This window comes from Streptomyces sp. NPDC001393, assembly GCF_053597455.1.
Genome location: NZ_JBSFIH010000007.1, coordinates 57242 through 255771, shown reverse-complemented (window position 1 = coordinate 255771; position 198530 = coordinate 57242). Strand labels below are relative to the sequence as shown.

179 protein-coding genes, 1 tRNA gene, 4 pseudogenes and 1 riboswitch are annotated in these 198530 nt (G+C 71.3%); of the genes and pseudogenes, 71 read left to right on the top strand and 113 right to left on the bottom strand.

Translation table 11 applies throughout. The annotated features are described in order from the left end of the window. The 3 genes from ACWC2T_RS11865 to glgB form a co-directional block, all read left to right on the top strand. Positions 1 to 515 (top strand): alpha-glucosidase C-terminal domain-containing protein (locus tag ACWC2T_RS11865; RefSeq protein WP_450670205.1); only part of this gene is annotated, 515 nt, incomplete at its 5' end. 87 nt (positions 516 to 602) lie between these two features. Next, on the top strand, positions 603 to 1976 hold the full coding sequence (locus ACWC2T_RS11860) for a maltokinase N-terminal cap-like domain-containing protein (protein ID WP_450670204.1): 1374 nt from the start codon (positions 603 to 605) through the stop codon (positions 1974 to 1976). A 19-nt stretch (positions 1977 to 1995) separates the two neighbouring features. After that, complete coding sequence (glgB, locus tag ACWC2T_RS11855; RefSeq protein ID WP_450670203.1) at positions 1996 to 4260, top strand: 1,4-alpha-glucan branching enzyme; 2265 nt, start codon at positions 1996 to 1998, stop codon at positions 4258 to 4260. A gap of 336 nt (positions 4261 to 4596) precedes the next feature. Here the strand turns inward: glgB and ACWC2T_RS11850 are convergent, their stop codons facing one another. From ACWC2T_RS11850 to ACWC2T_RS11830, 5 genes are all read right to left on the bottom strand, one after another. Then, positions 4597 to 6837, bottom strand: a complete 2241-nt coding sequence (locus ACWC2T_RS11850; protein ID WP_450670215.1) for a HelD family protein — start codon at positions 6835 to 6837, stop codon at positions 4597 to 4599. A 179-nt stretch (positions 6838 to 7016) separates the two neighbouring features. Continuing rightward, positions 7017 to 7349, bottom strand: a complete 333-nt coding sequence (trxA, locus tag ACWC2T_RS11845; protein WP_388767573.1) for a thioredoxin — start codon at positions 7347 to 7349, stop codon at positions 7017 to 7019. Beyond that, a complete protein-coding gene (locus ACWC2T_RS11840) occupies positions 7346 to 7774 on the bottom strand; it encodes a MerR family transcriptional regulator (RefSeq protein WP_450670202.1) in 429 nt (142 codons plus the stop codon). The genes trxA and ACWC2T_RS11840 overlap by 4 nt, the downstream gene beginning before the upstream one ends. A gap of 85 nt (positions 7775 to 7859) precedes the next feature. Next, on the bottom strand, positions 7860 to 8624 hold the full coding sequence (locus ACWC2T_RS11835) for a DUF2127 domain-containing protein (protein ID WP_450670201.1): 765 nt from the start codon (positions 8622 to 8624) through the stop codon (positions 7860 to 7862). 296 nt (positions 8625 to 8920) lie between these two features. Continuing rightward, the gene (locus ACWC2T_RS11830) at positions 8921 to 10300 is read right to left on the bottom strand and encodes a cation:dicarboxylate symporter family transporter (protein ID WP_450670200.1); all 1380 of its coding nucleotides are present in this window, start codon (positions 10298 to 10300) and stop codon (positions 8921 to 8923) included. A 155-nt stretch (positions 10301 to 10455) separates the two neighbouring features. On the opposite strand from ACWC2T_RS11830, the gene ACWC2T_RS11825 reads away from it, so the two are divergent. The 6 genes from ACWC2T_RS11825 (at position 10456) to ACWC2T_RS11800 (ending at position 16744) form a co-directional block, all read left to right on the top strand. Beyond that, on the top strand, positions 10456 to 12084 hold the full coding sequence (locus ACWC2T_RS11825) for a sensor histidine kinase (protein ID WP_450670199.1): 1629 nt from the start codon (positions 10456 to 10458) through the stop codon (positions 12082 to 12084). Continuing rightward, positions 12081 to 12773, top strand: coding sequence for a response regulator (locus ACWC2T_RS11820; protein WP_351216152.1), 693 nt, complete (start codon positions 12081 to 12083; stop codon positions 12771 to 12773). Before ACWC2T_RS11825 ends, ACWC2T_RS11820 begins: the two co-directional genes overlap by 4 nt. A gap of 100 nt (positions 12774 to 12873) precedes the next feature. Further along, positions 12874 to 14247 (top strand): extracellular solute-binding protein, encoded by a 1374-nt coding sequence (locus tag ACWC2T_RS11815; RefSeq protein ID WP_450670198.1) that lies wholly within the window; start codon positions 12874 to 12876, stop codon positions 14245 to 14247. After that, entirely contained in the window at positions 14244 to 15107 is an 864-nt protein-coding gene (locus ACWC2T_RS11810) for a carbohydrate ABC transporter permease (protein ID WP_450670197.1), read from the top strand. Before ACWC2T_RS11815 ends, ACWC2T_RS11810 begins: the two co-directional genes overlap by 4 nt. After that, positions 15107 to 15934 (top strand): carbohydrate ABC transporter permease, encoded by an 828-nt coding sequence (locus ACWC2T_RS11805; protein ID WP_450670196.1) that lies wholly within the window; start codon positions 15107 to 15109, stop codon positions 15932 to 15934. Before ACWC2T_RS11810 ends, ACWC2T_RS11805 begins: the two co-directional genes overlap by 1 nt. A 120-nt stretch (positions 15935 to 16054) precedes the next feature. Next, positions 16055 to 16744 carry an XRE family transcriptional regulator gene (locus ACWC2T_RS11800; RefSeq protein WP_450670195.1) on the top strand — a complete coding sequence of 230 codons (690 nt, stop codon included), beginning with the start codon at positions 16055 to 16057 and terminating at the stop codon, positions 16742 to 16744. 36 nt (positions 16745 to 16780) lie between these two features. Here the strand turns inward: ACWC2T_RS11800 and ACWC2T_RS11795 are convergent, their stop codons facing one another. Then, positions 16781 to 17806, bottom strand: coding sequence for an ATP-dependent 6-phosphofructokinase (locus tag ACWC2T_RS11795; RefSeq protein ID WP_450670194.1), 1026 nt, complete (start codon positions 17804 to 17806; stop codon positions 16781 to 16783). A 217-nt stretch (positions 17807 to 18023) separates the two neighbouring features. Here ACWC2T_RS11795 and pta point away from each other — a divergent pair, with 217 nt between their 5' ends. The 3 genes from pta (at position 18024) to pyk (ending at position 22849) form a co-directional block, all read left to right on the top strand. Beyond that, a complete protein-coding gene (pta, locus tag ACWC2T_RS11790; protein ID WP_450670193.1) occupies positions 18024 to 20099 on the top strand; it encodes a phosphate acetyltransferase in 2076 nt (691 codons plus the stop codon). Between the two features lie 26 nt (positions 20100 to 20125). After that, positions 20126 to 21334: an acetate kinase gene (locus ACWC2T_RS11785; RefSeq protein WP_450670192.1), complete on the top strand. Its 1209-nt coding sequence runs from the start codon at positions 20126 to 20128 to the stop codon at positions 21332 to 21334. An 87-nt stretch (positions 21335 to 21421) separates the two neighbouring features. Continuing rightward, entirely contained in the window at positions 21422 to 22849 is a 1428-nt protein-coding gene (gene pyk, locus ACWC2T_RS11780; protein ID WP_450670191.1) for a pyruvate kinase, read from the top strand. Between the two features lie 97 nt (positions 22850 to 22946). Here pyk and ACWC2T_RS11775 read toward each other — a convergent pair whose 3' ends face one another. From ACWC2T_RS11775 to ACWC2T_RS11760, 4 genes are all read right to left on the bottom strand, one after another. Beyond that, positions 22947 to 24308: a hypothetical protein gene (locus ACWC2T_RS11775; protein ID WP_450670190.1), complete on the bottom strand. Its 1362-nt coding sequence runs from the start codon at positions 24306 to 24308 to the stop codon at positions 22947 to 22949. Then, on the bottom strand, positions 24298 to 24852 hold the full coding sequence (locus ACWC2T_RS11770; RefSeq protein WP_450670189.1) for a DUF6114 domain-containing protein: 555 nt from the start codon (positions 24850 to 24852) through the stop codon (positions 24298 to 24300). Before ACWC2T_RS11770 ends, ACWC2T_RS11775 begins: the two co-directional genes overlap by 11 nt. 116 nt (positions 24853 to 24968) lie before the next feature. Next, positions 24969 to 25601, bottom strand: coding sequence for a DUF6230 family protein (locus ACWC2T_RS11765; protein ID WP_450670188.1), 633 nt, complete (start codon positions 25599 to 25601; stop codon positions 24969 to 24971). 623 nt (positions 25602 to 26224) lie between these two features. Then, positions 26225 to 27193 carry a tetratricopeptide repeat protein gene (locus ACWC2T_RS11760; protein ID WP_450670187.1) on the bottom strand — a complete coding sequence of 323 codons (969 nt, stop codon included), beginning with the start codon at positions 27191 to 27193 and terminating at the stop codon, positions 26225 to 26227. Between the two features lie 211 nt (positions 27194 to 27404). On the opposite strand from ACWC2T_RS11760, the gene ACWC2T_RS11755 reads away from it, so the two are divergent. After that, the gene (locus ACWC2T_RS11755; protein WP_450670186.1) at positions 27405 to 28100 is read left to right on the top strand and encodes a TetR/AcrR family transcriptional regulator; all 696 of its coding nucleotides are present in this window, start codon (positions 27405 to 27407) and stop codon (positions 28098 to 28100) included. Between the two features lie 54 nt (positions 28101 to 28154). Here ACWC2T_RS11755 and ACWC2T_RS11750 read toward each other — a convergent pair whose 3' ends face one another. The 6 genes from ACWC2T_RS11750 to ACWC2T_RS11725 form a co-directional block, all read right to left on the bottom strand. Next, positions 28155 to 29855 carry an acyl-CoA mutase large subunit family protein gene (locus tag ACWC2T_RS11750; RefSeq protein WP_450670185.1) on the bottom strand — a complete coding sequence of 567 codons (1701 nt, stop codon included), beginning with the start codon at positions 29853 to 29855 and terminating at the stop codon, positions 28155 to 28157. Positions 29856 to 29933: 78 nt separating this feature from the next. Then, positions 29934 to 30272, bottom strand: coding sequence for a DUF3817 domain-containing protein (locus ACWC2T_RS11745; RefSeq protein ID WP_450670184.1), 339 nt, complete (start codon positions 30270 to 30272; stop codon positions 29934 to 29936). A 103-nt stretch (positions 30273 to 30375) separates the two neighbouring features. After that, entirely contained in the window at positions 30376 to 30885 is a 510-nt protein-coding gene (locus ACWC2T_RS11740) for a MarR family winged helix-turn-helix transcriptional regulator (protein WP_351250160.1), read from the bottom strand. A gap of 239 nt (positions 30886 to 31124) precedes the next feature. Further along, on the bottom strand, positions 31125 to 31877 hold the full coding sequence (locus ACWC2T_RS11735) for a hypothetical protein (RefSeq protein ID WP_450670183.1): 753 nt from the start codon (positions 31875 to 31877) through the stop codon (positions 31125 to 31127). Positions 31878 to 31974: 97 nt separating this feature from the next. Beyond that, the gene (locus tag ACWC2T_RS11730; RefSeq protein ID WP_393737810.1) at positions 31975 to 32268 is read right to left on the bottom strand and encodes an MTH1187 family thiamine-binding protein; all 294 of its coding nucleotides are present in this window, start codon (positions 32266 to 32268) and stop codon (positions 31975 to 31977) included. Next, complete coding sequence (locus ACWC2T_RS11725; RefSeq protein ID WP_450670182.1) at positions 32265 to 32615, bottom strand: DUF3817 domain-containing protein; 351 nt, start codon at positions 32613 to 32615, stop codon at positions 32265 to 32267. Before ACWC2T_RS11725 ends, ACWC2T_RS11730 begins: the two co-directional genes overlap by 4 nt. Before the next feature lie 159 nt (positions 32616 to 32774). Here ACWC2T_RS11725 and ACWC2T_RS11720 point away from each other — a divergent pair, with 159 nt between their 5' ends. The 4 genes from ACWC2T_RS11720 to ACWC2T_RS11705 all read left to right on the top strand — a co-directional run bounded on the left by ACWC2T_RS11720 (position 32775) and on the right by ACWC2T_RS11705 (position 35443). Next, complete coding sequence (locus ACWC2T_RS11720) at positions 32775 to 33407, top strand: AIM24 family protein (protein WP_228623656.1); 633 nt, start codon at positions 32775 to 32777, stop codon at positions 33405 to 33407. A gap of 2 nt (positions 33408 to 33409) precedes the next feature. After that, positions 33410 to 34060 (top strand): AIM24 family protein, encoded by a 651-nt coding sequence (locus ACWC2T_RS11715; protein ID WP_450670181.1) that lies wholly within the window; start codon positions 33410 to 33412, stop codon positions 34058 to 34060. A 53-nt stretch (positions 34061 to 34113) separates the two neighbouring features. Next, the gene (locus tag ACWC2T_RS11710; RefSeq protein WP_351216107.1) at positions 34114 to 34875 is read left to right on the top strand and encodes an AIM24 family protein; all 762 of its coding nucleotides are present in this window, start codon (positions 34114 to 34116) and stop codon (positions 34873 to 34875) included. Between the two features lie 91 nt (positions 34876 to 34966). After that, positions 34967 to 35443 (top strand): MarR family winged helix-turn-helix transcriptional regulator, encoded by a 477-nt coding sequence (locus tag ACWC2T_RS11705; RefSeq protein ID WP_450670180.1) that lies wholly within the window; start codon positions 34967 to 34969, stop codon positions 35441 to 35443. A gap of 204 nt (positions 35444 to 35647) precedes the next feature. On the opposite strand, the gene ACWC2T_RS11700 is transcribed toward ACWC2T_RS11705, so the two are convergent. From ACWC2T_RS11700 to ACWC2T_RS11690, 3 genes are all read right to left on the bottom strand, one after another. Then, complete coding sequence (locus tag ACWC2T_RS11700) at positions 35648 to 36847, bottom strand: MFS transporter (RefSeq protein ID WP_450670179.1); 1200 nt, start codon at positions 36845 to 36847, stop codon at positions 35648 to 35650. Between the two features lie 150 nt (positions 36848 to 36997). Beyond that, on the bottom strand, positions 36998 to 37954 hold the full coding sequence (meaB, locus tag ACWC2T_RS11695) for a methylmalonyl Co-A mutase-associated GTPase MeaB (RefSeq protein WP_450670178.1): 957 nt from the start codon (positions 37952 to 37954) through the stop codon (positions 36998 to 37000). A 51-nt stretch (positions 37955 to 38005) separates the two neighbouring features. Further along, positions 38006 to 39205, bottom strand: coding sequence for an acetyl-CoA C-acetyltransferase (locus tag ACWC2T_RS11690; protein WP_450670177.1), 1200 nt, complete (start codon positions 39203 to 39205; stop codon positions 38006 to 38008). A 149-nt stretch (positions 39206 to 39354) separates the two neighbouring features. On the opposite strand from ACWC2T_RS11690, the gene mce reads away from it, so the two are divergent. From mce to ACWC2T_RS11665, 5 genes are all read left to right on the top strand, one after another. Next, positions 39355 to 39795, top strand: a complete 441-nt coding sequence (gene mce, locus ACWC2T_RS11685; protein WP_055704832.1) for a methylmalonyl-CoA epimerase — start codon at positions 39355 to 39357, stop codon at positions 39793 to 39795. Between the two features lie 205 nt (positions 39796 to 40000). Beyond that, the gene (gene scy, locus ACWC2T_RS11680; protein WP_450670176.1) at positions 40001 to 43879 is read left to right on the top strand and encodes a polarized growth protein Scy; all 3879 of its coding nucleotides are present in this window, start codon (positions 40001 to 40003) and stop codon (positions 43877 to 43879) included. Positions 43880 to 44061: 182 nt separating this feature from the next. Beyond that, positions 44062 to 44997, top strand: a complete 936-nt coding sequence (locus tag ACWC2T_RS11675) for a coiled-coil domain-containing protein (RefSeq protein WP_055704834.1) — start codon at positions 44062 to 44064, stop codon at positions 44995 to 44997. 199 nt (positions 44998 to 45196) lie between these two features. Then, on the top strand, positions 45197 to 46525 hold the full coding sequence (locus ACWC2T_RS11670) for an ABC transporter ATP-binding protein (RefSeq protein ID WP_450670175.1): 1329 nt from the start codon (positions 45197 to 45199) through the stop codon (positions 46523 to 46525). Continuing rightward, positions 46522 to 47409, top strand: coding sequence for an ABC transporter permease (locus tag ACWC2T_RS11665; protein ID WP_450670174.1), 888 nt, complete (start codon positions 46522 to 46524; stop codon positions 47407 to 47409). The genes ACWC2T_RS11670 and ACWC2T_RS11665 overlap by 4 nt, the downstream gene beginning before the upstream one ends. Before the next feature lie 297 nt (positions 47410 to 47706). On the opposite strand, the gene ACWC2T_RS11660 is transcribed toward ACWC2T_RS11665, so the two are convergent. Beyond that, entirely contained in the window at positions 47707 to 48039 is a 333-nt protein-coding gene (locus tag ACWC2T_RS11660; RefSeq protein WP_450670173.1) for an ATP/GTP-binding protein, read from the bottom strand. A 221-nt stretch (positions 48040 to 48260) separates the two neighbouring features. Between ACWC2T_RS11660 and ACWC2T_RS11655 the strand changes: the two genes are divergently transcribed. After that, complete coding sequence (locus ACWC2T_RS11655) at positions 48261 to 49289, top strand: LLM class flavin-dependent oxidoreductase (RefSeq protein ID WP_450670172.1); 1029 nt, start codon at positions 48261 to 48263, stop codon at positions 49287 to 49289. Positions 49290 to 49402: 113 nt separating this feature from the next. Here ACWC2T_RS11655 and ACWC2T_RS11650 read toward each other — a convergent pair whose 3' ends face one another. Beyond that, positions 49403 to 49795 (bottom strand): SCO5389 family protein, encoded by a 393-nt coding sequence (locus ACWC2T_RS11650; protein WP_030656147.1) that lies wholly within the window; start codon positions 49793 to 49795, stop codon positions 49403 to 49405. A 276-nt stretch (positions 49796 to 50071) separates the two neighbouring features. Between ACWC2T_RS11650 and nucS the strand changes: the two genes are divergently transcribed. Next, positions 50072 to 50743, top strand: coding sequence for an endonuclease NucS (gene nucS / locus ACWC2T_RS11645; protein ID WP_450670171.1), 672 nt, complete (start codon positions 50072 to 50074; stop codon positions 50741 to 50743). An 18-nt stretch (positions 50744 to 50761) separates the two neighbouring features. Here the strand turns inward: nucS and ACWC2T_RS11640 are convergent, their stop codons facing one another. The 3 genes from ACWC2T_RS11640 to ACWC2T_RS11630 form a co-directional block, all read right to left on the bottom strand. Then, on the bottom strand, positions 50762 to 53179 hold the full coding sequence (locus ACWC2T_RS11640; RefSeq protein WP_450670214.1) for an ATP-binding protein: 2418 nt from the start codon (positions 53177 to 53179) through the stop codon (positions 50762 to 50764). Between the two features lie 281 nt (positions 53180 to 53460). Further along, positions 53461 to 53784: an STAS domain-containing protein gene (locus tag ACWC2T_RS11635; RefSeq protein ID WP_450670170.1), complete on the bottom strand. Its 324-nt coding sequence runs from the start codon at positions 53782 to 53784 to the stop codon at positions 53461 to 53463. 164 nt (positions 53785 to 53948) lie between these two features. Continuing rightward, positions 53949 to 54797 carry a 3-hydroxyacyl-CoA dehydrogenase family protein gene (locus ACWC2T_RS11630; protein WP_450670169.1) on the bottom strand — a complete coding sequence of 283 codons (849 nt, stop codon included), beginning with the start codon at positions 54795 to 54797 and terminating at the stop codon, positions 53949 to 53951. 510 nt (positions 54798 to 55307) lie between these two features. Between ACWC2T_RS11630 and ACWC2T_RS11625 the strand changes: the two genes are divergently transcribed. Genes ACWC2T_RS11625 through ACWC2T_RS11615 form a run of 3 tightly spaced genes read left to right on the top strand, consistent with a single transcriptional unit; the run spans position 55308 to position 57138 of the window. Beyond that, complete coding sequence (locus ACWC2T_RS11625; RefSeq protein WP_450670168.1) at positions 55308 to 55544, top strand: hypothetical protein; 237 nt, start codon at positions 55308 to 55310, stop codon at positions 55542 to 55544. Next, a complete protein-coding gene (locus tag ACWC2T_RS11620; protein WP_450670167.1) occupies positions 55541 to 56428 on the top strand; it encodes an XRE family transcriptional regulator in 888 nt (295 codons plus the stop codon). Before ACWC2T_RS11625 ends, ACWC2T_RS11620 begins: the two co-directional genes overlap by 4 nt. Before the next feature lie 11 nt (positions 56429 to 56439). Then, on the top strand, positions 56440 to 57138 hold the full coding sequence (locus ACWC2T_RS11615) for a hypothetical protein (protein WP_450670166.1): 699 nt from the start codon (positions 56440 to 56442) through the stop codon (positions 57136 to 57138). Positions 57139 to 57180: 42 nt separating this feature from the next. Here the strand turns inward: ACWC2T_RS11615 and ACWC2T_RS11610 are convergent, their stop codons facing one another. From ACWC2T_RS11610 to ACWC2T_RS11600, 3 genes and pseudogenes are all read right to left on the bottom strand, one after another. Next, positions 57181 to 58749 (bottom strand): AMP-binding protein, encoded by a 1569-nt coding sequence (locus tag ACWC2T_RS11610; protein WP_450670165.1) that lies wholly within the window; start codon positions 58747 to 58749, stop codon positions 57181 to 57183. An 87-nt stretch (positions 58750 to 58836) separates the two neighbouring features. Next, entirely contained in the window at positions 58837 to 59724 is an 888-nt protein-coding gene (locus tag ACWC2T_RS11605; RefSeq protein ID WP_450670164.1) for a LysR family transcriptional regulator, read from the bottom strand. Between the two features lie 43 nt (positions 59725 to 59767). After that, positions 59768 to 59977: pseudogene (locus tag ACWC2T_RS11600) on the bottom strand (TetR/AcrR family transcriptional regulator); the annotation flags it as partial. 329 nt (positions 59978 to 60306) lie between these two features. Here ACWC2T_RS11600 and ACWC2T_RS11595 point away from each other — a divergent pair. Continuing rightward, positions 60307 to 60723, top strand: a pseudogene (locus tag ACWC2T_RS11595) (ABC transporter permease); the annotation flags it as partial. Between the two features lie 13 nt (positions 60724 to 60736). Continuing rightward, positions 60737 to 61309 carry a cob(I)yrinic acid a,c-diamide adenosyltransferase gene (locus ACWC2T_RS11590; RefSeq protein WP_450670163.1) on the top strand — a complete coding sequence of 191 codons (573 nt, stop codon included), beginning with the start codon at positions 60737 to 60739 and terminating at the stop codon, positions 61307 to 61309. A gap of 30 nt (positions 61310 to 61339) precedes the next feature. Here the strand turns inward: ACWC2T_RS11590 and ACWC2T_RS11585 are convergent, their stop codons facing one another. From ACWC2T_RS11585 to ACWC2T_RS11570, 4 genes are all read right to left on the bottom strand, one after another. After that, a complete protein-coding gene (locus tag ACWC2T_RS11585; protein ID WP_450670162.1) occupies positions 61340 to 61558 on the bottom strand; it encodes a hypothetical protein in 219 nt (72 codons plus the stop codon). Beyond that, positions 61558 to 61965 carry a hypothetical protein gene (locus ACWC2T_RS11580; protein WP_450670161.1) on the bottom strand — a complete coding sequence of 136 codons (408 nt, stop codon included), beginning with the start codon at positions 61963 to 61965 and terminating at the stop codon, positions 61558 to 61560. The genes ACWC2T_RS11585 and ACWC2T_RS11580 overlap by 1 nt, the downstream gene beginning before the upstream one ends. A gap of 77 nt (positions 61966 to 62042) precedes the next feature. Continuing rightward, the gene (locus ACWC2T_RS11575) at positions 62043 to 63506 is read right to left on the bottom strand and encodes an ATP-binding protein (RefSeq protein WP_450670160.1); all 1464 of its coding nucleotides are present in this window, start codon (positions 63504 to 63506) and stop codon (positions 62043 to 62045) included. Further along, positions 63503 to 64198, bottom strand: coding sequence for a response regulator transcription factor (locus ACWC2T_RS11570; RefSeq protein WP_450670159.1), 696 nt, complete (start codon positions 64196 to 64198; stop codon positions 63503 to 63505). The genes ACWC2T_RS11575 and ACWC2T_RS11570 overlap by 4 nt, the downstream gene beginning before the upstream one ends. 225 nt (positions 64199 to 64423) lie before the next feature. Here ACWC2T_RS11570 and ACWC2T_RS11565 point away from each other — a divergent pair, with 225 nt between their 5' ends. Then, positions 64424 to 65632 carry a cytochrome P450 gene (locus ACWC2T_RS11565; protein WP_450670158.1) on the top strand — a complete coding sequence of 403 codons (1209 nt, stop codon included), beginning with the start codon at positions 64424 to 64426 and terminating at the stop codon, positions 65630 to 65632. Between the two features lie 188 nt (positions 65633 to 65820). Next, complete coding sequence (locus ACWC2T_RS11560) at positions 65821 to 67680, top strand: glycosyl hydrolase family 18 protein (RefSeq protein ID WP_450670157.1); 1860 nt, start codon at positions 65821 to 65823, stop codon at positions 67678 to 67680. 75 nt (positions 67681 to 67755) lie between these two features. Here the strand turns inward: ACWC2T_RS11560 and ACWC2T_RS11555 are convergent, their stop codons facing one another. From ACWC2T_RS11555 to ACWC2T_RS11435, 25 genes are all read right to left on the bottom strand, one after another. Continuing rightward, complete coding sequence (locus ACWC2T_RS11555; protein WP_351215662.1) at positions 67756 to 68202, bottom strand: DUF2550 domain-containing protein; 447 nt, start codon at positions 68200 to 68202, stop codon at positions 67756 to 67758. Positions 68203 to 68356: 154 nt separating this feature from the next. Beyond that, entirely contained in the window at positions 68357 to 68731 is a 375-nt protein-coding gene (locus tag ACWC2T_RS11550) for a F0F1 ATP synthase subunit epsilon (RefSeq protein WP_031171909.1), read from the bottom strand. Between the two features lie 129 nt (positions 68732 to 68860). Beyond that, positions 68861 to 70297 (bottom strand): F0F1 ATP synthase subunit beta, encoded by a 1437-nt coding sequence (gene atpD / locus ACWC2T_RS11545; protein ID WP_388758181.1) that lies wholly within the window; start codon positions 70295 to 70297, stop codon positions 68861 to 68863. Then, positions 70298 to 71239: a F0F1 ATP synthase subunit gamma gene (locus ACWC2T_RS11540; protein ID WP_450670156.1), complete on the bottom strand. Its 942-nt coding sequence runs from the start codon at positions 71237 to 71239 to the stop codon at positions 70298 to 70300. It lies immediately after the preceding gene. A gap of 21 nt (positions 71240 to 71260) precedes the next feature. Further along, a complete protein-coding gene (atpA, locus tag ACWC2T_RS11535) occupies positions 71261 to 72853 on the bottom strand; it encodes a F0F1 ATP synthase subunit alpha (RefSeq protein WP_450670155.1) in 1593 nt (530 codons plus the stop codon). A gap of 147 nt (positions 72854 to 73000) precedes the next feature. Beyond that, complete coding sequence (locus tag ACWC2T_RS11530; protein WP_450670154.1) at positions 73001 to 73816, bottom strand: F0F1 ATP synthase subunit delta; 816 nt, start codon at positions 73814 to 73816, stop codon at positions 73001 to 73003. Continuing rightward, positions 73813 to 74364: a F0F1 ATP synthase subunit B gene (locus ACWC2T_RS11525; RefSeq protein WP_450670153.1), complete on the bottom strand. Its 552-nt coding sequence runs from the start codon at positions 74362 to 74364 to the stop codon at positions 73813 to 73815. The genes ACWC2T_RS11530 and ACWC2T_RS11525 overlap by 4 nt, the downstream gene beginning before the upstream one ends. Before the next feature lie 39 nt (positions 74365 to 74403). Next, positions 74404 to 74640, bottom strand: coding sequence for an ATP synthase subunit c family protein (locus tag ACWC2T_RS11520; RefSeq protein WP_199212019.1), 237 nt, complete (start codon positions 74638 to 74640; stop codon positions 74404 to 74406). A 67-nt stretch (positions 74641 to 74707) separates the two neighbouring features. After that, the gene (atpB, locus tag ACWC2T_RS11515; protein ID WP_450670213.1) at positions 74708 to 75478 is read right to left on the bottom strand and encodes a F0F1 ATP synthase subunit A; all 771 of its coding nucleotides are present in this window, start codon (positions 75476 to 75478) and stop codon (positions 74708 to 74710) included. A 273-nt stretch (positions 75479 to 75751) separates the two neighbouring features. After that, complete coding sequence (locus ACWC2T_RS11510) at positions 75752 to 76189, bottom strand: hypothetical protein (RefSeq protein WP_153546527.1); 438 nt, start codon at positions 76187 to 76189, stop codon at positions 75752 to 75754. Positions 76190 to 76491: 302 nt separating this feature from the next. Continuing rightward, positions 76492 to 77820 (bottom strand): MraY family glycosyltransferase, encoded by a 1329-nt coding sequence (locus ACWC2T_RS11505; RefSeq protein WP_450670152.1) that lies wholly within the window; start codon positions 77818 to 77820, stop codon positions 76492 to 76494. A 151-nt stretch (positions 77821 to 77971) separates the two neighbouring features. Next, positions 77972 to 79210 (bottom strand): serine hydroxymethyltransferase, encoded by a 1239-nt coding sequence (locus tag ACWC2T_RS11500; protein ID WP_450670151.1) that lies wholly within the window; start codon positions 79208 to 79210, stop codon positions 77972 to 77974. 105 nt (positions 79211 to 79315) lie between these two features. Continuing rightward, positions 79316 to 79993, bottom strand: a complete 678-nt coding sequence (locus tag ACWC2T_RS11495) for an arsenate reductase/protein-tyrosine-phosphatase family protein (RefSeq protein WP_450670150.1) — start codon at positions 79991 to 79993, stop codon at positions 79316 to 79318. Beyond that, positions 79990 to 80637, bottom strand: coding sequence for an L-threonylcarbamoyladenylate synthase (locus tag ACWC2T_RS11490; RefSeq protein WP_450670149.1), 648 nt, complete (start codon positions 80635 to 80637; stop codon positions 79990 to 79992). Before ACWC2T_RS11490 ends, ACWC2T_RS11495 begins: the two co-directional genes overlap by 4 nt. 50 nt (positions 80638 to 80687) lie before the next feature. After that, positions 80688 to 81533 (bottom strand): peptide chain release factor N(5)-glutamine methyltransferase, encoded by an 846-nt coding sequence (gene prmC / locus ACWC2T_RS11485; RefSeq protein WP_351215683.1) that lies wholly within the window; start codon positions 81531 to 81533, stop codon positions 80688 to 80690. A 35-nt stretch (positions 81534 to 81568) separates the two neighbouring features. Continuing rightward, positions 81569 to 82636 (bottom strand): peptide chain release factor 1, encoded by a 1068-nt coding sequence (gene prfA / locus ACWC2T_RS11480; RefSeq protein WP_450670148.1) that lies wholly within the window; start codon positions 82634 to 82636, stop codon positions 81569 to 81571. 105 nt (positions 82637 to 82741) lie between these two features. After that, positions 82742 to 82966: a 50S ribosomal protein L31 gene (rpmE, locus tag ACWC2T_RS11475; protein ID WP_014675000.1), complete on the bottom strand. Its 225-nt coding sequence runs from the start codon at positions 82964 to 82966 to the stop codon at positions 82742 to 82744. A gap of 174 nt (positions 82967 to 83140) precedes the next feature. After that, positions 83141 to 84271, bottom strand: a complete 1131-nt coding sequence (locus ACWC2T_RS11470; protein WP_450670147.1) for an LCP family protein — start codon at positions 84269 to 84271, stop codon at positions 83141 to 83143. Positions 84272 to 84673: 402 nt separating this feature from the next. Then, positions 84674 to 86647, bottom strand: coding sequence for a transcription termination factor Rho (gene rho, locus ACWC2T_RS11465; RefSeq protein WP_450670146.1), 1974 nt, complete (start codon positions 86645 to 86647; stop codon positions 84674 to 84676). A gap of 403 nt (positions 86648 to 87050) precedes the next feature. Continuing rightward, a complete protein-coding gene (gene thrB, locus ACWC2T_RS11460; protein ID WP_450670145.1) occupies positions 87051 to 87968 on the bottom strand; it encodes a homoserine kinase in 918 nt (305 codons plus the stop codon). A gap of 291 nt (positions 87969 to 88259) precedes the next feature. Then, positions 88260 to 89318 carry a threonine synthase gene (gene thrC / locus ACWC2T_RS11455; protein WP_450670144.1) on the bottom strand — a complete coding sequence of 353 codons (1059 nt, stop codon included), beginning with the start codon at positions 89316 to 89318 and terminating at the stop codon, positions 88260 to 88262. 6 nt (positions 89319 to 89324) lie between these two features. Then, positions 89325 to 90617 (bottom strand): homoserine dehydrogenase, encoded by a 1293-nt coding sequence (locus tag ACWC2T_RS11450; RefSeq protein ID WP_450670143.1) that lies wholly within the window; start codon positions 90615 to 90617, stop codon positions 89325 to 89327. A gap of 145 nt (positions 90618 to 90762) precedes the next feature. Continuing rightward, positions 90763 to 92154, bottom strand: coding sequence for a diaminopimelate decarboxylase (gene lysA, locus ACWC2T_RS11445; RefSeq protein WP_450670142.1), 1392 nt, complete (start codon positions 92152 to 92154; stop codon positions 90763 to 90765). Positions 92155 to 92210: 56 nt separating this feature from the next. After that, positions 92211 to 93539, bottom strand: a complete 1329-nt coding sequence (nrtL, locus tag ACWC2T_RS11440; RefSeq protein ID WP_450670141.1) for an ArgS-related anticodon-binding protein NrtL — start codon at positions 93537 to 93539, stop codon at positions 92211 to 92213. 100 nt (positions 93540 to 93639) lie between these two features. After that, complete coding sequence (locus tag ACWC2T_RS11435) at positions 93640 to 94182, bottom strand: response regulator (RefSeq protein WP_450670140.1); 543 nt, start codon at positions 94180 to 94182, stop codon at positions 93640 to 93642. Between the two features lie 188 nt (positions 94183 to 94370). Between ACWC2T_RS11435 and ACWC2T_RS11430 the strand changes: the two genes are divergently transcribed. Both ACWC2T_RS11430 and ACWC2T_RS11425 read left to right on the top strand, forming a co-directional pair. Then, a tRNA-Arg gene (locus ACWC2T_RS11430) sits at positions 94371 to 94442 on the top strand. 641 nt (positions 94443 to 95083) lie between these two features. Further along, entirely contained in the window at positions 95084 to 96457 is a 1374-nt protein-coding gene (locus tag ACWC2T_RS11425; RefSeq protein WP_450670139.1) for a S53 family peptidase, read from the top strand. 220 nt (positions 96458 to 96677) lie between these two features. Here ACWC2T_RS11425 and ACWC2T_RS11420 read toward each other — a convergent pair whose 3' ends face one another. The 3 genes and pseudogenes from ACWC2T_RS11420 to ku form a co-directional block, all read right to left on the bottom strand. Continuing rightward, positions 96678 to 97085, bottom strand: coding sequence for a hypothetical protein (locus tag ACWC2T_RS11420; RefSeq protein ID WP_450670138.1), 408 nt, complete (start codon positions 97083 to 97085; stop codon positions 96678 to 96680). 126 nt (positions 97086 to 97211) lie between these two features. After that, positions 97212 to 97481, bottom strand: a pseudogene (locus ACWC2T_RS11415) (NERD domain-containing protein); the annotation flags it as partial. A gap of 330 nt (positions 97482 to 97811) precedes the next feature. Then, a complete protein-coding gene (ku, locus tag ACWC2T_RS11410) occupies positions 97812 to 98846 on the bottom strand; it encodes a non-homologous end joining protein Ku (RefSeq protein WP_450670137.1) in 1035 nt (344 codons plus the stop codon). Positions 98847 to 98916: 70 nt separating this feature from the next. Between ku and ligD the strand changes: the two genes are divergently transcribed. Then, positions 98917 to 99804 carry a non-homologous end-joining DNA ligase gene (gene ligD / locus ACWC2T_RS11405; protein WP_450670136.1) on the top strand — a complete coding sequence of 296 codons (888 nt, stop codon included), beginning with the start codon at positions 98917 to 98919 and terminating at the stop codon, positions 99802 to 99804. Between the two features lie 49 nt (positions 99805 to 99853). Here ligD and ACWC2T_RS11400 read toward each other — a convergent pair whose 3' ends face one another. Next, entirely contained in the window at positions 99854 to 100657 is an 804-nt protein-coding gene (locus ACWC2T_RS11400; RefSeq protein WP_450670135.1) for a nuclease-related domain-containing protein, read from the bottom strand. Positions 100658 to 100757: 100 nt separating this feature from the next. Between ACWC2T_RS11400 and ACWC2T_RS11395 the strand changes: the two genes are divergently transcribed. The 5 genes from ACWC2T_RS11395 to ACWC2T_RS11375 all read left to right on the top strand — a co-directional run bounded on the left by ACWC2T_RS11395 (position 100758) and on the right by ACWC2T_RS11375 (position 106375). Beyond that, positions 100758 to 101267: a protein-tyrosine phosphatase family protein gene (locus ACWC2T_RS11395; protein WP_450670134.1), complete on the top strand. Its 510-nt coding sequence runs from the start codon at positions 100758 to 100760 to the stop codon at positions 101265 to 101267. A 126-nt stretch (positions 101268 to 101393) separates the two neighbouring features. After that, a complete protein-coding gene (locus ACWC2T_RS11390; protein ID WP_450670133.1) occupies positions 101394 to 102155 on the top strand; it encodes a hypothetical protein in 762 nt (253 codons plus the stop codon). After that, the gene (locus ACWC2T_RS11385; protein ID WP_450670132.1) at positions 102152 to 103402 is read left to right on the top strand and encodes an ATP-binding protein; all 1251 of its coding nucleotides are present in this window, start codon (positions 102152 to 102154) and stop codon (positions 103400 to 103402) included. Before ACWC2T_RS11390 ends, ACWC2T_RS11385 begins: the two co-directional genes overlap by 4 nt. A gap of 86 nt (positions 103403 to 103488) precedes the next feature. Next, a complete protein-coding gene (locus ACWC2T_RS11380) occupies positions 103489 to 104850 on the top strand; it encodes an FtsW/RodA/SpoVE family cell cycle protein (protein ID WP_450670131.1) in 1362 nt (453 codons plus the stop codon). Between the two features lie 67 nt (positions 104851 to 104917). After that, complete coding sequence (locus ACWC2T_RS11375) at positions 104918 to 106375, top strand: penicillin-binding transpeptidase domain-containing protein (RefSeq protein WP_450670212.1); 1458 nt, start codon at positions 104918 to 104920, stop codon at positions 106373 to 106375. Positions 106376 to 106390: 15 nt separating this feature from the next. Here the strand turns inward: ACWC2T_RS11375 and ACWC2T_RS11370 are convergent, their stop codons facing one another. Both ACWC2T_RS11370 and ACWC2T_RS11365 read right to left on the bottom strand, forming a co-directional pair. Continuing rightward, positions 106391 to 107242: a hypothetical protein gene (locus ACWC2T_RS11370; RefSeq protein ID WP_450670211.1), complete on the bottom strand. Its 852-nt coding sequence runs from the start codon at positions 107240 to 107242 to the stop codon at positions 106391 to 106393. 49 nt (positions 107243 to 107291) lie between these two features. Continuing rightward, positions 107292 to 108401, bottom strand: coding sequence for a ferritin-like domain-containing protein (locus tag ACWC2T_RS11365; RefSeq protein ID WP_450670130.1), 1110 nt, complete (start codon positions 108399 to 108401; stop codon positions 107292 to 107294). A gap of 124 nt (positions 108402 to 108525) precedes the next feature. On the opposite strand from ACWC2T_RS11365, the gene ACWC2T_RS11360 reads away from it, so the two are divergent. From ACWC2T_RS11360 to ACWC2T_RS11345, 4 genes are all read left to right on the top strand, one after another. Beyond that, entirely contained in the window at positions 108526 to 109464 is a 939-nt protein-coding gene (locus ACWC2T_RS11360) for an AurF N-oxygenase family protein (protein WP_450670129.1), read from the top strand. A 127-nt stretch (positions 109465 to 109591) separates the two neighbouring features. Next, complete coding sequence (locus tag ACWC2T_RS11355; RefSeq protein WP_450670128.1) at positions 109592 to 110242, top strand: TetR/AcrR family transcriptional regulator; 651 nt, start codon at positions 109592 to 109594, stop codon at positions 110240 to 110242. After that, positions 110235 to 110555, top strand: coding sequence for a hypothetical protein (locus ACWC2T_RS11350; protein WP_450670127.1), 321 nt, complete (start codon positions 110235 to 110237; stop codon positions 110553 to 110555). The genes ACWC2T_RS11355 and ACWC2T_RS11350 overlap by 8 nt, the downstream gene beginning before the upstream one ends. A 123-nt stretch (positions 110556 to 110678) precedes the next feature. After that, the gene (locus ACWC2T_RS11345; protein ID WP_450670126.1) at positions 110679 to 111731 is read left to right on the top strand and encodes a C40 family peptidase; all 1053 of its coding nucleotides are present in this window, start codon (positions 110679 to 110681) and stop codon (positions 111729 to 111731) included. On the opposite strand, the gene ACWC2T_RS11340 is transcribed toward ACWC2T_RS11345, so the two are convergent. Genes ACWC2T_RS11340 through ACWC2T_RS11320 form a run of 5 tightly spaced genes read right to left on the bottom strand, consistent with a single transcriptional unit; the run spans position 111704 to position 117843 of the window. Further along, complete coding sequence (locus ACWC2T_RS11340) at positions 111704 to 112957, bottom strand: styrene monooxygenase/indole monooxygenase family protein (RefSeq protein ID WP_450670125.1); 1254 nt, start codon at positions 112955 to 112957, stop codon at positions 111704 to 111706. The two genes, ACWC2T_RS11345 and ACWC2T_RS11340, sit on opposite strands and share 28 nt — an antisense overlap. 15 nt (positions 112958 to 112972) lie before the next feature. Continuing rightward, positions 112973 to 113632: a GTP-binding protein gene (locus tag ACWC2T_RS11335; RefSeq protein WP_450670124.1), complete on the bottom strand. Its 660-nt coding sequence runs from the start codon at positions 113630 to 113632 to the stop codon at positions 112973 to 112975. Then, positions 113613 to 114032: a DUF742 domain-containing protein gene (locus ACWC2T_RS11330; protein ID WP_450670123.1), complete on the bottom strand. Its 420-nt coding sequence runs from the start codon at positions 114030 to 114032 to the stop codon at positions 113613 to 113615. Before ACWC2T_RS11330 ends, ACWC2T_RS11335 begins: the two co-directional genes overlap by 20 nt. Next, a complete protein-coding gene (locus tag ACWC2T_RS11325; RefSeq protein WP_450670122.1) occupies positions 114029 to 114541 on the bottom strand; it encodes a roadblock/LC7 domain-containing protein in 513 nt (170 codons plus the stop codon). Before ACWC2T_RS11325 ends, ACWC2T_RS11330 begins: the two co-directional genes overlap by 4 nt. Continuing rightward, the gene (locus ACWC2T_RS11320; RefSeq protein WP_450670121.1) at positions 114538 to 117843 is read right to left on the bottom strand and encodes a nitrate- and nitrite sensing domain-containing protein; all 3306 of its coding nucleotides are present in this window, start codon (positions 117841 to 117843) and stop codon (positions 114538 to 114540) included. The genes ACWC2T_RS11325 and ACWC2T_RS11320 overlap by 4 nt, the downstream gene beginning before the upstream one ends. Before the next feature lie 372 nt (positions 117844 to 118215). On the opposite strand from ACWC2T_RS11320, the gene ACWC2T_RS11315 reads away from it, so the two are divergent. Then, complete coding sequence (locus ACWC2T_RS11315; protein WP_450670120.1) at positions 118216 to 119004, top strand: protein phosphatase 2C domain-containing protein; 789 nt, start codon at positions 118216 to 118218, stop codon at positions 119002 to 119004. Between the two features lie 49 nt (positions 119005 to 119053). On the opposite strand, the gene ACWC2T_RS11310 is transcribed toward ACWC2T_RS11315, so the two are convergent. Further along, positions 119054 to 119545: a MarR family winged helix-turn-helix transcriptional regulator gene (locus ACWC2T_RS11310; protein ID WP_450670119.1), complete on the bottom strand. Its 492-nt coding sequence runs from the start codon at positions 119543 to 119545 to the stop codon at positions 119054 to 119056. A 237-nt stretch (positions 119546 to 119782) separates the two neighbouring features. On the opposite strand from ACWC2T_RS11310, the gene ACWC2T_RS11305 reads away from it, so the two are divergent. Beyond that, a complete protein-coding gene (locus tag ACWC2T_RS11305) occupies positions 119783 to 120625 on the top strand; it encodes a lysozyme (protein ID WP_450670118.1) in 843 nt (280 codons plus the stop codon). 154 nt (positions 120626 to 120779) lie between these two features. Then, on the top strand, positions 120780 to 123146 hold the full coding sequence (locus ACWC2T_RS11300; RefSeq protein ID WP_450670117.1) for a SpoIIE family protein phosphatase: 2367 nt from the start codon (positions 120780 to 120782) through the stop codon (positions 123144 to 123146). A gap of 1 nt (position 123147) precedes the next feature. Here the strand turns inward: ACWC2T_RS11300 and ACWC2T_RS11295 are convergent, their stop codons facing one another. The 6 genes from ACWC2T_RS11295 to ACWC2T_RS11270 all read right to left on the bottom strand — a co-directional run bounded on the left by ACWC2T_RS11295 (position 123148) and on the right by ACWC2T_RS11270 (position 129515). After that, the gene (locus tag ACWC2T_RS11295; protein WP_450670116.1) at positions 123148 to 123660 is read right to left on the bottom strand and encodes a hypothetical protein; all 513 of its coding nucleotides are present in this window, start codon (positions 123658 to 123660) and stop codon (positions 123148 to 123150) included. A gap of 14 nt (positions 123661 to 123674) precedes the next feature. Next, the gene (locus tag ACWC2T_RS11290; protein WP_450670115.1) at positions 123675 to 124109 is read right to left on the bottom strand and encodes a hypothetical protein; all 435 of its coding nucleotides are present in this window, start codon (positions 124107 to 124109) and stop codon (positions 123675 to 123677) included. Positions 124110 to 124305: 196 nt separating this feature from the next. Further along, positions 124306 to 124902, bottom strand: a complete 597-nt coding sequence (locus tag ACWC2T_RS11285) for a hypothetical protein (RefSeq protein WP_450670114.1) — start codon at positions 124900 to 124902, stop codon at positions 124306 to 124308. 219 nt (positions 124903 to 125121) lie between these two features. Next, a complete protein-coding gene (locus tag ACWC2T_RS11280) occupies positions 125122 to 126072 on the bottom strand; it encodes a serine/threonine-protein kinase (protein WP_450670113.1) in 951 nt (316 codons plus the stop codon). Between the two features lie 108 nt (positions 126073 to 126180). Next, a complete protein-coding gene (gene lon, locus ACWC2T_RS11275; protein WP_450670112.1) occupies positions 126181 to 128604 on the bottom strand; it encodes an endopeptidase La in 2424 nt (807 codons plus the stop codon). 89 nt (positions 128605 to 128693) lie between these two features. Continuing rightward, on the bottom strand, positions 128694 to 129515 hold the full coding sequence (locus ACWC2T_RS11270) for a rhomboid-like protein (RefSeq protein ID WP_450670111.1): 822 nt from the start codon (positions 129513 to 129515) through the stop codon (positions 128694 to 128696). A gap of 196 nt (positions 129516 to 129711) precedes the next feature. On the opposite strand from ACWC2T_RS11270, the gene ACWC2T_RS11265 reads away from it, so the two are divergent. From ACWC2T_RS11265 to ACWC2T_RS11250, 4 genes are all read left to right on the top strand, one after another. After that, on the top strand, positions 129712 to 130389 hold the full coding sequence (locus tag ACWC2T_RS11265) for a spermine/spermidine synthase domain-containing protein (protein WP_450670110.1): 678 nt from the start codon (positions 129712 to 129714) through the stop codon (positions 130387 to 130389). A 113-nt stretch (positions 130390 to 130502) separates the two neighbouring features. After that, positions 130503 to 131243 (top strand): response regulator transcription factor, encoded by a 741-nt coding sequence (locus ACWC2T_RS11260; RefSeq protein WP_369391823.1) that lies wholly within the window; start codon positions 130503 to 130505, stop codon positions 131241 to 131243. Then, a complete protein-coding gene (locus ACWC2T_RS11255) occupies positions 131240 to 132355 on the top strand; it encodes a HAMP domain-containing sensor histidine kinase (RefSeq protein WP_450670109.1) in 1116 nt (371 codons plus the stop codon). The genes ACWC2T_RS11260 and ACWC2T_RS11255 overlap by 4 nt, the downstream gene beginning before the upstream one ends. A gap of 303 nt (positions 132356 to 132658) precedes the next feature. After that, the gene (locus ACWC2T_RS11250; protein ID WP_450670108.1) at positions 132659 to 136474 is read left to right on the top strand and encodes a multifunctional oxoglutarate decarboxylase/oxoglutarate dehydrogenase thiamine pyrophosphate-binding subunit/dihydrolipoyllysine-residue succinyltransferase subunit; all 3816 of its coding nucleotides are present in this window, start codon (positions 132659 to 132661) and stop codon (positions 136472 to 136474) included. 70 nt (positions 136475 to 136544) lie between these two features. Here ACWC2T_RS11250 and fxsT read toward each other — a convergent pair whose 3' ends face one another. The 8 genes from fxsT to ACWC2T_RS11210 form a co-directional block, all read right to left on the bottom strand. Continuing rightward, positions 136545 to 139544, bottom strand: coding sequence for an FxSxx-COOH system tetratricopeptide repeat protein (gene fxsT, locus ACWC2T_RS11245; RefSeq protein ID WP_450670107.1), 3000 nt, complete (start codon positions 139542 to 139544; stop codon positions 136545 to 136547). 75 nt (positions 139545 to 139619) lie between these two features. Continuing rightward, entirely contained in the window at positions 139620 to 141143 is a 1524-nt protein-coding gene (locus tag ACWC2T_RS11240; RefSeq protein ID WP_450670106.1) for an aKG-HExxH-type peptide beta-hydroxylase, read from the bottom strand. After that, entirely contained in the window at positions 141140 to 141418 is a 279-nt protein-coding gene (locus ACWC2T_RS11235; RefSeq protein WP_450670105.1) for a hypothetical protein, read from the bottom strand. Before ACWC2T_RS11235 ends, ACWC2T_RS11240 begins: the two co-directional genes overlap by 4 nt. 91 nt (positions 141419 to 141509) lie before the next feature. Then, positions 141510 to 144854 (bottom strand): SAV_2336 N-terminal domain-related protein, encoded by a 3345-nt coding sequence (locus ACWC2T_RS11230; protein ID WP_450670104.1) that lies wholly within the window; start codon positions 144852 to 144854, stop codon positions 141510 to 141512. 7 nt (positions 144855 to 144861) lie between these two features. Beyond that, positions 144862 to 145878: an AAA family ATPase gene (locus ACWC2T_RS11225; RefSeq protein WP_450670103.1), complete on the bottom strand. Its 1017-nt coding sequence runs from the start codon at positions 145876 to 145878 to the stop codon at positions 144862 to 144864. A 173-nt stretch (positions 145879 to 146051) separates the two neighbouring features. Further along, on the bottom strand, positions 146052 to 148229 hold the full coding sequence (locus tag ACWC2T_RS11220; protein ID WP_450670210.1) for a VMAP-C domain-containing protein: 2178 nt from the start codon (positions 148227 to 148229) through the stop codon (positions 146052 to 146054). 14 nt (positions 148230 to 148243) lie between these two features. Further along, positions 148244 to 148681 (bottom strand): CU044_2847 family protein, encoded by a 438-nt coding sequence (locus ACWC2T_RS11215; RefSeq protein WP_450670102.1) that lies wholly within the window; start codon positions 148679 to 148681, stop codon positions 148244 to 148246. A gap of 133 nt (positions 148682 to 148814) precedes the next feature. Beyond that, positions 148815 to 148994: a DUF6104 family protein gene (locus ACWC2T_RS11210; protein WP_003992906.1), complete on the bottom strand. Its 180-nt coding sequence runs from the start codon at positions 148992 to 148994 to the stop codon at positions 148815 to 148817. A gap of 172 nt (positions 148995 to 149166) precedes the next feature. On the opposite strand from ACWC2T_RS11210, the gene ACWC2T_RS11205 reads away from it, so the two are divergent. Continuing rightward, a complete protein-coding gene (locus ACWC2T_RS11205; RefSeq protein ID WP_450670101.1) occupies positions 149167 to 150174 on the top strand; it encodes a DUF4097 family beta strand repeat-containing protein in 1008 nt (335 codons plus the stop codon). Position 150175: 1 nt separating this feature from the next. Further along, complete coding sequence (locus ACWC2T_RS11200; protein WP_450670100.1) at positions 150176 to 151222, top strand: PadR family transcriptional regulator; 1047 nt, start codon at positions 150176 to 150178, stop codon at positions 151220 to 151222. 35 nt (positions 151223 to 151257) lie between these two features. Here ACWC2T_RS11200 and ACWC2T_RS11195 read toward each other — a convergent pair whose 3' ends face one another. From ACWC2T_RS11195 to ACWC2T_RS11175, 5 genes are all read right to left on the bottom strand, one after another. Next, positions 151258 to 151824 (bottom strand): Clp protease N-terminal domain-containing protein, encoded by a 567-nt coding sequence (locus ACWC2T_RS11195; RefSeq protein WP_450670209.1) that lies wholly within the window; start codon positions 151822 to 151824, stop codon positions 151258 to 151260. Continuing rightward, on the bottom strand, positions 151824 to 152033 hold the full coding sequence (locus ACWC2T_RS11190) for a helix-turn-helix domain-containing protein (RefSeq protein ID WP_018571396.1): 210 nt from the start codon (positions 152031 to 152033) through the stop codon (positions 151824 to 151826). The genes ACWC2T_RS11195 and ACWC2T_RS11190 overlap by 1 nt, the downstream gene beginning before the upstream one ends. A 124-nt stretch (positions 152034 to 152157) precedes the next feature. Next, positions 152158 to 153123, bottom strand: a complete 966-nt coding sequence (locus ACWC2T_RS11185; RefSeq protein WP_450670099.1) for a zinc-binding dehydrogenase — start codon at positions 153121 to 153123, stop codon at positions 152158 to 152160. 221 nt (positions 153124 to 153344) lie between these two features. Next, positions 153345 to 154568, bottom strand: a complete 1224-nt coding sequence (locus ACWC2T_RS11180; protein WP_450670098.1) for an NAD(P)-dependent malic enzyme — start codon at positions 154566 to 154568, stop codon at positions 153345 to 153347. Positions 154569 to 155177: 609 nt separating this feature from the next. After that, positions 155178 to 155936 (bottom strand): class I SAM-dependent methyltransferase, encoded by a 759-nt coding sequence (locus tag ACWC2T_RS11175; RefSeq protein WP_450670097.1) that lies wholly within the window; start codon positions 155934 to 155936, stop codon positions 155178 to 155180. A gap of 96 nt (positions 155937 to 156032) precedes the next feature. On the opposite strand from ACWC2T_RS11175, the gene ACWC2T_RS11170 reads away from it, so the two are divergent. Next, positions 156033 to 156662 (top strand): CGNR zinc finger domain-containing protein, encoded by a 630-nt coding sequence (locus ACWC2T_RS11170; protein ID WP_450670096.1) that lies wholly within the window; start codon positions 156033 to 156035, stop codon positions 156660 to 156662. Here ACWC2T_RS11170 and sodX read toward each other — a convergent pair. Then, on the bottom strand, positions 156566 to 157000 hold the full coding sequence (sodX, locus tag ACWC2T_RS11165; RefSeq protein ID WP_450670095.1) for a nickel-type superoxide dismutase maturation protease: 435 nt from the start codon (positions 156998 to 157000) through the stop codon (positions 156566 to 156568). The genes ACWC2T_RS11170 and sodX overlap by 97 nt on opposite strands. A 145-nt stretch (positions 157001 to 157145) precedes the next feature. Here sodX and sodN point away from each other — a divergent pair, with 145 nt between their 5' ends. Further along, complete coding sequence (gene sodN, locus ACWC2T_RS11160; protein WP_004983535.1) at positions 157146 to 157541, top strand: superoxide dismutase, Ni; 396 nt, start codon at positions 157146 to 157148, stop codon at positions 157539 to 157541. Between the two features lie 66 nt (positions 157542 to 157607). Here the strand turns inward: sodN and ACWC2T_RS11155 are convergent. The 5 genes and pseudogenes from ACWC2T_RS11155 to ACWC2T_RS11135 all read right to left on the bottom strand — a co-directional run bounded on the left by ACWC2T_RS11155 (position 157608) and on the right by ACWC2T_RS11135 (position 163261). Beyond that, positions 157608 to 158230: pseudogene (locus ACWC2T_RS11155) on the bottom strand (hypothetical protein). A 159-nt stretch (positions 158231 to 158389) separates the two neighbouring features. Continuing rightward, positions 158390 to 160027 (bottom strand): glycoside hydrolase family 13 protein, encoded by a 1638-nt coding sequence (locus ACWC2T_RS11150; RefSeq protein WP_450670094.1) that lies wholly within the window; start codon positions 160025 to 160027, stop codon positions 158390 to 158392. A gap of 50 nt (positions 160028 to 160077) precedes the next feature. Beyond that, a complete protein-coding gene (locus tag ACWC2T_RS11145) occupies positions 160078 to 160911 on the bottom strand; it encodes a carbohydrate ABC transporter permease (RefSeq protein WP_450670093.1) in 834 nt (277 codons plus the stop codon). Further along, positions 160908 to 161951, bottom strand: coding sequence for a carbohydrate ABC transporter permease (locus tag ACWC2T_RS11140; protein ID WP_450670092.1), 1044 nt, complete (start codon positions 161949 to 161951; stop codon positions 160908 to 160910). The genes ACWC2T_RS11145 and ACWC2T_RS11140 overlap by 4 nt, the downstream gene beginning before the upstream one ends. A gap of 11 nt (positions 161952 to 161962) precedes the next feature. Then, positions 161963 to 163261 carry an ABC transporter substrate-binding protein gene (locus tag ACWC2T_RS11135; RefSeq protein ID WP_450670091.1) on the bottom strand — a complete coding sequence of 433 codons (1299 nt, stop codon included), beginning with the start codon at positions 163259 to 163261 and terminating at the stop codon, positions 161963 to 161965. Between the two features lie 273 nt (positions 163262 to 163534). Between ACWC2T_RS11135 and ACWC2T_RS11130 the strand changes: the two genes are divergently transcribed. Continuing rightward, positions 163535 to 164608: a LacI family DNA-binding transcriptional regulator gene (locus tag ACWC2T_RS11130; RefSeq protein ID WP_450670090.1), complete on the top strand. Its 1074-nt coding sequence runs from the start codon at positions 163535 to 163537 to the stop codon at positions 164606 to 164608. Between the two features lie 7 nt (positions 164609 to 164615). On the opposite strand, the gene ACWC2T_RS11125 is transcribed toward ACWC2T_RS11130, so the two are convergent. Both ACWC2T_RS11125 and ACWC2T_RS11120 read right to left on the bottom strand, forming a co-directional pair. Continuing rightward, a complete protein-coding gene (locus ACWC2T_RS11125; protein ID WP_450670089.1) occupies positions 164616 to 164885 on the bottom strand; it encodes a hypothetical protein in 270 nt (89 codons plus the stop codon). Between the two features lie 16 nt (positions 164886 to 164901). Next, positions 164902 to 166056, bottom strand: a complete 1155-nt coding sequence (locus ACWC2T_RS11120; RefSeq protein WP_450670088.1) for an anion permease — start codon at positions 166054 to 166056, stop codon at positions 164902 to 164904. Positions 166057 to 166195: 139 nt separating this feature from the next. Here ACWC2T_RS11120 and ACWC2T_RS11115 point away from each other — a divergent pair, with 139 nt between their 5' ends. The 3 genes from ACWC2T_RS11115 to ACWC2T_RS11105 all read left to right on the top strand — a co-directional run bounded on the left by ACWC2T_RS11115 (position 166196) and on the right by ACWC2T_RS11105 (position 167917). Then, positions 166196 to 166594 carry a helix-turn-helix transcriptional regulator gene (locus tag ACWC2T_RS11115; RefSeq protein WP_351208072.1) on the top strand — a complete coding sequence of 133 codons (399 nt, stop codon included), beginning with the start codon at positions 166196 to 166198 and terminating at the stop codon, positions 166592 to 166594. 98 nt (positions 166595 to 166692) lie between these two features. Then, positions 166693 to 167109: a VOC family protein gene (locus ACWC2T_RS11110; protein ID WP_388620733.1), complete on the top strand. Its 417-nt coding sequence runs from the start codon at positions 166693 to 166695 to the stop codon at positions 167107 to 167109. Positions 167110 to 167152: 43 nt separating this feature from the next. Beyond that, positions 167153 to 167917 (top strand): VOC family protein, encoded by a 765-nt coding sequence (locus ACWC2T_RS11105; protein ID WP_450670087.1) that lies wholly within the window; start codon positions 167153 to 167155, stop codon positions 167915 to 167917. On the opposite strand, the gene ACWC2T_RS11100 is transcribed toward ACWC2T_RS11105, so the two are convergent. The 6 genes from ACWC2T_RS11100 to ACWC2T_RS11075 all read right to left on the bottom strand — a co-directional run bounded on the left by ACWC2T_RS11100 (position 167896) and on the right by ACWC2T_RS11075 (position 172023). Then, positions 167896 to 168126, bottom strand: coding sequence for a hypothetical protein (locus ACWC2T_RS11100; RefSeq protein WP_450670086.1), 231 nt, complete (start codon positions 168124 to 168126; stop codon positions 167896 to 167898). The two genes, ACWC2T_RS11105 and ACWC2T_RS11100, sit on opposite strands and share 22 nt — an antisense overlap. Further along, positions 168123 to 168455, bottom strand: a complete 333-nt coding sequence (locus ACWC2T_RS11095) for a DUF952 domain-containing protein (RefSeq protein WP_450670085.1) — start codon at positions 168453 to 168455, stop codon at positions 168123 to 168125. Before ACWC2T_RS11095 ends, ACWC2T_RS11100 begins: the two co-directional genes overlap by 4 nt. A 38-nt stretch (positions 168456 to 168493) precedes the next feature. Then, the gene (locus ACWC2T_RS11090) at positions 168494 to 168916 is read right to left on the bottom strand and encodes a YciI family protein (RefSeq protein WP_450670084.1); all 423 of its coding nucleotides are present in this window, start codon (positions 168914 to 168916) and stop codon (positions 168494 to 168496) included. 31 nt (positions 168917 to 168947) lie between these two features. Further along, positions 168948 to 169163 (bottom strand): hypothetical protein, encoded by a 216-nt coding sequence (locus tag ACWC2T_RS11085; protein WP_450670083.1) that lies wholly within the window; start codon positions 169161 to 169163, stop codon positions 168948 to 168950. A gap of 201 nt (positions 169164 to 169364) precedes the next feature. Then, entirely contained in the window at positions 169365 to 170504 is a 1140-nt protein-coding gene (locus ACWC2T_RS11080; protein WP_450670082.1) for a family 2 encapsulin nanocompartment cargo protein polyprenyl transferase, read from the bottom strand. Between the two features lie 112 nt (positions 170505 to 170616). Continuing rightward, the gene (locus ACWC2T_RS11075; RefSeq protein WP_450670081.1) at positions 170617 to 172023 is read right to left on the bottom strand and encodes a family 2B encapsulin nanocompartment shell protein; all 1407 of its coding nucleotides are present in this window, start codon (positions 172021 to 172023) and stop codon (positions 170617 to 170619) included. A gap of 192 nt (positions 172024 to 172215) precedes the next feature. Here ACWC2T_RS11075 and ACWC2T_RS11070 point away from each other — a divergent pair, with 192 nt between their 5' ends. Continuing rightward, the gene (locus ACWC2T_RS11070; protein ID WP_450670080.1) at positions 172216 to 173109 is read left to right on the top strand and encodes a 1-aminocyclopropane-1-carboxylate deaminase/D-cysteine desulfhydrase; all 894 of its coding nucleotides are present in this window, start codon (positions 172216 to 172218) and stop codon (positions 173107 to 173109) included. Positions 173110 to 173115: 6 nt separating this feature from the next. Here the strand turns inward: ACWC2T_RS11070 and ACWC2T_RS11065 are convergent, their stop codons facing one another. Then, positions 173116 to 174714, bottom strand: coding sequence for a Na+/H+ antiporter (locus ACWC2T_RS11065; protein ID WP_450670079.1), 1599 nt, complete (start codon positions 174712 to 174714; stop codon positions 173116 to 173118). A 61-nt stretch (positions 174715 to 174775) separates the two neighbouring features. Here ACWC2T_RS11065 and ACWC2T_RS11060 point away from each other — a divergent pair, with 61 nt between their 5' ends. The 3 genes from ACWC2T_RS11060 to ACWC2T_RS11050 all read left to right on the top strand — a co-directional run bounded on the left by ACWC2T_RS11060 (position 174776) and on the right by ACWC2T_RS11050 (position 176899). After that, entirely contained in the window at positions 174776 to 175036 is a 261-nt protein-coding gene (locus ACWC2T_RS11060; RefSeq protein WP_450670078.1) for a UBP-type zinc finger domain-containing protein, read from the top strand. Positions 175037 to 175361: 325 nt separating this feature from the next. After that, positions 175362 to 175778 (top strand): ATP-binding protein, encoded by a 417-nt coding sequence (locus ACWC2T_RS11055; RefSeq protein WP_055705999.1) that lies wholly within the window; start codon positions 175362 to 175364, stop codon positions 175776 to 175778. Between the two features lie 17 nt (positions 175779 to 175795). After that, complete coding sequence (locus ACWC2T_RS11050) at positions 175796 to 176899, top strand: RNA polymerase sigma factor SigF (protein ID WP_450670077.1); 1104 nt, start codon at positions 175796 to 175798, stop codon at positions 176897 to 176899. Position 176900: 1 nt separating this feature from the next. Here the strand turns inward: ACWC2T_RS11050 and ACWC2T_RS11045 are convergent, their stop codons facing one another. Further along, positions 176901 to 177335 carry a hypothetical protein gene (locus tag ACWC2T_RS11045; RefSeq protein ID WP_450670076.1) on the bottom strand — a complete coding sequence of 145 codons (435 nt, stop codon included), beginning with the start codon at positions 177333 to 177335 and terminating at the stop codon, positions 176901 to 176903. A gap of 156 nt (positions 177336 to 177491) precedes the next feature. Between ACWC2T_RS11045 and ACWC2T_RS11040 the strand changes: the two genes are divergently transcribed. Next, positions 177492 to 178460: a diacylglycerol/lipid kinase family protein gene (locus ACWC2T_RS11040; RefSeq protein WP_450670075.1), complete on the top strand. Its 969-nt coding sequence runs from the start codon at positions 177492 to 177494 to the stop codon at positions 178458 to 178460. 331 nt (positions 178461 to 178791) lie between these two features. After that, on the top strand, positions 178792 to 179049 hold the full coding sequence (locus tag ACWC2T_RS11035; protein WP_003992873.1) for a WhiB family transcriptional regulator: 258 nt from the start codon (positions 178792 to 178794) through the stop codon (positions 179047 to 179049). A gap of 201 nt (positions 179050 to 179250) precedes the next feature. Here ACWC2T_RS11035 and ACWC2T_RS11030 read toward each other — a convergent pair whose 3' ends face one another. Together ACWC2T_RS11030 and ACWC2T_RS11025 are read right to left on the bottom strand one after the other, a co-directional pair. Beyond that, a complete protein-coding gene (locus ACWC2T_RS11030) occupies positions 179251 to 180726 on the bottom strand; it encodes a sensor histidine kinase (protein ID WP_450670074.1) in 1476 nt (491 codons plus the stop codon). 367 nt (positions 180727 to 181093) lie between these two features. Beyond that, on the bottom strand, positions 181094 to 181693 hold the full coding sequence (locus ACWC2T_RS11025; RefSeq protein WP_450670073.1) for a TetR/AcrR family transcriptional regulator: 600 nt from the start codon (positions 181691 to 181693) through the stop codon (positions 181094 to 181096). A gap of 120 nt (positions 181694 to 181813) precedes the next feature. On the opposite strand from ACWC2T_RS11025, the gene nagB reads away from it, so the two are divergent. The 7 genes from nagB to ACWC2T_RS10990 all read left to right on the top strand — a co-directional run bounded on the left by nagB (position 181814) and on the right by ACWC2T_RS10990 (position 189875). Next, positions 181814 to 182599 carry a glucosamine-6-phosphate deaminase gene (nagB, locus tag ACWC2T_RS11020; protein ID WP_450670072.1) on the top strand — a complete coding sequence of 262 codons (786 nt, stop codon included), beginning with the start codon at positions 181814 to 181816 and terminating at the stop codon, positions 182597 to 182599. 168 nt (positions 182600 to 182767) lie between these two features. After that, on the top strand, positions 182768 to 183532 hold the full coding sequence (locus tag ACWC2T_RS11015; RefSeq protein ID WP_351208055.1) for a GntR family transcriptional regulator: 765 nt from the start codon (positions 182768 to 182770) through the stop codon (positions 183530 to 183532). Positions 183533 to 183690: 158 nt separating this feature from the next. Beyond that, positions 183691 to 183954 carry a DUF3311 domain-containing protein gene (locus ACWC2T_RS11010; RefSeq protein WP_450670071.1) on the top strand — a complete coding sequence of 88 codons (264 nt, stop codon included), beginning with the start codon at positions 183691 to 183693 and terminating at the stop codon, positions 183952 to 183954. Further along, a complete protein-coding gene (gene mctP / locus ACWC2T_RS11005) occupies positions 183951 to 185579 on the top strand; it encodes a monocarboxylate uptake permease MctP (RefSeq protein ID WP_450670070.1) in 1629 nt (542 codons plus the stop codon). Before ACWC2T_RS11010 ends, mctP begins: the two co-directional genes overlap by 4 nt. Before the next feature lie 75 nt (positions 185580 to 185654). Further along, positions 185655 to 186161: a GNAT family N-acetyltransferase gene (locus tag ACWC2T_RS11000; RefSeq protein ID WP_450670069.1), complete on the top strand. Its 507-nt coding sequence runs from the start codon at positions 185655 to 185657 to the stop codon at positions 186159 to 186161. Positions 186162 to 186213: 52 nt separating this feature from the next. Further along, positions 186214 to 186353: riboswitch (cobalamin riboswitch) on the top strand. A gap of 127 nt (positions 186354 to 186480) precedes the next feature. Beyond that, the gene (locus tag ACWC2T_RS10995) at positions 186481 to 188865 is read left to right on the top strand and encodes a ribonucleoside-diphosphate reductase subunit alpha (RefSeq protein WP_450670068.1); all 2385 of its coding nucleotides are present in this window, start codon (positions 186481 to 186483) and stop codon (positions 188863 to 188865) included. Further along, positions 188865 to 189875 (top strand): ribonucleotide-diphosphate reductase subunit beta, encoded by a 1011-nt coding sequence (locus ACWC2T_RS10990; RefSeq protein ID WP_450670067.1) that lies wholly within the window; start codon positions 188865 to 188867, stop codon positions 189873 to 189875. Before ACWC2T_RS10995 ends, ACWC2T_RS10990 begins: the two co-directional genes overlap by 1 nt. Before the next feature lie 88 nt (positions 189876 to 189963). Here ACWC2T_RS10990 and ACWC2T_RS10985 read toward each other — a convergent pair whose 3' ends face one another. The 8 genes from ACWC2T_RS10985 to sigR form a co-directional block, all read right to left on the bottom strand. Continuing rightward, positions 189964 to 191343 (bottom strand): bifunctional albaflavenone monooxygenase/terpene synthase, encoded by a 1380-nt coding sequence (locus tag ACWC2T_RS10985; protein ID WP_450670066.1) that lies wholly within the window; start codon positions 191341 to 191343, stop codon positions 189964 to 189966. Further along, a complete protein-coding gene (gene cyc1, locus ACWC2T_RS10980) occupies positions 191340 to 192425 on the bottom strand; it encodes an epi-isozizaene synthase (protein WP_450670065.1) in 1086 nt (361 codons plus the stop codon). Before cyc1 ends, ACWC2T_RS10985 begins: the two co-directional genes overlap by 4 nt. 289 nt (positions 192426 to 192714) lie before the next feature. Further along, a complete protein-coding gene (gene def, locus ACWC2T_RS10975; protein WP_450670064.1) occupies positions 192715 to 193365 on the bottom strand; it encodes a peptide deformylase in 651 nt (216 codons plus the stop codon). Positions 193366 to 193438: 73 nt separating this feature from the next. Beyond that, positions 193439 to 194419, bottom strand: a complete 981-nt coding sequence (locus tag ACWC2T_RS10970) for a hypothetical protein (protein ID WP_351208147.1) — start codon at positions 194417 to 194419, stop codon at positions 193439 to 193441. Positions 194420 to 194519: 100 nt separating this feature from the next. Further along, positions 194520 to 195809 (bottom strand): HD-GYP domain-containing protein, encoded by a 1290-nt coding sequence (locus ACWC2T_RS10965; protein ID WP_450670063.1) that lies wholly within the window; start codon positions 195807 to 195809, stop codon positions 194520 to 194522. Beyond that, positions 195806 to 197119 (bottom strand): HD-GYP domain-containing protein, encoded by a 1314-nt coding sequence (locus ACWC2T_RS10960; RefSeq protein ID WP_450670062.1) that lies wholly within the window; start codon positions 197117 to 197119, stop codon positions 195806 to 195808. The genes ACWC2T_RS10965 and ACWC2T_RS10960 overlap by 4 nt, the downstream gene beginning before the upstream one ends. A gap of 109 nt (positions 197120 to 197228) precedes the next feature. Next, a complete protein-coding gene (rsrA, locus tag ACWC2T_RS10955) occupies positions 197229 to 197531 on the bottom strand; it encodes a mycothiol system anti-sigma-R factor (RefSeq protein WP_450670061.1) in 303 nt (100 codons plus the stop codon). Continuing rightward, positions 197528 to 198223 (bottom strand): RNA polymerase sigma factor SigR, encoded by a 696-nt coding sequence (gene sigR, locus ACWC2T_RS10950; RefSeq protein WP_450670208.1) that lies wholly within the window; start codon positions 198221 to 198223, stop codon positions 197528 to 197530. Before sigR ends, rsrA begins: the two co-directional genes overlap by 4 nt. Positions 198224 to 198530 lie beyond the last annotated feature (307 nt).

The window sequence follows — 198530 nt, the reverse complement described above, 5'->3', positions numbered from 1 at the left end:
ACGAGATCGGCATGGGCGACAACATCTGGCTCGGCGACCGCGACGCCGTGCGCACCCCCATGCAGTGGACCCCCGACCGCAACGCCGGGTTCTCGTCCTGTGACCCGGGACGCCTGTTCCTGCCGACGATCATGGACCCGGTCTACGGCTACCAGGTCACCAACGTCGAGGCGTCGATGTCCTCGCCGTCCTCGCTGCTGCACTGGACCCGGCGCATGATCGAGATCCGCAAGCAGAATCCCGCCTTCGGACTGGGGTCCTACAACGAGCTGCAGTCCACCAACCCGGCCGTGCTCGCCTTTCTGCGCGAGTACGAGGACGACCTGGTGCTGTGCGTCCACAACTTCTCGCGGTTCGCGCAGCCGACCGAGCTGGACCTGAGCCGGTTCGGCGGACGGCACCCGGTCGAGCTGTTCGGCGGGGTCCGCTTCCCGGCGATCGGTGAGCTGCCGTACCTGCTCACCCTCGCGGGGCACGGCTTCTACTGGTTCCGGCTGCGGCGGGAAACCGCCTAGAGGGCCCTCGTGGGGCGGTTTCCACCGCCCCACCCGGGGCACGCATCACTAACACCCCGACTTCTCCGGGGAAAGGACGTGACGCCCATGGCGGAAACGGTCACTTCTTCCAGCACCACCACTCCTCTCCTCGCCTCGCTCGACCCCCTGTTGCGCGAGTGGCTGCCGAGGCAGCGCTGGTTCGCCGGCAAGGGGCGTCCGGTGACCGGGTTCACCCCCGTGGCCGTCACCGAACTGCTGCCGCCCGACGGCCGGCTCGGCCTGTACCACCTGCTGCTGCGCGTCCACCAGCCGTCCGCACTGGGCGCCGAGACCCACCCGGGCGACTGCTACCAGCTCCTCATAGGCGTGCGCGAGGCGCTGCCGCCCCGGCTGGCGCCCGCGCTGATCGGACATGTTCAGGACGGGCCGCTCGCCGGACGCACGGTGTACGAGGCCCTGTACGACCCCCGGCCCGCCGAAGTGCTCCTGGAGGCCCTGCGCACCCAGGCCCGCATCGGCGGGCTGCGATTCGAGCGGGACCCGCGCCAGGAGATCCGCGAGGGTCTCGTGGCCCGGCTGATGACCGCCGAGCAGTCCAACTCGTCGGTGGTCTACGGCGATACGTTCATCCTGAAGCTGCTGCGCCGGGTGGTGCCCGGTGTCAACCCCGACCTGGAGATACCGCTGGCGCTGGCCCGCGAGGGCTGCCCCCGGGTGCCCGCGCCGACGGCCTGGCTGCACGCCGAGCTGGGCCCTCAGGCGTATGTCCTGGCGGTGCTCCAGCCCTTCGTCAGCGGGGCGAGCGACGGCTGGGAGCTGGCGCTGCGCGAGCTGGCCAAGGGCGAGGACTTCGCCGCCGAGGCACGGGCGCTGGGCCGGGCCACCGCCGAGGTGCACACCGCGCTCGCGCACGCCCTGCCGACGGTCACCCTCGGCCCTGTGCAGCTGCAGTCGCTGGCCGACGGGATGACCGAGCGGCTGCAGGCGGCCGTCCAGGCAGTGCCCGGCCTGCGGCCGTACGAGGGCGGACTGCGCTCGGCCTACGCGGCGCTGGCCGCGCTCGCCACCGAGGGCCGCACCTGGACCGCGCAGCGCATCCACGGCGATCTGCACCTGGGCCAGTGTCTGCGCTCCCCCTCCGGGGAGTGGTCGCTGATCGACTTCGAGGGCGAGCCGGCCCGGCCGCCGGCCGAACGGCGGATGCCGCAGCCACCGGTGCGGGACATCGCGGGGATGCTCCGCTCCTTCGACTACGCGGCCCACTCCGTCACCCCGCCCGCCCCGGACTGGGCGCGCGTCTGCCGGGCCGCCTACTGCTCCGGGTACGCGGAGGTGGCCGACCGCGATCCGCGCACCGATCCGGTGCTGCTGCGGGCCTACGAGACCGACAAGGCGGTCTACGAGCTCGTCTACGAGGCCCGGCACCGCCCCGACTGGCTGCCCGTACCGCTCTCGGCGATCCGTCGCCTCGCCGCGTGAAGAACCAGGAGGCTCGTCCGTGACCCCGAAGGGCAAGAAGCACACCAAGGCCAAGGAGAAGACGGTTCCCCGGCAGCAGGTGCCGGCGCACGAGCGTCCGGCGGCCGGTGTCTTTCCCGCCGACCGCGCGCGGCTGCTGGCCGGTACCCACCACGACCCGCACTCGGTGCTGGGCGCCCATCCGGTGCCCGGCGGCGTGGCCTTCCGGGTCTTCCGGCCGTACGCGCTGTCCGTCACGGTCGTCACCGGCGAGCTGCGGGCCGAACTGCACGACGACGGCGAGGGGTTCTTCTCGGGGCTGCTGCCGCTCGCGGGCGTACCGGACTACCGGCTGCTGGTGGCGTACGAGGAGAACGTCCTGGACACCGAGGACCCCTACCGTTTCCTGCCCACGCTCGGCGAGCTGGACCTGCATCTGATCGGCGAGGGCCGGCACGAGCAGCTCTGGCAGGCGCTCGGCGCGCATGTCACCACCCATCAGGGGGTGCCCGGCACCCGGTTCGCGGTGTGGGCGCCCGACGCGCGGGGGGTGCGGATCGCGGGCGGCTTCGACTTCTGGGACGGGACCGGCTTCCCGATGCGCTCGCTGGGCTCCTCGGGGGTGTGGGAGCTGTTCGTGCCGGGGATCGGCGCGGGCGAGGCGTACAAGTTCGAGATCACCCGCCCGGACGGCTCGCGCACCCTGCGCGCCGATCCGCTGGCCCGCCGTACGGAGGCCCCGCCCGCCACGGCGTCGATCGTGGACGTCTCCGCGCACGAGTGGGGCGACGCCGAGTGGATGGCGCACCGGGCCGACACCCCCGTGCACGAGGCGCCCTTCTCCGTCTACGAGGTGCACCTGCCCTCCTGGCGGCCGGGCCTGACCTACCGACAGCTCGCCGATCAACTCCCCGCCTATGTAAGAGAGATGGGCTTCACCCATGTGGAGCTGATGCCGGTCGCCGAGCACCCCTTCGGCGGTTCCTGGGGCTATCAGGTCACCGGTTTCTACGCCCCGACGGCCCGGCTCGGCACCCCGGACGACTTCAGGTACCTGGTGGACCGGCTGCACCAGGCCGGCATCGGGGTGCTGATGGACTGGGTTCCCGCGCACTTCCCGCGCGACGACTGGGCGCTGGCCGAGTTCGACGGGCGCCCGCTGTACGAGCACCACGATCCGCTGCGGGCCGCGCACCCGGACTGGGGCACCCTGGAGTTCGACTTCGGCCGCCGGGAGGTGCGCAACTTCCTGGTGGCGAACGCCGTGTACTGGTGCGAGGAGTTCCACATCGACGGCCTGCGGGTGGACGCGGTCGCCTCCATGCTCTACCTGGACTACTCACGCGAGCCGGGCCAGTGGACGCCGAACGAGCACGGCGGCCGGGAGAACCTGGACGCGGTGGCGTTCCTGCAGGAGATGAACGCCACCGTGTACCGGCGCTGCCCGGGTGTGGTGACCATCGCCGAGGAGTCCACGGCCTGGGACGGGGTCACCCGGCCCACCCACCACCAGGGCCCGAGCGGCTTCGGCGGGCTCGGCTTCGGCCTGAAGTGGAACATGGGCTGGATGCACGACTCGCTGCAGTACATGGCCCACGAGCCGGTGCACCGCAAGTACCACCACAACGAGATGACCTTCTCGATGGTGTACGCCTACAGCGAGAACTACGTCCTGCCCGTCTCCCACGACGAGGTCGTGCACGGCAAGCGGTCCCTGGTGTCGAAGATGCCCGGCGACTGGTGGCAGCAGCGCGCGAACCACCGCGCCTACCTGGGCTTCACGTGGTCCCACCCGGGCAAGCAACTCCTCTTCATGGGCCAGGAGTTCGCGCAGGGCGCCGAGTGGTCCGAGGCACACGGCCCCGACTGGTGGCTGCTCGACCCGTCCTACGGCGCCGAGGCCGACCACCGGGGCGTACGGGATCTCGTACGGGACCTGAACGCGCTGTACCGGGCGACCCCGGCGCTGTGGCAGCGGGACACCGATCCGGCGGGCTTCCAGTGGATCACCGGGGACGCGGCGGACGACAACGTCTTCGCGTTCCTGCGCCTGGACGCCGACGGCAACCCGCTGCTCGCCGTCTCCCACCTGTCCCCCGTGGTCCGCCACGACTACCGCCTCGGCGTCCCGGACGACGTGCCGGCCTGGCACGAGTCCCTGAACACGGACGCCGCGCGGTACGGCGGCGGCGATGTCACCAACCCCGACGTCATCAAACCCGAGCCCCAGGGATGGCACGGCCGGCCGGCCAGCATCCGGCTGACCCTGCCCCCACTGGCCACGGTGTGGCTGCGGCCCGCCTAGGCCCTGTCGCCACATTCCCGCCTGCCCCGCGACGCCATGCACGCTCCCCCACTGCCTCAAGGGCGTGGGAGGTGCCCCCACTCGCCGCACCGGGCCCGGGCCCAACTACATCCAGTACGAGGGCCAGGACCCGGCACTCCCCCAGCCTTCGGCCGGGGGACCCCCAGAGCACGCACCTACGGCATACATGAGCCTCCCCCACGCTCGAACAGGCCCGCGCTGGGGCACCCCCATCGCGGCGGGCACAGGGCCCGCCCTCCGGGCGGACGGCGGGAATGTGACGACAGGACCTAGCGCGGACCTAGCGCTCGTACGGCTCCTTGGCCGGGAGGCCCGCTACGGCCCGGTGGCGGCCGCGGCCAGGGCCTGGGGCAGCTCGCCCGTGTACAGCACCCCGAGCTGCTGGGTGGCCCGGGTCAGGGCGACGTACAGGTCGCTCGTGCCGTAGCCGCCCGGCTCCACCACCAGGACCGAGTCGAACTCGAGGCCCTTGGCCTGGCGGGGATCGAGCAGCACGACCGTACGGGTCAGATCGGGCTCGGCGCCCGCGGTGACGCCGTCCAGCCGGGTGGCCAGCGAGCGGTGCAGCGCGCGCGGCGCGATGACAGCCAGCCGCCCCTCGGCCGGGGTGAGCTCGGCGACCGCCTTGGCCACGGCCTCGGGCAGGTCACCGTCGGCCCGGCGGACCCAGGGCCGTACCCCGGTCGACCGGACCGAGCTGGGCGGCTCGAAGTCCGGGTGCTCGGCGCGGACCACGGCCGCGGCCAGCTCCATGATCTCCGCCGGAGTGCGGTAGTTGACGCCGAGCCGCGTGTGCTCCCAGCGGTCCTCGACATAGGGGGCGAGGATGTCCGCCCAGGCGCCAACGCCGGCCGCCTCGGCGGTCTGCGCGGGGTCGCCGACCAGGGTCATCGAGCGGGTCGGGCTGCGCCGCATCAGCAGCCGCCAGGCCATCGGCGACAGCTCCTGCGCCTCGTCGACGATGATGTGCCCGAACGCCCAGGTACGGTCGGCCGCGGCGCGCTCGGCGGCGCTGCGGTGGTCGGCCTCCTCATGTCGCTCGGCGAACCGTTCGGCGTCGATGATGTCGTGCGCCGACAGCACCTCCGACGCGTCCGGGTCGCTGTCCTCCTTGTCCTCGAACTCGTACGTCCGGGAGGCGTAGGACACGTCCAGCACGCCCTGGGCATAAGCGATCTGCGTCTCTCGTTCGCGCTCGGCACGGGCCCGTGCCGAGCGCTCGTCCTCGCCCAGAAGTTCGGCCGCCTCGTCCAGCAGAGGGACGTCGGCGACGGTCCACGCGCGGGTCACCGGGCGCCGGACGGCGGCGGCGTCCTCCTCGCTGAGGTACCCCTCGGGCTCCGCGAGGAAGTCCGCGACGAGCCGCTGCGGGGTGATCCGGGGCCACAGCTGGTCGATGGCGCCCCAGACCTCGGGGTTCTCGGCGAGTTCGTCGCGGATCTGGGTGATGTCGGAGGCGTCGAGCAGGCTGGAGCCGTCGTACGGGTCGGTGCCGACGCGTTCGGCGTACAGCTCGGTGAGGGTGTTGAGGATGTGACCCTCGAAGTACTCGCGGGCGGCGTTGTGCGGCAGTTTCGTGGCGCGGGTGCGCTCCCGGGCGACGGAGACCAGTCCGTCGTCGAGCATCAGGACCTCGCGGTCGTGCTCGATCGCGATGACCGGGTCCGGCAGGGCCTGCCGGTCGCGTACGACGGCGGCGAGCACGTCGGCCATGTCGGCGCGGCCCTTCACGGCGGCCGCCTCCGGGGTGTCGCCGGCGGTCGCCTTCACGCCGGGGAACAGCTCGCCGACCGTGGCCAGCAGCACCCCGGTCTCGCCGAGGGAGGGCAGCACCTCGCCGATGTAGCCGAGGAAGGCCGGGTTGGGGCCGACGATCAGGACGGCCCGGCGGGCCAGCAGCTCGCGGTACTCGTAGAGGAGGTAGGCGGCGCGGTGCAGCGCGACCGCCGTCTTGCCGGTGCCCGGCCCGCCCTCGACCACGAGCACCCCCCGGTACGGCGCCCGGATGATCTCGTCCTGCTCGGCCTGGATGGTCTGCACGATGTCGCTCATGCGGCCGGTGCGGGCCGAGTTCAGCGCGGCCAGCAGCACGTCGTCGCCGCTGTGGTCCTCGTACCCGGTGCGGGTGGCGTCGCCGAGGTCGAGGATCTCGTCGTGCAGGGAGGTCACCCTCCGGCCCTCGGTGCTGATGTGCCGACGGCGGCGCAGGCCCATCGGGGTGTGACCGGTGGCCAGGTAGAAGGGGCGGGCGACATCGGCCCGCCAGTCGATGAGCACGGGGGTGCGCTCGGCGTCGTCCTCGCGCAGCCCGATCCGGCCGATGTGGTGGGCGGTGCCGTCGGCGAGGTCGATCCGGCCGAAGCAGAGCGAGCCGTCGACGGCGTTCAGCGCGGCGAGCAGCCCCGAGCGCTCGGCGACCAGGATGTCCCGCTCCAGCCGGGCCTGCATGGGCTTGTCGCCCTGGGCGAGCGCGTCCGCGACCGAGGTCTCGGCATCGCCGCGCAGGGCGTCCACGCGCGCGTACAGTCCGTCGATGAATTCCTGCTCGCGCCGCAATTCATCGTCTGGAAATTCGGTGTTTGACAATTCCGCTCCCGCCCGGATATACTGTGCTCACTGAACTTCTCCGCAACCATTCGCATTCCAGTCGCGAACCACTGAATATACGCACAGAAATCCCCCGAGCGCAATTGCTCAGGGGATTTTTTTCGTGGCCGGCCGTGCTGTGCGGCGCTTTACAGCACGTCGGCCAGCTCTTCCATCAGGCGCCGCCTGGGCCGCGCCCCCACCATCGACCGCACCGGCTCACCGTCCCGGAAGACCATCAGGGTCGGCGTGGACAGCACCCCGTAGGCGAGGGTCGTCTCCGGATTGCGGTCCACGTCCAGCTGCACGATCTTCAGCCGGTCGCCCTCCTCGAAGGCGATGTCCTTCAGCACCGGCGCGAGCTGCCGGCACGGACCGCACCAGTCGGCCGTGAACTGCACCAGCACCGGAAGGTCGGAGCCGATCACCGCCGTGCGGAAATCGGCGTCCGTCACCTCGTCCAGTCCGCTCACCAAGCTCATCGCGAAAGCCCTCCCAGCTCGCACACGGGCTCCGGACCACCCGGAACCAGCGCCTCGGCGGCCAGCGCGTCACGGGCCAGTTCGGCCCGCCGCAGCTGCCCGGCGACCGTCTCCCGTACGGACTGCAGCTGCCCGATGAGCGCGTCCAGCTCGTCCAGCTTGCGCCGGTAGACCTGGAGCGAGGCCGGGCAGGAGTCGCCCTCCGGGTGCCCGGCACGCAGGCACTCCACGAAGGGCCGCGTCTCCTCCAGCCCGAAGCCGACGTCCTGCAGGGTGCGGATCTGCTCCAGCAGCCGCAGGTCGCCCTCGTCGTAACGGCGGTGCCCGTTGCCGTCGCGCCGCGCCGGCAGCAGTCCGCGTGCCTCGTAGTACCGCAGGGTGCGGGTGGTGGTCCCGGCCCGTGCGGCCAGCTCGCCGATTCGCATGCCCACGACCGTAGGGGTTGACGTCGGCGGCAAGGCAAGCGGTCGTTCGCTCAGCAGCAGAGTTCGTCGAGATCCTCGACGGCCGTCAGACGGTCACGCCCGCCGACTCCTCCACCTCCATCAGGGAGGCGCTGTGGCGTTCCTCCTCGAACTTGCGGCGGCCGCCGCGCAGGCCGAACAGGCGTTTGGCCAGGGCGATGTAGAGGACCGCGAGGATGTTGAGGACCAGCGTGACGATCTTCAGGTAGCTGACCTTCTCGGTGAGCTCGTAGATCTCCAGCGGGAGGAAGGCGGCGGTGGCGACGACGGTCAGGTACTCCGCCCAGCGCTTGGCGTACCAGAGGCCGACCGCCTCGACCAGTTCGATCAGGGCGTAGGCCAGGAGGAGCGCGGCGACCAGGAGGAGAGTGCTGTGCTTGTAGCCGAACGCCTTCTGGATGGAGCCGACGACCGGTGAGTGGTCGAGGTCGTAGTGGAAGTGCTTGAACACCGGGCGGAAGACATCCAGGTTCTGGTTGAAGAGGCGGCGGACCGCGTCCTGGCTGTTGCTGAACTTCCACACCGCGACCGCGACCAGCACGATGAACACCCCGCGCACGGCCCGCTCGACCGCCAGGAAGCGCAGGATGAACAGGTCGCGCAGGACCTTTCCGCGGGGCACCAGCGGGGCGTCCCCGGCCGGGCCGGCGCCGTGCGGCTCGCCGAGCACGAAGTCACCGCAGCGCAGGCAGCGCCACGCGTCCCCGAGCGCGGTCTCGGCGTGCAGCCGGATCCGCAGCCGGGGGTCGTCCGGCGCGTAGGTCACGTGGCCCTTGCGCGCGCAGGTCCGCCGGTCCCAGTCGATCTTCATTCCCCCGTGCCTCCAAACCCGTACTGATTCATATGTATCGACGCCACACACGAACGTGCCGTTCCGGTCGGTCCGGAGCGGCACGTTAGCGGATGGAGGCGGGAAACGTTCAGCCGACCGAGCTGTCCAGCAGTTCCTTTTTTTCCACCACGATCACGCCGTAGGTGCGGGCGAGGTGGGTGGTGGTCTGGTGCTGCCAGTCACTCGCCCTGCGCTTGGCTGTCGCGCGGAGGCTTGCGATCTGGTCGTAGGTCCGCTTCAGCCGGTTGGAGGTTTTCTGGCCGGGCTTGCTCGGATCAGGCCTTGGCCAGCTCCCCCTCGCGAGGCTCGGGAACGTCGGCCACCGTCTCACGGCTCTCATCCATCAACGTGGTCTCGTCGAACGGCAGCTCACCGGCGAGAACCCGCCGCACCCGCTCCTTGTCGATCTCCCTCGTCCACGTGCCCACCAGCACCGTGGCGACCGCGTTGCCCGCGAAGTTCGTCAGCGCACGGGCCTCGCTCATGAACCGGTCGATGCCGACGATCAGCCCGACCCCGTCCACCAGCGCGGGCTTGTGCGACTGCAGACCACCGGCCAGCGTGGCGAGACCCGCACCGCTGACGCCCGCCGCACCCTTGGACGCCAGCAGCAGGAAGAGCAGCAGCGGGATCTGCTCGCCGACGGACATCGGCGTACCCAGGGCGTCCGCGATGTACAGCGACGCCATGGTCATGTAGATCATCGTGCCGTCGAGGTTGAAGGAGTAACCGGTCGGCACGGTGATACCGACGACCGGCTTGCTGACGCCCAGGTGCTCCATCTTCGCGATCAGCCGCGGCAGCGCGGACTCGGAGGAGGAGGTGGACAGGATCAGCAGGAACTCCCGGCCCAGGTACTTGAACAGGGAGAAGACGTTCAGGCCCGCGACGACGCGGAGGATCGCGCCGAGCACCACGAAGACGAACAGGACACAGGTGACGTAGAAGCCGAGCATCAGCACGGCGAGGCTCTTCAGCGCGTCCAGCCCGGCCGAACCGGTGACGGCCGCGATCGCACCGAAGGCGCCGACCGGCGCGGCCCACATGACCATCGACAGGATGCGGAAGACGAGCCGCTGGATGTGCTCGATGCCGCGCAGCACCGGCTGCCCGGCCGAGCCCATGGCCTGCAGTGCGAACCCGGCGAGCAGGGCCACCAGCAGCGTCTGCAGGACCTGGCCCCCGGTGAAGGCGGAGACGAACGACGTCGGGATGATCGACAGCACGAAGTCGACGGGCGGCAGTGCGTCGGTGGACACCTGGGCGTGCCCGGTCGCCTTGAGGGCGTTGGTCAGGTGCAGCCCGTCACCGGGGTGCAGCACATTGCCGACGACGAGCCCGATGGCGAGTGCGACGAGCGACATCACGAGGAAGTAGCCGAGGGCGATCCCGCCGACGGCGCCGACCTTGGCGGCCTTCCGTACGGACCCGATCCCGAGCACGATCGTGCAGAAGATGATCGGCGAGATCATCATCTTGATCAGGTTCACAAAGCCGGTACCGAGCGGTTTCAGCTGGACGGCGGCGTCGGGCCAGATCAGCCCCACGGCGATGCCGAGCACGACCGCCGCGATGACGGCGATGTACAGGTAATGGGTCCGGTCCCGCTTCGTGCGGGGTGCGGCAGGTGCCGTAACGGGGGTGCTGGCGGCCACGACTGCCCTCCTTGACGTCTTCGTCGGCGAACAACCGGCGTGCGGCTCACGTCCGGGCGTTGTTTGGGGAATGCCGTGACTATCTCCCGAGCTGTGAGGGCGGTCACCCTTCCGTTCATTTAGTTCATGCTTAACCCGAGAGGCACACTGCTGACATGCGCTTTCCGTCCCTCCCCCGCCCCCGCAGCCTGGCCGGCCAGCTGTTCGCCATGCAGGCCGTGCTGATAGCGGTGGTCGTGGCCGGGTACGCGCTGTTCACCTACGTCAGCGACCGGCGGCAGGCCGAGGACGCGGCGGTCCGTCAGGTCACCGCGGTGGCCCGCTCCATCGCGGACGCCCCCTCGGTCCGCTCGGCGATCCACACCCCCCGCCCCACGACGGCCCTGGAGCCGTACGCCCTGCAGGTCATGCGGGACGCGGACGTCGACTTCGTCACGATCATGAACCCGGAGGGCATCCGCTGGACCCACCCCGACCGGACCCAGATCGGCAAACGCTTCCTCGGTCGTATCGACCCGGCTGTGCACGGCCACACCTTCACCGAGACCTACACCGGCACCCTCGGCCCCTCCGTCCGCGCGGTCACCCCCGTCGAGGACAACGGCCGCGTCATCGGCCTGGTCAGCGCCGGCATCAAGGTCGAGGCGATCAGCGCCCGGGTCCAGGGCCAGGTCGCGGCCCTGCTCGGCGTCGCCGGCGCCACCCTGCTGCTCGGCGCGGTCGGCACCTATGTCGTCAACGCCCGCCTGCGCCGCCACACCCACGGCATGAACGCCACCGAGCTCAGCCGGATGCACGACTACCACCAGGCGGCGCTGCACGCGGTGCGCGAGGGGCTGCTGATGCTGGACGGGCAGTACAGGGTGGCGCTGATCAACGACGGCGGGCGCGAGCTGCTCGGCGTCGGACCGGAGGACGACACGATCGGCCGGTCGGTGGCGGACCTGGGCCTGCCGGCCCCGCTGACCGGCGCGCTGCTGTCCTCCGAGCCCCGGGTGGACGAGGTGCACCTGACGGCGTCGAGGGTGCTGGTGGTGAACACCTCCCCGGTGTCCGGCGGAGAGCGCCGCGGCACGGTGGTCACGCTCCGCGATGTGACCGAACTCCAGTCCCTGATGGGCGAGTTGGACTCGGAGCGGGGCTTCACCCAGGCGCTGCGCTCGCAGGCGCACGAGGCCGCCAACCGCCTGCACACGGTGGTGTCGCTGATCGAGCTGGGCCGGGCCGAGGAGGCGGTGGAGTTCGCCACGGCGGAACTGGAGCTGGCCCAGGCGCTGACCGACCAGGTGGTCGCGGCGGTGAGTGAACCGGTGCTCGCGGCCCTGCTGCTCGGCAAGACGGCCCAGGCCAACGAGCGGGGCGTGGAACTGGTGGTGTCCCCCGACAGCCGCCTGGACGACGGCCTGCTCCCCGACGACCTCTCCGCCCGCGACCTGGTCACGATCCTCGGCAACCTGATCGACAACGCGGTGGACGCGGCGCAGGGCAGCGTCCGGGCCCGGGTGACGGTCACGGCGTACGCCTCGGACACCGAGGTGGTCCTGCGGGTGACCGACACGGGCCCGGGGGTCGACCCGGCCCATGCCGACCTGGTATTCCAGCGGGGGTTCTCGACGAAGCCGGCCGGTCCCGGCGGACGGGGCCTCGGGCTGGCCCTGGTCCGGCAGGCGGTGACCCGCCACGAGGGCACGTTGACGGTGGCGGAGTCCGACGAGGACGGCGAGGGCGGAGCGGTGTTCGAGGTACGGTTGCCGCTGTCTGCACCCACGGGTGGCAGCAGATGACGAACGAGCAGCAGCCCATCCGGGTCCTGGTCGTCGAGGACGACCCGGTGGCCGCCGACGCCCATGTGATGTACGTCGGCCGGGTGCCGGGATTCGTCGCGGTCGGCAAGGCGCACACCGGCGCCGAGGCGCGGCGCTTCCTCGACCGCACGCCCGTGGACCTGCTCCTCCTGGACCTGCATCTGCCCGATGTGCACGGGCTGCAGCTGGCCCGCTCCCTGCGCGCGGCCGGCCACCACGCGGACGTGATAGCGGTGACGTCGGCCCGGGACCTGGCCGTGGTCCGCGAGGGCGTCTCCCTGGGCGTCGTCCAGTACGTCCTGAAGCCCTTCACCTTCGCGACGCTGAGGGACCGGCTCGTCCGGTACGCCGAGTTCCGCGGGGCCGCGGGCGAGGCGAGCGGCCAGGACGAGGTCGACCGCGCCCTGGCCGCCCTGCGCGCGCCGTCGCCCGCGGCACTGCCGAAGGGGTTGAGCGGCCCGACGCTGGAGCGGGTGACGGGGGCACTGCGCGAGGCTTCCGAGGGGCTGACCGCGGCCGGGGTGGCCGAGGCGGTGGGCATCTCACGGATCACGGCCCGGCGGTATCTGGAGCACCTGGTGGAGGCGGGCCGGGCCGGTCGGAGTCCGCTGTACGGGCAGGTGGGGAGGCCGGAGTTGGTGTACCGGTGGGTGCCGCAGGGGCGGTGAGGCACCCAATCCCGCGCACACGCATTGACCTGACTAGACCACTCCTCTTACCTTCACACGGCAACCACCTGGCCACGTAGAAGTGCGCCCTCAGGAGGTCATGCCCGTGCGCCCCACCGCCGCCCTCTCCGCCCTCCTCACCGCCGCTCTCGCCGCCGCGACCCTCACCGCCTGCGGCAACGGATCCGGGAGTGATCCGAACACGCTCAAGGTGTCCTACAAGCAGTCCATGGACAACTCCGTGAAGGTGATGGACACCTATCTCGCCGGGATCAAGAAGGAGTTCGAGAAGAAGTACCCCGGCAAGAAGGTCGAGTTCGTGCCCATCAAGGCCCCGGACGCCGACTACTACACCAAGCTGCAGCAGATGCTGCGGTCGCCGAGGACCGCGCCGGACCTCGTCTACGAGGACACCTTCCTCATCAACTCCGACATCACCAGCGGGTACTTGAAGCCACTCGACCCGTATCTCGCCAAGTGGCCCGACTGGGGCCAGTTCATCGACACCGCGAAGGCGGCCGCGAAGGGGCAGGACGGGAAGACGTACGGCGTTCCGGACGGCACCGACACCCGCGGGCTGTGGTTCGACAAGCGGATCTTCAAGCAGGCCGGGCTGCCGCTGAACTGGCAGCCGAGGAACTGGGACGACATCCTCGCCGCCGCCCGCACCATCAAGCAGAAGGTCCCCGGCGTCACCCCGCTCAACGTCTACACCGGCAAACCGGCGGGCGAGCGATCCACCATGCAGACCATGGAGATGCTGCTCTACGGCACGGGCGACGGCAGGACCGATCCGCTGTACGACAGCGGCAGCAAGAAGTGGATCGCCGGGAGCCGGGGATTCACCGACTCGCTGAGGTTCGTCGAGACCGTCTACAAGGAGAAGCTCGGCCCCGACGTCTCCGACGCCCTCGATCCCAACTTCGCCACCACCGTCATGGGCGAGCTGCTCCCCCAGGGCAAGCTCGGCATCGACCTGGACGGCTCCTGGCTGCCGCAGACCTGGCTCCCGGGCAGCGGGCGTGCATGGCCCGACTGGTCCCGGCAGTTGGGGCTGGCATACATGCCCACCCAGCACGGTCAGGCGCCCGGCAAGGTGAGCATGTCCGGCGGCTGGACCTGGGCCATCCCGGCCAAGGCCGGCAACCCCGACCTCGCCTTCGACTTCATCAGGACGATGCAGACCGAGGCGAACGCCAAGAAGTGGTACATCGCCAACTCGGGGATCTCGGTGCGCAAGGACGTCGCCGCCGATCCCTCGTACGCCACCGCCCAGCCCGGCATCAGGTTCTTCACCGATCTCGTCGCCACGACCCACTACCGGCCCGCCTATCCCGCGTACCCGCAGGTGTCGACGGCCATCCAGGAGGCGATGGAGAGCGTCACGACCGGTGACACGTCCGCGGAGAAGGCCGCGACCACCTACGACTCCTCCCTCAAGGACGTCACCGGCGGCCAAGTGGTCGTAAGGTGAACCCCCGACGCCGGTTCAGCCGGGCCCTCCCCCTCGCCCCCGCCGTCGTCCTGATCCTGCTCTTCCTCGCCGGGCCCATCGCCTACTGCGTCTACATCTCCTTCACCGACCTGCAGTTGACCGGTCAGGCGCACGCCTCCTTCGTCGGGTTCGACAACTTTCGCCGGGCTTTGAAGGACAGCGCGTTCCTGAACGCCGTCTGGCTGACCCTCGTCTTCACCGTGCTGTCCTCGCTCGTCGGGCAGAACACCCTCGGGCTCGCCCTGGCCGCGCTCATGAAGCGGGCGTCGAAACCGGTGCGCACGCTCACCGGCGGGGTCGTGGTCACGGCCTGGGTGCTGCCGGAGGTGGTCGCCGGGTTCCTGCTGTACGCCTTCTTCCGGCGGGAGGGGACCTTGAACGCCATCCTGGACTGGCTCCATCTGCCGCGCCAGAACTGGCTGTTCACGCTGCCCATCCTCGCCGTGTCCTTCGCCAACGTCTGGCGCGGCACGGCGTTCTCGATGCTCGTCTACTCCGCCGCGCTGGACGACATACCCGCCGAGATCACGGAGGCCGCCGAGGTGGACGGGGCCGGCGGATGGCGGCGGATGTGGCACATCACCCTGCCGATGATCCGGCGCTCCATCGGCACCAACCTGATGCTCAACACCCTGCAGACGCTCTCCGTCTTCGGGCTTATCTGGGTGATGACCCGCGGCGGTCCCGGCAACAGGAGCCAGACCCTGCCGCTGTTCATGTACGAACAGGCCTTCCAGAACAGCATGATCGGGTACGGCACCGCGGTCGCCCTGCTCCTGCTGCTCGTCGGGTCTCTCTTCTCGGTCGTCTATCTGCGGCTGCTGCGGACGGAGGTGTGATGTCCCTCAAGCGCGCGTCCCGGCGGTTCGCCGCCGACGTGTCGCTCCTGCTGGTGGCCGTCGCCTTCGCGCTGCCCCTCGCCTGGGTGGTGCTGTCCTCCATGGATCCCCACGCGGACCTGCGAGTGAGAATCCCGGACGGGTTCACCTTCGGCAACTTCGACGCGATCCTGACCCCGGACATCACCTACACCCCGCTACTGAACAGCCTGATCCTGTGCGGCGGCGCCACCGCGCTGACCGTCGCCTGCGCCGCCCTCGCCGCGTATCCGCTCTCCCGGTTCCGCTCCCGTCTCAACCGGCCGTTCCTGCTGTCGATCCTGTTCGCGACGAGCCTGCCGATCACCGCGATCATGGTGCCGGTGTACGCGCTGTTCGTGCGGGTGAACCTGATCGACACCCTGCAGGGCACGATCCTGTTCTTCGCCGCCTCCCAACTCCCTTTCGCCATCTGGCTGATGAAAAACTTCATGGACGGCGTGCCGAAGGAGCTGGAGGAGGCGGCCTGGACCGACGGGGCGTCCGCACTGCAGTCCCTGGTCCGGATCGTGCTGCCACTGATGGGGCCGGGGCTCGCCGTCGTCACGGTGTTCTCGTTCGTGATGATGTGGGGGAACTTCTTCGTCCCGTTCATGCTGCTGCTCACCCCGGACCAGATGCCGGCCTCGGTCAGCATCAACGACTTCTTCGGCAACCGGGGCATGGTGGCGTACGGCCAGCTCGCCGCGTTCTCCGTCATCTACTCGACGCCGGTGATCCTTCTGTACGTCCTGGTCGCCCGGCGCCTGGGCGGCGGTTTCGCACTCGGCGGCGCGGTCAAGGGATGAGCCGTAAGGGTGGTCCGTCCGTTACATACCGAACGGCCGGAACTGTACGTTCCGACAATCCGTGATCCTGTCCGAACAGACCGTAGCCATCCGGTCACAGGCCCCCCTAGCTTGTGCGAGGTGCGCCAACCCTCAGCTCCCCCCTTCAACGCCCCGGCGGCCCGCCGGCTGCGCGCCGCGCTCGGCATGGGCCCCGAGCACGTCGCCTACGGCATGCGGGCCTCGTACGGGCTGCCGTATGTCACACCCGATCTGGTGGTCGCCTGGGAACGCGGCTCCGCCGCTCCCAGCCACCCGGAACTCACCGCGCTGGCCGGCGTGCTGTGGTGTTCTCCGGGCGAACTGCTCGGCCGGCCGCAGACCCTGCGCGAGCACCGCATCGCGCGCGCCGTCGCACCCGAGGACGTCGCCCGCGCCGTCGACATGGACCTGCGCAGCTATCTGCGCATGGAGGACAGCGGGCAGTGGCGGGGCAACGAACGCCAGTCGGCCGCGCTCGCCCAGGTACTGGACCTCGCACTGCCCGACTTCGTCGCCGTCACCGGCCGCGAGGCGAAGCTCGCCGACCTGCTGCACAGCGCGGTGACCACCCGCTGGCAGGCCTATGTGCGTCCGGTGCGCAAGCTGGCGCCGCTGGACACGAAGGTCCTCGAAGAGGTGCTGCAGCAGCTCTACGACGACTACCAGGGACACATGGCCGCCACCCTGAGCTGGGGCGGCGGCAGCAGGAGCGCCAGCGAGTCCGGCCGGGAGTTCCTCGACCGGATCGTGGAGAACTTCTGGGAGGGCGTGGAGGACAGGTCCGCCTAGAATCCGCGGATTCCGCCTGGCAGACGACAGGTCCCTCTAGAAGACCGACTCCGCCTCGTCCATGCGGTCCTTCGGCACCGTCTTCAGTTCGGTGACCGCCTCCGCGAGCGGGACCATCACGATGTCGGTGCCGCGCAGCGCGGTCATCCTGCCGAACTCGCCGCGGTGTGCGGCCTCGACGGCGTGCCAGCCGAAGCGGGTGGCGAGGACGCGGTCGTAGGCGGTGGGGACGCCGCCGCGCTGGACGTGGCCGAGGATGACCGGCTTGGCCTCCGTGCCCAGGCGCCGCTCCAGCTCGTACGCCAGCGCGGTGCCGATGCCCTGGAAGCGCTCGTGGCCGTACTGGTCGATCTCGCCCTTGCCGTAGTCCATGGTGCCCTCGGCGGGGTGGGCGCCCTCGGCGACGCAGATGACGGCGAACTTCTTGCCGCGGGAGAAGCGCTCCTCGACCATCTTGACCAGGTCGGCGGGGTCGAAGGGGCGCTCGGGCAGGCAGATGCCGTGGGCGCCGGCGGCCATGCCGGACTCCAGGGCGATCCAGCCGGCGTGCCGGCCCATGACCTCGACGACCATCACGCGCTGGTGGGACTCGGCGGTGGTCTTCAGGCGGTCCATCGCCTCGGTGGCGACGCCGACGGCCGTGTCGAAGCCGAAGGTGCGGTCGGTGGAGGAGATGTCGTTGTCGATGGTCTTGGGGACGCCGACGACCGGGAGCCCTGCGTCGGAGAGCATGCGGGCCGCGGTCAGCGTGCCCTCGCCGCCGATCGGGATCAGCGCGTCGATGCCGAACTCCTCGACCATGTCGGCGGCGCCCTCGCAGGCCTCGCGCAGCCGGTCGCGCTGCAGCCGGGAGGAGCCGAGGATGGTGCCGCCGCGGGCCAGGATGCCGCTGACCGCGTCCAGGTCGAGGCTGCGGTAGTGCCGGTCGAGCAGACCCCGGTAGCCGTCCTCGAAACCGATGACCTCGTCGCCGTACTGCGCAACCGCCCGGTGCACGACCGACCGGATCACGGCGTTCAGGCCGGGGCAGTCGCCGCCTGCGGTGAGAACTCCGATGCGCATCGTGCTGTGTCTCCTGCTCGCTGTCGTATGCCGGTGAGCCAGTGTCGATTGTTTCACGTCCGCCGGGGCACCGAGCCACTTGACGGGCGCCTTATCCGGAGCCAGGGGTATTGTCAAGAGGGTTCCGCTCACCTCGGTGGGCGATTTTTGCGACCCAGAGATGACGTAGACCCGGACATGACGGAGTCGGGCAGATGAGACGGATCGGAGTGCACACGTGACGCGCAGCGTGTACGTGACCGGGATCGACCGCGGTGACGGCCGCCAGGTCGTGGAGCTGGGGGTCATGGAGCTCCTGACCCGGCAGGTCGACCGGGTGGGCGTGTTCCGTCCGCTCGTGCACGACGGCCCGGACCGGCTCTTCGAGCTGCTGCGCGCGCGGTACCGCCTCTCGCAGGATCCGGCGACGGTCTACGGCATGGACTACCACGAGGCGTCCGCGCTGCAGGCCGAGCAGGGCACCGACGAGCTGGTCTCCGCGCTGGTCGACCGCTTCCACCTGGTGGCGCGCGACTACGACGTCGTCCTCGTCCTCGGCACCGACTTCGCCGACACCCAGCTGCCGGACGAGCTGTCCCTGAACGCCCGCCTCGCCAACGAGTTCGGCGCCTCCGTGATCCCGGTGGTCGGCGGCCGCCGGCAGACCACCGAGTCGGTGCTCGCCGAGACCCGCAATGCCTACCGGGCGTACGACGGCCTGGGCTGCGACGTGCTCGCCATGGTCACCAACCGGGTGGCCCGCGAGGACCGCGACGAGATCGCCGGGCGGCTCGCCACCCGGCTGCCGGTGCCCTGCTACGTCGTCCCCGACGAGCCCGCGCTGTCCGCGCCGACCGTCTCCCAGATCGCCCACGCCCTCGACGCCAAGGTGCTGCTCGGCGACGACTCCGGGCTCGCCCGGGACGCGCTGGACTTCGTCTTCGGCGGCGCGATGCTGCCCAACCTCCTCGGCGCCCTGACCCCCGGCTGCCTGGTGGTGACCCCGGGCGACCGCGCCGACCTGGTGGTCGGTTCGCTGGCCGCGCACAGCGCCGGCACCCCGCCGATAGCCGGCGTCCTGCTCACCCTGAACGAGGTGCCGAGCGAGGAGATCCTCACCCTCGCCGCCCGCCTCGCCCCGGGCACCCCGGTGCTCTCCGTGACCGGCAACAGCTTCCCGACCGCCGAGCGGCTGTTCTCGCTGGAGGGCAAGCTGAACGCGGCCACCCCGCGCAAGGCGGAGCGGGCGCTCGGCCTGTTCGAGCGGTACGCCGACACCGCCGAGCTGGCCGCGCGCGTGAGCGCCCCCAGCAGCGACCGGGTCACCCCGATGATGTTCGAGCACAAGCTGCTGGAGCAGGCCCGCTCCGACAAGCGGCGGGTCGTGCTGCCGGAGGGCACCGAGGAGCGGGTGCTGCACGCGGCCGAGGTGCTGCTGCGCCGGGGCGTGTGCGACCTGACCCTGCTCGGGCCGGCGGACCAGATCCGCAAGAAGGCCGCCGACCTCGGCATCGACCTCGGCGGCACCCAGCTGATCGACCCGGCCACCAGCGAGCTGCGCGACGCCTTCGCCGAGAAGTACGCCCAGCTGCGGGCCCACAAGGGCGTGACCGTCGAGCTGGCCTACGACGTCGTCTCGGACGTCAACTACTTCGGCACCCTGATGGTCCAGGAGGGCCTGGCCGACGGCATGGTGTCGGGGTCCGTGCACTCCACGGCGGCCACCATCCGGCCCGCCTTCGAGATCATCAAGACCAGGCCGGAGTCGTCGATCGTCTCGTCCGTCTTCTTCATGTGCCTGGCCGACAAGGTGCTGGTCTACGGCGACTGCGCGGTCAACCCCGACCCGGACGCGCAGGCGCTCGCGGACATCGCCGTCCAGTCCGCCGGTACGGCCGCGCAGTTCGGCGTGGAGCCCAGGATCGCGATGCTGTCGTACTCCACGGGTACCTCCGGCTCGGGCGCCGACGTCGAGAAGGTGCGCAAGGCCACCGAGCTCGCCCGCTCCCGCCGGCCGGACCTGAAGATCGAGGGGCCGATCCAGTACGACGCGGCCGTGGAGCCGTCCGTCGCCGCGACCAAGCTGCCCGGCTCCGAGGTGGCCGGGCAGGCCAGTGTGCTGATCTTCCCCGACCTCAACACCGGCAACAACACCTACAAGGCCGTGCAGCGCTCGGCCGGCGCGATCGCCGTCGGACCGGTCCTGCAGGGCCTGCGCAAGCCGGTCAACGACCTGTCCCGGGGCGCGCTCGTCCAGGACATCGTGAACACCGTCGCCATCACGGCGATCCAGGCCCAGACACCCGCCAGCTGACGTCCCACAGAGAGCTTTCGAACACCGTGACCGCGACCCGTGTCCTCGTCCTCAACTCCGGCTCCTCGTCGGTGAAGTACCAGCTCCTCGACATGCGTGACGCCGGCCGGCTCGCCGTCGGGCTGGTGGAGCGCATCGGCGAGCAGACCTCCCGGCTCAGGCACACCTGCCTCACCACCGGCGACACCCGCGAGCACACCGGGCCGATCGCCGACCACGACGCCGCCCTCAAGGCCGTCGCCGAGGAGCTGAGCCGGGACGGCCTGGGCCTGGACTCGCCGGAACTGGCCGCGATCGGGCACCGGGTGGTGCACGGCGGCATGTTCTTCACCGAGCCCACGGTCATCGACGACGAGGTGCTCGCCGAGATCGAGCGGCTGATCCCGGTTGCCCCGCTGCACAACCCGGCCAACCTGACGGGCATCCGCACCGCGCAGGCGCTGCGCCCCGACCTGCCCCAGGTCGCCGTCTTCGACACCGCGTTCCACACGACGATGCCGGAGTCGGCGGCGCGCTACGCGATCGACCCGAAGATCGCCGACCGGCACCGCATCCGCCGCTACGGCTTCCACGGCACCTCGCACGCGTACGTCTCCCGCCAGACCGCGCGGCTGCTGGGCAAGGACCCGGCCGAGGTCAACGTCATCGTGCTGCACCTGGGCAACGGCGCGTCGGCGTCCGCGGTGGAGCGGGGCCGGTGCGTGGACACCTCCATGGGGCTCACGCCCTTGGAGGGGCTGGTGATGGGTACGCGCTCCGGTGATGTGGATCCGGCCGTCATCTTCCATTTGGCCCGGGTTGGGGATATGTCCATGGACGAGATCGACACTCTTCTCAACAAGAGGAGCGGTCTGTTCGGTCTGTGCGGGGACAACGACATGCGGGAGATCCGCCGCAGGATCGACGAGGGTGACGAAGCGGCCGCTCTCGCGTTCGACATTTACATTCACCGGCTCAAGAAGTACATCGGCGCCTATTACGCCGTGCTCGGGAAGGTGGACGCGGTCGCGTTCACGGCCGGGGTCGGCGAGAACGCGGCGCCCGTGCGCGGGGCGGCGATCGCGGGCCTGGAGAGCCTTGGCCTGGCGGTCGACCCGGAACTGAACGCGGTACGAGCGGACGAGGCCAGGCTGATCTCGCCGAAGGATGCGCGTGTCGCCGTCGCCGTGGTGCCGACGGATGAAGAACTGGAGATCGCGACCCAGACCTACGCACTGGTCGGAAAGAACAACTGAATAGCAGCACCTGAGCGGTGCGGCACTCATTTGTATCTTCCGCCAGACGGAATATTCCGTAGCGAAACAAACCGATAGGATCGCCCCATGCGCCGTTCGAAAATCGTCTGTACTCTCGGCCCCGCGGTCGACTCCCACGAGATGCTCGTCGCCATGATCGAGGCGGGCATGAACGTGGCCCGGTTCAACTTCAGTCACGGCTCCCACGCCGAGCACCAGGCGCGGTACGACCGCGTCCGGGCCGCGTCCAAGGAGACCGGCCGGCCCATCGGCGTCCTCGCCGACCTGCAGGGCCCGAAGATCCGCCTGGAGACCTTCGCCGAGGGTCCGGTCGAGCTCGAGCGCGGTGACGAGTTCGTCATCACGACCGAGGACGTCCCGGGCGACAAGAGCATCTGCGGTACGACGTACAAGGGGCTGCCGGGCGACGTCGCGCGCGGCGACCAGGTCCTGATCAACGACGGCAACGTCGAGCTGAAGGTCCTGGACGTCGAGGGCCCCCGGGTGAAGACGATCGTCATCGAGGGCGGTGTCGTCTCCGACCACAAGGGCATCAACCTGCCCGGCGCGGCCGTCAACGTGCCCGCGCTGAGCGAGAAGGACGTCGAGGACCTGCGCTTCGCCCTCCGCATGGGCTGCGACCTGGTCGCGCTGTCCTTCGTCCGGGACGCCAAGGACGTCCAGGACGTGCACCGCGTCATGGACGAGGAGGGCCGCCGGGTCCCGGTCATCGCCAAGGTGGAGAAGCCGCAGGCGGTGGAGAACATGGAGGACGTCGTGATGGCGTTCGACGGTGTGATGGTCGCCCGCGGTGACCTCGCCGTCGAGTACCCGCTCGAGAAGGTCCCCATGGTGCAGAAGCGCCTGATCGAGCTGTGCCGGCGCAACGCCAAGCCGGTGATCGTGGCGACCCAGATGATGGAGTCGATGATCACCAACTCCCGCCCGACCCGCGCCGAGGCCTCCGACGTGGCCAACGCGATCCTGGACGGCGCGGACGCGGTCATGCTGTCGGCCGAGTCCAGCGTGGGCGCGTACCCGGTCGAGACGGTCAAGACCATGTCGAAGATCGTCCAGGCGGCCGAGCAGGAGCTGCTCTCCAAGGGCCTGCAGCCGCTGGTGCCGGGCAAGAAGCCGCGCACCCAGGGCGGTTCGGTGGCCCGCGCGGCCTGCGAGATCGCCGACTTCCTCGGCGGCCGGGGCCTGATCGCCTTCACCCAGTCCGGTGACACCGCGCGCCGCCTGTCCCGCTACCGCGCGGTCCAGCCGATCATTGCCTTCACCACGGACGAGAACACCCGCAACCAGCTCACCCTGAGCTGGGGCGTGGAGCCGCACGTCGTGCCGTTCGTGAACACCACGGACGAGATGGTCGACCTGGTGGACCAGGAGGTCGCCCGGCTGGGCCGCTTCGACGCGGGCGACACGGTCATCATCACGGCCGGCTCGCCCCCCGGCGTCCCCGGCACCACCAACATGCTCCGCGTCCACCACCTGAGCACGCAGAACAACTGACGGGCCCCGCAAGGGCCTTGTACGGCGCTGAGGGCGCCCCCTGGAGCAGGGGGCGCCCTCAGCTGTGTGCGGCTCCCGAACGGGCTTGCAGGACCGGTCAGTCGGTCGTGTACACGTGCATGCCGGGCACGTGGAGGTTGCCGCCGAACTGGGCCGCCTGGACCACCTTCACGTTGGTGAAGTAGATCAGCGGGAGGTTCAGCGGGGGCGGGCTGTCGGGCGTGAACGTCATCGGGATCAGACCGAAGAGGTTGCCCGAGATGCTCTCCGTGTACATCGTGGTGGCGCCGCCCCGGATGGTGGACGTCGATCCGCCCGCCGCCTGCACGTGGTAGGTCTTGCCCGAGAGCTTGTCCTTCACCGTCTGGTGCAGGTCGCCGATGTCCGTGCCGTCGGAGATGACGTACTTCAGCACCTTCTTCGTGGTGCCGGACGCCGTCTTCACCTCCACGATGCCCTGGTAGTCGGCGCCCTTGAGCAGCAGCGAGCTGGCGCTGAGGTACCAGGGGTCGTCCGCCACCGGCACCTTGTTGTCGACGCCGCCCTGGTCGGTCGTGGCCGCCGGGCAGTCCTGCGCCGAGGCGGAGGAGCTCGCCGACGGGCTCGGCGTGACCGACCCGGCCGCGTCCTTCACCGCCTGGGTGGCGGTCCCGGCCGTCTTGGAGACCGTGTCGGTGGTCTTCTTCACCGTGTCCCCGACCGTCTTGGTGGCCTTGGAGACGGTGTCGCCCACGGCGCCGGTGGCCTTGGCGGCCGACGACGTACCCGACGTGGACGAGGCGTCCGGGGACGCGCTCGCCGACGGGGTCGCGGACGGCGTCGGGCTCGCGGAGGAGCCGCCGGAGTCCGAGCTGCCGCCGCCGAGGAGGCCACCGAGCGTGTCACCGATGCTGCCCAGCAGACCGCCGCCGCTCTTGGACGCGGACGGGCTGGGCGTGGCCGTGGCACCGCCGGACCCCGAGGACGAACCCGCCGATCCGGAGCCCGAGTTGGAGCCGGAGGTCGCGGTCGGCGTGGGCGTGGCCTTGTCGCCGGAACCTGAATCCGGCGAAGAGGCCGTGCCCGTGCCACCGGACTGGCTGTCCTTGGAGGTGCCGGCGCTCGCCGAGGGCGACGGCGTGGCCGTGTCGGCGCTCTTCGAGGCGGACGGCGACGGCGACGAGGACGCGTCCTTGGAGCTCTTCAGCGCGTTCACACAGTTCTTGTACTCGTCCGCCGTCAGGCTCTTGGCCGTGGGCGACGGGGAGGGGCTGCCGCCGTTGCCGGCCGCGAGGGCCAGCGAGGACGTGAAGCCCATGCCCATCAGCACCGCCGTCGGCATCGCCACGGAGGCGATGGCCTTGCCGGCCGGCATGTGGAACCTGGTGAACAGCGGCTTCCTGGGGGCCGCGTGTCGGGGCCCGGTTCTCGCGCGGGACCCGTCCACATCGGCCCCGCGGGTCACCTCGTCAGCCGGCACTGTGCCTCCCGTTCGCCCCGTTGGCCGGGCTCGTTCCTGACAGGTCGTTCTTCTCCAGCGTGTCCGTGAACTGGTCCGGCAGCGGTGCGCCCTGCGGGGCACCGCCCTCTTGCGGAGCCGCCTCGGCCGGCGGCTGCGGCTGCTCAGGCGCGCCCGGCGCCCACGCCACGGCCATCGCTCCGCCGATGAGGGCGAAGAGGAAGCCCAGGACGAAGCCACCGAAGTTGGACACGGGGATGGACACCAGCGCGAGCAGGATCGCCGCGACGCCCGCGAAGGTGCGCACGTGCTTCTGGAACCAGAGGCTGATGCCCAGGACGATCAGCAGCACACCGATGATCAGGGACCCGGCTCCCGCGGTGGTCGCCATCGCCAGCGTGAGATGGCCGATCTGGAGATGGGCGTACGGGAAGTACATGATCGGAAAGCCGCCGAGCATGACGAACAGTCCGGCCCAGAACGGACGCGTGCCCCGCCAGGCGCGGAACTGCAGCCTCCGGCGGGTGAACTGGCCGGGCGCGGCGGCAGAGGTCTCGGCGCTCATGGAAAACAGCTCCCTGGTGCGGCGTTGCTGTGGTGGTGATGTGTGCCGCGCGTGAAAACGCGGCCGGAGTGGCACGGGCGGGGGCGCCGTCGGCTCCCCCGCCCGTCACCGAGTGCTCAGTAGCACTCGTGCGTACCCGTCTGCAGCGACATGTGCAGGCCGCTGAGCTTGAAGGTTCCGGCCGTGGTCGCCCAGGCCGTCTGCTTCACGTCGGTCAGCGTGGCCGAGTCGGCCTGCTGCGCGAACCCGTACGGGTTGGCCTGCTCGCTGCCGCCCTTCATGCCGGGACCCTTGCTGGCGTCCTTGCCGGCCACACCGATGTCGATGTTGTTGAAGGTGGCGTCGGCGTTGAGGTCGGCGACGTCGATGTAGAGGTTGTCAGCCTCGACCGGCTTGTCGGCGCCCGCCTTCAGGACCAGGCTCACCGAGCCGAACAGCGGGATGTTCGGCGTGACGACGGACTGGCACATGTTGTTGATCGTGGCCGACTTGAAGGCCGAGACCGCAACCGGGTGCGCCGTCTTCTGCCCGTCGAGCGTGTACCCGCTGTCGATCGCGCCGTACTGCTCGAAGCCCTGCCCGACCAGTTTGTCCGCCGTCACCTTGAACGACTGACCCGACACACTGAACGACGCGGCGAGAGCGCCCTGCGCGAGGGCGACACCTATGCACGCCGTGGCGGCCACGCTGGGCACCATGACCACAGCGAACCGCTTCCATCTGGTCCCGCCACGCACCTGGGACTCCATATTTCCTCCTTCTCGGACGTACATCTCCTGGCCCGGACTCGCCACCGGTCGGCGGCTCAACCAGGCAGGGATGGGAGAAGTGCTACGTCCTCGGAAAGGAGAGCGCCCGCGCTCGGCGGCGCGAACCGCGCCCGAATCACCGGCGATCACCCCCGAGCGACAACCACTGGTCGCGCCTGACACGCATCACGCACAACCTTGCTGGACAGGCTTCGCTGTTGGGCGAAGACCCCCCTGCCCTAGAGCCGGCGCCACTGCCGCCGGCTCTGCTCGGTGGGGACCCAGATGCTCCCGTGACCCGACCGGCTGCCGGGGTGCGGGAATGGACCGAGCGTCGCCGATCGTGGTGCATTCTCGGCCCGGGCACAAGGGGGTTCGTTACTGGCTAGTAACGGGCGGATAACCGGAGGACGACCGACCGGTCTCGGAGTGCGACGCTCGGTGGCATTCGAGGGCAGAGCAAAGCCGTTGATCCCTGGACAAAATCAGACAGATCAACGGCTTCGACTTACTCCGAGTAACAGCCGGTGCGATTACCAAGATTTGGTAAAGCACCGCCACCGTGACGACTCGTCGGCAAACCTTTCACCCCGGCATCACAAGCCGTGGCGTTTAGCGACTGGTCAGAACAGGGCGCGCGCGAGGGCCCTCCGCGCGCCCACCACCCGCGGGTCCTCGGGGCCCACGACCTCGAACAGTTCGAGCAGCCGACGCCGCACGGTGTCCCGGTCGTCACCCACCGTACGCTGCACGGTCTCGATCAGCCGCCCGAAGGCGTCCTCGACGTGTCCGCCCACCAGGTCCAGATCGGCGGCGGCGATCTGCGCGTCGACGTCCTTCGGCTTCTCCGCGGCCTCCTGACGGACCTTCTGCGGGTCGAAGCCCTGCACCCGCTGCAGCAGCTCCGCCTGCGCCAGGCCCAGTTTGGCCTCGGGGTGGGCCGGATCGTCGGCCAGCACGTTCTGGTAGGCCCGGATGGCACCGCCGAGGTCACCGGCGTCGAGGGCCTCCGCGGCGGCGTTCAGCGTCGCGTCGTACGGGCCCGCCTGCTCCGGCGCGGGCGCGGCGCCCGGCTGCGCGTCCGGGTCGACCGTCAGGCCGGTGATGCCGAACCGCTGCTCGGCGACCTGCACCAGCTGGTCCAGCGTCTCGCGGATCTGCTGCTCGCCGGCCGCCCCCTGGAACAGCGGCAGCGCCTGTCCGGCCACAACGGCGAACACGGCCGGGATGCCCTGCACCCCGAACTGCTGCATCAGCATCTGGTTGGCGTCGACGTCGATCTTGGCGAGGAGGATGCGCCCGTCGTACTCGACCGCCAGCCGCTCCAGGACCGGGCTCAGCTGCTTGCAGGGCTGACACCACTCGGCCCAGAAGTCGATGACGACCGGCACCTCGGCGGACCGCTGGAGGACGTCCCTCTCGAAGCCCGCCTCATCGACGTCGATGACGAGATCGGCCGGGGCGACGGCCCCCGTACCGCCCTGCCGGGCGGCCTCGGCGCGCGTCTGCTCGGCCTTGGCCTTGGCCTCCTGGGCCGCCTTCACCGCGGCGAGGTCGACGACGCCGCTCATGGACATGTTCCGTGGCTGCATGCGTCTATCCTCCCCCGTTACCGCGTCGGAATGAAAAAGTGTCGTGCGCGGGCGCCGGGTCCCCACCCCACGCCTCGTGGAAGCCGCCCGTGTACGTCCCTCACGAGCTTTCGCTACGACTCGTAGCGTAATGCCAAGCGGACCCCGCGCGACACCACGCGCCGGTGATCTCCCTCACGACCGCACAGATCCCGCCGGTTATGGTCAAGGGATGCAGAGCCGCACTCCCGCCAGCCGTACCGGGCGCCCGCGCAGCGCCGCCGCGGACACCGCGATCCTGGCCGCGACCCGGCAGGCGCTGGTGGAACTCGGCTGGTCCAAGCTCACCCTGGGGGACGTGGCGACGCGGGCCGGGGTTGCGAAGACGACGCTGTACCGCCGCTGGGCGGGCAAGCCCGAGCTGGTGTGCGACGCGGTGGCCGAGCTCTTCGACGAGCTGGAGCTCCCCGACCGCGGCAGCCTGGCCGCCGACATCGAGGGCGTGGTCCTGCAGTTCGCGGCCATCCTGGCCCGCCCGGAGGCCAAGAGTGGCCTGATGGCGGTGGTCGCCGAGTCCACCCGCGACGACGCCCTGCGCGAGCGCATCCGCGCATCGGTCGTGGACCGCCAGAAGCGGCTGGTTCTGGCGGGCCGGGCACGGGCTCAGGCGCGTGGCGAGCTCCCGCCCGAGCCCGGCCCGGAGGAAGCCGCCCGCACGGTCGACCTCATCTTCGACATGGTGGCGGGCGCGGTGGTCCACCGCACCCTGGTGAGCGGCAAACCGGCGGACGAGGAGTGGGTACGGGAGTTCACACGGGTCCTGCTCCTGGGCCTGACGTCAAGCGGGCCGACCGCCTCACAGCCCCCGAGCCTTGACCCTGATACGGCGCCTTTCCAGCCGACCGAGTCGGGTGGTGGGTGGGCATAGGCCGGGGGTCCAGGGGGCGGAGCCCCCTGGTACGCCCACACGGGGCAACGGCGCCTAGAAACCGGCGGGCTCCGTATAGACGCCCCACTCGTCCCGCAGCACCCCACAGATCTCGCCCAGCGTCGCCTCGGCCCGCACCGCGTCCAGCATCGGCTCGATCATGTTCGACCCGTCCCGGGCAGCACTCAGCATCGCGTCCAGCGCGGAGCGCACGGCGGATTCGTCGCGCGCGGCCTTCCGCTCACCCAGAATGCGGACCTGCTCCCGCTCCACCTCATGGCTCACCCGCAGGATCTCCAGATCCCCGGTCACCGACCCGGTGTGCACATTGACGCCGACGACCTTCTTGTCGCCCTTCTCCAGCGCCTGCTGGTACCGGAACGCGGACTCGGCGATCTCCCCGGTGAACCAGCCGTCCTCGATCCCGCGCAGGATCCCGGAGGTGACCGGCCCGATCGGGTGCCGCCCGTCCGGGTGGGCCCTGAGGCCCCGCTCCTTGATCTGCTCGAAGATCTTCTCCGCGTCGGCCTCTATCCGGTCCGTCAGCTGCTCGACGTACCAGGAACCGCCCAGCGGATCCGCCACGTTGGCGACCCCGGTCTCCTCCATCAGCACCTGCTGGGTACGCAGCGCGATCTCCGCGGCCTGCTCACTCGGCAGCGCGAGGGTCTCGTCGAGCGCGTTGGTGTGCAGCGAGTTCGTCCCGCCGAGGACCGCCGCCAGCGCCTCCACGGCCGTACGGACGACGTTGTTGTACGGCTGCTGGGCCGTCAGCGACACACCGGCCGTCTGCGTGTGGAACCGCAGCCACTGCGCCTTCTCGCTCCGCGCGCCGTACACGTCCCGCATCCACCGGGCCCAAATACGCCGCGCCGCACGGAACTTGGCGATCTCCTCGAAGAAGTCGACGTGCGCGTCGAAGAAGAAGGACAGGCCGGGCGCGAAGACGTCCACGTCCAGGCCACGGCTGAGCCCCAGTTCGACGTACCCGAAGCCGTCCGCCAACGTGTACGCGAGCTCCTGCGCGGCCGTCGCGCCCGCCTCACGGATGTGGTAGCCGGACACGGACAGCGGCTTGTAGGCGGGAATACCGGCGGCGCAGTACTCCATGAGGTCGCCGATCAGACGCAGATGCGGCTCGGGCTGGAAGAGCCACTCCTTCTGCGCGATGTACTCCTTGAAGATGTCGGTCTGGAGCGTGCCGTTGAGCACCGACGGGTCCACGCCCTGCCGCTCGGCGGCGACCAGGTACATGCAGAAGACCGGCACGGCCGGGCCGCTGATGGTCATCGACGTCGTCACATCACCGAGCGGAATGTCCTTGAACAGGACCTCCATGTCGGCGGCCGAGTCGATGGCGACCCCGCAGTGCCCGACCTCTCCGAGCGAGCGGGGGTCGTCGGAGTCACGGCCCATCAGCGTCGGCATGTCGAAGGCCACGGACAGACCGCCGCCGCCGGCGGCCAGGATCATCTTGTACCGCTCGTTGGTCTGCTCGGCATTGCCGAACCCGGCGAACTGGCGAATCGTCCAGGTACGCCCGCGGTAGCCGGTCGGATGGAGCCCGCGCGTGAAGGGGTACTCCCCGGGCCAGCCGATCCGCTCGAATCCCTCGTACGTGTCGCCCGGTCGGGGCCCGTACACCGGCTCCACGGGGTCACCGGAGAGCGTGGTGAAGTCTGCGTCGCGCTTGCGCGCGGCGTCGTAGCGGGCCTGCCAGCGCCGGCGGCCCTCCTCGATGGCGTGAGCGTCCATACCATCGAATTTACTTGGACGTCCTAGTAAATGTCGATGGCTGACCGCCGTACGGTGTCCGTACGGCGGTGAGCTTCGTTACGCCTTGGCGACGGCCGGGGCCGGGTCGGCGACCTTGGCCTGCAGCTCGCGGCTGATCCTGCGCTCGACGAAGAACGCGGCGGTGGGAATCGTCCCCGCGAGCAGCACCCACAGCTGCCTGCCGATCGGCATCTTCGCCTTGGAGCCCAGGTCGAAGGCGACGACGAGGTAGACGACGTACAGCCAGCCGTGGGCGATGGCCACGACTCGGGTGAAGTCCGCGGCACCGCTGATGTCCAGCCCGTACTTCGCGATCATGCTCAGGCACAGCAGCACCAGCAGGACACCGGTGGTGTAGGCCATGACGCGGTAGCGGGTCAGCACGCTTCGTTTCATGCCGTCGAGCGTAACCACCCGTTCCGGGAGATCTTGCCCGGGGTCGGTCCTCGGCTCAGCCCTCGGCCCTGCCCTCGGCTCGGCCCTCGCCGCGGCCCTGGTCTCAGTCCTCGTCGAAATCGTGTGCCGCGATCCGCAGGGGGCGGAGCATCGCGAAGATCTCCGCGCACTCCTCCGCGTCGTACACGCCGAGCCCGAAGTCCATCGCCATCAGGTCCCGGGTGGCCGCGTCGACCACCTCGCGGCCCTTGTCGGTGATCACGGCGAGGGTGCCGCGGCCGTCGTTGGGGTTGGGCCGCTTGGCGACCAGCCCCGACCTCACCAGCCGGTCCACGGTGTTCGTCACGGAGGTGGGATGCACCATCAACCGTTCACCGATCTTGGACATGGGCAGCTCACCGGCCTTGGAGAAGGTGAGCAGCACCAGTGCCTCGTACCGCGCGAACGTCAGTCCGTACGGCTTGACCACCGCGTCGACCTCGGCGAGCAGGATCTGCTGGGCCCGCATGATCGAGGTGATCGCGGCCATGGACGGCACGTTTCCCCAGCGCTGCTTCCAGAGCTCGTCGGCACGGGCGATGGGGTCGAACGGGAGGCTGAGTGGCTTCGGCACGTCATCAGACCCTACCGGCAGGTCATATTCCGGGCAGCCCTGTCTCGGCTTTCGGTCGCCCGGGCCGCCAGGACGAGACCGCAGCAGCACAGCACACCCGCCGCACCGGCCCCGGCCAGCGCCATGCCCACGCCCTGGACGGTCATCAGCCCAGCGCTCAGAACTGCGCTACCAGCCACAACGCGCCCGCACCCGGCAACACACCGCACCCACCGCTCATGCCGGCCGAACCGACGGAGTCACCCGTACGCCTCGAGCCGGCGCAGCACCCGAGGCGCACGCGCCTGGGTGACCGGCGCCCGCAGACACCGCCGAGCGGCAGGCGTCCCGGCCAGCGGCGCCTTGAAGACCGCGAGCGACCCGCCGACGACCAGCACCAGCGGGCACAGATAGGCCACGGTGTCCGCGAAGGACCCGAAGAGCCGCAGCAGGGACTCCAGCCCGAGCCCGGTCAGACACACCGTGAGGACCAGCGCGCGCACCGCCAGCTCGACGATCCAGTTGACCAGGGCCCGTTCAGGGGTGATCCCGCGCTCCAGCCACAGTCGCAGCCGGTCGAAGGACCACGCCGTGGCCCAGCCGGTCAGCGGCCGCAGCAGCACCCTGTCCGCGACCGCGCCGAACGCGCCCCCGCGGGCCCGGTACTCGTACCCGGTGAGCAGGCGCACGCCGTGCGCGTCGGGCACGTAACGCCAGTAGGCGCTCGCCTCGGCGATCGGGGAGAGCGGGTGCGAGGAGGAGAAACGCAGGGCACACACGCGTGTGCCGTCGGGACGGTCCTTCTCGCCGGCGGCGACGCCGATGGCGGGCACGGTGAACAGCGGCAGTACACGCCACGTGCAGGTGAAACGCCGCGGCTCGCCCGCCACACCCGGGAGCGCGGCGATCGACGTGAAGCGCAGGTCCCAGCGCAGGCGCGTGACGGGGTCCTGGGTGTGCGCCCACAGCTCGTCGAGGTCGGCGCGTATGTGTGTCTCTCGGTAGAGACCCATGGTGTTCCCCCAGGCCAGAACGTGAAGTTGAGCGATCGCTCGGATGATCAGGAGGGGAACGTACACCTCCGCCCACGACCGCTCAAAAGGGGGCCGACTACTGCGCGAGGTGGCGTTCGACGGTCTCGACCTTGGAGGTGAGTCCGTCGGTCACGCCGGGGCGGATGTCGGCCTTGAGCACGAGCGACACGCGCGGGGCGCGCGCCTCCACGGCGGCGACGGCGCGCTTGACGACGTCCATGACCTCGTCCCACTCGCCCTCGACGGAGGTGAACATGGCGTCGGTGCGGTTGGGCAGCCCCGACTCACGGACGACGCGGACGGCGTCGGCGACGTACTCCCCCACGTCCTCGCCGACGCCCAGCGGCGTCACGGAGAAGGCGACGATCATGCGTTCACGATTCCTTCCTTGCGCGCGCGGGCGGCGATGACGGCGTCCTCGGCCTCGCGGCGCAGGGCGCGCTCGATGATGAAGCCGCCGAAGGGGATGATCGAGTAGGCGAAGTAGAGGCCGGCCTTGCCCTTGTTCCACTTGGTGCGGTTCCAGGCGTCGGCCCAGAAGACCACGTAGAGGATGAACAGCACGCCGTGGATCGGGCCCAGCACCGGGGCGACGTTCACCCCGGAGTCGACCGTGTACTTGATGATCGTGCACGTCGCGAGGACGATCCAGGAAATGCCCTCCGGCACGGAGATGAGGCGGAGGCGGCGGATGGCGGAGGCTGTCTTGAGGTCCACTGGTCACCTTCGGTGGGAGAGACGTCCACAGTTTGTGAACGGAGGCACAAGCGTCCCCCATTGTGGCAAACGACGGCCCTAGGGGTCCGCTCAGGGTGCGTGTCCACCCACGGGCTCTGTTCCGTCCACCCGCGGCGCCGCTACTTTCGCTGCGTGGCGATGTTCCGACTGCAAGGCAGCAAGGTGCTCGCCGTCGACATGACCGGGGACGCCGTGAAGGCGAAGAACGGCTCGATGGTCGCGTACGACGGGCAGATGAGCTTCAAGAAGCTCACCGGTGGGGGTGAGGGACTGCGCGGGATGGTGACCCGGCGGCTCACCGGCGAGCAGATGACGGTGATGGAGGTGAAGGGGCACGGCACCTGCTGGTTCGCGGACCGGGCGACCGAGATCAACCTGGTGAGCCTCCAGGGCGACAAGCTGTACGTGGAGTCGAGCAACCTGCTCGTGACGGACGCGGGGCTGCGCACGGGCACGACGTTCACCGGGCTGCGCGGCGCCTCGCAGGGCAACGGCCTGTTCACGACGACCGTCGAGGGGCACGGGCAGGCGGCGATCATGTCCGACGGGCCGGCGGTGGTGCTCCGGGTCAGCCCGCAGTACCCGCTGATCGTCGATCCGGGCGCCTACATCGCCCACCAGGGCAATGTCCGGCAGTCCTTCCAGTCCGGCGTGACGTTCCGCACGTTCTTCGGGGAGGGCGGCGGCGAGGCCTTCCAGATCCGCTTCGAGGGCGACGGACTGGTGTACGTGCAGCCGAGCGAGCGCAACACGATCGCGGGGGATCTGTAGTCATGGCGTTCCGGGAGATCAACTCGAAGATGGTCGAGGCGACCGTGCTGCCCGGGCAGCGGCTGTTCAGTCAGCGTGGGGCGATGCTCGCCTACAAGGGCGAGGTGTCCTTCACGCCGAACATCCAGGGCGGCCAGGGCGGGCTGATGTCCATGATCGGGCGCCGGGTGACAGGTGAGGCGACGCCGCTGATGACCGTCGAGGGCAGCGGCACGGTCTTCTTCGGGCACGGCGGCCACCACGTCCACGTCATCCACCTGACCGGCGACACCCTCTGCGTCGAGGCCGACCGCCTGCTCGCCTTCGAGGGCACGCTCCGGCAGGGCACGATGTTCATGGGCTCGCAGGGCGGGGTGATGGGCCTGGTCCGCGGCCAGGTCACCGGGCAGGGCCTGTTCACCACCACCCTCCAGGGCAAGGGCTCCGTCGCCGTGATGGCGCACGGCGGCGTCTTCGAGATCCCGATCACCCCGCAGCGCCCGGTCCACGTCGACCCGCAGGCCTACGTCGCCCACCACGGCGAGGTCCGCAACAAGCTGTCCGCCGCGCTGGGCTGGCGCGAGATGGTGGGCCGCGGTTCCGGCGAGGCCTTCCAGCTGGAGCTGAGCGGCAGCGGCACGGTGTACGTCCAGGCGTCGGAGGAGAAGCTGTGAGCGCGTACGGAAGCACGTACGGCACCCCCGGCGGCCCGGTGGTGCACGACCCGATGACCCTGCCCGCCGACGACAACGTGAACAAGTACACGTTCTGTGTCGAGCTCAAGAGCGGGCAGTGGTTCCTGCAGAAGGGGAAGATGATCGCCTACTACGGGGCGATCGAGTTCAACGGCATCGGGCACGGCCGACTCGACCGGCTTGTCCGCACCTCGTTCCATTCGCCACTGCACGCGAGCGACTGGGTCGTGGCGGCGGGCTCGGGCAAGATGCTCCTCGCCGACCGGGCCTTCGACGTCAACTCCTACGACCTGGACGACGGGAACCTGACCATTCGCGCGGGCAACCTGCTCGCTTTTCAGCCAAGTCTCGCGCTCAAGCAATCGATCGTGCCGGGTTTTCTGACCCTTATCGGAACCGGAAAGTTTGTGGCCGCATCTAACGGTCCGGTGGTGTTCATGGAACCTCCGATCCGGGTCGATCCTCAGGCGCTCGTCGGGTGGGCCGACTGCCCGTCGCCGTGCCATCACTACGACCACGGATATCTGACGGGGGTACTGGGCGGTCTACGTGCGATGACTGGCCTGGGCGGGGTATCCGGAGAGGAGCACCAGTTCGAGTTCGTGGGCGCCGGGACGGTCCTGTTGCAGTCGACGGAGACCCTCATGGAGGAGGCGGCGACGGGGGTCGTCCCGTCCGAACCAGGGGTGCCCGGAGGTGGCGGAGCGGCACCGGGCGGACACGGTCCGCAACCGTCGGGTCAACCGCGCCTTCCCGGACAGCTGGGGGACCTCCAGCGCCGCTTCGGGCTGTGAGCGGTAGTCTGCGGAGGGTGACATCGAACGCGTGCGCATGTCACACCACCCATAGTAGTTCGCCATTCAACTTCTTAGGTAGACTTCATACATGGAGACCGAGACGGCCACGCGCTGGCTGACCGATGCGGAGCAGTGCGCCTGGCGCACCCACCTGGAGGTCAACAGGCTGTTGACGTACCAGCTGGAGAAGGATCTGCAGCCGTTCGGCCTGACAATGAACGACTACGAGATCCTCGTGAACCTGTCCGAGTCGGACGAGCACCGGATGCGGATGAGCGACCTCGCCTCCGCGACCCTGCAGTCGAAGAGCCGGCTGTCGCACCAGATCACGCGGATGGAGAACGCCAACCTGGTGCGCCGCGAGAACTGCGAGTCCGACCGGCGGGGGTTGTACGCCGTGCTGACCGAGCATGGCATGGACACGATGAAGAAGGTGGCGCCACATCATGTCGCCTCCGTGCGGCGGCACTTCATCGACCTGCTGTCGCCGGAGGCGTTGACGGACCTGGACAAGGCGCTGAAGCCGATCGCCGAGCACCTGAGGGGGCAGCGGGGGCGTCCCTGAGCCTCCTGAGAAGCTGAGGTGCGGTAGCGGGGCAGGGATGGGTCGCGCGGCCCGGCGCTGAGGGGGTCCCCCCACTCTCGGCTTCGCTCGAGCGGGGGGACCCCCACCGCCCACCCGTGCCGCCCCAGCGGCACGACTGCCGCAGCTACGGCACGAATGTGGGGCAGCGACTGCAACCCCCTAGGGGCGCGGGGAACTGCGCGATCAACCACGACGGCCCGGCACTCGGCGACGGCGATACGCCCCCACGGCGGGTAGCACAGCCGCCCCGCCCGCCAGCAGGAAGCACGCCCCGAGCGGCACCCGCCCGATCAGCAGCCCCGTCACCATCGCGCCCACCGAACTCCCTGCGTTCACTCCGGTGTTGACCCAGGCGCCCGCCTGTGTGCGGGCACCCTCGGGTGCCGCCTCGTCGACCACGAGGTAAGCCGTGGTGAGGGCGGGGGCGACGAACGCTCCGGCGAGTCCCATGACCCCCGCGAGGGTCCACAGGCCGGGCGCCAGGCCCGCCACCGCGGTCGCCAGGCCCAGAGCCACCGCGAACCCGCACAGCCGCACCCGGGCCGGCACCCGCCATCGCACCACCCCGTTGGCCAGGCCGCCGATCGCGCTGCCGGCGGACAGGGCGCCCAGGATCCAGGGGACGAGTGCGGTGTCGTACGACCGCTGCGTGGCGAAGGCCATCACCAACAGGTCCACGCCACTGAGCGCCAGTCCGACGCCCGTGGCCACGGCGACCGGCGCCAGCAGGCCGGTCAGCGCGGCGCGACGCTGCCCGGGGGCCGCGGGGCGCGGGCCGGGCATCACCGGGGACGTGACGAAGACACCGGTGCCGCCGACGATCAGCAGCGCGCTCAACAGGATCCCGGCAGCTGGCGGGGCCCAGCCGGTGAGTACGCCGATCAGGACCGGGCCGGAGACGTACAGCAGCTCTTCGGCGACGCCGTCCAGGCTGTAGGCGCGGGCCAGCATGCCCGGCTCCGTGGCCAGTTCGGCCCACACCGCGCGCATGGTCGGCCCGAGCGGAGGCGCACACGCGCCCGCGAGGGCCGCCGCGGCGGCGACGGCCGGCGGCGCTGCCCCGGGGCGCCAGGTGAGGGCGGCGAGCACGCACAGCAGGGTGCCGTAGAGCATCGCCATGGGCGGCAGCGCACGACGCGCCCCGTACCGGTCGATCAAGGCCGCCCGGAACGGCATCAGGAAGACCGTCGCGGCGCCGAACAGGGACAGCACGGCGCCGGAGACGGCGTAGGAGCCGGTGGCACGCGTGACGGACAGCAGCACGGCCAGGGAGACCGTGCCGTAGGACAGGCGGGCGGTGAGGGCGGAGGCGAAGGCGCGGCGGGCGTGCGGCACGCGCAGGACGGCGGCGTACGAGGGCCGCGCGGGGGCATGCGTGGACATGCTGGAGTTCCTCTGGTGGAGGCGGAAGAAGGGGCACCGAGGGACGCGAGGACCGGTCGTTCATCGGCCTCGCGGTCCGGTGCCGCGCTACGCCAAGGAGAGGAACATGCCGCCAACTTACCAGTGGGATGCTGGAGTTGGCGACCGCGTTCAGCCCTGGGTCAGGCCCGCCACCAGCTCGTCCGCCGCGCGGTACGGGTCCAGCTCACCGGCGACGATCCGCTCCGCGAGCGCGCTGAGGCGGCGGTCGCCGTGGAGGTCGCCGATGCGCTCGCGCAGGGCGGTGACGGCGATGGTCTCCACCTCGCGGGCCGCCCGGGCCCTGCGGCGCTCCGTCAGGACACCGCGCTCCTCCATCCACGCGCGGTGCTTCTCCAGCGCCTCCACGACCTCGTCGACGCCCTCGGCGCGGGCCGCGACCGTCTTGACGATCGGCGGGCGCCAGTCGCCGGGGCCGCGGGACTCGCCGAGGCCCAGCATGTGGTTCAGTTCGCGGGCGGTGGCGTCGGCGCCGTCCCGGTCCGCCTTGTTGACGACGTAGACGTCGCCGATCTCCAGGATGCCCGCCTTCGCCGCCTGGATGCCGTCGCCCATGCCGGGGGCCAGGAGGACCACGCTGGTGTCCGCCTGGGAGGCGATCTCGACCTCCGACTGGCCGACGCCGACCGTCTCCACCAGGATCACGTCGCAGCCCGCCGCGTCCAGCACGCGGATCGCCTGGGGCGCGGCCCAGGCCAGGCCGCCCAGGTGGCCGCGGGTGGCCATGGAGCGGATGTAGACCCCGGGGTCCGAGGCGTGCTCCGACATCCGCACGCGGTCGCCGAGCAGGGCGCCGCCGGAGAAGGGGGACGACGGGTCGACGGCCAGGACGCCGACCCGCCTGCCCTGCTTGCGGTACGCCGTGACGAGCGCGGAGGTCGAGGTCGACTTGCCGACCCCGGGGGAGCCCGTCAGGCCGACCACATACGCGTTGCCGGTCAGCGGGGCCAGCGCGGCCATGACCTCCCTGAGCTGCGGGGACGCCCCCTCCACAAGGGAGATCAGCCGGGCCACGGCCCGCGGCCGGCCTTCCCTGGCCTGGGCCACCAGAGAGGAGACGTCCTGCATCAAACAGCTCCGTTCAGTTCACAGACGTACAGACGCGTGCAACGAGGGTGCTTACGCCTTCGGTACCCGCACGATCAGCGCGTCACCCTGGCCGCCGCCACCGCACAGCGCGGCCGCGCCGACCCCGCCGCCGCGCCGCTTGAGCTCCAGCGCCAGGTGCAGCACGAGCCGGGCGCCGGACATGCCGATCGGGTGGCCCAGGGCGATCGCACCACCGTTCACGTTCACCTTTTCGGTGGACACGCCGAGGTCCTTCATCGACTGCACGGCGACGGCGGCGAAGGCCTCGTTGATCTCGATGAGGTCGAGGTCGGAGACCTCCAGGCCGTCCTTCTTCAGGGCGTGCAGGATGGCGTTGGACGGCTGGGACTGCAGGCTGTTGTCCGGTCCGGCCACATTGCCGTGCGCGCCGATCTCGGCGAGCCAGGTCAGGCCCAGCTCCTCGGCCTTGGCCTTGCTCATCACGACCACGGCGGCCGCGCCGTCCGAGATCTGGGAGCTCGTCCCCGCCGTGATCGTGCCCTCCTTGCTGAAGGCCGGGCGCAGCTTGCCCAGGGACTCCACGGTGGTGTCGCCACGGATGCCCTCGTCCTTGCTGAACAGGACCGGGTCGCCCTTGCGCTGCGGGATCTCCACCGGGGTGATCTCGGCCTCGAACAGGCCGTTCTTCTGCGCGGCGGCGGCCCGCTGGTGGGACAGGGCGGCGATCTCGTCCTGCTCGGCGCGACCGATGCCGAGGCGGGTGTTGTGCTTCTCCGTGGACTCGCCCATGGCGATGCCCTCGAAGGAGTCGGTCAGACCGTCGTACGCCATCGCGTCGAGCATCTGGACCGCGCCGTACTTGAAGCCCTCGCGGGACTTCGGCAGCAGGTGCGGGGCGTTGGTCATGGACTCCTGGCCGCCGGCCACGACGATGTCGAACTCGCCGGCGCGGATCAGCTGGTCGGCCAGCGCGATGGCGTCGAGGCCGGAGAGGCACACCTTGTTGATGGTGAGCGCCGGGACGTTCATCGGGATGCCGGCCTTGACGGCGGCCTGGCGGGCCGGGATCTGGCCGGCGCCGGCCTGGAGCACCTGGCCCATGATCACGTACTGCACCTGGTCGCCGCCGATCCCCGCACGGTCGAGGGCGGCCTTGATCGCGAAGCCGCCGAGGTCGGCTCCGGAGAAGGACTTGAGGGAGCCGAGCAGTCGTCCCATGGGCGTGCGCGCCCCAGCGACGATCACCGAGCTGTTCGTTCCAGAAGGCATGAGCTGCGATCCCCTTACCGGCCTGCCCAGGCCGAGGAGTGAACGAGGGTTTACTTCGAATGTACTGATGGCACTCCGTGCCGTCATCGGCCTGTCAGTGTGATCGCTCGCACGTTGCGTAACCACCGCCGTGGCGCTGCACTGAATCCATGCTGACGCGAATCGACCACATCGGGATCGCCTGCCACGACCTCGACGCCACCGTCGAGTTCTACCGGGCCACCTACGGCTTCGAGGTGTTCCACACCGAGGTCAACGAGGAACAGGGCGTGCGCGAGGCCATGCTCAAGATCAACGAGACCTCGGACGGCGGCGCCTCCTACCTCCAGCTGCTGGAGCCGACCCGCGAGGACTCCGCGGTCGGCAAGTGGCTCGCGAAGAACGGGGAGGGCGTCCACCACATCGCCTTCGGCACCGCGGACGTGGACGGCGACGCCGCGGACATCCGGGACAAGGGCGTACGGGTTCTGTACGACGAGCCGCGGCGCGGCTCCATGGGGTCGCGGATCACCTTCCTGCACCCCAAGGATTGCCATGGCGTGCTCACAGAACTGGTCACTTCGGCCCCCGTTGAGTCCCCTGAGCACTGACCCCCGTACATAAGGGCCGGTAGGGTTGGGGGCGGTCGTCCCTGAAACCGGGGACGACCGATGCCGGGGTCCGGGTTTCGGGGGACGAGCGTCGGGGCAGCAGCCCGTGCTCCGCCGTTGATCTGACACCATTCCCCGGGGGCCCCGTTCGGCGGAGGACGAGGCTCGTTGGAGAAGCTGACCAGGGGACGGATGGGACCGCGCAGTGCGGGGCTACGAGAGCCAGGAGCGAGAGCCGGCGGCTGACGTCGACCACCTCTCTCGGTTCGAGGCCGAGATGAAGCGGCTGAAGACCGAGCGGGAGAAGGCGATCCAGCACGCCGAGGACCTCGGCTACCAGGTCGAGGTGCTGCGCGCCAAGCTGCACGAGGCGCGCCGCACCCTGATGACCCGGCCCGCCTTCGACGGCGGTGACATCGGCTATCAGGCCGAGCAGTTGCTCCGCAATGCCCAGATGCAGGCCGACCAGCTGCGTCAGGACGCCGAGCGGGAGCTGAGTCAGGCCCGCGCGCAGACCCAGCGCATCCTGCAGGAGCACGCCGAGCAGGCCGCCCGGCTCCAGGCCGAACTGCACCAGGAGGCGGTGACCCGGCGCCAGCAGCTCGACCAGGAGCTGGCCGAGCGCCGCGCCACCGTCGAGTCGCACGTCAACGAGAACGTGGCCTGGGCGGAGCAGCTGCGCGCCCGCACCGAACAGCAGGCCCGCCGGCTCATGGACGAGTCCCGCGCCGAGGCCGAGCAGGCACTGGCCGCCGCCCGCGCCGAGGCCGAGCGGCTGACCCGGGAGGCCCGCGAGCGGCTGCAGAGCGACGCGGAGGCGGCCCGTGCGGAGGCCGAGCAGCTTCTGCGCCGCGCCCGCACGGACGCCGAACGCCTGCTGAACGCCGCCTCCCAGCAGGCCCAGGAGGCCACCGACCACGCCGAGCAGCTGCGCACCGACGCGGTCGGCGAGTCGGACTCCGCCCGCCGCCAGGCCGCCGAGCTGAGCCGGGCCGCCGAGGAACGGATGGCGGCGGCCGAGGAGGCGCTGCGCAAGGCGCAGACCGAGGCCGAGAAGCTGGTCACGGAGGCCAAGGAGGCCGCCGCCAAGACCCTCTCCAGCGCCGAGGCCGCGGGCGAGGCACGCACGCGTACGGCGAAGGAGCAGGTCGCCCGGCTGGTCGAGGAGGCCACCAAGGAGGCCGAGACCACCCGGTCCGAGGCCGAGCAGCTGGTCGCGGACGCCCGTGCCGAGGCCGAGAAGATCGTCGCCGAGGCCGCCGAGAAGGCCCGCACGGTCACCGCGGAGGAGAGCGCGACCCAGCTGTCCAAGGCGGCCAGGACCGCCGAGGACGTACTCACCAAGGCGTCCGAGGAGGCCAAGCGGACCACCAGGGCCGCCGCCGAGGAGGCCGAGCGGATCCGCACCGAGGCCGAGGCCGAGGCGGACCGGCTGCGCGCCGAGGCGCACGACATCGCCGAGCAGCTCAAGGGCGCGGCGAAGGACGACACCAAGGAGTACCGCGCCAAGACGGTCGAGCTGCAGGAGGAGGCCCGCCGGCTGCGCGGCGAGGCCGAGCAGCTGCGCGCCGACGCGGTCGCCGAGGGCGAGTCGATCCGCGCGGAGGCCCGCCGGGAGGCGGTCGCGCAGATCGAGGAGGCGGCGAAGTCCGCCGAGGAGCTGCTGGCCAAGGCCAAGGCGGACGCCGACGAGCTGCGGCAGACCGCGACCACCGACAGCGAGAAGGTCCGCACCGAGGCCATCGAGCGGGCCACCAGCCTGCGCCGGCAGGCCGAGGAGACCCTGGACCGGGCCCGCAAGGAGGCCGAGCGGCTGCGCGCCGAGGCCGACGAGCAGGCCGAGTCCGTCAAGGCGGACGCCGAGACCGCGGCGCGCGAGCTGCGCGCGGAGACCGAGCGCGCCGTCGAGGCCCGCCGCGCCGAGGCCGCCGGGGAGCTGACCCGGCTGCAGACCGAGGCGCAGGACCGGCTGGAGTCGGCCGAGCAGGCGCTCACGGACGCCCGTGAAGAGGCCGGCCGGATCCGCCGGGAGGCCGCGGAGGAGAGCGAGCGGCTGCGTGCCGAGGCGGCGGACCGGATCCGCACGCTGCAGCAGCAGGCCGAGGCCGAGGCCGACCGGCTGCGCACCGAGGCCGCGTCCGACGCGTCCGCCTCCCGCGCCGAGGGCGAGGCCGTCGCCGTACGGCTGCGCAGTGAGGCCGCCGCCGAGGCCGAGCGGCTGAAGGCGGAGGCCCAGGACACCGCGGACCGGGTGCGCGCGGAGGCGCAGGCCGCCGCCGAACGGCTCGGCGCCGAGGCGTCCGAGACCCTGGCCGCCGCCCAGGAGGAGGCCGTCCGGCGCCGCCGCGAGGCCGAGGAGACCCTCGGTGCCGCCCGCGAGGAGGCCGAGGAGGAGCGCCGGCGGGCCCGTGAGCAGAGCGAGGAGCTGCTGGCCTCGGCCCGCAGGCGCGTGGAGGAGGCGCAGGCCGAGGCGACCCGGCTGGTCGAGGAGGCCGACCGGCGCGCCACCGAGATGGTGTCCGCCGCCGAGCAGCACGCCCAGCAGGTGCGCGACTCCGTCGCCGGGCTGCACGAGCAGGCGCAGGAGGAGATCACCGGGCTGCGCTCGGCCGCCGAGCACGCGGCGGACCGTACGCGGCGTGAGGCCGAGGAGGAGGCGGACCGGGTCCGCGCCGACGCCTACGCCGAGCGGGAGCGGGCGAGCGAGGACGCGAGCCGCATCCGCCGCGAGGCGAACGAGGCGTCCGAGGCCGCCAAGGCGCTGGCCGAGCGTACGGTCGCGGAGGCGATGGCGGAGGCCGAACGGCTGCGCGCGGACGCCGGCGAGTACGCCCAGCGGGTGCGCACCGAGGCCTCGGACGCGCTCGCCGAGGCCGACCAGGCCGCCGCCCGGACCCGGGCGGACGCCCGCGAGGACGCCAACCGGATCCGCTCCGACGCGGCGACCCAGGCGGACACCCTCATCACCGAGGCCCGCAGCGAGGCGGAGCGCCTGCAGAACGAGACGGTCGCCGAGGCGGACCGGCTGCAGACGGAAACCGTCGCCGAGGCCGAGCGGGTGCGCGCGGAGGCCCTGGCGGCCGCCGAGCAGCTCGTCGGGGACGCCACCGGCGAGGCCGAGCGGCTGCGCGCGGAGGCCGCGGAGGCGGTCGGTTCGGCGCAGGCGCACGCCGAGCGGGTGCGGGCGGAGGCCGAGCAGCTCAGGGCGGACGCGGAGGAGGCGGCCGAACGGTTGGTCAACTCCGCCCGCGCGGAGGCCGAGCGGACCCTGGACGAGGCCCGCAAGGAGGCCAACAAGCGGCGTTCGGAGGCGGCCGAGCAGGTCGACACGCTCATCACCGAGACCACGGCCGAGGTCGACAAGCTGCTCAGTGAGGCGCAGGAGCAGGCGCTGAAGACCACCGCGGACGCCGAGTCGCAGGCCGACACGATGGTCGGCGCGGCCCGCAGCGAGGCCGAGCGGATCGTCTCCGAGGCCACGATCGAGGGCAACTCGCTGGTGGAGAAGGCCCGCACGGACGCCGACGAGCTGCTGGTCGGCGCCCGCCGGGACGCGACCGCGATCCGCGAGCGCGCGGAGGAGCTGCGCGACCGCATCACCACCGAGATCGAGGAGCTGCACGAGCGGGCCCGGCGCGAGGCCGCCGAGACGATGAAGTCCACCGGCGACCGCTGCGACGCCCTCATCAAGGCCGCGGAGGAGCAGCTGGCCAAGGCGGAGGCGAAGGCCAAGGAGCTGGTCTCGGAGGCCAACTCCGAGGCGGGCAAGGTGCGCATCGCCGCGGTCAAGAAGGCGGAGGGGCTGCTCAAGGAGGCCGAGCAGAAGAAGGCCAGCCTCGTCAAGGAGGCCGAGGAGCTCAAGGCCGAGGCGATCCGCGAGGCGCGGCGCACGGTCGAGGAGGGCAAGCGCGAGCTGGAGATCCTGGTGCGCCGACGCGAGGACATCAACGCCGAGATCTCCCGGGTCCAGGACGTCCTGGAGGCGCTGGAGTCCTTCGAGGCGTCGCCAGGCAAGGACGGCTCGGTCAAGGCCGGCGCGACGGTGGGCGCCCCCCGATCGGGTGGCAAGTCGTCAGACGGCTAACCTGAGCGGTGCGTTCCGGTAACGTCTGGGGGCTTTGCCCGAGTCGTTGGCAAGCCGTCCGGCGGTCAGCCACCCAAAAGAGGTGCCATTCTCCAGATCAAAACCGTATCCGCTCGATGACACACCGCTTCGGCCCCTAGGATTCCCCTTATCACCTCACCGGTCTCATTGACAGGAACCCCATGAGCGACACTTCCCCCTACGGCTTCGAGCTTGTGCGGCGTGGGTACGACCGCGCTCAGGTGGACGAACGTATCTCCAAGCTCGTCTCCGACCGTGACAGCGCTCTCGCCCGCATCACCGCCCTGGAGAAGCGCATCGAGGAGCTCCACCTCGAGACGCAGAACGCCCAGGCCCAGGTCACCGACGCCGAGCCGTCGTACGCGGGTCTCGGTGCCCGGGTCGAGAAGATCCTGCGGCTGGCCGAGGAAGAGGCCAAGGAACTGCGTGAGGAGGCCCGGCGGGCGGCCGAGCAGCACCGCGACCTCGCCGAGTCCGCGGCCCAGCAGGTCCGCAACGACGCCGAGTCCTACGCCGCCGAGCGCAAGGCCAAGGCCGAGGACGAGGGCGTCCGGATCGTCGAGAAGGCCAAGGGCGACGCCGCCCAGCTGCGTGCCGAGGCGCAGAAGGACGCGCAGTCCAAGCGCGAGGAGGCGGACGCCCTCTTCGAGGAGACCCGCGCCAAGGCCGCGCAGGCCGCCGCCGACTTCGAGACGAACCTCGCCAAGCGCCGCGAGCAGTCCGAGCGCGACCTGGCCTCCCGTCAGCAGAAGGCCGAGAAGCGGCTGGCGGAGATCGAGCACCGCGCCGAGCAGCTGCGCCTGGAGGCGGAGAAGCTGCGCACCGACGCCGAGCGCCGCGCCCGCCAGACCGTCGAGACGGCTCAGCGCCAGGCCGAGGACATCGTGGCCGACGCCAACGCCAAGGCCGATCGCATCCGCTCGGAATCCGAGCGCGAGCTCGCCGCGCTGACCAACCGCCGCGACAGCATCAACGCCCAGCTGACGAACGTCCGCGAGATGCTGGCGACGCTGACTGGTGCGGCGGTCGCCGCCGCGGGCACGCCGGGCGACGACGAGCCCATCTCCCGCGGGGTGCCGGCGCAGCAGTCCCGGTAACGCTTCCGCCCCCACCCGCTCGACACGTCGAAGCCCCCTCCCGCTCCGGTGGCAGGGGGCTTCGTTACGCAGCGCTCAAGGACCGGGACGCACAGCTTTACTTTCTCTTGGGCGGAACCGTCAGCGCCTCGGTATCCTCCTAACCCTTACGGGGGCGTGGTGCGCCCTGCTGTCCTGAACCTTTCGATGGGTGCGGAGCATGATCGAGGCTGTCGGCCTGACCAAGCGCTACGGCGACAAGACCGCCGTGTACAACCTTTCCTTCCAGGTGCGGCCCGGGGCCGTCACCGGCTTCCTCGGGCCGAACGGCTCGGGCAAGTCGACGACGATGCGGATGATCCTCGGGCTGGACAACCCGACGTCCGGCTCGGTGACGATCGGCGGCTACCCATACCGCAAGCTCCCCAACGCCCCCCGCCAGGTCGGCGCGCTGCTCGACGCCAAGGCCGTGCACGGCGGCCGGAGTGCCCGCAACCATCTGCTGAGCCTCGCCCAGCTGTCGGGCATCCCGGCCCGGCGCGTGGACGAGGTGCTCGGGGTGGTCGGCCTGCAGGACGTGGCAGGCAAGCGCTCCAAGGGCTTCTCGCTCGGCATGGGCCAGCGCCTCGGCATCGCGGCCGCGCTGCTCGGCGACCCGCAGGTGCTGCTGTTCGACGAGCCGGTCAACGGCCTCGACCCGGAGGGCATCCTCTGGGTCCGCAATCTGATGAAGTCCCTGGCCGCCGAGGGCCGTACGGTCTTCGTCTCCTCGCACCTGATGAGCGAGATGGCGCTGACCGCCGACCATCTGATCGTCATCGGTCGCGGCCAGCTGCTCGCCGACATGAGCGTGAAGGACTTCATCTCGGCCAACTCCGCCGACTTCGCCCGGGTGCGCACCCCGGACAGCGAGCCCCAGCTGCGCGAGAAGCTCGGCACCACGCTCACCGAGGCGGGCGGCCATGTGCTGCCGGAGCAGGACGGCGCGCTGCGCGTGACCGGGCTGCCGCTGCCCCGGATCAGCGACCTCGCGCACGAGGCGGGCGTGCGGCTGTGGGAGCTCTCGCCGCACCAGGCCTCGCTGGAGGAGGCGTACATGCGGATGACGCAGGGCGCGGTCGACTACCGGTCGACCATCGACCAGAAGGCGGGCCTGCAGCAGCCGCTGCCGCCGGGTGCGCAGCCGCCGATGCCGGTGCCCGGCCAGGGCCAGCCCGGCTGGTACGCCCCGCCGCCGCCTCAGCAGGGCGGCCAGCCGTTCGCCATGCCGCAGGCGCCCGCGGGCCCGTACGGCGGCCCGCAGGCGCCCGGTTACGGCGCTCCCGCCGCTCCGGGCGCTCCCGCAGGCCCGGGCGCAGGCGCCCCCAACCCCTATGCCCAGCCGTCCCCGCAGACCCCCCAGGCACAGCCGGCCGCTCCGGCCCCGCAGGCCCAGCCGCCGGCCCCGGCCGCCGCGGCACCGCCCGCGCCGCAGCAGGCGCCCGCCGCCGCTCCGCCCGCCCCGGCCACCGCCCCCGCCGACCTGACCAAGCCCGAGGACGCCCGATGAGCACCCACCAGCCCCCGATGCCGCAGGCCCCGGCCGCCGCGCCCGACTGGCAGGCGGCGCCCGGCGGGTCGTACCCCGGTTACACCTCGCCGATCCCGGTCGTGCGCACCCACCTCGGGCACGCGCTCGCCTCCGAGTGGACCAAGATCAAGTCGGTGCGGTCGACGATGTGGACGCTCGGTGTCTTCATCGTCCTCGTCCTCGTCATCGGACTGATGGCCGGCTCGGTGGTCAGTTCCCACTCCGGGTCGGAGAGCCTGTCGGACCAGAACCCGCTCCAGTTCGGGTTCTTCGGCCTGCTCCTCGGCAGCATGTGCATCATCACGCTCGGCGTGCTGACCACGGCCTCGGAGTACGGCACCGGCATGGTCCGTACGACGATGACCGCGTGCCCGAGCCGAGGCCGGGTGCTGGCGGCGAAGTCGATCGTGTTCTTCGCCGTCGCCTTCGTCGTCACCCTGGCCACGTCCGGCCTCATGGCCATGATCCACGCGTCCATGCTGAAGGGCGTCGGCGGCGCCCGCACCCCCTCCGCCGGCGACTGGCTCAAGGCCACCGTCGGCATCAGCCTCTACCTCGCGCTGCTCGGGCTGTTCTCGCTGCTCATCGGCTCGATCATCCGGCACTCCGCGGGCGCCATCACCATCATGATCGGCGCCGTGCTGGCCCCGCTGGTGATCGCACTGTTCATGGCCTCGCAGTCGCTGGCCAAGGTGCGGCAGTGGCTGCTGGAGTACTCCATCCCGAGCCAGATGAGCTGCTTCTACGACAACTCCCTGAGCAGCTCCGGCCCCACCGGCTGGGACCCGCTGTGGATCATGCTGGGCCTGTCGGCAGCCGCCTTCGCCGGCGCCTACGCACTGCTGGAGAAGCGGGACGTGTAGCCCTAGGCCCTGTCGTCACATTCCCGCCTGCCCCGCGATGTCATGCACGCTCCCCCACTGCCTCAAGGGCGTGGGAGGTGCCCCCACTCGCCGCACCGGGCCCGGGCCCAAGTACATCCAGTACGAGGGCCAGGCCCCGACACTCCCCCAGCCTTCGGCCGGGGGGACCCCCAGAGCACGCACCTACGGCATACATGAGCCTCCCCCACGCTCGAACAGGCTCGCGCGGGGGCACCCCCGTCGCGGCGGGCGCAGGGCCCGCCCTCCGGGCGGACGGCGGGAATGTGACGACAGGACCTAGAACCTCGGCGCGTTGCGGGACCGCTGCACCCGGGTGGTGCGGCGGTCCTTCGCGTTCCAGCAGGCCTTGTGCCAGTGGCGGCGGTCGTCCACGCCCGCGTACTCCGGCCAGGCCACCACGTGCGGCACCCCGGAGGGGATCATCTGGTCGCAGCCCGGGCAGCGGTAGGTCTTGCCCTCGGCGCTCGCCCCGGCGACATGGCGCACGCTCCACTCCTCACCCTGCCAGCTCTCGGTCGACTGCCAGCCGCCGTACCGGCCGGCGGGGTCGTCCTCGGCGCTCCGGCCCGACGATCCGGCTGCCTTCGGTCGGTTGCGACGCGGGGACACGGGACACCTCTCGGGGCTATACAGGAAGCACGGCTGTCTCCAGCCTACGCGCCGCCAAGTGGGGTACGTGTACGGAACCAACCGGCACAAGTCCCCCTCCGGGGCGACCCATTCTGCAGACAATCCGCAAATCTCTCCGCCGGGCCGTGTCCTGGGCACGTGTCAGACGGTTATGCCGGGTGGGGGAGCTCCGGGTCGGAGCCAAGGAAGCAGGAAATGCGATGTACGTAGGAAGTTTTGTGCTGGGCGCCCAGTTCCCGGGCCAGGGTCCCGGGGAGGCCCTGCACCGGGCGGTCCGCTCGGCGGAGGTCGCCGAGGAGGCCGGTCTGGACGCCGTGTGGCTGGCCGAGCACCACTTCGTGCCGTACGGCACGTGCCCGTCCGCCGTCACCCTGGCCGCGCTGCTGCTCGGCCGCACCCGCCGCATCCGGGTGGGCACGGCGGTCAGCGTACTGCCCACGGCCCACCCGGTCGCCCTCGGCGAGCAGGCCGCGCTGCTGCACCTGACGAGCGGCGGACGGTTCAGCCTGGGTGTCGGGCGCGGCGGGCCCTGGGTGGACCTGGAGGTGTTCGGCGCGGGCCTGGAGGCGTACGAACACGGGTTCCCGGAGTCACTCGATCTGCTGCTGCGCTGGCTGCGCGAGCCGCGGGTCGAAGCGGACGGGGAGCGGTTCCGGTTCCGCGAGGTGCCGGTCGTACCGCGCCCGTCGGAGGCGCTCACGGAGAGCCCCGGACCGGAGGTCGTCCTCGCGTGCACCTCGCCGGCGAGCGTGAGGCTGGCTGCCGAGCGCGGGCTGCCGATGCTGCTCGGCATGCACGTCGGGGACGAGGAGAAGGCCGAGATGGTGGCCCTGTGGCGGCGCTGTGCCCGCGCGGCGGGCCGGCCGGGCGAGGAGATCGAGGGCGCCGCGCATGTCTCGGCCGGGGTGTGCCAGCTCGCCGACCGGCGCACGGACGCGGCGGAGATGCTCCTGAAGGCCATGCCGGGCTGGCTGAAGCAGGGGCTGGAGGCGCATGTGACGGTCGACGGCCGGGAGCGCGCGATGCGCGACCCCTACGCCTACACCGAACTGCTCTGCGGACTGCACCCGGTCGGCACCCCGCGGCTGGCCGCCGACCGGCTCGCGGCCACCTCGGAGCGCACCGGCATCTCCCGCTTCGCCCTCCTCATGGAAGGCTCGGGCGATCTCACCGCGACGGAGGAGAACCTGCGGCGCCTCGGCGCCGAGGTGCTGCCCCAGTTGCGCTGACCCCCGCAACTCACCCGGCCGGCATGAGGGCTTGCCGCCCCAGCACTGAATGCACCTCCCCCGGGTGGAGCGGCAAGCAAGCGGCTCACAGTCGGCCGTACCGGGCTGCCCCGTCAGCAGTCCCGGAGCTCCGGCGACTGGTTCAGCAACTGGCTGCGTACCGAGGTGAAGCGGGCCAGCGTCTCGTCCACCGAGGCGTCCAGCGGGAACACCGCCACCCGGTGGCAGTTCTGGAAGGCCAGCCGCACACCGAAGTGCCGCTGCAGGGCGCCGCGGATGGCGTCACTCGCGAGCGCACGCAGCAGCTGACCGCGTGCCTGCTCGTCCGGCGGGGGCGTCTGGTTGTCGGCGAACGGTCCGCCGTCGACCTTCAGCTGGGCCACCAGGGAGCTGATCATCTCCCATGCGTAGGGCAGGGAGGTCCGGACGCAGTCGACGAATGCTGCTTCGTCGACCTCGCCTCGCTCGGCCTGTTCGAGTAGGGCCGGTGAGACGTCGAGCGACATGGGTTCTCCTCTCGCACCCCCGAAGAGCAGGGGTTGCCGGACAGATAAGGGAGTTCGCTATTTCGAACACGCTCAGTAGACAGACGGCGACCTCCCGTTCACTACGGTAGGCAACCGTCGGTGACCACACCAGCAGAATGCGTATATGGAACGGTCCCGTTACGGGCACAATCGGCCAGGGATGAACAAGAGTTTCCAGGGACAATTGGGACGATCGATCGGGTGCAGGGCAGGCGAATCGCGCGCACCGAGGGGCGTCGAGTAGCGTTGCCGACCATGCGTCTCGTCATTGCCCGATGCTCGGTCGACTACGCCGGCCGGCTCACCGCCCACCTGCCCTCGGCGCCCCGCCTGATCCTGGTCAAGGCGGACGGCAGCGTCTCCATCCACGCCGACGACCGGGCCTACAAGCCCCTCAACTGGATGTCGCCGCCCTGCACGCTGAAGGAGGGCGCGGGCGAGGACGAGGGCGTGTGGACGGTCGTCAACAAAGCGGGCGAGAAACTGATCATCACGATGGAGGAGATCCTCCACGACTCCTCGCACGAACTCGGCGTGGATCCGGGTCTGATCAAGGACGGCGTGGAAGCGCACCTGCAGGAGCTGCTCGCCGACCGCATCGAGACGCTCGGCGAGGGATACACGCTGATCCGCCGCGAGTACATGACGGCCATCGGCCCGGTGGACATCCTGTGCCGCGACGCGGACGGCGGGACGGTCGCGGTGGAGATCAAACGCCGGGGCGAGATCGACGGCGTCGAACAACTCACCCGCTACCTGGAGCTGTTGAACCGGGACCCGCACCTGGCCCCGGTCCGTGGCGTCTTCGCCGCCCAGGAGATCAAGCCCCAGGCCCGCGTCCTCGCCACCGACCGCGGCATCAACTGCCAGATCCTCGACTACGACGCCCTCCGCGGCATCGAGGACGACAAGCTCCGCCTGTTCTGATCCCTGTCCCGGGCCGCGTCACATCACCGTGCCCGAGCCGGTCGGTGTTCCCGTGCCCTGGGACGCGCTCGCGGGGCTGCTGGACGCCGGGCCGCTTGCCGTGTTCGTGGTGGACGGGGTCGTACCGCCCGTCGGGGTCGGGCTGGAGCTCCCCGTGGACGGCGCTGTGGACGTCCCCGTGCTCGACGTACTCGGCGTCGGTGTACCCGGCTTGGTCGTCCGGGACTTGGACGGCGTAGGAGTCGTGCCCCCGCTGCCCGTGCCTCTGGTGTGGCTCGGGTCGGCCGAGGGGGACGTGGCCGGCTGGGACGGGGTCGGGGCGTCCGTCGTGCCGTAGGTGCCGCCGGGGCCCGGGGTGGTGGGGTGAGTGGTGGGCCGGTGGGCGCCGGTGCCCGCGGACGGGGTCTGGTTCGGGTCGGCGCCCAGGGTGCCGTCGTCCGTGCCCTGGCTCGCCGAGGGGTTGACGTCGACCTTGCCGGACGGGTTCTTGTCGGCGTTCTCGTTGGAGGTCATGCCGAGCGTGACGACCGTGCCCAGTACGGCGGCGAGCAGCGCCCCGGAGCCGACCGCGACGAGGTTGCGGCGGGCCAGCCGCACGAGGCCCCCGCCCCGCCCCGCGGCGGCCGGCAGCCGGGTCGTGACCAGGGGGTCACCGAAGGGCGCGTACGGCGGCGGTGCCGACTCCTCGTGCCGTACCTCCGGCAGCTCCTCCCCCGCCGTCGCGGCGATCCCGGGTACGTCGCCCGAGCGGTCGGCGACCAGCGCGAGCGCCCGGCGCCCGGCGGTCGTGCCCCGCTTGTCGGCGAGCGCCCCGCGCAGCCCGATGGACGCCTCCAGCTCGGCGCGGGCCCGGTCGAGCTGGCCGAAACAGAGCGCGAGGACACCCAACTCATGGTGGAAATAGGCCTGTTCGGACACCTCACCGGCCAGCCGCGCGGCCTCCGCGCCGCAGCGCAGGGCCCGTTCCCAGGCGCTGAAGTGCAGCCCGGCGGCGAACGCGGGCGCGGCCGTGCGGGCGAGCCGTACCGCGCGGTTGTCCTCCCCCTCGGCGGACGGAGCCGGGTGCGGGACGATCACGGCGAGCGCGGCCAGGACCGCGTCCGCCTCCGCGCACACCCGCTCGGCGGTGACCGAGGGATGCCCGGCCCACCAGGTGTAGTGCTCGGCGGCGGCCAGCGCCTGGGCCGGGGCGTCGTCGGCGTACCCGGCGGCCTCCAGCTGGGCCTGCACACCGGCGGCGAGCCGGTAGCGGGCGCCGACCGGCGAGACCAGCCCGCAGCACGCCAGCTCACCGAGGGCGGCGTCGGCGTGGGTGTCGCCGATCAGCGCCGGCAGATGCGCCTGGTGCGGCACCTCACCGCCGAGGGCGACGGCGAAGCGCAGGGCGGCGCGCGCGGACCCGCTGAGCCGGGAGGCGAGCAGCGGGGCGGGCGCGGCGGCCTCGCCGAGGGAGGGCAGCGGGACCTCGTCCGCCGGCTCCAGGGCCGGCTCACCCGCATCGCGTACGTCCTCGAAGACGCCGTACTCGCCCACGGCCGAGGTGCTGGCCCGCAGTTCCTCGCGCTGCTGGAGCAGGGCGCCGGCCTGGACGAACCGCAGGGGCAGCCCCTCGGACTCGAACCACAGGTCGCCGGCCCAGTTGGCCTCCTCCTCGGTGAGGACGCGGCCGACGGCCCGCTCCAGGATCTCCACTCCGCCGGCGCGGTCGAGGCCGCTGAGGAAGACCTCCTCGACCGCGGCCCCCTCGGAGGGCGCGGGCACGTCGGGGGTGGCGGCGATCAGGAACGCGCACTCGGGGGTGGCGTCGAGGAGTTCGTCGAGGGCGGCGCCGCCGAACTCGATGTCGTCCAGGACGACGACGGCGCCGATCTCGCGGACCAGTGCGCGCAGTTCGTCCGGATCGGGACGGTGGCGCGGGGCGTCGTACACGGCGTGGAAGAGGTCGTGCAGGAGGTCGCTCGCCGTGCGGTGGAAGCCGGTCAGGCGCACCACGCCGTCGGGGGCGAGGTCCAGGCAGTCCTCGGCGACCAGGTCCAGCAGGGCGCTGCGGCCGCTGCCGCCGGGTCCGGTGAGCCGTACCGAACGGCCGCGGGCCAGCAGCCGCACCAGGCGCTCGCGCTCGTCCTGGCGTTCCAGCAGGGACAGCGCCGGCTGGGCGGGGCCGGGCGGCACGGGCGGCCGGGCGGCCCGCTCGGCCTCGGCGCGCTCGGCGGCGGTGCGCTTGCGGGGCGGCCCCGGGCGTTCGAACGGCGGGCAGGGTTCTATCTCGCTGCCGTCGACCGGGTTCACGGTCAGCAGCAGGTCGCCGGCCACGACGTTCGCCGTACGGGCGAGCGCGGGCGTGCTCTGGCCGAAGTCGGAGGTCAGGGATTCCCGGGGCGGGCGGCGGCTCGCCGCATGGCCGTGCTCCTCGGGTCCCGGGTTGATCGGGTCCATGGGTTCCATGGGTTCAAACCCCCCAAAAGCGTCGTGTGCCCGTGATTCCGGCCCCTCCCGGCCTTGTCGCACACCGCGCTGTCGCTTCTGGTCCGGACCCGCTCGATCGAGGGTTGCGAGGCGGCGGGCGACCGAACCCTAAACCTTCGCTCAGTATCACCGACAGGGCGGGGTGCCATGCGGTCCGAGACGTCACAGTCCGGTGAGGATTGCCCGCGTCGTGCGCTTCGACGGCTGCGCCCGGGTCTCCCGCGTCGCCCGTTTCCCACCTGCTCGTGGCGTTACACCCGGGGCAGCGACTCCACCCCGATGCCGCCCTCGATGGCGAGGATGCGGTGCAGCCGGGTGGCCACCAGCAGGCGCTGCATCTGCGGCGGCACGCCGCGCAGCACCAGACGGCGGCCGCAGCGGCCGGCCCGCCGGTGGGCCCCCATGATCACCCCGAGTCCGGTGGCGTCCCAGGAGTCCAGTTCGGACAGGTCGAGGACGAGGTCGCCGACGCCGCTGTCGACGGCCGAGTGCAGGGCCGTACGGGCGTCCGCCGCACTGCGGACGTCGAGGCGGCCCCCGACGACCAGCTCGGCGTGGTCGCCCCTGATATGCATATGCGCTCCCCGTTGAGTGCGGTTGGCGGTACTCCGTGACGTTGCAACGTCTGACTGTGTGAGTGGTGGTGCGGTTGCTGTTTGTAAGCGAACCGATACCGAATTCACCCCGGGGAGTGATACTCCCGAGGGTGAGATCCGGCGAATGTCCGTACAGATGGTGCTCAGTACTTGTAGAAGCCCTGCCCGCTCTTGCGGCCGATGTCACCGGCGTCCACCATCCGGCGCATCAGCTCCGGCGGGGCGAACTTCTCGTCCTGGGACTCGGTGTAGATGTTGCCGGTGGCGTGCAGCAGGATGTCCACGCCGGTGAGGTCGGCGGTGGCCAGCGGGCCCATGGCGTGACCGAAGCCCAGCTTGCACGCGAGGTCGATGTCCTCGGCCGTGGCGACGCCGGACTCGTAGAGCTTGGTTGCCTCCACCACGAGGGCGGAGATGAGCCGGGTGGTCACGAAGCCGGCCACGTCCCGGTTGACGACGATGCAGGTCTTGCCGACGGACTCGGCGAACTCCCGTGCGGTGGCGAGGGTTTCGTCGCTCGTCTTGTAGCCGCGGACCAGCTCGACGAGCTGCATCATCGGCACCGGCGAGAAGAAGTGGACGCCGACCACCCGCTCGGGGTGCTCGGTGGCCGCCGCGATCTTGGTGATCGGGATGGCGGAGGTGTTGGAGGCGAGCACGGTGTCCGCCCGTACGATCTTGTCGAGCGCGCGGAAGATCTCGTGCTTGACCTCCAGCTTCTCGAAGACGGCCTCGACCACGATGTCGGCGTCGGCGGCGGCGTCCAGATCGGTGGTCGGGGTGATCCGGGCCAGCGCGGCCTCGGCGGCACCCGCCTCCATCTTCCCCTTGCTCACGAACTTGTCGTACGAGGCCTTGATGCCGTCGGTGCCACGCGCCAGTGCCTCGTCGGTGACGTCCCGCAGGACGACGTCCCAGCCCGCCTGCGCGGCGACCTGAGCGATCCCGGACCCCATGAGACCGGCCCCGATGACGGCGAGCTTCCGTGCCACTGACGACTCCCTTGAACGCGCTCCAAGTCTGCTTCTCCGGCGGACCATAGCGCTCCGGAGCGACTGTGTGACCGTTAAGTAACGCGCGTCACGTCTCACTTGACGGACATCACACCGACAGCAGTACGACCGCCCCGGCCGAGCCCCGATCGGGTCGCGCCCGCGCGGCCCCCTCTTGGGTGTCACTTCAGCACAGGGGGCCGCGCGGTTTTCCCAGTGCGGTGTCGAGTGGCGCCTTGGGGCTCCCCATGATGGCCGCGTACGGCGTGGTTCGCGGGCAGACGCGGCTTTTCCCCTCAATCGGCTGAATCACCGTCATTTACCCGGCGCGCCGCGGGTGGCGCGGGGTAGCGCGGCCCGGCCCTCGGGCTCATTGTTCCGTAACTCCATGATCACGTGGCGTGGCGGACGGGAGCGGGGCCATGCTGGCTCTCCCTCCCGACGGCGCTTCAGCACCGCCTCGCGGAGGGGCAGTTGGAGTGAGACCTGCTCACAGAAACGAAGTGTGTGATGTCGAGTAAGAAGGTGTGGACCGTGGCCGTGCTGGTGACGGTCCTCACGTGGAGCACGGTGATGACCGTGCTGGGACAGGTCGCCGCCATGGCCACTCTGCTCCCGTCCCTGGGCCTGCTCGTGCAGCAGATGGTCCAGGCCCTGACCGGTCCCGAGGGTCCCCGGGCGCCCGCCGACCCCGCCGCCGGCCCCGCGCCCGCCTCCACCGCCGCCGGGGAGGAGCCGCCCCGATGAGCTCACCCCTCGGCGATGACCAACCGGCCGCCGCGGAGACCGGCGGCAGGCGCGGCCGGAAACCGGCCCCCATCTCCCCGGCGGCCGGGCCGGCGCACCGGGCCTGGCTGGAACCGGTGCGCCACCGCGTCTTCTCCAGTGGCCTGACCCTGGACGACCTCGTCGACCGCTCCGGCTACTCCAAGACCCGGATCAGCGAACTGCTGCGCGGCAACGGCTACTACCCGGTCTGGGAGATGACCTTCAGCGTGATCCACGCGCTCGGTCTGCCCGTGCGGCCGATGCGCCGGCTGTGGATCGCCGCGGCGCGCGAGGCCCGCAAGGGACAGTGGTGGATCGAGCAGTGCATCGGCCAGGTGGCCTGCGAAGCGGAGCCCCCGCCCCTGGCCCACCAGGCCTTCACCGAGGCGATGCACGCGTCCTACACCGCCTACGCCCGCGCCTTCCTGCTGGCGGAGGACCGTGTCCGCTGGGCCGTGGGCGAGACCTTCGACCTGCTGTGGCTGTCCTGGAACACGGTCGCGAGCAGCGCGAACGTCCGCCGCACCGCCTGGCTCCTGCTGCGCTCCCGGGTACTCGCCCGCGCCGCCCACCGCGACGGCCGTCCCGATCTGCGCGCCGCGGTCTTCTCCACCGAGGAGGTCAGCGACAGTGTGCCGGGCCGGCTCATGATGATGACCGACCTGGTGGACCTCTTCGACGCCATAGCCCGCCTTCCCCGGGACCAGATGGACGTGGTCGTGCTGGGTCACCTGTGCGGCCTGGACCTGGAGGAAACGATCCCCTACGTCACCGGCCTGAGCCCGGCCATCGCCCACGCCGTCGACCACCACGCCCGCGCGGCCCTCGAAGACCTGCTGCGCCGCGCCGGCACCCGGGAGTGACCCCTACCGCCATGACCGAGATAGACGCCCTGCTCGCCCGTGCCCGCCTGCGCCGGCACCCCGACGTCCCCGCCGACACGATCCCCTACGAGGACAGCGACTACCCCGGGTACGGCGAAGACCTCACCCGCGTCGCCGACGCCCGGACCGCCGACCCGGCCGCGACCCGCGATCTGCGCACGCTGTGCGACTCCCTCCTCGGCGCGCTCGCCCCCGGCACCCTGCGCTTCCTCACCGACCAGCTCCCCGAGCCCGAGTGCGCCTGGCTGCTCGGCTGCGCGCTGCACGTGGCCGGGACCGACGACGGAGCCCGCTTCTGGTGGCAGTACGCGGCCGGGGCCGGCCACGCCCCGGCCGCGTACTGCCTGTCCCTGCACCATCGCGCGCGCGGCGAGGCCCACGCGGCCGCGTTCTGGTACGACCAGACCGGCCTGGACGCCACGACCGACCACGACACCATCCCCGTGACCGGCACCTGTCCGCCGGTGAGCTGCACCTTCGACGCGTCCGTGCCCACGGTGCTCAGGGTCCTCAGCCGTCTCACGTCTCCCGGAGCACGTCGGCGGCCCCTTCGCACCGACGCCGTCACGACCTACGTCGCCCACGCCGTCCGGCGTGGCTACGCCCGGCACCCCGGTGTCGAGATACCCGTACCGGGCCCCCGCTTCGCCGACCGGGTCAGCTCGCTCCTCACGGAGGCGGCACGGTGACCGGGTCCGGCGCGGCCGGGCGCGGGCATCTTCGCCGCCGACTCAGGGTCGTCGTTCGCCGGAGCTGTCGGGCGCGGTGCGCTCCAGCAGGGCCCGCCGGTCCGGCTTGCCCGCAGCCGTGAGGGGGATGCCGGTCACCAGGTGCAGGGCGTCGGGGGCGTACAGACGGCCCTTGCGGGCGGTGACGAAGTCGCGGATCTCCTGCAGTGAGGGCCGCTGCCCGGCGGCGGGAACCACCGCGGCGTGCACATGCTCGACGGACTCCTCGTCCCGGCTGCCGAAGACCACGCACTGGGCGACGGCGGGATGGCTCAGCAGCAGCTCCTCCAGCTCGGCCGGATAGACATGGCCGCCGACGACCACGATCATCTCCTTGATCCGGTCCACGATGTAGAGACGGCCGTCGTCGTCGAGATAGCCGACGTCACCGGTGCGCACCCAGCCGTCCCGCAGCACCTCGGCGGTCAGCTCCGGCTGCTTCCAGTAGCCGCGCATCACATAGGGCGAGCGCACATGGACCTCGCCCGCTTCTCCCGGCGGCAGGGTGGTGCCGTCGGCGTCCCGGACGGCGATCCGCACGTCGGGCAGGGCCCGGCCGACCGTCAGTTGCCCGCCGCGGCCGGTCAGCTCCAGCTCCTCGGGACGCGCCTCGGTGATGAGCTGGGCCTCGGCCTGTCCGTACAGGCCGTAGAGCACGGGCCCCAGCGCCCGGGCCGCCTCCCGCATCCTGGCCGGCGAGGCGGCGGTGCCGCCGTAGCTGATCCGGGAGAGGCTGGACAGATCGGTGCGGGGCAGGCCGGGATGGTCCAGGAGCTGGTAGAGCAGTGGCGGCAGCAGCCAGGTGTGGGTGATGCGCTCGCGCTCGATCGTGGCCAACACGTCCCCGGGCTCGAAACCGTGCCGCAGGACCACCGAGCCGCCCCGGAGCAGTGCCATGTCGGCGAAGATTCCGGCGAGGTGGGCCAGCGAGGTGCAGGCCAGATGGCGGGGCGGGTCGCCGGCGCCGGTGAGCGGGCGGTCCAGGCTCTGCCGGTAGGAGCCGTGGGTCATGCGGATGCCCTTGGGGATTCCGGTCGTTCCGCCGGTGTGCCGGATGCACCAGTCGTCGTCCGGTCCCACCAGGCGGCCCATCGGCCGGGCCGGGCGCCGGGCGGCCGCCGCCAGTACGTCCTCGGCCGGGCCGCCCGGGCCGAGGGAGAGCACCCGGGGAGTGCCGGGAAGCCCGGTCAACTCCTTGGCCGCAGCGGGCTGTTGGTCGTCCACCAGCAGCAGTGAGCAGTCCACGCTCGCCATCACGCGGGTCATGACCGGCGGACTCATGCCCTCGTAGAGGGCGACGATCCGGGCACCGGCCAGGTTGGCGGCGTAGCGGGCGACGAGGGCCTCGGCGGTGTTGCCGGTGAGGAGGGTGACCGTGGTGCCGGGGCCCACCCCTCGCTCCGCCAGCTCACCGGCGAGCCGGTGGACCTGGTCCCGGAACGCGCCCGCGCTGATGACCAGCCCTTCGGCGGTGGTGACGGCCGCCCGCGACGGCTCGGCGGACAGGGCGTCGAGTACGTCCTCCACATAGCTGCTGAAGTCGGTTTCCGCGGCGGCTCGTTGTCGGGTCATCACCGTGCTCCCTCTGCCGGATCCAGTGGACGCCCTCGACGCTAGTGCCCGCCCCTCATGCCTTCCACGACCGCTTTCGCCATGTCCTCATGACGCGTCGGGCATGAAGGCCTCCACGGCCACGCGGCGGAAGTCCAGGGCGGCCGGGGAAAGATGGGCACGGTCACGCCACACCAGGGTCAGGGTCCGCCGGCAGTCCTCGGCGTCCACCCGCAGCAGGGCCACCCTGCCGTGCTCGCCGAGGGCCCGCCGGGCGATGGCCGGCATCAGGCCGATGCCCAGTCCGCTGCCGATCAGCTCGGGCGTGGCGGCGGCCTCGTCACCCTCGCAGACCACCCGGGGCGTCAGTCCCTCGCGGGCGAAGAGCCGCTCCAGCAGGGCACGTTGCCAGTGGCCGGTGCGCGTGGTGACGAAGTCCTCGTCGGCCAGCTCGGCCACCGCGACGCTGTTGCGGCCGGACAGCGGATGTCCGAGCGGCACGGCCAGCAGCACCTCTTCCCGGACCAGTTCCACCGAGCACAGCCCGGGCCCGGCGAGGGGCTGGGAGGCGAGCGCGAAATCCACTTCACCGGAGCCCAGATGCCGTCGCATCGATTCCACCGGGGCCTGGAACAGGCGCACGCTCACCCCGGGACGCAGCGCGCGGAAGGCGGAGAGCACCCCGGCGAGCTGGAACAGGGTCTCCGCGGCGACGGCGACACGGCCGGGCCCGGCCCCGGAGGCGTCGGACAACTCCCGTCGGCCGTCGTCGAGTTCGGCCAGGGCCCGCTCAACCCGGCGCAGGAAGGCGGCGCCGTGCTCGTTGAGCCGTATCCGGCGGCCCTGACGGTCGAACAGCTGGACGCCCAGTTCCGATTCGAGGCGGAGGATGGTCCGGCTCACCGACGGCTGGGCCACCCTGAGTTCCTCGGCGGCCCGGCTGATGTGCTGGTGACGGGCCACGGCCTGGAAGTATCGCAGCGTCAGCAGGTCCATGACGTTAGTTTCGCCCGCCCGGGCCGGTTGGCTGTGACCGGCGTCAGCCGAGGCCTCCCCGTACCGCATATCCGAGGACTCGCTCGCTCAACAGATCCTCGATGTCGTCCAGGAGCGCGAGCACCTCTCGGGACACTTCGCGCGGATCGCGGCCCTTGACCATCTCGCGGCCGATGACGGCGATGACCGTGCCGTGGATCCAGCTGATCTGACCGGCCATCAGATGGGGCAGTTCGTCGTCGTCCGCGGCGCCGGGGCGGGGAAGTAGTTGTAGACGGTGTTGACGGAGACGTTCGCCGCGAGGTGCCTCCGGCGGTCCGACCGATGAGAGGGCTCGGCACCACCACCTCAGTTGGCCCGCAGAGCACCCGGGCGCCTTCCCAACAACATGTGATGATTCGCCTACCAGGAGTAGGCCACGCAGGCAAGGTCTGCCTGCGTCCCACCTTGCCGACAACGCCTCACAGAGCACCGCGCTCCCCCCGTGCCGACCGCTTTCCAGCTCGAGCCGCCCGCGAGGGCACCGCAGGGAAGACGACCACCCTGCGGATGCTCACCCTGCTGAAGCCGACCGGTGGCGCCGCGATCGTCGCGGTGCTGCTGGTGCTGGCGGCCGTGGTGATGGGCCTGCGCGCGCCACTCGCGGGCGTCCTGATCGGCTTCGCGTTCGTCGCCCTGCTCACGCTCTCGCTGGCCTCGCTGTCGTACGCGCTCGGCATGAAGGTCCGCACCCCGCAGGAGTTCGGCCCGCTGATCAACATGGTGCCGATGCCGTCGATGCTGCTGTCCGGCCTGATGCTCCCGATGAGCCTCGCGCCCACCTGGCTGAACGTCCTGTCGCACTTCGTCCCGTTCCGCTACCTGGTGGACGCGGTGCGTGACGCGTACGTCGGGCACTACGGATCCGCGCACATGCTCTACGGCGTCCTCGTCGCCGTCGCTTTCGCGGCGCTGGCGGTGACGGTGGGCACACGAGTGTTCCGGACGGCCGGAGCATAACTACGCTGGCGGCATGGTCAATCTGACGCGCATCTACACCAGGACCGGCGACAAGGGCACCACCGCGCTCGGTGACATGAGCCGGGTCGCCAAGACCGACCTGAGGATCTCGGCCTACGCCGACGCCAACGAGGCCAACGCGGTGATCGGCACCGCGATCGCGCTGGGCGGCCTGGACGAGGAGGTCGTCAAGGTGCTCACCCGCGTCCAGAACGACCTGTTCGACGTGGGTGCGGACCTGTCGACGCCGGTGGTGGAGAACCCCGAGTTCCCGCCGCTGAGGGTGGAGCAGTTCTACATCGACAAGCTGGAGGCGGACTGCGACCGCTTCAACGAGCAGCTGGAGAAGCTCCGCTCCTTCATCCTGCCCGGCGGCACCCCGGGCGCCGCCCTGCTGCACCAGGCCTGCACGGTCGTACGCCGCGCCGAGCGCTCCACCTGGGTGGCCCTGGAAGCGCACGGCGACACGATGAACCCGCTCACGGCGACCTACCTCAACCGGCTGTCCGACCTGCTGTTCATCTTGGCCCGTATCGCCAACAAGGACCTCGGTGATGTGCTGTGGGTCCCCGGCGGGGAGCGCTGAGGGGCGCCTCCCGCCCGGGACCCGTACGCCTCACCGGTCCGCGTTGCTCGTCGCGTCCCGGTCGGCCGCGGCGGCCGCCGACTCGGCCGCGTTCACCTTCTGCTGCATCTGGGCGTATCCGGAGGGCGAGCCGGCCGGGGCGCCGGAGGCCGGCGGTGTCGCCGGGGACGCCCCGGCGTGGTGGGCGCAGCCCGCGGTGAGCGCCACGAGCAGCGCCACGGCCGGCCACGCCGCCCGGCGTGCCGGCATCAGCTCGCCGCCTTCCCGACGCCGCCGTGGGCCTGGCACCACGTCTTGACGTCGTTCAGGTCCTTCTGGCGCTGCTTCAGGCTGGTCACCAGCGACTTGCGGAAGTCCAGCCGGTCCTGGAGGAAGGTGGCGACCTGGGTGTGGCCCGCCTTCTTCGCGTTGTCCACGCGCTGCTGCAGGCGGGCGATCGAGCCACGGGTGCCGGGCCCGGCGTCCAGCCGCTTCAGGGCCCGCTCGATCCGGCGGTCGATCTTCGGCACCCGCTTGCACAGGGCGTGCGCCCCGTCACCGGTGGGCCCGGGCGCGGGGGTGCTGCTGTCGGCCGAGGCCACCCCGGCGGTGCCCGCCAGTACGGCCGCCACGGCACACCCGGCGAGCAGGGCGCGCGTCCGTCCACGTGCGTTCATCGATGTCTCCGTTCCCTTCACGGACGAGCCCGTGTCCCTTTCCGGACCGGTCCGTCGTCCATCCGACGCAACGGAGGTTAGGAAGAGTCTTTGGGGAAACTCTGTGACCGGTTTGCCCCGGCTGTACCGATCAGCCAGTCCCGGCGGCCGGGCAGGACCGCGCCGCCCGACGGCAGCCGTACCGCGAAGCGCGCCCCGGTGCCGTCCGGCCCCTCGTGCACGGTGACGCTGCCCCGGTGCAGGGCGGCCTGCTGGGCGACGAGAGTGAGGCCGAGCCCGGAGCCCGCGCTGTCCGGGCCCCGCTGGAACCGCTCGAAGATCCGGGCGCGGGCGCCGGGCGGCACCCCGGGCCCGTGGTCGTCGACCGTGACGAGGACCTGGCCGGCGGTGCCGGTCACGCCGACCCGCACCCGTGCCCGGCCCCGGGCGTCGCGGCCGTGCGCGAGGGCGTTGCCGAGCAGGTTGTCCAGCAGCAGCCGGAGGCCCGGTTCCCAGCCGTGCACGGTGAACCCGGGTGCCGCGTCCAGGGCGATGTCGGCGTCCGGGGCACGGCGGCGGGCGTCGGCGACGGCCGCGTCGGCGACCTCGGACAGGTCGACGTCGCGGAACGCCTCCGCCTCCACCAGGTCCCCGCGCCCCAGCTCGCGCAGCATCACCAGCAGCCCCAGCAGCCGGGCGTGCTCGCGCCGCAGATCGGCGAGCACCTCGGCGCGGTCGGCATCCGGCAGGTCGGGGTGGTCGGCGAGGATGTCCAGGTTGGTGCCCATGCTCATCAGCGGGGTGCGCAGTTCGTGCGCGGCGGCGGAGGAGAAGGACCGGGCGGTGTCGAGGGCCTCGCCGGTGCGGGCGGCCTGCTCGTCGTAGCGGGCGAGGACGGTCCTGAGGGTGGTGGCCAGTTCGTCCACCTCCCGCACCCCGGTGCGTCCGTCCGGCAGCCGGGCCGTGCTGGTGCGCGGGTCGAGGCCCGCGGTACGGCGGGTGAGGCGGCGCAGCGGTGCGCTCACGCCGGCGGCCAGACCCCAGGCGAGCAGCCCGGACAGGGGCGCGGCGAGCACGGCGGTGAGGATCACCCGGCGCCGGACCAGGCGGACTTGGGCGCGGTCGGCGGTGTCGGGCGAGAAGACCCACAGGGTGCCGGAGACGGTGGGGCCCTTCAGAGGCCGGGCCAGGGCCCGCCAACTGCGGGCGCCGTCGCGGACGGTGGCGAAGCCGGAGGAGACGTCGGGCAGGGCCACGGACGGGCCGGGCTGGGGTCCGCCGCTGAAGTCCGCGCCCGGTCCGGCGACGCGTACGCCGACGTCGAGCGCGGCGCTGAACAGCTGCCGCTCCCGGGTGTCCGCCACCTTGGGCCGGCCGTTCGCCGTGGCCCGCAGCAGCGCCCGGGCCTCCGGGGCGATGGCCACCGCGCGCTGCCGCAGATGCTGGTCCTCGGTGCGGTGCAGGTCGCGGGCGACCAGGTTCAGCAGCAGCCAGCCGCAGGCCAGCACCAGCAGCGGGACGGTGCAGCCGACGGCGAGGGCGATCCGGGTGGAGAGTCTCACGGCTGTTCCCTCAGGACGAAGCCCACTCCGCGCACGGTGTGGATCAGCCGGGGCCGCCCCTCCGCCTCCAGCTTGCGCCGCAGATAGCTGACGAAGGTGTCGACGGCGTCGGTGCGCACGTCGAAGTCGTAGCCCCAGACCCGTTCCAGCAACTGGTCGCGGGTGAGGACCAGGCCGGCGTTGCGGGCGAGCACCTCCAGCAGCTCGAACTCGCGCCGGGTGAGGTCCAGGGACCTGCCGTCCCGCTCGGCGGTGCGGGCGGCCGGGTCGATCACCAGGCCCGCGACCCGCAGGTGCGCACGGCCGGTGGGCGGGCGGCGGCGCAGCAGGGCGCGCAGCCGCAGCACCAGTTCCTGCAGGGCGAACGGCTTGACCAGGTAGTCGTCGCCGCCCGCCTGGAGCCCGGCGATCCGGTCGGCGGTCTCGTCCAGCGCGGAGAGCATCAGGACGGGCAGGTCCCGGCCCTCGTCGCGCAGCCGGGTGCACACCTCGATGCCGCTCATGCCGGGCATCGACACGTCGAGCACCAGCACATCGGGCGGCGCGTCCCGGATCGCGGCCAGCGCCTCGGCCCCGTCGGCGGCGGTGCGCACCGCGAAGCCGCTGAGCCTGAGGCCGCGCTCCAGTGAGCGCCGGATCGCCGCGTCGTCGTCGACGACCAGCACCGCACCGGATGCCGCCGTGTCCGTCATGGGCCCGCCCTCCTCGTCGCCGGTCAGCGTACGACCCCGCACCGGGCGGGCGGCAGGGTGGGCGGGGGTCGGCAGCGTGGGCGGCCGAGCGGCGTCGGTCCAGTCCCGGCGGTCAGTGGGGGGTCACCGGGGCGTCAGGGGCGGGTGCTTGTGTGGTCCGGTTGGGGCACCCGTCGCCGGGACGCCGGGTGGCCCGGGGGTTCGTACGCGATGAAGGGAAGGACCATGCCCGGTGCAGACTCGCGCGTGCTCGACTGGCCACTGGCCCGCGTGTGTCCGATGTCGCCTCCGCCCGCCCTCGGTGTGGTGCGTGAGGGCCCGCCGACGCGGGTCCGGCTGCCGGCAGGCGCGGGTGAGGCACAGCTGGTCTGGTTGATCACTCGCTACGAGGAGGCGAAGGCCGCCCTCAAGGACCCCCGGCTGAGCGCCGACGAGACGCGGCCCGGCTTTCCGGTGCGCTTCCCCGTGCCCGTCGACGACCGGCCGAGCGGATTCCTGCGGATGGACGATCCGGAGCACGGCCGGCTGCGCAGGACGGTCGCCCCGGAGTTCACCGTGCGCCGGGTGCGCGCGCTGCGCCCCCGGGTGCAGGAGGTGACCGACCAGGTGGCCGACGCGCTGGCGGCCGGTCCGCAACCCGCCGACCTGGTACGGGACTTCGCCACCAAGGTGTCGGCGCTGGTCATCGCCCGGCTGCTGGGGATCCCGGACGAACACACCGCGTTCTTCCTGGAGCAGACCCAGATCATGCTCGCGGACGGCGACCCGGCACTCTCGCTGGCCGCGCACCACCGGATCATCGCCTTCGCCGACGAGACGGCGCGCACCAAGGAGTCCGAGCCGGGTGACGACCTGGTCAGCCGGCTCGTCCACCAGCACGTGGTCACCGGTGACCTCGACCGCGCCGATCTCCTGGGAGTCCTCAAACTCCTGCTCGTCGCCGGCCACGAGTCGACCGCCACGCAGATCGCGGTCAGCGCGTTGAGCCTGCTGACCGATGACGGGCTGCGCGCCGAGGTCCTCGCCGGAAGCGGGGCGCCCCTGCCGGACTTCGTGGAGGAGTCGATGCGCTTCTGGTCGATCGTCCAGGACGGCGTGGTGCGCCAGGCCACGGAGGACCTCCGGATCGGCGAGACCCTGGTCAGCAAGGGCGAGTCGGTGATGATCAGCCTGCTCGCCGCCAACCATGACCCCGCCGTCTTCCCCGGCCCCGGACGGCTCGACATCCACCGCGATGCCTCCGGCCATCTGCTGTGGGGCCATGGCGCCCACTTCTGCCTCGGCGCCTCGCTCGGCCGACTGGAGGTGACACTCGCCCTCGGCTCCCTCTTCACCAGGCTGCCGGCCCTCCGTCTGGCCTGCGAGCCGTCCCGGCTCCGTTTCCGTGAGCACCCCGTCTTCCACTGCCTCGCCGAGTTGCCCGTCGCCTGGTGACGCGCCTGCCGGTCCAAGCGGCCGCACCGGCACGGGAGTTGGGGATCAGCGAGGTGTTTCGAAGACCGGGGAATCGAATTGGTCCAGACCTATTGACCTGTGGTCCAGACCTTTCTACTCTCGCAGCACCGTGGGCGTGAAGGCTCAGTCATGCCCCTGACATCCCCACATACCTGAGGAGGCGCAGCATGCGCTTCAGACACAGAGCCGCGGCAGGGTTCGCGACCCTGTTGCTCCCCCTGGCCGGCCTCGTCGGTCTCGCGGGCCCCGCCCAGGCCGCGGCATGGGGGTCCCCCCGCTCGAGCGCAGCCGAGAGTGGGGGAGCGACGGCGAGCTTCACCAAGACCAGCGACTGGGGAACCGGCTTCGGCGGTCAGTGGACCATCAAGAACACCGGTACCTCCAGCATCAGTTCCTGGACCGTCGAGTGGGACTTCCCCTCGGGGACGTCCGTCACCTCCGCCTGGGACGCGGACGTCACCAACTCCGGCACCCACTGGACCGCGAAGAACAAGTCCTACAACGGCACCATCGCCCCCGGCGCCTCCGTCTCCTTCGGCTTCAACGGCTCCGGCTCGGGATCGCCGTCCAACTGCACCCTGAACGGCGGCAGTTGCGACGGCGGTACGACGGTCCCCGGTGACAACCCGCCGTCCGCGCCCGGCACCCCGACCGCCTCGGACATCACCGACACCTCGGTCAAGCTCTCCTGGGGCGCGGCCACCGACGACAAGGGCGTGAAGAACTACGACGTCCTGCGCGACGGCAAGGTCGTCGGCACGGTGACGACGACCTCGTACACGGACAGCGGCCTGTCCGCAGGCACCGACTACTCCTACACCGTGCAGGCCCGGGACACCGCCGACCAGACCGGCCCGGTCAGCGGCGCGGTCAAGGTGCACACCACCGGCGGCGGCACCACTCCCCCGACCACCGGCGACAAGGTCAAGCTCGGCTACTTCACCGAGTGGGGCATCTACGGCCGCAACTACAACGTCAAGAACCTGGTGACGTCCGGCTCGGCCGCCAAGATCACGCACATCAACTACGCCTTCGGCAACGTGACGAACGGCCAGTGCGCGATCGGTGACGCCTACGCCGACTACCAGAAGACGTTCACCGCCGACCAGTCGGTCAGCGGTGTCGCGGACACCTGGGACCAGCCGCTGGCCGGCAACTTCAACCAGCTGCGCGAACTGAAGGCCAAGTACCCGAACCTCAAGGTGCTGTGGTCCTTCGGCGGCTGGACCTGGTCCGGCGGCTTCGCCCAGGCCGCCGCCAACCCGGCCGCCTTCGCGGACTCCTGCTACAACCTGGTCAAGGACTCGCGCTGGGCCGACGTCTTCGACGGCATCGACATCGACTGGGAGTACCCGAACGCCTGCGGGCTGTCCTGCGACACCAGCGGGGCCGCGGCCTTCAAGAACGTGATGGCCGCACTGCGCGCCAAGTTCGGCTCCAGCGCCCTGGTCACCGCGGCCGTCACCGCCGACGGCTCCTCCGGCGGCAAGATCGAGGCGGCGGACTACGCGGGCGCCTCGAGTTACGTCAACTGGTACAACGTGATGTCGTACGACTTCTTCGGCGCCTGGGACGCGCAGGGCCCGACCGCCCCGCACTCCCCGCTCACCTCCTACAGCGGCATCCCGAAGGCCGGGTTCGACACCGCCGACGCGATCGCCAAGTACAAGTCCGTCGGCGTCCCCGCCACCAAGCTGCTCATCGGCATCGGCCTCTACGGCCGCGGCTGGACCGGCGTCACCCAGGACGCCCCGGGCGGCACGGCCACGGGACCCGCGGCCGGCACCTACGAGCAGGGCATCGAGGACTACAAGGTGCTCAAGACGTCCTGCCCGGTCACCGGCACGATCGCGGGCACCGCGTACGCCCACTGCGGCAGCAACTGGTGGTCCTACGACACCCCGTCGACCATCGCCGGGAAGATGAGCTGGGCCAAGTCCCAGGGGCTCGGCGGCGCGTTCTTCTGGGAGTTCAGCGGCGACACCAGCGACGGTGAGCTGGTGAACGCCATCAGCAGCAACCTGTAAGGACAGAGCTCCTAAGCGACGTTGACGCTCCCCCAGACTTCGTCCGGGGGACCCCCACCCAGCGAGTGAATGTGGCTATGCCACATTCACTCGCTGTCCGGGCGGGGCTGCCTCCAGCCACGCGAGGAATCCGGTCAGCGCGTCTTCGCTCATGGCGAGTTCGAGGCGCGTGCCCCGATGGGTACAGGCGAGGACCACCGCGTCGGACAGCAGCGCCAGTTCCTCCTCGCCCTCGGGCAGCCGGCGGCCGGCCACCTCGATGGCGGCGCGCTCCAGGGTGCGGCGCGGCCGGAAGGCGTAGGAGAAGACGCGGTACCACTCGATGCGGTCGCCGTTGTAGCGGGCGACGCCGTAGGACCAGCCCTTGCCGCCCGCGTCCGGTTTCTCGGCCACGTCCCAGCGCAGGGAACAGTCGAAGGTCCCGCCGGAGCGCTGGATGAGCCTGCGGCGCAACCCGAACAGGAACAGTCCCACCACCACGAGCGCGACCACGATCCCGCACACAGTCAGAGCGAGGACCATCGGCACCGACCTCCTCGTCTCCCAGGCAGTAGCACTGCTCTTGTTACTGAGTAATGAAACGGAAAAAACACCCACATCTGCCTCAGCCGCGACCGGCACCGGATTGCTCCGGGCCGGCCGCGGCTGAGTGATGTCAACGTACCGCGCGGCTGGATCAGCGCGCCGCCGCCGCACGCAGGCGGACGTCTGCGCGGCGCTCGGCGGCGGCGTCGCCCTCCGCCTTCGCGCGCTCCAGCTCCCGCTCCGTGCGCTGGACATCGATCTCGTCCGACAGCTCGGCGATCTCGGCCAGCAGGGACAGCTTGTTGTCCGCGAACGAGATGAAACCGCCGTGCACCGCGGCGACGACCGTTCCACCGTCACTCGTACGGATGGTCACCGGGCCCGACTCCAGCACACCGAGCAGCGGCTGGTGACCGGGCATGACGCCGATGTCGCCGGACGTGGTGCGCGCGACGACCAGGGTGGCCTCGCCGGACCAGACCTGGCGGTCGGCGGCGACCAGCTCGACGTGCAGCTCAGCAGCCAAGGGTGGCTCCTCGGGTCACCACCCGGCGGTTCTGCCGGGTGTTGGGGTCAATTCTAGTGGGCGTGGAGAGAGGGGCTGGACGCACCCCGAAGAGTGCACCCGCGCCCCTCTCCCATGAACTCAAGGAGTTCAGGAGACGCCCAGCTCCTTGGCGTTGGCCTTGAGGTCCTCCAGGCCACCGCACATGAAGAACGCCTGCTCGGGGAAGTGGTCGTACTCGCCGTCGCAGATCGCGTTGAACGCGGCGATCGACTCGTCGAGCGGCACGTCCGAACCGTCCACGCCGGTGAACTGCTTGGCGACGTGGGTGTTCTGGGACAGGAAGCGCTCCACGCGACGGGCACGGTGGACGACGAGCTTGTCCTCCTCGCCGAGCTCGTCGATACCGAGGATCGCGATGATGTCCTGGAGGTCCTTGTACTTCTGCAGGATGTTCTTCACGCGCATGGCCGCGTTGTAGTGGTCCTGCGAGATGTAGCGCGGGTCCAGGATCCGGGACGTGGAGTCCAGCGGGTCCACGGCCGGGTAGATGCCCTTCTCGGAGATCGGACGGGACAGAACCGTCGTCGCGTCGAGGTGGGCGAAGGTGGTCGCCGGGGCCGGGTCGGTCAGGTCGTCGGCGGGGACGTAGATCGCCTGCATCGAGGTGATCGAGTGACCGCGGGTCGAGGTGATGCGCTCCTGCAGGAGGCCCATCTCGTCGGCCAGGTTCGGCTGGTAGCCCACCGCGGACGGCATGCGGCCGAGCAGCGTGGAGACCTCGGAACCGGCCTGCGTGAAGCGGAAGATGTTGTCGATGAAGAACAGCACGTCCTGCTTCTGGACGTCACGGAAGTACTCGGCCATGGTGAGGCCGGCCAGCGCGACGCGCAGACGGGTGCCCGGGGGCTCGTCCATCTGACCGAAGACCAGCGCGGTCTTGTCGATGACGCCCGAGTCGGTCATCTCCTCGATGAGGTCGTTGCCCTCACGGGTGCGCTCACCGACACCGGCGAACACGGAGACACCGTCGTGGTTGTTGGCGACACGGTAGATCATCTCCTGGATGAGCACCGTCTTGCCGACGCCGGCGCCGCCGAACAGGCCGATCTTGCCGCCCTTGACGTACGGGGTGAGCAGGTCGATGACCTTGACGCCCGTCTCGAACATCTCGGTCTTGGACTCGAGCTCGTCGAAGTTCGGGGCCTTGCGGTGGATCGGCCAGCGCTCGCCGTCGTAGGACTCGTCGACGTTCAGCACCTCACCGAGGGTGTTGAACACCTTGCCCTTGGTGAAGTCGCCGACCGGCACGGAGATCGGCGCGCCGGTGTCGGTGACCGGGGCCTGGCGGACCAAGCCGTCGGTCGGCTGCATGGAGATGGTGCGGACCAGGCCGTCGCCCAGGTGCTGGGCGACCTCGAGGGTCAGCGTCTTCTTCTCGCCGGCGTTGGCCGGGTCGGCCACCTCGACGTGCAGGGCCTGGTAGATGTCCGGCATCGCGTCGACGGGGAACTCCACGTCGACGACCGGGCCGATGACCCGGGCGACGCGGCCCGTAGCCGTCGCGGTCTCAACAGTGGTGGTCATTTATCGGTCACTCCCCGCGGTCGCGTCGGCCAGGGCGCTGGCGCCACCGACGATCTCGCTGATTTCCTGGGTGATTTCGGCCTGGCGGGCCGCGTTGGCAAGACGGGAGAGCGTGTTGATCAGCTCGCCCGCGTTGTCGGTGGCCGACTTCATCGCGCGCCGCGTGGCGGCGTGCTTCGAAGCGGCCGACTGGAGCAGCGCGTTGTAGATACGGCTCTCCACGTAGCGCGGCAGCAGGGCGTCGAGGACGTCCTCCGCCGAGGGCTCGAAGTCGTACAGCGGGAGGATCTCACCCTTGGGGTGGGCCTCCTCGGCGCCCGCGGCGGCAGCCGCTGATGTCACAGCTTCGAGGCGCAGCGGCAGCAGCCGGGCGTCCAGCGCCGTCTGCGTCATCATCGAGACGAACTCGGTGAAGACGATGTGGAGTTCGTCCACGCCGCCCTCGGCCGTCTCCTTCTCGATGGCCTCGATCAGGGGCGCCGCGACCTTCTTGGCGTCCGCGTACGACGGCTCGTCCGTGAAGCCCGTCCACGACTCCGTGACCTTGCGCTCACGGAAGTTGTAGTGGGCGACACCGCGCCGGCCGACGATGTACGTGTCGACCTGCTTGCCCTCGCGCTCCAGGCGCTCGGTCAGCTGCTCCGCCGTCTTGATGGCGTTGGAGTTGAAGGCGCCGGCGAGGCCTCGGTCGCTCGTGAGGAGCAGGACCGCGGCACGGGTCGGGTTCTCCGTCTCCGTGGTGAGCGGGTGCTTGGTGTTCGAGCCGGTGCCGACCGCCGTGACCGCACGCGTGAGCTCGTTCGCGTACGGCGTGGAGGCCGCCACCTTGCGCTGTGCCTTGACGACGCGCGAGGCGGCGATCATCTCCATCGCCTTGGTGATCTTCTTGGTCGCGCTGACGGATCGGATGCGACGCTTGTAGACCCGGAGCTGGGCTCCCATGAGTCAGGTCCCTTCCTTACGTCACTTGGCGGCAGCGGCAGGAACGTCCTCGCCGAGCAGCTTGCCGTCGCTCGTCTCGAACTGCTTCTTGAAGTCCGCGATCGCGTCGGCGACGGCCGTGAGCGTGTCGTCGGACATCTTGCCGCCCTCACGGATGGAGGTCATGAGGCCCTGCTCCTTGCGGTGCAGGTAGTCCAGCAGCTCCCGCTCGAAGCGGCGGATGTCGACGACCGGGACGTCGTCCATCTTGCCGGTGGTGCCGGCCCACACGGAGACGACCTGGTCCTCGGTCGACATCGGCTGGTACTGGTCCTGCTTCAGCAGCTCGACCATGCGCTGACCGCGCTCCAGCTGGGACTTCGACGCGGCGTCCAGGTCGGAACCGAAGGCGGCGAACGCCTCCAGCTCACGGAACTGGGCGAGGTCGACGCGCAGCCGGCCGGAAACCTGCTTCATCGCCTTGTGCTGGGCGGAACCACCGACTCGGGAGACGGAGATACCGACGTTCAGCGCGGGGCGCTGACCGGCGTTGAACAGGTCCGACTCCAGGAAGCACTGGCCGTCGGTGATGGAGATGACGTTGGTCGGGATGAACGCCGAGACGTCGTTGGCCTTGGTCTCGACGATCGGCAGACCGGTCATCGAACCGGCACCCATGTCGTCGGAGAGCTTGGCGCAGCGCTCCAGCAGCCGGGAGTGCAGGTAGAAGACGTCACCCGGGTAGGCCTCACGGCCCGGCGGGCGGCGCAGCAGCAGGGACACGGCGCGGTAGGCGTCGGCCTGCTTGGACAGGTCGTCGAAGATGATCAGGACGTGCTTGCCCTCGTACATCCACTGCTGACCGATGGCCGAACCGGTGTACGGCGCAAGGTACTTGAAGCCGGCCGGGTCGGACGCCGGGGCGGCGACGATGGTCGTGTACTCCAGGGCGCCGTTCTCCTCCAGCGCGCGGCGCACGCCGGCGATGGTGGAGCCCTTCTGGCCGATGGCGACGTAGATGCAGCGGACCTGCTTCTTGGGGTCGCCCGAGCGCCAGTTGTCGCGCTGGTTGATGATCGTGTCGACGGCCAGGGCGGTCTTGCCGGTCTGACGGTCACCGATGATCAGCTGGCGCTGGCCGCGGCCGATCGGGGTCATCGCGTCGACGGCCTTGTAGCCGGTCTCCATCGGCTCGTGCACCGACTTGCGCTGCATGACCGTGGGGGCCTGCAGCTCCAGCGCACGGCGGCCGGACGTCTCGATCTCGCCGAGGCCGTCGATCGGGTTGCCGAGCGGGTCGACGACACGGCCGAGGTAGCCCTCGCCGACCGCGACGGAGAGGACCTCGCCGGTGCGCGTGACCGGCTGGCCCTCCTCGATGCCGCTGAACTCACCGAGGACGATGGCACCGATCTCGCGCTCCTCGAGGTTGAGGGCGAGGCCGAAGGTGCCGTCCTCGAACTTCAGCAGTTCGTTGGCCATGGCCGAGGGAAGACCCTCGACCTTCGCGATGCCGTCGCCGGCAAGGGTGACCGTACCGACCTCCTCGCGCGAGGCCGCGTCCGGCTTGTACGACTGGACGAAGTTCTCCAGCGCGTCCCGGATCTCCTCCGGCCGGATCGTGAGCTCCGCCATCTGGGTTCCCTGCTCTCCTTGTTGGGCCCGAAGTTTCACTTGGGGGGTCTGGGGGCGACCCCCAGGAATCCTCTGCACGGCCCAACCAGGGCCGTAAGTACGTACTGCTTTTCTCGAGTGCTGCTTGTTCGAGATGTCGAGTTGCTGCTAGCTCGCCATGCGGCGGGCCGCGTCGTCCAGCCGGTCCGCGAGGGAGCCGTTGATGACCTCGTCACCGACCTGCACCCGGATACCGCCGATCACCTCGGGGTCCACGTCCAGGTTGAGGTGCATCCGGCGGCCGTAGAGCTTGGCGAGGGCGGCGCCGAGGCGCTGCTTCTGGCCGTCGCTCAGCGGTACCGCCGAGGTGACGACGGCGACCATGCGGTCCCGGCGCTCGGCGGCCAGCTTGGACAGGGACTCCAGTCCCGCTTCCAGGCTACGTCCACGCGGCGCGGTCACAAGGCGCGTCACCAGACGCTCCGTGGCCGGCTTGGCCCGCCCGCCGAGCAGCCGGTTCAGCAGCTCGGTCTTGGCCGCCGTACCGGCGGAGCGGTCGGTCAGCGCGGCGCGCAGGTCGGTGCTGGAGGAGACGATCCGGCCGAACCGGAACAGCTCGTCCTCCACCTCGTCCAGGGTGCCCCGCTTCTCCGCGGCGGTGAGGTCGGCGATGTCCGCCAGCTGCTCCAGCGCGTCCACCAGGTCACGCGGCTGCGACCAGCGGGAGCGCACCGTCCCGGCCACCAGGTCGGCGGCGGGCCCGCTGACCTGGGCGCCGATCAGACGCTGGACCAGGTCCGCCTTGGCCTCTGCGGGCTTCGCCGGGTCGGTGAGGACCCGGCGCAGTCCGGCCTCGCGGTCGAGCAGCGCGGTGACGGCCGCCAGCTCGTCGGCGAGCGACACGGCGTCCACGGACGTGGAGTCCGTCAGCGCGTCGAGACGCTCACGTGCGGCTGCCAGGGCCTCGCGGCTCGCTCCGTTCATCGCGTGGCCTCGGCCTTCTCCTCGAGCTCGTCGAGGAAGCGGTCGATCACACGGCTCTGGCGGGCGTGGTCCTCGAGGGACTCGCCGACGAGCTTGCCGGCCAGTTCGGTGGCGAGCTTGCCGACGTCCTGACGCAGCGTCTGCGCGGCGGCCTTGCGGTCGGCCTCGATCTGGGCGTGACCGGCGGCGACGATCTCCTCGCGCTGCCGCTGGCCCTCGGCCCGCATCTCGGCGATGAGGGCGGCACCCTGCTCCTGCGCCTCCTGGCGCAGGCGCGCGGCCTCGTGCCGGGCCTCGGCGAGCTGGGCCTTGTACTGCTCAAGGACGCTCTGGGCCTCGACCTTCATGGCGTCGGCCTCTTCGATGCCGCCTTCGATCGCCGCGCGACGCTCCTCCAGAACCTTGTTGATGTTCGGAAGCAGCTTCTTCCAGAAGAAGAAGAACACGATGGCGAAGGCGATGGTGCCGACAAGCAGCTCGGGAGCCTCGGGAAGGAGCGGGTTCCCGCCCTTCTCCGGAAACGCCAGCTGTACCAGGTTGGCGGTCACATCAGTGCCTTTCGTCGATTCGTGCCGGGTAAGGGGTGATTACTTACCGAACACGAACGGCATAACGATGCCGATGAGGGCGAGCGCCTCACAGAAGGCGAAGCCGAGGATCTGGTTGGCGCGGATCAGACCCGCGGCCTCGGGCTGACGGGCCAGCGCCTGGGTGCCGTTGCCGAAGATGATGCCGACGCCGATGCCGGGGCCGATGGCCGAGAGGCCGTAACCGACGGAACCGAGGGAACCCGAGACAGCGGCGAGGGTCTCAGTGGCAGCCATGCTGAATCTTCCTTCTCTTTACGGACCGGTGGGGGTTGGCCACCGGACGACCGGGGGGTGGTGGGGCTCAGTGGTGCTCGGCGAGAGCGCCCTGAATGTAGGAGCAGGCCAGCAGTACGAAGACGTACGCCTGGACGGCCTGGACGAAAAGCTCGAAGCAGATCATGGCCATCGTCATCACGAAGGAGACGCCGGCGGCCGGGATCATCCAGCTGTTCAGCAGGTACCAGGAGGCGACGGTGAACATCCCCAGCATCAGGTGACCGGCGAACATGTTGGCGAAGAGTCGCACCGCGTGCGTGAACGGGCGGACCAGCAGGTTCGAGAAGAACTCGATGAACATGACCAGCGGGAGCACGGCGCCGAGCGACTTGTCGTAGCCCGTCACGTTCTTGAAGAAGCCGACGAAGCCGTGCCGCTTGAAGGTCAGCCCGACCCAGAGGACCCAGACGAGCACGGCCAGCACCATCGGGTATGCGATGACCGAAGCGACCGGGAACTGCGCCACCGGAATGACGGACCAGACGTTCATGATCCACACGAAGAAGAAGATGGAGACCATGAGCGGTACCCACTTCTCGCCCTCGCGCTTGCCGAGGGTCTCGTAGACGATGCCGCGGCGCACGAAGTCGTAGCCGGCCTCGCCGATCATCTGCAGCTTGCCGGGGACGACCTTGGCCCTGCCGAACGCGGCCCAGAAGAAGCCGACGACGAGCGCGGTGGTGACGAGCGCGAGCAGCATCACCTTGTTGAAGTCGAAGCCCCCGACCGTGAAGAGGGGCTTGAACAGGAAGGAGTGCAGGCCCGGAGCCGGGAAGCCACACCCGTTGTCGGACATGATCCGACAACTCCAGTCAAAGGCGAGCTGGGTCTGGTCAGCACTCACCGCGGGCTCCTTCGGCGTGACGCATGGGTACGGCAACCTCGTTGTGTCGGCGCGGCGCGCGGCCGCGGATCGGCACCGGACTGGTGTTACGGATGTGGGGGCGGCTGGGGGGCATCGAGCCTCGCGATCGAGCAGGCGTCAGCTCAGATGCCCGCGCCCGCGATGCCGCAGTTGGCACCGGACGATAGCAGGAGATCTCACAAGCCTTTATCCCGCCCCTACCCCTCACGATGACGGCCCTGTCTTCTCGGGCTTGTCGCTCTTCGCGGAGTCGGGATCGATGTAGAAGATCTTGGCTTTCAGGTGCGCGCGGGCCTGTGCGGCCATCCACGCGACGGTCGTGACCACGATCCCCACGGCGAACGCCTTGCCGTTGAAGAGGGAGGTGCCTTTGAAGACGGCGACGAAGATGAAGAGGAGAAGCAGCTGGGCCATGTAGAGCATGAGGCCCATGGCCTGGAAGAGCTGCGGGAGCGTTTTTGCCGTCCACTGCAGCACGTACAGGCCGATTCCCATGAACAGGATGGCCAGCACCGTGCCGACGGCCGCGCCGAGCGCGCCCTTGCCCCCCGCGACCGCGGCGCTCACGGCGACGGCGATCGCGCCTGCAGCCGCTGCGGGCACAGCGATCTGCAGTAGGTTCCGGGCGTCTTTGGACGGCATGGCGGCAACTCCGCTTTCACAGGGGGCAGGGTGTCGTCATGGACGAGCGTAGTCCCGGGCTGAGTGATCGAGACCTCACACCAATGGACCGTCGCACTACGGTCCTTCGGTTCTATCCCGGGTTCTCGTGAACCGTATCACAAACTATTTGATGAGGTCTTTACCTGGTCCGTGTGCTTGCTGTCACACATGAGAATGACAGTGCGCGTCTGTGCAAAAACCGGGCCCATTTGTCTGGTATTGGAGGGCTTTGGTGCCCCACGAGATGGCAATGCTCTCGTCAGATTCTTACCTTGACCCGGTCAGCGCCGGTCAAGAAAACGCGAACGAGCGCCGATCGCGGTCGCTCCGTTGACGCCCGAGACTCCCGCGGTGACGGGGGCCCGTTCCGGCGTCTCCTGCGCCTCCTGCGTCTCTTCCGCGCCCACGGCCTCCCTGGCCACAGCGGCCCGGGCCGCACGGCGGCGCAGCCGGTAGCGCGGCGGCACGAACCGCTGCGCCCACACCGGCACCCGCGGCGTGAAGCGCGGGAGCAGCAGCAGGACCAGACCGACCGCGCTGAGGAACACCACGCCGAGCACGATCCACATCGAGGCCGAGTTGACCGAGTAGGCCAGCGCGCCGAAGGCGATCAGCGCCGACCAGAAGTACATGATCAGCACCGCCCGGCTGTGCGAGTGGCCGATCTCCAGCAGCCGGTGGTGCAGATGCCCGCGGTCCGCGGCGAACGGCGACTGACCGCGCCAGGTGCGCCGGACGATCGCGAGCACCAGGTCCGCCGTCGGCACCGCGATGATCGTGAGCGGCAGCAGCAGCGGGATGTAGACCGGCACCGTCGCGTGCACCGCGGCCCTCTCGGAACCCACGTACAGGCCCAGCGCGTCCGGGTCCAGCTGACCCGTGATCGAGATCGCGCCGGCCGCCAGCACCAGGCCGATCAGCATCGAGCCGGAGTCGCCCATGAAGATCCGCGCGGGATGCATGTTGTGCGGCAGGAAGCCCAGGCACATGCCCATCAGGATCGCCGCGAACAGGGTGCCGGGGGCGGCGGCCTCGATGCCGTACGAGTACCAGATCCGGTAGGCGTACAGGAAGAACGCGCCGGCCGCGATGCAGACCATGCCGGCCGCGAGGCCGTCCAGGCCGTCCACGAAGTTCACCGCGTTGATCGTGATGACCACGAGCGCCACGGTCAGCAGGGTGCCCTGCCACTGGGTCAGCGCCACGTTGCCGACGCCGGGGATGGGCAGCCACAGGATCGTCAGACCCTGCACGACCATCACGCCCGCGGCGATCATCTGCCCGCCCAGCTTGATCAGCGCATCGATCTCGAACTTGTCGTCCAGGACGCCGATCAGCCAGATCAGGGCCGCGCCGGAGAGCAGGGCCCGCGGCTCGTTCGACTTCGCGAAGACCTCGTTGAGGTTGGTCAGGTGGGCCGCGACCAGCAGACCCGCGCACAGGCCGAAGAACATGGCGATACCGCCGAGGCGCGGAGTGGGTTCCCGGTGCACGTCACGCGCCCGGATCTCCGGCATCGCCCCGGCCACGATCGCGAACTTCCGTACCGGCCCTGTCAGCAGGTACGTCACCGCGGCCGTGATGCAGAGCGTCAGCAGGTATTCACGCACAGGCTTCCCCACGGGTCTCGCTGGCCATCACAGCCCCACACCCTAGCGATGGATGTATATGGATGGGGACTTCCGGGTAGCCACGATGGTTGCACGCCCGGCTGTGGACCATGGCACACATCGGGGTGTACGGGGCAGCGCCTACCCCCGTTCAGTCCGGATACGGCGGAAAAGCTCCTGTGAGAACCCGCACCTCCTCCCGTGCCGCGGCCGGCTCGCTCTCGCCCCGCAGCACGGCCGCCGTCAGCGCGGCGATGCGCACCATCTCCGGCTCCCCCATGCCCTGCGTGGTCACCGCGGCCGTGCCCAGGCGCAGGCCCCGGCCGTCGCCGTGCGGCAGGGCGCAGCAGTCCAGGACGATCCCGGCGGCGGCGAGCCGGCCGCGTGCGGTGCGGCCGTCCACGCCGAGCGGGGCCGGGTCTGCGGTGATCAGATGGGTGTCCGTGCCGCCGGTGGTGACGGTGAGGCCCTCGGCGGCCAGGTGACCGGCGAGAACCTGTGCGTTGGCGACCACCTGATGGGCGTACCCGGCGAAGGCCGGTGTTGCCGCCTCGCCGAAGGCGACGGCCTTCGCGGCGATCGTGTGCATCTGCGCGCCGCCCTGGGTGAACGGGAACACCGCCCGGTCCACGCGCTCGGCCAGTTCGCTCCCGCACAGGATCATCCCGCCGCGCGGGCCGCGCAGCACCTTGTGGGTGGTCGCGCACACGATGTCGGCGTACGGCACCGGGTTCGGCGCCGCGCCGCCGGCGACCAGCCCGATCGGGTGCGCGGCGTCGGCGATCAGATAGGCCCCGACCTCGTCGGCGACCTCGCGGAAGAAGGCGTAGTCGATGTGCCGGGGGTAGGCGATCGAGCCGCACACGATCGCCTTGGGCCGGTGGCCCCGGGCCAGGTGGCGCACCTGGTCGTGGTCGATCAGCCCGGTCTCCGCGTCCACGCCGTACCCGACGAAGTCGAACCAGCGGCCGGAGAAGTTCGCGGGCGAACCGTGGGTGAGATGGCCGCCGTAGTGCAGGCCGAGGGCGAGGACCGTGTCGCCGGGGCGCAGCAGTGCGGCGTAGGCGGCCAGCACGGCCGAAGAGCCGGAGTGGGACTGGACGTTGGCGTGTTCGGCGCCGAACAGTTCCCTGGCCCGGTCGATGGCGGCGCGTTCGGCGAGGTCGACGATCTCGCAGCCGCCGTGGTACCGGGCGCCCGGATAGCCCTCGGCGTACTTGTTGGCGAGCGGCGAGCCGAGGGCGGCGAGCACGGCGGGCGAGCAGAAGTTCTCGGCGGCGATCAGCTGCAGGGTGGTGGACTGCCGCGCCAGTTCCGCGAGCAGGATCTCGGCCATCGCCGGGTCCTGCCGCCGCAGGACATCGGTCTCGAGGGTAGGGGTGACCGACATGGCGGGCTCCCGGGCGGTCGACGGTGACGTAGGTCCAATGTAGGCCCGAGATGCCTTGGATGCCCGGTATTGCGGCCCCTTACGGGTGCTCAGGTCCCGGGGTGCTCAGGTCCGCGCGGGAACCCCCGTCAGCGCCGTCACCACCGGATCCAGCGCCTGGTGTATCTCGTCCCCGACCGACCGGAAGAACGGAAGGGGCGCCCCGTACGGGTCGTGGACCTCGTCCGCCTCCGCCGTGGGCGCGAGCAGCCACCCGCGCAGCGCCGCCGCCGCACGCACCAGGGCGCGGGCGCGCATGACCACGCCGTCGTCCAGGGGCGGCAGGGTGGCCGGATCTATCGCCCGGACCAGCCGGGTGAACTCCTTCAGGGTGAAGGTGCGCAGGCCCGCCGAATGGCCCATGGAGATGACCTGGGCACGGTGGTCACGGGTGGCGGTGAGCACGAGGTCGGCCCTGATCACGTGCTCGTCCAGCAGCTCCCGGCCGAAGAAGCCGGAGGCGTCCGCGCCGAACTCGGCCAGCACGGTCTCCGCGTTGGCCTCCATCGGCGCGCCCTCGTGGCCCCAGGTGCCCGCGCTCTCCACGATCAGACCGCCGCCGAGCACGCCGAGCCGCTCCGCGACGAAATGCCGGGTCAGCCGCTCGGTGATGGGCGAGCGGCACACGTTGCCGGTGCTGACGTGGAGGATGCGGAAGGTGTCGTGGGGGAAGCCGAACGTCGTCGTCTCCTCCGCGACACGCTCCCCGGTGCCTATGCCACGCCCCGCCTCAGGGGCCGTCAATTCGCCACCTCGAGGTCGGGTACGACCTTGCGCAGCTCCTCCGGGGAGATCGCGCCCTGGCGCAGCAGCACCGGCACCGGGCCGGAGACGTCCACGATGGACGACGGCACGCCGGCCGGGGTGGGACCGCCGTCGAGGTAGACGGAGACGGAGTCGCCGAGCATCTCCTGCGCGGCGTCGCAGTTCTCCGGGGCCGGGTGGCCGGTGAGGTTGGCGGAGGAGACGGCCATGGGGCCGACCTCGGTGAGCAGCTCGATCGCGACGGGGTGCAGCGGCATGCGGACGGCCACCGTGCCGCGGGTGTCGCCGAGGTCCCACTGCAGGGACGGCTGGTGCTTGGCGACGAGGGTCAGGGCGCCCGGCCAGAACGCGTCGACCAGCTCCCAGGCCAGCTCGGAGAAGTCCGTGACGAGGCCGTGCAGCGTGTTCGGGGAGCCGATGAGGACAGGGGTGGGCATGGTGCGGCCCCGGCCCTTGGCGGCGAGCAGGTCGGCGACGGCCTCGGGGGAGAACGCGTCGGCGCCGATGCCGTACACCGTGTCGGTCGGCAGCACCACCAGCTCGCCCCGGCGGACGGCGGACGCGGCCTCGCGCAGACCCGTCGCGCGGTCGGTCGCGTCGTTGGTGTCGTATCGCCGTGCCATTTAGCGGGCCTCCTCGTACACGTACTGCGGAATCGATGTCATGGGGGTGCTCACGGCAGCGCCTTGCGGGCGGTGGCGAACCGGGGGCGGTTGTTGAGGTCGGGGTGGTCGGCCGCGTCGGCCCAGCCCCGCTCCTCGGTGAAGATCCACGGCACCTGGCCGCCCTGGGTGTCGGCGTGCTCGATCACGACGACGCCGCCGGGGCGCAGGAGACGGTGGGCGGTGCGTTCGATGCCCCGGATCAGGTCGAGCCCGTCCTCACCGGAGAACAGCGCCAGCTCGGGGTCGTAGTCACGGGCCTCGGGAGCCACGTACTCCCACTCCGTGAGCGGGATGTAGGGCGGGTTGGAGATCACCAGGTCGACCTGTCCGTCGAGGTCGGGGAAGGCCGTCAGGGCGTCGCCCTGGCGCAGGTCGACCCTGGACCCCGCCACGTTCTTCCGCGTCCACACCAGGGCGTCCTCGGACAGCTCCACGGCGTGCACGCGCGAGCGCGGGACCTCCTGGGCAAGGGCGAGCGCGATGGCGCCGGATCCGGTGCACAGGTCGACGATGCACGGCTCGACGACGTCCATGGCGCGCACGGCGTCTATGGCCCAGCCCACCACGGACTCGGTCTCCGGCCGGGGCACGAAGACGCCCGGCCCGACCTGCAGCTCCAGGTAACGGAAGTAGGCGCGCCCGGTGATGTGCTGCAGCGGCTCGCGCTGTTCGCGCCGGGCGATGACCTCCCAGTAGCGGGCGTCGAAGTCCGAGTCCTTCACGGAGTGCAGTTCGCCGCGCTTGACGCCGTGCACGAACGCGGCGAGCTCCTCCGCGTCGGTGCGCGGCGAGGGCACGCCGGCGTCGGCCAGCCGCTGGGTGGCCTGGGCCACCTCCGCGAGCAGCAGGTTCACGCAAGTCCTCCGTGTCGTGCTCGTGCGTGGGTGTCTTACGCGGCCGCCAGCTTCGCCGCCGAGTCGGCGTCGACGCAGGCCTGGATCACCGCGTCGAGGTCGCCGTCCAGGACCTGGTCCAGGTTGTACGCCTTGAAGCCGACGCGGTGGTCGGAGATGCGGTTCTCCGGGAAGTTGTAGGTGCGGATCTTCTCGGAGCGGTCGACCGTGCGGACCTGGCTGCGGCGGGCGTCGGCGGCCTCCCGCTCGGCCTCCTCCTGAGCCATGGCGAGCAGCCTGGAGCGCAGGATACGCAGTGCCTGCTCCTTGTTCTGCAGCTGGCTCTTCTCGTTCTGGCAGGAGGCGACGACCCCGGTCGGGATGTGCGTGATGCGCACCGCGGAGTCGGTGGTGTTCACGGACTGGCCGCCCGGACCGGAGGAGCGGTAGACGTCGATGCGGAGGTCGTTCGGGTTGATCTCCACGTCCACCTCCTCGGCCTCGGGGGTCACGAGGACACCGGCGGCGGAGGTGTGGATACGGCCCTGGGACTCGGTCGCCGGCACGCGCTGCACGCGGTGCACGCCGCCCTCGTACTTCAGCCGGGCCCACACGCCCTGGCCGGGTTCGAGCTGACCGCGGGACTTCACCGCGACCTGGACGTCCTTGTAGCCGCCCAGCTCGGACTCGGTGGCGTCGATGATCTCGGTCTTCCAGCCGACGCGCTCGGCGTAGCGCAGGTACATGCGCAGCAGGTCGCCGGCGAAGAGCGCGGACTCGTCGCCGCCCGCGCCCGCCTTGATCTCCAGAATGACGTCCTTGTCGTCACTCGGGTCGCGCGGGATGAGCAGGAAGCGCAGGCGCTCGGTGAGCTCCTCGCGCTGCTTGTCCAGCTCCTTGACCTCGGCGGCGAAGTCGGGGTCGTCGGCGGCAAGCTCGCGCGCGGTCTCCATGTCGTCGCCGGCCTGCTTCCAGGAGCGGTACGTGGCGACGATCGGGGTCAGCTCGGCGTAGCGCTTGTTCAGCTTGCGCGCGTTTCCCTGGTCGGCGTGGACCGACGGGTCGGCGAGCTTCTTCTCCAGATCGGCGTGTTCGGCGACGAGTTCGTCGACGGCCTCGAACATCGTGGGCTCCTGTACTGCGGTGAGGGGAAGGGCGGGCGACCAAAAACGCCGGTCCCGGGCACACCCCCGCGAGGGCGTGACCGTGGACCGGCGATATGGGGCTCGCTACTTCTTGGAGCCGGCGGCAGCCTTGCCGAAGCGGGCCTCGAAGCGGGCCACACGGCCACCGGTGTCGAGGATCTTCTGCTTGCCCGTGTAGAACGGGTGGCACTCGGAGCAGACCTCGGCCCGGATGGTGCCGGACTCGATGGTGCTACGGGTGGTGAACGACGCGCCGCAGGTGCAGCTGACCTGCGTCTCGACGTACGCGGGGTGGATGTCGCGCTTCAAGGTGTCTCCTAGGTTTCGGGAGGGCGCCGGGTCGCCGCCGCGGGATGCGGGAGCGTGAACCGGAGCCGACGTACCAGTCTGCCAGGACTGGGGCCATCCCCCAAAACCGGGGGTGACTGTCATCTATTCCCTGCGGGTCTCTTCGCTGCGGGTCTCTTCCCTGCGGGTCGGTGACTACTCCACGACGCCCTTCGCCTCACCAGTGGCCGTACCCGCCGTGGCCGACTTCGGGATCGGGCGGTCGTTCTTCAGGGCGTCCCACACCAGCTGGGCCTTCTGCTTCTCCATGAGGACCCGGTTGGGGTTGGACGGGTCGTACCGGACCGGCATGGTGATCATGGTCATGTTCTTGGCGCCGATGCCCTTGAGGCCGTCCGCGAAGTCGATCAGGGCGTTGACCGAGCCGAGGTCGGAGTCGGTGGTGACCGTCTTGGTGGCGGTGTCGGCGAGGTCGTAGAGCTTCTTCGGGTTGCTGAAGATGCCGACGTGCTCGACCTGGCTGATCAGCGCCTTGACGAAGGCCTGCTGGAGCTGGATGCGGCCCAGGTCGGAGCCGTCGCCCACGCCGTGCCGGGTGCGGACCAGGCCGAGGGCCTGGCGGCCGTCCAGGGTGTGGGTGCCGGCCTGGAGGGTGAGGTGGCTCTGCGGGTCGTCGATGCTCTTCGTCGTGGTGACCGGGACGCCGCCGAGGTCGTCGATGAGCTTCTGGAAGCCCGCGAAGTCGACCTCCAGGTAGTGGTCCATGCGGATGCCGGTGAGGGACTCGACGGTCTTCACCGCGCAGGCCGCGCCACCGGTGCCGTAGGCCTCGTTGAACATCGTGCCGGACGCCGCCGGGTGCGTGGTGCCCTTGGTGTCGGTGCAGGCCGGGCGGTCGATCAGGGTGTCCCGCGGGACGGAGACCACACTGGCCTTCTTGTGGCCCTCGTAGACGTGGACGATCATCGCCGTGTCGGAGCGCGCGCTGCCGTCGTCGGTGCCGCCGCCGAGCTGCTTGTTGGAGCCGGAGCGGGTGTCGGAGCCGAGGACCAGGATGTTCTCGGAGCCGTTGGCGATCTTCGAGGGCCGGTCGTTGCCGAGGGCCTGGTCGATGTCGACGCTTCGGATGTTGCCGTTGAGCTTGAAGTAGAGGTATCCGGCGCCTGCCCCGCCCAGCACGACCACCCCGGCTGCCGTCCAGGCCGTGACCAGCAGGGCCTTACGGCGCTTGCTGCGGGCCTTGCGGCGGCGGCCCTTGCCACCGCTTCGGGGGCCGGTCTCACCCGGCGCGGTTATGGCGGGCTCCGGCGTGCTCTCGGCGGACACATCGCTCCTAGGTCTCGTCGGTCGTTACCCCCTGCTTTCAGGGTCGGGCGCGGTCGGTACCGCTCCATCGTCGCTCCGTAAGGGCAGACGGAGAAACTCGGGCAAGGGTTGCACAACGCAAAATCCCCACCGCGTGCGGCGATGGGCACGCTGCGTGGTCGGCCTAGCGCCGGCGAACCTTGCTCACCTGCGGTTTCAGCCCCAGATGTCGTACACCTGGAATCCGCTGCCGACCGAATCCCTTGTGGCAAGGATCTCGCCGGCCGCCTTGCCTGCGCCGGGGCCGGGGCCGGGGCGATGCTCGTGGAGATGCCACAAGCCCGCCTCCCGTCACTTGTGGACGGGGGCGGGCTTGTGCAGTCGACAGATCACCGAAGCCTTTCGGCTCTGCCGGCGGAGCGACTAGTCGCCGTTACCGGGCGTCGGCGTCGTCTTCTGAATCTGCATCAGGAACTCGACGTTCGACTTGGTCTGCTTCATCTTGTCGAGCAGCAGCTCGATCGCCTGCTGCTGGTCGAGCGCGTGCAGCACGCGCCGCAGCTTCCAGACAATGCCCAGCTCCTCGGCGCCGAGCAGGATCTCTTCCTTACGGGTACCGGACGCGTCGACGTCCACCGCGGGGAAGATGCGCTTGTCGGCGAGCTTCCGGTCGAGCTTGAGCTCCATGTTGCCGGTGCCCTTGAACTCCTCGAAGATCACCTCGTCCATGCGGGACCCGGTGTCCACGAGCGCCGTGGCCAGGATGGTCAGCGAACCGCCGTCCTCGATGTTGCGCGCCGCACCGAAGAACCGCTTCGGCGGGTACAGCGCGGTGGAGTCGACACCACCGGACAGGATGCGGCCGGAGGCCGGCGCGGCCAGGTTGTAGGCGCGGCCCAGACGCGTGATCGAGTCGAGCAGCACGACGACGTCGTGGCCCAGCTCCACCAGGCGCTTGGCGCGCTCGATGGCGAGCTCGGCGACCGTGGTGTGGTCCTCGGCCGGGCGGTCGAAGGTCGAGGAGATGACCTCGCCCTTGACCGACCGCTGCATGTCGGTGACCTCTTCCGGACGCTCGTCGACGAGGACGACCATCAGGTGGCACTCGGGGTTGTTGTGCGTGATCGCGTTGGCGATCGCCTGCATGATCATGGTCTTGCCGGTCTTCGGCGGGGCCACGATCAGACCGCGCTGGCCCTTACCGATCGGCGAGACCAGGTCGATGATGCGGGTGGTGAGCACGCCCGGGTCCGTCTCCAGGCGAAGCCGGTCCTGCGGGTAGAGCGGGGTCAGCTTGTTGAACTCCGGGCGGCCGCGGCCGTGTTCGGGCGCCATGCCGTTGACGGAGTCGAGGCGGACCAGCGCGTTGAACTTCTCGCGGCGCTCGCCTTCCTTGGGCTGGCGGACCGCGCCCGTGATGTGGTCACCCTTGCGCAGGCCGTTCTTCCGGACCTGGGCGAGGGAGACGTACACGTCGTTCGGGCCCGGCAGGTAGCCGGAGGTCCGGATGAAGGCGTAGTTGTCGAGGATGTCCAGAATGCCCGCGACGGGGATCAGGACGTCGTCCTCGGCGAGCTGCGGCTCGGCGATCTCGTCGCGGCCACGGCGGCCACGGCGGTCGCGGTAGCGGCCGCGACGGCCCCGGCGGCCGCCCTCGAAGTCGTCGTCGTCCTGCTGGCGGTCCTGGCGGCCGCCCTGCTGCTGGCCCTGCGGCTGACGCTGCTGGCCGGCCTGCTGGTCGTCGCCCTTGCCGCGGCGGTCGCGGTCCCGGCCGCGCTCACGGCGGTCGCGGCGGCCACGGCCGTCGCCGTCACCGGCGTCGCCCCTGGCCTCGCCCTGCGCCTGCTGGACGGGCGTCTCGGCCTTGGGCTCCGCCTTGGCCTCGGCGGCGACGGTCTCGGCGCTGCTCGGGGCGGGCGTGCCGGCCTCGGCGGTGGCGCGGCGGCGACGGCGCTCGGTCGGGGCGTCGTCGGAGGCCGGCTGGCCGGGGATCTCGATCTGCTGCTGGGCCACGGCCTTCTCGGCGGGGGCCGCGGTCTTGGCCTCCGCCTTCTTCGCCGTGCTCTCGCCGGTCTCGGCGGACTCGCCGGTGCGGGCCTTGGAGGTGGCGCGGCGCTTCGGCTTGGTCTCGGTGGCGGTCTCGGCCTTGGGGGCGGCGCCCCCGGCGGCCTGCGCCTCCTTGATGACCTCGATCAGCTGGCTCTTGCGCATCCGCGCGGTGCCCCTGATGCCGAGGCCCGAGGCGACCTGCTGCAGCTCGGCCAGCACCATGCCCTCGAGGCCGGTACCGCGGCGCCGCCGGGAGCCGGCACCGGTGGCAGGCGCGGAGGCGTCCGTGGCGGGCGCGGCAGCGGTCTCCTCGACACGTGCGCCCATCAGATCGGTGGTGTCGCTCACGAAGGGTCCTTCCCTGGAGCGGACGTCGGCCTGTCTGGCTCGGCGACCGGTTGTGCTGTCCGGCTACGGTCCTGTCTTCCGTGAACCGTGCCGGGGCGGTGGTCCGCCAAAGCGGCGGAGGAAATGTGCGGTGACGGCGCTTCCGCGAGTCGTGGCACCCAGTGTCACGTGGCGTGGTAGCACCTGTTCCGGAGCGTGCCCGGCGGCCCGCTCAGTGCCCGCATACGACGTACTGCCCAGGTACGGCGTACGGAACACGGAGTGGCGTGGGGGGCTCCCGGAAGAATGTCTGTCCCGGACTGGGACACGAGGCACCTCGCCATGGTGGGGTCGGGTGCAGACTTGAGGTTAACACTACCGGATCCAACAAACATTCCCCCTCTCCAAATCCGGCAACCGTGTGTCAGGGCGCAAGCGGCAGCACGCTCGCTCCCTGGACATCGAGGTCCAGCCGGTTCGCGGCCCAGCCCGCACCCGCGAGGTGGGCCACCTTGTCGGCGCTCTCGGGGTGGGCCAGCGCCATGACGGTGGGGCCGGCGCCCGAGATGACGGCCGGGATGCCGTCGGCGCGCAGCCGCTCCACCAGCGCGGCGCTCTCCGGCATGGCCGGGGCGCGGTACTCCTGGTGGAGGCGGTCCTCGGTGGCGGGCAGCAGCAGCTCGGGGCGCCGGGTGAGGGCCTCGACGAGCAGGGCGGCACGGCCCGCGTTGGCGGCGGCGTCGACATGCGGCACGGTGCGCGGCAGCAGGCCGCGCGCGGTCGCGGTCAGGACCGGCTTTCCGGGCACGAAAACCACCGGAACGATGGAATCGCTGGGCTCCAGCCTGATCGCCCGGGCGGCGCCGGACTCCATCCAGGCGATCGTGAACCCGCCGAGCAGACACGGGGCCACGTTGTCCGGGTGGCCCTCGATCTCGGTGGCCAGCTCCAGCAGGGCTGCGTCGTCCAGACGGGCCTCGCCGCCTATGGTCACCGCGCGGGCGGCGACGATGCCGGCGCAGATGGCGGCGGAGGAGGAGCCGAGGCCACGGCCATGGGGGATGCGGTTGGCGCAGACGATCTCCAGGCCGCGGGGCTGCCCGCCCAGCAGGTCGAAGGCGGTGCGCAGGGAGCGGACGAGAAGGTGAGACTCGTCACGCGGAAGGGTCTCGCTGCCCTCCCCCGCGATGTCGATGTGCAGCCCGGAGTCGGCCACCCGGACGACCACGTCGTCGTAGAGCCCCAGCGCGAGGCCGAGGGCGTCGAAGCCCGGGCCGAGATTGGCGCTGGTGGCGGGAACGCGCACCCGGACGGCGGCGGCGCGGAACGCTGGACCGGCCATCGCTCGTTGACTCTCCTTGAGCTGCGTGACTGTCGAAGACATTCGATGACGTACGGGGAGACCCTCGGGCCGCGCAGACGGCGCGGCGCTGCCCCGATGCGAGGGCATATGCAACGGGCGGGTTCAGTACAGCCTATCGAAGGAAGGTTCTGTGGCGACATAGGGCGCACAGGAGGCGCACGATGCGTGTCATAAGCCCCCTGTGCACCCTGTCAGGGAAAATCCGGGGCCCGGCGCTCGGCCGGGCCCGGGCGGCGCTCAGGCGAGGCCCAGTCGATGCCCGGGCGACGCTCAGGCGAGGCCCAGGCGCTCCGCCGCGGCGGACGCGTCGACCGGGACGGTGACCGGCTGCGGGGCGCCGGCGACGGCCCAGTCGGGGTCCTTGAGGCCGTTGCCCGTGACGGTGCACACGATGCGCTGCCCCGGGTCGACCCTGCCCTGCTCGGCGGCCTTCAGCAGACCAGCCACGGAAGCGGCGGAGGCGGGCTCCACGAAGACGCCCTCCTGCGCGGCCAACAGGCGGTAGGCGCGCAGGATTTCACGGTCCGTCACCTCGTCGATGGCGCCGCCCGACTCGTCGCGCGCCTGCAGCGCGTACTGCCAGGAGGCGGGGTTGCCGATGCGGATGGCGGTGGCGATGGTCGAGGGGTCCTTGACCACCTCGCCGCGCACGATCGGCGCGCTGCCGGAGGCCTGGAAGCCCCACATGCGCGGGGTCTTCGTGGCGATCCCGTCGGCGGCGTACTCCTTGTAGCCCTTCCAGTAGGCGGTGATGTTGCCCGCGTTGCCCACCGGCAGGACGTGGATGTCGGGGGCGTCCCCGAGCATGTCCACGATCTCGAAGGAGGCCGTCTTCTGCCCCTCGATACGCACCGGATTGACCGAATTGACCAGCGCCACCGGGTAGTTCTCGCTCAGCGAGCGCGCGAGGGTGAGGCAGTCGTCGAAGTTTCCGTCGACCTGGAGGATCTTCGCGCCGTGCACGAGGGCCTGGCCCATCTTACCGAGGGCGATCTTGCCCTGCGGGACGAGAACGGCCGAAACCATGCCGGCCCGCACGGCGTAGGCGGCGGCACTCGCCGACGTGTTACCGGTGGAGGCGCAGATGACGGCCTTGGCCCCCTCCTCCTTGGCCTTGCTGATGGCCATGGTCATGCCCCGGTCCTTGAAGGAGCCGGTGGGGTTGGCCCCCTCCACCTTCAGGTGGACCTCACAGCCCGTGCGCTCGGAGAGCACCTGCGCGGGCACGAGGGGCGTGCCGCCCTCGCGGAGCGTCACGACCGGCGTGGTGTCGGATACCGGCAGCCGGTCCCGGTACTCCTCGATGATTCCGCGCCACTGGTGGGTCATTGCTGGTTACTCTCCTTCAACCCGCATGATGCTGGCGACACCCCGCACGGTGTCGAGCTTGCGCAGCGCCTCGACGGTCCCGCTGAGGGAGGCGTCGGACGCGCGGTGGGTGACGACGACGAGGGAGGCCTCGCCGTCCTTGCCCTGCTGGCGCACCGTATCGATGGACACCCCGTGCTCGGCGAACACGGTCGCGACCTGGGCGAGAACACCCGGTTTGTCCGCGACGTCGAGGCTGATGTGGTAGCGCGTGACGACCTCGCCCATGGGCGAGACCGGCAGGGCCGCGTACGCCGACTCACCGGGCCCCGTTGCGCCGTTGAGCCGGTTGCGGCAGACGGCGACCAGGTCGCCGAGCACGGCGGAGGCGGTCGGGGCACCGCCGGCGCCGGGGCCGTAGAACATGAGCTGACCGGCCGCGTCGGACTCCACGAAGACGGCGTTGTACGCGCCGCGCACGGAGGCGAGCGGGTGGCTCAGCGGGATCATGGCGGGATGCACGCGCGCGGTGACGGAGCCCCCGTCCGCCGCCCGCTCACAGATGGCGAGCAGCTTGATGGTGCAGCCCATCTCCTTCGCCGAGCGGAAGTCGGCGGCGGTGACCTCGGTCATCCCCTCGCGGTAGACGTCGTCGAGGCGCACACGCGTGTGGAAGGCGATGCCGGCGAGGATGGCGGCCTTGGCGGCGGCGTCGAAGCCCTCGACGTCGGCGGTCGGGTCGGCCTCGGCGTACCCGAGGGCGGTGGCCTCGTCGAGCGCCTCCTGATAGCCCGCCCCCGTGGAGTCCATCTTGTCGAGGATGAAGTTGGTCGTGCCGTTGACGATCCCCATCACCCGGTTGATCTTGTCGCCGGCGAGGGACTCGCGCAGCGGGCGGACCAGCGGGATGGCGCCGGCCACGGCGGCCTCGTAGTAGAGGTCCTTGTCCTGCTCCTCCGCCGCGGCGTGCAGCGCGGCGCCGTCCTGGGCGAGCAGGGCCTTGTTGGCGGAGACGACGGAGGCGCCGTGCTCGAAGGCGGTGGTGATGAGGGTGCGGGCCGGCTCGATCCCGCCGATCACCTCGACCACCACATCGATGTCCCCGCGTTTGACGAGGGCGGTGGCGTCGGTGGTGACGAGGGCCGGGTCGATGCCCTCGCGCACCTTGCCGGGGCGGCGTACGGCAACGCCCGCGAGTTCCACGGGCGCCCCGATCCTGGCCGTGAGGTCGTCGGCGTGCGTCGTCATGATGCGCGCCACCTCTGAGCCGACAACTCCACAGCCCAGCAGCGCCACCTTCAGCGGACGCGTACGCATCATCCGACCTCGTTTCCTCATACCGTCTACGGTTGGACCAGTCTCACTCACCGGACGGGAGTTTCTACCCTTCGTCCGGATCCTGAGACATGTATTTCATTTGTACGGCCCGGGAAGACCGGAGATCTTCCCGGGCTCCACTCCGGGACTAGCCGACGTCGAGGCGCAGGAGGTCCTCCTCCGTCTCGCGCCGGACGATCACCCGGGCCTCGCCGTCCTTCACCGCGACCACGGGCGGCCGCAGCACGTGGTTGTAGTTGCTGGCCATCGACCGGCAGTACGCACCGGTGGCCGGTACGGCGATGAGATCGCCCGGCGCCAGGTCGGCCGGCAGGAACGCGTCCTTGACCACGATGTCCCCGCTCTCGCAGTGCTTGCCGACCACGCGGGCGAGCATGGGCTCGGCGCCGGAGGTCCGGGACACGAGGGCGACGCTGTACTCGGCGTCGTACAGGGCGGTGCGGATGTTGTCGGACATGCCGCCGTCGACGGACACATACGTCCGCAGGCCGTCCAGCGGCTTGACGGTGCCGACCTCGTACAGCGTGAAGGCGGTCGGCCCGACGATGGCGCGCCCGGGTTCGACGGAGATGCGAGGGGTGCGCAGCTTCGCGGCCTCGCACTCGCGCGTGACGATCTCGGTGAGCGCCTTGGCGATCTCATGCGGCTCGCGGGGGTCGTCGTCGCTGGTGTAGGCGATCCCGAGGCCGCCGCCGAGGTCGATCTCGGGCAGCTCGACCCCGTGCTCGTCGCGGATGTCCTTCAGCAGCCCGACCACGCGATGGGCGGCGACCTCGAAGCCGGACATGTCGAAGATCTGCGACCCGATGTGGGAGTGGATCCCGATCAGTTCGAGCCCGTCGAGCTGCAGCGCCCGCCGCACGGCCTCCGCGGCCTGCCCTCCCGCCAGCGGAATCCCGAACTTCTGGTCCTCATGGGCGGTGGCGATGAACTCATGGGTGTGCGCCTCCACCCCGACGGTGATCCGGATCTGGACCCGCTGCCGCCTGCCCAGGGACTGCGCGATGTGGGCGACGCGGACGATCTCCTGGAAGGAGTCGAGCACGATCCGCCCGACCCCGGCCTCGATGGCGCGACGGATCTCGTCCTGGGACTTGTTGTTGCCGTGGAAGGCGATGCGCTCGGCCGGCATGCCGGCGGACAGGGCGGTGGCCAGCTCGCCCCCGGAGCACACGTCGAGGTTGAGCCCCTCCTCGTTCAGCCAGCGCACGACGGCACGGGACAGGAACGCCTTCCCGGCGTAGAACACATCGGCGTCGGCCCCGAAGGCGGTACGCCACGCACGCGCGCGTGCCCGGAAGTCGGCCTCGTCGAGGATGTACGCGGGCGTGCCGTGTTCTTCGGCAAGGGTCTTCACATCGACGCCGCCGACGGTGACGACCCCGTCGGCGTTGCGCCCGACGGTCTGGGCCCAGACCTTGTGGTCGAGGACGTTGAGGTCGGCGGGCGGCGCGGCGTAGTGCCCCTCGGGCAGGACGTCGGCGTGACGGGGCCCGGCGGGGTGGGCGGAACGGCTCATGACGGTGGCTCTCAGACTCTCTGTCTCTCTCCGGGGCGCCTGGTGCTCTGGGGCCCTCAGAGGTGTTCGGGTGCGTCGATGCCGAGCAGGGACAGGCCGCCGGCCAGCACCGTCCCGGCGGCTTCGGCGAGCGCGAGCCGGGCGCGGTGGGCGGCCGAGGGTTTCTCCTCGCCGCAGGGAAGCACGGAGGGCAGGAAGGGCAGCACGGCATCGGCGACGGTGACGAGATGCCGGGCAAGCCGGTCCGGGGCACGGTGGGTGGCGGCCGCGGCGAGGAGGCGGGGGTGGTCGGCGAGGGCGGTGAGGAGGTCGCGGGGGGTGGTGACGGTGGGGACGGCGCTGATGGGGGCGGCGGTGTCGGGGGCCCAGCGGGCGGTGCGGGGGCCGGCGGTGGGCGGGGTGGCGAGGGGGGCGGGGTCGAGCGGGCCGACGGAGCGGATGTCCAGCGAGCCGGTGAGGGGCAGGCCGATGGGGGCCGGGTCGGGGCCGAGCAGGCCGGTGCGGGCAGCGGCGGCGTCCAGCGGGCCGGCGTCGCCCCGGAGGCTGCTGTCGGGAGCCTGGCCGGTGCCGACGGCTTGCCCGGCGTCGACGGCCTGGTCGGTGCCGACGCCTTGCCCGGCGTCGACGGCCTGGTCGGTCTCGACGGCCTGGTCGGTTTCGACAGCCGGGCAGGATTCGACCGGTCCGGGCTCGGCGGTGAAGCCCAGGCGGCCGGCGTTGCGGCTGAGGGACCGAATGCGGGCATGGGCGTACCGCACCCGGAACAGCGGATTGCTCTCCCGCTGGACCAGATGATCGGCGGTGATCCGGGGCCGGTCGTGCGGGGCGGGATGCAGCAGGGCCCACTGGGAGGCGTCGTGGCCCAGCGGCGCGGGATCCTCCGGTGCGGGCACGGGCCGCAGATTGACGGGCTCACCGTGCTCGACGGTGGCGCGCCCGCCCTGCGTGGCCACGATCCGTACGACGGCGTCCGCGACGACCTCGGCCCGCACCTCGTACGGCACCCGGAGCGCGACGACCTGCCCGGCGAGGGCGTCACCATGCCCGTACGCGGCACCACGGGCGCGGATCTCCCGGACGAGCCCGGTGACGAGGTCGGTCTGCGCCTCGAGGCTGATGTTGAGGAACCCCGGCCCGGTCACGACGACGTCCCGGATGCCATCGGCACCGACGAGCCGGGGCCGCAGGATCTCGGCGACCCGCAGCGGGGGCTGCCCGGCCGGGCGGGCGAGCTGCAGAGCGACATTCGTGGCGAAGTCCCCGCATCCCCCGGGCCCCGGCTCGGTCACCACAACCCGCTCGGGCACGGTCACACTCAGCTCCCCGTCATCAACAGCACAACGCACCGCGTGCAGCACGGTGCGGGACAACTCGACGGGGGTCACGGGACAAGCGTAGGGGAGGAAGGGGGTGGGTAGGCGAGCCGGTTCTCACTGTGGGACGGCCCTCGGCCCGCCCCCGGACTCCCGCCCGATCCCTGACCCGCTACCCACCGGACGAAATCCCACCCGGCACACCATCGGAGACCCCGTCGCCGAAACCCCCCGGAACCCTCCCGTCACCGCCGCCTCCACCATCCCCCTCTTCGCCGCCGCCCCCTCCGAGGTGTCCCCCCTCTCCGCCGGCCCGCCCGTCTCCCTCCTCGTTCCCGCCCCCGCGCTCGATCAGCTGCTTGACGAGGCGTACGAGTTCGGCGGGCTCGAAGGGCTTGGCGAGAAAGGCGTCCACGCCGACGTCGAGACCGGTGTCGACCTCGTACTGCGTGCAGGCGCTGATGATGGCGAGGGGCAGATGGTGCGTACGGGGGTCGGCGCGGAGCCGGGCGGCGGTGCGCAGGCCGTCCAGCCGGGGCATGACGACATCGAGCGTCACCACATCGGGCCGCACCTGGTGGACCACATCCAGACACTCGGCACCATCGGCCGCGGTCACGACCTCGAGCCCTTCCAGCTCGAGATTGACCCTGATCAGCTGCCGGATGACCTTGTTGTCGTCCACAACAAGCACCCGACCCGAGGCGCCTGGCACACGTCGAGAGTAGGTCCGGACCGGCCACCGCGTCCGGGTTTTCCCCACTTCCACCCCGTACAGGGGACCCGTCCCGGCACCCAGTGGACCCACCCCGTCCCGCACCCCCGAAACGGGTTCCTGATCACCCCGCCCGACCTGATAGTGTTCTACCCGTCGCCGCGAGCGAAGAGCTCCGCAGCCGACACGCCCCCGTAGCTCAGGGGATAGAGCAACGGCCTCCGGAGCCGTGTGCGCAGGTTCGAATCCTGCCGGGGGCACCCTGTATGAGGTGCCCAAAGACCCCGTCACCAGCGGAAACGCTGAGGCCGGGGTCTTCGCGTTTGTGCAGGCGTATGCAGCGCTGAGCGGCCCTGGGACGGGGTCTGTGGACTATTCGTGGACAGGATCTTGGAGCGTCCGCCGAGGTCAGCCGCCACATTCGACGAACCGTCAGCTGCATCCAGCCGCCCCTCCGAGGGCTCCGACGCCACCAACCGCTCCGCTCGGCACCAAGTGGGCGCGTGGCGCCATGTCCGGCTCCAGCGGCACCGATCCCGCTCAAGCGTCACCCCTCTTCGGAGGCCAGACCGTGACGTATTTCATGAAGCGGTCAGAGCGCCGATCCATCTCATAAAACCGACACACCGGGCACCGAACCAGTCGCGACTGCACAGGAGACAACCCAACGCGCGAGGGTCCCGTTGCCACCTGGACTGAAGCCGTGCGACAGCCAGGCCGGCATGCGTGCCGTCGATGGGTTGCCCAGGCCGTGCGGGACGCGCTCGACATGGACATAGGTGATCGAAGCGGACGAAGCAGTGACAAGCCACACAGGGGCAATCCCTTGCCTCACGGACGACCTCGCGGTGGGATCGCAGACCACGGCCGAGCATGGTCTAGTCCACCACGAGGAGCATCTATGCGCAGGATTCATGCGCGGCGGCGCACCGCGGTCGCCGCAGCCTGGATCACCAGCCTCACCAGTTTCGCAGCGGTAGCAGGGCTTTTGTCTGGTTCCGTCGCCGTCGCTGCACCCGGGCAACCGGCGCAAGAAGTCAAGCCCGTGCCGGCGGCCGGACAGCAATCGAAGAGCGCGCCCGGCAGTCTGATGACCACTGCGCAGTGCCGGGCGAAGTGGGGGTTCGACTGCTACAACGCGCTCCAGTACCGCCAGGCGTACAACCTGAACCCGCTGTACAAGGCAGGAGTGACCGGCAAGGGGCGCACGATCGTGATCGTGGATCCGTTCGGCTCGCCGACCATCCAGAAGGACCTGGATGTCTACAGCGCCCGGTTCGGCATGAAGAGCACCCATGTCGACGTGGTCAAGTGGGGCAACGTCCCGCGCTTCAATCCCAGCGACGCCGACCAGCTCGGCTGGGCCGGGGAGACCACCCTCGACGTGGAGATGGCGCATGCCGTCGCCCCGGACGCGCACATCGTCCTGGCGGAGACCGGGGTCGGCCGGATCGGGGACGGCACCACCGGCCTGCGGGAGGTCATGGACGCCGAGAAGTCGCTCATCGACCGCGGCGTGGGCGATGTGATCAGTCAGAGCTGGGGCGTGGCGGAGAACAACTTCCCCGGCTTCGGCAAGGGTGACTTCTCCAGCATCCAGAACCTGCGGTACGCCTTCGAGGACGCGGCCAAGCACGGGGTGACCGTCACCGACGCTTCCGGCGACAGCGGACCCACCGACACCACCTCGAACGGCCAGACCACCTATCCGTACAGGGTCAACGCCTGGCCAACCGACGACCCCCTGGTGGTCTCGGTCGGCGGCACCCAGCTGCACCTGGACGCCAACGGCAACCGCACCGCGCCGGACAGCGTCTACAACGACCACGGCGCCAGCGGCGGCGGCCAGTCCCACGTCTTCGCCCGTCCCTCGTATCAGAACGGGGTGGCCGGCAATCACCGCAGCACCCCGGACGTCTCCATGTCCGCCGCGCTGAAGGGCGGCGGATGGGTGTACTCCAGCTACAACCCGAAGCGGGTCGGCTGGGAGGTCTACGTCGGCACCAGCGAGGCCAGCCCGCTCTTCGCAGGAATCGTGGCCCTGGCCGACCAGGTTGCCGGGCACCGGCTGGGCGACATCCACAAGGCGCTGTACTCGCTGTACGCGCAGTCCTCGTCGAACCCGTCCACCGGGATCGTGGACGTGAAGGACGGCACGAACAACAGCTACGCGGGAGTCACCGGCTACACCGCGGTGAAGGGCTACGACATGGCGACCGGTGTCGGAACGATCGACGCGGCCCGCTTCGTCCCGGCCCTCGCCAAGGCGGGCTGACCGCATCCTGTCCCCTATGAGGTGCCCGAAGGCCCCGTCACCAGCGGAAACGCTGAGGCCGGGGTCTTCGCGTTTGTGCAGGCGTATGCGGCCCGAAACGGCCGTATTTCGGGGTCTGTGGACGAGGCGTGTACGGGATCTTGAGGCGTTACCGCAGGTGAGCCCCGGAAAGCCACGACGCCGCTGGACGGTCGGTCCACAGCACCCCGGTGTTCTCGAGCTAACGGATGCTGGTAGGCGTCGAAGCGCGGGAGCGCGAGGGCCAGGCCGCCAGGAGCACAAGAGGCACACACGCAAGTTCACCGAGGGCCACGAGCGGGAAGCCGTCGGTCGCGGTCAGGACAGTGACGGCGAGGTGGCCGAGGGCGAGGAAAAGGAAGCCCCGGGACCAGGTCGCGATCGGCCGGCGGTACGCACGGGCGAAGGACCGGAAAGAGCCCCAAAGACATGCGACGACCCAGAGCAGGGCCAGAGCGAAAGCGACATAGGTCATCCACGTCGCGCCGGGGCGGTCAGGTTCGCGGGGGAAGGCCACAGCGACAACAGTGATCCCGGCGAGCAGAACGAACAGCCAGAGAGCCTCGACGATCAGGATCAGACCGAGGGCGATGCAAGCAGCCCTGCGCACCGGCGCTCCTCTGCGGAGGGGGAAGGGAAGAAGGCGACGGAACAATAGCGCCGGAGACGGACGCTCAAGTCGTGCGGGGCCGCCCATGGCTCCAGTGGGAACGGGCACCCTGTCGGGATGCCTGGCTCAGGCCTGGTTCCAAGCCTGGCGATGGCGAGCAACGCTGTACACCTGCTCCACCTGGTCGGCCGTGAGAACGCCTGAGAGCGGAGCGAGTGCCGATACCTGGCGCTCCTGGTACACCCGGACATCGAGCTGCGTAGCGACCACCTTCAGCTCGGTGACACCCACGAAGACGAGCACCGGCTCCACCGGTACCGAAAAGTCGCAATACCGCTCAAACACTCGGGCGACCCGCTTGGCCTCCGCCCGACTCTTGCGTGCGTACCCATGGTCTCAGCGGCAGCACGGTCATGGAATACGGCGGAAACCCTGGCACCGAGACGGGACGAGACGAACCGAGACGAGCCCAGCGGCATGGCTGTCCCACAGTTGCGTATGAGCCCTGCGGGGGCGCGGGGAACTGCGCGGGTGAGCGTAGGCGACTCGCAGACCAGTTCCGGACGACCCGCGGTCGCCGCCATGATCGTCAGCCCAGCGACGCCGCGCGCACACCCCCACACCGCCCCCCACACCGTCCCAGGGAACCCGCATACACCCGCACCCCGCCCCAGCGGGCCGCTCAACACACCCTCACACCGCCCCCGCGGCACCGCCCACGCGCCCTCACGCCGTCCGCTTGCGCGATGCCGTCTTCTTCGCTGCCGTCTTCTTCGCCGCCGCCCCGGTCTTCTTCGCCGTCTGAGTTGTCTTGGACGTCGCCTTGGACGCCGCCTTTGACGTCGATTTGCGGGCAGGTTCGGGCTTCTTCGCGGTGGGCGTCTTCTTCGTCGTGGACGTGGACTTCTTGCCTCCCGCCGCCTTGGGTGCTGCCCTGCCCGGGAGGGGTCTGACCTCGGCCGGAGTTCCGGAGGGGGTCGGTTCGCCGCGCGACTCCCGGGCCGCTCGCACGCTGTTCTCCAGGGCGGCCATCAGGTCCAGCACCTTGCCTCCGGCGGCCGGTGCGGGTGCCTCGGGCGGGGCCTCGCCGGAGGCCTTCGCGGCGATGACCTCCTCCAGGGCCTCGCGGTACTCGTCGTGGAGGTCTTCCAGGTCGACCTCGCCGAGGGTGTCCATCAGGGCGTCGGCGAGGTCGAGTTCCTTGTCCCGGATGGTGACCGCGGTGTCGGGGGCCACACCCTCCGGCGCGCGGACCTCGTCCGGCCACAGCAGGCCGTGCATGGCGATGGCGTCGCCGACCACGCGGAGCATGCCGAGGCGTTCGCGGCCGCGCAGCGCGTACTTGGCGATGGCGACCTTCTTGCTGCGTTTGAGGGCCTCGCGCAGGAGGACGTACGGCTTGGCGGCGGGGGCTCCGCCGGCCGCCAGGTAGTACGCCGCGTCCAGCTGCAGCGGGTCGATCCGGTCGGTCGGCACGAAGGCCACGATCTCGATCGTGCGGGCGGTCGGGATGGGGAGGTGGGAGAGGTCGTCGTCGGTGATGGGGATGATCGTGCCGTCGGCGTCCTCGTAGCCCTTGCCGATCTCCGACTGGCTGACCTCGCGGTCCTCCAGCTCGCACACCTTGCGGTAGCGGATGCGGCCGTTGTCCTCGGTGTGGATCTGGCGGAAGGAGATCGAGTGGCTCTCCGTGGCGTTCACCAGCTTGATCGGGATGCTGACGAGCCCGAAGGAGATGGCGCCGTTCCATATCGACCGCACGTGCCGCACCCTTCCTTGCCGCTTACTCCGGTTACTCCGGTTCCAGCGCTTCGTCTGGGATTGTCATGGTATGACGCCAATCACAGAGGTGGAGGGGCGGCGGGTCGCGCTCAGCAATCTGGAGAAGGTGCTGTATCCGGACACCGGCTTCACCAAGGCGGAGCTGGTGCACTACTACGCGACGAGCGCCGGTGTGCTGCTGCCGCATCTGCGGGACCGGGCCGTGTCCTTTCTGCGCTACCCGGACGGGCCGCAGGGACAGCTCTTCTTCACGAAGAACGTTCCGCCGGGTACGCCCGAGTGGGTCACCACCGCCGAGGTACCGCGGTCCTCGGCGGACAGTCCGGCCCGGATGGTGGTGGTGCAGGATCTGGCGAGCCTGGTGTGGGCGGCGAACCTCGTCACCGAGTTCCACACCCACCAGTGGCTGGTGCAGAGCCCGGACGAGGCCGACCGGCTGGTGTTCGACCTGGACCCGGGCGCGCCCGCGACGATCGTCCACTGCTGCGAGGTCGCCCTGTGGCTGCGCGAGCGGCTCACGGCGGACGGCATCGAGGCGTACCCGAAGACGGCGGGGTCGAAGGGGCTGCATCTGCTGGCCTCCGTGCGGGGCTCGTCCTCCGAGGAGACCAGCGAGTACGCGAAGGCGCTCGCCGTGGAGGCCGAGCGGGCGATGCCGCGGCTGGTGGTGCACCGGATGACGAAGAGCCTCAGACCGGGGAAGGTGTTCGTCGACTGGAGTCAGAACGCGGCCCGCAAGACCACGGCCACGCCGTACACCCTGCGCGCCCGCCCGGCCCCGCTCGTCTCCGCACCGGTGACCTGGGAGGAGGTGGCCGGCTGCCGGAGCCCTGGTCAGCTGGAGTTTCTGGCCGGCGACATCGCGCCGCGGCTGCAGGACCTCGGGGATCTCATGGCCGGACTGCTGGATCCGGAGACAGCCCCGCCACTCCCCTGATCCGCACCCCTCCCCTGTTCCGCACCCCTCCCCTGATCAACGCCTTGTCCTACACCCTCTCCCACGTGTTCCGGTCCCGCGCCATCCCGTGCAGTGCCTCCACGTCCGCCGGCTTCAGCACCCCGCCGAGCCGCGCCAGGCCCGCCAGCTCGGTGTCCTTGAGGATCCGTACCGTCCTCGGCTGGATCCGCACCGTCAGCTCGGCCGGTCCCGCCAGGGCCAGGACCGGGCGGACCTCGGCGGTCAGGGCGTAGGAGGCCCGGTCGGCGACGGCGCGCAGCCGGCGCAGCAGCGGCTCGGCCTCGCGGCGGCCGACGGTGACCATCGGGTCGGCGACCAGGACCCGGGCCTTGCGGGCGTACAGGGCGTGTACGGCGAACAGGCCGCCGGGGCCGAGCAGCAGATGGTGGATGCGGTCGCCGCCGGGGAGGGGGACGGAGTGCAGGGCGTGCCAGCCGGCGCCCTCCAGGGCGTCCAGGGCCCCGCCGACGGTCTCCTCGGCGATCAGGGCGCGCCGACGCGGGTCGGGGCGCAGCCGGTGCGCGGGGCCGGGGTCGCGGTCGAGGGCGACGAGCAGGGCCTCGCCGGGGCGGTTGGGCGCCAGGTCGTCGTCGGGGTGCAGGGTGAGCCGGGCCAGTTCCGCGGGGGTCGGCACCGGCGGCGGGCCCACGGTCACCGGGCCGGTCAGGAACGGTTTCAGGGCCTGGAGTACGTCGTCCCTGCTGTCCTCGCCGAGCAGGTTGACCCGGCCCGCCTCACGGTCGTACCAGGCGACATTGCTTCCGTCCGGGCGGCAGACGTACAGCCGTTCCTGTCCGTGCCGATAGGCCGGCACCACGCGCAGTGCGCTCATGCGCCATCACCCCTCGTCCATGGGAACAGGCGGGGTGCTCCGGGGGCAAGACCGGTTACGGTGGAGGGCGGCCCCGCGAGGGGGAGTTGGGGAGGCGCCGTTGCTGATCCGCGGGAAGCAGCCCGACGTGCCGGCTCCGGAGAGCCCGTGGGACGAGGTGGTGCCCGGCCTGTGGATGGGCGGGCACGAGTTCCGGGGCCGCTCGGGACGGCCGGAGCTCGCCGTCGTGCACGATGAGTTCGATGTGGTGCAGACACTGCTGCGGCTGCCGGGGTACGGCCCCGATCCGGGAGTCGAGCACCATGTGTGGCCCATCCCGGACGGCCCGCTGGACGGGACGCAGCTCGCCGGGGTGATCCGGCTGGCCCGCGCGGCGAACGAGGCGCTGGACGCGGGGCGCCGGGTGCTCGTGCGCTGTTACCACGGGTACAACCGCTCGGGCCTGGTCATCGGGCAGGCGCTGGTCCAGCGGGGGCACGGCCCGCCCGACGAGGTGATCCGGCTGATCCGGGCCCGGCGCTCGGCGTGGGCGCTGCACAACGAGCTGTTCGTGGAGTACCTGCGCGCGGGCCTGCCGACCGCGCGACTGCTGGAGGAACTGGCCGAGTAGCCTCTGTTCGAGCTCGGGCGTCACCCCCATGGGCGCAAAAAGTACTTACATCGGAATTTGCGCGTCTACGCATAAGGTGTACGGGGCCCCGAGCGACCCCAGTGACCCCGACACCCCAGGAGCACCGTGCCAGCCCGCCGTCCCGCGCGCACCGCCCTCACCGTGACCGCCGTCGCCCTGCTGTCGGTGACGGCGGTGGCCTGCGGGGACGCGGGCGGGCTGCGGGGCGCGGGCACCACCCCGGCCGCCGTCAGCCCCGCCAAGCTCTGGCCGGACCTGCGCCCCGCGTCCAGCCCGGCCTATCCCTACGCCGTGGCGACCAGGGAGGTCGTCAAGGGCGTCACGGTCCCCGGCGACGACATCCGCCAGGTGGACCCGGTGGACGTGGTCGAGGCCGAGGTCAAGGCGCATCCGGACGACTACGGGTCGAAGGGGGCCTACCACGCGACCGTGGACCGGCTGAAGGACTGCCGGCCGGGCGGCGACCGGGCCCGCTGCCCGCTGCTGAAGCCCTACTACCGGGACCTCACCGGCGACGGCCGGGACGACATGACGCTGGGCTTCCGGCTCTACCCGACCAACCAGACGGGGGTGCGGGTCTACACCGTCGAGAAGCACAGGCTGGTGCAGGTGCTGGCCGACAACGACGCGATCATCGGCGTGGAGCTGGCCGGCCGGGCGCTGGTCGAGCGCTCGCCGGCCGACATCTCCGGCTACGAGTACCGCACGACCTGGGTGTGGGACCCGGGGCAGCGCGCGATGGTGTTCTCCCGCGACGAGTACCTGCACACCGGCACCGGCCGGCGCCCCAAGACCTCCCCCTCGCCGTCCGTCTCTCCCTCTGCCGCCTCCGCCCCCGCCGCCTCCTCCTCGGCGAGCGCGCGATGAGGCTCGCACTGCCCCGCTGGGCGGGCCCGCTCGCCGTGAAGGCGGCGGCGTTCATCACGGTCATGTGCTGTGCGCTGGCCGCGCTGCTCGGCGTCCTGGTGCACGTCTCGGTGACCAACCAGACCGTCGGCCAGGCCCGCAGCACGGCCCTGTCCCGCCTTGCGGACGCCACCGAGGCGTACGAGGCCGGGGACGCCCTGATGCCGAACGCCGGGGTGGACCCCGAGGGGCTGCCCGCGCCACTGCGCGCCATGGCGGCGGCCGGCGAGCGCGGCACCATGGTCTCCCAGCACGACGGGCACCCGACCATGTGGGCGGCGGGCCCGGTGGCCGGGCACCGGGCGCTCGCCGTGGCGGTCGACTACGCGCAGCAGTCCCGCACCATCGCCGGGCTCGACACCTCGATCCTGTGGTCCTCGGCGCTCGCGATCGGGGCGACGGTGCTGGTCGGCGTGTTCGGAGTGACCCGGGTGACCCGGCGGCTGCACGCCACGGCACGGGTGGCCCGGCGGATCAGCGCGGGCGACCTGGACGCGCGCGTCGACGACCCCCGTACGATGGATCCGTCCCGCCCGCAGGACGAGGTGGCCGCGGTGGCGGCGGCGCTGGACTCCATGGCGTCGAGCCTGCAGAGCAAGCTGCTGAGCGAGCAGCGGTTCACCGCGGACGTCGCGCACGAGCTGCGCACACCGCTGACCGGGCTGCACGCGGCGGCGGAGCTGCTGCCTCCGGGGCGGCCGACGGAGCTGGTGCGGGACCGGGTGGCGGCGCTGCGCACCCTCACCGAGGACCTGCTGGAGATCTCCCGGCTGGACACCGGGCGGGAGAAGCCGGCGGTGGACACCGAGGAGCTGGGGGCGCTGGCCCGGCGGGTGGTACGGGCCTCGGGCACCGACACCGAGGTGCGCGTGCCGGCCGACGCACGGGTGGAGACCGACCGGCGGCGGCTGGAGCGGGTGCTGGGGAACCTGGTGGCGAACGCCCACAAGCACGGGGCTCCGCCGGTGGTTCTGACGGTGAACGGGGCCGTGGTGACCGTCCGCGATCACGGGGCCGGATATCCGGAGTATCTGGTGGCTCATGGGCCGCAGCGGTTCCGTACGGAGGGCGGGGCCACCGGGCATGGGCTGGGGCTGACCATCGCGGTGGGGCAGGCGGAGGTCCTGGGAGCGCGGCTGTTCTTCGCGAACGCGGTGGACGGTGGGGCCGTTGCCACGCTCGTCCTGCCCGTGGGTGAGGGCCGGTAGCGGGCTCGGGACCACTCGACGACACCCCGGCGCCCCTTTGGGGCGCGCCCAGCACACAAGACGCCCTATTTGGGTAGTTTCCCGGCATGACCAAGGCCGGAACCACCGTGGCGGCGGCGCAGGCTCCCGCAGCCGTCGTACGCCTCCCCCGGCGCCGTGGCATCGAACTCGCCCTGATCCTGCTGTCCGTCCTGCTGTCCGTGTACGGCTACTGCGCGGTGGGGCTGGCGCGGACCGGGACCGTCCCGCCCGGGGCCGCCGGTTACGGCGCCGGGCTCGGCGTGCTCGCGCTGTGCGCGCACATCGCGGTGCGCATCCGGGCGCCGTACGCCGACCCGCTGTTCCTGCCGATCGGGGTGCTGCTCAACGGGCTCGGGCTGGTCCTGATCTACCGGCTGGACCGGGAGACCCCGCACGACCAGGCGGCCCCGGCCCAGCTGGTGTGGTCCACGCTCGGCATCGGGCTGTTCATCGGCGTCGTGCTGGTGCTGCGCGACCACCGGGTGCTGCAGCGGTACGCGTACGTGTGCGTGGCCGCCGCGCTCGGGCTGCTCGCGCTGCCGATCCTGTTCCCGCCGGTCAACGGCGCCCGGATCTGGATCCGGTTCGCCGGATTCTCCATCCAGCCGGGCGAGTTCGCGAAGGTGCTGCTCGCGGTGTTCTTCGCCGCCTACCTGGCCGCCAACCGCAACGCACTCGCGTACACGGGCCGCCGGCTGTGGCGGATGCAGTTCCCGACCGGGCGGGTGCTCGGGCCGATCGTGACGATCTGGCTGCTGAGCGTCGGGGTGCTGGTCCTGGAGCGGGACCTCGGCACCTCGCTGCTGTTCTTCGGGCTGTTCGTGGTGCTGCTGTACGTCGCCACGGGGCGCACGGGCTGGCTCGCGGTCGGCCTGCTGCTCGCCGTCCTCGGTGCGGTGGCCGTCGGGCGGACGGAGCCGCATGTGCACCAGCGGATCGTGGACTGGCTGCATCCCTTCGCCACCATCGAGGCCGGGCGGGGACCGAACCAGCTCTCCCAGTCGCTGTTCGCCTTCGCCGCCGGCGGGATGCTCGGCACCGGGCTCGGGCGCGGGCACTCCGTTCTCATCGGCTTCGCCGTCAAGTCGGACTTCATCCTGGCCACGGCGGGCGAGGAGCTGGGCCTCGCCGGGCTCGCGGCGATCATCCTGCTGTACGCGCTGCTGGTGGAGCGCGGCTACCGGGCGGGCCTCGCCCTGCGCGAGCCCTTCGGCCGGCTGCTCGCGGTCGGGCTGGCCTCGATCCTGGCGCTGCAGGTCTTCGTGATCGCGGGCGGGGTCACCGGTCTGATCCCGCTGACCGGCATGGCGATGCCGTTCCTCGCCCAGGGCGGCTCCTCGGTGGTCACCAACTGGGCGATCGTGGCGCTGCTGATCCGGGTGAGCGACTCGGCGCGCAACCAGTACGACGGGCAGGAGGCACCATGAGCGACCACGGCGGGCGGGAGACACGACCGTGAGCGAGTACGGCGGCTTCCCCGAGGGCGGGCGGCCGATGGCGCGCTACATCCGGCACGCCTGCGCGTTCTGCACGCTGCTGCTGGCGGCACTGCTGGCCAACGCGGCCCGCGTGCAGGTGGTGCAGTCCCGGGTCTACGACGACAACCCGGCCAACCGGCGCCCGGAGATCGCCCGTTACGGCCAGCCGCGCGGCAACATCCTGGTCGGCGACGAGCCGGTCACCGGCTCCGTGGACACCGGCGAGCAACTGCGCTACGAACGCACCTACCGGAACGGCCCGTTGTACGCCCCGGTCACCGGCTTCTCCTCGCAGTCGTACGGCACCACGTTCCTGGAGCACGCCGGGGACGGGGTGCTCTCCGGCACGGATCCGGTGCTGTCGCCGCTGCCGTTGTGGAACGACATGACACGCCGGCTCAGTCCGGCCGGGAACGTCGTCACCACGCTGAACCGGCGCGCGCAGGAGGCGGCGTACCGGGGGCTGGCCGGGCGCAAGGGCGCGGTGGCCGCGATCGACCCGGCCACGGGCCGCGTCCTGGCGCTGGTGTCGAGTCCGTCGTACGACCCCGGGGTGCTCTCCGGCAACGGTGAGGCGGTGGCCTCGGCGTGGGCGCGGCTCAACCACGACCCGGAGAAGCCGATGCTCAACCGGGCGGTACGGCAGACCTATCCGCCGGGGTCGACGTTCAAGGTGGTCACCGCGGCGGCGGCGCTGGACGCGGGCGTGGTCACCGACCTGGACGCGCGCACCGACTCCCCCGACCCCTACCGGCTGCCCGGCACCACGACCCGGCTGACCAACGAGGCCGACGGCTGCCGGGACGCCTCACTGCGGTCGGCCTTCGAGTGGTCCTGCAACACGGTCTTCGCCAAGCTGGGCGTGGACGTCGGGGTGCCGAACATGGTGGCCACGGCGCGGGCGTTCGGGTTCAACGACACCGGGCTGCGGATCCCCTTCTCCGTCGCGCCCAGCACCTTCGACCCGCACGTGGACCGGGCGCAGCTGGCGCTGGCCTCGATCGGGCAGTACAACACGCGGGCCACTCCGCTGCAGATGGCGATGGTCGCGGCGGCCGTCGCGGACCGCGGGCAGCTGCGGGCGCCGTACCTGGTGGAGCGGATGACCCGGAGGAGCGGTGAGACGGTGTCCGGGAGCGGGCCGCATCCGGTGCGGCAGGTGATGAACCCCTCGACGGCCGAACGGCTGAAGGGGCTGATGGCCGATGTGGTCCACAAGGGCACCGGCACCCGCGCGGCCATCCCCGGCGCCCTGGTCGGCGGCAAGACCGGCACCGCGCAGCACGGGGTCGGCAACTCCGGTGTGCCGTACGCCTGGTTCGTCTCCTGGGCGCAGGCCGACAACTCCCTGGACCCGCAGGTGGCGGTCGCGGTGGTGGTCGAGGACGCCTCGGCGAACCGGGGCGAGATCAGCGGCGGCGGCAACGCGGCCCCGATCGCACGGGATGTGATGCGAGCGGTCCTCGGCCGGTGAGCCGCCGAACGCCGGTCAGCCGATCGGCTTGACCGCCTCGGAGCGGATCTGGAGGGTGGTCTTCGCGTAGAAGGCGAGGTCCACGTCGGACGGGTCCTGCTTGGCCGTCTTGGCGGTGATCGATGCGACCGCGGCCCCCGTATTGCCGTCGTTCCAGGCACATATGGGGTAGGTCAGGGTCGTGCCGAACTTCTTCTGTGTCAGCACTTCACAGCTGACCGTGGGCGAGCCGGCGTCCTTGAAGTCCCGCTGCGGCACGGCCACCGTCACGCCCTCCGCCTCGGAGGCGCCCTTCAACATGTTGCCGCGGGCCTCGTCGGTGTTCTTGAACCGGCCGTACATGCCGGACACCGCCAGGGTGCCCTTGGTCGCGTCGCCGCCCAGCTTGTAGGTGCCGACGACCCCGTGGACGTCCTTGGCGTCCCAGGCTCCGTCGGCCTCGTCCTCGATCTTCTTGCCCTCGGTGTCGGAGAGGTCCTGGGCGAGCTGGAACCTGCCGTCCAGCAGCGTCTTGGGCAGGGTGAGCTTGTCTTTCGCCTCGGGGAACCCGCTGCTCGCCGCCATCCCGATCAGCACGAGCACCACGACGACCGCCGTCACGGCACCGCCCACGATCCCCAGGATCAGCCCGACCCGCCGCTTCTTCGGCAGCGGGGCCATGGGCGGCGCACCCCAGCCCGGGTACGGCTGCTGGGCGTACGGCTGGGGCGGGTACGGCTGCTGCTGCGGATACGGGGAGCCGTACGGCCCGGGAGCCTGCGGGGGCGGGCCGTAGGGGTTCGGCGGCTGCTGGGGGCCGTTGGGGTACGACTGGCCGTTCGGGTACGACTGGCCGTTCGGGTACGGCTGCATCGGCGGCGGGGGCATGGACACGCCCGAACGCTACTGCACCAGGGGGAACGGTCCGACAGCCGCCTCAGCCCTCCGCCGACCCCGCCTCGATGGCCTCCTGCACCTCCGCCACCCGCTCCCGCTCCTCCGCGGCGAACCGCTGTGCGTCCAACTGCTCGGCCAGCTCCTCGTCCTGGGCCATCAGCAGGTCCAGATTGGAGTCGCCCATCTCGAAGACGCCCATGTCGACATAGGCCTCCTGCAGTCGCTTGCCCCACAGGCCGATGTCCTTGACGCAGGGCACGATCCGGCTGAACAGCAGCTTGCGGAAGAGCTGGAGGAACTCGGAGCGCTCGCTCAGCGCCTCCGCCTCGGCCTTGGGGATGCCGAAGTTCTCCAGGACCTCCACGCCCCTCAGCCGGTCGCGCATCAGATAGCAGCCCTCGATGACGAACTCCTCGCGCTCGCGCAGTTCGGCGTCGGTGAGCTGCTTGTAGTAGTCCCTGAGGGCCAGCCGGCCGAAGGCCACGTGCCGGGCCTCGTCCTGCATGACGTAGGTCAGGATCTGCTGGGGCAGCGGCTTGTCGGTGGTGTCCCGGATCATCCCGAAGGCGGCCAGCGCCAGCCCCTCGATGAGGACCTGCATGCCCAGGTAGGGCATGTCCCAGCGGCTGTCCCGGAGCGTGTCGCCGAGCAGGGACTGCAGGTTGTCGTTGATCGGATAGACGAGCCCGATCTTCTCGTGCAGGAACCGGCCGTAGATCTCGGCGTGCCGGGCCTCGTCCATGGTCTGGGTCGCGGAGTAGAACTTGGCGTCCAGGTCGGGCACCGACTCCACGATCCGCGCCGCGCAGATCATCGCGCCCTGCTCGCCGTGCAGGAACTGGCTGAACTGCCAGGAGGCGTAGTGCCGCCGCAGCTCTCCCTTGTCCTTCTCGGTCATCCTGTCCCAGTACCTGGTGCCGTAGAGGGTCATCGCCTCCTCGGGCGTGCCGAGCGGGTCGTACGGGTCGACCTCCAGGTCCCAGTCGATGCGCTGCTGCCCGTCCCACTGCTTGTCCTTGCCCTTCTGGTACAGGGCGAGCAGGCGTTCGCGGCCGTCGTCGTACTCCCAGCTGAACCGGGCGGCGCCGCTCGCGGGCACCTGCCAGGGGGAGTCTCCGGGGTCGTTGGCGTACAGGTCATGGGTCGGCATACCCCGCAGGCTCACACGTAGACGCGAAGTCAACAAGTCATGCGCAAGGGATTGACTGGCTTGCTGACAAGCAGTCTCATAAGACCCAAGGACGACTACCCCCCGGTAACGAGGTGAGGGAGCCATGACGACCCTGACGGAAGCGGACGCGCTGGACGGTCTGCGCGATGCGCTCGGCCTGCTCAAGGACCGGGAGCAGGTGGCCGAACGGCTGCTCGCCTCCTCCGCCAAGCACTCCTTCGACCCGGACAGGGAGCTGGACTGGGACGCGCCCTTCGAGGAGGGCAAGTGGTTCTGGCCGCCGGAACTGGTCTCGCTCTACGACACGCCGATGTGGCAGCGGATGAGCGAGGAGCAGCGGATCCTGCTCTCCCAGCACGAGGCGGCGGCACTGGCCTCGCTCGGCATCTGGTTCGAGATCATCCTGATGCAGCTGCTGGTCCGGCACATCTACGACAAGGCGGCGACGAGCGCGCACGTCCGCTACGCCCTCACCGAGATCGAGGACGAGTGCCGGCACTCCAAGATGTTCGCGCGCCTGATCTCGCACGGCGGCACGCCCTGGTACCCGGTCGCCAGGGTCCACCAGAACCTCGGCCGCCTCTTCAAGACCATCTCCACCACGCCCGGTTCCTTCACCGCCACGCTGCTCGGCGAGGAGGTCCTGGACTGGATGCAGCGGCTGACCTTCCCGGACGAGCGGATCCAGCCCCTGATCCGTGGCGTCACCCGCATCCACGTGGTCGAGGAGGCCCGGCACGTACGGTACGCCCGCGAGGAACTGCGCCGCCAGATGGTGACGGCGCCGAAGTGGTCCCAGGAGTTCACCCGGGTCACGTCCGGTGAGTTCGCCCGCGTGTTCTCCGTCGCGTTCGTCAATCCCGAGGTCTACACGAACGTGGGCCTGGACAAGCGGGAGGCGATGGCCCAGGTGAAGGCGAGCGGGCACCGGCGGGAGGTCATGCAGACGGGGGCGAAGCGGCTGACGGACTTCCTGGACGACATCGGGGTGCTGCGGGGTGTGGGGCGGCGGTTGTGGAGGTCGTCCGGCCTCTTGGCGTAGGGCGCGGATGTCCGCTTGGGGGCGCGGGGCCGCATCGATGTGCGGCCCCGCCGCGCGGGCGCGACCAGCCACAGCGGACCGGCAGACGAAAGACGGCCCCCCGAGCGGAGCGATTAGGCTGCGGCACATGACCCCCGCCGCCACCCCCGCCTACCGCCGCCTGAGCGTCGAGGAGCGGCGCAGCCAGCTCCTCACCGCCGCCCTGAGCCTCTTCGCTCACCGCGCCCCCGAGGACGTGTCGCTGGACGACGTGGCGGAGGCCGCCGGAGTGTCGCGCCCCCTGGTGTACCGGTACTTCCCGGGCGGCAAGCAGCAGCTGTACGAGGCCGCGCTGCGCTCCGCCGCGGAAGAGCTGCAGCTGTGTTTCGACGAGCCCCGCGAAGGGCCCCTGCTGCCCCGCCTGTCCCGCGCCCTGGACCGGTATCTGACCTTCGTCGACGAGCACGACACCGGGTTCAGCGCGCTGCTCCAGGGCGGCAGCGTGGTGGAGACGTCCCGGACGACCGCCATCGTGGACGGGGTGCGGCGGGCCGCCGCCGAGCACATCTACAGCCATCTCGGCGTCGCCGAGCCCGGCCCCCGGCTGCGCATGACCGTACGGACCTGGATCACGGCCGTGGAGGCGGCCTCCCTGATCTGGCTCGACGAGGACAAGCAGCCCCCGGTGGAGGAGCTGCGCGCCTGGCTGGTGGAGCAGTTCGTGGCCGTCCTCACGGTCACCGCGGGCCGGGACCCGCAGACGGCCGCCGTCGTCAGCGCGCTCGGCGAGGATGGCTGAGACTGAAGCCGTGAAGAGTGAGGACACCCCCTTCGAGGGCGGCCCCATGGACGGGCGCGTGCTGCCGGTCATGGTCGGGCCCACCGGGCACCCGCCGAAGACGTACCGCATCCCCGTGCCGGACCCGGACGGCGGCCCGCCCACCGTGCTCGTCTACCGCCGGGTACCCAGGGGGCACAGCAAGCGGCTGGGGCTGATCCAGGGGTGGAAGTACCAGTACGACCCGGACGACACCTCCGGCGGACGGCTCCGGTGGCCCTGGTCGAAACCGGCCGCCACGCCGCCCGGTGAGCCGGGCGCCACGAACGAGTGACAGCTTGCGCCGAACCGCGCACGCCGGGAGCGCGCCCCGCACGGATACATCTGATTATCGCGGTGCGATAGGAGGCGAACAGCCCGCCCGCCGGGAATCCCTCCCCGCACCCGAGGTGATGACGTGTCAGGAATGCTTGCACGCCTGGCCTGTACGACCGCCCTGGCGGCCCAGGCCGTCCTCGTGCCCGCACCCGCCGCGGCCGCACCGGACCCGCACCGGTCCGTGCCCCAGCTGCTGACGGACCTTCAGCGGCTGTACCGCCAGGCCGAAAAGGCCACCGAGACCTACAACGCCACCGCCGAGAAGCTGAAGCGCCGGCGCGCCGAGGTGGCCCGCCTGGACGGCGAACTGGCCCGCGCCCGGATCGCCCTGCAGGACAGCCGGAGCGACGCCGGCCGGCTGGCCCGCCGGCAGTACCAAGGCGCCGACGGCCTGGGCCCGTACGTCCGCGTGCTGCTCGCCCCCGATCCGCAGGCCGCGCTGGACGAGACCCATGTCATCGGCGAGCTGGCCCGCACGCAGGCCCGTACGGTGCACCGGCTGTCCGCCGCGGAGAAGCAGCGGGACACCCTGGCGCGGGCGGCCCGCAGGGCCCTGGACGCCCAGCTCACCCTCGCCGACCAGCAGCGCAGACAACGCGACGACGTGCAGCAGAGGCTGGCCGGTGTGGAGCGCCTGCTGGCCTCCCTCACCCCGGCCCAGCTGTCCGCGGTCACCGCGCTGGAACAGCGGGGCGTGACCGCCGCCCAGCAGAAACTCGCCACCTCCGGCTCGCTCCCCGCGAACCGCCCCGCCTCCCCCGAGGGCGCCCGCGCGGTCCGCTACGCCCTGTACCAGCTCGGCAAGCCGTACATGTGGGGCGCGCAGGGCCCCGGTGCCTACGACTGCTCGGGCCTGACCTCCGAGGCCTGGGAATACGCGGGCCGATCCATCCCCCGCACCAGCCAGGAGCAGTGGCAGCGCCTGAAGCGGATCCCGCTCGGCGAGCTCCGCCCCGGTGACCTGGTGGTGTACTTCCCGGACGCGACCCACGTGGCGATGTACGTGGGCGACGGCAAGGTGGTACAGGCACCGAGACCCGGAGCGAACGTCCAGCTGTCACCGCTGGCGTCCAATCCGGTACTCGGTGCCGTACGACCGGACGCTCAGGCGCCCGTGACCGACGCCAGGTAGGCGGCCGTCTTCTCCGGCTCGTAGAAGAAGTTCTCGAAGTCGGCCGGGTCGTTGAAGGCGTTGGCGAACCGGTCGGCGACGGGCTGGAGCTGGCCGGCCGCGCCGATGAGGTTCAGGATGTGCTCCGGCGGCGGCATGAGCATCGCGTTCGTCCACTTGGTGACGTGCTGCGCGGTGTCCCAGTACCGGTCGAAGGCGGCCTGCATCCACTCCTCGTCGAACGGCTTGTCACCGTGCTCCAGGATCGACGCGAGGTACGACGCCGCACACTTGGAGGCGGAGTTGGAGCCCTGGCCGGTGATCGGGTCGTTGGCCACGACGACGTCCGCGACGCCGAGGACCAGGCCGCCGCCGGGCAGCCGGCCGATGGGGTTGCGGACCGTCGGGGCGTAGCGGCCGGCCAGCGTGCCGCCCGCGTCGGTCAGTTCGACCTTCGTGGCCCGCGCGTACTCCCAGGGCGTGAACTTCTCCATGAGTTCCAGGGTCAGGGAGAGGTGCTCGGCCGGGTCCTTGACGCCGTTGAAGACGTCGAGCGGGCCGCCGGGTATGCCCTCCCAGAACAGGATGTCGGCCGGTCCGGAGGTGGTGAACGTCGGCATGATGAACAGCTCGCCGACGCCGGGGACCAGGTTGCAGCGGACGGCGTGGAAGTCCGGGTGCTCCGGGCGGGGGCCGAGCCCGTGGACGTACGCCACCGCCAGCGCCCGCTGCGGCTCGCTGTACGGGGAGCGGGAGGCGTCGCGGCCGAACATCTGGACCAGCTCGCCCTTGCCCGCCGAGACCAGGACGAGGTCGTAGGTGCGGGAGAAGTAGTCGAGGTCGCCGACCGCCGCGCCGTGGATGACCAGCTGGCCGCCGCGCTGGGCGAAGGTCTCCATCCAGCCGGCCATCTTCACCCGCTGGTCGACCGACTGCGCGTACCCGTCCAGCCGGCCCACCCAGTCGATGGCCCGCTGCGTGGGACCGGGGTCGTGCGAGCCGGGGGCCGCGACCGAGACACCGAGTCCTTCGATCTTCGGGGCCTGGGACTCCCAGAAGTTCAGCTTCAGATCGCGCTCGTGCTGCAGTGCCGTGTGGAACATGCACTGCGTCGACATGACCCGGCCGGTGCGGATCTCGTCCGCGGTCCGGTTCGACATCAGGGTGACCTCGTAGCCGTGCGACTGCAGGCCGAGGGCGAGCTGGAGGCCGGACTGGCCGGCTCCGACGACGAGTATCTTCCGCATGCGGGGGCTGTTCTCCTACTCGGGGGTTTCGTCCAGCGCGTGGCCGACGAGGGACAGGAGGGTCTCGATCACCGAGATCCTGCGCCGGGCATCCATGATCATTACAGGGATGTGCGCGGGGATGGTCAGCGCCTCTCGCACGTCCTCCGGCTCGAACCGCTCGCTGCCGTCGAAGTGGTTGACCGCGACGACGTACGGCAGTCCGCAGCTCTCGAAGTAGTCCAGCGCCGGGAAGCAGTCCTTCAGCCGGCGGGTGTCGGCCATGACGACGGCGCCGATCGCGCCGCGCACCAGGTCGTCCCACATGAACCAGAACCGCTGCTGGCCCGGCGTGCCGAACAGGTAGAGCACCAGGTCGTCGTCGAGCGTGATGCGGCCGAAGTCCATGGCCACGGTGGTGGTGAGCTTGCCCGGGGTGGCGGTGAGGTCGTCGGTCTCCTCGCTCGCCTCGGTCATCAGCGCCTCGGTCTGCAGGGGCGTGATCTCCGAGACGGAGCCGACCAGGGTGGTCTTGCCGACGCCGAAGCCTCCCGCCACGACTATCTTCGTGGCGATGGGGGCGCGGGTGCGGTCCGTCTGCCAGGACCTCAGGTCCTCGTCGGGCTCGGTGAATCCGGCGACGAGAGGGGTGCCTCCGACGGCGGAGGCGGCGGCGTCAGAGACGACGGAGTCCACTCAGCACCCTTTCCAGCAGCGCGCGGTCCGGGCGACCGGTGCCGTGACCGGTTCCGGTGCCGTACACACGGATCTTTCCCTGGTCCGCGAGGTCGCTCAGGAGCACGCGGACCACGCCGAGCGGCATCTTCAGCAGCGCGGCTATCTCGGCCACCGTGCGCATACGGCGGCACAGTTCGACGATGGCCTGCATCTCCGGCATGACGCGGCCCGGTGAACCCGCGAGGGCACCGTTCGTCAGTTCCCTGCGCTCCTGAGGAGCCTCCAGCGCCGCCACGAACGTCTCCACGAGGAGGACGTGGCCGAAGCGGGTACGGCCGCCGGTGAGCGAGTAGGGGCGGACGCGGGCGGGTTTGCGGCCGCCGCCGCGCACGGGGAGTTGTTTCGCGTTGCCGCTCATCGGGCGCTCCCCGCCGACTCGGTCTCCAGGGACTTGCGCAGTTCACTGCGGAGTTCGGGGGTGAGGACGTGGCCGGCGCGGCCGACGAACAGCGCCATGTGGTACGCCACGACGCTCATGTCGCACTCGGCGCTGCCGTGCACGCCGAGCAGCGAGCCGTCGCTGATCGACATCACGAACAGGCTGCCCTCCTCCATCGCGATCATCGTGTGCCTGACGCCGCCGAAGTCCATGAGTTTCGCGGCGCCGACGGTGAGGCTGCCGATGCCGGAGACGATGGTGGCCAGGTCGGCGGAGGAGCCGCGCGGGCCGCTGCGCTTGGCCCCGCGTGCCTGCCGGGCTTCCTCGGTGTGACCCGGGTCGGAGGAGAGCAGCAGCAGGCCGTCCGAGGAGACCACGGCCACCGACTGGATGCCGGGGACCTCCTCGACCAGGTTGGTCAGCAGCCAGTGCAGGTTGCGGGCTTCACTGCTCAGTCCGTAGGTACTGGAGCTACTGGGCGCGGTCAACTGCTTGCCTCCTCGGCTGTGCCCCCCGTGGCGTTTTCGGTACGTGCTGCGATCTCTGCCTCTACGTCGCGGTAGCCGGCCTGGGCGCCCTGGCGGAAGCCGCCCAGCCTTCTGCGGAGGGCTTCTGCGTCCACAGAGCGGGTCCGCTGGCGCGGGGCCTGGGTCGGTACGGTGATCTTGGGTGTGCGCTTGGGGAGGCCCTTGCTGGTGACCCGCTCCTCCGCCTCGGCTTCGCCTTCGGCGGGGATTTGGTTCCCACCCGCACCACCCGTGCGGCTCTCGTCGCCGGGTGCGGGTGGCCCCTCTGGGGCGCGTCCGCTGTCGGCGGCCGGCCGGTCCGTCGGCTCCGCCGTGAGGTCCGGGAGCAGCAGCTCCATCGTCGACTCGGCGAACGTCTCCGCCGGGGCCTTGGGGCGGGTCTCCGCGTCCTGGGCGGCCGGGGCGGCCTGCTCGTGGACCGCCTGCTCCGCCCGGTCGCCGCTCGCCCCCCGCCCGGCGCCGAAGGCGTCCCACACCGTGTCCTCCGCCTCACCGACCCCTCCGCCGGAGGCGGCCCCACCGACGAGGGCGCCGAAGGCGCTGCCGGTCGAATCCGCCGGCTGCACCGCACGGTCGGTCCCATCGGCCGACCCACTGAAGGCACCCTCGGCAGCGCCACCCGGCCGGGCAGCGGCGGGCTCTGCGGCGCAGGTGCCGGAGGCGGTCGCGGTCTCCCCGACCGAAACCGCCGGACCCGCCGGCTCTGCCGGAACGTCGGGCTCCGCGGCCGGAGTGCCGGTCGCGCCTCCCGCGGCCGGAGTGCCGGTCGCGCCTCCCGCGGCCGGAGTGCCGGTCGCGCCTCCCGCGGCCGGAGTGCCGGTGGCGCCTCCCGCGGCCGGCTCTTCGAAGGCGGTCCCCTCAGCCGCACCGGCGGGAGCACCCGCCTCTGCCGTACCGCCGGACACGCCGCCCTCAGCCGTACCGGCGGAAACGCCCCCTTCAGCCGTACCGCCGGCCGCGCCCCCCTCAGCCGTGCCGGCGGAGGCCGTCGAGGCGCGGAGTGCCTGTTCTGCCAGGGCGACCAGGGGGTCGGTGGACTTGGTGCGGGCGTGCAGGACGTTGGAGTTGACCTCGGCGTCGGCGCCGGGGAGGGAGAAGGTGCCCGTGGCGCTCATGGACGAGGTCTGCGGGGGCAGGGCGGTGGGCGGGGCCTCGCTGAGGAGGGTGGCCGGGAGGACGACCACCGCGGCGATGCCGCCCTGCTTCTGCTCGCGCAGCTGGACCCGGATGCCGTGGCGGTGGGCGAGGCGGGCCACGACGTACAGGCCGAGGCCGCGGCCGGCGTCGCCCTCGCTGTCGTAGGTGGACTCGGGATCGAAGTCGGACAGGCGGGCGTTGAGGCGGTCCAGGCGGTCGGCCGCCATGCCGATGCCCTCGTCCTGGACGGAGAGCATGACCTCGCCGCTCTCCAGCAGCCAGCCGGAGATCTCGACGGGCAGCTCCGGCGGGGAGAACGACGTGGCGTTCTCCATCAGCTCGGCCAGGAGGTGGGAGAGGTCGTCCGCCGCGAAGCCCGCCACGTGGGCGTGCGGGGGGAGGGCCGCGATGCGTACCCGTTCGTAGCGCTCGATCTCGCTGACGCCCGCCCGGACCACGTCGACCAGCGGCACCGGGCCGTGGTGCTGCTGGACGTGCTCGGCACCGGCCAGGACCAGCAGGTTCTCGCTGTGGCGGCGCATGACCGTGGCGAAGTGGTCCAGCTTGAAGAGCGTGGCGAGGCGGTCGGGGTCCTGCTCGCGGTCCTCCAGGCCCTCGATGACCCCGAGCTGGCGTTCGACCAGGCCGAGGGTGCGCAGGGCCAGGTTGACGAACGTGCCGCCGATGCTGGTGCGCAGCCGCTCCATCTGCTCGGCGGCCCGGCTCAGCTCGGCCTGGAGGGCCTCGCGGGCGTCGGCCATCTTCTGACGCTGACCGACCAGGTGCTTGCGGTCGGTCTCCAGGGTGGCGACCCGCTCGCCCGCGGCGACCGTCTGCTCGCGCAGGGCCACCGCGTGCGCGTGCAGGGCGTTGACCGAGCGGACGACCTCGGCGAACTCGTCGTTGCGGCCGGTGAAGGCGATCGGCTCCTGGGTCGCCGGGTCCGCGGACTGAGCCAGCCGGGCCGAGCCGCGGCGCAGCACCGACAGGGGGCGGGTCAGGGTGCGGGCCATGGCCGTGGCGAGGCCCACGGCCACCAGCATCAGGGCGCCCAGGACGGCGATGCGGATCTCCAGCGCCGTGACGTCGTCGTCGCGGAGTTTCGCCAGGTCCTTGGTGCGGTGGTCGTAGAGGGCCGATTCCGCGCCGCGCATCAGGTCGACGCGGGCGGACAGGGCCGCGTCCAGCTTCTTGGTGCTGGTGGTCAGCTCGCTGTCGGCCAGCGTCGGCTGGGCGGTGAGCCGGGCGAGGTACTTCTCGGCCGAGTTGACGTCGGAGCCGGTGACCGTGGAGTCGTAGGAGTCGACGGCCGTCTTGGGGGCGGTGGCGCGGAAGTCGGCGAGGGCGGCGTCGGCGCGCAGCCGGGCCTGCTGGGCGGCGGCGGTCAGCTCGTCGCGCTGCTTCCGGTCGGCCTCGGAGGTGCTGGAGGTCGTGGTGGGCAGGCCGGTGACGGAGTTGATCACGGTGCGGGTGGCGGACGGCACGTTCAGCGCGGCGAGCAGCAGGCCGCGAGCGGCCGCGGACTGCTGGACGGCGGTGTCCAGCTCGGCGAGCGCGTGGGCGCCGGAGCCGGCCCGCGGGGGCGTTTCGTCGGCCAGCTGCTCGGCGAGCCGGTGCAGTTCGGCGATGGCCGCCGAGTACGCCTGGTGGGCCTGCAGGGCCGTGCTCTGGCCGGTGAGGGCGGCCCGGCGGACGGCGGCGATGCCGTCGAGGTCGCCGCGCAGGCTCGCCGGAGTGTCCTCCTCGGCGCGCAGGTCCTCGACCTGCCGGTCGACGCGGGCGCTGCGGTCCTCGGAGGGGGCCTTCGACCGGGGGCGTCCGGCGGCGATGTAGGAGGTGACGTCGTCGCGCTCGTCGGCGAGGGAGTTCGCGAGGGCGAGGGCGTCCTGGGTGCGGCCGGCCAGCGTGACCAGGTCCTGGGAGTCGCTGACGTCCTGGGAGGCGGTGAGCAGGGAGGGCGCGCCGGCTCCCGCGACGGCCGCGGCCACCACGGCGACGGCGACGATCAGCCGGGTGCGCACATGGGTGCGGCGGCCGGTGCCCACGGGGGTCTGCGGTTCGGTCCCCGTGGGGGCCGTCTGACTGCCTGTGCGCCGAGGCCGCTTCATCTGCACCGGTGCTCGCATTCCTGAACTCGACTAGCCAAGGACCCGGGTGGCGCCCCGTCATCTCGGTGCCAAGTGGTGCCTACACCCGGTTCGTACCGTTCCCGACCCTCCCAGCGCCGGTGAGCAGTGGTCGCGCATCACCTGGCCCGCCACCCGAAGGAGTGAACATCGGAGGGGAGTTGGCGGGCAAGTTCCCCGGGCCCGTGCGGCGCCCTTGTCCGGCATGCCGGTTGGACGAGCGGGGCAGGCTTTGGCAGTATTCGCCACCACGCCTTCCCGGAGTGCCTCATTCCACCCCAAACCAGGCGGCTGACCTGCGGTCTCGTGCCAATTCGGCGACGGTTGGCAGCCTTTGGCGAATCCTGTGAAGGGGTCGTGCAGACTGGCTGAATGCGAACTGATCTCGTTTCGGAACCCGGCGACGCGAACCGACCCAACGAGGACTTCGCCGGTGTCGGACTACCCGCTTCCGGACAGGGCGGTTGTGCGATCGTCCTGGACGGGGTGACTCCGCCACGGGGCGGGACGGGGTGTCTGCATTCCGTCCCCTGGTTCACCGCCCGGCTCGGCGGCGCACTGACCGAACTGACCGTTTCGCTCCGAGATCTGACGCTCCCGGAGATTCTGGCGCGAGCGATCGGCCGCACCGCCGAGACCCACGCGCAAACCTGTGAACTTTCTCACCCGCGCACCCCCCAGGCAACCGTCGCCCTGGCCCGCTGGTCCGCCGACACCGTCGAGTACCTGGTGCTGTCCGACTCCGCGCTGCTGCTGCAGGGCGCCGACGGGACGGTCACGCCGGTGCTGGACGACCGGCTGGCCCGGCTCCCGCGTTCCGCGCTGGCCACCGACGCCCTGGTGGACGCCACCCTGCGCAACAAAGAGGGAGGTTTCTTTACTGCCGCCGCCGATCCCTCGGTGGCGGACCGTGCGGTCGCCGGCTCGGTGCCCCGCAGCGGGGTCCGCGCCCTGGTCGCGCTGACGGACGGCGCGACCCGCTGGACGGAGAAGTTCCACGAGGGCGACTGGCAGGCGCTGTTCGGGACGATCGCGAAGGACGGCGCCCGGTCGCTGGTGGACCGGGTGCGGGAGCTGGAGCTGGCGGACCGCGAGGAGCGGGCGTTCCTGGGGCGGAGCAAGACGCACGACGACGCGACGGTGGTCTACGTGGAGCTCTGAGCGCCCGCCGGCTCCGGCCTGCTGCCACGCGGCCCCCTCGGGGACGGCCCTACCTCTCCATGACGCCGTTCAACTGGTGCAGGAGCCGGGCGAGTTCGGCGACCTCGCGGCGGTCCCAGTGGGCGAGCTGCCGGACGTAGCGGGCGCGGCGCGCCTCGCGGACCTTGCCGACCCGGCCGCGCCCCTCCTCGGTCAGGGTGACGAGCCAGGCGCGGCCGTCGGCGGGGTCGGGTTCGCGGGCGATCAGGCCCAGCTCCTCCAGGGCGCGCAGCTGGCGGGACATGGTGGCCTTGCCGACGCCGATGTAGCCGGCGAGCTCCGTGGCGCGCTGGCCGCCGCACTCGTCCAGGCGGATGAGCAGGCCGTACGCGGAGGACTCCAGGTCGGGATGGACCTCGCGGGCCATCTCGCCCTGGTTGGCCCGGGCCCGCCTCAGCAGCACGGTCAACTCCCGTTCCAGTGCCAGGAATTCCTGGTCTGCACCACTGGGCGTCGTCTGGTGGGCGCCGCGATGCGCGTCGCCGTATCCGTCCTCGTGCACGTCAGCACCCCTGCTCGGTTTCGCCTACTGAAAGTTTCTGCCAAAAGTCGTCATTGCCGCAGCTCCGTAAGTATTTCGCAGGGCTAGACCAACGGCGGCTCCCGGACCCCCTTCCCACGCCGTCATCTACGTGCGTAGCTTCCTTATCAGGCCATCACTGGCATGCCCACGCCAGTGCGGCCATCCGGTACACGGTCACAGCCACGTTCCCCCCACCCCACTCCCCGGAGGCACGTCATGCCCGTGCACAGACCCGGCTCCGACCGCTCCGCCCGCTCCCTCGGCCCGCGCCCCCTCGCCGTCCTGGTCACGGCCCTGCTCGCGGCGCTCTCGCTCACCCTCCCCCTCACCTCGGCCCAGGCCGCGACCACCCCCGGCCGCGGCTCCGCCCACATGGGCATGGGCGTCCTCGCGCACGACGGCCGGCACGGCACCCCCGCCGCCGGCGCCGTCACCCAGACCGAGGGCGTGGACGTCGCCGGATACCAGGGCAACGTCGCCTGGTCGACCCTGTGGAACAGCGGGGTCAGGTGGGCGTACACCAAGGCGACGGAAGGCACGTACTACACGAACCCGTACTTCGCCCAGCAGTACAACGGCTCGTACAACGTGGGCATGATCCGCGGCGCCTACCACTTCGCGACCCCGGACACCACCAGCGGCGCCACCCAGGCGAGCTACTTCGTCGGCCACGGCGGCGGCTGGTCCAGGGACGGCAAGACCCTGCCCGGTGCGCTCGACATCGAGTGGAACCCGTACGGCGCCGAGTGCTACGGCAAGTCGGCGAGCGCGATGGTCAGCTGGATCGCCGACTTCCTGAACACCTACAAGTCCCTCACCGGCCGGGACGCCGTGATCTACACCGCCACCAGCTGGTGGAGCGACTGCACCGGCAACTACGGCGGCTTCGCGTCGAACAACCCGCTCTGGACCGCCCGCTACGCCTCGGACCCGGGGACGCTGCCGGCCGGCTGGTCGTACTACACCATGTGGCAGTACACCTCCTCCGGCCCGACCGTCGGCGACCACGACAAGTTCAACGGTGCGCTGGACCGGGTGCAGGCCCTGGCCAACGGCTGACACGCCCGTCCTGCCCCTTCGTCCACGCCCTGTCCCCTGCCTGCCCGGGCGGGGACAGGGCCTCCCCGGGCAGGGGACACCCTGCGTTGGTGCTCACCGCCGGCCGGGATCATGCTGGAGGTGAGCCTGCCGAGCAAGGGCGAGATGAGCGGCGATGGAGCGACAGTCGACGTACACGGCCACGGCCACCATCGATGAGCAGGGCATCCTCACGGGGTGGAGCGAGGGCGCACAGCGGCTGCTCGGCTACGACTCACCGGCCGTCGTCGGACGGCCCGCCACCGCGCTCCTCGCCACCGACGGCTCGGCGGCCCGGCGGATCGTCGCCGGCCGGGACCGCTGGAACGGCACTGTCCCGCTGCGGCACCGCGACGGCCGGCTGCTGGAGCTGGGCGTGCTCGCGCACCGCCGGACCTCGGAGACCGGCGTCACCGACTGGCTCGTGGTGAGCGCCGTTTCGGCCCGTGCCCAGCCGCCCCGGGGCGAACCGCTGGAGGAGTGGACGTTCCTGCAGTCCCCCTTCCCACTGGGGATCTTCGACGCCGATCTGCGGCTGGTGCGCGCCAACCGCCGGATGGAGCACGCCCTCGCCCTGCCCGAGGCCGCGATGCGAGGACTGCGGCTGCCGCACATCGTGCCCGGCGCCGCGAGCGAGGAGGCCGACCACTCGATGCGGCTCGCGCTGGAGACCGGCCGCCCGCAGGACGCCCGGGCCCGGCTCGGCGCGGAACTGGGCCGCGGTGTCGTACTCACCCCGCTGAAGGACGCCGACGGCCGGGTGCGCGCCGTCTGCCTGTCCACGCAGACGCCCGCGCAGGACTCCGCCGCCGGGCAACGCTCCGCGGCCGACAGCGGCTCGCGCGTCGGCACGGCCGCCGACCAGGCCCGCGCCGCGCAGGAGCTCGGCGAGGTCACCGTCCCCCGGCTCGCCGACGTCATGGCCGTCGACCTGCTCGACACCCCCCGCGACACGGGCGAGGAACCCGCCCCGCGGCCCGGCCCGGTCGTGCTGCGCCGCGCCGCGCTGCGCGCCGTGCCCGAGGGCGTCGGGCCGGCCTACGGCAGCGGCGTCGGCGAGGCCGTCGTCTGCCCGCCTGACTCGCCCCCGGCCCGGTGCCTGACGGCCGACCGGCCGCTGCTGTACGACACGGCGGACCCGCTCGTCGCCGAGTGGGCGGCGGTGGATCCGGGCGCGGCGTGGCTGCGCGCGTCCGGGGCGCGCTCACTGCTGGCGGTGCCGCTGCTCGCCCAGGGCAGCACGCTCGGGGTGGCGCTGTTCGGCCGGCGCCCCGGCCGGGAGCCGTTCGGCCCGGAGGATCTGCGGCTGGCGCAGGAGTTCACGGCCAGGGCGGCCGACGGCATCCGCCAGGCCCGCGCCTTTGGCCGGAACCGCACCACCACCATGGCCCTGCAGCAGAGCCTGCTCCCGCACACACTGCCCGACCAGGCGGCCCTGGAGATCGCCACCCGCTATCTGCCCGCCGCGACCCGGGCCGGGGTGGGCGGCGACTGGTTCGACGTGATCCCGCTGTCCGGGGCGCGGGTGGCGCTCGTCGTGGGCGACGTGGTGGGCCACGGCATCCGCGCCTCGGCCACCATGGGCCGGCTGCGCACCGCCGTGCGCACCCTGGCCGACGTCGATCTGCCGGCCGACGAACTCCTCACCCACCTCGACGACCTGGTGCTGCGGCTCGCCGCCGACGAGGGCAGCACGGACCCCACCGCCGAGACCGCCGGCGGCATCGGCACCACCTGTCTCTACGCGGTGTACGACCCGGTCTCCCGCCGGTGCACCCTGGCCCGGGCCGGCCATCCGCCGCCCGCCGTGGTCACCCCGGACGGCGCCGTGCGCTTCCTGGACGTGCCCGCGGGCCCGCCGCTCGGGCTCGGCGGGCTGCCGTTCGAGGCCACCGAGACCGAACTGCCCGAGGGCAGTCTGCTCGCCCTGTACACCGACGGGCTGTTCGAGGCCCGCGAGCACGACATCGACGAGGCGCTGGACAAGATGTTCGCCGCGCTCATCCGGCCCGCGCGGTCGCTGGACGCGGTCTGCGACCACGTGCTCACCGAGCTGCTGACCCATCGCCCCGACGACGACATCGCCCTGCTCGTCGCCCGCACCAGGGTCCTGCACGAGGACCGGGTCGTGGCCTGGGAGCTGGAGAGCGACCCCGAGGACGTCGCCCGCGCCCGCCGCCTCGCCTGCGACCAGCTGTCCGCCTGGGGCCTGGGCGAGGCCTCCTTCCCCACCGAGCTGATGGTCAGCGAGCTGGTCACCAACGCCATCCGCTACGGCCGCCCGCCGATCCGGCTCCGGCTGATCCACCAGGACGCGACGCTGATCTGCGAGGTGTACGACTCCAGTGGCACCACCCCGCACATGCGCCGCGCCCGCATCTTCGACGAGGGCGGCCGCGGCCTGCTGCTCGTCGCCCAGCTCGCCGAGCGCTGGGGCACCCGGCACGACCGGGTCGGCAAGACGGTGTGGGCGGAGCAGTCGCTCCGCCGGGCCGCCGGCTGAGTCAGCCGTTGCCACCGTTGCCCCCACGGCCGCCCTGACCACTGGTCTCGCAGCCGACGCCGAGGCAGATCCCGCCGTTCCCGCCCCGCCCGCCGGCCCCGCCGTCGCCGGTGCCCACGGCGTCGCCGCCGTTCCCGCCGTTGCCGCCGTTGACGCTGCCCGAGCAGACGCCGGCGCAGATCCCGCCGTTGCCGCCCTTGCCCCCGTTCCGGCCCGCTGCTCCGGTGGTGCCGTCACCGCCGTTGGCGCTGCCGTTGCAGAGCCCGGCGCAGATGCCGCCGTTGCCGCCCTGGGTGCCGTTGACGGTGCCGTTGCAGTTGCCCGCGCAGATCGAGTCGCCGATGCGCACGCTGCCGTTGTCCACATGGATGCTGCTCAGACGGGGAGGGCCGCTGCCCGGCCCGCCGCCGACGGGGCCGGTGTCGGCCATCGCGGCCGGGGCCATCGCGCCGCCGCCGATCACCACGGTCGAGACCGCGAGGCCGATACCGAATTTCCAGGAATTCCTGCGCATGCCATTTCCCTTTCTCACGAAGCGCCGTCCAGAAGTCCGAGCCAGTCGCCGTTCAGGACCTGGCGCTCCCATGTGTCGACGTCCTTTTCCGAGATCTTGTATTTCTTGGCCACCTCGGCCTTCGTGGCCCGGCCGGTCAGCACGGTCAGCGCGATCCGTGCGCGGTCGGTCAGGGAGAGGTCCGACTTCGGCTTGTCGGGCAGGTCCTGGAGCGAGAGGCAGCCCGGCCGGCCCGGCTGCCCCGGCTGGCCCGGCTGACCGGGCGCGCCGCCCTGGCCGCCTTCACCCCCCTCCCCGCAGTGCCCGGACCGGTGGGCCAGGGCCGTGTAGCCGGTGGGAGCGGCCGGGGCCGCGTGGGTGGCTGCCTGGGCGCCGCACGCGGTGACGGTGACGAGCGCCGCGGAGGCCGCCGCGAGGAGGACGGGGCGCCGGAAGGGGCTGGTGAACATCGGGGACTCCGTTTCGGATCAAGGGTGTTCTGGATCAAGGGTGTTGTGATCGAGGTGAGAGGTTCGGGGGGTGGGCGCGGTGGCCCGGTGGGGGTGGAGGCCTGGGCGGCCTCCACCCCGTCGACGGTCACAGGAGCCGTCGGACAAGCCGGTCGCAAGAGCCGGTCAGATCGGACAAGCCGGTCGCAAGAGCCGGTCAGAAGAGGCTGGCGCCACCGGCTCCGCCGGACCCGCCGGCACCGCCGAAGAGGCCACCGAAGCCGCCCTTGCCGCCCTTACCGCCGTTGCCGCCCTGGAAGATGCTGTTGCCGCCCTTCCCGCCGTTGCCGCCCTGGCCGCCGACGAGGACGCCGTCGCCCCCGCCACCGCCGCTTCCGGCGTTGCCGCCGGAGAGGATGCCGAAGCCGCCGTTGCCGCCGTCGCCGCCCTTGCCGCCGACGACGCCCTCGCCGCCGCCACCGCCGCCACCGCCGCCACCGCCGGCCAGCACGCCGTCGCCGCCGTTGCCGCCCTTGCCGCCGTCACCACCGGTGCCGAGGACGCTGCCGCCACCGGACCCACCGGCGCCACCGCCGCCACCGACCAGGCCGCCACCGCCGTCACCCCCGGCGCCACCGGCGCCACCGCCGTGCACGAAGGCCACGGTCGAGGTGGGCATCGGGGCCGCCATGGCGCTGGAGACCGGGAGGAGGACCCCTCCGGTGACCAGTGCGGCGGAGGCGGCGAGGGTCGCGAAACGGAGACCTCGGCGCTTCGGACGGGCGTCGTCGTGGGTACGAAGAATACGAGTCATGAGCTTTCTCCCATTGCTGTGAGGATTTCCCGGGTGAATTACCGGGGGATTACCGGGGGGATTACCGGAGGGGATTCACTCCCCTCGGACCGCCTCACTTCCTTTCCGGTGAGGCCGTGCTTCAAGTAAGCCCGAACGGGAAATCAGGGTCACGTTCCGAGGACTCGGGACTTGACGCACCCACAGGCGTCGGGTAAAAGCCGCGTAAGCGGTACGGGATCAGGTGAGGAACGGCCGGGCCCAGGCCGGCGGATCCGGTGGCGGGACGCGGTCCACCAGGGTCGGCGTACGACGGCGGGGGACGCACTCGGCGACGGCCGCCCGCAGGGCCGCGACGAACTCCAGGCAGGAGGCGTGACGCTCGTCCGGAGCCTTCGCCAGGGCCTTCCTCAGCACGTCGTCGGCGGCGGCCGGGATGTCCGGCCGCTCCTTGCTGAGCGCCGGCGGCGGATCGTACTGGTGGGCCCACAGCAGTTCGAGGTGGTCCTCCCGCCGGAAGGGCGGGACGCCCGCCAGCATCTCGTGCACCACGCAGGCCAGGCTGTACAGGTCGGCCCGGCCGTCCACCGGGCGCCCGGCGATCCGCTCGGGCGCCACGTAGTCCAGGGTGCCGACGAACTCTCCGGCGGTGGTGAACCCGGTGAGCGACAGCGACCTCTTCGCCAGCCCGAAGTCGGTGAGATAGACGTGCTCGGGATGGTCGCTGTCGACGCCCTTGGCGACCAGGACGTTGCCGGGCTTGACGTCCCGGTGCACCAGCTCGCGCGCGTGGGCCGCGTCCAGGGCGGAGGCCAGCTGGGCGGCGATGCGCAGCGCGACCGGCACCCGCAGCGGGCCCTCCCCGTCGATCAGGGCGCGCAGGTCCTGCCCGGGGACGTAGCACATGGCGATGTACAGGAGCCCGTCGTACTCGCCGGCCTCGAAGACGGGGACGATGTTGGGATGGTCGATGGCTGCGGCCACCCGGGACTCCTGGGCGAAACGGCGGCGGAAGGCGTCGTTCCTGGTGTACTCGGGGGCGAGCAGCTTGAGGGCGACCGTCCGGCCGAGGCGCAGGTCCCTGGCGCGGTAGACGACGGCCATGCCACCACGACCGAGTTCGCGCTCCACCTTGTAGCCCGCGACCTCGGCCCCGATCAGACCGGAGGGGGTCCTGGGGGGCCAACTCACGCCTGAATTCTACCGACTCATCCCTTTATAGGCACATGTAATCGACACATGGCGAAGGCCCGGGCCTCCCTCACGGGACCCGGGCCTTCACTCATCCGGTAGCGTCCGTCACGCCGCGACCGGAACCTCCGGCGCCGCGCCGTTCGTCGCGGGCGCCAGCGCCAGCTCCAGGACCTGGCGGACGTCGGTCACGGTGTGGACGTCGAGCTTGTCCAGCACCTCGGCCGGGACGTCGTCCAGGTCGGGCTCGTTGCGCTTGGGGATGATCACGGTGGTGACCCCGGCGCGCTGGGCGGCGAGCAGCTTCTGCTTGACGCCGCCGATGGGCAGCACCCGGCCGGTCAGCGAGACCTCGCCGGTCATGGCGACGTCCGTGCGGACCAGGCGGCCGGAGAGGAGGGAGGCGAGGGCGGTGGTCATGGTGATGCCCGCGCTCGGGCCGTCCTTCGGGACCGCGCCCGCCGGGAAGTGGATGTGCACGCCCCGGTCCTTCAAGTCGGCCACCGGAAGCTCCAGTTCGGCGCCGTGGCTGCGCAGGAAGCTCAGCGCGATCTGCGCCGACTCCTTCATCACGTCCCCGAGCTGACCGGTCAGGGTCAGGCCCGCCGCGCCCGTCTCCGGGTCGGCCAGGGAGGCCTCCACGAAGAGCACGTCACCACCGGCGCCGGTGACCGCCAGGCCGGTCGCCACGCCGGGCACGGACGTACGGCGCTCGGCCGGGTCCTGGGCGGACTCGGGCACGTGGTGCGGGCGCCCGATCAGCGCGCGCAGGTCCTCGTCCCGGACGGTGAACGGCAGTTCCCGCTCGCCGAGTTCGTGCTGCGCCGCGATCTTGCGGAGCAGCCGTGCGATCGAGCGCTCCAGGGTGCGCACGCCCGCCTCGCGGGTGTACTCACCGGCCAGCTTGCGCAGGGCACTCTCGTCCAGAGCGACCTCGTCCGTGCCCAGTCCCGCCCGTTCCAGCTGGCGCGGGAGCAGGTGGTCGCGGGCGATGACGACCTTCTCGTCCTCGGTGTAGCCGTCCAGGCGGACGATCTCCATACGGTCGGCGAGCGCCTCCGGGATGGCCTCCAGGACGTTGGCGGTGGCCAGGAACACCACGTCCGACAGGTCGAGTTCGACCTCCAGGTAGTGGTCCCGGAAGGTGTGGTTCTGCGCCGGGTCCAGGACTTCGAGCAGGGCCGCGGCCGGGTCGCCGCGGAAGTCGGAGCCCACCTTGTCGATCTCGTCCAGCAGGACGACCGGGTTCATGGAACCGGCCTCCTTGATCGCGCGCACGATCCGGCCGGGCAGCGCACCGACGTACGTACGGCGGTGTCCGCGGATCTCGGCCTCGTCGCGGACACCGCCGAGGGCGACGCGGACGAACCTGCGGCCCATGGCGTGCGCGACGGACTCGCCGAGCGAGGTCTTGCCGACGCCGGGCGGGCCGACGAGGGCCAGTACGGCACCGCCGCGCCGTCCGCCGATGACGCCGAGGCCGCGCTCGCTGCGCCGCTTGCGGACGGCCAGGTACTCGGTGATGCGCTCCTTCACGTCCTGCAGGCCCGCGTGCTCGGCGTCCAGGATCGCCTTGGCGCCCTGGATGTCGTAGGAGTCCTCGGTCCGTTCGTTCCACGGCATCTCCAGGACCGTGTCGAGCCAGGTGCGGATCCAGGAGCCCTCCGGGGACTGGTCGCTGGACCGCTCCAGCTTGTCGACCTCCTTGAGCGCGGCCTCGCGGACCTTCTCCGGCAGGTCGGCGGCCTCGACGCGGGCGCGGTAGTCGTCGGACTCCTCACCCGAGTCCTTCTCGCCGTTCAGCTCGCGCAGTTCCTTGCGGACGGCCTCCAGCTGACGGCGCAGCAGGAACTCGCGCTGCTGCTTGTCGACGCCCTCCTGGACGTCCTTGGCGATGGTCTCGGCCACCTCCTGCTCGGCGAGGTGGTCGCGGAGCGTCTGCGTGGCGAGCTTCAGCCGGGCCACCGGGTCGGCGGTCTCCAGCAGTTCGACCTTCTGTTCCGTGGTGAGGAACGGCGAGTAGCCGGAGTTGTCGGCGAGTGCGGAGACGTCGTCGATGGCCTGGACGCGGTCCACGACCTGCCAGGCGCCGCGCTTCTTCAGCCAGGTGGTGGCGAGGGCCTTGTACTCCTTGACGAGGTCGGCGACCTGGCCCGGCAGCGGGTCCGGCACGCTCTCGTCGATGCGGGCGCCCTCGACCCACAGCGCCGCGCCGGGACCGGTGGTGCCGGCGCCGATGCGCACCCGGCTGCGGCCGCGGATCAGGGCCCCCGGGTCACCGTCGGCCAGCCGGCCGACCTGCTCGACCGTGCCCAGCACACCGGTCTTCGCGTACGTGCCGTCGATGCGTGGCACCAGCAGCACCCTGGGCTTTCCGGGTTCCGAGCGGGCGGCGGCCTGCGCGGCCTCCACCGCGGCCCTCACCTCGGCGTCGCTCAGGTCCAGCGGAACCACCATCCCGGGCAGCACGACCTCGTCGTCGAGCGGCAGCACGGGCAGGGTGAGCGTGAACGCCGATGACTCAGTAGCCATGATCTCCCCTTCGGCAGTCAAGTTGAGCTATGTCGACTCAACCGCTGGAGGGTGGGCTCGTGTTCCCGGCGTCTGTTCGCTGTGAGCGATCAAGCCGCCTTGCGCCAGCGGCGCACGAAGGGCCAGCTCGCCACTCCTATCACCAGGGCAATCAGGTGGCCCCAGTTCGTCATCGGGTCCTCGAAAGCGAGCAGGTCGCTCACGAGTTCACCGGCCGTCAGGACGAGAAGGGGCCAGCGCAGCCACGGGCGCAGGACACCGGACAGCGAGCCGATGCTCGCTGCCACGCCGAAGCTGATGCCGTAGTCGAGGCGGTGCAGCGAGGTGGGCGGAAGGTGGCCGACCAGGACGGCCAGGCCCACCGGGATCTCGGTGGCGAGCGTGGCCAGGACGTGCCCGGCGAGGAAGACGCAGGCCGCACGCGCGCCCCCTATGCGCCGCTCCAGCGCGGTGAGCACCAGCACGAACGCCAGCGCGTACGGCGACAGGACACCGCCCGCGATCCACAGCGCGCTCGCCAGCAGCACCACCGCGGGCGTGCGCACCAGGTGGGCCACGTCCGTGCTGGACGCCTGGTAGAGGGCGTTCACCAGGACGGGGTCGGCCAGGGTCGCGAACACGGAGGTGACGGCCAGGAGGACCGTGTAGGCGAAGGTGAACGGGGTGCCGGCCGGAGTGGGCAGCAGGCGCCACGGCCGTGGGAGCGGGAACGGGAGCCGGAGCGGTGCCGCCGGGCTCGCTTCGACGGGGGCGGGCGCGAGGGCGACGGGCGTGGAATGCCGCTGACGTGGCATGCCGTCCAGCAGGTCCGCGATCGCGGGGGCCGGTACGGCGGCGGTGCCGTCCGGAAAGGGCGCGCCCGTCAGGGGCGGGGACGCGGCCGCCGCAGGGCCCGTCGCGGTCCGTTCCACGCTGTGGCACTCCTTCCGTTGCGGCCAACCCTTCGGGTTCCGGGGGCGGCTGTCTATGACCGACGCCACCCGAGAGCCGATTCACAGCAACCTCCTACGTTCCGGCTGCGTCCGCGACTCACACCGCAAGGGTGCACGTCAGTTCGACATCCCTAATTCGTGTGAAGGTCAAGGTGTGTTCAAGGAAGATGGAGGCATGACTGCCGTGTACGACTCCCCCGTGGTCCTCGATCGGCGCGACGGCCCGTACGGCGAGGTGGTGCTGCGCCGGCACGGAGCGCTGTTGCAGATCATCGCCAACGGCTGCTTCCTGATGGACACCTCCGACGGCCGCTCGGAGCGGCTGCTGGTCGACGCCGCGCTGGCGGCGCTGGACGCGCGGCCGGAGCCGAAACTGCTGGTCGGAGGACTGGGCGTCGGATTCTCACTCGCACACGCCGCGGCGGAGTCCAGGTGGGGGCGGATCACCGTCGTCGAGCGGGAGCCCGCCGTCGTCGACTGGCACCGCCACGGTCCGCTGGCTGAGGTCTCCGCCGGAGCGCTCGCCGACCCGCGCACCGAGATCATGCAGGACGATCTCGTGGCGTTCGTCAATGAGACATCCGACACGTTCGACGCGCTCTGCCTGGACATCGACAACGGTCCCGGCTGGACCGTCACGGACGACAACGACACCCTGTACGCCCCGGCCGGACTCGCCGCCTGCGCAAGGGTGTTGAGCCCCGGCGGGGTGCTCGCGGTGTGGTCCGCCGAACCCTCCCCGGAATTTGAAGGTACCTTGCGGAATGCCGGGTTCCAACAGGTGCGTACCGAAGAGGTGCCGGTTGCCCGGGGCGTTCCGGACGCAGTACACCTCGCCGTCCGACCTGGATAGCGGCGGCGCGGTCGATCCCCGTAATGTGCTGCCCTGACGCGGATCATTCAAGCGTCAATCGCAGACATGGGATCACCCCACGGGTTCCGGAAAGCAACAAGCAGGGGCGGGCGATGGAGCAGACACACACCTCCCAGAGCGGCGCGGCGACGACCACCCCGGGCGCACAGCGCCGGGTGCTGGTCGTCGAGGACGATCCCACGATCGTCGACGCCATCGCGGCCCGGCTACGCGCCGAGGGATTTCTCGTACAGACCGCGATGGACGGCCCGGCCGCCGTCGACACGGCCGAGGCCTGGCAGCCCGACCTGCTGATCCTCGACATCATGCTGCCGGGCTTCGACGGCCTGGAGGTCTGCCGGCGCGTGCAGGCGCAGCGCCCGGTGCCGGTGCTGATGCTGACCGCGCGCGATGACGAGACGGACATGCTGGTCGGTCTCGGGGTCGGCGCGGACGACTACATGACCAAGCCGTTCTCGATGCGGGAGCTCGCCGCGCGGGTGCACGTGCTGCTGCGCCGGGTGGAGCGGGCGGCGCTGGCCGCGGCCACGCCGCGCTCCGGCATCCTGCGGCTCGGCGAGCTGGAGATCGACCACGCCCAGCGCCGGGTGCGGGTGAAGTCCGAGGACGTCCACCTCACGCCCACCGAGTTCGACCTGCTGGTGTGCCTGGCGAACACCCCGCGCGCGGTGCTCTCCCGGGAGCAGCTGCTGGCCGAGGTGTGGGACTGGGCGGACGCCTCCGGCACCCGTACGGTCGACAGCCACATCAAGGCGCTGCGCCGGAAGATCGGCGCCGAGCGGATCCGCACGGTGCACGGCGTCGGGTACGCGCTGGAGACGCCCACCCCATGAGCGTCGACGGGCGGCAGGCCGCACGGAGGAGCCCCGGGGGCGATCCCTGGGGCGGCGTACGCCCGTTCTCGATCAAGACCAAGCTGGGCGCGCTCGTCGTCATCTCGGTGCTGATCACCACCGGTCTGTCGATGATCGCGGTGCACACCAAGACCGAGCTGCGCTTCATCACGGTCTTCTCCATGATCGCCACCCTGCTGATCACGCAGTTCGTGGCGCATTCGCTCACCATGTCGCTGGACGAGATGAACACGGTGGCGCGGTCGATCTCCGAGGGCGACTACACGCGCCGGGTGAGCGAGGGCCGCCGGGACGAGCTGGGCGACCTGGCCCGGACGATCAACGTCATGGCGGACGAGCTGGAGGCCCAGGACCGCCAGCGCAAAGAGCTGGTCGCGAACGTCTCCCACGAGCTGCGCACCCCCATCGCGGGCCTGCGCGCGGTGCTGGAGAACATCGTCGACGGAGTCACCGAGGCCGACCCCGAGACCATGCGGACGGCCCTGAAGCAGACCGAGCGGCTCGGCCGGCTGGTGGAGACCCTGCTGGACCTGTCCCGGCTCGACAACGGCGTCGTACCGCTGAAGATGCGGCGCTTCGAGGTGTGGCCGTACCTCTCGGGGGTGCTGAAGGAGGCCAACATGGTGGCCTCGGCGCGCGCGGGCATCGCCTCCGGCTCCGGCAGCCACACCCGTACCGACGTCCATCTGCACCTGGACGTCTCCCCGCCGGAGCTGACCGCGCACGCCGATCCCGAGCGCATCCACCAGGTCGTCGCCAACCTGATCGACAACGCGGTCAAGCACAGCCCGCCGCACGGCCGGGTGACGGTGAAGGCGCGGCGCGGGCCGCAGCCGGAGTCGCTGGAGCTGGAGGTCCTGGACGAGGGCCCCGGAATCCCCCGGTCGGAGTGGCACCGGGTGTTCGAGCGGTTCAACCGGGGAGCGGTGACCCGGCCGCACGGGCCGGGCAGCGACGGCGGCACCGGACTCGGTCTGGCGATCGCCCGCTGGGCGGTGGATCTGCACGGCGGCCGGATCGGTGTGGCCGAATCCGAGCGCGGCTGCCGGATCATCGTCACTCTCCCGGGACTGACTTCCGTCCCGAGTTGACGTAGGGTCCGAACCGGAAGCACAAGATCCACGACGGTCGCTGCCGTTCCCGCGCAGCTGGACACGTGTGATCAGGGGCAGGCCCGCGCCACCCGTCGAACGAAGGCGCGCCGGGCCGGGGCCGGTGCACCCTCTCACATGCGGAACCACGCTTGTTTCCCGCCATATCAAGCCCTGAAACAAGATTTCCGATGTGACTTACGCGACGATGACCTTGCTCGACCTGACCTTCCCGGCCGTGGAGGCGTAGCCTTTATTCCCGCTGTCCATCACCTTGTGAAGCGGAAGAGGGCGGTTGCCGCCGTGTCGCCACAGTCCCCCAGTAACCCGAGCGTCTCGACCGACGACCAAGCCGGGAAGAACCCCGCTGCCGCGTTCGGTCCGAACGAGTGGCTCGTCGACGAGATCTATCAGCAGTACCTCCAGGACCCGAATTCGGTAGACCGCGCCTGGTGGGACTTCTTCGCCGATTACAAGCCGGGCGCTCCTGCCACCCCGGCTGCGGCGGGTACTGCGGCCGCGGGGGCCGCAGAGACCACCTCCACGGCCGCTCCGGCCCAGCCCGCGGCGCCGGCCCCCCAGGCCGCCGCCCCGGCCCCCGCGGCCGCTCCGAAGCCCGCTGCGGCTCCCGCAGCCCAGGTCCCGGCTCCCGCGGCGAAGGCCGCGGCCCCGGCCCCGGCCAAGCCGGCGACGCCCGCACAGGCGCCGGCCCAGCCGAAGCCGAAGGCCGCCCCCGCCGCCGAGGCCCCCGAGGGTCCGGAGCTGGTCACGCTGCGCGGCCCGGCCGCCGCCGTCGCGAAGAACATGAACGCCTCCCTGGAGCTGCCGACCGCCACCTCGGTCCGCGCCGTCCCGGTGAAGCTGCTGTTCGACAACCGGATCGTCATCAACAACCACCTCAAGCGCGCCCGGGGCGGGAAGATCTCCTTCACGCACCTGATCGGGTACGCGATGGTCCAGGCCATCAAGGCCATGCCGTCGATGAACTGGTCCTTCGGCGAGAAGGACGGCAAGCCGACCCTCATCAAGCCGGCGCACGTCAACCTCGGCCTCGCCATCGACCTGGTGAAGCCCAACGGCGACCGCCAGCTGGTCGTCGCGGCGATCAAGAAGGCCGAGACCCTGAACTTCTTCGAGTTCTGGCAGGCCTACGAGGACATCGTCCGCCGCGCCCGTGACGGCAAGCTGACGATGGACGACTTCACCGGTGTGACGGTCTCCCTGACCAACCCCGGCGGCCTCGGCACCGTCCACTCCGTGCCGCGTCTGATGCCCGGCCAGTCCGTGATCATGGGCGTCGGCTCCATGGACTACCCGGCGGAGTTCCAGGGCACCAGCCAGGACACCCTGAACAAGCTCGGCATCTCGAAGGTCATGACGCTCACGTCGACCTACGACCACCGGGTGATCCAGGGCGCCGCCTCCGGCGAGTTCCTGCGCCAGGTCGCGAACCTGCTGCTCGGCGAGAACGGCTTCTACGACGACATCTTCGAGTCGCTGCGCATCCCCTACGAGCCGGTCCGCTGGCTCAAGGACATCGACGCCAGCCACGACGACGACGTCACCAAGGCCGCCCGCGTCTTCGAGCTGATCCACTCCTACCGGGTCCGCGGCCACGTCATGGCCGACACCGACCCGCTGGAGTACCGCCAGCGCAAGCACCCGGACCTGGACATCGTCGAGCACGGCCTCACCCTGTGGGACCTGGAGCGCGAGTTCGCCGTCGGCGGCTTCGCCGGCAAGTCGATGATGAAGCTGCGCGACATCCTCGGCGTGCTGCGCGACTCGTACTGCCGCACCACCGGCATCGAGTTCATGCACATCCAGGACCCCAAGCAGCGCAAGTGGATCCAGGACCGGGTCGAGCGCGGCCACTCCAAGCCGGAGCGCGAGGAGCAGCTGCGCATCCTGCGCCGGCTGAACGCGGCGGAAGCCTTCGAGACCTTCCTGCAGACGAAGTACGTCGGCCAGAAGCGCTTCTCCCTGGAGGGCGGCGAGTCCGTCATCCCGCTGCTCGACGCGGTGATCGACTCGGCGGCCGAGTCCCGCCTGGACGAGGTCGTCATCGGCATGGCCCACCGCGGCCGCCTGAACGTCCTCGCCAACATCGTCGGCAAGTCGTACGCGCAGATCTTCCGCGAGTTCGAGGGCAACCTCGACCCGAAGTCGATGCACGGCTCCGGCGACGTGAAGTACCACCTGGGCGCCGAGGGCACCTTCACGGGCCTCGACGGCGAGCAGATCAAGGTCTCGCTGGCCGCGAACCCCTCCCACCTGGAGACGGTCGACCCGGTCATCGAGGGCATCGCCCGCGCCAAGCAGGACATCATCAACAAGGGCGGCACGGACTTCACGGTCCTGCCGGTGGCGATCCACGGCGACGCGGCCTTCGCGGGCCAGGGCGTGGTGGCCGAGACCCTGAACATGTCGCAGCTGCGCGGCTACCGCACCGGCGGCACGGTCCACATCGTCATCAACAACCAGGTCGGCTTCACCGCGGCCCCCGAGTCCTCGCGTTCCTCCATGTACGCGACGGACGTGGCCCGCATGATCGAGGCCCCGATCTTCCACGTGAACGGCGACGACCCGGAGGCCGTGGTCCGCGTGGCGCGGCTCGCCTTCGAGTTCCGCCAGGCGTTCAACAAGGACGTGGTGATCGACCTCATCTGCTACCGCCGCCGCGGTCACAACGAGTCGGACAACCCGGCCTTCACCCAGCCGCTGATGTACGACCTGATCGACAAGAAGCGCTCGGTGCGCAAGCTGTACACCGAGTCCCTGATCGGTCGCGGCGACATCACCCTGGAAGAGGCCGAGCAGGCGCTGCAGGACTACCAGGGCCAGCTGGAGAAGGTCTTCACGGAGGTCCGCGAGGCCACCTCCCAGCCGGTCGCCGCGGACACCCAGGCGCCGCAGGACGGCTTCCCGGTCGCGGTGCCGACCGCGATCTCCTCGGAGGTCGTGAAGCGCATCGCCGAGTCCCAGGTCAACATCCCCGACCACTTCACCGTGCACCCGCGTCTGCTGCCGCAGCTGCAGCGCCGCACGACGATGGTCGAGGAGGGCACGATCGACTGGGGCATGGGCGAGACCCTGGCCATCGGCTCCCTGCTGCTGGAGGGCACCCCGGTCCGGCTGTCCGGCCAGGACTCCCAGCGGGGCACCTTCGGCCAGCGCCACGCGGTGCTCATCGACCGCGAGACGGGCGAGGAGTACACCCCGCTCCAGTACCTCGCCGAGGACCAGGCGCGCTACAACGTCTACAACTCCCTGCTGTCCGAGTACGCGGTCATGGGCTTCGAGTACGGCTACTCGCTGGCCCGCCCCGACGCGCTCGTGATGTGGGAGGCGCAGTTCGGTGACTTCGTCAACGGCGCGCAGTCGGTGGTCGACGAGTACATCTCGGCGGCGGAGCAGAAGTGGGGCCAGATGTCCGGCGTCACGCTGCTCCTCCCCCACGGCTACGAGGGCCAGGGCCCGGACCACTCCTCGGCCCGTGTCGAGCGGTTCCTCCAGCTGTGCGCCCAGAACAACATGACGGTCGCGATGCCGACACTGCCGTCGAACTACTTCCACCTCCTGCGGTGGCAGGTGCACAACCCGCACCACAAGCCGCTGGTGGTCTTCACCCCGAAGTCGATGCTGCGCCTCAAGGCCGCCGCGTCGAAGACGGAGGAGTTCACGTCGGGCCAGTTCCGCCCCGTCATCGGCGACTCGACGGTCGACCCGGCCGCGGTCCGCAAGGTCGTCTTCTGCACCGGCAAGGTCTACTACGACCTGGACGCCGAGCGGCAGAAGCGCGGTGTCACGGACACGGCGATCATCCGCCTCGAGCGGCTGTACCCGCTGCCGGGTGCCGAGCTCCAGGCGGAGATCAAGAAGTACCCGAACGCCGAGAAGTACCTGTGGGCGCAGGAGGAGCCGGCGAACCAGGGTGCCTGGCCGTTCATCGCGCTCAACCTGATCGACCACCTGGACCTCGCGGTCGGCGCGGACGTCCCGCACGGCGAGCGGCTGCGGCGCATCTCGCGCCCGCACTCCTCGTCCCCGGCGGTGGGCTCCGCGAAGCGGCACCAGGCCGAGCAGGAGCAGCTGGTGCGTGAGGTGTTCGAGGCGTAGGCCTCCGGCGGTTCAGCCGACGTGAAAGGGCCCGGTGCCGAGTTCCTGCTCGGCACCGGGCCCTCGCGCATCAGCCCAGGTACGCCTCGAAGTCCCAGTAGGGCCGCACCCGTTGGCGGGCCGAGAGGGTGTGGGGGTGCTGGGCTCCCAGGGTGCGGGTGAGGGTCAGCAGGGCGTCGTCCTCCAGCTTGCCGGCCTCCTCCTGCTCGCGCGCCGCCCGCAGGTCCGCGGCGAGGGCCACCTGGCAGGAGAGGGTCAGCGGATGCTCGTGGCCGAGGGTGTGGCGGGCGCGGCGCAGGGTGTCACGGCTGAGCTCGACGGCCTCGGCGATGCGGCCGTTGAAGTTGCGGGCGGCGGCCGTGTTGAGGGCGCAGCCGAGGACCCAGGGGTGGTCGGCGGTGAGCGTGGAGGTGAGTCCGGCCAGCGCGGCCTCCGACATCGCCAGCGCGTCGGCGCGGTCGCCGGCCACCTGCATGACGAGCGCCGTGTTGGAGAGCATGCCCGTGGCCACCGGGTGGGCGGGGCCGAGCAGGGCCCGGTAGCCGGCCTCGGCCTCGTCGATCAGCTCCCGGGCCTGACTCAGATCGCCGTGTTCCCGCAGGTAGTTGCCGTAGTTGGTGATGAACGACAGGGTGCGGTAGTGCTCCCGGCCGTGCAGCTGGGCGAGCTGGTCGAGGAGGGCGGCCATCGAGGCGGTCATGTCCTGGCTGTGGCCGCCCTCGCGGCGTCGGCACAGGGCCAGCTGGACGCGGGCCTCCAGGGTCTGCGGGTGCTGCGGGCCGAGCACCTGCACATGAAGGCGGACCAGCGGCTCCTGGCGGGCCAGCGCGTCCCGGTAGCGGCCGAGCAGTCTGAGGTCGTGGGCGACCGCGCTGCCGGAGTTGAGGGTGCTGATGTGCCGGGCGCGCAGCACGTTCTCGCGCAGGGCCCGGGTCTCCAGGTCGAGTTCGTAGGCGTCGGCGTACCGGCCGAGCAGCCGCAGGCCGACGCCCGTGTTGTGCCGGGCGACCAGCGTCGCGGCCTCGTCGGGTCCGAGGAGCCGCTCGTGGCCTTCCAGGACCTCCCGCTGGAGCTCGTACGCCTCCTCGTACCGGCCGAGGAAGCGCAGGTCGCCGGCGACGGAGCCCTGGGTGACCAGCTCGACGAGTTCGTCGCGCCCGGGGTTGGAGCGCAGCTGCTCCAGGAAGCGGCGGTCCAGGTCGTAGGCCTCGCGGAAGCGGCCGCTGGCCCGCAGGATGAAGCTCTCCTGGCGGGTCAGGTCGAAGATGTGCGAGTCGAGCGGCTCCATGGTCTGCGACCACCGGTCGCGGATCTTCCGGGCCAGTTCGATGCCGCTGTTGTACTCGCCGCTGCGCAGGCAGTACTCCAGGCAGTTCAGGACGGTGGCCCGGACCCGGGGCTGGCCGCTGCTCAGCGCGCCGGAGGGTTCCAGGTGCGGCAGCAGTTCGGCGTAGCGGGGCCAGTTGCGGCTGTCCGCCGGGTTGCCGGGGTCGGCCTCGGCGAGCAGGGTGCGCACGGCCCGGCGGTGGGTGGCCCGGTTCTCCTCGCTGGTCAGCTTGGAGACGATGTCGTGGACGAGCCGGTGCATGTGGACGGACTCCTGGTGCGGGCCCATGTCCGCGCCCAGCGGGCCCCGGGACTCCCGGGTCAGGACGGAGTAGTTGACCAGGGTGTCCAGGGCCCGGGTCCAGGCGGGCAGGTCGGTGGCCATCCAGCGCAGTTCCTCGGGGAGGTCCGTCTGCGGGTAGGCGCGGATCAGGCCGAGCGGGATGCGTCCCGGGGCGAAGGACGTGCACAGGCCGAGGACGTCGATGGTCTGGGGCTGGGAGCGGCGCAGCCGGTTGAGCAGTATCGACCAGGAGGTCATGGAGGACTGCGGGAAGCCCTCGCCGGTGGCGGGCTCGTCGACGGTGGACAGTCGGCGCTCGCGCACCATCCGCAGGTACTCGGGCACCTCCATGCCGGACTCGCCGAGCCAGGAGGCGGCCTGCACCAGCGGCAGCGGTACGTCGCCGAACTCGGCGGCGACCTCGTCCGCCTCGGCCGCGGTGATGTGCGGGGCGCGCCGCATCAGATAGCCGGTGGACTCGGGCCGCAGGAAGGCCGGCACCTCCAGGACGTCGGTGTGCTCGGTCCAGGTCCGGTTGCGGGAGGTGACGAGGACGTGGCCGGGGCCCTGCGGGAGGAGCACGTTGATGCCCTCGGGGTCGTCCCAGCCGTCGAAGACGATCAGCCAGTTGGCGTACGGCTCGCCCCGGCGCAGCGCCTCCCGGACGGCGCGGATCCGTTCGCCCGGCTCACCGCCGATGGGCAGGCCGAGTTCCACGGCGAGTTCGCCGAAGCGGTCGCGCTGGATGTTGCGGTCGTCGGAGTTGACCCACCAGACCATGTCGTAGTCGGTGCTGAAGCGGTGCGCGAACTCGGCGGCCAGCTGGGTCTTGCCGATGCCGGACATGCCCAGCAGGGTGCAGGCGGAGGCGCCGCGCTCGGCGTCGGACAGCCGCTGGTGGATCTCGCCCAGCAGGTCGTCGCGGCCGGTGAAGCGCGGGTTGCGGCGCGGGACCTCACCCCAGATCTCGCAGCGGGTCTCCGGGTAGCGGACCCGGCCGCCGGGCAGGGTGCGGGGGGTGCGCCGGCGGTCCAGGCCGAGCCGGCTGAGCAGCCGTTCCTCGGCGGCCTCCTCGCTGAGCGCCCAGAGGCTGGCCGGTTCCAGGACGGCGGTGGCGGGCAGCAGCGGGCGGTTGGTCAGGTTGACGGCGGCGAAGCGGTCGGCGTGGTGGGCGACGAAGCCGCGCAGGACGTCGTTCCACTCGCCCGCCGGTCGCGGGCCGAGTTCGAAGAACCAGTCGTTGAGGACCAGCAGCACCTTGCCGCTGGAGAGCAGCAGGTCGCCGAGCGAGGCCTCCAGCGGGACCTCGCGCGGCGGGTCCCAGCGTTGCAGGGTGGCCCGGTGGCCGTGGCGTTCCAGGGTCTGTGCGATCCAGGCCGCCCATGAGCGGTGGTAGCCCGGGAAGACCACCAGGAAGTGCTGCACCGCACCGTCCGTGTCCGACCGCCGCTGTTCCGCCATCGCCGCTCCTGTTCCCGTGCCCGACTCCCGGACGAGCGCTCGCATAACCTAGCGCAACCCACCATGTACGGCTTGTCACCCTGGGCTTCGGGCCGCCACGCCGAGACGTGCGTGGTGCCGTTCCATCTCCTGGACGAACTCCCGCCCGGCACAGGTCAGTTCATCGGATTCTCGGAGGATGGACAAGGCTTCGCCGACCTGATCCCAGTGGGTGTCGAACTGACGCTCGGCGCGATCCTGCCAGCCGTACGCGCGCACGGATCCGTCCCTGGCCCGCCGCCACAGGTCGGCGAGCGCGAGGTGGGCGTAGACGCCCTGGAGCACGCCGGGTACGGGCCGCGGGTCGGGGCGCCAGCCCACGCGGTGGCGGGCGCCGCCCGGCCGGTACAGCGGGACCAGTTCGTGCAGGGTGGCCAGCTTGGTGTGCTGGGTCTCGTGGACCAGGGTCTCGGCGAGGTCGCCCGCGTCCGTCGGCAGCTGGCTGAGCAGCGCGCCTGGGGCGGCCCGCAGGGTGGCGCTCATCGGCGGGCCGCCCGAGCGCCCGGACGGCGCCAGGGGCACCACCGCGCGCAGCACCGCCGAGATCTCCGCGACCCGGTCGGGATCGGTCGCCGACAGCAGGGCCCGCGCGGCGAGCCACCGCGCGGCCCACGCTCCGGGCGCGGAGTGCGGGCGCCGGGCGGCGGGAAGGGCCTCGGGCCCGATCCCGTGCACGGGCACCCGGTACGGGTCGAGATCGTCGAGGAGTACGGCACTCCGGGGCAACACACGCAGACCGAGCCAGCCAACACCATCACCGGCAGGACAGCGGGCACCCGCCCCGGGCCGGCCGGTACCACCCCCGTCCGGCGGGCGGGTGCCCGCCCCGGGACGATCAATGCCGCCGCCGTCCGGCAGGCGGGTGTCGGCCCCGGGCCGGCCAGGACCATCGGCGCCTGGCCCACGGGTGCCGCCGTCCGGCCCACGGCTGTCCCCGCCAGGCCGGCCGCTTCCGTCACCGTCCGGCCCACACGTGCCCGCGCCGGGCCGGCCGGTTCCTCCGCCGTCCGGCTCACGGAGGTCCGCTTCGGGGTGGGTGAAGAGCACCTCGGTGGCGCCGGTGGCGTCCGTGATGTGCACCAGCCCGCGGCGGCCGGCGAGCAGGGCGCGGCCGGAGGGGCAGCACAGCACGCCGAGCCCGGGCAGCACCAGTCGGCCCGAGGGCACCGCGCGCTCTCCCTCGACCGGGCAGCCGGCGCGCACGGCGGCGGCCAGGGCCAGGCCGGTGAGGTACGGCAACCGCGCCTGCAGGCCGGGGCCGTCCCCGGCGGCGAGGACCGCGCCGAGCCAGGCGCCGGTCATGGGGTAGTCCACGAGGTCACGGACCGCCGCGGGGCCGGCCCGCTCCGCCCGCTCCAGCAGCGCCCAGTCGGCCTCGAAACGCGTCCGCACGGCCGGGTCGAGCGCCGTCCGCGCCCGTTCCACACGGACCAGGACCGCCTTCAGGAGCAGCATGCGACGCGCGTGGAGTGCGGCACGCAGTGCCGCGGTGCCCGCGGGCGCGGGGCGGGTCGTTGCAAGTTCCCCGATGGTCTCGGCGGACACCGGCGCCGAGGTCATCCCCGGTCGTCCTCACCGGGCTCCCATGCGGCCACTCCGGCCGGAAACGTACGGTCGCCGGGCGCGACCCCGCCCTTCCCGCCGCTCTCCTCGCCGACGTACCAGACCTCGCCGAACTCCCGGGTCCGGCACAGGACGTCACGCACCAAGGCCATCAGGCCCGGATCGTCCGTGGCACGCAATGTCCGCAGGTCGACGTCGGTGAGGTCGGGCAGGTGCGCGGTCCGTCCGCGGTCCTCACCGGGACCGGCCGCTCCTTTCCTCTGCTCCGCCACCCTCGGCTCCTCCCTGCCGGTACCCGCCCCGCACGGCCACAGCGGCTGCCCAGTTCTTCCCGACCCGAGGGAGTCAGAAACACCGAATCGATCAACTCCGGTCATGTTCGGACCAGTTGGACCACTCCTCGCTCCATGGGCACCAAGGCGGCGCCAGCCGGCTCCACTCAGCCTCGGACATCCCCCGTGCCTCATCCCACGGAACTCCCTCCGTGTCGAGACGTGCCTCCGCCTCCCTGGTCGCCTCGACGTCCGCCCAGTCCACCTCGCGCAGCGCGGCGGCCAGCCGCTGCCACTGCTCCCGGGCCGCCCGGTAGGCGCCCCGCGCCGCCCCCGACCGCCCCATCAGGGCCAGTACGGTGCCGCTGCCGTGCCAGGCCCGGGCCGCGGTCACCGAACCCGGATCGCCGCCGTGTGCCGCCCGCGCCTCCCGCCCCGCGTTCTCGTACGCCTGGAGTGCGTCCACGAGAACCGGCGCACCCGCGCGGTACCAGCCCTCCAGGCGCACCCGGCCGAGCTGGAGCCACACCTCCGCGCGTACGGCCGCGTCGGCGGCGGCGCGCAGGGCCTGGCCGAGCAGATGGCGGCTCTCGAACAGGTCGGGCAGGAAGCCGAGATGACGGAACCGCTGGGCGAGCGCGCTGCCGACCAGCCCCTGGAGCCGCCCGCGCCGGTCCGAGCGGGCCGGCAGGACCTTCAACGCCTCGCGCAACACGTACTCGGCCCGGTCCACGAGCCCCGCGCCGCCCGGCGCCGAGGCCCGCCGCAGCAGCGACTCGCCCCAGCCGGTCAGCAGCCGGCACCGCAGGGCACTGTCGGCCGGGGCGAGCAGCACGGCCCGCTCATAGGCCGCGTCGGCCTCACGGCTGTGCCCCGTCTCGTCATGAAAGGCGGCCAGCGCGGCCAGGGCCGGCAGCAGCAGACCGGGATCGCCTCCGGCGGCCCGCTCCGCCCGCTCCAGCACCCGGCGCGTCTCGGCGTCGTCGGCGCCGGCGGAGCGCAGGGCCCGCGCGAGATCGAGCAACACGGGCGCCCGTACCGCATCGGAGGCCTCTTCCAGCTCCAACAGAGCACAGCCTTCCGTCAGTTCGGGCACGGCAGCGTCGGCGCGCCGCAACTCCAGCAGAATCCGGCCCCGCAGCAGCAGCCGGGCGCGGTGCAGGACGACGGCCGAGGGCACGCTCCCGCGGTCCGGACCGACCGGCTCTTCGGCGACGGCACCGGCGGCCCCGCCGCTCCCCGTGGGGCGGGTGGCGTCGCCCTCCCCGAGACCGCCGGACCCGGGCGCGGACCCGACCTCGCCGTCCCCGCGCTGCCGCGAACGGCCCCACGCGCGCGCCCGCTCCGCCAGCCCCCGCCACGGCGTGCTCTGAGGGTCGAGCACCTCCAGCGCTGCCGTCAGGAGCTCGCCCTCCGCCGTCAGCTGCCACAATTCCCTGCGGGAATAGGCGAGTTCGAGGGCGGACTCGGCCTGTTCGCGGCTGTCGGCCACAGCCGTCCCGTACGCGGCGGCGAGTTCGGTGACCGCCTCGCGGAGCAGCTCCTCACGGCGGCCCGCGGCGCGTGCAGCCGCCGTACCGGCCTCGGCGCGCAGCACCCGGCCGAGCAGCAGCCGGGCCCGTACGGCGGCCAGCGGCTCGGGCGCCGGGCCGGTCACGGCCGTACGGGCGAGGTCGCGGGCCTGCCGCAGTACCTCCGGGTCGCCGCGGCGCCGCCACTCCTCGAACAGCCGGCCGCCCTCGGCGAGCGGGTCGCGGGCCGGGGGCTCGGGCTGGTAGAAGCGCAGCACGCGGGCGGGGACCCGGGCGAACAGCTCGGCCTCGACGCTGCCGCCCTCGCCGGCCGCCCCGGTCTCCGCCGGCGGCGGTCCGGCGCCGCCGTCCGGGTCGCGGTCGCTGAGCCGCGCGGCCGCGAGCGCGGCGAAGTTCCGGGTGCCCCGGCCGAAGTGCCGCTCCACATAGGCCGAGCAGTGCTTGAGGACGAGTCCGGCGGTGTCCTGGTCCAGGGAGGACAGCAGCAGGTCCTGCACCCGGGGCGGGTAGGCGAAGCAGGGCTGGTCGGCGGTGCCCGGGAGCTGGGTCAGCAGTCCGCCGAGCAGCACCTCGGCCAGCTCCATGGGCCCGGTGTCGGGCAGCATGGCCCGCTGCACGAGCTGCATCACGGGCAGGGTGAGCGGGGCTGCGGCGAGGTAGACCGCGAGGCGCAGGGCACCGGGCGAGGCCCCGGCGCGGAAGGCCCGCAGCAGGTCGTCGTCGCTCGGCGGGGCGGCACCGGCGGGCGCGGACGGCGGGGCCGTGCCGGGGCCGGTGAGCGCGGCCCAGGCCCGCTCGCGGGTGGGGCCGGTGCCCGCGAGCAGCCGGGCGAAGGCGCCGAAGGCGTCCGGGGTGGGCGTGAGGACCGGCACCGGCCGGGCGTCGGCGGCCGGTTCCTCCCAGGGCTCGTCGTCGGGGAGGAAGGCCAGGCGTCCGCCGGTGTCGGCGTCGCGCACCAGCAGCCCGGGCTCCGCGGGCAGCGCCGTACGGCCCCACAGGCGCGGCGGCAGCGGCTGGACGACGGCGAGCGGGGCGCCTCGCGGCCACCGGTGCAGCAGCCGCTGGGCGCTGCCGTTCTGCCAGAGCGGGCCCACGCAGTCGCTGATGACGAAGGTGATCCGGCGGCCGGTGGGGTCGTGCAGCTCGTCGGCGGGGCGCAGCCGGGTGCGCCGGCCGGGACCCGCGGTCGTACCGACGAGCGGGACGGGAGGGCTCCCCGTGTCCCCGGAGTCGTCGGCGTACAGGTGGTGGACGCGGACCGAGGCGAACGCGCCGGACTGCTGGCAGGCCTGGCGCAGCTCCTCCACCATCCGGCCCCAGACGGCCATCGCCGGGCCGGTGTCCATCAGGAGCTGGACATCGCAGCGCCGACGGCGGCCGGGCCGGGTGACGGGGAGGAGGATGCCGCCGGCGGCGGCGCGGTCGGCGGTGGCCTCCTCGTCGATCCGCTCGTCCTCGGCGCGGGCGGAGGCGGTCCGGTAGCGGCCGAGGGCGCGCAGCGCCTGCTCCAGGCCGAGCAGTCCGGGCAGCGCGCCGGCGGCGGGGGCCCGGACGGGGAACGCGGCCGGGGTGCCCGCGGACTGCGGGCGCGCGGGGCCGGAGCCCGGCGTGCGCATGTGCAGCGGAACGGGGGCGGTGGAGTTCTCCGGGCGGGACGGACGCGGGCCGGTGCCGGGGTCCGGCGGGGTGCCCGGAGTGTCCCGGGCATCCGGCGGTTCCGGTGCGGCCGGGCCGTCCCTGAGGTGCCGGCCGGGCTCGGCCGGGGAGGGCTCGGGGGCGTCGCGCGCCGGGCCCGTGCCGAGCCGCGGGGCCAGCCAGAGCGCGTCCGCCACGTCCTCGGCGGTGAGGTCGAGCCCGCCCTGGCGCAGCTTGCCGATCAGCTCGTCCAGACCCATGCCGGGCATCCGGCCATCACCTCGTACGGTCGAGCGGCTGCATGAGCATCTCGGCGATGCGCTCCCGGGTGAGGCTCTGGGCGCGCGGGTCGTGCCGGGTGAGGAAGAGGGCGTTGAGGAGCTGGTCGGCGGCGAGCACCTCGCCCGGCTCGCGCTCCAGGAACCGCCGGATCAGCTCGCCGCCCGCGGCGACGCCCTCCGGACCGAGGTGCGCCTCGACCATGGCGGTCAGCTGCTCCTCGCCGGGCGCCTCCAGCTCCAGCTGGACGCAGCGGCGCAGCAGCGGGGCGGGGAAGTCGCGTTCGCCGTTGGAGGTCAGGACGATCACCGGGAAGGCGGTGCAGGCGATGCGTCCGCCGCGTACGGCCACCCGGTCGCCGTCGTGGTCGAGCACCTCGACGACGGGCTCGCGGTCGGCCAGCCGCTCCAGCTCCGGGATCGCGAACTCCCCCTCCTCCAGGGTGTTCAGCAGGTCGTTGGGCAGGTCGAGGTCGCTCTTGTCGAGCTCGTCGATGAGCAGCACGCGCGGCTCGGCGGCGGGCAGCAGCGCGGTGCCGAGCGGCCCGAGCCGGATGTACGACCCGATCCCGGAGGGGCTCGCCGGGTCCTGTCCGCCGCCCCGTGCCCGCTCCAGCTGGACGTCCTGCAGGCGGCCTATCGCGTCGTAGCGGTACAGACCGTCCTGGAGCGTGGTGCGGCTCACGATCGGCCAGCGCAGCACTCTGCCGAGGCCCAGTTCGTGCGCGATGGCGTAGGCCAGGGTGGACTTGCCGGTGCCCGGGTTGCCAGTGACCAGCAGGGGCCGGCGCAGATAGAGAGCCGCGTTGACGGCGTCGACCTCGGCGGGCCGGGGAGCGTAGCTCTCGACCAGCCGGCGGCGGACCCCGAGCCGGCGGGCGCTGCTCGGGTCCTCCGGGCCCGCCTCCCCGCCCTGCCGGGACGCCGCGAAGTCACGCCAGGGCGGCGGCGCCGGCAACCGCCGTACGCCGTCGTGCGGCTGACCCACTCCGCGGTAGATCCGCCAGTCGTTCACCTTGGGCTCCTCCCGGCTCTGGTGATCATGAAGCGGGTCGCGGTCGTCCGGCCTAAGAGGCTACCGCCAGCGGGCCGTGCCTGCCGAGGTTCGGGGCGGGCGGCGTTCACTTCCGGCCGGACGAACACCCCTGCGGCTCAAGCGGGTTGACGGGAAGTCGGGGTTCCGCACGGTCAGCCGCCGGGCGCGGCCTGCGGCGGCGGCCGCATCGCCTCCGCGCCGAACGGCGGCCGGTCCGGCGGATCCAGCAGTACGGCGATCTTCCCGCACAGTCCTTGAGCGCGGGCGGTGTCCGGGTCGGCCAGGCGGATGCGCAGGTCACGCACCGGACCGCGCAGTTCGCCCGCCTGCCGGGCCGCCTTCAGCAGGTCGGCGGCCTGCCGGTGGAAGGCCCCGCACTCCTCGTGGTCGTGCCGGTCCCGGCGCCACAGCACCACCGAGTGCCCGGCCCGCAGCGCGTCGTTCATCGCGGCCAGCCCCTCTCCGCTGCCGACGGGCCCGCAGTACACCGGTACGCAGGTGTCGGCCATCCCGGTCAGGGCGCCGTAGTACGCGAAGCGGCCGCCGGGGCGGGCGCCGGGCGGGTGCCCCTCGGCCGCCGGCCGGCCGTGCAGCGTCTCGGCCGTGAGCGGCCCCGTCCGCACGCCGTGCCAGCGCCGGCGCCACTCCGGTGAGGGCGCCAGGGCGCCCCGGCGCATGTCCCGGACCACGACGGTCCGCCGCATCCCGAGCGGCAGGGCCCGCTCGTCCACCCACTCGTCCTCGGCGTCCTCGTCGCCCACGGCCCCCTCCCCGCCGGGCGGCTCGGGCAGCAACTGCCACTCGTCCACCGGCAGGTCGAACAGCCTGCGGGGCAGGAACACCTCGATGGCGGCCAGGTGCTCGCCGTGGTCGCTCTGGCTCAGCGCCCGCGCCAGCGGCTCGCGCAGCACCCCCACCAGGTCGTCGGCGCGAGCGCCCCGGTCGTCGGCGGCGACGGGGGTGACGTCCTGACCGTCGTGGATCAGCTGCACGCTCCACGGGTACCGGCCGTCGTACATGGGCGCGCCGACCTTGACCAGGACGTCGGTCCGGGCGGCGGGCGGTGCGGGGGGCCCTGGTGCGGGGTGCTCCCCGGCTTCACCGGTGCCGGACGGGCCCTCGTGGTCGTCGATGCCGTCCAACAGGGCACGGACGGCCTCGCCGACCGCCCAGTGCCGGTGCCCGGCGGCCTGTCCGGCGATCCAGGACGTGAAGGCGCCGAGCCGCGCCGGATCCACCTCGTCCGCGCGCTCCCTCGCCGTCCTGCGGGCGACCTTCGCCGCGTACAGCAGGACGGCGTCCAGATCGACCAGCGTGCCCCCGCCGCCCGGCTGCACCGTGCGCAGCCCGCACAAAAGCCCGGCGCCCTCGCGCCAGGTGCGCACGTTGCGCAGCACCAGCGACAGCAGGCGCTCGCCGCGCACCTGCTCCTTCACGTCCTCCACGAGGTGGACGACCTCGCCCGCGCCGGCCGGCGGCGGCAGGTGCGCGAGGTGGCCGTACAGCCGGGTGCGCAGTTCGGCGTCGATCCCGGTGACCGAGGGCGCGTGGCCGGGCAGTTCGGCCTGGAAGGAGGTCCAGTCGGGGTGCGCCGGGAAGGGGGAGGACGAGGTGTCCTCGAGGCGGCGAAGGTGGTGCAGGTCGTGGGCGCGCAGCACCTCGCGCACCGTACGGCCCCCGTCCCTCAGGTCGAGCAGTTCGGACAGCGCGGTGACCGGGACGGCCACTCCGTCCCCCGTCCCCCGGCCCTTGATCACGCCGATGACCGAGCCGTGCCGCAGGTCGAGCACCGGGCCGCCGGACAGCCCGCCGACCGGCAGACTTCCCGTGAGCAGCAGGGCCCGCGCGTCGGCGCCGGCGAGTTCCCCGTCACCGTGCCGGATGCCCAGCTCGCCGGTCTGCACGGACCAGCCGTAGAGGCCGACCGGGGTGCGGGGGCCCGCCTCCCGGTCGGCCAGCCACAGACAGGGCACGTCGTCGGCGCCGCCGACCCGGACCAGCGCGAGGTCGGGGAACGACCAAGGCCCCCGCGCCTGCTGCGCGGACTCGGGACGGGGGGCGAGGAGCCGGGCGGTGCCGGTGCCGGTGCGTTCCACCCAGCCGCCGGTGCCGGTGCGTCCGGCACAGCCGTCGGCGCCGGTGCGCTCCAGCCAGGTCACGCTCATGGCGCTCTCCCCTCGGCACACCGCGGCTCCCCCCTTCCCCACGACATGGGCACACGTCAACAGCCAGCCGGGGGCTATGAAGAAGCCCGATCCCCAGTACGGGTCACGGTCCGTTGCATACCCGTCACCCGGTGCGCCGATGCGTGCGAGGGAGGGGCGCACCATCTCGGCGAAGGCGCTCATGCGGCCCCGGAGGCCGGGGAGCGCGGTGCTACGACCGTGCCGCCGGGCTCCGCGGGATCGCCGCCGTCGGGCGTGGTGGCCGGTTCCGTCCAGGTCAGGGACACGGTCAGGGAGGACTTGCCACCGCCCTCCGCGATCGCACTCACGATCTTGCCGGCCTGCGCCGTCAGTTCGATCCCGAAGCTGACGGAGACCTCGACGGGGGCCGGGGTGTCCAGACCGGCGCGCAGGGAGCGCACGACTCCGCCGACCGTGCCGGCCAGCCCTCCCGCCATGTCGATGACGCGGTCCCCGAGCGAGGTGTCGCGGTACCCCTCGCCGTAACCGTCCCCGTCCGCACCCCCGTATCCGTCCCTGCCCCTGCCCCCGTCCCCGATCCTGGCCCAGACGACGGTTCCGTCGTCCAGCCGTATCCGCTCGACTCCTCCAGCCATGACGCCCCCTTCGCCGCTGGGAGGAGAAGGCTAACTCCCGGGGAAGGAGAGGGGGAGAGGCAACGAACGATACGGCTGATGATCGCCCCTGCTCCCGCTTCGGGGCTCCCGCTCCAGGGGCTGCTCCAGGGGGCTACTCGTCGTCCTCGTCGTCGAGCCGGGCAAGCCAGGTGGCCAGCCGCTCCACAGGCACCTCGAAGTCGGGGTTGAGATCCACGAAGGTGCGCAGCTGCTCGGCAAGCCACTCGAAGGTGACCTCCTCCTCGCCGCGCCGCTTCTCCAACTCCTCGATACCGCGGTCGGTGAAGTACATGGGGTGCGTCTCCTGCGTGAACATCGTGCCGGTGGTGGCCTCGGGGACAGCCTATGCAACGTTTCGGGCTGCACACGAAAGGGTGTCTTGACTTCCGATAGCCACGATATATCGTGTTTCCCAGAGGACGCGATATGGCGTGTCGCATCCCGTGCCCGCCGAGGAGATCCCCATGCCCGAGTGGTCCGTCAACGAGCCCCAGAAGCTGACCTTCGACACCCGTGTGAGCGACCTCCAGGTCCGCATCGTCAACGGAACGGTGAACGTCGTGGGCACGGACGAGGGTTCCGCCCGCCTCGAGATCTCGGAGATCGAAGGCCCGCCCCTGGTGGTCACCCAGAAGGGCGGCACCCTCACGGTGGCCTACGAGGACCTGCCCTGGAAGGGCTTCCTCAAGTGGCTCGACCGCAAGGGCTGGCGGCGCAGCGCCGTCGTCTCCCTGGCGGTCCCCGCCGACACCCGCGTGGAGGTGGGCGTGGTCGGCGCCGGCGCGGTCGTCTCCGGCATCCGGGGCCCGGCGGCGGTCAAGGGAGTGACCGGTGACACGACCCTGGTCGGCGTCTCGGGCCCGGTCCACGCGGACACCGTGTCGGGCAACGTGGAGGCCCAGGCGGTCACCGGCGACCTGCGGTTCAAGTCGGTCTCGGGAGACCTGACGGTGGTCGAGGGCTCCGGCCGCTCCGTCCGCGCCGACTCCGTCAGCGGCTCCATGATCGTCGATCTGGACCCGGACGGCCCGACGGAGGTCAACCTGACCAGCGTCTCCGGTGAGATCGCCATCCGCCTGCCGCACCCGGCAGACGCCGAGGTGGAGGCGAACACCGCGAGCGGCACGATCTCCAACGCCTTCGACGGACTGCGGGTGCACGGCCAGTGGGGCGCCCACAAGATCACCGGCCGCCTCGGCGCGGGCACGGGCAGGCTCCGGGCCACCACGGTCTCCGGCTCGATCGCGCTGCTGCGCCGCCCGCCGCGCGAGGAGGACGAGACGGAGTCCCCCTGGGAGGGCCGGCCGTCGGAGCCCTCCGGTCCCTTCGCGCCCCCGAGGGACCCCGGCACCGCCCCCGCCGCGGGCGCGCCGGCCGTCCCGGGGGACAATTCCGTCTCCGGTCGGGACGCCGGCGCCTCCGACGGCACCGATGCCCCGGCCGACGGTACGACCGACAAGAAGGTGCTCTGACATGCCCCCCGTCTTCGCCCACGGGCGCCTCCGCCTGTACCTGCTCAAGCTGCTCGACGAGGCCCCGCGCCACGGCTACGAGGTGATCAGGCTCCTCGAGGAACGCTTCCAGGGCCTGTACGCCCCCTCGGCGGGCACGGTCTACCCCCGGCTGGCCAAGCTGGAGGCCGAGGGCCTGGTCAGGCACACCACCGAGGGCGGCCGCAAGGTGTACGCCATCACGGACGCGGGCCGTGCCGAACTCGCCGACCGGAGCGGCGAGTTGGCCGATCTGGAGCTGGAGATCCGCGAGTCGGTCGCGGAACTGGCCGCCGAGATAAGGGCCGACGTGCGCGGCGCGGCCGGCGATCTGCGCCGCGAGATGCGCGCGGCCGCCTCCGAGGCCCGCCGGAGCGCGAAGACGGGGGCGGGCGCCACGGGCCCGTTCGCGGAGTACGGCGACACGACCGACAACGAGGCCTGGAAGGCCGCCAAGGAGGAGATGCGCCGGGTCAAGCAGGAGTGGAAGGAGCAGGCCCGCCGCGCCAAGGACGAGAGCCGCCGGGCCCGCGAGGAGGCCCAGCGGGCCCGCCACCAGGCCCAGGAGGCGCAGGCGCGGGCGCGGGCCCAGGCTCAGGAGGAGATGCAGCGCATCGCCCGCCAGGTCCAGGACCGCGTCCAGGACCACTTCACCCAGGGCGACTGGCCGACGGGCGTCCGCGAGGGCCTGTCCGAACTCGCCAGGGAGCTGGGCGACTTCGGCAAGTACTGGGGATCTCCCCGCACCCCCGGGGAACCGGCCCCGAAGCCCGCCGGCACACCGTCTGACGCGCACTACGTCTCTCCCGACGAGGACTTCCCCGCCGCGTACGAACCCACCTGGGCCCACGAGGACTCCACCGGCGACCCGGTCCGCGACCTGGACCGCCTCCTGGACCGCTTCCGCGACGACATCCGCGACACGGCCCGCGACCACGGAGTCACCCCCACCCAGCTCCGGGAGGCCCGCCGTCATCTGTCCACGGCGGCGGCCCACATCGGCGCGCTGCTGCGGACGCCGAAGGTCTGACCGGTCGGGGAGCGGGGCGGCGCCCGGCCGGTGTCTCAGCCGGCCTGCGCCTCTCCGGCGCCGTACAGCACCCGGGTCACCGACGCGTGTGTCACCCCGTGGTCCGCCAGCACCTCACCCACCACCCCGGGCAGGACGGTCAGCGCGAGCAGCAGGTGCTCGTCGCCGATGTGCCGGGCGCGGTGCCCGACGGCGATCCGCAGCGACCTCTCCAGGACGTTCCTGGCGCCCCGGCCGAAGCCCGGCCGCCGCCCCGCCCACCGGCGCCGGTCCTCCGGGTCCCCCGACATCGCCCCGGCGCCGTGCACCTCCTCGACCCGGGCGACGATCTCCGGGACATCGATCCCGAGCCCCGCCAGCGCGTCGGAGTCGGCTCGCGACAGCCCGCCCCGCCGCCGCGCCTCGTCCAGCGCCTCCCGTACCGACGCCCTGTGCTCCCCGAGCCCCAGCGCGGCCAGCGCGAAGGAGGCACGGCTGCCCTCCCGGTCGAGGAGGGCGAGCAGCAGGTGCTCGGCGCCGACGGTCTGTTCACCGGAGCGTTCGCAGTGGACGAACGCGCCCTTCACGACCTCGCGGGCGTCCTTGGTGAAGCGTTCGAACATCATTGCCTCCCGTACTTCTTGTGCACGGCCTGCCTGCTGACTCCGAGCTCCGCGGCGATCTCCTGCCACGACCAGCCCTGATTGCGCGCGCTGCGCACCTGTACCGCCTCGAGCTGCTCCAGGAGCCTGCGCAGCGCGGCCACGGCCCGCAGTCCGACCCGTGGATCACGGTCGCCGGCGCGCTCGGCGAGATCGGTTGCCTCGGTCATGATGTCAACCTACATTGACACGCCCACTCATGTCAACCAAAGTTGACAGACCCGGCGCGCAGAAGGGCGGACCCGGAGACCCGGGCCCGCCCCACGACCGCTCTCCCGAAGGACCTCGGGAGTCTCAGGAGTTGGTGAGCACGATCTTCCCGAACTGCTCTCCGGACGCGAGCCGTTCGAAGCCCTCGCGGGCGCGGTCCAGCGGGAGTTCCTCGTCGATGACGGGCCGCACCCCGGTCGTGGCACAGAAGGAGAGCAGGTCCTCCAGCTCCTCCTTGGTGCCCATGGTCGAGCCGACGACCTTCAGCTCCAGGAAGAAGATCCGGGTCAGCTCGGCGTGCGAGGGCCGGTCCCCGCTGGTGGCGCCGGAGATGACGATCGTGCCGCCGGGCCGCAGCGACTTCACCGAGTGGGACCAGGTCGCGGCGCCCACGGTCTCGATAACGGCGTCCACCCGCTGGGGCAGCCGCGCCCCGGACTCCACCGCCTCCACGGCCCCCAGCTCCAGGGCCCGCTTCCGCTTGGCCTCGTCCCGGCTGGTCGCGAAGACCCGCAGCCCCGCCGCCTTGCCGAGCACGATCGCGGCCGTGGCGACACCGCCGCCCGCGCCCTGCACGAGGACGGAGTCACCGGGCCGTACCCCGGCGTTGGTGAACAGCATCCGGTACGCCGTCAGCCAGGCCGTCGGCAGACAGGCCGCCTCGGCGAAGGACAGCTCCTTGGGCTTGGGCAGCACGTTCCAGGTCGGCACGGCGACCTGCTCGGCGAAGGTGCCCTGGTAGCGCTCGGTGAGGATGGAGCGCGGCTCGTCCGGGCCGACGCCGTGGCCGGTCTGGCCGATGACGGAGTGCAGGACGACCTCGTTGCCGTCCTCGTCGACACCGGCGGCGTCACAGCCGAGGATCATCGGCAGCCGGTCCTCCGGGAGGCCGACCCCCTTGAGGGACCAGAGGTCGTGGTGGTTGAGGGAGGCGGCGCGCACCGTGATGGTGCTCCAGCCGGGCCGGGCCTCGGGAGCCGGGCGCTCCCCCAACTCCAGGCCGGTGAGCGGCTGGTCGCGGTCGATTCGGGCGGCGTAGACAGCGAACATGGTGCCGACGATAGGTGGGCCGATCAGCCAACGGAACCGCCCGAGCCTGTGACACATGCCCTCTTGCGCAGGGCCACCCATGCAGCGCAGCCGGTCACCGACACCGCCGAAGGGCACCTCCGCAACGCCCGGTCCGGTCGGGCGGGCGGGAAAGGAATGGGAAAGGAGGAACGGGAAAGGAAATGGCCCCGCCCGAACGGACGGGGCCATGCGGCGCGACGTCAGCGACGCGCGACGCCCTCCGCACGAGCGGCAGCCGCGACAGCCGCCGTGACCGCGGGAGCGACCCGCTCGTCGAACGGCGACGGAATCACGTAGTCGGCGGCGAGGTCGTCCCCCACCACCGCGGCCAGGGCCTCCGCCGCAGCGATCTTCATGCCCTCGGTGATCCGGGTGGCCCGCACCTGCAGCGCGCCCGCGAAGATGCCCGGGAACGCCAGCACGTTGTTGATCTGGTTCGGGAAGTCCGACCGACCGGTGGCGACGACCGCCGCGTACTTGTGGGCGACGTCCGGGTGCACCTCGGGGTTCGGGTTGGCCATCGCGAACACGAAGGCGCCCTCGGCCATGGAGGCCACGGCCTCCTCCGGGACCGTACCGCCGGAGACGCCGATGAAGACGTCCGCGCCCGCGAGGGCGTCCTCCAGCGAGCCGGTGATGCCGGCCTTGTTGGTGAAGCCGGCCACCTCCCGCTTGACCGGGGTGAGGTCCTCCCGGTCGGCGGACACGACGCCCTTGCGGTCGGTCAGGGCCACATCCCCGATGCCGGCCCCGACCAGCATCTTGGCGATGGCGACACCGGCCGCGCCGGCGCCCGAGATGACGGCCCGCAGCTGCCCGATCTCCCGTCCGCTGAGCCGCGCCGCGTTCCGCAGCGCCGCGAGCGTCACGACGGCCGTACCGTGCTGGTCGTCATGGAAGACCGGGATGTCCAGGCGCTCCTGGAGCTGCTTCTCGATCTCGAAGCACCGGGGTGCCGAGATGTCCTCCAGGTTCACTCCGCCGAAGGAGGGAGCGAGCCGGACCACGGTCTCCACGATCTCGTCCACGCCCGTGCAGTCGAGCGCGATCGGCACCGCGTCGACGCCGCCGAACTGCTTGAACAGGATCGCCTTGCCCTCCATCACCGGGAGGGAGGCCTCGGGACCGATGTCCCCGAGTCCGAGCACGGCCGTACCGTCGGTCACGACGGCCACCACGGAGGACTTCCATGTGTAGTCGTTGACCAGCTCCGGCTGCTGAGCGATCGCGGTGCACACGCGCGCGACGCCGGGCGTGTACGCGAGGGAAAGGTCGTCCTTGTCACGGACCGGCACGGTGGCCTGCACGGCCATCTTGCCGCCGCGGTGCAGCGCGAACACCGGATCGAAGGAATCGAGGGGCTCGGCCCCGCCGTCCTGATCCGTAGTGCTGTCGCTACGAGGATTGACGATCTCCGCTGCCACTTCGTTTTACCCCTTAGGTATGCATGGTTTGAGGGTCGACCACTCCTGGTGAGGGGTGGGCGGGCACCGCGTACCGCCCGATTGCTGATACGTACGGGCCATACGCGACGGGCGCGCCGCACACGCGCCCTGAGCCCCGGATGAGGGGTGTAAAGAACCTTCCTACCGGACGGACCGTACCCATGACGAGTCCATTAGGTGCAAGGTCACATCGCGGAACCAGAAAGCCACAGCGAGATGACGCGCGGCTGACAACCGCGCCAAGCCCGTGAGGACGCTGGGAGGCCGCGCCCACGCTGACCACATCGTGAGACGCGCCGAAGGTTTTCCGGCCGGAGAGTGGGATTCCCGCAGATGGTTCGGTGGCGAACGACCAAGGATGTACCGAACTGTTGCGGTTCGGGGGTGACCCGTTATCCGATTTTGGCATATCCACGCCCTGCATGGCTGAGTCCGCATGGCAAGATGCGGTAAACCCACGAGGTGGAGTTCAAGGACTCCTCCGGCAAGGCCGTCGCACTGCGTGAGGGGCGGCACGGGCCTTCCGTGCCGCCCCTCACGGCTACCCTCACGCCGCCCCTCACGGCTACCTCACGCCGCCCCTCACGGCTACTTCACCGCGAGCAGCAGCGTGTCGGACGGCGAGCACCACACCGGCCGCGCCTCGCCGAAGCCCTGGGCGAGCAGTGTGCGGGCGTGCCAGGCGGCTGAGGGCATGTCCCCGTCGGCGTGCTCGCCGTAGATCTCGAAGCGGCGCGCCGTCGGCTCGGCGAGTACCGGATCCTGCGCCGCCAGCTGCCACCATTCGGCCCAGTCCGGGACACCGTCCCGTTTGGCCTGATCCATGCGGGCGTGCCGCTGGGCGCGCTCGGCCGCGTTGATCCGGGGCGTGCTGTCGTCGATCATGTGGTCCGCGTTCATGAAGACACCGCCGTCGCGGACCAGCTCCGCGACCTGACCGTAGAGGGCCGCGAGGGGTTCGCTGTGCAGCCAGTGCAGGGCCGTGGCGGTCAGGACGGCGTCGTAGGAGTCGTACGGCAGCTTCGCCGGCCAGTCGGGGTCCTTGAGGTCGGCGGTGACGAAGGAGACCCGCCCGTCGCCCTCGAAGGTGCCGCGGGCGATGGCGAGCAGGGCCGGGTCGAGGTCGACGCCGGTGCTGGTGGCCTCCGGAAACCGCTTCAGCAGCCGGTCGGTGATGCTGCCGGTCCCGCACGCCAGGTCGAGGACGCGCGGGGCGGTCCCCACCAGCGCCTCGACCATGTCGAGCATGATCCGGAAGCGTTCCTCCCGGTCCGGCATGTACCACTCCTGCTGCCGGTCCCAGCTCTCCTGCCACGCGGCCCAGTCGGTGCCCGTGCTGGTGGTCATGAAGTCTGTCCCCCTCACCTGCGTAATACCCTGGATGCACGACCGGCTGTTACCGACCGCAGACACGACCATAAAGCGCCCTCGTAAGGACTACAAGTGGAACTGGCCTATTACTCGGATTACGCCGTCCGTCTCGTCAACAGCGAGGAACCGGCCCGGGGCAAGGACTCGCTGACCTCGGTCGAGGCCGTCCGCGACCTCTTCGGCGCCAACGCGTCGGCGGCCCGCCGCACCACCGACGCCGATGTCACGCGCTTCCGCTCGGTGCGGGCGCGGCTGCGCGCGGTCTTCGAAGCGGCCGACAAGGGCGACGAGACGCTCGCCGTGGACCTGCTCAACTCACTGCTGCTGGAGTTCCCGGTGTCGCCCCAGATCTCCGGGCACGACTACCGCGACGAGGACGGCCGCCCCCTGTGGCACATGCACCTGGCCGACCACCCCTCCAACGCCACGGCCGGCTATGCGGCGATCGCGGCGATGGGCCTGGCCTTCCACCTCACGGAGTACGGCGTGGACCGTCTGGGCCTCTGCCAGGCCGCACCCTGCCGCAACGCCTACCTCGACACCTCCACCAACCGTTCCCGGCGCTACTGCTCCGACCGCTGCGCGACCCGCGCGAACGTGGCCGCCTACCGGGCGCGCAAGCGCCTGGAGGCCGACCGGTCGGCCAGCAGCGGCCGCGCCGCCGAGAGCGCCCAGCGCACCAGCGTCAGCGGCGAGCGCTGACCGGCGGGCAGCGGCCGGTACCGCAGGCGCGCACGCCCGAGGACGAGCTCGTCGGGTACGACGCCGTAGTCCGTGCTGTCCCCGCCCGCGTACGGGTTGTCCCCGAGGACCCACCAGCCGCCCTCGCGGCGCTCCACGGCACGCTTGACGACGAGCAGGTCCTGCTGGAACGGATGACGCAGGACGACGATGTCCCCCGGCCTCACCGACGCGCCGTACTGCACCAGCAGCAGGTCGCCGTGCTGGAGCGTGGGCACCATGGACGGCCCGGTCACTTCCGCCACTCCGAAGGGCGCCCCGGCCCTCCCCCGCTCGGTCTCCTGTGACAGCTCCGGCATCCCCGGCACCTCCCCGGTCCGTTCCTCCACCAGTCTCAGTCTGACCCTGGACTTTTGTCCTAAGCCCTAGGGGGCACCCGAGAAATCGCCTTCCACAGGGAGTAATGTCGCACCTGAGAAGACGATCACGAGGAAGGAATGCTCCATGCTTTCCCGCCTGTTTGCCCCCAAGGTCAAGGTCAGCGCCCACTGCGACCTGCCCTGCGGCGTCTACGACCCGGCCCAGGCCCGCATCGAGGCGGAGTCGGTGAAGGCCGTCCAGGAGAAGATGGCCGGTAACGACGACCCCCACTTCCAGGCACGCGCCACCGTCATCAAGGAGCAGCGCGCGGAGCTCGCCAAGCACCACGTCTCCGTGCTCTGGAGCGACTACTTCAAGCCCCCGCACTTCGAGAAGTACCCGGAGCTGCACCAGCTGGTCAACGACACCCTGAAGGCCCTCTCGGCCGCCAAGGCGTCCACCGACCCGGCGACGGGCCAGAAGGCGCTGGACTACATCGCCCAGATCGACAAGATCTTCTGGGAGACCAAGAAGGCCTGAGGCTTTCTGCCCTGCTTGAAGGGGCCCGGCCGGGCGTTCCGGCCGGGCCCCTTGCCCGTACTGCCCTCAGCGGCGGCAGACGAGGATGCCGCCCAGGCACGTGACCTCGAACGCCCCATGCCGGGCGATGTGGCCGAGGAGGATCGTGCGGGCCCGCTCGATCGTGGCGTCGAAGGGCACATCGTGCTGGTCCGCCCAGGCCCGGTAGGAGGCCATGTGCGCGATGACAGGCTCCGGAACATGAACCGCGATGGTGCCGGGCAGTTCGATCGTCTCCACCCGGCCGAACTCCTCCCCCAGGAAGGCCGGAGCCTTCTCCAGAGAGAAGCGGGCACTGAGCGAGATGCGCGCCGGGCCGCGTCCGATGCCGAGCACGTCACCGGCGGCCCGCCGCCACAGGTCGTCGAGTTCGGACTTGTCCCGGTCACTGTTGGTGGAGGCGATCACCAGCCCGTCAGGGGCGACGACCCGGGACGATGAACTTGCCGTTGCCGCAGCCGACATCGACCACGCACCCGTTCACGCCCCTCAGTTGCTCGGCAACGATGCCTGGCAGGTCGTAACGGGGCGTCTGCCACTGATAAAGCGACTGACGAGCGGCCAGATCCCGGTCACTGCTGTAGGCACTTCCGGCAAGGCGGCCCCCGGTCGGTAACGGCGGCGTCGTGTGCGGCGGACAGTTCGGTCACGTCGGCAACTCCGAGGGGTGGGCGGCGGGTGCGGCTGCAAGGGCGGCCGTGTGCTGGAGTCGTTCGCGCAGGTGTACGGCCTGTCACCAAAAGGCCAGGTCAGCGCCCCACAGGAAAGATCCCGCAGGTCACCGACCCGGCCCGTTACCGGACGATCCGCTACACCGCCAGCCAGGCCGCCTGGTCCGGGCCCAGTCGGCCGTTCTCGACGGGGCCGCTGGTCAGCAGGATCGCGGTGTGGTCGGGCAGGGGGTACGACTCGGTGGAGAGGTTGACCACGCAGGTGAAGCCGGGGTCGCGGCGGAAGGCGAGGACTCCGGCGGGGGCGTCCAGCCAGGTGAGGGTGCCGTCGCCGAGGGCGGGGTGCTCGCGGCGCCGGTGCAGGGCGCTGCGGTAGAGCTCCAGCATGGAGGTGTCGTCGCCGGTCTGCGCCTCGACGGTGCGCGCGGCCCAGTCGGCGGGCTGGGGCAGCCAGGGCGCGGCGGAGGCGGCCTCGGGGCTGAAGCCGTACGGTGCACTCCGCCCGGACCAGGGGATCGGCACCCGGCAGCCGTCGCGGCCGCGGTCGGTGTGGCCGGAGCGTTCCCAGACGGGGTCCTGGAGGACGGACTCGGGGAGGTCCTCGACCTCGGGCAGGCCCAGTTCCTCGCCCTGGTAGACGTAGGCGCCGCCGGGCAGGGCGAGCATGAGGAGGGCGGCGGCGCGGGCGCGGCGGGTGCCCAGGGCGAGGTCCAGGGGGCCTTCGGGTTCGTAGCGCTCGTTGGCCACCCAGCGCCGGGCCGACCTGCGGCCGTACCGGCTGGCGTGGCGCATGACGTCGTGGTTGGAGAGCACCCAGGTGGCGGGCGCGCCCACCGCGCCGAGCATGGCGAGGGAGTCGTCGATGACCGTGCGCAGGTCCTTGGGGTCCCAACTGGCCATCAGGAAGTCGAAGTTGAACGCGGTGTGCAGACCGTCCGCGCGGACGTAGGCGGCCAGCCGTTCGGGGGTGTCCGCCCAGGCCTCGGCGACGAAGCACCGGTCGCCGGGGAACTCGTCGGCCACCTTGCGCCAGGCGCGGTAGATGTCGTGGACCTCGTCGCGGTCCCAGTGGGGGTGGTCGAGGTGCCGGCTGCGCCGGCCGACCCCGGCCGGACGCGGCGGCAGGTCGGGCAGTTCGGGGTGCTTGATCAGGCCGTGCGCCACGTCGATGCGGAAGCCGTCCACGCCCCGGGCGAACCAGAACCGCAGGATCGACTCGAACTCCGCGCGCACCTCGGGGTGTTGCCAGTTCAGGTCGGGCTGCTGCGGGGCGAAGAGGTGCAGGTACCAGTCGCCGTCCGGCAGCCGGGTCCAGGCCGGGCCGCCGAAGGAGGAGACCCAGTCGTTGGGCGGCAGGGCGCCGTCGGGGCCGCGGCCGGGGCGGAAGACGTAGCGGTCGCGCTCCGGGCTGCCCGGTCCGGCCGCCAGCGCCGCCCGGAACCAGGCATGCTGGTCCGAGGTGTGGTTGGGCACCATGTCGGGGATGATGCGGATCCCCTGCTGGTGGGCTTCCTCGATGAGCTGCTCGGCCTCCTCCACGGTGCCGAACAGCGGGTCGATCGCGCGGTAGTCGGCCACGTCGTAACCGTGGTCCGCCTGCGGCGACTTGTACCACGGGTTGATCCACAGGGCGTCGACACCCAGCGACTTGAGGTACGGCAGGCGGGAGCGGATGCCGGCGATGTCGCCGATGCCGTCACCGTTGCCGTCGGCGAAGCTGCGGATGTAGACCTGGTAGATGACGGCGCTGCGCCACCAGGGTGCGGTACCGGGCATGCTGTCCTACCTTTCAGATCACAGTGGGAGGGTCTACAACAGGGGAGGGTCTACTTCGCGGCGCCGGCCGTCAGGCCGGCGACGATGCGGCGCTGGAAGAGCAGCACCATGACCACCAGCGGGATCGTGACGAGGACACCCGCGGCCATCTGGCTGCCGAACGGGGTCTCGTACGTCGTGGCGCCGGTGAACTTGGAGATGGCGACCGGTGCGGTCTGCATGTCGGGCCGGTTGGTCATCGACAGGGCGATGAGGAACTCGTTCCAGGCGGCGATGAACGTGATGATCGCGGTGGTGAAGATGCCCGGCGCGGCGAGCGGGATGATGATCCTGCGGAAGGCCTGGCCCCGGGTGCAGCCGTCGACCATGGCGGCGTGCTCCAGCTCGTCCGGCATCTGCCGGAAGAACGTGGTCAGGTTCCACACCGCCAGCGGCAGCGCGAAGGACATGCTCGGCACGATCATCGCCTGGTAGGTGTTGATCCAGCCGATGTCCGTGAACAGCTTCAGCAGCGGGACCACGATCGACACCACCGGGAACATCGAGGTGGCGATGATCAGGGTCAGGATCAGCCGCTTGAAACGGAACTCCAGCCTCGCCATCGCGTAGGCGGTGAAGGTGGCCAGCAGCAGCGCCAGCACGGTGGTGATCCCTGCGACGACGAGGCTGTTGAGCAGGGCCCGGGTGAACCCCTGGGAGGCGCCGAACAGCGACTGGTAGTTCTCGAAGGACACCGGGGACGGGACGAGCGAGGTGTCGAAGATGTCGGAGGTGCGGCGCAGGCTGGAGACCAGCATCCAGTAGAACGGGGCCAGGCAGTAGGCCACCACCGCGGCGACCCCCACGTACAGCAGCCGGCCGCGCCACTTCGCCGTGGTCGTCATGCCGTCACCTCCGTACGGCGCGCGAACGCGAGCCTGGTCCTCGTCTTCCGGCGGCCGCCGCCGGTGCCGCCGACGAGATCGGCGCCCAGCAGCCGTACGAAGGCCAGCGCGATGAGGAAGACATAGAGGAAGAGCAGGACCGCGTACGCCGAGGCCGGGCCGAAGCGGACGTTGGACGCCTCGTTCTGCGCCAGCATGGACAGCGTTTCCACCGAGTTCTTCTGCGCGCCGATCAGGATGTACGGCAGGTCGAACATCCGCAGCGCGTCCATGCAGCGGAAGAGCATCGCCACCAGCAGCGCGGGCTTCACCAGCGGCAGCGTGATGTGCCAGAACCGGCGCGGCGCGCTCGCCCCGTCGATGCGGGCCGCCTCGTAGACCTCGTTCGGGATGACCTGCAGTCCGGCCAGCACCAGCAGCCCGATGAACGGGGCGGTCTTCCACACCTCGGCGACGATGACCGCGACCTTGGCGTGGAAGCCCTCGGTGGTCCACAGGATCTGGCGGCCGATCAGGGCGTTGGCGATGCCGTCGCTGTTGAAGATCCACCGCCACAGCAGGCCGGAGATGGCCGTGGGCACGGCCCAGGGGACGAGGATGCTCGCCCGGACCAGGGCCCGGCCGCTGAACGCCCGGTGCATGATCAGGGCCATGACCACACCGGTCACCGTCTCCAGCCCGACGGTGACGACGGTGAAGAAGGTGGTGTTCCAGAAGGCGTTCCAGAACCGGTCCCCGGCGGCGCCGAAGATGTCGGCGTAGTTCCTCAGCCCGACGAACGGCTCGGTGCTGCGGATGAAGCCGGTCTTCGGGTCGAGGCCCTTCGGCCCGTAAAGCGACTCCCGCAGCGCCATCAGCGTCGGGTAGAGCACGACGATCGTCAGCACCAGGAGGGTCGGGGAGACCAGCAGGGCCGCCATCCGCCCGGTGCCGGCCGTGGCGCGGGTCCGGGACCTCGGCCGCCGGCCCTTCAGCGGTGTGCCGGGCGGCCGGTGGGACTCGGGGGCGGCGGGTCCGGGTGGAACCTTGGTGTCGGTCATGGCCCCGCCCCTCACTGCGCCGTGGACTTCTGCAGCTCCCGCTGCAGGTCCTTCAGCGCCTGCGCGCTGCTCTTGGTGCCGGTCAGCGCGGCGTACGCCTCCTGCTGGACCGCCGAGGTCACATCGCCGTAACTCACGACCCGCGGGCGCGGCACGGCGCGCAGGATCGACTGCTTGAGCACCGGCAGGTACGGATACTGCTTCGCCAGGGACGGGTCGTCGTACAGGGCCGCGTACGGCGGGGCCAGGGAGGCCTTGTCGAGGAAGGTCTTCGCGGTGTCCTCGCTGCTGTAGAACTTCATGAAGTCCAGCGCCGTGGCCTTGTTCCTGGCGAAGGAGGACAGGGCCAGGTTGTGACCGCCCAGGCTGGAGGAGCCGGGCCCGTTCAGGCCGGGCAGCGGCGCGACGGCGTACTTGCCGGCCACCTCGCTCTTGCCGGCGAGCGCGTACATGTACGGCCAGTTGCGCAGGAAGACCAGCTTGCCGGCCTGGAACGCCTGACGGCCGTCCTCCTCCTGGTAGGTGATGGCCTCCTTGGGGATCGTGCCGTCCCGGAACGAGCCGGCGAGGAAGTCCAGCCCCTTCTGCGCCGCGGGGGTGTCCACATCGGGCTTGCCGCTCGCGTCGGTCACGACACCGCCCGCGGAGTTCACGGCCTCGGCGAAGTTCACCGTCAGGCCCTCGTACTTCTGGAACTGCCCGGCGTAGCAGGACATGCCCCTGGCCGTGGGCAGGTTCTTCACCTTGGCGCAGTCGGCCTTCAACTCGGCCCAGGTCGCCGGGGGTTTGCTCACCCCGGCCTGCTTGAGCAGGTCGGTACGGTAGTACAGCAGGCCGCCGTCGGAGCTGGCCGGGGCCGCGTACAGACCGCCGCGGTACCTCGCCGTCTCCACCACCGGCTTCAGCATCTTCCCCAGCGGGAAGCCCTGTTCGGGCAGCCTGTCGATCCACTGGTGCGCGGCGAACTCCGACGTCCACACGACATCCAGGGAGAGCACCGTGTAGGCGTCGGACTTCGTCTCAGCGTTCTGGATCATCTGCTGGCGCTGTGCGTCCGCGTCCGTCGGCAGCTGGATGAAGGTGACCTTCTCCTTCGGGTGCAGCTTGTTCCACTGGTCGAGGACGGGCTGTACGGCGCCGGTGGTGTCCTTTCCGGCCACGAAGGTGATGGGGCCCCGGCCGCTGAACGACGTGGTCCCGGACTGCCCCGCGGAGCCGCCGTCACCGGACGAGCCGCAGGCGGCGAGGAGGAGTCCGGCGGCGGCGAGCGCGGCCGAGCACCGAAGGGCTCTGGCTGTTCTGGTCTTCACTGTGTCTCCTGGTCGTGCGGACGAAGGCGGCTCTGTTGCGAGACTGCGTTGTCACAGCAACTTCTTGATCAAACACGCAGGTCAAAGCAGCTATACCGAGGGCTGCGGGGAAGGCTCTGACACCGTCGAGACAACGCTTGCACGCTAGGAGCGGGGTAAGCGGAAGTCAATGCGTTACTTCGGGGTAATGAGAGGGAGGCGGGGCCTGGGCGCCGTGAAAGCGCTGTCACACCGGGGCTCGACACGAGCTCCCTCTGTGCTACCGTCCGTCACATGCCACCAGCTCAGCGACACCCCACGATGGCTGACGTCGCCGAACGGGCCGGGGTATCCGCCTCCACCGTCTCGCGGACCCTGCGCGGCCTGACCACCGTCTCGCCGGAGGTGCGCGCCCGCGTCGAACAGGCCGCCCGCGAACTGAACTTCGCCGTCTCCCGCCAGGCCGCGAGCCTGGTCACGGGGAAGACGGGGACCGTGGCGGTGCTCGTGCCCACCCTCAACGCGTGGTTCATGGGCTCGGCGCTCTCCAGCCTGGCCCCGGTGCTGCGGGCGGCGGGCATGGAGCTGACCGTGTATGTGATCCCCGACCTCGCCGAGCGCGCCTCTTTCTTCGACCGGCTGCCCGCCCGCCGGAACGCCGACGCGCTGCTGGTCTTCTCCTTCGATCTCACCGAGGAGGAGACGGACCGGCTGGACAGCCTCGGCATGCCGGTCATCTACGTCAGCCAGCACGTCGAGGGCCGCCCCAGCGTGTACGTCGACGACGTGGCAGGCGCCCTGCACGGCACCCGGCACCTGCTCAACCTCGGCCACCGCCGGATCGCCTTCATCAAGACGGTGGGCGCGAGCGGCTTCTCCTTCAGCTCCAACGAGCGGCTGCTCGGCTATCAGCAGGCGCTTGCCGAAGCGGGCATCCCGCATGACGACGACCTGGTGGCCGCCCTGCCGGTCGGCGACAAACGCGCCACCACCGAGGCGCTCGGCAGGCTGCTGAGCCTCCGCGAGCCGCCCACCGCCGTCTTCGCCGAACAGGACGAGGTCGCCGTCGCCGTCATCCGGACCCTGCGCCGGACCCGGATCGAGGTACCCGAGCAGATGTCCGTCCTGGGCTTCGACGACCAGCCGGTGGCCGACCTGTTCGACCTGTCCACCATCGCCCAGTCACCCTCGGACATAGGCCGCGAGGCCGGCCGGCTGGCCCTGCAGCTCATCAACGACTCCGAGCCGGACCACGAGCAGCACACCGTGCTGCCCACCCATCTGATCCCGCGCGCCACCACCGCGCCCCCTCTCCCGAGGGAGCGGGAGACCTACGGCGAGACCGGCGGCGGGGCTGCGCGCGCCTGAGGCGCCGTCAGTGGAACTGCGGGACGATCAGGTAGATCCCGTACGCCACCACAGCCGCGCAGGCGAGGAAGCACAGGGCGGCCTGGGCCCGGCCCGCGGTGGCGGCTACGGAGCGGCCGGACCCGGCGCCGCCGGACTCGGCGTTACCGGTTTCGGCAGTGCCCGTTTCGGTCCTGGACAGGCCCAGGACGCCGAAGGTGAAGACGACGACCACGGCGACGGTGACACCGAGGCTGACCGCGGCGACCTTGCCGAGGGCGGACCAGTCGACATGCATGGGGGCTCCCGGAGGTTCAGGCGGCCGTGCCGACGTTCGTCGGGGCCGGGGTGCGGAGGGTGACCTCGTGGTCGTCGTTGACGTTGTCGGCACGCACCGGGTTACGGCGGGACGCGGCGACGATGGCGGCGGCGAGGGCCAGGGCGACCAGGGCGATGACCGCCGTACCGAGATTGCCGCCGTGCTTGACCACGCTCGCCGCGAGGCCGCCGACCAGCGCGGCGGCGGGCAGCGTGATCAGCCAGGCCAGCACCATGCGGCCGGCCACGCCCCAGCGGACCTCCGCGAGCCGGCGGCCGAGCCCCGCGCCCAGGATGCTGCCCGAGGCGACCTGGGTCGTGGACAGCGCGAAGCCCAGGTGGGCCGAGGTCAGGATCACGGTCGTGGAGGCCGTCTCGGCGGCGAAGCCCTGCGGCGACTGGATCTCCGCCAGACCCTTGCCCATGGTGCGGATGATCCGCCAGCCGCCCAGATAGGTGCCGAGGCCGATGGCGAGGCCGGCCGCACCGATCACCCACACCGGCGGACCCGCGTCATGGCCCAGCGCGCCCGCCGAGATCAGGGTCAGCGTGATCACACCCATCGTCTTCTGCGCGTCGTTGGTGCCGTGCGCGAGGGAGACCAGGGAGGCGGAGGCGATCTGGCCGAGGCGGAAGCCCTTGGTCACCGAGTCCTGGCGGGCCCGGGCGGAGAGCTTGTAGGCGAGGTAGGTGGCGACGAGGGCGGCGAGGCCGGCCACCACGGGCGAGGCCACGGCCGGGATCAGCACCTTCTCGACGACCTTGTCGACGTGCACACCGTGGGAGCCGGCGCCGACCCAGACCGCGCCGATCAGACCGCCGAAGAGGGCGTGGGAGGAGCTGGAGGGCAGTCCGGCGAGCCAGGTCACCAGGTTCCACAGGATCGCGCCGACCAGCCCCGCGAAGATCATCGCCGGGCTGACCACGGTGTCGTCCACGATGCCGCCGGAGATGGTCCTGGCCACCTCGGTGGAGAGGAAGGCACCGGCGATGTTCAGGACCCCGCTGACCAGGACGGCGGTTCTGGGTTTCAGCGCGCCGGTGGCGATGGAGGTCGCCATCGCGTTGGCGGTGTCGTGGAACCCGTTCGTGAAGTCGAACGCCAGTGCCGTGACGATGACGACCGCCACGAGGAACGTGATGTGGTCCATTCCCCAAGGCAAGCAAGGGCAGGCCAATGCGCGGAGAACCGGAGGCGAACGGCGGCCCGAAAATGGGGGAGTCTGTTGTGCAGTCCTGTGCGAAACCGTTGCATCTCCCGGTGTCAGTGCCCTGTGCCAAGCTGTGGACGTGACGCTGGAGGACCTCAGACGGCTGCGGCGCGTGCGCGACCGCATGGACCGGGAGTACGCGGAGCCGCTCGACATGGCCGAGCTGGCCCGCGGCGCCCATATGTCGCCGGGCCACTTCCAGCGCAGCTTCCGCAAGGCCTTCGGCGAGACGCCGTACAGCTATCTGATGACCCGCAGGATCGAGCGGGCCAAGGCGCTGCTGCGGCGGGGCGACCTCACCGTGACCGAGGTGTGCCTCGCCGTGGGCTGTACCTCGCTCGGCTCCTTCAGCTCCCGCTTCACCGAGCTGGTCGGCGAGACGCCGAGCGCCTACCGGGCCCGCGACCACGAGGAGAGCGCGGTGATCCCGTCCTGCGTGGCCCGCACCTTCACCCGCCCCCGCCGCCGACCGTACTGATCCGCCGGCGCGGCTCCGGCGCCCCGCCGAGCTGCCGGGGCGACCGGCCCGCCGCCGACTCGCGCGCGCCGGGGGCCGGATGGGCCTAGCGTGAGGCCATGGACGTGAAACTCAAGAACTGCTTCATCGCGGTGGACGACCACGACAAGGCGCTCGCCTTCTACCGTGACGTGCTCGGCCTGGAGGTCCGCAATGACGTGAGCTTCGAGGACATGCGCTGGGTGACGCTGGGCTCGCCGCTGCAGCCGGACGTCGACATCGTGCTGGAGCCGCCCGGCGCGAACCCGGACGCCTCCCCCGCCGACCGGCAGGCGATGGCCGAGCTGCTGGCCAAGGGCATGCTCCGGGGTGTCATCTTCACGACCGAGGACTGCGACGCGCTGTACGAGCGGGTGCGGGCGTCCGGCGCCGATGTGCTCCAGGAGCCGACGGACCAGCCGTACGGCGTGCGCGACTGCGCCTTCCGGGACCCGGCGGGCAACCAGCTGCGCTTCCTCCAGCGGCCCGCGGAGTGAAACTCCGGTCCGCACCGGGGAGTCCACGCCTAGACTCCAGCCCGTGATCATTCGCTGGACGTACGCCTTCGCCGACCGGCCCGCCGCCCGGCTGCCCGAGGCGCGCGCCTTCTGGACGGCCGTCACCGGCACCCGGGCGTCCCAACCCCGCGGTGAGCGAGGCGAGTTCATGACCCTGCTGCCCGAGGGGCCCGCCGGGACGGACGCGTGCGTGAAGCTCCAGGGCGTCACCGAGGGCGACGGCGGCGCCCACCTCGACCTGTGCGCCGAGGACGTACGCAAGCTGGTCGCGGCGGCCGCCGCACTCGGCGCGGAGCCGGTCGCGGACCACGGCGACTGGGCCGTACTGCGCTCTCCCGCCGGGCAGTTGTTCTGTGCGGTGCCGTGGCACGGGGAGACGGTACGGCCACCGGTGGTGGCAGGCAGCCGGCTGGACCAGGTGTGCCTCGACATCCCGCCGTCGGTGTACGCCGCCGAGTCGGACTTCTGGGCCGGTCTCACCGGCTGGGAGCGGCTCGCGGGCTCCCGGCCGGAGTTCGAGGTGCTGAGGCCGCCGGCGGGGCTGCCCGTCCGGATCCTGCTCCAACGACTCGACGACGAGCGCCCCGCCTCGGCCCATCTCGACCTCGCCTGCGCGGACGTCGCCGCCGTCCGCGCCCGGCACGAAGAGCACGGCGCCGTCACGTTGGGCGGGGGCCCGCACTGGACGGTGATGCGCGACCCGGCGGGCGGCGTCTACTGCCTGACCGGCCGGGATCCGGAGACCGGCGGCCTGCCCGGCGGGAGTCAGCGAGCCGTCGTCGCGTAGCGGCCGTACAGGCGCACGACACCGGTGTGCGGGGAGGCCTCGGCCGGATCCACCGGCGGACCGGGCGAACCGGAGCGGTCGCCGCCAGGACTGCTGCCGCAGCCGCCGCGCACCCGGTGACGGGCCGCCCAGGTGCCTGCCTCCGTGCCGGGCCCCGTGCCTGTCGCCGTCGCGGACGTACGGCCCCGGCGGCGGGGCGTCCGGGTCACCCCCAGGGCTCCACGTCGACCACGGCGTGGGCCGGCACCGGCCCGTACACGTGCGGGAACTCCTCCCCGCCGGGCTCCATGGCCTCGTACTTCACCGGCGCGCCGACCAGGGCCGGGTCCACGACCAGTACGACCAGCTCGTCCGGGCCGTCGTAGTCGCCGTAGAGGAACTCGGCGATGCGCGGGAGCTGTTCGCGGGTGGAGAAGTGGATGAAACCCTCCTCCGCCAGGGTGCGGCCCCGGGTCGACACCTCGTACGTGCCGCGCTCGCGCGCCGCCTCCCACAGGGAGCGCTCGGTGATGTGGACGATGTGCGGAAGTTTCGGCATGCGGCCACGCTACGGCCTCGGCCGGGGCGCGCGTCTCCTCACCGGGCACCGATGTCGTCGGCGCCCTCCATGAGGGGCCGGATCACCACGGGGTGCTCGGCCAGGCCCTCGGGGCCGGGGCAGCGGGTGACGCGTTCGGCGATCTCGGTGACCCGGTCCAGGCTCGCGCAGTCCAGCAGCCAGTAGCCGACGATCACCTCCTGGGTCTCGCCGTACGGGCCGTCGGTGATCACTGTCTCGCCGTCCTTGCCGCGGGCGACCAGCCGGGTCCGGGCGGGCTCCGCCAGGCCCTCGGCGTCGATGAGTTCGCCGGACTCGGTGAGGTCGTCGTTGATCCAGCTCATGTAGGCGTACATGGCTTTCAGCTGTACCTCGGTCCAGGCGGGGGCGTGCGGGGTGGCCCTGCCGCTCATCGCGTCGTAGTCCGCCTGCGTCCCCTGCACCATCACCAGGTACTTCACGGTCGGCTCCTTCGGCTCGGGGCCGTCCGGCTCAGGTTTTCCCGGCCGCCGATTCACCGGAGCGCGGGTGCCCGGTCCCGGCATCCGGAGCCGTGGGCTCGGCCGACTGCCCGTAGGCCGCGCAGCCGGGGTTGCGGCAGGGGCCGGGACCCCATACCGGCACCCAGGCGCCCAGCGTCTTGCGCCGTCCGACGACCGTCTCGACGGGCTGTCCGCAGACGGGACAGACGTGGTCCTCGCTGTCCATGTCCTCAGGGTAGGGCGGGCGGGGGTTCAGCGCCGTCCGATGCGTCCGGAGGCAGGCCACTCGGCGGACAGGAGGCAGCGAGCCCCGCGCACTGTGGGGATGCGCGGGGCCGCCTGGCCGGAGCCCCGGCGGGCGTGCGGGGTCAGGAGCCGCACGGGGCCGGGGCTCCGGGTTCTTCCCGGCTGCCGGGGCCGACAGCACTCAGCTGCTGCGCCGGGTCACGAACTCGGCGAGCGCCAGCAGACCGCCCGCCGCCTCGGGGACGGGCACGGCACGGGACAGCTCCTGCACCGCGCGGGCCATCCGGTCGGCCGCCTCGGCCTGCGCCCAGTCCCGGCCACCGGCCCGCTCAACGGCCAGTGCGGTCCGTGCGACGCCCTCGGCGTCACCGGAGACGTACGGCTTCCCGTACAGCTCGGCGAGTTCGGCCGCGGCCTCGGTGCCGGAGGACAGGGCCGCCACCACGGGCAGCGACTTCTTGCGGGCGGCGAGATCGGCACCGGCCGGCTTCCCGGTGTGCTGCGGGTCGCCCCATATGCCGATGACGTCGTCGATCAGCTGGAAGGCGAGCCCGGCCTGGCGGCCGAAGCCGTCCAGCGCCACCACGTCCTCCTGGCCGGCGCCCGCGTACAGCGCCCCCAGGGCGCAGGCGCAGCCCAGCAGGGCGCCGGTCTTCGCCTCGGCCATGGCGAGCACCTCGTCGAGGGTGACCTCGTCCGGGGCGCGGTGCTCCAGGTCCGTGTCGGTGTGCTGACCGGCGCACAGCTCCACGACGCAGGCAGCGAGCCGGGCCGCGGCCGGACCGGCGGCCGGGTGCGGGTCCTCGGCGAGCAGCCGCAGGGCCAGTGCCTGCAGGGCGTCACCGGCGAGGATCGCGTCGGCGTCGCCGAACACGCTCCAGGCCGTGGGCCGGTGCCGGCGGGAGGTGTCCCGGTCCATCACGTCGTCGTGCAGCAGCGTGAAGTTGTGGACCAGTTCGACCGCGACCGCCGCCCGGACCGCCGCCGTACGGGCCGCGGGTCCGCCCAGGGCCGCGGCCGCCGCCAGGACGAGCGCGGGCCGTATCGCCTTGCCGGCGTTGCCGGTTGCCGGGGAGCCGTCCGCGTGCTGCCAGCCGAAGTGGTAGAGCGCGACCCGGCGCATGGAGGCGGGCAGCGACTCCAGGGCCGCGCGCAGCTCCGGGTCGACGACGGCACGGGTGCGCTCCAGCAGCGCCGCCGCCTCCTGCCCGTCCAGCGGACCGGCACCCGCCTCGCCGGTCCTCCCCCGTCCTTCCCCCGCCGTGCCGGGGTGCGGCACGACGGGGGAACGCTGTTCGGTCTCCGTCATGAACTCGGCCATGTCTCCCCCTCGCCAGGTCCGCGGACACCGGCGTCGCCGGCCCGGCCGGACGCATATTCCGAGGGTCTACCCTGCCCGGCGGGCGGGGACACGGCCGCGAAGTGCGGAAACGTCACCTCCACCGGCCGATCTCGACGTTCTCCAGCACGCCGAGCGCGTCGGGCACCAGCACGGCGGCCGAGTAGTAGGCCGTCACCAGGTACTTGATGATGGCCTGTTCGTTGATGCCCATGAACCGCACGGACAGGCTCGGCTCGATCTCGTCCGGGATGCCCGACTGCCTCAGGCCGATGACGCCCTGGTCCTGCTCGCCGGTACGCATCGCGAGGATCGAGGTCGTGCGCTCCGGGGTGACCGGGATCTTGTTACACGGGTAAATCGGCACGCCGCGCCAGGTCGGGATGCGGTTGCCGCCGATCTCGACGGTCTCCGGGACCAGTCCCCGCTTGTTCAGCTCGCGGCCGAACGCGGCGATGGCGCGCGGGTGGGCCAGGAACAGCTTGGTGCTGCGCCGGCGGCTGAGCAGCTCGTCCATGTCGTCCGGGCTGGGCACGCCGTCGTGCGGCTGGATCCGCTGGTCGTACTCGCAGTTGTGGAGCAGGCCGAAGTCGCGGTTGTTGATCAGCTCGTGCTCCTGGCGCTCCTTGAGCGCCTCGACCGTGAGCCTGAGCTGCTGCTCGGTCTGGTTCATCGGCTGGTTGTAGAGGTCGGCCACGCGCGTGTGGATGCGCAGCACGGTCTGGGCGATGCTCAGCTCGTACTCGCGGGGCCGTGCCTCGTAGTCCACGAAGGTGTGCGGGATGTCGGGCTCGCCGGAGTGACCGGCCGCCAGCTCGACCTCCTTCTCGCCGTACTTGTTGGTCCGCTGCTCCGGCACCGAGCGCAGCTGTTCGAGGTGCTCGCGCAGGGTGTCCGAGCGCTCGGCGACCTGCTGGAAGTCCTGGCGGCTGAGGATCAGCACGGTGGTCGCGGTGTCGGCGCGGACCGTGTACTCCCAGATGGCGTCCGGGTCCAGCAGCGCCTGGTCGCCGAAGTAGGCGCCGTCGGCGAGGACTCCGAGGACGGCGTCGTCGCCGTAGGGGCCGGTACCGCACTTCTCGACCCTGCCGTGCGCCAGCAGGTACACCTCGCCCGTCTGGTTGCCGAAGTCCGCGATCACCTCACCGGGCGCGAAGTCGCGCTGGCGGCAGCGCCGGGCGAGCTCCGTCAGCACCTCCTCGTCCTCGTAACCGCGCAGGGCGGGCAGCTCGCCGAGTTCGGCCGGGATGACCTCGACCTGGTCCCCGGTCTTCACGAAGGTGATGCGGCCGTCTCCGACGGAGTACGACAGCCGCCGGTTCACCCGGTATGTACCGCCCTGTACGTCGACCCACGGGAGTGTGCGCAGCAGCCAGCGGGAGCTGATCTCCTGCATCTGCGGAACGGACTTGGTGGTGGTGGCCAGGTTCCGCGCGGCCGCGGTCCCGAGGGACTGCTGCGGCTTGCCCTGTTCCGTGCGGACCTCTTCGCCTACCGACATAGAGAATTGCCTCCCAGGTATGCCCGGTGCCGAATCGCAGGGGGCACCGGTCTCGGCATCCGAGCCTTCCATCACCGACCGTGGTCGCACCATTACCCGAAAGAGCGGGAATGGATCATCGGATTACCGGGCATGAAGAGGGACCCCGCGCCCCGTCGGTGCGCCGCTCTCCCGCCGGGCGACAATAGGGCGGTGACCAGCCGCACCCCGCTCACCCCCCGCCTCCCCTCCCCCCTCCAGGAGGCGCGGGACGAGCGGTTCGAGCGGCACGGGCTCCGGCTGCTGCTGAAGCGCGACGACCTGATCCACCCCGACCTCGTCGGCAACAAGTGGCGCAAGCTCGTGCCGAACATCGAGGCGGCACAGGGGCGGCCGCTGGTCACCTTCGGCGGGGCCTACTCCAACCACCTGCGGGCCACCGCCGCCGCGGGCCGCCTTCTCGGGCTGCCGACCACCGGCGTGGTCCGCGGCGACGAGCTGGCCGACCGCCCGCTCAACCCCTCGCTGGCGCACTGCGCGGCGGACGGCATGCGGCTGCACTTCGTCGACAGATCGACCTACCGGCGGAAGAACGAGCCGGAGACGCTGGGCGCCGTCCTGCGCGCGGCCGGCGCCGAGGAGGCGTACGTGGTGCCCGAAGGCGGCAGCAACAGCGCGGCCGTCCACGGCTGCCGGGCGCTGGGAGCGGAGCTGCGCGGACACGCCGAGGTCGTCGCGGTCGCCTGCGGCACCGGCGGCACGCTCGCCGGCCTGGCCGCGGGTCTGGCCCCGGGGCAGCGGGCCATCGGCGTGCCGGTCCTCAGGGGCGGCTTCCTGGGGGACGACGTACAGGCACTGCAGGAACGTGCCTTCGGCTCCCGTACCGGCTCCTGGTCCCTGAACGAGCGCTTCCACTTCGGCGGTTACGGCCGTACGACACCCGAACTGCACGCGTTCGCCGAGGACTTCGAGGACCGCCACGGGCTGCCCGTCGAACGTCTCTATGTCGCCAAGTTGCTCTACGGCCTTGTCACCCTCGCGCAAGAGGGCGCCTTCGCCCGCGGGACGACGATCGCCGCCGTCGTCACCGGCCGGCCGTTCCCGTAGTGCGTGCTACCCCGCCTCCTCCCGGTAGGCCGCCGCCTCCTCCAGGTCCAGGCGTCTGAGCAGGACGCGCAGCATCTCGTCGTCGATGTAGCGGTGGTCGCGGAGCTTGACGAAGACCTCGCGTTCGGCGCCGATCATCTCGCGGGAGAGGCGGCGGTAGGTGTCGTCGACGGACTCGCCCGTGACGGGGTTGGTCTGGCCGAGGCGCTCCCAGACGGCGTTGCGGCGGCGCTCCAGGACCGTGCGCAGCCGGTCGGCGAGCGGCGGGGGCAGGGCGTTGCGGTCGTCGGCGAGGAGGTCGTCGAGGCGGCTCTCGGCGGCGCGGGAGGCCTGGGCCTGGGCGTTGGCCTCGGCAAGGGTCTCGGCCTGCGGGTCGCGGGCGGGGAACCTCATCAGGCGGATCAGCGGCGCGAGCGTCAGGCCCTGCACCACGAGGGTGCCGATGACCGTGGTGAAGGTCAGGAAGAGGATCAGGTTCCGCTGCGGGAAGGGCGCGCCGCCGTGCACCGTGAGCGGGATCGAGAAGGCGATGGCCAGGGACACCACCCCGCGCATGGCGGCCCACGACGTCACGATCGGCGCCCGCCAGGTCGGGTTGTCCTCGCGTTCCCGGATGCGGCGGGAGACCAGGCGGGGCAGGAAGGCCGCCGGGTACACCCAGACGAAGCGCGCCGCGACGACCACGAAGAAGACCGCGATCGCGTACCAGGCCGCGTCTGCCCCGTGGTACGCGGTCAACCCCTTGAGGACGGTGGGCAGTTGCAGGCCGATCAGTGCGAAGACCGCCGATTCCAGCACGAAGGCGACCATCCGCCACACCGCGTCCTCCTGCAGCCGGGTGGCGAAGTCGACCTCCCACGCGTGGTGCCCGAGATAGACCGCGACCACGACGACCGCGAGGACGCCGGAGCCGTGGAACTGCTCGGCGACGCCGTAGGCTACGAACGGGATCAGCAGGGAGAGGGTGTTCTGGAGGAGGGCCTCCTTCAGGTGCGTGCGCAGCCAGTGGATCGGCACCATGAGCACCAGTCCGACGACGATCCCGCCGACCGCCGCCCGCAGGAACTCGCCCACCCCGCCCGCCCAGGTGGCGCCCGCACCGACGGCCGCGGCGAGGGCCACCTTGTAGGCGGTGATCGCGGTGGCGTCGTTGAGCAGGGACTCGCCCTGCAGGATGGTGGTGATCCGGGAGGGCAGGCCCACCCTGCGCGCGATCGCCGCGGCGGCGACCGCGTCCGTGGGCGCGACCACCGCGCCCAGCACCAGCGCCGCGGGCAGCGGCAGCCCCGGTACGACGAGATAGGCGACCCAGCCGACGGCGAAGGTCGCGAAGAGCACGTATCCGATCGACAGCAGCCCCACGGGGCGCATCTGGGCGCGCAGGTCGAGGTACGAGCTCTCGGTGCCCTCCTTGTACAGCAGCGGGGGCAGCACCAGGGGCAGGACGACCTCCGGGTCCAGGGTGTAGTGCGGGATGCCCGGCACGTACGAGACCGCGAGGCCCACGGCGACCAGCAGCAGCGGCGCCGGCACCGGAGTGCGCCGGGCGGCCCCTGCGATCCCCGCACTGCCCGCCACCAGCAACAGCAGCGGCATCACGTCCATGAACCTCGCCCACCCTCGTGTTCCGCGCGGCCACCCGCACGCCCGTCGTAACCTGGCAATCATGAAACAGTGCACGCACGCCGCCGCGCTGCCGCACCCGGAACCGGACCCGCTCGATGCGACCTGCCCGGAGTGCCTGCGCAACGGCACGCACCCGGTGCAGCTGCGGCTCTGCCTCACCTGCGGCCATGTCGGCTGCTGCGACTCCTCGCCCGGACGGCACGCGACGCAGCACCACGAGACGTCCGGTCACCCGGTGATGCGGACCTTCGAGCCCGGCGAGGACTGGCGGTGGTGCTTCGTGGACCACGTGCTGGTCTGAGCGGCCTTGATCGGAACGGCTTTCCGCGTGATCGCATTCCCGCCCGGCCCCGTTGTCGTGTGACACTGCATGCGGCGGTGGCCGCACGACGGTTCGAGCGTCTGACGTCTGGGTACGTCAACCCGGCGCGCGCTCTTCCCATTTGGGCTCGCAAACCCTCTAGACACGGAGCGTATGCACAGCTTTACTGTGAGTGACGCCAGGGGGGTTGGGGTCCCGGGACAGGAACGTTCGGAGCGCGATAGCGTCACCGCGGAACCGCGTACGCGTTACCCCGGGGGGCGACCCTCGGCCCCGTAAAGCTTGTACCACCATGGAGGTGAGGGTGTCCCAGATCGCAGGCGAGCCCGCGGCGAACCAGGACTTCGTGGAAGTCCGGCTGCCGGCTGCGGGTGCCTACCTGTCGGTGCTGCGGACGGCCACGGCCGGACTCGCGGCCCGCTTGGACTTCACCCTGGACGAGATCGAGGACCTGCGCATCGCCGTGGACGAGGCCTGCGCGATCCTGCTCCAGCAGGCCGTGCCCGGCTCCGTGCTGGGCTGTGTCTTCCGGCTCGTCGACGACTCGCTGGAGGTCACGGTCTCGGCGCCGACCACGGACGGTCACGCCCCCTCGCGGGACACCTTCGCCTGGACCGTGCTCTCGGCCCTCGCGGGCAAGGTCTCGTCCGCCGTCGACGAGGACAAGACCGTGTCGATCAGCCTCTACAAACAGCGCGGCGCGGGCCCTGGCCCGGCGTGAGGAACGGGGACGGTCCGGTGCGGGACGAAGAGCGCGGCACACGGGAGCTGCCGGCCGGGGACGGGGGTGCCCCCTGGCCGAGCACGGGTGACCTCCCCGGGGAGGCTCCCCGGGACGGTTCCCGGCGCATGGCGGACGGCATCGACGGCATCCCCGAGCAGGCCAGACCGCACCCGGAGGACGACTCCGCGCGCGCCGCAGACGACGGTGCCGCGCAGGGCGTACCGCCGGAGGACCCCGGCGGCGCCGGGTCCGCGGGGGCCAGGGCTCGGGGAAGGGCTACGGGCGGGACGATGAGCGAGCACGAGCGGTACGCCGAGGACGACGCGCCGGTCGCGAAGACCGTGCAGGCCGCACAGCCCGACCCGGCGGACCGCAGCGGGGCACGGGCTATGTTCGTCGAGCTGCGCAAGCTGAACGCGGGCAGTGCGGAGTACGCGGAGCTGCGCAACCAGCTGGTCCGGATGCACCTGCCGCTCGTGGAGCACCTGGCGCGCCGGTTCCGCAACCGCGGCGAGCCGCTGGACGACCTCACGCAGGTCGCCACGATCGGTCTGATCAAGTCCGTCGACCGGTTCGACCCGGAGCGCGGCGTGGAGTTCTCCACGTACGCCACCCCGACGGTGGTCGGCGAGATCAAGCGGCACTTCCGCGACAAGGGCTGGGCGGTCCGCGTGCCGCGCCGGCTCCAGGAGCTGCGGCTCGCGCTGACCACGGCGACGGCCGAGCTCTCCCAGCTGCACGGCCGCTCCCCCACGGTCCACGAGCTGGCCGAGAAGCTGGCGATCTCCGAGGAGGAGGTCCTGGAGGGACTGGAGTCCGCCAACGCGTACTCCACCCTGTCCCTGGACGTCCCCGACACCGACGACGAGTCCCCGGCGGTCGCCGACACCCTCGGCGCGGAGGACGAGGCGCTGGAGGGCGTGGAGTACCGGGAGTCGCTGAAGCCGCTGCTGGAGGACCTCCCGCCGCGGGAGAAGCGGATCCTGCTGCTGCGCTTCTTCGGGAACATGACCCAGTCGCAGATCGCGCAGGAGGTCGGCATCTCCCAGATGCACGTCTCCCGGCTGCTGGCCCGCACGCTGGCCCAGCTGCGGGAGAAGCTGCTCGTCGAGGAGTGAGCTACTCGGCGCGGCCCGGTCCCTTGATGCCGAGGGCCCGGGTCGTCTCGCCGTTGACGAGCAGCACCAGCGCCGCCACGGCGACGGCCGTGAGCGCGATACCCGCCGGGATGGCCACGCTGTCGGCGTGGATCAGGTTGTACGCGATCGGCAGCGCCATGAGCTGGGTGATCACCGCGGGGCCACGGCTCCAGCTGCGCCGCAGCAGCAGTCCGCGGGCGGCGAGCAGCGGCAGCAGCGCGAGGACGACCAGCGTGATGCCCAGGGTCACGGCCTGCTGCCGGTCGTCCGGCGAGCCGGCGACCCCGAGTACGAGCACCCATAGGCCACCACCTACCAGCGCGACACCCTCCAGTGCGGCCAGCAGCGCGGCGTACGTCAGCCGACGGGGGCGGGGGCCGGTGGTGTACTGGGCGGGGTTCTGCTCACTGCTCACCCCAGCAGGGTAGCCGGGGGCGATGCCAGGACGGACAGAACCCTCCACGGTGGAACCCCGGCGGCGCGGTACCGTGTCCAGGCTCACGTCCCCGCCTCTTACCTGATCCCTACCTCGGTATGGGCCCGGTACCCCCCAGTAGGTACGCTGCAGTCCATGCGTGCACTTCTCGTGGTCAACCCGGCAGCAACCACCACAAGCGCACGCAGGCGTGACGTGCTGATCCACGCGCTGGCGAGCGAGATGAAGCTGGAGGCGGTCACCACCGAGTACCGCGGGCACGCGCGCGACCTCGGCCGGCAGGCGGCGGACAGCGACGACATCGACCTCGTGGTGGCCCTCGGCGGCGACGGCACGGTCAACGAGGTCGTCAACGGCCTGCTGCACGCCGGCCCCGCCCTGGAGCGACTGCCCGGCCTCGCCGTCGTACCCGGCGGCTCCACGAACGTCTTCGCCCGCGCCCTGGGCCTGCCCAACGACCCGGTCGAGGCCACCGGCGCCCTGCTGGACGCGCTGCGGGAGAGCCGGGAGCGGGTCGTCGGTCTCGGGCTGGCCTCGGGCACGCCCGGCACCGAGGACGAGGCGGTCCCGGACCGCTGGTTCACCTTCAACGCCGGACTGGGATTCGACGCCGGCGTCGTCGGCCGGGTGGAGCAGCAGCGCGAGCGCGGGAAGAAGTCGACGCACGCCCTGTACGTACGTCAGGTGATCCGGCAGTACCTCGGTGAGCAGAACCGCCGGCACGGCTCGATCACGCTGGAGCGGCCCGGCGAGGACCCGATCGCCGATCTTGTGGTCGCCATAATCTCGAACACGTCCCCGTGGACGTATCTCGGCAATCGCCCGATGTACACGTCACCTAAGGCCTCGTTCGATACCGGCGTCGACGTGCTGGGTCTCAGCCGCCTGTCGACGGCCGCGGTTGCCCGGTATGGCACCCAGTTGCTCACTTCGTCCCCCGAGCGCGGACCCCATGGTCGACATGTCGTCTCGCTGCATGATCTGGATCAGTTCACCTTGCATTCGAAGGCGCCTCTGCCCCTGCAGATGGACGGTGACCACCTGGGACTGCGTACGAGCGTGACGTTCACAGGTGTACGCCGCGCACTGCGTGTGATTGTGTGAGCGGAACAGGCAAAAGTCCTTTCACTCGAACGTTTAGGCCAGGATCCACCCCATGGAAGTACGGCTGTGACCCAGTCGACACCGAGGAATCAAAAAAAACTTTCCGGAAGGGGTTGTATCCGTCGCTGAGGTTTGCGAGTCTCTACGTGGCGATCGGGACGGCCCGCAACACCGGCCTCCACTGATCACCGGAACCCCTCTTCAAACCAAGGACCACGCCGGGGAAGACTCGGCGGTCGGCCCTTCACTTGTTGAGGGATTCGTGAAAGCGTTCACATTCACAAGCAACCTGTACGTCATACGTTCAGAGAACCTAGGAGAGGTAGCAGCCATGGACTGGCGTCACAACGCCGTTTGCCGCGAGGAAGACCCCGAGCTCTTCTTCCCCATCGGCAACACCGGTCCTGCGCTGCTGCAGATCGAGGAAGCCAAGGCCGTCTGCCGTCGCTGCCCGGTGATCGAGCAGTGTCTGCAGTGGGCGCTCGAGTCCGGCCAGGACTCCGGCGTCTGGGGTGGTCTCAGCGAGGACGAGCGCCGCGCCATGAAGCGCCGCGCCGCCCGCAACCGGGCCCGTCAGGCCTCCGCCTGACATACCCACCCCTGCTGACAGCCTGAGCTTGGCGGCGCGTGCAGCACGCACGCATCTCCCGCCCCCGAGCCGCAGCGCGCAGTATCCCCCGATGCGCTTAGCGACAACGCAGAGCAGCAACGAGCACGAGCCTCGGACCAACGACGGTCCGGGGCTTTTTGCTGTCCCGCAACCGGCTCCCGCGGTACGGCGATGCGGCTGCTACTTCTGCGCCCGCACCGGAATGTCGAGGATCACCCTGGTCCCCCGGCCCGGCGCCGGGACCATGTCGAAGGAGCCGCCCAACTCCCCCTCCACCAGCGTCCGTACGATCTGCAGCCCCAGGTTGCCCGAGCGGTGCGGGTCGAAGCCCTCGGGCAGGCCGATCCCGTCGTCCTGGACCGTGACGAGAAGCCGGGCCTCCTTCGTCGTACCGCCCCGGACCGCCGAGACCTCGACCGTGCCGGTGTCGCCCTCGCGGAACCCGTGCTCCAGCGCGTTCTGCAGGATCTCGGTGAGGACCATCGACAGCGGGGTGGCCACCTCGGCGTCGAGGATCCCGAACCGTCCGCTGCGCCGGCCGGTCACCTTGCCCGGCGAGATCTCGGCGACCATCGCCAGCACGCGGTCGGCGATGTCGTCGAACTCCACCCGCTCATCCAGGTTCTGAGACAGCGTCTCATGCACGATGGCGATGGATCCGACCCGGCGGACGGCCTCCTCCAGGGCCTCCCGGCCGCGCTCGGACTCGATGCGCCGGGCCTGCAGCCGCAGCAGCGCGGCGACCGTCTGGAGGTTGTTCTTCACCCGGTGGTGGATCTCCCGGATGGTCGCGTCCTTGGTGATCAACTCCCGCTCGCGGCGCCGTAGTTCGGTGACGTCCCGGCACAGCACCAGCGAACCGATCCGGGTGCCCTTGGGCTTGAGCGGGATGGCCCGGAACTGGATCACCCCGTCGTTGGCCTCGATCTCGAACTCGCGCGGCGCCCAGCCGCTGGCCACCTTGGCGAGCGCCTCGTCGACCGGCCCCCGGGTCGGGGCGAGTTCGGCGGTGGTCTGCCCGAGGTGCTGGCCGACCAGGTCGGCGGCGAGGCCGAGGCGGTGGTAGGCGGACAGCGCGTTCGGGGAGGCGTACTGCACGAGGCCGTCCGCGTCCAGCCGGATCAGGCCGTCGCCGACGCGCGGCGAGGCGTCCATGTCGACCTGCTGGTCGGGGAAGGGGAACGATCCTGCCGCGATCATCTGCGCGAGGTCCGAGGCGCTCTGGAGGTAGGTGAGCTCCAGACGGCTCGGGGTGCGGACCGTGAGCAGGTTGGTGTTGCGGGCGATCACCCCGAGGACGCGGCCCTCGCGGCGCACGGGGATGGACTCGACCCGTACGGGGACCTCTTCGCGCCACTCCGGGTCGCCCTCGCGCACGATCCGGCCCTCGTCCAGCGCCGCGTCCAGCATGGGCCGCCGGCCGCGCGGGACCAGGTGGCCGACCATGTCGTCCTGGTAGGAGGTGGGGCCGGTGTTGGGGCGCATCTGGGCGACGGAGACGTACCGGGTGCCGTCCCGGGTGGGGACCCACAGGACCAGGTCCGCGAAGGAGAGGTCGGAGAGCAGCTGCCACTCCGAGACCAGCAGATGGAGCCACTCGAGGTCGGAGTCGTCGAGGGCGGTGTGCTGGCGGACCAGTTCGTTCATGGAGGGCACGTCTGCGAGCGTACCCGGACGTGTGAAGGTGGCCGAAAACCAGCCGCGAGCGGGCTCTGGAACACCCGCGGGCCGCGGCGCCTGGAAGGGACCCTCAACCCTCCCGGCACCGCAGCCCGGAGCATCATCGGCCGCGGGGTGTGCGGTCCCGGTCGGCCGAAGGTCGAGGAGCCGGGGCAGTCAGGGCAGAGAGCTCCGGTTCCTCGATCCGCCTTCCTGTGCGGGGAAGGCGGAGGCTTGTTCAGTTGGATGTCCATTTCGATTCTGGACTAGACCACAACCGTATGTCCATGGTGTTGTCGGCACGCACGAAGTCAGGTGCACGACACGGATGACACCCGATGCCACGCAGCCTAGCCCGCGCGGGTCACCCTTGGGGCCAGATGGACAGGGCAATTTCCGCGAGTGCTTCCAGTTCCGTACGGCTCGCTCCGTCGCGCGCCTGCTGGGACATGCCCTGGATCATGGCCGCGGTGTGCCGGGCGAGGGCGGCGGCGTCGGTGCCCGCCGGGAGCCGTCCCGCCGCGACGTCCGCCCGGATCCGTGACTCGACGGCGGCGATGTTCGCGTTGCGCCGCTCGCGCAGCGCCCCTGCCACCTCGGGACTGGTGCAGTTGGTGGCGGCGTGCACGACCAGGCAGCCGTGGGGATGGGCGGGGTCGGTGTACTCGGCGGCGGCCTCGCGCAGCATGCGCCCGACGGCGGCGCGGGCGGTGGGCTCCTCCGCGAGGGCCCGCTCACCGAAGGCGCCGTAGGTGTCGGTGTAGAGCCGCACGACCTCCTCGAACAACGTCCGCTTGTCGCCGAAGGCCGCATACAGGCTCGGGGCGCCGATGCCCATGATCCGGGTGAGGTCGGCTACCGAGGTGGCCTCGTAGCCGTGTTCCCAGAAGGCCATGAGCGCCTTCTCCAGGGCGGTGGCACGATCGAAGGAGCGAGGGCGGCCACGCGATCTGGAGATCACCATGGAGCCATTTTATAGCGGACCTTAGAGAAATGCGGAGGCAGTCCGCGACGGACCCGGTTCTGTTAGATTGGTCTAAACCACATAGACGTCCAGAGCCCACTTCAGAACGGCAGGCCCAGCGTGGAAGTTGTCATCGTTCCGGACGCCGCGGCGGGCGGCGAGCTCATCGCCGAGGCCATGGCACAGCTGCTGCGACGCAAGCCCGACGCCCTGCTCGGCGTGGCCACCGGCTCGACCCCGCTGCCCGTCTACCAGGCGCTGGCCGCGAAGGTGCGCTCCGGCGCCGTGGACACCTCGCGGGCCCGCATAGCCCAGCTCGACGAGTACGTGGGACTGCCCGCCGACCACCCCGAGTCCTACCGCTCCGTGCTGCGCCGGGAGGTCCTTCAGCCGCTCGGCATCGGCATGGACAAGTTCCTCGGGCCCGACGGCACGGCCGACGACATCCGGGCGGCCTGCGCGGCGTACGACCGCGCGCTCGCCGAGGCCGGCGGGGTGGACCTGCAGCTGCTGGGCATCGGCACCGACGGGCACATCGGGTTCAACGAGCCCTGCTCGTCGCTGGCCTCGCGCACCCGGATCAAGACACTGACCGAGCAGACCCGCGTCGACAACGCCCGCTTCTTCGAGGGCGACATCGAGCAGGTGCCGCACCACGTCGTCACCCAGGGCATCGGCACCATCCTGGAGGCCCGCCACCTGGTGCTGCTGGCGACCGGCGAGGGCAAGGCGGACGCGGTCGCCGCGACCGTCGAGGGCCCGGTCGCGGCCGTCTGCCCGGCCTCCGCGCTCCAGCTGCACCCGCACGCCACGGTGGTCGCCGACGAGGCGGCGGCGTCCAAGCTGAAGCTGGCCGACTACTTCCGGCACACGTACGCGGGCAAGCCGGACTGGCAGGGGATCTGACGCCGCCCGCCCGCGCCCGATGGACTAGACCAACCCCGGTCACCACTGTATATAGAGGAGATCACGGAGCGTGCGGGTGGAGTCCTGACAGAAGAACCCGTGCCACGATGTGAACCGTGGCCGATGTCAGTCGGTCGCTTTCGGCATCCGGAGCCGGGAAGGCAGAGCATGACCACCGACGTCAGCAGTGCGGAGAACGAGGCCGGGACGACCGTCCGTACGGCGCGCGTGCCCAAGTACTACCGCCTGAAGAAGCACCTGCTCGACATGACGGAGACCCAGGCGCCGGGCACGCCGGTCCCGCCCGAGCGCACGCTGGCGGCCGAGTTCGACACCTCCCGCACCACCGTCCGCCAGGCCCTGCAGGAACTGGTGGTCGAGGGGCGCCTGGAACGCATCCAGGGCAAGGGCACCTTCGTCGCCAAGCCCAAGGTCTCCCAGGCGCTCCAGCTCACCTCCTACACCGAGGACATGCGCGCCCAGGGCCTGGAGCCCACCTCGCAGCTGCTGGACGTCGGCTACATCACCGCCGACGACCGGCTCGCCGAGCTGCTCGACATCGCCGCCGGCGGACGGGTGCTGCGCATCGAGCGGCTGCGCATGGCCAACGGCGAGCCGATGGCCATCGAGACCACCCACCTGAGCGCCAAGCGCTTCCCGGCGCTGCGCCGCTCCCTGGTGAAGTACACGTCCCTCTACACCGCGCTCGCCGAGGTCTACGACGTCCACCTCGCCGAGGCCGAGGAGACCATCGAGACCTCGCTGGCCACCCCGCGCGAGGCGGGCCTGCTCGGCACCGACGTGGGCCTGCCGATGCTGATGCTCTCCCGCCACTCCCTGGACCACGAGGGCAAGCCGGTGGAGTGGGTGCGGTCGGTGTACCGCGGCGACCGCTACAAGTTCGTGGCGAGGCTCAAGCGGCCTGCGGAGTAGAAGCCCAAGCGGCCTGCGGAGCAAGGCGGGTGGGACCTGTGGACGTTCGCTGAATCGACATACCGATATGCGGACGAGGTCTTCCGCTTCCATGACACCGTCACCTAGATTGCCTGCGCATTACACAGGTGATCAGCGAGGGGACGGAGAGCCGTGGCATGTCCGAAACGCCTGAAGTGAGACCCCCGGTCGTCACACCGGTACGGGTGATCATCGCCCTGTGTCTGGTCGCGCCCTTCGTGGCGATGCTCTGGGTCGGCTCCTACGCCAAGACGGACCCCGCCTTCATCGGGATCCCGTTCTTCTACTGGTACCAGATGCTCTGGGTGCTGATCTCGACGGCGCTCACCATGACGGCCCACCAGCTCTGGAAGCGCGACCAGCGCTCCCGCGCCTCCCAGAAGGGCGGTGAGGCGCAGTGAAGAACGGCGTCAACGGCGTCGCGCTCGGCGTCTTCATCTTCTTCTTCCTGGCCGTCACGGTCATGGGCTTCCTCGCCGCGCGCTGGCGCAAGGCCGAGAACGAGCACTCCCTGGACGAATGGGGCCTGGGCGGGCGGTCGTTCGGCACCTGGATCACCTGGTTCCTGCTCGGCGGCGACCTGTACACGGCGTACACCTTCGTCGCCGTACCGGCGGCGATCTACGCGGCGGGCGCGGCCGGCTTCTTCGCGGTGCCGTACACGATCCTGGTCTACCCGCTGATCTTCACCTTCCTGCCCCGCCTGTGGTCGGTCAGCCACCGCCACGGGTACGTCACCACGTCCGACTTCGTCCGGGGCCGCTTCGGCTCCAAGGGGCTGTCGCTGGCGGTGGCGCTGACCGGCATCCTGGCGACGATGCCGTACATCGCGCTGCAGCTCGTCGGCATCCAGGCGGTACTGGACGTGATGGGCGTCGGCGGCGACAGCAGCACCAACTGGTTCGTGCGGGACCTGCCCCTGCTGATCGCCTTCGGCGTCCTGGCGGCGTACACCTACTCCTCCGGCCTGCGGGCCCCCGCCCTGATCGCCTTCGTCAAGGACGCGCTGATCTACATCGTCATCGCGGTGGCGATCATCTACATCCCGATCAAGCTGGGCGGCTTCGACGACGTCTTCGCCAAGGCGGCCCACGCGTTCAGCCAGGTCAACCCGGCCACGGGCAAGCCCCGCGGGGCGCTCGTGCCGCCGGCGGCAGGCCAGTGGACCTACGCCACCCTGGCCCTGGGCTCCGCCCTCGCGCTCTTCATGTACCCGCACTCGATCACCGCGACCCTGTCCTCCAAGAGCCGTGAGGTGATCCGCCGCAACACCACGATCCTGCCGCTGTACTCCCTGATGCTCGGCCTGCTGGCCCTGCTGGGCTTCATGGCGATCGCGGCCGGAGTGAAGGTCAGGAACGGCCAGTTGGCGATCCCGCAGCTGTTCGAGGACATGTTCCCGAGCTGGTTCGCGGGCGTCGCCTTCGCGGCGATCGGCATCGGCGCGCTGGTCCCGGCGGCCATCATGTCCATCGCCGCCGCCAACCTCTTCACCCGCAACATCTACAAGGACTTCATCAAGCCGGACGCGACGCCGAAGCAGGAGGCGCAGGTCTCCAAGTTCGTCTCGCTGCTGGTGAAGGTCGGCGCGCTGGTCTTCGTCCTCACCATGGACAAGACGGTCGCGATCAACTTCCAGCTGCTGGGCGGCATCTGGATCCTGCAGACCTTCCCGGCCCTGGTCGGCGGCCTGTTCACCCGCTGGTTCCACCGCTGGGCCCTGCTCGCCGGCTGGGCGGTCGGCATGGTGTACGGCACGGTCGCCGCGTACGGCGTCGCCTCCCCGACCCAGAAGCACTTCGGCGGCTCGGCGAAGGAGATCCCCGGCCTCGGCGAGATCGGCTACATCGGCCTCACGGCGTTCGTCCTCAACGTCGTGGTCACGGTGGTCCTCACCTTCGTCCTGAAGGCCGTGAAGGCCCCCGAGGGCGTCGACGAGACCAGTCCGGAGGACTACACGGCGGACGCGGGAGACCCCGGGGTCCAGGTGGAGCTGCCACCGGCCACTGCGGGTGCCGGTCACTGAGCGACTGCCGTACGACGGGCCGCCGGAGGAAACTCCGGCGGCCCGTTGTCGTACCCGTCCGGCAGACTCGGTGCCATGGACATCGTGATCCGGCGTGCCGCCCCCGACGAGTACGACGCCCTCGGCGAGATCACCGCCCAGGCCTACCTCCAGGACGGCCTCCTCGACTTCGGGGAGAACGACGCCTACCTCGACGAGCTGCGCGACGTCTGCGGCAGAGCGGCCTCGGCCGACGTGCTCGCAGCCATACGGAATGACACCCTCCTCGGCGGGGTCACCTTCGTGCCGTCCCCCGGGCCGATGGCCGACATCGCCCGCCCCGGAGAGGCCGAGATGCGGATGCTGGCGGTAGCCCACGTGGCGCGCGGCCAGGGCGCCGGGGAGGCCCTCGTGCGGGCCTGTATCGACCGTGCACGGGCCATCGAGGGCTGCCGGGCCATCGTGCTGTCGACCCAGCGCACCATGCACGCCGCCCACCGCATCTACGAACGACTGGGTTTCGTTCGCACACCCGAGCGGGACTGGAATCCGCTGCCCGAGCAGCTCGACCTCACTCTCCTCACCTACGAGTTGACGCTGTGACACCGCCACGACACAACATCTGGGGGTGACACGACAGCCCGGCACTAGATGTATGCTCATCCTCGCTGTCGCCGCAGGGGAATCCGGTGCGAATCCGGAACTGTCCCGCAACGGTGTACTTGTGCATGTCCGTTCCCGCAAACGCCGTGCACAGGAGTCAGTCCGAGGACCTGCCGGCAGCGTGCGCCCGGCCGTCCGGCCCGGGTGACTTCCGACGTCCGGGCCTCGTGGAATGGGCCGGTGGACGCGACGCCGTGTGCGCTCGTGGCTGCCGCCTGCCCTCCGCAAGGCCCCCGTGCCGAGCGAGGGAGAGCCCCACGTGACCATCGCGCCAGCAGACCCGGCTTCAGCCGACGGCGTTTCAGCCACCGGCCTGGAGACCGACGGTCCCGGTACCGCGCTGCTGCGGACCCTGACCGAGCTGACCGCCGACCTGCCCGACGCCGACCCCGGCCGGGTCGCCGCCGCCGCGCTGCGCGGCCGGTCGGCGAAGGCCGACGAGGCGGAGTTGCGCGAGCTGGCCACGGAGGCCGCGGCCGGGCTCATCTCCGAGGACCCCGCGTACTCCCGGCTGGCCGCCCGGCTGCTGACCCTCTCCATCCGCGCCGAGGCCGCCTCGCAGGGCGTGTCGTCCTTCACCGGGTCGGTGGCCGTGGGGCACCGCGAGGGGCTCATCGCCGACCGCACCGCCGAGTTCGTACGGCTGCACGCCGAGCGGCTCGACGCGCTGGTCGACCGTGGGGCCGACGACCGCTTCGGCTACTTCGGCCTGCGCACCCTGCACAGCCGCTACCTTCTCCGGCACCCGATCACCCGCAAGGTCATCGAGACGCCCCAGCACTTCATGCTGCGGGTCGCGAGCGGCCTGGCCGAGGACGACACGGCCCGTTCCGTGGACGAAGTGGCCGCGCTCTACGGGCTCATGAGCCGCCTCGACTACCTCCCGTCCTCCCCCACGCTCTTCAACTCCGGCACGCGCCACCCGCAGATGTCGTCCTGCTACCTCCTCGACTCCCCGCTGGACGAGCTGGACTCCATCTACGACCGCTACCACCAGGTGGCCCGGCTCTCCAAGCACGCCGGCGGCATCGGTCTGTCGTACTCCCGGATCCGCAGCCGCGGTTCGCTGATCCGCGGCACCAACGGGCACTCCAACGGCATCGTGCCGTTCCTGAAGACCCTGGACGCCTCGGTGGCCGCCGTGAACCAGGGCGGCCGGCGCAAGGGCGCCGCGGCCGTCTACCTGGAGACCTGGCACTCCGACATCGAGGAGTTCCTGGAACTGCGGGACAACACCGGTGAGGACGCGCGCCGCACGCACAACCTGAACCTCGCGCACTGGGTCCCGGACGAGTTCATGCGCCGGGTGGGCGCCGACGGGCAGTGGTCGCTGTTCTCCCCGGCGGACGTGCCGGAGCTGGTCGACCTGTGGGGCGAGGAGTTCGACGCCGCCTACCGCAAGGCCGAGCAGGCGGGCCTGGCGAAGAAGACCATGCCGGCGCGTGAGCTGTACGGCCGGATGATGCGCACCCTCGCGCAGACCGGCAACGGCTGGATGACCTTCAAGGACGCCGCCAACCGCACCGCCAACCAGACGGCCCTGCCGGGGCACGTCGTCCACTCCTCCAACCTCTGCACGGAGATCCTGGAGGTCACGGACGACGGGGAGACAGCGGTCTGCAACCTGGGGTCCGTGAACCTCGGTGCCTTTGTCGACACGGCGACCGGGGACATCGACTGGGCGCGGCTGGACGACACCGTCCGCACCGCCGTCACCTTCCTCGACCGCGTGGTCGACATCAACTTCTACCCGACCGAGCAGGCGGGACGGTCGAACGCCAAGTGGCGCCCCGTCGGCCTCGGCGCGATGGGTCTGCAGGACGTCTTCTTCAAGCTGCGCCTGCCCTTCGACTCACCTCAGGCCAAGGCCCTGTCCACCCGGATCGCCGAGCGGATCATGCTCGCCGCGTACGAGGCCTCCGCCGACCTCGCCGAGCGCAGCGGCCCGCTGCCGGCCTGGGAGAAGACCCGTACCGCCCGGGGCGTGCTGCATCCCGACCACTACGGCGTCGAACTGACCTGGCCGGAGCGGTGGGAGGCGCTGCGGAGCCGGATCGCCGAGGTCGGCCTGCGCAACTCCCTGCTGCTGGCCATCGCGCCCACCGCCACCATCGCCTCCATCGCGGGCGTGTACGAGTGCATCGAGCCGCAGGTGTCGAACCTGTTCAAGCGCGAGACGCTGTCCGGGGAGTTCCTGCAGGTCAACTCCTACCTGGTGCAGGACCTGAAGAACCTCGGCGTGTGGGACGCCCGCACCCGGGAGGCGCTGCGGGACAGCAACGGCTCGGTGCAGGGCTTCGCCTGGATCCCCGAGGACGTGCGCGCGCTGTACCGCACGGCATGGGAGATCCCGCAGCGCGGGCTGATCGACATGGCCGCCGCCCGCACTCCCTTCCTGGACCAGTCCCAGTCCCTGAACCTCTTCATGGAGACGCCGACCATCGGCAAGCTCTCCTCGATGTACGCGTACGCCTGGAAGTCCGGGCTGAAGACGACGTACTACCTGCGCTCCCGCCCGGCGACCCGCATCGCCCGCGCGGCCCGGGCGCAGACCCCCGCCACCATCCCCGTCCAGCAGGTCGCCGACCCCGACGCGGTCGCCTGCTCCCTGGAAAACCCCGAGTCCTGCGAGGCCTGCCAGTAATGACCCGTAACGCCAACCTTCTCGACCCGGGCTTCGAACTCACCCTGCGCCCCATGCGCTACCCGGACTTCTACGAGCGCTACCGGGACGCGATCAAGAACACCTGGCACGTGGAGGAGGTCGACCTCCACTCGGACGTCGCCGACCTCGCGAAGCTGACGCCCGAGGAGCAGCACCTGATCGGCCGTCTGGTCGCCTTCTTCGCGACCGGTGACTCGATCGTCGCCAACAACCTGGTGCTGACGCTGTACAAGCACATCAACTCCCCCGAGGCGCGGCTCTACCTGAGCCGTCAGCTCTTCGAGGAGGCCGTGCACGTCCAGTTCTATCTGACGCTCCTGGACACCTACCTGCCCGACCCGGACGACCGCGCGGCGGCCTTCGCGGCCGTGGAGAACATCCCCTCCATCCGCGAGAAGGCGCAGTTCTGCTTCAAGTGGATCAACGAGGTGGAGAAGCTGGAGCGGCTGGAGACGAAGGCCGACCGCCGGCGCTTCCTGCTCAACCTGATCTGCTTCGCCGCCTGCATCGAGGGCCTGTTCTTCTACGGCGCCTTCGCCTACGTCTACTGGTTCCGCAGCCGGGGCCTGCTGCACGGTCTCGCCACCGGCACCAACTGGGTGTTCCGCGACGAGACGATGCACATGTCCTTCGCCTTCGACGTGGTCGACACGGTCCGCAAGGAGGAGCCGGACCTGTTCGACGGCGAGCTGGGGCAGCAGGTCACCGACATGCTGAAGGAGGCCGTCGAGGCCGAGCTGCAGTTCGCGCGTGACCTGTGCGGGGACGGCCTGCCGGGCATGAACACCGAGTCAATGCGGCAGTACCTGGAGTGCGTCGCCGACCAGCGTCTCGTCCGACTCGGCTTCGCGCCGGTGTACGGCTCGGAGAACCCCTTCTCCTTCATGGAGCTGCAGGGCGTACAGGAACTGACGAACTTCTTCGAGCGCCGCCCGTCGGCGTACCAGGTCGCGGTCGAGGGCACCGTCGACCTGGACGAGGACTTCTGAGCACCTGACCTCTGAGCACTTCCGAGCACCTACCGGCGCGCGATCCGGGGCCGCTGAGCCACCTGAGCGCGCGCCGGTACCAGCTGTGCTACCAGGGCATCGGCCGCAGCAGCAGGTTGTGGGGGCGGAGCGTGATGCCCACACGGGTGGTGTCGTTCGACCCCGCGACCTGCTCGAAGCGGTACTTCGCCGAGATCGCCGCGGTGATCAGGCTCAGCTGGGTCATGGAGAAGTGGTCGCTGGGGCACTTGCGGTTGCCGACGCTGAAGGGGCTCATGGCGTACTTCGGCACCTGCTTGGCCCGCTCCGGCAGCCACCGGTCCGGGTCGAAGTCGAGGTGGCGGTCGTAGGAGCGGGCGTCGCGCTGGATCGCGTACGGGCTGTAGACGATGTCCGCCCCGGCCGGAATACGATAGTCACCGAGTGCGGTGTCGGTCACCGCACGCCGCGTCAGAATCCATACGGCCGGCCTGAGCCGCATGGCCTCGACGACGACATTGTTGGTGTGCGTGAGTGCGCGGACGTGTTGGAATCCGACCGGCCGGCCGCCGGTCACGGATTCCACCTCGGTCCGTACCCTCTCGGCGTGTTCCGGATGTTCCGCGAGGACCTGGAGCAGCCACATGATCGTGGACGCCACTGTTTCGCTGCCGGGGGTGAGTATCGCGACGACCTGGTCGTGGATCTCCTGTTCCCCGATGGGGTCGCCATTGTCGTCCTTTGCCTCCAGCAATGCCGTCAGCAAATCGTCCGGCTTTTGACCAGATGCCCTCCGCTCGGCGACGATCTCGTCCACCAGCAGATGCAAATCGGCCAGCGCCCGGTTGAATTCGCGGTTGGCCGGAAACGGCAGCCGGTACAGCGGCCCGAGCGGGATGACCATCCGCCGGTACATGCCGCGGAAGACGGTGGCGAGGTCGGCGCTGAGCCGCTCGGCGCGCTCGTCCATGTACTCGCCGCGCAGCAGGCAGCGGGCGGCGATGCGGACGGCCACCCGGAAGGACTCCGAGGTGCAGTCGACGGTCTCGCCGGGCCGCCAGCGCTCGGTCAGCGCGTGCGCCTCCTCCTCCATGACCGGCCCGTGGTTCGGGATCGCGTCCAGCCGGAACGCGGGCTGGATGGTGCGCCGTTGACGCCGGTGCCGGGGGCCGTTGGCGGTGGCCACGCCCTCCTTGCCGAGCAGCCCTTCGAGGGACTCCCACAGGGGTCCGTCGATCTTGAAGTCGGGGTTGAGCGCGAGCGCGCCGGTGAGCTCCGGGGTGGTGACGGCGTACACCGTCTTGGGGCCGAGCTTGAGGCGTACGACGTCGCCGTGCTCGCGGAGCCGGGACATGAAGGCGAGCGGGTCGCGGACCAGCTTCAGGCCGTGGCCGAGGCCCGGGACGGCGCCCCCGGCCAGGGGCGGCTCACGCAGTTCGGTCGCCTCGCCGGCCCCGGGGGCCACGGGCTTCACAGACTCGACGGTCATTTCTCACCTTCCGCTTCGTTGGTGACGTACGGGGGCGTGGACCGGTCGTCCCAGGTGTCGACCATGTACCGGCCGGACTCGTGGTGGAACCAGTAGACGGAGCTGAACCAGTTCCGCATATTGCCGACGCAGGCGCGCACCGCGGCGCTCAGCTCCTTTCCGTGGACCGTGCCGTCGGCAAGGCCGTCGGCGAACCGCAGGGCCTCCTGCTCGGCCTCGACGAATTCGGTGATGCAGTTCTCGACGCGCCGCCTGACTTCGTCCACCGATTCCTCGAGAGTCAGTCCCTCATGGGTGATGAGACTGATTCCGAGATTGTGGACCTCGTCGCCGGCTATTTCCTTCGGCAGTGAGCACAGGTCGTTGTACCAGGCGGCGAATTCCTGGCTGAGCAGGGCGGCCCGGCGATAGACCGGGTTCTTCCGCACGGAATCCGGGAGTTCACGCCCGGCGCTCGGCTCCAGCAGGTCCGTCCATATCCAGTGCGCGAAGGTGTGCCGGCGCAGGGCGAGGTATTCCTCGACGCCGGGTATGTATCCCGTGGTGCGGTTGCGGAACTCGCGGTCGTAGGCCTCGATGACCGCGTGGAAGTGCCGGGCGAACCGCTGGTTCCAGGTGCGCGGCAGGAAGCCGTAGAGCCGCAGCACGCCGTCCGCGAACCCGGCGACCAGCGGGTCCGGGTGGTGCAGATGGTGCCGGGGTGCGTCGAGGGCCGCGTGCAGGCGGTACCTCAGCCGCCGCCAGTCCCCCGCCCGGCCGTGCACGACACAGCGGTCGTGCCGGTCGTCCCAGACGAAGAACCACGCACTGTAGTCGGCGATGGCCTGCAGGACCTCGTCGGGGGCGCCGAGGTAGTACCCCGCCATGAGGTCGGTGTAGCACAGTCCGTCGGCATATTCCTGCACCTTGTCCGCCGGCATGAGCCTTTTTTCCAGCAGCCACAGCCGCGTCTTCGCCTGTAGTCGCGGCCAATACGGGTGCAGTTGCCGAGGAAAGGCGGACTCGATCACCGGCAGTGCCAGTGAGGGTGGTACTACGACCGCCGTTGGCGTCGCTGTGGTGCCGTGTGGGAAAGCATGCACGTACAAACCCCTCTCCGCCGCCAGGAGCGCCCGCCCTCCCGTCGTGCCGGGCGTGCGCCGTTGCGTATCCCCGCACTTACATTCAGCACCACAACTGACCGTCATGGGAACGGATTTGCTCCACTCACCACCCCGGGATGCCGAGAATCCCCCCATGTGTGACCGATTAAGGATCATTAAGAGGGCAGAAGGGATCGGTTGTACGACGCACGGACGAGCGAGGCCGCTCGTGCGAAGGGCGCCCAACCGGGGGTGATCCCGGCCGGGCGCCCCAACGTCCCGGTGTCGGCTAGTCGTTGGCGACGACCGGATAACGTGGCTCGTTCTCGGCCATCTGCCGCAGCGCGTCCTTGCGGTCCCGCTTGGACAGCCGGTCGATGTACAGGTAGCCGTAGAGGTGGTCGGTCTCGTGCTGCAAACACCGTGCGAAGTAGCCGGTGCCGCGGACCCGGACCGGGTTGCCCCGCTCGTCCTGGCCGGTCACCTCGGCGTAGTCGGGCCGGGCGAGCGGCGCGTACGCCGTCGGCACGGACAGGCAGCCCTCGTTGCTGTCGTCCAGCCGGCGCCGGTCGGCCGGCAGCTCGACCAGCTTCGGGTTGCACACCACGCCGGTGTGCCGGACGCCCTCGTCGTCCGGGCAGTCGTAGACGAAGACCTTCAGGTCGACACCGATCTGGTTGGCGGCCAGGCCCACGCCCTCGGCGGTGCGCTGGCTGGCGAACATGTCGGCGACGAGTTGCTGCAGCTCCTCGCCGAACTCGGTGACGTCCTTGCACTCCTTGTGCAGCACCGGGTTGCCGACGACCGTGATCGGCCGCGAGGTCCCGCGCTCCCGCCAGGCCTTCTCGCGCTCCTCGCAGTCCTCCGTGTCGACGACGTACCCCTCGTCGTCCACGGGGAGCACGCCCGCGTGCTGCTGATCGGTGTCCTGCTGCGCCATGACCGCCGTACGCCTTCCTGCAAACCTGGGAAAAGTCTCGGGTACAGCCTAAAGGCGGCAGGTCACCGGCGGCTCAGCAAACCTCTTCGAGATCCCGCCAGTCCCGCGAGTCCGGGCTGTCCGCGACCCACCCGTCCAGCAGCCCCCGCACCAGCGAAGCCGGCGCGGCCACCCCGCACTCCCGCTCCGGCACCCACAGCTGCCCGTCCGTGCGATGGCCCAGAGGCCCGGGATGACCGGGCTCGCTGTGATCATGCGGGTCCAGGTGGACCCCCTCGCCCTCGTCCGACGGCATCCGCGACTCCGAGCACATCCGGCACAGCAGCCGCACCGAGGAGGACCAGTCCTCCGCGGCGAACCCGGCGTCGGCGGCGAGCTGCTCCAGCGCGTCCCGGTCCGCCTCCGTGGCCGCCTCCAGCAGGACCACCCAGGTCGGCACGGGCGAGGGGGCCCACAGCTCGATCTCGTCGAAGACCGGGTAGGCGTGCCCGGTGGACGTCGTGCGCTCCCCGTGCGGGACCCCGTCGTGCAGCACGACCTCGCCCCAGCGCCGTCCGGACGAGGGCAGCGGGATGGACAGCACCTCGATCCGCGCCGGGTCCAGCCTGCGGCCCCACACGACCTCGGCCTCGCCCTCCGGGGAGAGCCGTACGGCCGCGCTGCCCAGCTCCATGCCGACCGGTTCCCCGGCCACGGCGGCGCCGCCGGGCACCTTCAGCCCGTACGCCTGCCAGGCGCGGCGGGCCAGCGGCCAGTCCTGCAGCGCGGTCGCGGCGATGCCGACGTTCCACCAGTCGGGCGCGCCGGCCTCCCGGTCCAGCAGGGCCACCGCCCGCAGTCCGGCCGCGCGGGCCTGCTCCCAGTCGTGCCGGAACTTGTGCAGCAGGGCGAGGTTGAACCAGGACTCCGAGAGCCAGGGCTCCAGGTCGGCGGCTCGTGTCAGCAGCTCTCCCGCGTCCTCGTACCGGCCGTCGCCGATCAGCGTGAACGCGCGGTCGGTGGCCTGCCGCCAGGAGGCGGAGGGCCGGTGCCGTCCCTTGCCGAAGATCCTCACGATTCCCGCCTGCCAGTTCCAGTTCCACACCATGGGCTGGCTTGTGCCCCCGGACACCCTCTCCCTCGCATCCAACCACGTACGGCGGGAAAGGCGCTCATTACCCATGGGTTACCCAGCCGCGAGCGGGGTCAGACAGTGCGGTGCGTCTCTCGCCCGCCACCTGCGCGCTCTCCCGCCAGGTCCGCGGCCTGGCCAGCACCCGGGCGAGGGACTCCACCACCTGGGGGGCGTAGTCGCCGGCGGCGCCGAGGCGCAGTTCCTCCAGCGCCCGCAGGGGTCCCTCCGGGCCGGCGTCCCGGGCCTTCTCCTCGTAGGCGTTCACGGCCCGGATGATCCGGGCGGCGAGGGGCTGTTCGCGGTAGGGGTCCGCCTGCCGCTCCACCATCACGGCGACGGCCGCGGACACCCCGGTCTGCCGCACGACCGCCCCGCCGAGCAGCGCGATCCGCCGTTGCTCCGCGAGGGGCAGCGAGGCGGTGGCCCCGGCCGGGACCGGGTCGACCAGGCTGAGCTGGCCGATGTCGTGCATGAGGGCCGCGTACTCCAGGACGGTCAGTTCGCTCCCGGCGAGGCCGAGGTCCCGGCCCACGGCGAGGCTGAGCGCGGCCACGCGGCGGGCGTGCCCGGCGGGGGTGCAGCCGGCTATCTCGGTGGCGCGGGCGAGGGAGGCGATGGTCTGCCGGTAGGTGGCGCGCACGGCCGCGTACCGGCGCAGGGACACCTGGGTGAGCAGCAGGGGCAGACAGAACACGGGCAGCGCCCACAGCCCGGCGACGGCGACCCCGAGCGCCATCACCGCGCCGGTCGCGCAGACGGCGGAGCCGATGCCGAGCAGCCGGCGCAGCTCCTCCCTGAGCAGCGGGCCGAACGGCCAGCGGGTGCGGGAGCGGGCGAGGGCGGCGGCCAGGACGGCGTCGCACAGGGCGGTGAGGCAGAGCAGGGCGACGAGGAGGAGGGCGTGGGCCGGACCGCTCAAGGAGCCGAACTCGCCCTTGCCGGACAGGGGTTGGAAGCAGACCGCGGCGAAGCCGACGGTGAGCACCCGGCGGGCCAGATGGTCGAGGGTGGGGGTGCGTCCGTGCCAGATGTGCGGGACGGCGCCGAGCAGGGCGGCGGCGAGGACCACGGTGACGACCTGCGCCGCGTCGTGGTGCGTGGGCCGCCCGGCCACCGCTGCGAGCAGGGCGTACGACAGCGAACCGGCGGTGGCGAGGGGGGCGGCCTGCCGTACCCGGGCGCCGCTCCAGCGGGTCAGCTCGCCGACGGCTATGAGCACCCCGAAGGCGAGCGCGACGCCCCGTTCGTCGAGGCCCGTCCACAGGGTGACGGCGAGGGAGCCGGCCGCGGCCAGGGCGGCGGTGCCGTGCACGAACCGCAGGGCGGTCATCGGGGTGCCCCGGTGACCGGCGCCGGGCCCTGGCTCTCATGCGGCGTCCCGGTCTCGTCGGCGGTGACCGTGGGATGCCAGCCGTGGCGCCCCAGCGCCCGGGCGAGGGCGACGACCATGCGCGGGTCGAACTGCGTGCCCGCGCACCGCTCCAGCTCGGCGACGGCCGCCTCGACGGGCCGGGCCCGGCGGTAGGAGCGGGTGGACGTCATCGCGTCGAAGGCGTCGGCGACCGCGACGATCCGGGCGCACTCGGGGATCTGGGCGCCCACGAGGCCGTACGGATAGCCGCTGCCGTCGAGGCGTTCGTGGTGGTGCAGGATCGCGGCGCGGGCCTCGCCGAGGAAGGAGATCCCGCGGACCATCTCATGGCCGTACTCGGGGTGCAGTTCGATGATCCGGCGTTCGGCGGGGGTCAGCGGGCCGTCCTTGCGCAGCAGCCGGGTGGGGACGCCGAGCTTGCCGACGTCGTGCAGGATGCCGGCGAAGCGGAGCACCTCGACGCGGTCGTCGTCCATGCCGAGTTCCCGGGCGATCATGACGGAGGCCTGGCCGACGCGTTCGCTGTGCCCGCGCGTGTAGCCGTCCTTGATGTCGACGGCCCTCACCAGGGCGCGGATGGTCGCCTGGTGGGCGGCGCGTTCGCGGTGGTACTGGGCGAAGATCCACCAGGACACGCACATCGGCAGCAGCACGAGCAGCGCGGCGACCGGGCCGTACGGGCTGCGCCACAGCACGGCCATCATCAGCCCGGCGAGACCGTGCACCGCGACCGGCGCGAGGCAGCGGGACAGCAGGCCGCGCCAGGCCCGGCGCAGCGGGATGCCGAGGGCGGCCGCGCGGATGCCGCCGTCGAGGGCGGTGAGGATCAGGCAGAAGGCGAGGACGGCGGCGCCGGCGGGCAGCAGCGCGTACGGGAAGTCGGCGGCGACGACCGCGTGCCGGCCGCCGAGCGCCCAGTGCACCCGGGCGGCGCCCCACACGGCGAGCGCGGGCCGCGCCGCCCGCCAGACCCGCCTGAGCGGCGCGGAGCGGTGCCCGGCCTGCTCGCCCGGCGGGAGCAGGGCCGCGGGCAGCGGGACCAGTGCGGCGGCCGGCGGCGGCAGCAGGAACGCCCCGGCAAGCAGTACGGGGTAGAAGGTGCCGCCGAAGCGGCGGCGTACGACGTGCTCGCAGGCGGCGTAGAGCGCGGAGAGCAGGCCGAGCGCCCACCAGGGGGTGCGTATGGTCGGCAGCGGCAGGAGGGTGAGCAGCGCCAGCAGGGCGACGGCGGCCACACAGCCGCGTGCCCTCGCCGGTACCGCCTCCATCGCGCCCCTCCCCGACCACGCCCGTCCGGGCTCGGAAGCCTAGGGCGGGGATGGGGCGGTGCGGGGCCTATGACCTGAGGATTAGCACATTCGGGTGATGGCCCGGCGGTCAGTTCTCCTGCGGGGTGGCGGTCACGTCGTGCTCCGGCACGGCCTGGCCGGAGCGGATCAGGTCGATCCGCCCCATGACCTTGGCGCGCAGGTCGGCGGGCACGTCGTCATGGCCGCAGCACCGCTTGACCAGCTTCTTCACGGCCTGCTCCAGGCCGTACTTCTCCAGGCACGGAGAGCATTCCTCGAAGTGGTGCTGGAACTTGTCGCGATCGACGTCCGGCATCTCGCTGTCGAGGAACTCGTACAGATGGTCGAGGACCTCACTGCAGTCCGTCTCGTGCGGCTCTCCGCAGCTCATGAGCCCGAGCCTTTCGCTTCGTTCGACTCTCCGGCGCCCGCCGGGACCAGCCCGCGCTCACGGGCGTAGTCCTCCAGCATGCCGCGCAGTTGACGGCGGCCCCGGTGCAGCCGGGACATCACCGTACCGATGGGTGTCCCCATGATGTCCGCGATCTCCTTGTACGCAAAGCCCTCGACGTCCGCGAGATACACGGCGATGCGGAACTCCTCGGGGATCGCCTGCAGCGCTTCCTTCACGTCCGAGTCGGGCAGGTGGTCGAGCGCCTGCGACTCGGCGGAGCGCAGACCCGTCGACATGTGCGACTCGGCGCGGGCCAGCTGCCAGTCCTCGATCTCCTCCGCGGCGGAGCGCTGCGGTTCGCGCTGCTTCTTGCGGTAGGAGTTGATGAAGGTGTTGGTGAGGATCCGGTACAGCCACGCCTTGAGGTTGGTGCCCTCACGGAACTGGTGGAAGGACGCATACGCCTTCGCATAGGTCTCCTGGACCAGGTCCTCGGCGTCGGCGGGGTTGCGCGTCATGCGCAGCGCGGCCGAGTACATCTGGTCGAGGAACTCCAGCGCGTCCCGCTCGAAGCGCGCACTGCGCTGAGCGGTCGACTCGTCGGTCGCCTCCGCGCCGGCGCCCTGGCCCTCGGGCTGCTCCGCCTGGCCGTTGTCGGTCCCTGCGTCGGTACCGGTGACCGGACCCACCTCCTCAAGATCCCGGGCAGGACCGAGACCGGTCCCACTCGTTTCGGAGGATAGAACACCACCCGTGCCCGCCGCCCCTCGAATAGGAGCGGTCTTGGCCGCGTACAGCACCGTCCAGTCCAGGTCAGTACTGCTGCTGCGGGAATCAAGAGAGGCCGCGCGCAGCGCGTCGCTGGAAGGGCGGTGGTGGGCGACGGCCGGGCAGATGGTCGAACCCATGCGGCGGACTTCCTCTCCTACGACGTCGGTGCCGAGGCCTCAGCACTCCTGTCCGCCTCAACAGAGGGCCCGCGCGCAACATTCCCGG

What these genes read in the sequence shown, in the direction of transcription:
- ACWC2T_RS11860 (WP_450670204.1), top strand. Translation starts at nt 603, where the DNA reads ATGGCGGAAACGGTCACTTCTTCCAGCACCACCACTCCTCTCCTCGCC.
- trxA (WP_388767573.1), bottom strand. Translation starts at nt 7,349, where the DNA reads ATGAGCTTGGTGAGCGGACTGGACGAGGTGACGGACGCCGATTTCCGC.
- ACWC2T_RS11840 (WP_450670202.1), bottom strand. Translation starts at nt 7,774, where the DNA reads ATGCGAATCGGCGAGCTGGCCGCACGGGCCGGGACCACCACCCGCACC.
- ACWC2T_RS11835 (WP_450670201.1), bottom strand. Translation starts at nt 8,624, where the DNA reads ATGAAGATCGACTGGGACCGGCGGACCTGCGCGCGCAAGGGCCACGTG.
- ACWC2T_RS11825 (WP_450670199.1), top strand. Translation starts at nt 10,456, where the DNA reads ATGCGCTTTCCGTCCCTCCCCCGCCCCCGCAGCCTGGCCGGCCAGCTG.
- ACWC2T_RS11820 (WP_351216152.1), top strand. Translation starts at nt 12,081, where the DNA reads ATGACGAACGAGCAGCAGCCCATCCGGGTCCTGGTCGTCGAGGACGAC.
- ACWC2T_RS11815 (WP_450670198.1), top strand. Translation starts at nt 12,874, where the DNA reads ATGCCCGTGCGCCCCACCGCCGCCCTCTCCGCCCTCCTCACCGCCGCT.
- ACWC2T_RS11805 (WP_450670196.1), top strand. Translation starts at nt 15,107, where the DNA reads ATGTCCCTCAAGCGCGCGTCCCGGCGGTTCGCCGCCGACGTGTCGCTC.
- ACWC2T_RS11795 (WP_450670194.1), bottom strand. Translation starts at nt 17,806, where the DNA reads ATGCGCATCGGAGTTCTCACCGCAGGCGGCGACTGCCCCGGCCTGAAC.
- pyk (WP_450670191.1), top strand. Translation starts at nt 21,422, where the DNA reads ATGCGCCGTTCGAAAATCGTCTGTACTCTCGGCCCCGCGGTCGACTCC.
- ACWC2T_RS11770 (WP_450670189.1), bottom strand. Translation starts at nt 24,852, where the DNA reads ATGAGCGCCGAGACCTCTGCCGCCGCGCCCGGCCAGTTCACCCGCCGG.
- ACWC2T_RS11765 (WP_450670188.1), bottom strand. Translation starts at nt 25,601, where the DNA reads ATGGAGTCCCAGGTGCGTGGCGGGACCAGATGGAAGCGGTTCGCTGTG.
- ACWC2T_RS11760 (WP_450670187.1), bottom strand. Translation starts at nt 27,193, where the DNA reads ATGCAGCCACGGAACATGTCCATGAGCGGCGTCGTCGACCTCGCCGCG.
- ACWC2T_RS11755 (WP_450670186.1), top strand. Translation starts at nt 27,405, where the DNA reads ATGCAGAGCCGCACTCCCGCCAGCCGTACCGGGCGCCCGCGCAGCGCC.
- ACWC2T_RS11750 (WP_450670185.1), bottom strand. Translation starts at nt 29,855, where the DNA reads ATGGACGCTCACGCCATCGAGGAGGGCCGCCGGCGCTGGCAGGCCCGC.
- ACWC2T_RS11745 (WP_450670184.1), bottom strand. Translation starts at nt 30,272, where the DNA reads ATGAAACGAAGCGTGCTGACCCGCTACCGCGTCATGGCCTACACCACC.
- ACWC2T_RS11735 (WP_450670183.1), bottom strand. Translation starts at nt 31,877, where the DNA reads ATGGGTCTCTACCGAGAGACACACATACGCGCCGACCTCGACGAGCTG.
- ACWC2T_RS11730 (WP_393737810.1), bottom strand. Translation starts at nt 32,268, where the DNA reads ATGATCGTCGCCTTCTCCGTGACGCCGCTGGGCGTCGGCGAGGACGTG.
- ACWC2T_RS11720 (WP_228623656.1), top strand. Translation starts at nt 32,775, where the DNA reads ATGTTCCGACTGCAAGGCAGCAAGGTGCTCGCCGTCGACATGACCGGG.
- ACWC2T_RS11715 (WP_450670181.1), top strand. Translation starts at nt 33,410, where the DNA reads ATGGCGTTCCGGGAGATCAACTCGAAGATGGTCGAGGCGACCGTGCTG.
- ACWC2T_RS11710 (WP_351216107.1), top strand. Translation starts at nt 34,114, where the DNA reads ATGACCCTGCCCGCCGACGACAACGTGAACAAGTACACGTTCTGTGTC.
- ACWC2T_RS11705 (WP_450670180.1), top strand. Translation starts at nt 34,967, where the DNA reads ATGGAGACCGAGACGGCCACGCGCTGGCTGACCGATGCGGAGCAGTGC.
- ACWC2T_RS11700 (WP_450670179.1), bottom strand. Translation starts at nt 36,847, where the DNA reads ATGTCCACGCATGCCCCCGCGCGGCCCTCGTACGCCGCCGTCCTGCGC.
- meaB (WP_450670178.1), bottom strand. Translation starts at nt 37,954, where the DNA reads ATGCAGGACGTCTCCTCTCTGGTGGCCCAGGCCAGGGAAGGCCGGCCG.
- ACWC2T_RS11690 (WP_450670177.1), bottom strand. Translation starts at nt 39,205, where the DNA reads ATGCCTTCTGGAACGAACAGCTCGGTGATCGTCGCTGGGGCGCGCACG.
- mce (WP_055704832.1), top strand. Translation starts at nt 39,355, where the DNA reads ATGCTGACGCGAATCGACCACATCGGGATCGCCTGCCACGACCTCGAC.
- ACWC2T_RS11675 (WP_055704834.1), top strand. Translation starts at nt 44,062, where the DNA reads ATGAGCGACACTTCCCCCTACGGCTTCGAGCTTGTGCGGCGTGGGTAC.
- ACWC2T_RS11670 (WP_450670175.1), top strand. Translation starts at nt 45,197, where the DNA reads ATGATCGAGGCTGTCGGCCTGACCAAGCGCTACGGCGACAAGACCGCC.
- ACWC2T_RS11665 (WP_450670174.1), top strand. Translation starts at nt 46,522, where the DNA reads ATGAGCACCCACCAGCCCCCGATGCCGCAGGCCCCGGCCGCCGCGCCC.
- ACWC2T_RS11655 (WP_450670172.1), top strand. Translation starts at nt 48,261, where the DNA reads ATGTACGTAGGAAGTTTTGTGCTGGGCGCCCAGTTCCCGGGCCAGGGT.
- ACWC2T_RS11650 (WP_030656147.1), bottom strand. Translation starts at nt 49,795, where the DNA reads ATGTCGCTCGACGTCTCACCGGCCCTACTCGAACAGGCCGAGCGAGGC.
- nucS (WP_450670171.1), top strand. Translation starts at nt 50,072, where the DNA reads ATGCGTCTCGTCATTGCCCGATGCTCGGTCGACTACGCCGGCCGGCTC.
- ACWC2T_RS11640 (WP_450670214.1), bottom strand. Translation starts at nt 53,179, where the DNA reads ATGGACCCGATCAACCCGGGACCCGAGGAGCACGGCCATGCGGCGAGC.
- ACWC2T_RS11635 (WP_450670170.1), bottom strand. Translation starts at nt 53,784, where the DNA reads ATGCATATCAGGGGCGACCACGCCGAGCTGGTCGTCGGGGGCCGCCTC.
- ACWC2T_RS11625 (WP_450670168.1), top strand. Translation starts at nt 55,308, where the DNA reads ATGTCGAGTAAGAAGGTGTGGACCGTGGCCGTGCTGGTGACGGTCCTC.
- ACWC2T_RS11620 (WP_450670167.1), top strand. Translation starts at nt 55,541, where the DNA reads ATGAGCTCACCCCTCGGCGATGACCAACCGGCCGCCGCGGAGACCGGC.
- ACWC2T_RS11615 (WP_450670166.1), top strand. Translation starts at nt 56,440, where the DNA reads ATGACCGAGATAGACGCCCTGCTCGCCCGTGCCCGCCTGCGCCGGCAC.
- ACWC2T_RS11610 (WP_450670165.1), bottom strand. Translation starts at nt 58,749, where the DNA reads ATGACCCGACAACGAGCCGCCGCGGAAACCGACTTCAGCAGCTATGTG.
- ACWC2T_RS11605 (WP_450670164.1), bottom strand. Translation starts at nt 59,724, where the DNA reads ATGGACCTGCTGACGCTGCGATACTTCCAGGCCGTGGCCCGTCACCAG.
- ACWC2T_RS11590 (WP_450670163.1), top strand. Translation starts at nt 60,737, where the DNA reads ATGGTCAATCTGACGCGCATCTACACCAGGACCGGCGACAAGGGCACC.
- ACWC2T_RS11585 (WP_450670162.1), bottom strand. Translation starts at nt 61,558, where the DNA reads ATGCCGGCACGCCGGGCGGCGTGGCCGGCCGTGGCGCTGCTCGTGGCG.
- ACWC2T_RS11580 (WP_450670161.1), bottom strand. Translation starts at nt 61,965, where the DNA reads ATGAACGCACGTGGACGGACGCGCGCCCTGCTCGCCGGGTGTGCCGTG.
- ACWC2T_RS11570 (WP_450670159.1), bottom strand. Translation starts at nt 64,198, where the DNA reads ATGACGGACACGGCGGCATCCGGTGCGGTGCTGGTCGTCGACGACGAC.
- ACWC2T_RS11565 (WP_450670158.1), top strand. Translation starts at nt 64,424, where the DNA reads ATGCCCGGTGCAGACTCGCGCGTGCTCGACTGGCCACTGGCCCGCGTG.
- ACWC2T_RS11560 (WP_450670157.1), top strand. Translation starts at nt 65,821, where the DNA reads ATGCGCTTCAGACACAGAGCCGCGGCAGGGTTCGCGACCCTGTTGCTC.
- ACWC2T_RS11555 (WP_351215662.1), bottom strand. Translation starts at nt 68,202, where the DNA reads ATGGTCCTCGCTCTGACTGTGTGCGGGATCGTGGTCGCGCTCGTGGTG.
- atpD (WP_388758181.1), bottom strand. Translation starts at nt 70,297, where the DNA reads ATGACCACCACTGTTGAGACCGCGACGGCTACGGGCCGCGTCGCCCGG.
- ACWC2T_RS11540 (WP_450670156.1), bottom strand. Translation starts at nt 71,239, where the DNA reads ATGGGAGCCCAGCTCCGGGTCTACAAGCGTCGCATCCGATCCGTCAGC.
- atpA (WP_450670155.1), bottom strand. Translation starts at nt 72,853, where the DNA reads ATGGCGGAGCTCACGATCCGGCCGGAGGAGATCCGGGACGCGCTGGAG.
- ACWC2T_RS11530 (WP_450670154.1), bottom strand. Translation starts at nt 73,816, where the DNA reads ATGAACGGAGCGAGCCGCGAGGCCCTGGCAGCCGCACGTGAGCGTCTC.
- ACWC2T_RS11520 (WP_199212019.1), bottom strand. Translation starts at nt 74,640, where the DNA reads ATGGCTGCCACTGAGACCCTCGCCGCTGTCTCGGGTTCCCTCGGTTCC.
- atpB (WP_450670213.1), bottom strand. Translation starts at nt 75,478, where the DNA reads ATGTCCGACAACGGGTGTGGCTTCCCGGCTCCGGGCCTGCACTCCTTC.
- ACWC2T_RS11510 (WP_153546527.1), bottom strand. Translation starts at nt 76,189, where the DNA reads ATGCCGTCCAAAGACGCCCGGAACCTACTGCAGATCGCTGTGCCCGCA.
- ACWC2T_RS11500 (WP_450670151.1), bottom strand. Translation starts at nt 79,210, where the DNA reads ATGTCGGTCACCCCTACCCTCGAGACCGATGTCCTGCGGCGGCAGGAC.
- ACWC2T_RS11490 (WP_450670149.1), bottom strand. Translation starts at nt 80,637, where the DNA reads ATGGCACGGCGATACGACACCAACGACGCGACCGACCGCGCGACGGGT.
- prfA (WP_450670148.1), bottom strand. Translation starts at nt 82,636, where the DNA reads ATGTTCGAGGCCGTCGACGAACTCGTCGCCGAACACGCCGATCTGGAG.
- thrB (WP_450670145.1), bottom strand. Translation starts at nt 87,968, where the DNA reads ATGGCCGGTCCAGCGTTCCGCGCCGCCGCCGTCCGGGTGCGCGTTCCC.
- thrC (WP_450670144.1), bottom strand. Translation starts at nt 89,318, where the DNA reads ATGACCCACCAGTGGCGCGGAATCATCGAGGAGTACCGGGACCGGCTG.
- ACWC2T_RS11450 (WP_450670143.1), bottom strand. Translation starts at nt 90,617, where the DNA reads ATGATGCGTACGCGTCCGCTGAAGGTGGCGCTGCTGGGCTGTGGAGTT.
- lysA (WP_450670142.1), bottom strand. Translation starts at nt 92,154, where the DNA reads ATGAGCCGTTCCGCCCACCCCGCCGGGCCCCGTCACGCCGACGTCCTG.
- ACWC2T_RS11425 (WP_450670139.1), top strand. Translation starts at nt 95,084, where the DNA reads ATGCGCAGGATTCATGCGCGGCGGCGCACCGCGGTCGCCGCAGCCTGG.
- ligD (WP_450670136.1), top strand. Translation starts at nt 98,917, where the DNA reads ATGACGCCAATCACAGAGGTGGAGGGGCGGCGGGTCGCGCTCAGCAAT.
- ACWC2T_RS11400 (WP_450670135.1), bottom strand. Translation starts at nt 100,657, where the DNA reads ATGAGCGCACTGCGCGTGGTGCCGGCCTATCGGCACGGACAGGAACGG.
- ACWC2T_RS11385 (WP_450670132.1), top strand. Translation starts at nt 102,152, where the DNA reads ATGAGGCTCGCACTGCCCCGCTGGGCGGGCCCGCTCGCCGTGAAGGCG.
- ACWC2T_RS11380 (WP_450670131.1), top strand. Translation starts at nt 103,489, where the DNA reads ATGACCAAGGCCGGAACCACCGTGGCGGCGGCGCAGGCTCCCGCAGCC.
- ACWC2T_RS11375 (WP_450670212.1), top strand. Translation starts at nt 104,918, where the DNA reads ATGGCGCGCTACATCCGGCACGCCTGCGCGTTCTGCACGCTGCTGCTG.
- ACWC2T_RS11370 (WP_450670211.1), bottom strand. Translation starts at nt 107,242, where the DNA reads ATGCCCCCGCCGCCGATGCAGCCGTACCCGAACGGCCAGTCGTACCCG.
- ACWC2T_RS11365 (WP_450670130.1), bottom strand. Translation starts at nt 108,401, where the DNA reads ATGCCGACCCATGACCTGTACGCCAACGACCCCGGAGACTCCCCCTGG.
- ACWC2T_RS11360 (WP_450670129.1), top strand. Translation starts at nt 108,526, where the DNA reads ATGACGACCCTGACGGAAGCGGACGCGCTGGACGGTCTGCGCGATGCG.
- ACWC2T_RS11355 (WP_450670128.1), top strand. Translation starts at nt 109,592, where the DNA reads ATGACCCCCGCCGCCACCCCCGCCTACCGCCGCCTGAGCGTCGAGGAG.
- ACWC2T_RS11350 (WP_450670127.1), top strand. Translation starts at nt 110,235, where the DNA reads ATGGCTGAGACTGAAGCCGTGAAGAGTGAGGACACCCCCTTCGAGGGC.
- ACWC2T_RS11340 (WP_450670125.1), bottom strand. Translation starts at nt 112,957, where the DNA reads ATGCGGAAGATACTCGTCGTCGGAGCCGGCCAGTCCGGCCTCCAGCTC.
- ACWC2T_RS11330 (WP_450670123.1), bottom strand. Translation starts at nt 114,032, where the DNA reads ATGAGCGGCAACGCGAAACAACTCCCCGTGCGCGGCGGCGGCCGCAAA.
- ACWC2T_RS11320 (WP_450670121.1), bottom strand. Translation starts at nt 117,843, where the DNA reads ATGCGAGCACCGGTGCAGATGAAGCGGCCTCGGCGCACAGGCAGTCAG.
- ACWC2T_RS11315 (WP_450670120.1), top strand. Translation starts at nt 118,216, where the DNA reads ATGCGAACTGATCTCGTTTCGGAACCCGGCGACGCGAACCGACCCAAC.
- ACWC2T_RS11305 (WP_450670118.1), top strand. Translation starts at nt 119,783, where the DNA reads ATGCCCGTGCACAGACCCGGCTCCGACCGCTCCGCCCGCTCCCTCGGC.
- ACWC2T_RS11300 (WP_450670117.1), top strand. Translation starts at nt 120,780, where the DNA reads ATGGAGCGACAGTCGACGTACACGGCCACGGCCACCATCGATGAGCAG.
- ACWC2T_RS11295 (WP_450670116.1), bottom strand. Translation starts at nt 123,660, where the DNA reads ATGCGCAGGAATTCCTGGAAATTCGGTATCGGCCTCGCGGTCTCGACC.
- ACWC2T_RS11290 (WP_450670115.1), bottom strand. Translation starts at nt 124,109, where the DNA reads ATGTTCACCAGCCCCTTCCGGCGCCCCGTCCTCCTCGCGGCGGCCTCC.
- ACWC2T_RS11285 (WP_450670114.1), bottom strand. Translation starts at nt 124,902, where the DNA reads ATGACTCGTATTCTTCGTACCCACGACGACGCCCGTCCGAAGCGCCGA.
- lon (WP_450670112.1), bottom strand. Translation starts at nt 128,604, where the DNA reads ATGGCTACTGAGTCATCGGCGTTCACGCTCACCCTGCCCGTGCTGCCG.
- ACWC2T_RS11265 (WP_450670110.1), top strand. Translation starts at nt 129,712, where the DNA reads ATGACTGCCGTGTACGACTCCCCCGTGGTCCTCGATCGGCGCGACGGC.
- ACWC2T_RS11260 (WP_369391823.1), top strand. Translation starts at nt 130,503, where the DNA reads ATGGAGCAGACACACACCTCCCAGAGCGGCGCGGCGACGACCACCCCG.
- ACWC2T_RS11255 (WP_450670109.1), top strand. Translation starts at nt 131,240, where the DNA reads ATGAGCGTCGACGGGCGGCAGGCCGCACGGAGGAGCCCCGGGGGCGAT.
- fxsT (WP_450670107.1), bottom strand. Translation starts at nt 139,544, where the DNA reads ATGGCGGAACAGCGGCGGTCGGACACGGACGGTGCGGTGCAGCACTTC.
- ACWC2T_RS11240 (WP_450670106.1), bottom strand. Translation starts at nt 141,143, where the DNA reads ATGACCTCGGCGCCGGTGTCCGCCGAGACCATCGGGGAACTTGCAACG.
- ACWC2T_RS11230 (WP_450670104.1), bottom strand. Translation starts at nt 144,854, where the DNA reads ATGCCCGGCATGGGTCTGGACGAGCTGATCGGCAAGCTGCGCCAGGGC.
- ACWC2T_RS11220 (WP_450670210.1), bottom strand. Translation starts at nt 148,229, where the DNA reads ATGGTGCGCCCCTCCCTCGCACGCATCGGCGCACCGGGTGACGGGTAT.
- ACWC2T_RS11215 (WP_450670102.1), bottom strand. Translation starts at nt 148,681, where the DNA reads ATGGCTGGAGGAGTCGAGCGGATACGGCTGGACGACGGAACCGTCGTC.
- ACWC2T_RS11210 (WP_003992906.1), bottom strand. Translation starts at nt 148,994, where the DNA reads ATGTACTTCACCGACCGCGGTATCGAGGAGTTGGAGAAGCGGCGCGGC.
- ACWC2T_RS11205 (WP_450670101.1), top strand. Translation starts at nt 149,167, where the DNA reads ATGCCCGAGTGGTCCGTCAACGAGCCCCAGAAGCTGACCTTCGACACC.
- ACWC2T_RS11200 (WP_450670100.1), top strand. Translation starts at nt 150,176, where the DNA reads ATGCCCCCCGTCTTCGCCCACGGGCGCCTCCGCCTGTACCTGCTCAAG.
- ACWC2T_RS11195 (WP_450670209.1), bottom strand. Translation starts at nt 151,824, where the DNA reads ATGTTCGAACGCTTCACCAAGGACGCCCGCGAGGTCGTGAAGGGCGCG.
- ACWC2T_RS11190 (WP_018571396.1), bottom strand. Translation starts at nt 152,033, where the DNA reads ATGACCGAGGCAACCGATCTCGCCGAGCGCGCCGGCGACCGTGATCCA.
- ACWC2T_RS11185 (WP_450670099.1), bottom strand. Translation starts at nt 153,123, where the DNA reads ATGTTCGCTGTCTACGCCGCCCGAATCGACCGCGACCAGCCGCTCACC.
- ACWC2T_RS11175 (WP_450670097.1), bottom strand. Translation starts at nt 155,936, where the DNA reads ATGACCACCAGCACGGGCACCGACTGGGCCGCGTGGCAGGAGAGCTGG.
- sodX (WP_450670095.1), bottom strand. Translation starts at nt 157,000, where the DNA reads ATGCCGGAGCTGTCACAGGAGACCGAGCGGGGGAGGGCCGGGGCGCCC.
- sodN (WP_004983535.1), top strand. Translation starts at nt 157,146, where the DNA reads ATGCTTTCCCGCCTGTTTGCCCCCAAGGTCAAGGTCAGCGCCCACTGC.
- ACWC2T_RS11150 (WP_450670094.1), bottom strand. Translation starts at nt 160,027, where the DNA reads ATGCCCGGTACCGCACCCTGGTGGCGCAGCGCCGTCATCTACCAGGTC.
- ACWC2T_RS11145 (WP_450670093.1), bottom strand. Translation starts at nt 160,911, where the DNA reads ATGACGACCACGGCGAAGTGGCGCGGCCGGCTGCTGTACGTGGGGGTC.
- ACWC2T_RS11140 (WP_450670092.1), bottom strand. Translation starts at nt 161,951, where the DNA reads ATGACCGACACCAAGGTTCCACCCGGACCCGCCGCCCCCGAGTCCCAC.
- ACWC2T_RS11130 (WP_450670090.1), top strand. Translation starts at nt 163,535, where the DNA reads ATGCCACCAGCTCAGCGACACCCCACGATGGCTGACGTCGCCGAACGG.
- ACWC2T_RS11125 (WP_450670089.1), bottom strand. Translation starts at nt 164,885, where the DNA reads ATGCATGTCGACTGGTCCGCCCTCGGCAAGGTCGCCGCGGTCAGCCTC.
- ACWC2T_RS11120 (WP_450670088.1), bottom strand. Translation starts at nt 166,056, where the DNA reads ATGGACCACATCACGTTCCTCGTGGCGGTCGTCATCGTCACGGCACTG.
- ACWC2T_RS11110 (WP_388620733.1), top strand. Translation starts at nt 166,693, where the DNA reads ATGGACGTGAAACTCAAGAACTGCTTCATCGCGGTGGACGACCACGAC.
- ACWC2T_RS11095 (WP_450670085.1), bottom strand. Translation starts at nt 168,455, where the DNA reads ATGCCGAAACTTCCGCACATCGTCCACATCACCGAGCGCTCCCTGTGG.
- ACWC2T_RS11085 (WP_450670083.1), bottom strand. Translation starts at nt 169,163, where the DNA reads ATGGACAGCGAGGACCACGTCTGTCCCGTCTGCGGACAGCCCGTCGAG.
- ACWC2T_RS11080 (WP_450670082.1), bottom strand. Translation starts at nt 170,504, where the DNA reads ATGGCCGAGTTCATGACGGAGACCGAACAGCGTTCCCCCGTCGTGCCG.
- ACWC2T_RS11075 (WP_450670081.1), bottom strand. Translation starts at nt 172,023, where the DNA reads ATGTCGGTAGGCGAAGAGGTCCGCACGGAACAGGGCAAGCCGCAGCAG.
- ACWC2T_RS11065 (WP_450670079.1), bottom strand. Translation starts at nt 174,714, where the DNA reads ATGGACGTGATGCCGCTGCTGTTGCTGGTGGCGGGCAGTGCGGGGATC.
- ACWC2T_RS11060 (WP_450670078.1), top strand. Translation starts at nt 174,776, where the DNA reads ATGAAACAGTGCACGCACGCCGCCGCGCTGCCGCACCCGGAACCGGAC.
- ACWC2T_RS11040 (WP_450670075.1), top strand. Translation starts at nt 177,492, where the DNA reads ATGCGTGCACTTCTCGTGGTCAACCCGGCAGCAACCACCACAAGCGCA.
- ACWC2T_RS11035 (WP_003992873.1), top strand. Translation starts at nt 178,792, where the DNA reads ATGGACTGGCGTCACAACGCCGTTTGCCGCGAGGAAGACCCCGAGCTC.
- ACWC2T_RS11025 (WP_450670073.1), bottom strand. Translation starts at nt 181,693, where the DNA reads ATGGTGATCTCCAGATCGCGTGGCCGCCCTCGCTCCTTCGATCGTGCC.
- ACWC2T_RS11015 (WP_351208055.1), top strand. Translation starts at nt 182,768, where the DNA reads ATGACCACCGACGTCAGCAGTGCGGAGAACGAGGCCGGGACGACCGTC.
- ACWC2T_RS11010 (WP_450670071.1), top strand. Translation starts at nt 183,691, where the DNA reads ATGTCCGAAACGCCTGAAGTGAGACCCCCGGTCGTCACACCGGTACGG.
- ACWC2T_RS11000 (WP_450670069.1), top strand. Translation starts at nt 185,655, where the DNA reads ATGGACATCGTGATCCGGCGTGCCGCCCCCGACGAGTACGACGCCCTC.
- ACWC2T_RS10990 (WP_450670067.1), top strand. Translation starts at nt 188,865, where the DNA reads ATGACCCGTAACGCCAACCTTCTCGACCCGGGCTTCGAACTCACCCTG.
- ACWC2T_RS10985 (WP_450670066.1), bottom strand. Translation starts at nt 191,343, where the DNA reads ATGACCGTCGAGTCTGTGAAGCCCGTGGCCCCCGGGGCCGGCGAGGCG.
- def (WP_450670064.1), bottom strand. Translation starts at nt 193,365, where the DNA reads ATGGCGCAGCAGGACACCGATCAGCAGCACGCGGGCGTGCTCCCCGTG.
- ACWC2T_RS10965 (WP_450670063.1), bottom strand. Translation starts at nt 195,809, where the DNA reads ATGACCGCCCTGCGGTTCGTGCACGGCACCGCCGCCCTGGCCGCGGCC.
- ACWC2T_RS10960 (WP_450670062.1), bottom strand. Translation starts at nt 197,119, where the DNA reads ATGGAGGCGGTACCGGCGAGGGCACGCGGCTGTGTGGCCGCCGTCGCC.
- rsrA (WP_450670061.1), bottom strand. Translation starts at nt 197,531, where the DNA reads ATGAGCTGCGGAGAGCCGCACGAGACGGACTGCAGTGAGGTCCTCGAC.